258 protein-coding genes, 16 tRNA genes, 1 other RNA gene, 3 pseudogenes, 1 riboswitch and 1 other annotated feature (1 of these 280 cut by a window edge) are annotated in these 220432 nt (G+C 50.6%); of the genes and pseudogenes, 123 read left to right on the top strand and 155 right to left on the bottom strand.

What is annotated here, in order from left to right; genetic code table 11:
* Positions 1–373 carry the 5' portion of a phosphatase PAP2 family protein gene (locus VSQ30_RS04230; protein ID WP_334462231.1) on the bottom strand. It extends 200 nt beyond the left edge of the window, so only the first 373 of its 573 coding nucleotides appear in the window; the start codon lies at positions 371–373; its stop codon lies off the left edge, out of view.
* A gap of 196 nt (positions 374–569) precedes the next feature.
* Between VSQ30_RS04230 and VSQ30_RS04225 the strand changes: the two genes are divergently transcribed.
* Together VSQ30_RS04225 and xylB are read left to right on the top strand one after the other, a co-directional pair.
* A complete protein-coding gene (locus VSQ30_RS04225) occupies positions 570–3203 on the top strand; it encodes a calcium-translocating P-type ATPase, PMCA-type (RefSeq protein ID WP_334462230.1) in 2634 nt (877 codons plus the stop codon).
* 167 nt (positions 3204–3370) lie between these two features.
* Positions 3371–4846, top strand: a complete 1476-nt coding sequence (xylB, locus tag VSQ30_RS04220; protein WP_334462227.1) for a xylulokinase — start codon at positions 3371–3373, stop codon at positions 4844–4846.
* 48 nt (positions 4847–4894) lie between these two features.
* On the opposite strand, the gene VSQ30_RS04215 is transcribed toward xylB, so the two are convergent.
* The 8 genes from VSQ30_RS04215 to VSQ30_RS04180 form a co-directional block, all read right to left on the bottom strand.
* Complete coding sequence (locus tag VSQ30_RS04215; RefSeq protein WP_334462225.1) at positions 4895–6889, bottom strand: beta-galactosidase; 1995 nt, start codon at positions 6887–6889, stop codon at positions 4895–4897.
* Positions 6886–7035: a helix-turn-helix domain-containing protein gene (locus VSQ30_RS04210; RefSeq protein WP_334464789.1), complete on the bottom strand. Its 150-nt coding sequence runs from the start codon at positions 7033–7035 to the stop codon at positions 6886–6888. The genes VSQ30_RS04215 and VSQ30_RS04210 overlap by 4 nt, the downstream gene beginning before the upstream one ends.
* Before the next feature lie 314 nt (positions 7036–7349).
* Positions 7350–8336, bottom strand: a complete 987-nt coding sequence (locus VSQ30_RS04205) for a diaminopimelate dehydrogenase (protein ID WP_334462223.1) — start codon at positions 8334–8336, stop codon at positions 7350–7352.
* Between the two features lie 89 nt (positions 8337–8425).
* Entirely contained in the window at positions 8426–9283 is an 858-nt protein-coding gene (gene ispE, locus VSQ30_RS04200; protein WP_334462221.1) for a 4-(cytidine 5'-diphospho)-2-C-methyl-D-erythritol kinase, read from the bottom strand.
* Between the two features lie 21 nt (positions 9284–9304).
* Positions 9305–10438 carry a DUF362 domain-containing protein gene (locus tag VSQ30_RS04195; protein ID WP_334462220.1) on the bottom strand — a complete coding sequence of 378 codons (1134 nt, stop codon included), beginning with the start codon at positions 10436–10438 and terminating at the stop codon, positions 9305–9307.
* A complete protein-coding gene (locus VSQ30_RS04190; protein ID WP_334464788.1) occupies positions 10435–11601 on the bottom strand; it encodes a pyridoxal phosphate-dependent aminotransferase in 1167 nt (388 codons plus the stop codon). The genes VSQ30_RS04195 and VSQ30_RS04190 overlap by 4 nt, the downstream gene beginning before the upstream one ends.
* Positions 11597–12085 (bottom strand): Lrp/AsnC family transcriptional regulator, encoded by a 489-nt coding sequence (locus VSQ30_RS04185; RefSeq protein ID WP_334464786.1) that lies wholly within the window; start codon positions 12083–12085, stop codon positions 11597–11599. The genes VSQ30_RS04190 and VSQ30_RS04185 overlap by 5 nt, the downstream gene beginning before the upstream one ends.
* A 93-nt stretch (positions 12086–12178) precedes the next feature.
* A complete protein-coding gene (locus tag VSQ30_RS04180) occupies positions 12179–12991 on the bottom strand; it encodes a histidinol-phosphatase HisJ family protein (RefSeq protein ID WP_334462218.1) in 813 nt (270 codons plus the stop codon).
* A gap of 486 nt (positions 12992–13477) precedes the next feature.
* Here VSQ30_RS04180 and VSQ30_RS04175 point away from each other — a divergent pair, with 486 nt between their 5' ends.
* From VSQ30_RS04175 to VSQ30_RS04135, 9 genes and pseudogenes are all read left to right on the top strand, one after another.
* On the top strand, positions 13478–14560 hold the full coding sequence (locus VSQ30_RS04175; protein ID WP_334462216.1) for a D-alanine--D-alanine ligase family protein: 1083 nt from the start codon (positions 13478–13480) through the stop codon (positions 14558–14560).
* Positions 14561–14573: 13 nt separating this feature from the next.
* Entirely contained in the window at positions 14574–15446 is an 873-nt protein-coding gene (gene murI / locus VSQ30_RS04170; protein ID WP_334462215.1) for a glutamate racemase, read from the top strand.
* Between the two features lie 109 nt (positions 15447–15555).
* Entirely contained in the window at positions 15556–16029 is a 474-nt protein-coding gene (locus tag VSQ30_RS04165; protein WP_237076375.1) for a YwiB family protein, read from the top strand.
* 557 nt (positions 16030–16586) lie between these two features.
* A complete protein-coding gene (locus VSQ30_RS04160; protein ID WP_334462212.1) occupies positions 16587–17282 on the top strand; it encodes an HAD family hydrolase in 696 nt (231 codons plus the stop codon).
* Entirely contained in the window at positions 17279–17611 is a 333-nt protein-coding gene (locus VSQ30_RS04155; RefSeq protein ID WP_334462210.1) for a nucleotide pyrophosphohydrolase, read from the top strand. Before VSQ30_RS04160 ends, VSQ30_RS04155 begins: the two co-directional genes overlap by 4 nt.
* An 86-nt stretch (positions 17612–17697) precedes the next feature.
* Positions 17698–17958 carry a hypothetical protein gene (locus VSQ30_RS04150; RefSeq protein ID WP_334462207.1) on the top strand — a complete coding sequence of 87 codons (261 nt, stop codon included), beginning with the start codon at positions 17698–17700 and terminating at the stop codon, positions 17956–17958.
* On the top strand, positions 17958–18155 hold the full coding sequence (locus VSQ30_RS04145; protein ID WP_016222229.1) for a cysteine-rich KTR domain-containing protein: 198 nt from the start codon (positions 17958–17960) through the stop codon (positions 18153–18155). Before VSQ30_RS04150 ends, VSQ30_RS04145 begins: the two co-directional genes overlap by 1 nt.
* Positions 18155–18562 (top strand): annotated as a pseudogene (locus VSQ30_RS04140) (LbetaH domain-containing protein); the annotation flags it as partial. The gene VSQ30_RS04145 and the pseudogene VSQ30_RS04140, both read left to right, overlap by 1 nt.
* Before the next feature lie 59 nt (positions 18563–18621).
* The gene (locus tag VSQ30_RS04135) at positions 18622–20013 is read left to right on the top strand and encodes a recombinase family protein (protein WP_502876189.1); all 1392 of its coding nucleotides are present in this window, start codon (positions 18622–18624) and stop codon (positions 20011–20013) included.
* 202 nt (positions 20014–20215) lie between these two features.
* Here the strand turns inward: VSQ30_RS04135 and VSQ30_RS04130 are convergent, their stop codons facing one another.
* Positions 20216–22786 (bottom strand): alpha-L-rhamnosidase, encoded by a 2571-nt coding sequence (locus VSQ30_RS04130; RefSeq protein ID WP_334462204.1) that lies wholly within the window; start codon positions 22784–22786, stop codon positions 20216–20218.
* A gap of 180 nt (positions 22787–22966) precedes the next feature.
* Between VSQ30_RS04130 and arfA the strand changes: the two genes are divergently transcribed.
* Positions 22967–24496: an arabinosylfuranosidase ArfA gene (gene arfA / locus VSQ30_RS04125; protein ID WP_334462202.1), complete on the top strand. Its 1530-nt coding sequence runs from the start codon at positions 22967–22969 to the stop codon at positions 24494–24496.
* A 96-nt stretch (positions 24497–24592) separates the two neighbouring features.
* Here arfA and VSQ30_RS04120 read toward each other — a convergent pair whose 3' ends face one another.
* The 4 genes from VSQ30_RS04120 to VSQ30_RS04105 form a co-directional block, all read right to left on the bottom strand.
* Positions 24593–25375, bottom strand: a complete 783-nt coding sequence (locus VSQ30_RS04120) for a hypothetical protein (RefSeq protein ID WP_334462200.1) — start codon at positions 25373–25375, stop codon at positions 24593–24595.
* A gap of 49 nt (positions 25376–25424) precedes the next feature.
* A complete protein-coding gene (locus VSQ30_RS04115) occupies positions 25425–26276 on the bottom strand; it encodes an ATP-binding cassette domain-containing protein (protein WP_334462198.1) in 852 nt (283 codons plus the stop codon).
* Positions 26266–26667 carry a GntR family transcriptional regulator gene (locus tag VSQ30_RS04110; RefSeq protein ID WP_334462196.1) on the bottom strand — a complete coding sequence of 134 codons (402 nt, stop codon included), beginning with the start codon at positions 26665–26667 and terminating at the stop codon, positions 26266–26268. Before VSQ30_RS04110 ends, VSQ30_RS04115 begins: the two co-directional genes overlap by 11 nt.
* A gap of 151 nt (positions 26668–26818) precedes the next feature.
* The gene (locus VSQ30_RS04105; RefSeq protein ID WP_334462194.1) at positions 26819–27307 is read right to left on the bottom strand and encodes a GNAT family N-acetyltransferase; all 489 of its coding nucleotides are present in this window, start codon (positions 27305–27307) and stop codon (positions 26819–26821) included.
* Between the two features lie 385 nt (positions 27308–27692).
* On the opposite strand from VSQ30_RS04105, the gene VSQ30_RS04100 reads away from it, so the two are divergent.
* Positions 27693–28568: a polysaccharide deacetylase family protein gene (locus VSQ30_RS04100; protein ID WP_160641868.1), complete on the top strand. Its 876-nt coding sequence runs from the start codon at positions 27693–27695 to the stop codon at positions 28566–28568.
* A 153-nt stretch (positions 28569–28721) separates the two neighbouring features.
* On the top strand, positions 28722–30008 hold the full coding sequence (locus VSQ30_RS04095; RefSeq protein ID WP_334462188.1) for an alanine/glycine:cation symporter family protein: 1287 nt from the start codon (positions 28722–28724) through the stop codon (positions 30006–30008).
* A gap of 81 nt (positions 30009–30089) precedes the next feature.
* On the opposite strand, the gene VSQ30_RS04090 is transcribed toward VSQ30_RS04095, so the two are convergent.
* Complete coding sequence (locus tag VSQ30_RS04090) at positions 30090–31706, bottom strand: Na+/H+ antiporter NhaC family protein (RefSeq protein WP_334462186.1); 1617 nt, start codon at positions 31704–31706, stop codon at positions 30090–30092.
* A 65-nt stretch (positions 31707–31771) separates the two neighbouring features.
* Positions 31772–31949, bottom strand: a riboswitch (Lysine riboswitch).
* 531 nt (positions 31950–32480) lie between these two features.
* On the opposite strand from VSQ30_RS04090, the gene VSQ30_RS04085 reads away from it, so the two are divergent.
* Entirely contained in the window at positions 32481–32879 is a 399-nt protein-coding gene (locus tag VSQ30_RS04085) for an SRPBCC family protein (protein WP_120407657.1), read from the top strand.
* Positions 32876–33277 (top strand): MarR family winged helix-turn-helix transcriptional regulator, encoded by a 402-nt coding sequence (locus VSQ30_RS04080; RefSeq protein WP_334462184.1) that lies wholly within the window; start codon positions 32876–32878, stop codon positions 33275–33277. The genes VSQ30_RS04085 and VSQ30_RS04080 overlap by 4 nt, the downstream gene beginning before the upstream one ends.
* Here the strand turns inward: VSQ30_RS04080 and VSQ30_RS04075 are convergent.
* Both VSQ30_RS04075 and VSQ30_RS04070 read right to left on the bottom strand, forming a co-directional pair.
* The gene (locus VSQ30_RS04075; protein WP_334462182.1) at positions 33243–33578 is read right to left on the bottom strand and encodes a replication initiator protein A; all 336 of its coding nucleotides are present in this window, start codon (positions 33576–33578) and stop codon (positions 33243–33245) included. The genes VSQ30_RS04080 and VSQ30_RS04075 overlap by 35 nt on opposite strands.
* Before the next feature lie 467 nt (positions 33579–34045).
* The gene (locus VSQ30_RS04070) at positions 34046–34240 is read right to left on the bottom strand and encodes a hypothetical protein (protein WP_334462180.1); all 195 of its coding nucleotides are present in this window, start codon (positions 34238–34240) and stop codon (positions 34046–34048) included.
* A gap of 28 nt (positions 34241–34268) precedes the next feature.
* Here VSQ30_RS04070 and VSQ30_RS04065 point away from each other — a divergent pair, with 28 nt between their 5' ends.
* On the top strand, positions 34269–34634 hold the full coding sequence (locus VSQ30_RS04065; RefSeq protein WP_334462178.1) for a winged helix-turn-helix transcriptional regulator: 366 nt from the start codon (positions 34269–34271) through the stop codon (positions 34632–34634).
* On the opposite strand, the gene VSQ30_RS04060 is transcribed toward VSQ30_RS04065, so the two are convergent.
* Positions 34560–35588 (bottom strand): NAD(P)/FAD-dependent oxidoreductase, encoded by a 1029-nt coding sequence (locus VSQ30_RS04060; RefSeq protein WP_334462177.1) that lies wholly within the window; start codon positions 35586–35588, stop codon positions 34560–34562. The two genes, VSQ30_RS04065 and VSQ30_RS04060, sit on opposite strands and share 75 nt — an antisense overlap.
* A 174-nt stretch (positions 35589–35762) precedes the next feature.
* On the opposite strand from VSQ30_RS04060, the gene VSQ30_RS04055 reads away from it, so the two are divergent.
* Positions 35763–36107, top strand: coding sequence for a helix-turn-helix domain-containing protein (locus VSQ30_RS04055; RefSeq protein ID WP_040655133.1), 345 nt, complete (start codon positions 35763–35765; stop codon positions 36105–36107).
* A gap of 66 nt (positions 36108–36173) precedes the next feature.
* Here the strand turns inward: VSQ30_RS04055 and VSQ30_RS04050 are convergent, their stop codons facing one another.
* The gene (locus VSQ30_RS04050; protein WP_016321971.1) at positions 36174–36626 is read right to left on the bottom strand and encodes a hypothetical protein; all 453 of its coding nucleotides are present in this window, start codon (positions 36624–36626) and stop codon (positions 36174–36176) included.
* A gap of 156 nt (positions 36627–36782) precedes the next feature.
* On the opposite strand from VSQ30_RS04050, the gene VSQ30_RS04045 reads away from it, so the two are divergent.
* Positions 36783–37010 carry a helix-turn-helix domain-containing protein gene (locus VSQ30_RS04045; RefSeq protein WP_016321970.1) on the top strand — a complete coding sequence of 76 codons (228 nt, stop codon included), beginning with the start codon at positions 36783–36785 and terminating at the stop codon, positions 37008–37010.
* Between the two features lie 63 nt (positions 37011–37073).
* Here the strand turns inward: VSQ30_RS04045 and VSQ30_RS04040 are convergent, their stop codons facing one another.
* The 35 genes and pseudogenes from VSQ30_RS04040 to VSQ30_RS03870 all read right to left on the bottom strand — a co-directional run bounded on the left by VSQ30_RS04040 (position 37074) and on the right by VSQ30_RS03870 (position 57188).
* Complete coding sequence (locus tag VSQ30_RS04040; RefSeq protein WP_334462172.1) at positions 37074–37598, bottom strand: TnpV protein; 525 nt, start codon at positions 37596–37598, stop codon at positions 37074–37076.
* Positions 37599–37812: 214 nt separating this feature from the next.
* A pseudogene (locus tag VSQ30_RS04035) lies at positions 37813–37938 on the bottom strand (DUF5720 family protein); the annotation flags it as partial.
* 813 nt (positions 37939–38751) lie between these two features.
* Positions 38752–39504, bottom strand: coding sequence for a hypothetical protein (locus VSQ30_RS04030; RefSeq protein ID WP_334462170.1), 753 nt, complete (start codon positions 39502–39504; stop codon positions 38752–38754).
* Positions 39505–39509: 5 nt separating this feature from the next.
* A complete protein-coding gene (locus VSQ30_RS04025) occupies positions 39510–39788 on the bottom strand; it encodes a hypothetical protein (RefSeq protein WP_334462169.1) in 279 nt (92 codons plus the stop codon).
* A gap of 228 nt (positions 39789–40016) precedes the next feature.
* Positions 40017–40313 carry a hypothetical protein gene (locus VSQ30_RS04020; protein WP_334462168.1) on the bottom strand — a complete coding sequence of 99 codons (297 nt, stop codon included), beginning with the start codon at positions 40311–40313 and terminating at the stop codon, positions 40017–40019.
* A gap of 35 nt (positions 40314–40348) precedes the next feature.
* Complete coding sequence (locus VSQ30_RS04015) at positions 40349–41119, bottom strand: hypothetical protein (RefSeq protein ID WP_334462166.1); 771 nt, start codon at positions 41117–41119, stop codon at positions 40349–40351.
* Positions 41062–42642: a hypothetical protein gene (locus tag VSQ30_RS04010; protein WP_334462165.1), complete on the bottom strand. Its 1581-nt coding sequence runs from the start codon at positions 42640–42642 to the stop codon at positions 41062–41064. The genes VSQ30_RS04015 and VSQ30_RS04010 overlap by 58 nt, the downstream gene beginning before the upstream one ends.
* Positions 42643–42659: 17 nt before the next feature.
* A complete protein-coding gene (locus VSQ30_RS04005) occupies positions 42660–44300 on the bottom strand; it encodes a hypothetical protein (RefSeq protein WP_334462163.1) in 1641 nt (546 codons plus the stop codon).
* Positions 44297–45352 carry a YonG family phage-derived protein gene (locus VSQ30_RS04000; protein ID WP_334462160.1) on the bottom strand — a complete coding sequence of 352 codons (1056 nt, stop codon included), beginning with the start codon at positions 45350–45352 and terminating at the stop codon, positions 44297–44299. Before VSQ30_RS04000 ends, VSQ30_RS04005 begins: the two co-directional genes overlap by 4 nt.
* 24 nt (positions 45353–45376) lie before the next feature.
* Positions 45377–45452, bottom strand: a tRNA-Asn gene (locus VSQ30_RS03995).
* 37 nt (positions 45453–45489) lie between these two features.
* Positions 45490–45559: transfer RNA gene (locus tag VSQ30_RS03990), tRNA-Pro, on the bottom strand.
* A 99-nt stretch (positions 45560–45658) separates the two neighbouring features.
* A tRNA-Leu gene (locus VSQ30_RS03985) sits at positions 45659–45744 on the bottom strand.
* An 11-nt stretch (positions 45745–45755) separates the two neighbouring features.
* Positions 45756–45986: a hypothetical protein gene (locus tag VSQ30_RS03980; RefSeq protein ID WP_334462159.1), complete on the bottom strand. Its 231-nt coding sequence runs from the start codon at positions 45984–45986 to the stop codon at positions 45756–45758.
* A gap of 22 nt (positions 45987–46008) precedes the next feature.
* Positions 46009–46082 (bottom strand) — tRNA-Gln (locus VSQ30_RS03975).
* A 73-nt stretch (positions 46083–46155) separates the two neighbouring features.
* Positions 46156–46231: transfer RNA gene (locus VSQ30_RS03970), tRNA-Cys, on the bottom strand.
* Positions 46232–46408: 177 nt separating this feature from the next.
* Positions 46409–46495 (bottom strand) — tRNA-Leu (locus tag VSQ30_RS03965).
* 3 nt (positions 46496–46498) lie between these two features.
* Positions 46499–46732, bottom strand: a complete 234-nt coding sequence (locus tag VSQ30_RS03960; RefSeq protein WP_334462158.1) for a hypothetical protein — start codon at positions 46730–46732, stop codon at positions 46499–46501.
* A 27-nt stretch (positions 46733–46759) separates the two neighbouring features.
* Positions 46760–46835: transfer RNA gene (locus VSQ30_RS03955), tRNA-Lys, on the bottom strand.
* A gap of 5 nt (positions 46836–46840) precedes the next feature.
* Positions 46841–46916, bottom strand: a tRNA-Ala gene (locus tag VSQ30_RS03950).
* A gap of 84 nt (positions 46917–47000) precedes the next feature.
* Positions 47001–47076: transfer RNA gene (locus VSQ30_RS03945), tRNA-Thr, on the bottom strand.
* Positions 47077–47286: 210 nt separating this feature from the next.
* Positions 47287–47363 (bottom strand) — tRNA-Met (locus tag VSQ30_RS03940).
* A gap of 87 nt (positions 47364–47450) precedes the next feature.
* A complete protein-coding gene (locus tag VSQ30_RS03935) occupies positions 47451–48200 on the bottom strand; it encodes a class I SAM-dependent methyltransferase (RefSeq protein WP_217959364.1) in 750 nt (249 codons plus the stop codon).
* Between the two features lie 183 nt (positions 48201–48383).
* Positions 48384–48458, bottom strand: a tRNA-Glu gene (locus VSQ30_RS03930).
* A gap of 120 nt (positions 48459–48578) precedes the next feature.
* Positions 48579–48653: transfer RNA gene (locus VSQ30_RS03925), tRNA-Phe, on the bottom strand.
* Between the two features lie 16 nt (positions 48654–48669).
* Entirely contained in the window at positions 48670–49167 is a 498-nt protein-coding gene (locus tag VSQ30_RS03920) for a hypothetical protein (RefSeq protein WP_334462156.1), read from the bottom strand.
* 13 nt (positions 49168–49180) lie between these two features.
* On the bottom strand, positions 49181–49540 hold the full coding sequence (locus VSQ30_RS03915) for a hypothetical protein (RefSeq protein ID WP_334462154.1): 360 nt from the start codon (positions 49538–49540) through the stop codon (positions 49181–49183).
* Positions 49541–50074: a DNA cytosine methyltransferase gene (locus tag VSQ30_RS03910; RefSeq protein ID WP_334462153.1), complete on the bottom strand. Its 534-nt coding sequence runs from the start codon at positions 50072–50074 to the stop codon at positions 49541–49543. It abuts the gene before it with no gap.
* Positions 50075–50211: 137 nt separating this feature from the next.
* Positions 50212–50655: a macro domain-containing protein gene (locus tag VSQ30_RS03905; RefSeq protein ID WP_334462152.1), complete on the bottom strand. Its 444-nt coding sequence runs from the start codon at positions 50653–50655 to the stop codon at positions 50212–50214.
* On the bottom strand, positions 50639–51133 hold the full coding sequence (locus VSQ30_RS03900; RefSeq protein ID WP_334462151.1) for a hypothetical protein: 495 nt from the start codon (positions 51131–51133) through the stop codon (positions 50639–50641). The genes VSQ30_RS03905 and VSQ30_RS03900 overlap by 17 nt, the downstream gene beginning before the upstream one ends.
* Before the next feature lie 14 nt (positions 51134–51147).
* A complete protein-coding gene (locus VSQ30_RS03895) occupies positions 51148–51714 on the bottom strand; it encodes an HNH endonuclease signature motif containing protein (protein ID WP_217959353.1) in 567 nt (188 codons plus the stop codon).
* Positions 51715–51735: 21 nt separating this feature from the next.
* The gene (locus VSQ30_RS03890) at positions 51736–52887 is read right to left on the bottom strand and encodes a cysteine desulfurase family protein (RefSeq protein WP_334462149.1); all 1152 of its coding nucleotides are present in this window, start codon (positions 52885–52887) and stop codon (positions 51736–51738) included.
* 12 nt (positions 52888–52899) lie between these two features.
* Entirely contained in the window at positions 52900–53106 is a 207-nt protein-coding gene (locus VSQ30_RS03885) for a hypothetical protein (protein WP_217959351.1), read from the bottom strand.
* A 66-nt stretch (positions 53107–53172) separates the two neighbouring features.
* A complete protein-coding gene (locus VSQ30_RS03880; RefSeq protein ID WP_334462147.1) occupies positions 53173–54975 on the bottom strand; it encodes an ATP-dependent helicase in 1803 nt (600 codons plus the stop codon).
* Positions 54962–56104, bottom strand: a complete 1143-nt coding sequence (locus VSQ30_RS03875; protein WP_334462146.1) for a hypothetical protein — start codon at positions 56102–56104, stop codon at positions 54962–54964. The genes VSQ30_RS03880 and VSQ30_RS03875 overlap by 14 nt, the downstream gene beginning before the upstream one ends.
* 319 nt (positions 56105–56423) lie before the next feature.
* Positions 56424–57188 carry a tyrosine-type recombinase/integrase gene (locus tag VSQ30_RS03870; RefSeq protein WP_334462145.1) on the bottom strand — a complete coding sequence of 255 codons (765 nt, stop codon included), beginning with the start codon at positions 57186–57188 and terminating at the stop codon, positions 56424–56426.
* A 926-nt stretch (positions 57189–58114) separates the two neighbouring features.
* Between VSQ30_RS03870 and VSQ30_RS03865 the strand changes: the two genes are divergently transcribed.
* The 31 genes from VSQ30_RS03865 (at position 58115) to VSQ30_RS03715 (ending at position 69429) form a co-directional block, all read left to right on the top strand.
* On the top strand, positions 58115–58780 hold the full coding sequence (locus VSQ30_RS03865) for a hypothetical protein (protein ID WP_334462144.1): 666 nt from the start codon (positions 58115–58117) through the stop codon (positions 58778–58780).
* Positions 58781–58845: 65 nt separating this feature from the next.
* On the top strand, positions 58846–59175 hold the full coding sequence (locus VSQ30_RS03860; protein ID WP_285829482.1) for a hypothetical protein: 330 nt from the start codon (positions 58846–58848) through the stop codon (positions 59173–59175).
* A 109-nt stretch (positions 59176–59284) separates the two neighbouring features.
* Positions 59285–59677, top strand: coding sequence for a hypothetical protein (locus VSQ30_RS03855; RefSeq protein WP_334462140.1), 393 nt, complete (start codon positions 59285–59287; stop codon positions 59675–59677).
* The gene (locus tag VSQ30_RS03850) at positions 59678–59872 is read left to right on the top strand and encodes a hypothetical protein (protein WP_334462139.1); all 195 of its coding nucleotides are present in this window, start codon (positions 59678–59680) and stop codon (positions 59870–59872) included.
* A gap of 24 nt (positions 59873–59896) precedes the next feature.
* Positions 59897–60058, top strand: coding sequence for a hypothetical protein (locus tag VSQ30_RS03845; protein WP_334462137.1), 162 nt, complete (start codon positions 59897–59899; stop codon positions 60056–60058).
* Between the two features lies 1 nt (position 60059).
* Positions 60060–60308, top strand: coding sequence for a hypothetical protein (locus VSQ30_RS03840; protein ID WP_217959338.1), 249 nt, complete (start codon positions 60060–60062; stop codon positions 60306–60308).
* A 131-nt stretch (positions 60309–60439) separates the two neighbouring features.
* Entirely contained in the window at positions 60440–60721 is a 282-nt protein-coding gene (locus VSQ30_RS03835) for a hypothetical protein (RefSeq protein ID WP_334462135.1), read from the top strand.
* 23 nt (positions 60722–60744) lie between these two features.
* Positions 60745–60957 carry a hypothetical protein gene (locus tag VSQ30_RS03830; RefSeq protein WP_334462134.1) on the top strand — a complete coding sequence of 71 codons (213 nt, stop codon included), beginning with the start codon at positions 60745–60747 and terminating at the stop codon, positions 60955–60957.
* Positions 60927–61196, top strand: coding sequence for a hypothetical protein (locus VSQ30_RS03825; RefSeq protein ID WP_334462132.1), 270 nt, complete (start codon positions 60927–60929; stop codon positions 61194–61196). Before VSQ30_RS03830 ends, VSQ30_RS03825 begins: the two co-directional genes overlap by 31 nt.
* Before the next feature lie 42 nt (positions 61197–61238).
* Positions 61239–61442 carry a hypothetical protein gene (locus VSQ30_RS03820; protein WP_334462130.1) on the top strand — a complete coding sequence of 68 codons (204 nt, stop codon included), beginning with the start codon at positions 61239–61241 and terminating at the stop codon, positions 61440–61442.
* A 14-nt stretch (positions 61443–61456) separates the two neighbouring features.
* Positions 61457–61903: a hypothetical protein gene (locus tag VSQ30_RS03815; RefSeq protein WP_334462129.1), complete on the top strand. Its 447-nt coding sequence runs from the start codon at positions 61457–61459 to the stop codon at positions 61901–61903.
* 8 nt (positions 61904–61911) lie between these two features.
* Positions 61912–62115, top strand: a complete 204-nt coding sequence (locus tag VSQ30_RS03810; protein ID WP_334462127.1) for a hypothetical protein — start codon at positions 61912–61914, stop codon at positions 62113–62115.
* A gap of 23 nt (positions 62116–62138) precedes the next feature.
* The gene (locus VSQ30_RS03805; protein ID WP_334462126.1) at positions 62139–62390 is read left to right on the top strand and encodes a hypothetical protein; all 252 of its coding nucleotides are present in this window, start codon (positions 62139–62141) and stop codon (positions 62388–62390) included.
* A 12-nt stretch (positions 62391–62402) separates the two neighbouring features.
* The gene (locus VSQ30_RS03800; RefSeq protein WP_334462125.1) at positions 62403–62567 is read left to right on the top strand and encodes a hypothetical protein; all 165 of its coding nucleotides are present in this window, start codon (positions 62403–62405) and stop codon (positions 62565–62567) included.
* A 6-nt stretch (positions 62568–62573) separates the two neighbouring features.
* Positions 62574–63380 carry a hypothetical protein gene (locus tag VSQ30_RS03795; protein ID WP_334462123.1) on the top strand — a complete coding sequence of 269 codons (807 nt, stop codon included), beginning with the start codon at positions 62574–62576 and terminating at the stop codon, positions 63378–63380.
* A gap of 85 nt (positions 63381–63465) precedes the next feature.
* Positions 63466–64545, top strand: coding sequence for a GmrSD restriction endonuclease domain-containing protein (locus VSQ30_RS03790; protein ID WP_334462121.1), 1080 nt, complete (start codon positions 63466–63468; stop codon positions 64543–64545).
* Positions 64546–64604: 59 nt separating this feature from the next.
* On the top strand, positions 64605–64787 hold the full coding sequence (locus VSQ30_RS03785; RefSeq protein WP_334462120.1) for a hypothetical protein: 183 nt from the start codon (positions 64605–64607) through the stop codon (positions 64785–64787).
* Positions 64788–64808: 21 nt separating this feature from the next.
* Positions 64809–65540, top strand: a complete 732-nt coding sequence (locus VSQ30_RS03780) for an N-6 DNA methylase (RefSeq protein ID WP_334462119.1) — start codon at positions 64809–64811, stop codon at positions 65538–65540.
* Between the two features lies 1 nt (position 65541).
* Positions 65542–65904, top strand: coding sequence for a hypothetical protein (locus VSQ30_RS03775; protein WP_334462117.1), 363 nt, complete (start codon positions 65542–65544; stop codon positions 65902–65904).
* A complete protein-coding gene (locus tag VSQ30_RS03770) occupies positions 65901–66095 on the top strand; it encodes a hypothetical protein (protein ID WP_334462115.1) in 195 nt (64 codons plus the stop codon). Before VSQ30_RS03775 ends, VSQ30_RS03770 begins: the two co-directional genes overlap by 4 nt.
* A gap of 1 nt (position 66096) precedes the next feature.
* Complete coding sequence (locus VSQ30_RS03765; protein ID WP_334462114.1) at positions 66097–66399, top strand: hypothetical protein; 303 nt, start codon at positions 66097–66099, stop codon at positions 66397–66399.
* A 57-nt stretch (positions 66400–66456) separates the two neighbouring features.
* Positions 66457–66981 (top strand): hypothetical protein, encoded by a 525-nt coding sequence (locus VSQ30_RS03760; protein ID WP_334462112.1) that lies wholly within the window; start codon positions 66457–66459, stop codon positions 66979–66981.
* A gap of 2 nt (positions 66982–66983) precedes the next feature.
* A complete protein-coding gene (locus VSQ30_RS03755; protein ID WP_334462111.1) occupies positions 66984–67211 on the top strand; it encodes a hypothetical protein in 228 nt (75 codons plus the stop codon).
* The gene (locus tag VSQ30_RS03750; protein WP_334462109.1) at positions 67187–67600 is read left to right on the top strand and encodes a hypothetical protein; all 414 of its coding nucleotides are present in this window, start codon (positions 67187–67189) and stop codon (positions 67598–67600) included. Before VSQ30_RS03755 ends, VSQ30_RS03750 begins: the two co-directional genes overlap by 25 nt.
* Complete coding sequence (locus VSQ30_RS03745; RefSeq protein ID WP_334462107.1) at positions 67600–67788, top strand: hypothetical protein; 189 nt, start codon at positions 67600–67602, stop codon at positions 67786–67788. Before VSQ30_RS03750 ends, VSQ30_RS03745 begins: the two co-directional genes overlap by 1 nt.
* A gap of 294 nt (positions 67789–68082) precedes the next feature.
* Positions 68083–68352, top strand: coding sequence for a hypothetical protein (locus VSQ30_RS03740; protein ID WP_334462106.1), 270 nt, complete (start codon positions 68083–68085; stop codon positions 68350–68352).
* Positions 68349–68717 (top strand): hypothetical protein, encoded by a 369-nt coding sequence (locus VSQ30_RS03735; protein ID WP_334462105.1) that lies wholly within the window; start codon positions 68349–68351, stop codon positions 68715–68717. The genes VSQ30_RS03740 and VSQ30_RS03735 overlap by 4 nt, the downstream gene beginning before the upstream one ends.
* 12 nt (positions 68718–68729) lie before the next feature.
* Positions 68730–68906, top strand: coding sequence for a hypothetical protein (locus VSQ30_RS03730; protein ID WP_160265858.1), 177 nt, complete (start codon positions 68730–68732; stop codon positions 68904–68906).
* Between the two features lie 21 nt (positions 68907–68927).
* Positions 68928–69200, top strand: coding sequence for a hypothetical protein (locus VSQ30_RS03725; RefSeq protein WP_160265857.1), 273 nt, complete (start codon positions 68928–68930; stop codon positions 69198–69200).
* Positions 69201–69242: 42 nt separating this feature from the next.
* Positions 69243–69333: transfer RNA gene (locus tag VSQ30_RS03720), tRNA-Ser, on the top strand.
* A gap of 3 nt (positions 69334–69336) precedes the next feature.
* Positions 69337–69429 (top strand) — tRNA-OTHER (locus VSQ30_RS03715).
* A gap of 3 nt (positions 69430–69432) precedes the next feature.
* Here VSQ30_RS03715 and VSQ30_RS03710 read toward each other — a convergent pair.
* Complete coding sequence (locus VSQ30_RS03710; RefSeq protein ID WP_160265856.1) at positions 69433–70047, bottom strand: ImmA/IrrE family metallo-endopeptidase; 615 nt, start codon at positions 70045–70047, stop codon at positions 69433–69435.
* Between the two features lie 51 nt (positions 70048–70098).
* On the bottom strand, positions 70099–70449 hold the full coding sequence (locus VSQ30_RS03705) for a helix-turn-helix domain-containing protein (protein WP_334462101.1): 351 nt from the start codon (positions 70447–70449) through the stop codon (positions 70099–70101).
* A gap of 158 nt (positions 70450–70607) precedes the next feature.
* Between VSQ30_RS03705 and VSQ30_RS03700 the strand changes: the two genes are divergently transcribed.
* The 31 genes from VSQ30_RS03700 (at position 70608) to VSQ30_RS03550 (ending at position 91929) form a co-directional block, all read left to right on the top strand.
* On the top strand, positions 70608–71318 hold the full coding sequence (locus VSQ30_RS03700; protein ID WP_160265854.1) for a hypothetical protein: 711 nt from the start codon (positions 70608–70610) through the stop codon (positions 71316–71318).
* Between the two features lie 215 nt (positions 71319–71533).
* A complete protein-coding gene (locus VSQ30_RS03695; protein ID WP_160265853.1) occupies positions 71534–72472 on the top strand; it encodes a hypothetical protein in 939 nt (312 codons plus the stop codon).
* A gap of 60 nt (positions 72473–72532) precedes the next feature.
* Positions 72533–72594: transfer RNA gene (locus tag VSQ30_RS03690), tRNA-OTHER, on the top strand.
* A gap of 44 nt (positions 72595–72638) precedes the next feature.
* Positions 72639–73277, top strand: a complete 639-nt coding sequence (locus tag VSQ30_RS03685; protein WP_334462100.1) for a hypothetical protein — start codon at positions 72639–72641, stop codon at positions 73275–73277.
* 417 nt (positions 73278–73694) lie between these two features.
* Positions 73695–75440, top strand: coding sequence for an RNA ligase (locus tag VSQ30_RS03680; RefSeq protein WP_334464784.1), 1746 nt, complete (start codon positions 73695–73697; stop codon positions 75438–75440).
* Between the two features lie 27 nt (positions 75441–75467).
* Entirely contained in the window at positions 75468–75974 is a 507-nt protein-coding gene (locus tag VSQ30_RS03675; protein WP_334462099.1) for a DNA N-6-adenine-methyltransferase, read from the top strand.
* Positions 75975–76177: 203 nt separating this feature from the next.
* A complete protein-coding gene (locus tag VSQ30_RS03670; protein WP_334462097.1) occupies positions 76178–76708 on the top strand; it encodes a DNA adenine methylase in 531 nt (176 codons plus the stop codon).
* Between the two features lie 278 nt (positions 76709–76986).
* The gene (locus VSQ30_RS03665; RefSeq protein WP_334462096.1) at positions 76987–77646 is read left to right on the top strand and encodes a DNA-methyltransferase; all 660 of its coding nucleotides are present in this window, start codon (positions 76987–76989) and stop codon (positions 77644–77646) included.
* A gap of 14 nt (positions 77647–77660) precedes the next feature.
* A complete protein-coding gene (locus VSQ30_RS03660; RefSeq protein WP_334462095.1) occupies positions 77661–78950 on the top strand; it encodes a phosphoadenosine phosphosulfate reductase domain-containing protein in 1290 nt (429 codons plus the stop codon).
* A gap of 18 nt (positions 78951–78968) precedes the next feature.
* Positions 78969–79367 carry a hypothetical protein gene (locus tag VSQ30_RS03655; protein WP_334462094.1) on the top strand — a complete coding sequence of 133 codons (399 nt, stop codon included), beginning with the start codon at positions 78969–78971 and terminating at the stop codon, positions 79365–79367.
* A 4-nt stretch (positions 79368–79371) separates the two neighbouring features.
* On the top strand, positions 79372–79794 hold the full coding sequence (locus VSQ30_RS03650) for a DNA cytosine methyltransferase (protein WP_334462093.1): 423 nt from the start codon (positions 79372–79374) through the stop codon (positions 79792–79794).
* Positions 79791–80243 (top strand): DNA cytosine methyltransferase, encoded by a 453-nt coding sequence (locus VSQ30_RS03645; RefSeq protein ID WP_334462092.1) that lies wholly within the window; start codon positions 79791–79793, stop codon positions 80241–80243. Before VSQ30_RS03650 ends, VSQ30_RS03645 begins: the two co-directional genes overlap by 4 nt.
* 30 nt (positions 80244–80273) lie before the next feature.
* Positions 80274–80618: a hypothetical protein gene (locus VSQ30_RS03640; protein ID WP_334462090.1), complete on the top strand. Its 345-nt coding sequence runs from the start codon at positions 80274–80276 to the stop codon at positions 80616–80618.
* Positions 80608–80874: a hypothetical protein gene (locus VSQ30_RS03635; RefSeq protein WP_217959281.1), complete on the top strand. Its 267-nt coding sequence runs from the start codon at positions 80608–80610 to the stop codon at positions 80872–80874. The genes VSQ30_RS03640 and VSQ30_RS03635 overlap by 11 nt, the downstream gene beginning before the upstream one ends.
* The gene (locus VSQ30_RS03630; RefSeq protein WP_334462089.1) at positions 80874–81434 is read left to right on the top strand and encodes an HD domain-containing protein; all 561 of its coding nucleotides are present in this window, start codon (positions 80874–80876) and stop codon (positions 81432–81434) included. Before VSQ30_RS03635 ends, VSQ30_RS03630 begins: the two co-directional genes overlap by 1 nt.
* Positions 81435–81458: 24 nt before the next feature.
* Positions 81459–82049: a hypothetical protein gene (locus VSQ30_RS03625; RefSeq protein ID WP_334462087.1), complete on the top strand. Its 591-nt coding sequence runs from the start codon at positions 81459–81461 to the stop codon at positions 82047–82049.
* A 19-nt stretch (positions 82050–82068) separates the two neighbouring features.
* Complete coding sequence (locus tag VSQ30_RS03620; protein WP_334462086.1) at positions 82069–82605, top strand: sigma-70 family RNA polymerase sigma factor; 537 nt, start codon at positions 82069–82071, stop codon at positions 82603–82605.
* A 235-nt stretch (positions 82606–82840) separates the two neighbouring features.
* On the top strand, positions 82841–83386 hold the full coding sequence (locus VSQ30_RS03615; protein ID WP_334462085.1) for a LemA family protein: 546 nt from the start codon (positions 82841–82843) through the stop codon (positions 83384–83386).
* A gap of 11 nt (positions 83387–83397) precedes the next feature.
* A complete protein-coding gene (locus VSQ30_RS03610; RefSeq protein WP_334462083.1) occupies positions 83398–84126 on the top strand; it encodes a hypothetical protein in 729 nt (242 codons plus the stop codon).
* A 103-nt stretch (positions 84127–84229) separates the two neighbouring features.
* Complete coding sequence (locus tag VSQ30_RS03605; RefSeq protein ID WP_334462081.1) at positions 84230–85183, top strand: hypothetical protein; 954 nt, start codon at positions 84230–84232, stop codon at positions 85181–85183.
* Between the two features lie 51 nt (positions 85184–85234).
* Positions 85235–86356 carry a PD-(D/E)XK nuclease family protein gene (locus VSQ30_RS03600; RefSeq protein ID WP_334462079.1) on the top strand — a complete coding sequence of 374 codons (1122 nt, stop codon included), beginning with the start codon at positions 85235–85237 and terminating at the stop codon, positions 86354–86356.
* Between the two features lie 18 nt (positions 86357–86374).
* Complete coding sequence (locus VSQ30_RS03595; RefSeq protein WP_217959268.1) at positions 86375–86749, top strand: hypothetical protein; 375 nt, start codon at positions 86375–86377, stop codon at positions 86747–86749.
* Positions 86750–86753: 4 nt separating this feature from the next.
* Positions 86754–86960, top strand: coding sequence for a hypothetical protein (locus VSQ30_RS03590; RefSeq protein WP_334462075.1), 207 nt, complete (start codon positions 86754–86756; stop codon positions 86958–86960).
* Positions 86961–86986: 26 nt separating this feature from the next.
* Positions 86987–88444, top strand: coding sequence for a PHP domain-containing protein (locus tag VSQ30_RS03585; protein ID WP_334462073.1), 1458 nt, complete (start codon positions 86987–86989; stop codon positions 88442–88444).
* Complete coding sequence (locus VSQ30_RS03580) at positions 88441–88899, top strand: hypothetical protein (RefSeq protein ID WP_334462072.1); 459 nt, start codon at positions 88441–88443, stop codon at positions 88897–88899. Before VSQ30_RS03585 ends, VSQ30_RS03580 begins: the two co-directional genes overlap by 4 nt.
* 162 nt (positions 88900–89061) lie before the next feature.
* Positions 89062–89394, top strand: coding sequence for a hypothetical protein (locus VSQ30_RS03575; RefSeq protein WP_334462071.1), 333 nt, complete (start codon positions 89062–89064; stop codon positions 89392–89394).
* A gap of 276 nt (positions 89395–89670) precedes the next feature.
* Positions 89671–90033: a DUF488 family protein, N3 subclade gene (locus VSQ30_RS03570; RefSeq protein ID WP_334462070.1), complete on the top strand. Its 363-nt coding sequence runs from the start codon at positions 89671–89673 to the stop codon at positions 90031–90033.
* A complete protein-coding gene (locus VSQ30_RS03565) occupies positions 90034–90348 on the top strand; it encodes a hypothetical protein (RefSeq protein WP_334462068.1) in 315 nt (104 codons plus the stop codon).
* On the top strand, positions 90345–90884 hold the full coding sequence (locus VSQ30_RS03560) for an ERCC4 domain-containing protein (protein WP_334462066.1): 540 nt from the start codon (positions 90345–90347) through the stop codon (positions 90882–90884). Before VSQ30_RS03565 ends, VSQ30_RS03560 begins: the two co-directional genes overlap by 4 nt.
* Before the next feature lie 113 nt (positions 90885–90997).
* Positions 90998–91315, top strand: coding sequence for a DNA ligase LigA-related protein (locus VSQ30_RS03555; RefSeq protein ID WP_334462065.1), 318 nt, complete (start codon positions 90998–91000; stop codon positions 91313–91315).
* 53 nt (positions 91316–91368) lie between these two features.
* On the top strand, positions 91369–91929 hold the full coding sequence (locus VSQ30_RS03550) for a BRCT domain-containing protein (protein ID WP_334462063.1): 561 nt from the start codon (positions 91369–91371) through the stop codon (positions 91927–91929).
* A gap of 246 nt (positions 91930–92175) precedes the next feature.
* Here VSQ30_RS03550 and VSQ30_RS03545 read toward each other — a convergent pair whose 3' ends face one another.
* Positions 92176–92469 (bottom strand): hypothetical protein, encoded by a 294-nt coding sequence (locus tag VSQ30_RS03545; protein WP_334462061.1) that lies wholly within the window; start codon positions 92467–92469, stop codon positions 92176–92178.
* Positions 92470–92712: 243 nt separating this feature from the next.
* On the opposite strand from VSQ30_RS03545, the gene VSQ30_RS03540 reads away from it, so the two are divergent.
* The 15 genes from VSQ30_RS03540 (at position 92713) to VSQ30_RS03470 (ending at position 103936) form a co-directional block, all read left to right on the top strand.
* On the top strand, positions 92713–93672 hold the full coding sequence (locus VSQ30_RS03540) for a hypothetical protein (protein ID WP_334462059.1): 960 nt from the start codon (positions 92713–92715) through the stop codon (positions 93670–93672).
* Entirely contained in the window at positions 93669–94013 is a 345-nt protein-coding gene (locus VSQ30_RS03535) for a cell wall hydrolase (RefSeq protein WP_334462056.1), read from the top strand. Before VSQ30_RS03540 ends, VSQ30_RS03535 begins: the two co-directional genes overlap by 4 nt.
* A 186-nt stretch (positions 94014–94199) precedes the next feature.
* The gene (locus VSQ30_RS03530) at positions 94200–94637 is read left to right on the top strand and encodes a macro domain-containing protein (protein WP_334462054.1); all 438 of its coding nucleotides are present in this window, start codon (positions 94200–94202) and stop codon (positions 94635–94637) included.
* Positions 94638–94649: 12 nt separating this feature from the next.
* Positions 94650–95867, top strand: a complete 1218-nt coding sequence (locus tag VSQ30_RS03525) for a WGR domain-containing protein (protein WP_334462052.1) — start codon at positions 94650–94652, stop codon at positions 95865–95867.
* 17 nt (positions 95868–95884) lie between these two features.
* Positions 95885–98149: an anaerobic ribonucleoside-triphosphate reductase gene (gene nrdD, locus VSQ30_RS03520; RefSeq protein WP_334462050.1), complete on the top strand. Its 2265-nt coding sequence runs from the start codon at positions 95885–95887 to the stop codon at positions 98147–98149.
* Entirely contained in the window at positions 98139–98690 is a 552-nt protein-coding gene (nrdG, locus tag VSQ30_RS03515) for an anaerobic ribonucleoside-triphosphate reductase activating protein (RefSeq protein ID WP_334462047.1), read from the top strand. The genes nrdD and nrdG overlap by 11 nt, the downstream gene beginning before the upstream one ends.
* Positions 98687–98836 (top strand): hypothetical protein, encoded by a 150-nt coding sequence (locus VSQ30_RS03510; RefSeq protein ID WP_160265811.1) that lies wholly within the window; start codon positions 98687–98689, stop codon positions 98834–98836. Before nrdG ends, VSQ30_RS03510 begins: the two co-directional genes overlap by 4 nt.
* A gap of 3 nt (positions 98837–98839) precedes the next feature.
* A complete protein-coding gene (locus tag VSQ30_RS03505) occupies positions 98840–99385 on the top strand; it encodes an AAA family ATPase (protein WP_160265810.1) in 546 nt (181 codons plus the stop codon).
* Between the two features lie 26 nt (positions 99386–99411).
* Entirely contained in the window at positions 99412–100233 is an 822-nt protein-coding gene (locus VSQ30_RS03500) for a bifunctional 5,10-methylenetetrahydrofolate dehydrogenase/5,10-methenyltetrahydrofolate cyclohydrolase (protein WP_160265809.1), read from the top strand.
* A complete protein-coding gene (locus VSQ30_RS03495) occupies positions 100230–100736 on the top strand; it encodes a dCTP deaminase/dUTPase family protein (protein WP_160265808.1) in 507 nt (168 codons plus the stop codon). Before VSQ30_RS03500 ends, VSQ30_RS03495 begins: the two co-directional genes overlap by 4 nt.
* A 301-nt stretch (positions 100737–101037) precedes the next feature.
* Entirely contained in the window at positions 101038–101403 is a 366-nt protein-coding gene (locus tag VSQ30_RS03490; protein ID WP_160265807.1) for a hypothetical protein, read from the top strand.
* Positions 101384–101653, top strand: coding sequence for a hypothetical protein (locus tag VSQ30_RS03485; RefSeq protein WP_334462039.1), 270 nt, complete (start codon positions 101384–101386; stop codon positions 101651–101653). The genes VSQ30_RS03490 and VSQ30_RS03485 overlap by 20 nt, the downstream gene beginning before the upstream one ends.
* A 38-nt stretch (positions 101654–101691) precedes the next feature.
* Complete coding sequence (locus VSQ30_RS03480) at positions 101692–101910, top strand: excisionase (protein ID WP_502876268.1); 219 nt, start codon at positions 101692–101694, stop codon at positions 101908–101910.
* A gap of 83 nt (positions 101911–101993) precedes the next feature.
* Positions 101994–103280, top strand: a complete 1287-nt coding sequence (locus tag VSQ30_RS03475) for a site-specific integrase (protein WP_334462038.1) — start codon at positions 101994–101996, stop codon at positions 103278–103280.
* A 311-nt stretch (positions 103281–103591) separates the two neighbouring features.
* Positions 103592–103936, top strand: coding sequence for a hypothetical protein (locus VSQ30_RS03470; protein ID WP_022788498.1), 345 nt, complete (start codon positions 103592–103594; stop codon positions 103934–103936).
* A gap of 623 nt (positions 103937–104559) precedes the next feature.
* On the opposite strand, the gene VSQ30_RS03465 is transcribed toward VSQ30_RS03470, so the two are convergent.
* The 8 genes from VSQ30_RS03465 to VSQ30_RS03430 all read right to left on the bottom strand — a co-directional run bounded on the left by VSQ30_RS03465 (position 104560) and on the right by VSQ30_RS03430 (position 111425).
* Positions 104560–104635, bottom strand: a tRNA-Ala gene (locus VSQ30_RS03465).
* A 326-nt stretch (positions 104636–104961) separates the two neighbouring features.
* Complete coding sequence (locus VSQ30_RS03460; RefSeq protein WP_160643161.1) at positions 104962–105225, bottom strand: HPr family phosphocarrier protein; 264 nt, start codon at positions 105223–105225, stop codon at positions 104962–104964.
* A gap of 39 nt (positions 105226–105264) precedes the next feature.
* The gene (locus VSQ30_RS03455) at positions 105265–107025 is read right to left on the bottom strand and encodes an Rqc2 family fibronectin-binding protein (RefSeq protein WP_334462037.1); all 1761 of its coding nucleotides are present in this window, start codon (positions 107023–107025) and stop codon (positions 105265–105267) included.
* 97 nt (positions 107026–107122) lie between these two features.
* Positions 107123–107893: a Nif3-like dinuclear metal center hexameric protein gene (locus VSQ30_RS03450; protein ID WP_334462036.1), complete on the bottom strand. Its 771-nt coding sequence runs from the start codon at positions 107891–107893 to the stop codon at positions 107123–107125.
* A 144-nt stretch (positions 107894–108037) separates the two neighbouring features.
* Positions 108038–108727, bottom strand: coding sequence for a class I SAM-dependent methyltransferase (locus VSQ30_RS03445; protein ID WP_334462035.1), 690 nt, complete (start codon positions 108725–108727; stop codon positions 108038–108040).
* Between the two features lie 83 nt (positions 108728–108810).
* The gene (locus VSQ30_RS03440; protein WP_334462033.1) at positions 108811–109014 is read right to left on the bottom strand and encodes a DUF1858 domain-containing protein; all 204 of its coding nucleotides are present in this window, start codon (positions 109012–109014) and stop codon (positions 108811–108813) included.
* A gap of 155 nt (positions 109015–109169) precedes the next feature.
* Positions 109170–110177 (bottom strand): tryptophan--tRNA ligase, encoded by a 1008-nt coding sequence (gene trpS, locus VSQ30_RS03435; RefSeq protein ID WP_334462031.1) that lies wholly within the window; start codon positions 110175–110177, stop codon positions 109170–109172.
* 63 nt (positions 110178–110240) lie between these two features.
* Positions 110241–111425 (bottom strand): aminotransferase-like domain-containing protein, encoded by a 1185-nt coding sequence (locus VSQ30_RS03430; protein ID WP_334462029.1) that lies wholly within the window; start codon positions 111423–111425, stop codon positions 110241–110243.
* Positions 111426–111484: 59 nt separating this feature from the next.
* Positions 111485–111687 (bottom strand) — a binding site (T-box leader).
* Between the two features lie 765 nt (positions 111688–112452).
* Between VSQ30_RS03430 and VSQ30_RS03425 the strand changes: the two genes are divergently transcribed.
* Positions 112453–113046, top strand: coding sequence for a hypothetical protein (locus tag VSQ30_RS03425; protein ID WP_334462027.1), 594 nt, complete (start codon positions 112453–112455; stop codon positions 113044–113046).
* Positions 113047–113112: 66 nt separating this feature from the next.
* Here VSQ30_RS03425 and VSQ30_RS03420 read toward each other — a convergent pair whose 3' ends face one another.
* The 10 genes from VSQ30_RS03420 to VSQ30_RS03375 all read right to left on the bottom strand — a co-directional run bounded on the left by VSQ30_RS03420 (position 113113) and on the right by VSQ30_RS03375 (position 122124).
* Positions 113113–113541 (bottom strand): hypothetical protein, encoded by a 429-nt coding sequence (locus VSQ30_RS03420; protein WP_334462025.1) that lies wholly within the window; start codon positions 113539–113541, stop codon positions 113113–113115.
* Positions 113542–113553: 12 nt separating this feature from the next.
* Positions 113554–114426, bottom strand: a complete 873-nt coding sequence (locus VSQ30_RS03415; RefSeq protein WP_334462023.1) for a carbohydrate ABC transporter permease — start codon at positions 114424–114426, stop codon at positions 113554–113556.
* Between the two features lie 12 nt (positions 114427–114438).
* On the bottom strand, positions 114439–115290 hold the full coding sequence (locus VSQ30_RS03410; protein WP_334462021.1) for a carbohydrate ABC transporter permease: 852 nt from the start codon (positions 115288–115290) through the stop codon (positions 114439–114441).
* A 333-nt stretch (positions 115291–115623) separates the two neighbouring features.
* A complete protein-coding gene (locus VSQ30_RS03405; protein ID WP_350339942.1) occupies positions 115624–117312 on the bottom strand; it encodes a glutamine--tRNA ligase/YqeY domain fusion protein in 1689 nt (562 codons plus the stop codon).
* Between the two features lie 30 nt (positions 117313–117342).
* Entirely contained in the window at positions 117343–118794 is a 1452-nt protein-coding gene (gene gltX / locus VSQ30_RS03400) for a glutamate--tRNA ligase (protein WP_334462018.1), read from the bottom strand.
* Between the two features lie 206 nt (positions 118795–119000).
* Entirely contained in the window at positions 119001–119351 is a 351-nt protein-coding gene (locus VSQ30_RS03395; RefSeq protein ID WP_334462016.1) for a hypothetical protein, read from the bottom strand.
* A 197-nt stretch (positions 119352–119548) separates the two neighbouring features.
* A complete protein-coding gene (locus VSQ30_RS03390; RefSeq protein WP_160643867.1) occupies positions 119549–119995 on the bottom strand; it encodes a phage holin family protein in 447 nt (148 codons plus the stop codon).
* A gap of 46 nt (positions 119996–120041) precedes the next feature.
* Complete coding sequence (locus VSQ30_RS03385) at positions 120042–121445, bottom strand: PBSX family phage terminase large subunit (protein WP_334462014.1); 1404 nt, start codon at positions 121443–121445, stop codon at positions 120042–120044.
* 93 nt (positions 121446–121538) lie between these two features.
* Entirely contained in the window at positions 121539–121889 is a 351-nt protein-coding gene (locus VSQ30_RS03380) for a terminase small subunit (RefSeq protein ID WP_160643863.1), read from the bottom strand.
* The gene (locus VSQ30_RS03375) at positions 121879–122124 is read right to left on the bottom strand and encodes a hypothetical protein (protein ID WP_334462012.1); all 246 of its coding nucleotides are present in this window, start codon (positions 122122–122124) and stop codon (positions 121879–121881) included. Before VSQ30_RS03375 ends, VSQ30_RS03380 begins: the two co-directional genes overlap by 11 nt.
* A 199-nt stretch (positions 122125–122323) precedes the next feature.
* On the opposite strand from VSQ30_RS03375, the gene VSQ30_RS03370 reads away from it, so the two are divergent.
* Positions 122324–123043 (top strand): XRE family transcriptional regulator, encoded by a 720-nt coding sequence (locus VSQ30_RS03370; RefSeq protein ID WP_334462008.1) that lies wholly within the window; start codon positions 122324–122326, stop codon positions 123041–123043.
* Positions 123044–123264: 221 nt separating this feature from the next.
* Here the strand turns inward: VSQ30_RS03370 and argF are convergent, their stop codons facing one another.
* The 16 genes from argF to VSQ30_RS03290 form a co-directional block, all read right to left on the bottom strand.
* Positions 123265–124173, bottom strand: coding sequence for an ornithine carbamoyltransferase (gene argF / locus VSQ30_RS03365; RefSeq protein WP_334462007.1), 909 nt, complete (start codon positions 124171–124173; stop codon positions 123265–123267).
* 118 nt (positions 124174–124291) lie between these two features.
* The gene (locus tag VSQ30_RS03360; RefSeq protein ID WP_334462006.1) at positions 124292–125461 is read right to left on the bottom strand and encodes an aspartate aminotransferase family protein; all 1170 of its coding nucleotides are present in this window, start codon (positions 125459–125461) and stop codon (positions 124292–124294) included.
* A 325-nt stretch (positions 125462–125786) separates the two neighbouring features.
* Positions 125787–126638 carry an acetylglutamate kinase gene (gene argB, locus VSQ30_RS03355; protein WP_160643853.1) on the bottom strand — a complete coding sequence of 284 codons (852 nt, stop codon included), beginning with the start codon at positions 126636–126638 and terminating at the stop codon, positions 125787–125789.
* Between the two features lie 23 nt (positions 126639–126661).
* The gene (locus VSQ30_RS03350; protein ID WP_334462004.1) at positions 126662–127021 is read right to left on the bottom strand and encodes a hypothetical protein; all 360 of its coding nucleotides are present in this window, start codon (positions 127019–127021) and stop codon (positions 126662–126664) included.
* 215 nt (positions 127022–127236) lie between these two features.
* Positions 127237–128451 carry a bifunctional glutamate N-acetyltransferase/amino-acid acetyltransferase ArgJ gene (gene argJ, locus VSQ30_RS03345; RefSeq protein ID WP_334462001.1) on the bottom strand — a complete coding sequence of 405 codons (1215 nt, stop codon included), beginning with the start codon at positions 128449–128451 and terminating at the stop codon, positions 127237–127239.
* Between the two features lie 303 nt (positions 128452–128754).
* Positions 128755–129795 carry an N-acetyl-gamma-glutamyl-phosphate reductase gene (gene argC / locus VSQ30_RS03340; RefSeq protein WP_334461998.1) on the bottom strand — a complete coding sequence of 347 codons (1041 nt, stop codon included), beginning with the start codon at positions 129793–129795 and terminating at the stop codon, positions 128755–128757.
* Between the two features lie 308 nt (positions 129796–130103).
* On the bottom strand, positions 130104–131480 hold the full coding sequence (gene argH / locus VSQ30_RS03335) for an argininosuccinate lyase (protein ID WP_334461997.1): 1377 nt from the start codon (positions 131478–131480) through the stop codon (positions 130104–130106).
* A gap of 163 nt (positions 131481–131643) precedes the next feature.
* Positions 131644–132183, bottom strand: a complete 540-nt coding sequence (locus VSQ30_RS03330) for an NUDIX hydrolase (RefSeq protein ID WP_334461996.1) — start codon at positions 132181–132183, stop codon at positions 131644–131646.
* 7 nt (positions 132184–132190) lie between these two features.
* Complete coding sequence (locus tag VSQ30_RS03325) at positions 132191–133417, bottom strand: argininosuccinate synthase (RefSeq protein ID WP_334461994.1); 1227 nt, start codon at positions 133415–133417, stop codon at positions 132191–132193.
* Between the two features lie 338 nt (positions 133418–133755).
* Complete coding sequence (locus tag VSQ30_RS03320; RefSeq protein WP_334461992.1) at positions 133756–134436, bottom strand: TVP38/TMEM64 family protein; 681 nt, start codon at positions 134434–134436, stop codon at positions 133756–133758.
* Positions 134437–134649: 213 nt separating this feature from the next.
* Complete coding sequence (gene hflX, locus VSQ30_RS03315; RefSeq protein WP_334461990.1) at positions 134650–135924, bottom strand: GTPase HflX; 1275 nt, start codon at positions 135922–135924, stop codon at positions 134650–134652.
* A 14-nt stretch (positions 135925–135938) separates the two neighbouring features.
* Positions 135939–136148 carry a hypothetical protein gene (locus VSQ30_RS03310; protein ID WP_334461989.1) on the bottom strand — a complete coding sequence of 70 codons (210 nt, stop codon included), beginning with the start codon at positions 136146–136148 and terminating at the stop codon, positions 135939–135941.
* Positions 136149–136322: 174 nt separating this feature from the next.
* A complete protein-coding gene (locus VSQ30_RS03305) occupies positions 136323–137246 on the bottom strand; it encodes a DUF1848 domain-containing protein (protein WP_334461987.1) in 924 nt (307 codons plus the stop codon).
* The gene (locus tag VSQ30_RS03300) at positions 137243–138124 is read right to left on the bottom strand and encodes a serine hydrolase domain-containing protein (protein ID WP_334461983.1); all 882 of its coding nucleotides are present in this window, start codon (positions 138122–138124) and stop codon (positions 137243–137245) included. Before VSQ30_RS03300 ends, VSQ30_RS03305 begins: the two co-directional genes overlap by 4 nt.
* A gap of 567 nt (positions 138125–138691) precedes the next feature.
* The gene (locus VSQ30_RS03295) at positions 138692–138844 is read right to left on the bottom strand and encodes a sporulation transcriptional regulator SpoIIID (protein WP_334461981.1); all 153 of its coding nucleotides are present in this window, start codon (positions 138842–138844) and stop codon (positions 138692–138694) included.
* Complete coding sequence (locus VSQ30_RS03290) at positions 138828–140363, bottom strand: recombinase family protein (protein ID WP_334461979.1); 1536 nt, start codon at positions 140361–140363, stop codon at positions 138828–138830. Before VSQ30_RS03290 ends, VSQ30_RS03295 begins: the two co-directional genes overlap by 17 nt.
* 349 nt (positions 140364–140712) lie before the next feature.
* Here VSQ30_RS03290 and VSQ30_RS03285 point away from each other — a divergent pair, with 349 nt between their 5' ends.
* Complete coding sequence (locus tag VSQ30_RS03285) at positions 140713–141075, top strand: hypothetical protein (protein ID WP_334461977.1); 363 nt, start codon at positions 140713–140715, stop codon at positions 141073–141075.
* A 46-nt stretch (positions 141076–141121) separates the two neighbouring features.
* Here VSQ30_RS03285 and VSQ30_RS03280 read toward each other — a convergent pair whose 3' ends face one another.
* A complete protein-coding gene (locus VSQ30_RS03280) occupies positions 141122–141541 on the bottom strand; it encodes a helix-turn-helix domain-containing protein (RefSeq protein ID WP_502876182.1) in 420 nt (139 codons plus the stop codon).
* 469 nt (positions 141542–142010) lie between these two features.
* On the opposite strand from VSQ30_RS03280, the gene VSQ30_RS03275 reads away from it, so the two are divergent.
* The 5 genes from VSQ30_RS03275 (at position 142011) to VSQ30_RS03255 (ending at position 147848) form a co-directional block, all read left to right on the top strand.
* Positions 142011–142178 (top strand): hypothetical protein, encoded by a 168-nt coding sequence (locus tag VSQ30_RS03275; RefSeq protein WP_305117234.1) that lies wholly within the window; start codon positions 142011–142013, stop codon positions 142176–142178.
* Positions 142179–142647: 469 nt separating this feature from the next.
* Positions 142648–143763, top strand: a complete 1116-nt coding sequence (locus VSQ30_RS03270) for an ABC transporter permease family protein (protein WP_305117233.1) — start codon at positions 142648–142650, stop codon at positions 143761–143763.
* 25 nt (positions 143764–143788) lie between these two features.
* Entirely contained in the window at positions 143789–144457 is a 669-nt protein-coding gene (locus VSQ30_RS03265; protein WP_305117232.1) for an ABC transporter ATP-binding protein, read from the top strand.
* A gap of 206 nt (positions 144458–144663) precedes the next feature.
* Positions 144664–146517: an FtsX-like permease family protein gene (locus tag VSQ30_RS03260; protein ID WP_334461974.1), complete on the top strand. Its 1854-nt coding sequence runs from the start codon at positions 144664–144666 to the stop codon at positions 146515–146517.
* Positions 146518–146708: 191 nt separating this feature from the next.
* Positions 146709–147848: a S8 family serine peptidase gene (locus VSQ30_RS03255; protein WP_334461972.1), complete on the top strand. Its 1140-nt coding sequence runs from the start codon at positions 146709–146711 to the stop codon at positions 147846–147848.
* Positions 147849–148156: 308 nt separating this feature from the next.
* Here VSQ30_RS03255 and VSQ30_RS03250 read toward each other — a convergent pair whose 3' ends face one another.
* The 7 genes from VSQ30_RS03250 to VSQ30_RS03220 all read right to left on the bottom strand — a co-directional run bounded on the left by VSQ30_RS03250 (position 148157) and on the right by VSQ30_RS03220 (position 153645).
* Positions 148157–148504, bottom strand: a complete 348-nt coding sequence (locus VSQ30_RS03250) for a HepT-like ribonuclease domain-containing protein (RefSeq protein WP_334461969.1) — start codon at positions 148502–148504, stop codon at positions 148157–148159.
* On the bottom strand, positions 148494–148793 hold the full coding sequence (locus VSQ30_RS03245; RefSeq protein ID WP_334461967.1) for a nucleotidyltransferase family protein: 300 nt from the start codon (positions 148791–148793) through the stop codon (positions 148494–148496). Before VSQ30_RS03245 ends, VSQ30_RS03250 begins: the two co-directional genes overlap by 11 nt.
* Before the next feature lie 138 nt (positions 148794–148931).
* Complete coding sequence (locus VSQ30_RS03240; RefSeq protein ID WP_334461965.1) at positions 148932–149726, bottom strand: DUF6551 family protein; 795 nt, start codon at positions 149724–149726, stop codon at positions 148932–148934.
* Between the two features lie 92 nt (positions 149727–149818).
* Entirely contained in the window at positions 149819–150643 is an 825-nt protein-coding gene (locus tag VSQ30_RS03235) for a hypothetical protein (RefSeq protein ID WP_334461964.1), read from the bottom strand.
* Between the two features lie 87 nt (positions 150644–150730).
* Positions 150731–151312: a hypothetical protein gene (locus VSQ30_RS03230; RefSeq protein WP_334461963.1), complete on the bottom strand. Its 582-nt coding sequence runs from the start codon at positions 151310–151312 to the stop codon at positions 150731–150733.
* Positions 151302–153116: a recombinase family protein gene (locus tag VSQ30_RS03225; protein ID WP_334461962.1), complete on the bottom strand. Its 1815-nt coding sequence runs from the start codon at positions 153114–153116 to the stop codon at positions 151302–151304. Before VSQ30_RS03225 ends, VSQ30_RS03230 begins: the two co-directional genes overlap by 11 nt.
* Entirely contained in the window at positions 153109–153645 is a 537-nt protein-coding gene (locus tag VSQ30_RS03220) for a recombinase family protein (protein WP_334461959.1), read from the bottom strand. Before VSQ30_RS03220 ends, VSQ30_RS03225 begins: the two co-directional genes overlap by 8 nt.
* Before the next feature lie 155 nt (positions 153646–153800).
* On the opposite strand from VSQ30_RS03220, the gene VSQ30_RS03215 reads away from it, so the two are divergent.
* Positions 153801–154133, top strand: a complete 333-nt coding sequence (locus VSQ30_RS03215; protein ID WP_334461957.1) for a helix-turn-helix domain-containing protein — start codon at positions 153801–153803, stop codon at positions 154131–154133.
* On the opposite strand, the gene VSQ30_RS03210 is transcribed toward VSQ30_RS03215, so the two are convergent.
* From VSQ30_RS03210 to infC, 20 genes and pseudogenes are all read right to left on the bottom strand, one after another.
* On the bottom strand, positions 154105–154335 hold the full coding sequence (locus tag VSQ30_RS03210; protein WP_334461956.1) for a sporulation transcriptional regulator SpoIIID: 231 nt from the start codon (positions 154333–154335) through the stop codon (positions 154105–154107). The two genes, VSQ30_RS03215 and VSQ30_RS03210, sit on opposite strands and share 29 nt — an antisense overlap.
* Before the next feature lie 164 nt (positions 154336–154499).
* Positions 154500–156911 (bottom strand): leucine--tRNA ligase, encoded by a 2412-nt coding sequence (gene leuS, locus VSQ30_RS03205; RefSeq protein ID WP_334461954.1) that lies wholly within the window; start codon positions 156909–156911, stop codon positions 154500–154502.
* 107 nt (positions 156912–157018) lie between these two features.
* Entirely contained in the window at positions 157019–157369 is a 351-nt protein-coding gene (rsfS, locus tag VSQ30_RS03200; protein ID WP_334461952.1) for a ribosome silencing factor, read from the bottom strand.
* Between the two features lie 55 nt (positions 157370–157424).
* Positions 157425–158003: a bis(5'-nucleosyl)-tetraphosphatase (symmetrical) YqeK gene (gene yqeK, locus VSQ30_RS03195; RefSeq protein WP_334461950.1), complete on the bottom strand. Its 579-nt coding sequence runs from the start codon at positions 158001–158003 to the stop codon at positions 157425–157427.
* A gap of 155 nt (positions 158004–158158) precedes the next feature.
* A complete protein-coding gene (nadD, locus tag VSQ30_RS03190; RefSeq protein ID WP_334461949.1) occupies positions 158159–158773 on the bottom strand; it encodes a nicotinate (nicotinamide) nucleotide adenylyltransferase in 615 nt (204 codons plus the stop codon).
* Between the two features lie 8 nt (positions 158774–158781).
* The gene (locus VSQ30_RS03185; protein WP_334461948.1) at positions 158782–159078 is read right to left on the bottom strand and encodes a YhbY family RNA-binding protein; all 297 of its coding nucleotides are present in this window, start codon (positions 159076–159078) and stop codon (positions 158782–158784) included.
* A 3-nt stretch (positions 159079–159081) separates the two neighbouring features.
* Positions 159082–159660, bottom strand: coding sequence for an RdgB/HAM1 family non-canonical purine NTP pyrophosphatase (gene rdgB, locus VSQ30_RS03180; protein ID WP_334461946.1), 579 nt, complete (start codon positions 159658–159660; stop codon positions 159082–159084).
* A 301-nt stretch (positions 159661–159961) separates the two neighbouring features.
* A pseudogene (gene ftsY / locus VSQ30_RS03175) lies at positions 159962–160864 on the bottom strand (signal recognition particle-docking protein FtsY); the annotation flags it as partial.
* A gap of 25 nt (positions 160865–160889) precedes the next feature.
* Positions 160890–161441, bottom strand: coding sequence for a VanZ family protein (locus VSQ30_RS03170; protein WP_334461944.1), 552 nt, complete (start codon positions 161439–161441; stop codon positions 160890–160892).
* Positions 161442–161539: 98 nt separating this feature from the next.
* Complete coding sequence (gene smc, locus VSQ30_RS03165) at positions 161540–165103, bottom strand: chromosome segregation protein SMC (RefSeq protein ID WP_334461941.1); 3564 nt, start codon at positions 165101–165103, stop codon at positions 161540–161542.
* A 16-nt stretch (positions 165104–165119) separates the two neighbouring features.
* Positions 165120–166136: an elongator complex protein 3 gene (locus tag VSQ30_RS03160; protein ID WP_334461939.1), complete on the bottom strand. Its 1017-nt coding sequence runs from the start codon at positions 166134–166136 to the stop codon at positions 165120–165122.
* Positions 166133–166813: a ribonuclease III gene (rnc, locus tag VSQ30_RS03155; RefSeq protein WP_334461937.1), complete on the bottom strand. Its 681-nt coding sequence runs from the start codon at positions 166811–166813 to the stop codon at positions 166133–166135. The genes VSQ30_RS03160 and rnc overlap by 4 nt, the downstream gene beginning before the upstream one ends.
* Positions 166814–166860: 47 nt before the next feature.
* Complete coding sequence (gene plsX, locus VSQ30_RS03150; RefSeq protein ID WP_334461934.1) at positions 166861–167865, bottom strand: phosphate acyltransferase PlsX; 1005 nt, start codon at positions 167863–167865, stop codon at positions 166861–166863.
* Positions 167866–168121: 256 nt separating this feature from the next.
* Positions 168122–169426, bottom strand: a complete 1305-nt coding sequence (gene trmFO / locus VSQ30_RS03145) for a methylenetetrahydrofolate--tRNA-(uracil(54)-C(5))-methyltransferase (FADH(2)-oxidizing) TrmFO (protein ID WP_161880042.1) — start codon at positions 169424–169426, stop codon at positions 168122–168124.
* 95 nt (positions 169427–169521) lie between these two features.
* On the bottom strand, positions 169522–171612 hold the full coding sequence (topA, locus tag VSQ30_RS03140) for a type I DNA topoisomerase (RefSeq protein WP_334461931.1): 2091 nt from the start codon (positions 171610–171612) through the stop codon (positions 169522–169524).
* Between the two features lie 128 nt (positions 171613–171740).
* Positions 171741–172928 (bottom strand): DNA-processing protein DprA, encoded by a 1188-nt coding sequence (locus VSQ30_RS03135; protein WP_160643640.1) that lies wholly within the window; start codon positions 172926–172928, stop codon positions 171741–171743.
* 2 nt (positions 172929–172930) lie between these two features.
* Positions 172931–173776 (bottom strand): TrmH family RNA methyltransferase, encoded by an 846-nt coding sequence (locus VSQ30_RS03130; RefSeq protein WP_334461929.1) that lies wholly within the window; start codon positions 173774–173776, stop codon positions 172931–172933.
* A gap of 92 nt (positions 173777–173868) precedes the next feature.
* Positions 173869–174222 (bottom strand): 50S ribosomal protein L20, encoded by a 354-nt coding sequence (rplT, locus tag VSQ30_RS03125; RefSeq protein WP_160643643.1) that lies wholly within the window; start codon positions 174220–174222, stop codon positions 173869–173871.
* Between the two features lie 54 nt (positions 174223–174276).
* Positions 174277–174480 (bottom strand): 50S ribosomal protein L35, encoded by a 204-nt coding sequence (gene rpmI / locus VSQ30_RS03120; protein WP_160577371.1) that lies wholly within the window; start codon positions 174478–174480, stop codon positions 174277–174279.
* 50 nt (positions 174481–174530) lie between these two features.
* Positions 174531–175064 (bottom strand): translation initiation factor IF-3, encoded by a 534-nt coding sequence (gene infC, locus VSQ30_RS03115; protein WP_160643651.1) that lies wholly within the window; start codon positions 175062–175064, stop codon positions 174531–174533.
* Positions 175065–175540: 476 nt separating this feature from the next.
* Between infC and VSQ30_RS03110 the strand changes: the two genes are divergently transcribed.
* Complete coding sequence (locus VSQ30_RS03110) at positions 175541–176659, top strand: acyltransferase (protein WP_334461926.1); 1119 nt, start codon at positions 175541–175543, stop codon at positions 176657–176659.
* A 178-nt stretch (positions 176660–176837) separates the two neighbouring features.
* Here VSQ30_RS03110 and VSQ30_RS03105 read toward each other — a convergent pair whose 3' ends face one another.
* The 9 genes from VSQ30_RS03105 to VSQ30_RS03065 all read right to left on the bottom strand — a co-directional run bounded on the left by VSQ30_RS03105 (position 176838) and on the right by VSQ30_RS03065 (position 185722).
* Positions 176838–177143: a hypothetical protein gene (locus VSQ30_RS03105; RefSeq protein WP_334461924.1), complete on the bottom strand. Its 306-nt coding sequence runs from the start codon at positions 177141–177143 to the stop codon at positions 176838–176840.
* A 180-nt stretch (positions 177144–177323) separates the two neighbouring features.
* Positions 177324–178019, bottom strand: coding sequence for a PilZ domain-containing protein (locus tag VSQ30_RS03100; protein WP_334461922.1), 696 nt, complete (start codon positions 178017–178019; stop codon positions 177324–177326).
* A gap of 26 nt (positions 178020–178045) precedes the next feature.
* Complete coding sequence (locus VSQ30_RS03095) at positions 178046–178966, bottom strand: diguanylate cyclase (protein WP_334461920.1); 921 nt, start codon at positions 178964–178966, stop codon at positions 178046–178048.
* Between the two features lie 692 nt (positions 178967–179658).
* Entirely contained in the window at positions 179659–180711 is a 1053-nt protein-coding gene (locus tag VSQ30_RS03090; RefSeq protein ID WP_334461918.1) for a polyamine ABC transporter substrate-binding protein, read from the bottom strand.
* 105 nt (positions 180712–180816) lie between these two features.
* Entirely contained in the window at positions 180817–182154 is a 1338-nt protein-coding gene (locus VSQ30_RS03085; RefSeq protein ID WP_334461916.1) for a C1 family peptidase, read from the bottom strand.
* A 32-nt stretch (positions 182155–182186) separates the two neighbouring features.
* Positions 182187–182990 carry an ABC transporter permease gene (locus VSQ30_RS03080; protein ID WP_334461914.1) on the bottom strand — a complete coding sequence of 268 codons (804 nt, stop codon included), beginning with the start codon at positions 182988–182990 and terminating at the stop codon, positions 182187–182189.
* A 4-nt stretch (positions 182991–182994) separates the two neighbouring features.
* Positions 182995–183729, bottom strand: coding sequence for a class I SAM-dependent methyltransferase (locus VSQ30_RS03075; protein WP_334461912.1), 735 nt, complete (start codon positions 183727–183729; stop codon positions 182995–182997).
* Between the two features lie 38 nt (positions 183730–183767).
* Entirely contained in the window at positions 183768–184628 is an 861-nt protein-coding gene (locus tag VSQ30_RS03070) for an ABC transporter permease (protein ID WP_160643278.1), read from the bottom strand.
* A gap of 20 nt (positions 184629–184648) precedes the next feature.
* On the bottom strand, positions 184649–185722 hold the full coding sequence (locus VSQ30_RS03065) for an ABC transporter ATP-binding protein (protein WP_334461910.1): 1074 nt from the start codon (positions 185720–185722) through the stop codon (positions 184649–184651).
* A gap of 415 nt (positions 185723–186137) precedes the next feature.
* On the opposite strand from VSQ30_RS03065, the gene VSQ30_RS03060 reads away from it, so the two are divergent.
* Positions 186138–186779 carry an alpha/beta fold hydrolase gene (locus VSQ30_RS03060; RefSeq protein WP_334461908.1) on the top strand — a complete coding sequence of 214 codons (642 nt, stop codon included), beginning with the start codon at positions 186138–186140 and terminating at the stop codon, positions 186777–186779.
* 400 nt (positions 186780–187179) lie between these two features.
* Here the strand turns inward: VSQ30_RS03060 and VSQ30_RS03055 are convergent, their stop codons facing one another.
* The 7 genes from VSQ30_RS03055 to VSQ30_RS20590 all read right to left on the bottom strand — a co-directional run bounded on the left by VSQ30_RS03055 (position 187180) and on the right by VSQ30_RS20590 (position 190263).
* Positions 187180–187701 carry an RNA polymerase sigma factor gene (locus VSQ30_RS03055; protein ID WP_334461906.1) on the bottom strand — a complete coding sequence of 174 codons (522 nt, stop codon included), beginning with the start codon at positions 187699–187701 and terminating at the stop codon, positions 187180–187182.
* A gap of 207 nt (positions 187702–187908) precedes the next feature.
* A complete protein-coding gene (locus VSQ30_RS03050) occupies positions 187909–188211 on the bottom strand; it encodes a sigma-70 family RNA polymerase sigma factor (RefSeq protein WP_502876180.1) in 303 nt (100 codons plus the stop codon).
* 365 nt (positions 188212–188576) lie between these two features.
* Positions 188577–188840 carry a hypothetical protein gene (locus VSQ30_RS03045; RefSeq protein WP_016321959.1) on the bottom strand — a complete coding sequence of 88 codons (264 nt, stop codon included), beginning with the start codon at positions 188838–188840 and terminating at the stop codon, positions 188577–188579.
* Positions 188840–189226, bottom strand: coding sequence for an ATP-binding cassette domain-containing protein (locus tag VSQ30_RS03040; RefSeq protein WP_502876267.1), 387 nt, complete (start codon positions 189224–189226; stop codon positions 188840–188842). The genes VSQ30_RS03045 and VSQ30_RS03040 overlap by 1 nt, the downstream gene beginning before the upstream one ends.
* 34 nt (positions 189227–189260) lie before the next feature.
* Positions 189261–189327: hammerhead ribozyme type II (locus VSQ30_RS03035), an RNA gene on the bottom strand.
* Positions 189327–190028 (bottom strand): BRO-N domain-containing protein, encoded by a 702-nt coding sequence (locus tag VSQ30_RS03030; protein ID WP_334461902.1) that lies wholly within the window; start codon positions 190026–190028, stop codon positions 189327–189329. The genes VSQ30_RS03035 and VSQ30_RS03030 overlap by 1 nt, the downstream gene beginning before the upstream one ends.
* A gap of 19 nt (positions 190029–190047) precedes the next feature.
* Entirely contained in the window at positions 190048–190263 is a 216-nt protein-coding gene (locus VSQ30_RS20590) for a helix-turn-helix transcriptional regulator (protein WP_350339941.1), read from the bottom strand.
* Between the two features lie 201 nt (positions 190264–190464).
* Between VSQ30_RS20590 and VSQ30_RS03025 the strand changes: the two genes are divergently transcribed.
* Both VSQ30_RS03025 and VSQ30_RS03020 read left to right on the top strand, forming a co-directional pair.
* Positions 190465–191025, top strand: a complete 561-nt coding sequence (locus tag VSQ30_RS03025; protein WP_334461901.1) for a helix-turn-helix domain-containing protein — start codon at positions 190465–190467, stop codon at positions 191023–191025.
* Between the two features lie 762 nt (positions 191026–191787).
* The gene (locus VSQ30_RS03020; protein WP_334461899.1) at positions 191788–191988 is read left to right on the top strand and encodes an alpha/beta fold hydrolase; all 201 of its coding nucleotides are present in this window, start codon (positions 191788–191790) and stop codon (positions 191986–191988) included.
* 42 nt (positions 191989–192030) lie between these two features.
* On the opposite strand, the gene VSQ30_RS03015 is transcribed toward VSQ30_RS03020, so the two are convergent.
* Positions 192031–192856 (bottom strand): IS5 family transposase gene (locus VSQ30_RS03015; protein WP_334461898.1). Its coding sequence is split into 2 segments (ribosomal slippage): positions 192031–192469 and positions 192468–192856, totalling 828 coding nucleotides; the frame shifts between segments, so codons are not numbered across the junction.
* 348 nt (positions 192857–193204) lie between these two features.
* Positions 193205–193786, bottom strand: a complete 582-nt coding sequence (locus VSQ30_RS03010) for a flavin reductase family protein (protein WP_334461895.1) — start codon at positions 193784–193786, stop codon at positions 193205–193207.
* A gap of 125 nt (positions 193787–193911) precedes the next feature.
* Here VSQ30_RS03010 and VSQ30_RS03005 point away from each other — a divergent pair, with 125 nt between their 5' ends.
* From VSQ30_RS03005 to VSQ30_RS02980, 6 genes are all read left to right on the top strand, one after another.
* Positions 193912–194247: a winged helix-turn-helix transcriptional regulator gene (locus VSQ30_RS03005; protein WP_334461893.1), complete on the top strand. Its 336-nt coding sequence runs from the start codon at positions 193912–193914 to the stop codon at positions 194245–194247.
* A 97-nt stretch (positions 194248–194344) separates the two neighbouring features.
* Positions 194345–195670: an MATE family efflux transporter gene (locus tag VSQ30_RS03000; RefSeq protein WP_334461892.1), complete on the top strand. Its 1326-nt coding sequence runs from the start codon at positions 194345–194347 to the stop codon at positions 195668–195670.
* A gap of 16 nt (positions 195671–195686) precedes the next feature.
* Positions 195687–196556, top strand: a complete 870-nt coding sequence (locus VSQ30_RS02995; RefSeq protein ID WP_160644631.1) for a LysR family transcriptional regulator — start codon at positions 195687–195689, stop codon at positions 196554–196556.
* 217 nt (positions 196557–196773) lie between these two features.
* Entirely contained in the window at positions 196774–197040 is a 267-nt protein-coding gene (locus tag VSQ30_RS02990; RefSeq protein WP_334461889.1) for a MerR family transcriptional regulator, read from the top strand.
* A 17-nt stretch (positions 197041–197057) separates the two neighbouring features.
* Positions 197058–198089 carry an aldo/keto reductase gene (locus VSQ30_RS02985; RefSeq protein ID WP_334461887.1) on the top strand — a complete coding sequence of 344 codons (1032 nt, stop codon included), beginning with the start codon at positions 197058–197060 and terminating at the stop codon, positions 198087–198089.
* 35 nt (positions 198090–198124) lie between these two features.
* Positions 198125–198814 carry a carboxymuconolactone decarboxylase family protein gene (locus VSQ30_RS02980; protein ID WP_334461886.1) on the top strand — a complete coding sequence of 230 codons (690 nt, stop codon included), beginning with the start codon at positions 198125–198127 and terminating at the stop codon, positions 198812–198814.
* A gap of 447 nt (positions 198815–199261) precedes the next feature.
* Here the strand turns inward: VSQ30_RS02980 and VSQ30_RS02975 are convergent, their stop codons facing one another.
* Positions 199262–200422, bottom strand: a complete 1161-nt coding sequence (locus VSQ30_RS02975; protein WP_334461885.1) for a SpoIVB peptidase S55 domain-containing protein — start codon at positions 200420–200422, stop codon at positions 199262–199264.
* A 531-nt stretch (positions 200423–200953) separates the two neighbouring features.
* On the opposite strand from VSQ30_RS02975, the gene VSQ30_RS02970 reads away from it, so the two are divergent.
* From VSQ30_RS02970 to VSQ30_RS02950, 5 genes are all read left to right on the top strand, one after another.
* Positions 200954–201622, top strand: a complete 669-nt coding sequence (locus VSQ30_RS02970; RefSeq protein ID WP_334461883.1) for a ParA family protein — start codon at positions 200954–200956, stop codon at positions 201620–201622.
* Positions 201623–201750: 128 nt separating this feature from the next.
* Entirely contained in the window at positions 201751–201957 is a 207-nt protein-coding gene (locus tag VSQ30_RS02965) for a 4Fe-4S binding protein (protein WP_160642226.1), read from the top strand.
* 27 nt (positions 201958–201984) lie between these two features.
* A complete protein-coding gene (locus VSQ30_RS02960; RefSeq protein WP_334461882.1) occupies positions 201985–203031 on the top strand; it encodes a 3-methyl-2-oxobutanoate dehydrogenase subunit VorB in 1047 nt (348 codons plus the stop codon).
* A 260-nt stretch (positions 203032–203291) separates the two neighbouring features.
* A complete protein-coding gene (locus tag VSQ30_RS02955; protein WP_160642228.1) occupies positions 203292–204044 on the top strand; it encodes a thiamine pyrophosphate-dependent enzyme in 753 nt (250 codons plus the stop codon).
* Positions 204041–204595, top strand: a complete 555-nt coding sequence (locus VSQ30_RS02950) for a 2-oxoacid:ferredoxin oxidoreductase subunit gamma family protein (protein WP_334461879.1) — start codon at positions 204041–204043, stop codon at positions 204593–204595. The genes VSQ30_RS02955 and VSQ30_RS02950 overlap by 4 nt, the downstream gene beginning before the upstream one ends.
* Positions 204596–204865: 270 nt before the next feature.
* Here the strand turns inward: VSQ30_RS02950 and VSQ30_RS02945 are convergent, their stop codons facing one another.
* The 5 genes from VSQ30_RS02945 to VSQ30_RS02925 form a co-directional block, all read right to left on the bottom strand.
* The gene (locus VSQ30_RS02945; RefSeq protein ID WP_160642230.1) at positions 204866–205144 is read right to left on the bottom strand and encodes a hypothetical protein; all 279 of its coding nucleotides are present in this window, start codon (positions 205142–205144) and stop codon (positions 204866–204868) included.
* A gap of 23 nt (positions 205145–205167) precedes the next feature.
* A complete protein-coding gene (locus VSQ30_RS02940; RefSeq protein ID WP_160642231.1) occupies positions 205168–205536 on the bottom strand; it encodes a RidA family protein in 369 nt (122 codons plus the stop codon).
* A 47-nt stretch (positions 205537–205583) separates the two neighbouring features.
* Positions 205584–206042 carry a hypothetical protein gene (locus VSQ30_RS02935; RefSeq protein ID WP_160642232.1) on the bottom strand — a complete coding sequence of 153 codons (459 nt, stop codon included), beginning with the start codon at positions 206040–206042 and terminating at the stop codon, positions 205584–205586.
* Between the two features lie 90 nt (positions 206043–206132).
* Positions 206133–207710 carry a carboxylesterase/lipase family protein gene (locus tag VSQ30_RS02930; protein ID WP_334461874.1) on the bottom strand — a complete coding sequence of 526 codons (1578 nt, stop codon included), beginning with the start codon at positions 207708–207710 and terminating at the stop codon, positions 206133–206135.
* Between the two features lie 140 nt (positions 207711–207850).
* Positions 207851–208507 carry a response regulator transcription factor gene (locus VSQ30_RS02925; RefSeq protein ID WP_334461871.1) on the bottom strand — a complete coding sequence of 219 codons (657 nt, stop codon included), beginning with the start codon at positions 208505–208507 and terminating at the stop codon, positions 207851–207853.
* A 112-nt stretch (positions 208508–208619) separates the two neighbouring features.
* Here VSQ30_RS02925 and VSQ30_RS02920 point away from each other — a divergent pair, with 112 nt between their 5' ends.
* From VSQ30_RS02920 to VSQ30_RS02910, 3 genes are all read left to right on the top strand, one after another.
* Positions 208620–209012, top strand: a complete 393-nt coding sequence (locus VSQ30_RS02920) for an SdpI family protein (protein ID WP_334461869.1) — start codon at positions 208620–208622, stop codon at positions 209010–209012.
* 92 nt (positions 209013–209104) lie between these two features.
* Complete coding sequence (locus VSQ30_RS02915; RefSeq protein ID WP_334461867.1) at positions 209105–209878, top strand: threonine/serine exporter family protein; 774 nt, start codon at positions 209105–209107, stop codon at positions 209876–209878.
* Entirely contained in the window at positions 209875–210357 is a 483-nt protein-coding gene (locus VSQ30_RS02910; protein ID WP_334461865.1) for a threonine/serine exporter family protein, read from the top strand. Before VSQ30_RS02915 ends, VSQ30_RS02910 begins: the two co-directional genes overlap by 4 nt.
* A 138-nt stretch (positions 210358–210495) precedes the next feature.
* On the opposite strand, the gene trxB is transcribed toward VSQ30_RS02910, so the two are convergent.
* From trxB to rimP, 12 genes are all read right to left on the bottom strand, one after another.
* Complete coding sequence (gene trxB, locus VSQ30_RS02905; RefSeq protein WP_334461863.1) at positions 210496–211407, bottom strand: thioredoxin-disulfide reductase; 912 nt, start codon at positions 211405–211407, stop codon at positions 210496–210498.
* Between the two features lie 75 nt (positions 211408–211482).
* Entirely contained in the window at positions 211483–211794 is a 312-nt protein-coding gene (gene trxA, locus VSQ30_RS02900) for a thioredoxin (protein WP_160642239.1), read from the bottom strand.
* Positions 211795–211881: 87 nt separating this feature from the next.
* Positions 211882–212364, bottom strand: coding sequence for an LURP-one-related family protein (locus tag VSQ30_RS02895; RefSeq protein WP_160642240.1), 483 nt, complete (start codon positions 212362–212364; stop codon positions 211882–211884).
* Between the two features lie 88 nt (positions 212365–212452).
* Entirely contained in the window at positions 212453–213169 is a 717-nt protein-coding gene (locus VSQ30_RS02890) for an HAD family hydrolase (RefSeq protein WP_334461861.1), read from the bottom strand.
* A gap of 56 nt (positions 213170–213225) precedes the next feature.
* A complete protein-coding gene (locus VSQ30_RS02885; RefSeq protein ID WP_334461860.1) occupies positions 213226–213585 on the bottom strand; it encodes a DUF1667 domain-containing protein in 360 nt (119 codons plus the stop codon).
* 2 nt (positions 213586–213587) lie between these two features.
* Positions 213588–214862 carry an NAD(P)/FAD-dependent oxidoreductase gene (locus VSQ30_RS02880; protein WP_334461858.1) on the bottom strand — a complete coding sequence of 425 codons (1275 nt, stop codon included), beginning with the start codon at positions 214860–214862 and terminating at the stop codon, positions 213588–213590.
* A 223-nt stretch (positions 214863–215085) separates the two neighbouring features.
* Positions 215086–217473: a translation initiation factor IF-2 gene (gene infB, locus VSQ30_RS02875; RefSeq protein WP_160642244.1), complete on the bottom strand. Its 2388-nt coding sequence runs from the start codon at positions 217471–217473 to the stop codon at positions 215086–215088.
* Entirely contained in the window at positions 217470–217799 is a 330-nt protein-coding gene (locus tag VSQ30_RS02870; protein ID WP_160642245.1) for a L7Ae/L30e/S12e/Gadd45 family ribosomal protein, read from the bottom strand. Before VSQ30_RS02870 ends, infB begins: the two co-directional genes overlap by 4 nt.
* Positions 217789–218079 (bottom strand): RNase P modulator RnpM, encoded by a 291-nt coding sequence (gene rnpM / locus VSQ30_RS02865; RefSeq protein WP_334461856.1) that lies wholly within the window; start codon positions 218077–218079, stop codon positions 217789–217791. Before rnpM ends, VSQ30_RS02870 begins: the two co-directional genes overlap by 11 nt.
* A 249-nt stretch (positions 218080–218328) precedes the next feature.
* Positions 218329–219414, bottom strand: coding sequence for a transcription termination factor NusA (nusA, locus tag VSQ30_RS02860; protein ID WP_334461855.1), 1086 nt, complete (start codon positions 219412–219414; stop codon positions 218329–218331).
* 49 nt (positions 219415–219463) lie between these two features.
* The gene (locus tag VSQ30_RS02855; RefSeq protein WP_334461854.1) at positions 219464–219898 is read right to left on the bottom strand and encodes a GNAT family N-acetyltransferase; all 435 of its coding nucleotides are present in this window, start codon (positions 219896–219898) and stop codon (positions 219464–219466) included.
* Positions 219899–219908: 10 nt separating this feature from the next.
* On the bottom strand, positions 219909–220397 hold the full coding sequence (gene rimP, locus VSQ30_RS02850) for a ribosome maturation factor RimP (RefSeq protein WP_237076201.1): 489 nt from the start codon (positions 220395–220397) through the stop codon (positions 219909–219911).
* Between the last annotated feature and the right edge of the window lie 35 nt (positions 220398–220432).

The following is a 220432-nucleotide window of genomic DNA, read 5'->3' as shown; positions in this document are numbered from 1 at the left end:
GCTGGGAGAACAGGGCCGAGGCCGCCGCAAAGGAGGCGCAGGTGTGGCCCGAGGGGAAGGAATACCCGCTGGGCGGGGAGATGAGCAGGGGGAGGAAGTCCGATGAAATATACTGGAAGGGCCGGGGGCGGCAGATAAGGTGCTTTAAAAGCCCTTCGCCCAGCAGAGTGCCCAGCAGCATCGCCGCCAGCATCAAAATGCCGGCCCGGCGGTATTTTTTCATAAACAGCAGCACCAGGCTGAGAAACGCCCAGCAGGCCCCCAGCTCCCCTAAGTAGGTGACAAAGGGGAAAAAGGCGTCTGTGACGGGGTTGTGGAAGTGCTGCTGGATAAAGGTGAGGATGGGGCCATCAAAGGGCAGGAAAAATTCCATAGTGTCTCCTTTTCGCAGTGGTGTGGCAGGCCATGAAAGCCTGCTTATCCATTTTATCAACTGCCAGGAAGAATTACCAGCCTTTTCCCAAAGCTTCATAAACTTGTAAGAAACCGCATAGGAATAGGGGAAGGAGAACAGGGGCTGTTTCCCTGTTCCTGTGTAAAAGCGCGGGCGAGCCGAAGGAGGAAGCAAAATGGAACTGCATTATGTGACGCCCCAGGGGGCGGCGGAAAAGCTGGGCACAGACCCCCAGCGGGGGCTGTCTCCCGGGGAGGTGCAAAAGCGGCAGGAGAAATTTGGGAAAAACCAATTGCAGGAGGGCAGGAAGCGGGGCGTATTGATGCGGTTCCTGGGGCAGTTCCAGGATTTAATGGTGCTTATCCTTCTGGCCTCCGCGGCGGTATCCTACGGGGTTTCCCGGCTGCGGGGAGACGGGGAGTTTGTAGACTCCATTATCATCCTGGCCATTGTGGTGGTAAACGCGGTTATTGGCACTGTGCAGGAGCTGCGGGCAGACAAAGCCATTGACGCACTGAAGAAGCTGTCCTCCCCCCGGGCCAGGGTGGTGCGGGGCGGGAAACGCCAGACTGTGGACAGCACCGAGCTGGTGCCTGGGGATTTGGTGGTTTTGAAGGCAGGAGATCTGGTGCCCGCCGATTTGCGCCTTATCAAAAGCGTGGAGCTGCGGGCGGAGGAGTCGGCGCTGACAGGGGAATCGGCCCCAGTGGAGAAAAACGCGGAGGATTTGTGCCCCAAGGACTGCCCGCTGGCAGAGCGGAAAAACATGGTGTTTGCCTCCACAGGCATTGCAAACGGGGCGGGGGCAGGCATTGTCACCGCCACAGGGATGGACACGGCAGTGGGGCACATTGCCCACATGCTGGAGGAGGAAAGCGCCCCCCAGACACCTTTGCAGGAAAAGCTGAAGCAGACAGGCCGGGTGCTGGGCCTGGGGGCTGTTCTCATCTGCGGAGTGATTTTCGCCATGGGGCTTTTGCAGCACACCCCGCCTTTAGAAATGTTCATGATAGCCATCAGCTTGGGGGTGGCGGCAATTCCCGAGGGGCTGACGGCTGTGGTGACCATTGTGCTGGCCATGGGCATGAAGCGCATGGCCCAGAAGCGGGCCATTGTGCGGCATATGCCGGCAGTGGAAACCTTGGGCAGCACCCAGGTTATCTGTTCTGACAAAACCGGCACCCTCACCCAGAACAAAATGACGGTGGCGGCCTTTTCCGGCGCCTATGGCCCGGAGCCTTTAGACGGGGCAGACGCCCAGTTTGCCCTGGAGCTTTGCACTCTGTGCAACGACTGCGAGGAGGAGGGGGGAAAGCTTACGGGCGACCCCACAGAGGCGGCCTTCCTGCGGGCCTGCCGCCGGAAGAAGGGGGAGCTGGAGGCGGAAAGCCCGCGCATAGGGGAAATCCCCTTTTCCTCTGCCCGGAAGATGATGACCACGGCCCACAGGGCAGGAGGCGGTGTGCGGATTATCTCCAAGGGCGCGCCGGACGTGCTGATTGCCCGGTGTACCCGGATGCTGCGGGGCCACAGCGTGGTGCCCCTGGGGCCGGGGGAGAAGGCCCGTATTCTGTCGGACAACGGGAAGCTGGCGGAAAAGGCCCTGCGGGTGCTGGGGGTGGCCTATAAGGACGTGGACGCGCTGCCCGGGGACGACCGGGAGACAGAAAGCGGCCTTATCTTCTGCGGGCTTATCGGCATGGAGGATCCGCCCCGGCAGGGGGTGAAGGCCGCTGTCTCCCAATGCAAGGGGGCAGGCATCCTCCCGGTGATGATAACAGGCGACCACGCCGCCACAGCCCTTGCCATTGCCCGCCGGGTGGGCATAGCAGGGGAAGGGGACAGGGCCATGACAGGCCCGGAGCTTGACAGGCTTACAGAGGGAGAGCTGAGCGCCAAGATTATGGATGTGAAGGTGTTTGCCCGGGTGTCTCCCCAGCACAAGGTGAAAATTGTGAAGGCCTTCCAGCGCCGGGGCTATGTGGTGGCCATGACAGGGGATGGGGTGAACGACGCGCCCTCCCTCAAGGCTGCGGACATCGGCTGCGCCATGGGCAAAAACGGCACAGAGGTGGCGAAGTCCGCGGCGGACATGGTGCTGACGGATGACAATTTCTCCACCATTGTGGCGGCTGTGCGGGAGGGCCGGGGCATTTACCGGAACATCCGCAAAACCATCCATTTCCTGCTGTCCTGCAACATCGGAGAGATCCTGGTGGTGTTCGCGGCCTTCCTTTTGGGCGCCCCCGCGCCGCTTTTGGCAATACAATTGTTATGGGTTAACTTGGTAACGGATTCCTTGCCGGCCCTGGCCCTGGGCACAGATCCCATTGACCGGGACGTGATGAAAGAGCCGCCCCATCCCCGGGAGGAGGGCGTGTTTTCCGGGGGCATGGGCTTCTCTGTGGCTGTGGAAGGGTGCCTGGTGGGGGCGCTGGCCCTTCTCAGCTACACCATGGGCCGGGCCTGGTTTGACGCAGACCCTATGGAGCCTGCCATAGGCCGCACCATGGCTTTTGCGGTTTTAAGCCTCTCCCAGCTTGTACACAGCTTTAACATGCGTTCCGAGCATTCTGTGCTGCGCCTGGGGATTTTTTCCAACAAAAAGCTTGTGGCAGCCGGATTGTTCTGCGGCTTCCTTATGGTGAGCGTGGTGCTGTTCCCGCCGCTGATGGCCATTTTCCGCACAACGGCCCTGACAGGCTTCCAGTGGCTGCTGGTGGCGGGGCTGTCCCTGTTCCCCTTAGTGGCTGTGGAGGGGGAAAAGCTCCTTCTGGGCCGGGGGAAAGGAACCGGGCGCAAAAAGTAAAAGCGGCTGGGAAGCGCGGCCTTTGTTCCCTGCACTCGAATAAGATGAAAACGGTGTTTTCGATTTATTTTGGATAAATAAGCCATGGCAGTTTCCATTACAGCCCCCTTGATTCTCCCGGCCTTTTGGAATATAATAGAGAAAATCTTTTTAACAGGAGAATCGCCATGCTTTACATTGGGATAGATTTAGGCACCTCGGCCTGCAAACTGCTTTTGGTGGACGAACAGGGCCGCGTGTGCCATACCGTGACGAAAGAATACCCCCTTAGCTTCCCCCGCCCCGGCTGGAGCGAACAGAATCCGGAAGACTGGTGGAAGGCTGTCCGCACCGGCGTGCCGGAACTGCTGGAGGGGTTTGACCCTGCCCAGGTGGCAGGCATCGGCGCGGGCGGGCAGATGCACGGCCTTGTCGCCCTGGACGGGGAGGACAATGTTTTGCGCCCGGCGATCCTTTGGAACGATGGCCGCACCGCCCGGCAGGTTGACTATCTCAATGAGACTATCGGCCGGGGCAGGCTGAGCCAATACACTGCGAACATCGCCTTTGCAGGCTTCACCGCGCCCAAACTTTTGTGGATGCGGGAGAACGAGCCGGATCTGTTCGGGAAAATCGCCAAAATCATGCTGCCCAAGGACTACGTGAATTACTGCCTTACCGGCATCCACTGCACCGACTTTTCCGACGCCAGCGGCATGCTCCTGCTGGACGTGGAGCACAAGTGCTGGAGCCGGGACATGTGCGAAATCTGCGGCGTAAGGGAGAGCCAGTTGCCCGCATTATTTGAAAGCTGGCAGGTGGTGGGCACCCTGCTGCCGGAGGCTGCCAAAGAGCTGGGCCTGCCGGAGACGGTGAAAGTCTGCGCCGGGGCGGGGGACAACGCCGCAGCGGCTGTTGGTACAGGGGCGGTGGGCGATGGCGGCTGCAACATCTCTTTGGGCACGTCGGGGACGCTGTTCATCAGCTCGGAAAAGTTCGGCGTCGACCCCCATAACGCCCTTCACGCCTTCGCCCATGCCGACGGCGGCTGGCACCTGATGGGCTGTATGCTCTCCGCCGCCAGCTGCAACAAGTGGTGGTGCGAGGACGTTCTTTCTACCACCGAATATGCTGCCGAACAGTCCAGCATAGACAAATCGCAACTGGGAAACAACACAGTCTATTTCCTGCCCTATCTTATGGGTGAGCGCTCCCCCATCAACGACAGCAGCGCCCGGGGCGCGTTCATCGGCATGGACATGGCTGCCACCCGCGCCGCCATGACCCAGGCTGTGCTGGAAGGCGTGGCCTTTGCCATCCGAGACAGTTTCGAGGTGGCGAAGGCGCTGGGGCTGTCAATCCCCCAAAGCACCCTGTGCGGCGGCGGCTCCAAAAGCCCTCTGTGGCGGGAGATTCTCGCAAACGTGCTGGGCATCCCCCTGCTGCTGCCCCAGACCGAGCAAGGCCCTGGCTACGGCGGCGCCATGCTCAGCATGGTGGCCTGCGGGGAATACGCCACAGTGGCGGATGCCTGCAAGGCTTTGGTGAAGATCGCGGGCCGGGTGGAGCCGGACGCCGCCCTTGCCGCCCGGTATGAGGAGCGCTACCAGAAATTCCGGCAAATCTATCCCACAGTGAAGGGGCTGTTCCCGGCCCTGCAATAACGGCAAAGAAAATCGGCGCGGCCAGGCGGCTGCGCCGATTTTCTTTGCTTATTTGCAGAACACCATGCCGTCGAATGGTTCCATTTCCGCCGAACCATCCCGACTTGTCAGCAAGTCCATGTCCCCCGCAAAACACCTTGGCAGAGGCTGGGCTTTGCCCGTCAGGTTCAGCACGAACCAGTACTCTTTCCCGCCCTTGACCCTCCGGGCCACCTCCAGGGCGGTTTCTTCGTCCAGCAGCGGCTTCACGCCTGCCTGGGCCGCCGCGCCGCCTAAAAGCCTGGCAAGGCCCTCTTTGTCGGGCTGGGTGCCGATGTAATAGACCATGCCCTTCCCGAAATTATGCTTGGTGGCGGCGGGCGAACCAGCATAAAAGTCCTCGCCATAATGGGCCAGCGCTCCGGCCCCCTCCAGACGGATCCGGTCGCAAAGCAGGCCGCATTTTGCCCGCGTGCCGTCGGGGAATTGCAAGGTGTTCTCCTGCCCCGGGGCCAGCGCGTCGATCTCCTCCACCCAGATGCCGCAGAGCTTCCGCAGGGGGCCGGGGTAGCCTCCCAGGTGTACGTTGTCGGACTCGTCCACCAGGCCGCTCATGAAGCCGGTCACCAAGGTGCCGCCCTCTGCCACGAATTTCTCCAAAGCCTCGGCCACGCCTTCCTTTACCATGTACAGCATCGGCGCGCAGATCACCTTGTACTTGGAGAAATCCCCGTCCACAGGCACCATGTCCACGGGGGTATGATGATCGTAAAAATACCTGTAGTATTGATGAATCTGGCCTTCGTATTTTAGATCAACGGTAGGCCCGCTGGTGTACTCCAGCGCCCAGTAGTTGTCCCAGTCAAAGAAGACGCCCACTTCCGCCGGGTTCCCCGCGCCGATGAGTTCGGGCAGCTTTTGCAGCTCCGCTCCCAGGCGGCTGACCTCCTTGAACACCCGGGTGTCCTCGCTGCCAGAGTGGGAAATCACCGCCCCGTGGAACTTTTCGCAGGCCCCTACCGACCGCCTTAGCTGGAAAAACTGGATGGTGTCCGCCCCGTGGGCGATGGTCTGCAGGCTTTGGGCACGCATCTGACCAGGCTTTTTCAAGGAGTTGTACGCTTGCCAGTTCTGCTGGCTGGGTGTCTGCTCCATGAGCATAAAGGGGGCAGATTTCAGGCCTCGCATCAGGTCGTGGCGCATGGCGGTGAGGCTCCAAGGGGTGTTGTAAGCCGGGTAATTGTCCCAACTGACCACGTCCATCTCCTTAGCCCACTTGAAATAATCCAATCCCTTGTATGTACCCATCAGGTTCGTGGTAATGGGCGTTTCCCTGTCAAACTCCCGGATGGCATCCCGCTCCAGCTTGTAATTTTCCAGCAGGCTATCAGACATGAACCGCCGGTAGTCCAGCGAAATCCCCGCAAAGGCGGTCTTCTCCCGCCCGATGCCCTCCGAAAGGGCGTTGGGTGCCACAATCTCATCCCAATCGTAAAAGGTGTGGCCCCAGAACTCCGTGTTCCACGCTTTATTGAGGGCGTCCAGCGTACCGTACTTCTTCCGCAGCCAGACCCGGAAGGCTTTCTCGCAGTTCTCGCAGAAGCACTCGCCGCCATACTCATTATTGACGTGCCAGCAGGCGATGTGGGGATTGCCCCCATAGCGCTCGGCCAGCTTGGAGGCCAGCGCCCGGGCAAATTTCTGATACGCCGGGCTGTTGGGGCAGTGGTTGTGCCGCTGGCCGAATTTATGCCGGCGGCCCTCGTAGTCCACCCGGCCCACCTCGGGGTAGCGCTTCACCAACCAGGCGGGCATGGCGCCGGTAGAGGTGGCCAGCACGATGTCGAAATTCTCCCGGCTGAGCATGGCGATGATGTCGTCCAGCTCCGAAAAATCGTAAGTCTCCTCGCCCGGCTGGATCTTCGCCCAAGAAAACACGTTCACTGTGGCGGAGTTGATGCCCGCCTTTTGGAAAAGGCGCATATCCTCCTGCCAGACCTCCCGGGGCCACTGGTTGGGGTTGTAATCACCGCCGTACAGAATGCGGCTGAACGGGTATTTCACGTTGACTCCTCCTTGCTGCGGAATTTCTTGCGGTACTGCGCCGGGGAACACCCCGTCACCTGCCGAAACTGCCGGTTGAAATTAGACAGGCTGCTACAGCCGCAGTCCGCGCCGATTTCCGCCACATTCCTATCTGTTTTAAACAGGGCGGCAACGGATATTCCATTGTCATAATAGTGTTATACTATCTTAGAACCGGTATTCACAACCTGTAACTGCCATCTGAGCGGCCTTTTTTGAAGCCGCTCTGTATTACATTTTCTTGCAGAGACGCAAACGTTAAGCTGTTGGCTAAGGTTTTGCATGGCGAACGCATATATGCGTTCGCGAAACATTTGCCTTGACCGGACCCAAAACTCCCGCTCATCTGGCAGTATTTTGATTATGAATACAGGTTCTTAGCTAACGGTTGCCCATACAGCTAAAGACGCTTTCTGCCGGGGGCTTCTATATCTTTATTTTACAGCAGGTTTCTGCGCAGCTCTTCCGGAGACTGGGGATGGAGGTAGCCGGGGCCGATGTCCAGCACGGTCTTGCAGCCCCGCTGGCCCTCCTGGTACAGGCGGTACACAGCCCGGGCATAGGCGGTCAGCACGCTGGCGGTAAACTCCGGGTTGGAATCCAGGGTGAGCTTATACTCGATTACGTGGCGGTTTTCCCCCTTCAGGCCGGTACAGCCTGTGCGGAACACCATGCCGCCATGGGGGATGCCCTTGTGCTCCCTGTCCATCTCCTCCTGGGAAATGAAATGAACAGTGGTGTCATATTCGTCAAAATAGTTGGGCATGGTTTTGATGGCGTTCTCAATGGCAGGCAAATCTGCCCCGGCCTCTGCCACCACAAAGCATTCCCGGGTGTGCTTCTGCCGGGTGGTAAGCTTTGGCTCTGCCCCGGAGCGCACCTGCTCCAGGGCGGCGTCTACAGGGATGGTGTACTGCCGGGCGTCCAGCACGCCGGGGATGCGGCGCACCGCGTCGGAATGGCCCTGGCTGACCCCCTTGCCCCAGAAGGTGTAGTCGCTGCCCTGGGGCAGGACAGCCTGACCGTAGGCCCGGTTCAGGGAGAAAAGGCCCGGATCCCATCCGGCGGAGATAACCGCCAGCCTGCCGCTTTCCCGGGCGGCCTTGTCCACAGCCGCAAAATGCTGGGGGATTTTCGCGTGGGTGTCAAAGCTGTCCACCACGTTGCAGTATTGCACCAGGGCCGGGGTCTGCTCCGGCAAATCATTGGCGCTGCCGCCGCAGAGGATGAGCACGTCCATTTTTTCCGCCATAGCGGGCACGTCCTCCATCCTGTAGACAGGCGCGCCTGTCTGGGTGCAGAGGGAGTCGGGGCTTCGGCGGGTGAACACGCCCGCCAGTTCCATATCCCCTGCTTGCAAAAGGGCGCTTTCCACCCCCCGGCCCAGGTTTCCATAGCCCGCAATGCCGATTCTGATTTTTTCCATTTTCTTTTCCCCTTTCACTTGGCTTTTATGGTATCCGCCAAACAGCGGAACACAAACTTGAATGTTTTAGAAGGTTCTGAAAGCGGCCCTCAGTGTATCTCCCCCGAGCGCAGGGGGCGGGTGACGTAAACCTTCCCCTTATCTGTAAGGAGCTGGGCGGCGTTCCGGGCGGCGGCTTCTGTGTCGAAAACGCCGTATACGGCAGAGCCGCTGCCTGTCATCACAGCCCCCATGGCCCCTGCCCCCAGCAGCGCTTTCTTGATGTCCCGCACCTGCACCAGCCGGAGGGTTTCCTCAAAGCGGTTCTGGAGGCACTGGGCGATTTTGGGCAGCCCCCCTTTTTCCAATGCCTCCACCATGCGGGGGGTGCCGTATTTCCGGGACATGGGATATTGATCCAGCAGGGCATAGGCCCTGAGGGTGCTCATGCCCGCGGGGGGCTTGCAGATCACAAAAAAGCAGTTCGGCAGCTCTGTAACAGGCTCCAGTATCTCCCCGATGCCTGTGCAGCGGCAGGTGCCCCCCTGGAGGCAAAAGGGCACGTCCGCCCCCACCCGGGTGGCAAGCTCCCGCAGGGTTTCCATGGGAAGGTTCGCGCCGTATATGCTGTTCAAGGCCCGCAGCACTGCCGCCGCGTCTGTGCTGCCGCCCCCCATGCCTGCCCTGCTGGGGATGCGCTTGTGGATGACAATGCTCAGGCCCTCGTCCTTCAGCCCTGTTTTCCGGAAAAAATACTGGGCGGCCCGGTAAGCTGTGTTGCCGTTGTCCACTGGAATATAGTCCCGGCTGCACTGCACCCGGATACCCGGCAGGCCGCCGGGGGTAAGCTCTATTTCGTCCCAGAGGGACACGCTCTGCATCACCGTGTCCAGGGTGTGCAGGCCGTCCTCCCGCCTGCCGGTTACGTCCAGGGTCAGGTTCACCTTGGCGTATGCTCTAATCTTCATATATCACTATCAAACTCCTTTTTACCACTGGAACAAACCCAGCCGTTTAACGCCTACCACGTGCCGGGGGCACATCTCATGGCAGCAGAAGCACCGGATGCAGGCCTTATAGCTGATAACGGCCCTGCCCCCTTCCATGGAGATAGCCTTCTGGGGGCAGCTTTCCGCGCACTTGCCGCAGCCCACGCAGCCCTGCTTTTGGATGCGCGGATAAGGCGTGCTCAGCTTTTTGGCTGCCGGGCGCAGAAACCCGGGCAGGCGGTCTATAAAATCTGTGCTGGAGGCCCTGGCCCGCTTGAAATCTGCCACCTGAAGGCCTTCCGGGCTTTCCCCCAGCAGCTCTGTTTCTGTAAAGGATTTGGGGCCTAAGCCCCGGCGGGCGCTTTCCGCCAGCATGGGCAAAGAGCCTTCCGGAAAGCCCAGAAGCCCTGCCATGCATACGTCCAGGGCATAGGGGCTGCGGGAAGCCCCTATAAAACCCGTATCCCGGCGCAGGCCCCCTGTGGGGCCGTCCCCCTCCATGGCCCAGACGCCGTCCATCAGGCTGAAATCCGGGCGCAGGAAAGCGCAGATATCCACTAAGGCTTTGGAGAAATCTTCCTTTTCCGGGAAGCGGCAGTGCAGCTCCGGCTTCTGGAGGCCCGGCACCGCCCCGAACATGTTCTTCACCGCCCCGGAATATCCCACCATGCAGTGGGTTTTAAGCTTTGGCAGGTCAATGAGGAAATCCCGCTCCAGAAAAGGCTCCACAATGGAAACCCGGCGGCACCTCTCCCCTTCCGGCAGGGAAACCTCCCGGCTTTTGCAGTCTGTATACAGGGAAAAGCCGCAGCTTTCCGCCATATCCGTATAGCCGCAGTTTCTAAAAACCGCCTTCATCACAGCAGGGCTGTAAGGCCCGCCGGGGCTTTCGGCAATGAGCACCTTTCCCCCTGCCCGCTGCACGCATTTGCCCACAGCCTGGGTAAAGGCCGGGTGGGTGCAGATGGCGGCCTGGGGCTTGGAGCTTTGTATCAGGTTGGGCTTTAACACCACCGTCATGCCGGGCTTTATGCTGTCATAAACGCCCAGGGCCTCAAAGGCCCCGCTTATTTTCTCAAAAAGGGCTTCCCCGTCATAATCCGGGCAGCGGCCCAGCCACACCCGCTCCCTCATAGCTCCCGGAGGAACGCCTGCATACGCTCCAGGGCCTCGGTGATGTGCTTGACGGAATAGCAGTAGGAAATGCGCAAAAAGCCCTCGCCGCAGGCTCCGAAGGCGTCCCCGGGCACCACAGCCACGTGCTTGGAATAGATAAGCCTTTCGCAGAACTCCCCGCTTGTCAGCCCTGTACACTTGATGGAGGGGAACACGTAAAAGGCCCCTTCCGGCTCAAAGCACTTGAGGCCCAGGCTGTTTAAGCCGTCCAGAATCAGCCGGCGGCGCATGTCATACTGCTCCCGCATGTAAGCCATATCCTCGTCCCCGTTTTTCATGGCTTCAATGGCTGCGTACTGGCTGGTGGTGGGGGCGCTCATAATGGCGAACTGGTGCAGCTTTGTCATCAGGGCCATCAGTTCCTTCGGCCCCGCCGCATACCCTAAGCGCCAGCCTGTCATGGAATGGGACTTGGAGAAGCCGTTGACTAAAACTGTGCGTTCCCGCATTCCCGGCAGGGAGGCAATGGACACATGGCCTTCCTCCCCGTAGGTAAGGGAAGCGTAAATCTCATCGGAGAGCACCAGCAGGTTGTGTTTTTCCACCACCCGGGCCACGGCCTCCAGATCCTCCCGGCGCATGACGGCCCCGGTGGGGTTGTTGGGGTATGGCAGCACCAAAAGCTTGGTTTTGTCTGTAACCTTTTCCTCTATCTCCTCCGCTGTCAGGCGAAAGCCGTTTTCCGGCTTTGTCTCAATGATGACGGGCACGCCCCCGGCCATGCGGGCAATAGGCTCATAGCACACAAAGCTGGGCTGGGGGATTAAGGCCTCGTCCCCGGGGCACAGCACGCAGCGCATACACAGGTCGATGGCTTCCGAGCCGCCCACCGTTACCAGTATGTCCGTTTCCGGGGCATAGTCCACATGATAGTGCCGGGAAATGAATTTCGCAATTTCCTCCCGCAAAACTGCAAAACCCCTGTTGGGGGTATAGCGGGTGCGGCCCTTTTCCAGGCTCTCAATGCCCGCCTCCCGGATGTGCCAGGGGGTGTGGAAGTCCGGCTCCCCTACGGAAAGGGAAATCACGTCCTCCATCTCGTTGGCGATGTCGAAATATTTCCGGATGCCGGAGGGCTTTATCTGCTGAATGGTGGGGTTCAAAAGGGAATTAAGCTCAATCACACAAATTACTCCCTCTCTCGTCGATTTCCTCGTAGTCGCTGTTAAACACCACGCCCCCGTCCTTATATTTCGTCAGCACGAAATGGGTGGCAGTGGACAGCACCCCGTCGATGGTGGACAGCCGCTTTGCCACGAACATGGCAATGTCCTGCATGGTGCGGCCCACCACCGTCACCGCCAGGTCAAAGCCCCCGGACATCAGGTATACGCTTTCCACCTCAGAAAAGTTCATAATGCGCCCGGCAATCTCGTCAAAGCCCGTATCCTTTTTGGGCGTAACCCGCAGCTCAATGAGGGCGGCGGCCTTCTGGCTCTCTGTGCGCTCCCAGTTGATAAGCGCGTGGTAGCCCTTGATAACCCCATCTTTTTCATAGCGGGCGATGGCCTTTTTCACCTCGCCCTCCTCCTTGCCTACCATCACCGCCAACTGCGCCGGGGTAAGCTGCGCGTTGTCCTGCAAAAGCTCCAAAAGCTGTTCCATTGCCATATTGATACCATCCTTTCTTAAGGCCGCGGGATTCCATCCCGCACCCTGCAAGCCCTTTTGAAAAAGGGCTTGACCCGAAAACTGTTTTTACTCCAGCGGCAGCATCCGGGGCTGCCGCTTTTCATATATTGCAAACTCTGTAAAGCCCGCCTCTCTCAGCACGTCCATGCCTTCCTCAATGCCCTTTCCCAGGTCTGCCGTGGAGTGGGCGTCGGAACCTAAAGTGACCAGCCGCCCCCCCAGCTCCCGGTAGCGCTTTAAAAGGGGCAAATCCGGCAGGGTGCGCCCGATTTTCTGCCGCAGGCCCGAGGTGTTCACCTCCAAAGCTTTGCCTGCCCGTATCAGGGCGGAAAGCACTCCGTCGATAGCCTCCCGGTGCCTTTTCAGGTCTACAGGAATGCCGTGCTCCCCTTCAATGTAGCGCAAGGGGTAGGTCAGATGCCCCAGGGAATCGAAATCCCCCCAGGCGATAAGCTCCAGAAGCTCCCGCCAATAGGTTTCCAGCAAAGAGCCGATATAGCCGGCGGGAGCATCCTTGTACTCTAAAAAAAAGAAATCCTCATAGTCCCGGATATTGTGGACGGAGCCGATGACAAAGTCATAGCCCCGGCCCTCCAGGGCGGCTTTGGCAGAGGCTGTATCCTGGTTGGGCTGGCCCAGCTCGATGCCCCGGTAAAACCGCAGGCCCTCCGGGGGCCGGACAGCCCCCATCTGCGCCCAGGCGTTTTCCACCCGCGCCCGGTAGCGCTCCTCATATTTCTGGCATTCGCAGTGATCCGTAAGGGTGTAGGCGTAAAGCCCCAGTTCCGCCGCCCTGGCGCACATGGCGGCAATGGCGTCATGGCCGTCCGGGGAGCAGGCGGAGTGGTTGTGGCAGTCGCTGGCAAATTTGTATTTCATAGGAATCATCCTTTTCCGGTTTGCGCGTAGTGGCAGAATCATTTAGCAAAGCACAGTAATTATACCATAAACCCAGCCCCCTTGCAACACCGTGCATCCCGCGAAAATTCAGGAATTGCCGGGATTCTTAACGCCGCAGATTGAGCGCTGGCGGTAACAAGTCAGCATCAAGCCTTTTGCCTGCCTGTAAGGTATAAGCATGACAAAGATAATTGCGAAAGCCCCCATTTCTTTGCGCCATTATTTTCTTGCAGGAATTCACACGGGTGACACACAGCGATGATATAATAGCCGCAAAGGCGGCGGTGGCTTTTTGCCCCTTTCCCAGGGGAAGCGGCCCGGCCTGTGAAAAGTCTTGCCTGAAAGCTTTTGCAGGTTGCGAAATCCCGGTGCATATAGTATAATGAAAAGCGGGGTTATGTCCTTTGAACTCCTTCTGTACTTTCTGAATAAAATATTCTTTTATAGAAATGAGATGGAATCATTATGAGCGAATCCGGTAAAAAAGTCAGCCTTGCCGTACTTTTTGGCGGGAAATCTTCTGAGCATGAGGTTTCCCTCATGTCCGCAGCGTCGGTTTTGGAAAACCTGGACAGGGAAAAATATGATATCTACATGGTGGGCATCACCAAGGAGGGCCGCTGGCTGCTGTATACCGGCGAGCTTGCGCTGCTGCCCTCAGGGCAATGGGAGAAAGGCCCGGTGGAGCCTGCCTTCCTCTCCCCGGATCCTTCCCTTCACGGGCTGGTGGTGCTGGGGGAAAAACCCCGCACCATTCATCTGGACTGTGTGTTCCCCGCCCTCCATGGAAAAAACGGGGAGGACGGCACCCTCCAGGGCCTTCTGGCCCTTTCCGGCATCCCTTATGTAGGATGCAATACGGAAGCCTCTGCCATCTGCATGGATAAGGCTGTCACCCACACCTTGCTTTCCGCCGCCAACATCGAGCAGGCCCATTACCTGTGGTTTTACGCCGACCGCTTCGACTGCGCGCCGGAAACCATCAAAAATAAAATCTGCGCCCGCCTGGACTTCCCTGTGTTTGTGAAGCCTGCCAACGCCGGTTCCTCTGTGGGGGTCAGCAAGGTGGAGTCTCCCGAGGGCCTGGACGAAGCCATCCGCAAGGCGACAAAAGAGGACGGCAAAATCATGGTGGAAGAAGGCATCAAAGGCCAGGAGGTGGAGTGCGCTGTGCTGGGCAACCGCCAGGACGCCCTGGCCTCCATGGTGGGGGAAATCGGCGCTTCCGCCCAGTTTTATGATTACGACGACAAATATGTAAACGGCACCAGCCAGCTCTATATCCCTGCCCGTATCCCGGAGGAAGCCGCCAAACAGATTCAGGAAACCGCTGTGCGGGCATACCGGCTTCTGGGCTGCTCCGGCCTTGCCCGGGTGGACTTCTTCGTGACAGAGGGAGACAACCGGGTGGTTCTAAACGAGCTGAACACCCTGCCGGGCTTTACTTCTATCAGCATGTACCCCAAGCTGTGGATGGCTATGGGGCTGCGCTATGGAGAGCTGCTTGACAGGCTGATTGCCCTTGCCTTCCGGCAGGCGGGCTGCTAAGGGGGCGGCGGCAATGGATAACCAGCCTGCTGGCAGCCGAAAGCCCGACAACCAGCCTATCGGCAACCGAAAGCCCGATAATCGGCCTATCGGCGTATTCGATTCCGGCCTGGGAGGGCTTACGGCTGTGAAGGAGTTGGAGAAAATCCTGCCCCGGGAGAGCATTGTATACTTTGGGGACACCGGCCGGGTGCCCTATGGCACCCGCAGCCGGGAAACCATCCGCCGCTATGCCGCCCAGGACATGGCTTTCCTGATGAACCACGATGTGAAGGCTGTGCTGGCGGCCTGCGGCACAGTAAGCTCTACAGCGGGAGACATTGGCAGAAACCTGCCTGTGCCCTATTTCGATGTTATCGGCCCCTCGGCAAAGGCTGCCGCCGGGCTTACCAAGAACAAAAAAGTGGGCGTTATCGGCACCAGCGCCACCATCCACAGCGACGCCTACCGCCAGGCCCTTTTGGGGATCGACTACAAGCTGGAGGTATACTCCCAGGCCTGCCCCCTCTTTGTGCCCCTGGTGGAAAACGCCTTTATCTCCCCCCAGGAGGAGGTCACCCGGCTGGTGGCCCAGCGGTACTTAGGCCCCGTGCGGGAGGCCGGCGTGGACACCCTGATTCTGGGCTGCACCCACTATCCCATCATTGCCCCCATCATCGCCAGCGTAATGGGCCATTCCGTGTCCCTGGTGGACGCGGGCCGGGAAGCCGCCTTGGCCCTAGCCGGGCGGCTGGCAGAGGACGGCCTTCTCTGCGGGGAGGGAAATCCCCGCAGCGCCGCTTTTTTTGTCACCGACGAGCCGGAAAGCTTCACGGGCGTGGCAGAGCTGTTCTTAGGGCACTCTGTCCAGGGCCGCACAGGACGGGTAAGCATGGAAGGCGCCTAGCAATTTGCTTAATAAAAGCCTGTCCCCATATTAAGACCAGAGCACATGCCCCAAAACAGTCCCCAGCATTCTTTTATTGTGTAAAAAACAGGAAACCAGCACTGTCCCTATGAGAGGTGAAAGGAAAGCCATGCTTAAAGACGATTACAATATCAGCATCACCGGGCGGCAGCTATACGAGGCCGAGGACCGCGGGGAAGTGACCTTGAGCACCACTGGCACCTATACCCAGCGGGACGGCGCGCAGTTTATCGCCTATAAGGAATACGACGAGGACGATCCCCGGCAGGCCCACACCGCCGTGCTCAAGGTGGAGCCAGGGAAGGTTACCATGATCCGCCAAGGCTCTTCCACCCGGCTTATCCTGGAGGAGGGCCGCCGCCATCTGTGCCTGTATGACACAGGCTTCGGCTCCCTCACTGTAGGGGTGTTCACCAGCAAGCTGAAGGTGGCCCTGGGCCAGGAGGGCGGCTCCATGGATATCCGCTATACCCTGGACATTGACTCCAACCTTTCCAGCCAGAACGAGCTTACCGTAACAGTGGCCCCCCGGCCCCGCCGCAGGGCAGAGCCAGAGCTATAGGGCCGGCATAAGGGCCGCAAAGACGGAAGAAACCGGGGATTTGTATAAATAACAGAGAAAAGACTCTTTCCCTATTGGGCTTGTTGACAAAGGGCCACTAATTTCAAAAAAGCGCCGTATGGAGGGCATGAGAAAAGGCGCCCAAAGCGGGAGCGTTCAAGCGCGCGTTTTATGCCTCCGGCGGTTTAGACGCATTGCGTCTCGCCTGGTCTTGTCTACCGACTCGGTCGGGCCAGAGCGGTCCCTGCCGGGGATCTTCCCCGGCTCGGTTGGCCCGGGGCGGAAACGCTGACACATGGCGTTTGGCGTAAAACGTACGTTTTACGTTAGCTTTTGCCCACAAACTTTTGTGTTTCCCCGCTTTTTAAAATACTTGTTTTGGACACTCCCAACTTATGACGGAGAAATTCTGAAATTTGAAGTTAAAAAGCCACCACGCCTATCTTTTGCCCTGCCTGCCCCTTGATTTTCCGCCAGCCCCATGGCATAATAGAGACGGCAGTAAAATACAGCGGAAAGGAACGGCGGGGCGCTCTTCTTTGGGAAGCCCCTGCCGTATGACGATTCTTATGGAAACCACGCCTTATAAAGCCTGTCTCTTCGATTTAGACGGCACCCTGGTGGACACCCTTTTTTCCATCGCCCATTTCGGCAACGGGGCCTTGGAAAGCTTCGGCCTGCCCGCCATTGCCCCCGCCGCTTACAAGCGGCTGGTGGGAAACGGGGCGGACGTGCTGATTCAGCGGATGCTGGAAACCGTGGGGGCAAGGCTCCGGCCAGAGGACGTGAAAGCCCTGCGGGCGGCGTACGACCGCCGGTATGAGGCGGATCCCCTGGCCCTGGCAGGGCCGTATCCCGGCTTGCCCGACGTGCTGGCGCGTTTGCACGAGAGGGGCGTCCTGCTGGGGGTGCTGTCCAATAAGCCGGATAACATGACCCAGTATATTGCCCACGCCTTTTACGGCAAGGTGCTCAGCCAGGTGCGGGGCCAGCGGGAAGGCTCCCCCAAAAAGCCAGACCCCGCTGTGCCCCTGGAGATGGCGGCGGCCTGGGGGCTTTCCCCTGGGGAAATCCTGTACATAGGGGACAGCGGCGTGGACATGGAAACCGGGAAAAACGCCGGGATGGATGCCTGCGGCGTGCTGTGGGGCTTCCGGGACGAGGAAGAGCTGCGGCGCTGCGGGGCAGTGTACCTTGCGGGGGATCCGGCACAGCTTGAACAGGCGGCGCTGGGGAAAGGGAGGAAAGCATGAGCAGCTTTGGCTTTGAGGAGATGCAGGCAATCCAGAAGGAATTGCAGGAAAAATATTTTGACAAGTGGGGCGGGCTAAACCCACAAAAGGGCCGGGACTCCCTTTTGTGGATGATGATAGAGGCCGGGGAGGCGGCGGACATCATCAAAAAGCAGGGCGACAAGGCCATCCTGGAAAACCCGGAAACCCGCCACGATTTCATTGAGGAAATGTGCGACGTGATGATGTATTTTAACGATGTCCTGCTGTGCTACTCCATCACCCCGGAGGAGCTGACGGAAATCTACCGGGCAAAACACGAAAGAAACATGAAGCGCTGGACAATCTGAGGCCCATATAAAGAACTCCCCCGCCCGAAGGCGGAGGAGTTCTTTTATTTTTTTTAGGGCGTGTTCACATAAGGGCCATATAAATTATGTACACTTTGGATTCCTTTGCTATTGGTGTCGGTGCGGCAAATATCGCTATGATTAACGCTTTACTGGGCGCAGTTATTATGCGTTTGCCTGTGAGTTGGCTCTTGGCTTTTGCACTTAATATGGGGTTTTCTGGCATTTATTACGGCCAGGCGCTTTCGCCAGTCTTGCCTGCTATTGTAGGCTTACTCTATTTCATGAGTAGAAAATGGGAACACAAAACGCTTATTCAATCAAACCACAAGGAGGGAAGTCTTTAATGAATCGAATGGTATGGCTTCTATGTCCTATATGTAGAAATAAGACCAGACTTAAAGTGCGTCAAGATACAGAGCTCATCAATTTTCCTCTGTATTGCCCGAAATGCAAGCAGGAGACTTTAGTGAATGTCAAGAAAACAAACCTATCTGTTATTCGTATGAGTAACTTGATTTCTGAGGAGGATAGCAATTCATGATGGACAAGCAAAAAATTTATCCCCGGTCAAAAGATCGGGAAACCGTATATTTGAAAAATGTTATTATCGATCCCAGCATCATTGTGGGCGACTACACCATGTATAACGACTTTGTAAATGATCCTGTTGATTTTCAAAAGAATAATGTTCTTTACCATTATCCTATTAACCATGACAGGCTGATTATCGGTAAGTTTTGCTCTATCGCCTGTGGCGCTCGTTTCTTGTTCAATAGCGCCAACCATAGCATGACTTCACTTGCGACTTATCCGTTTCCCATTTTCTTTGAGGAATGGGGACTTGATGTTAGCCAAATAACCGAGGCATGGGACAACAAAGGGGATATTGTTGTTGGAAATGATGTTTGGATTGGATATGAGGCCGCAATCTTCGCTGGAGTTACTATACCGACCGTGAAGATTTCCAGCGGCTCCTGGCCGATGTGTATAGCGGCAGGATCAACTGCGTGATTGTCAAAGACCTGTCCCGCCTCTCCCGTAACTATACCGATGCCGGGAACTTGATTGAAAATCTTTTTGTCCGGCTGAATGTACGGTTTATCAGCTTGGCGGAGGGGGTGGACAGTTACCGCAACCCGGACAGCGTATCAAACATTATTGTGCCGATCACGAATGTAATGAACGATCAATACTGCTACCAGACCTCAAAGAAAATCCGGCAGGTATTTGATATGAAACGCCGCAACGGTGAGTTTATCGGCTCGTATGCCCCCTATGGCTATGTGAAAGACCCGAATGACAAACACGCCTTGTTGGTTGATCCCGAGGCCGCCGAAGTGGTAAAAAGCATTTTTGCGTTGTTTCTGTCCGGCATGAACAAACGGGGGATCACCTATTACTTGAACGACCACGGGACACTTTGTCCCACAGCCTATAAGCAACAGCAAGGGCTCAAGTACAACGCCCCCAACGCCCAGGGCAATCCTATGTGGAGCACGATCACCATAGACACGATCTTAAAAAACCGTGTTTATGTGGGGGATATGGTACAAGGCCGCCAGCGGGTGAAAAGCTATAAAATCCACATTCAAGAAAAAGTGCCGGAGGAAGAATGGTTTATCGTGGAGAATACCCACGAGGCCATCATAGACCGGGAAACCTTTACAAAGGTGCAGAGCCTGCTCAAACGGGATACCCGCACCGCTCCAAAAGCGAAACAGCTTTACCTGTTCAGTGGTTTTCTGAAATGTGCTGATTGTGGCCGGGCGATGTCCCGGATCGCATCCAAAGGGATTTATGTATATTATCAATGCGGGACGTATAAAAGCCTTTCAGAAAAGGCTTGCACCATGCACTCGATTAAAAGTGACCGCCTTGAGGCTGGAGTGCTGTTTGCGATCCAGCAACAGGTGCATCTGGCACTTACCTATTCCGAGTTTGTTGCCCGTATCAACTCCGCACCTCTGAAAAGGAGCAAGTCAAAGCGGCTGGAAGATACCATCGCTGCAAAAGAAAAAGAGCTTGCTAAAATCATGCGATACAAGCAGGCCCTTTATCAAGACTGGAAAGACGGGGAAATTACCCGCAACGATTACCGGCACATGAGCGAGGACTATGAGCAGCAGATTGAGGCCCTCACACGCATTATGCAAACGCTGACGGCGGAGCAGGAGCAACTGGAAAATGGTGTGGATGCGGAAAGCCCATGCCTTACCGCATTTCTCAAATACCGGAACATTGACAAGCTGACACGGGAAATTTTAGGCGAGCTGATCGACCACATTAAGGTTTACGAGGGCGGCAATATCAGCGTGAAATTCAAATACGCTGACGAGTTCCGCCGTATAGCAGAATATATCGAACTCAATTCCCCTATGGTTACGGGGGCCGCAGGCTGACCCCCTAACCTAAAACAATTCCGTTTGCTTGTTTTCCTAATATATAACGCCCATAAGATGAGCATGTGGATTTTTGAGCAGGTTTTTGGCAGAATCAAGTCAAAAATTCGCAGATGTACTTTGCGTACCTCAAGAATTTTGGGCAAAGAAGATGGCAAAAAACCGCCAAAAAGACGCTTGCAAGCGCTTATGTGAACAGGCCCTAGAAGCTGTGCCGCCCGGGGCCAAGCCTTTCTGTCCTGCCGTCGGGCAGCAGCAGGTCGGCCTCACAGTCAAAGGGCACTGTGATGTCATACCGCAGGGCCTCCCCGTCATAGCGCCAGCACACCTCATACCGGCCCGCCGCCGTATCCATGCCCATTTCCACAAAGCGGATGCGGGGATCCGGCATGGGGCGGATAGCGGCCCGCTTATAGCCGGGGGCCTCCTCGCAGGGGCTGATCCCCGCCATGTTCCGGTACATCCAGTCCGCAATGGAGCCATAGGCATAGTGGTTCAGGCTGTTCATGCCTGTGCCGCTGATGGAGCCGTCAGGCAGGATGGAGTTCCACCGCTCCCAGATGGTGGTGGCCCCCATCTTCACTTCATACAGCCAGCTTGGGAAATCGTCATTTAAAAACAGGGTGTAGGCCACGTCGTTTGCGCCGTTGTCGGAAAGCACCCGGCACAGGAACGGCGTGCCGCAGAAGCCAGTGTCCAAATGCCAGTTTTTGGCCTCAATCCGCTTAATAAGCCGGGCAAGCACCGCGTCCTTTTTCCCCTCCGGGAAAATGCCGAAATAAAGGCTTAGCACGCAGGCAGTCTGGGTGCCCTCTATCTTGAAGCTTCCGTCCGGGTTAAAATATTCGCCTACGACAGCCGCTCTGATTTTCTCCGCCAAGACTTCATAATCAGTGGCGTCCTCTGCATAGCCCAGGGCCTTGGCAGCCTTGGCTGTAAGGGACGTGGAATAATAGTAGAAGCAGGAGGCGGTATACTGCAAATCCGTAGCGCCGAAAGGATCCTGGTCGTGCTCCAAATCCGTCTTTTTGTCCAGGGCCAGCCAGTCCCCAAGCTGCTCTCCCCGCAGCCACAGGCCCCTGTCCCCGTCCAGCCTGTCGTCCTTCCGGATACGCTCCACCCAGGTTTTCATCACATCATATTCCCGGCGCAGCAGGTTTACGTCCCCGTAATTTTCATATACAGCCCAGGGCATCATGGTGGCCACGTCGCTCCAGATGGCGCAGCCCTTTTCGTTGTTGTTCACCCAGGACTGGGGCTTGTCCTCATGGGCCACCTTGGGGCTGGGCACAAAAAAGGGTACAGCCCCGCCGTATGCCTTTTCCTCATGGGCCAGGTTCACCACAAAATGGTGGAAGAAGGCGGGCATATAGATGTTCTTGCAGGCGGTGGCGCTGATAATCGCCGCGTCCCCTGTCCAGCCCAGGCGCTCGTCCCGCTGGGGGCAGTCGGTGGGCACGTCCAGAAAGTTGTCAAACTGTCCCCACATGGCGTTTTGGAACAAACGGTTTACCCGGGGATTGTCCGTCTCCATGGAGCCGATGGGGTCGATGTCTGAACGGATATGGCATGCTGTAAAGTCTTGCGGCTTTACGTTTTTCACGCCCTCCACCTTTACAAACCGGAAGCCATAGAAGGTGAAATGGGGCCGCGCCCGGGCGGGCTTCCCGCCGCTGATATAGGTATATTCGCATTTAGCCGAGCGCAGGTTGTCCCGATAGAAGCAGCCTTCCTGCATCACCTCGCTGTAGCTGAGCTTTATTTCCGTGCCCTCCGGCTCGTCCGCATGGAACTCCACCCATCCCGTCATGTTCTGCCCAAAGTCCAGCACCGTCTCGCCCTTAGGGGTGGTGATAATCTCCACCCGGGCAAACTCCCGCTTTTTCACAATCTTCGGCCCGAACCGGGCCACTAAGGGCCTGTCCTCCTGCCGCACCTCCACGCCGGAGGAGGGCGCGGCACATGCGGCCTCTGCCCATTGGGGCACAGCCTTCCTGGCATCAAACACCTCGCCGTCATAGATGTTGGAAAACTCCACCGGGGAGGGAAGGCTTTCCCAGGTTTCATCGGAGTTTATCACAAGGGACGTGCCGTCTGTGAATTCTACATGCAGCTCGCAGATGGCCTGCATGGTGTCCCCGTACAAATCCTTGTAGCGGTCAAACACGATTTCCCCCTTGTACCACCCCGGCCCTAATGCCAGGCCCAAGGCGTTTTCCCCCTTTTGCAGCAGGGCGGTCACGTCAAAGGTCTGATATTCCAAATTGGCGTCGTAGCAGTGATAGCCGGGCAGCAGGTATTCGTCCCCGGCCTTTTTCCCGTTGACATACAGCTCATAAATCCCCACGCCGCAGGCATACACCCGGGCAGACTTCACCTCTCCCGGCAGGGAGAAGGCCTTCCGCAGCAGAGGGTGCCGCTCCTTATCCATGTCCGCGGCAATCCATTTGGCTTGCCAAGGCTCATCCTCCTTAGCCGTTTCAAACCAGGCGCCGGCTGTGGCGCTGTCTCCCCCGTCCCCCCACACGGTAACAGCCCACACATACCGGGTGCGGGGCAAAAGCTCTATAGGGGCCTCAAAGCCCAAAGAGGAAATGTCCCCCCGCCTGCCGCTGTCATACACCTTTGCGCCCTCCGAGGTGTGAACTGTAACCTGGGCGCTGTCCTGCTTTTTGTCGGGGGTGTCCTGTGCCACCCAGGAAAAAATGGGCCTGCCCAAAAAGTGGCCCAGAGGGGTGGTGAAATGGTTTACCCGGAGGTTTGTAAGCTTCATGCGCTTCACTCCTTAAAAAAATATTTTTTATTCCCGTTTGGAAATTTACATGACGGATGATTTGTATTATACTGTAAGAGTAGCACAAATCCGGGGAAAAAGGAAGGACGAAGCTTGCAAAAAGCTGCGACCAAACTTTTCCAAGACGCGGAATAATTTCAGCAGGAGGGATTTTAAAACATGAAAAGTGGTAAAAAATTTGCGCGCATCACCCTGGACAAGGATTTCCAGATAAGCCCCGTTGACAAGCGTATTTACGGATCGTTCATCGAGCACCTGGGCAGGGCGGTGTACGGCGGCATTTACCAGCCGGGCCACCCCTCGGCGGACGGGGAAGGCTTCCGCCAGGACGTGCTGGATTTGGTGAAGGAACTGGGGGTGCCCATTGTGCGGTATCCCGGGGGCAACTTTGTCTCAAACTTTTACTGGGAGGACAGCGTCGGCCCTGTGGCGGACCGCCCCCGCCGCCTGGAGCTTGCCTGGCGCAGCACAGAGCCAAACCTCATCGGGGTAAACGAGTTTGCAAGCTGGGCCAAAAAAGCGGAAACCCAGGTGATGATGGCGGTGAACCTGGGCACCCGGGGGATTGAGGCCGCCTGCAACCTGCTGGAATACTGCAACCATCCTTCCGGCACCAAGTACAGCGACCTGCGGATAAGCCATGGGATAAAAAACCCCCACAGAATTAAAACCTGGTGCCTGGGCAACGAGATGGACGGCCCCTGGCAGACAGGCCACAAAACCGCCTATGAATACGGCCGCCTGGCAGACGAAACCGCCAAGGCCATGCGGCAGATTGACCCCTCCCTGGAGCTGGTGGCCTGCGGCAGCTCCAACACCAACATGCCCACCTACCCCCAGTGGGAGGCCACTGTCCTGGAGGAGGCCTACGACAGCGTAGACTTCATCTCCCTGCACACCTATTACGGCAACCGCTTCCACGATACCGCCAATTTCCTGGCCCAGTCTGACGACATGGATCATTTCATCAAGACCGTTATCGCCACCTGCGATTTTGTCAAGGCCAAGAAGCGCTCGAAAAAGGACATCATGCTCAGCTTTGACGAATGGAACGTGTGGTTCCACGCAAACGAGGCCGACGACGACACCATGAAGAACCGGCCCTGGAGCGTGGCCCCCCGTCTGCTGGAGGATCAGTACGACTTTGAGGACGCCCTGCTGGTGGGCCTGATGCTTATCACCCTTTTAAAGCATTCCGACCGGGTGCGCATGGCCTGCATGGCCCAGCTTGTAAACGTTATCGCCCCCATTATGACCGAGGAAAACGGCCCGGCCTGGCGGCAGACCATCTATTATCCCTACCTCCACGCCTCCCGGTACGGCAGGGGCATTGCCCTGGAAACGGCCCTGCGCTCCTCCAGGCACGACACCCTGGACTACACAGACGTAACCGACGTGGATGCCGCCGCTGTGTGGGACAACGAAGGGGAAGCCCTCACCATCTTCGCCGTAAACCGGGATCTGTCCGAGGATATCACCCTGGAAGCGGATCTGAGAAGCTTCCCCGGCTACCAGCTTTTGGAGCACCTAGTGCTGGAAAACCCGGACATGGGCGCCGTAAACACAGCGGAAAAGGAAGCGGTCTGTCCCCATGCCGCCACAGACAGGAACCAGCTTGCAGACGGCATCCTGCGCGCAAAGCTGGCTCCCGCAAGCTGGAATGTCCTGCGCCTGAAAAAAAGCATATAGGGCTTGAAAACCGGTATAGCCTGTTCCCAGCCCGCGCCCCGGCGCAGATCAAAAAAGCGGCCCGCCCCGAAGGGAGGCCGCTTTCCTAACAGGTTCTTATTTCACCGCCGCCCGGCGCATCACCAGCCAGGTAAGGCCGGAGAAAACCGCCGTAAGCGCCAGGCATGTAAAGCACAGCCTGGGCAGGCTGGAAAGGCACATCTGGCATAAGTTTAACAGCAAAGACAGAAGCGTTTTTTCCAGCCAGGGGTTCACCTCCAGAAGGGCGCTGCCGGCAATCAGCAGGCAGGGCCAGCCAGCCCAGAGGATGATTTTCCCCACCTTGCCCAGACGGTAGTTGAAGGCAGTAATCAAATAGCCGAAGGCATTCACCGCCAGCAGCACAAAAAAGCTGAACACAATGGACAGCACCGCGGAAGCCCCGGAGGTGGATACGGTATAGGTGAAATCAGAGCTTACCACTGACGTGACGTTAGAGCAATAGCATATCTCATAGAGGGAATGGGCAAAAAAGCTGTTGGGGAAGGGCAAGCTCAGCAGGGAAATAAGCAGGGTGTAAATTTCATCCGCCACAGCCATCGCCCCGCAGACAGTAGCCATAGCCCCCATCCGGGCCAAAAACTGGCTGCGGCGGGAAATCCCATGCTGGATGTTCAGCAGGAAGCTGTCCTTAAAAGCGCAGAGGGAGAGGATAAAAGAGAACACCATGGTCACAGCGGTAATGCCGCCGGAAGTGATGGTAAGGTCTGCGTCCGCCGCGTTTGCAAAAGGGAGGAACAGCAGGTTCAGCAAAACCATGCCCACCATCACGCCATAAAACACCAGGATAGCCATACGCTGGTCGTGTACCTGGTAGCGGTAAGAGGAAAGGAGCTTCATAGTAATACCTCGTTTCTGTGAAAAAATAAATGCAGCACGTGCGGGATTCTCAGGAATTTGTAAGCTGGATAAACAGCTTCTGCAGATCCATGGGGCCAAATTCCAGGTCTTTGGCAGCTTCCCTGCCCTTTTCCGGAGCGCCCAGCACATAGGCTGTGCGCAGGCCGCCCAAAGCGTCCATCCCTATCACCTTTTTGCCCTGGATGTAGGCGTCCACCGCCGCGGCCCCGCCGGATACGGTGTACCCCCCGGCCAGCAGGCTTTCCCGGGATTCCTGCCGCAAAATCTCCCCTTCCTTAATAATCACCACGTCCTCCACCAAATTTGCCACCTCTTCAATCAAGTGGGTGGAGAGCACCACCGTGAAAGGGTTCTCCGCATATTTTTCCAGCAGCCGCTTGTAGAAAAGCTCCCGGTGGTTGGCGTCCAGGCCCAGCACAGGCTCATCCAGCAGCACATAAGGCACGTTTACGCAAAGGGCCAGCACCAGCTTGAAAATGGAACGGTAGCCTGTGGACAGCCCGGAGATCTTCGCCCCGGGGCTCAGCCCGAAATCCCCCAAAAGCTTCTCCCCGTAGCTTTCGTCAAAGCTGGGGTAAAAAGCCTTTGCCCAGCGGAAGGCCCCTTTCACCCGCATAGCCTCCGGGTGCAGGGTGGCTTCGCTCATCAAAAAGATTTTGGCCTGAGCCGCGTCGTTTTCCAGCCCATTTTCCCTGTCCACAAGCACTGTGCCCTCATCCGGGAAAACCCGGTTCGTCAAAATGTTCAGCAGGGTGGATTTCCCCGCGCCATTGCGGCCCAGCAGGCCGTAAATCTTGTTCTCCTCAAACACCGCGCTTACCCCTTTCAGGGCCTGCACCTGTCCAAAGCTTTTGGAGATGCCTTTCAGTTCAATCGCCATTTTCTGCCCTTCCTTTCTCCGCGCTGTCAAATTCCAGCGCCACCATATCCAGCAGTTCCTGCCGTCCGATTTCCAGCCGCTGTGCCTCTGAAACCATGGCTTCCACAAAGCGCTGGGAAAAGTCCCCCTGGCGCTTTTTTTGCAGCAAGGCCCTGGCCCCCTCTGCTACAAACATGCCCACGCCCCGTTTTTTATAGGCGGCCCCCTGATCCACCAGCAGGTTTATGCCCTTCAAGGCCGTAGCCGGGTTGATAGTATACTGTACGGAAAGCTCTGTGATGGAGGGAAGCTGACCCCCTTCCGGCAAAGCGCCGGAGATCACGGCATCCTCCAAGCTCTCGGCAATTTGCAGAAAAATGGGCTTTTCCCCGCTGAAATCTACCTTTCGCATGCGCGCCTCCTTTCTTGTTTAGCTAGTTACTTGAGTAATTAACCATGACAGCAGTATACCACTGCTTTCCACCCCTGTCAAGGGGCTTGGGCAAAATTTTTCCAAATAAAAAGGCGGCCGGGTTTCCCCTGCCGCCCGGCTGCCTGGTATTTTACAAATTCTTCCGGTAATACAGCACCAATTCCCCCTCTTCCTCCTGGGCCATAACAAACTCCCCATAGCCCCAGTGGAGATAGATGCCCAGGTTCCGGGTTTCCTTTGCGCCCACCCCAATAGTCAGGGCTTCCAGGCCCCGCTTCCTGGCATAGCCCTCTAAAACCCCCACCAGCCTGGACATGTGCCCCTGGCCTTCCCAGCGCTTTTCCATGCGCAGGGCATTCACGTTCCCAACAGACTTCCCGTCCGCCAAAGCCAGCCTGCCCCCTATGGCCCCGCAGGCAGGGGACAGCAGCAGGGTGGCCTCCCCTACAGGCTCCCCCTCCAGCACAGCGGCAAAGGTTATGCCCATGCCGTTTTCGTTATAGGCGGTATATTCCCTGGCCCACTTGGCCCAGCGGGGATCCGCCGGGTAGGCCAGGAGGTTCTTTTCCCATAAACAGGCCAGTTCCTCTTTTGTTGCGGCATGATAAACAGCTTCCATGTGTGTGCCTCCTTCTGCGGCAGCAAAGGGCCTGCCGCTTCCATTATGCCACCGCCTCCCGTCCTTGTCAAGCTGCCCGGCCCCTCAAGCCTCCTGTCTCATAAAAGCGAAGGATAGAGAGGAAGAGGGCAGGGTGCAAAAGAGCAGAAAACATATGGGCCTTTATGGAAACTTTCTTGTGATGGCTGGCAAGGAAGTTTTTATGGACAGCCAGCGGATATTTTACATCCCTTGGATGCCGCTTGTATTCTATTTCTGACATCCTGGCCCGGATTTCTTCCATTTTCATCACCCCGCGTTATTATACCGCTTTTTTATGAGACGGGCGTGACTCATTTTTGCCTGCCGCGGCCTATATATATGGATACAGGGGGTGGCTATCCATATGAAGAAGAAACCAAAGGGCTTTTTTGCCCTTGTGAAAATCAACCTGAAAATGGCGGGGCTGGGAATTTTGTGCCTGGCGCTGGGTGCAGGGGCCTTTATGGCTGCCGCCGCTTCGGAGGGGGTGGAAGTGCCAGTGGTGATGTACCACTCCATGCTAAAGGATCCGGCCCGGCACGGCCAGTATGTCATCTCCCCGGAAGAGTTTGAAAACGATTTGCGGTATCTGCAAAGCCATGGCTATACCACCATCCTCATTGAGGATCTTATCGCCTACACCAAAGGAGGCTCCCTGCCGGAAAAGCCTGTGCTGCTCACCTTTGACGACGGATACTACAGCAACTACCTATACGCCTTCCCTTTGGCCCAGAAATACAACAGCAAATTTGTCATTTCCCCCATAGGCCGCTATACGGATCTCTACACCGACACCCCGGACGAAAGCGCCTACTATTCCCACTGCACCTGGGAAGAGCTGAAGGAAATGGCGGACTCCGGGCTGGTGGAGGTGCAGAACCACAGCTATGACCTGCACCAGAGCAAAAAAGGGGCGCTGGGGGTGAAGAAGCTTCCCGGGGAATCGGAGGAGCAGTACCGCCAAAGGCTTATGGGGGATTTGAACGAGGCCCAGCGGGCCATAACGGAAAAGGGGGGAATTGCCCCGCCTACGGCCCTGGCCTACCCCTTTGGGGCCATGAGCAAGTCTACCCCCGGCATTGTAAAGGAAATGGGCTTTTTATGTACCCTCTCCTGCGAGGAAAAGGTGTGCCGGGTGACAAGGGATCCCAATTCCCTGTTTGAGCTGGGGCGGTTCCTGCGGTATTCCGGTATAAGCTCCCAGGAGTTTTTTGAAAAGAGGATGGGCCTTAAGGGATAGGGGTTTAATTTTAGGGTCAACCCCTTTTTTAAAAGGGGTTGCAGGGTTCTTAGGGGCGAGGGTTGCCAGTGGCAACCGTCTCGAGCCGACCGAGCCGGCAGGCGAGACTCGGAGTCCCTAAGCCGCCGGAGGCATACACAGGAGGGGAGATACATGGGAGAACTGATTTGCGGGGTGCTGTGGGGCTGGCCTACCCTGGCCCTGATTTTGTCTGCCGGGGCCTATTTTTCCTATGAAACCTGCTTTTTCCAGGTGCGCAGGGCGGGGCGCTGGCTGAAAGCGGCCCTGTGCTGCCGGAAGGAAGCCCGCGGCGGGGTCAGCCAGTTCCAGGCCCTCACGGCCGCCCTGGCAGGCTCCATTGGCACAGGGAACATTGTGGGGGTGGCCGCTGCCATTATGGCAGGAGGGCCAGGGGCGCTTTTCTGGATGTGGGCCTCCTCCCTGCTGGGGATGATGACGGTTTTCATGGAAAACTATCTATGCGCCCGGTTTAAGCCTGTAAGGGGACGGGGCACGGGAGCTTTGCGCTACATAGAAAAGGCGGGGAAATACGGCGGGGCGCTGGCCCTGGTCTATGCCGCCGGGTGCTGCCTTTCCTCTTTGGGCATGGGCAACATGGTGCAGATGCACGCCTTCCGGGCCGCCTGGGAGGATCTGGGCGGTCCCGGCTGGGCGGCGGCCCTTCTGGCGGGGGCGGCGCTCTTTTTCGTGGCCCGGGGCGGGCTGGGGTTTGCTGTGAAGATAACGGAAAAGCTGGTGCCTGCCATGACCATACTCTTTATGGGCGCGTCCCTTTTTGTGCTGTGGGTTTTCCGGGAAAACCTCCCTGCCGCTTTATCCTCTATATGGGAAAGCGCCTTTTCCCTGCGGGCCGGGGCCGGAGGGACGGCGGGGATGGTGCTTGCCATGCAGGCCGGGATTTCCCGGGGGGTGTTTACCAACGAAGCGGGCCTGGGCAGCTCTGCCTTTGCCTATGAGGAGGTGGAGGGCCGCGCCCCGGCAGAGCTGGGATATATGGGGATTTTCCAGGTGTTCCTGGACACCCTGGTGATGTGTACGGTGACAGGGCTGTGCATCCTGTGCTGCCCGGCCCCCGGCCTTTCCGGGGCGCAGCTTACCTTTTACCCCTTTGAGCAGGCTATGGGGATTTGGGGCCGCTGGGCCGTATCCCTGTGTACAGTGCTTTTCGCCTTTGCAACCTCGGTGGCCTGGTGCTGTTACGGGAGGAGCGGCCTGTTCTACCTTACCCGGGGCAGGGGGCGCACAGCCTTTGCCCTGGCCTTTGCCGGGGCTGCTGTGGCAGGGTGTGTGCTGCCTTTGGAAACCCTGTTCCGCTTTGGGGACGCCTGCAACGGCCTGATGGCCCTGCCCAACATCTGCGCCCTGTTCCTCCTTTCCAAAAAGGGGCTTTCCTGGCTGGGCCAGGAGGAAAAGGGGTAGCGGAAAAAGAGGCGCATCCCCCAGCCTGACGGCCAAAAGGGTGCGCCCCGGTTTTTCTATCCTCTTTTCAGGAGCACTCCCTTATGCCCCCTGCTTTTTGCCGTGGATGGTTTTCATGGCAAACAGGGTGCCCACCATCAGCAGGATGGAGACGGGCAGGGCGATAAGGGCATTGGGTACAAAGCCCGCGAACAGGTAAGACACAAAGCTGACAGCCGCCGCTGTGATGGCATAGGGCAACTGGGTGGACACGTGATCCACGTGGTCGCACTGGGCGCCGGCGGAAGCCATGATGGTGGTGTCAGAAATGGGGGAGCAATGGTCGCCGCAGACAGCCCCCGCCATGCAGGCGGACACGCACACCACGCCCAGGGGATCGGTCAGGGGGAACACGCTGAGGGTGATGGGGATAAGGATGCCAAAGGTGCCCCAGCTTGTGCCAGTGGCAAAGGCCAGGAAGCATCCGATGAGGAACACCACAGCAGGCAGGAAAGCCTGGAAAGCCCCGGCAGAGCCTTTTACCACGCCTTCCACAAACACCTTGGCGCCCAGGGAATCTGTCATAGCCTTCAGCGACCAGGCAAAGGTGAGGATGAGGATGGCAGGCACCATGGCCCTGAAGCCCTCAGGGATGCAGTCCATGGTCTGGCGGAAGGTCATGGTTTTGCGCAGGCAGTAGTACAAAATGGTGAAGGCCAGGGCAAAGACAGAGCCAAGCATCAGGCCCACAGAGGCGTCGGAACCCGAGAAAGCCTCCACAAAGGACGCGCCCTCAAAGAAGCCGCCAGAATAAATCATGCCCACAACGCAGGAGATGATCAGCACAACAATGGGCAGCACCAGATCCAGCACGATGCCCTTCTCCTCTTCCTCCTCCCCGGCTGCGCCCGCATAGGGGTTTCTGCCGCCCCACAGGTCGCCATCATTTTGGGCGCTGCGCTCGAACCGGGCCATGGGGCCGAACTCCATCTTCATCACCGCCATGCCAATCATCATGACAATGGTGAGGATGGCGTAAAAGTTAAAGGGGATGGCCTTGATAAACAGGCTGAGGCCGTTGCCGTCCTCCACATAGCTGGCCACAGCCGCCGCCCAGGAGGAAACCGGGGCGATAATGCACACAGGCGCGGCGGTGGCGTCGATGAGATAAGCAAGCTTTGCCCGGGACACCTTGTGCTTGTCCGTTACAGGGCGCATAACAGAGCCTACGGTGAGGCAGTTGAAATAGTCGTCGATAAAGATAAGTACGCCCAGGGCCACAGTGGCAAGCTGCGCGCCCACCCGGCTTTTGATGTGCTGCGCGGCCCAGCGCCCGAAGGCGGCGGATCCGCCGGCCTTGTTCATCAAAGCCACCATGGCCCCCAAAATTACCAGGAACACCAGGATGCCGATGTTGTACCCATCGGACAGCACGCTGACAATGCCTCCCTGGAACACGTGGAGCACAGTGCCCTCAAAGGAATAGGCGGAATAGAGCAGGCCGCCTATGACAATGCCCACAAACAGGGAGGAGTAGACCTCCTTGGTGATAAGGGCCAGGGCAATGGCGATGACCGGGGGCAGCAGCGCCCAGGCGGTGCCATAGAACCCGCCCCCCTCCGCGGCGCTCTCGCCGTTTCCGGCAAGCAGGGGGCCTACAAACACTGCCACCAGGATAACCGCCAGCAGCACCCCCTTGATAAGGTTTGCTTTCTTCATGTTTTTCCCTCTCTCATGCAAAAAGTCATGACATACTCTGTCATGACTTCACAAAAAGGCATATGAATCACAACAGCGCTCCGCCCTCCCTGCAAGGAAGGCGACAGTCTGCGGGATCTTCTCCCGCAGCCCGGCAAAAGGAGCTGGGCGCTCCTTAGCCTCGGCGGCATCCCCTTTCCGCTTCCACCCTTGCCCGGGGCCTGCTGGAAACGTACTCTTGTCAGCCGCGCCTCTATCATGCTTATGCTTATCATACCCCCTCCCGCCCCGCTTGTCAAGCGGGATTTGGGGAGAGTATGTGTCCAAACGCGCGTTTTACATTCCCGGTGCAAATGCTCATGTACGGTAAAGAAGCAAGCAACCGAAAACAAGCGATAGACCGCCAGCACCACACTATTCCGAACCAAAGAAACCAAAGAGCAAAAGACAAGCATTGTGGAAATGTGCATAACAGGCTATGGAATCATGGATAACTCTATTCACAGCACATGGAAAAGCTGAAGAGCAGCTTTCCCACGTCCTGCAAACAGAGTTACCCACAATTCCATAAGACAGCCAGTTATACACATTACAGCACAATGCCGACTACTACGGAATCCCTCTCATTCATACATCTTTTGGGACATTTCCATATATGACAGACAAACAAATAAAAATTTGAACACTATCATAAAAGTCAAGAAATATTATCTTGCTTTATCTTGACTTTTTTAATCATGTCCATTATAATAAGTGCGCTTATAATAAGCAAACTTATTATTGGAGGTATCAAAAATGTTCAAGTACGAAAACATGGTGTCTGGAAATATTGACATCAAAAAATTATGGGAACTTTATAGTAATGTTTCCCGTTGGAAAGAGTGGGATAATGATGTGGAAAATGTAGTGTTGCATGGTAACTTTGCGACTGGTAGTAATGGAATTATGTCAATGAAAAATGGGCAATCACTCCCGTTTGTGATTGACAGCATTGATACTGAAAGGGAATTTACTACAAGTTCTCATTTAGGCAAGATTACCATATCGTTTGGTCATGTTATAACAGAAAGCACTATAACACATACGGTTATCATTAGTGGAGGGGCAGACGAGCAAATGGAAGGTATGGGCAGAGGAATAACAGCCAACTTGCCTAACGCAATGGATAAATTGTTGTCTATGGTATCACAATGAAGGAGTCACGATATAATTCGCGCGATGAAAGCATTGGTTTGTTATTTTGGCAAGTATCTACTCTTTGGCAAAGGGCGGTTAAATCAGTTTTACGTCAGTTTGATTTGACACATACTCAATATGTCATACTTGCTGTTATTGTTGAATTAAGTGAAAGTGATATTGAAATTACGCAAAAGAAAATATCCGATTTCTCGATGATTGACCCTATGACAGTATCGTCAACATTACGTTTGCTGGAAAAGAAAGGATTAACGCAAAGAATCCAAAGTAAAGTTGACAGTCGTGCGAATACAATCTGTAATACAGATAATGGATTATCTGTATTAAAAGAAGCGATTAAAGCAGTAGAAAGTGTTGACATTAGTTTATCCAAATTGATGAATTTCTTTCTATAAACTCCTCACTTTGGACATTCCCCAGCTCTGCCAGCAGCTTGACCGCCTTATCGTTGCCGCAGTTCAGGGCCTCTTTGATTTCATCTAAGGGATAGTAGATGAACACGCGGTTTTCTTCGTCATACCAGCCGTTCCGGGCCGACAAACCCATACGGTCAAGCATAAGGCCATAAAGCAGCTTGGCGTCGGTGGAAACGTGCTTGAACTCCAGGCCCACAATGAGCTGACGGGGGATACGGTAGAAACTGAACTGCTCCGATTCCCCGCCGTAAAAATAATCATAGTCAAGGCGGTCTTTCATGGGGAAAACTCCTTTCTATAATGATAGTATCTAAAAATTGGCATGAAAAAAGGGGCGTTCATAAAGTTCTGAACGCCCCTAGTGGGAATGTGCTTGTATGGCCGGGATATGCTGGCCTACGAAACACATACAACATACAAGAAAAGGCTCGTTCCTTTTGAAACAAGCCTTTTCTCTCGTGTACCCTGTGGTGGAGATAAGCGGGATCGAACCGCTGACCTCTTGAATGCCATGCAGACAAGAGAAAAAGAGCCGTCTCAAAACTTAGAATATATCACAGTTTTAGAACTGGTAAACGTTGGGAGATTCGGGCAACTTAACGGATTATAACAAAAGCGTGGCTGCGTCTACATTCTAAGACACCTGCTTTTGTTCGGAATTTGTTCGGAAAATGCGGGCAAGGTTATCACCACAAGCCAAAAGACACGAGCGCGAGCCCGTGTCTTTTTGATTGTTAACTTTCAATTTCAGCTTACCAGCACCATAGGCACCCCGCAATCTAAGCAAGCCACATTCACGGCCTTTGTAGCCCTCACAGAGCACCCGCAGCATGGGCATTGATACTTTCTGCTGTTGCTCCCCTTGCCGGTCTTCGGGGCCGTCCCAGGGCCGCCGTAGGGAGTACCGCCGCCGCGAATCATCCGCCCCTCGTTTCGGTTCATATGTATCTCGCCCCAGCCCTGCTCAAGTATGAACGCAAGCAGCTTGTCTGTCGGCTTGGTGATGCTCCACCCTATGGCAAAAGCAGTTGCAATTACCGAGCAATGCCCTATGGAGATCGGACTGAATATTTTGGGCGGCAAGTGGAAATTGAAAATCCTGTGGCAAATTTCCAAGGGGGCCGTGCGCTTCAATGAATTGCAGAGGCGTTTAAGGCCCTTCACCAATATAGACAGGAAACCTCTACGGCACGTCACATTTTTTCAAAAAATAAAGTGCAGGGGACAAAACTCATTTGTGTTTTGTCCCCGCACCTTTCGTTTAGATAATCATGTCCGAAAATGTATCGGCCATTCGCCCAACAAAATTCCATTGGCGCTCCATGTAAGACTTTAGCTGCTGGGTGTCTCGCTGGTAGTCTGTATAAATCATATCCAAAGCGTCAAAGTGATTTGCTATGGCCTGGGCCACATGGTAGCCGCTCTCCATTCCCGCCGAAATCCCCTCGCCCATCGGATTGAGGAACCCAGCGATCTCACCGGCAAATAGTACCCGGCCCTGTCCATAGGTGACGGAGCAACCGGGCCGGATATGGGGCATCAGCCATTTTTCCGCCTTGACCTGCTGCCCGATCTGCAAGCCGTGGTGGGTTTCCATGTAGGAGATGAACCGCTGATAGAACTGCTCGATCCTGCTGGTGTTCTTGACCGAAACGCCCAGCACCAGCATTTCATCTTTCACATTGAACCATGCGTCATACTCGGACAGCTCCGGCTGTAAGTAGGCGTAGAAGTAGTGCGGGTCTAACTGGATTGTTCCCCGGTTGAACGTCTGGAAAGTCGTGATATAATCCCGGCTGTTCCCAAGTAACTGCCGCTTTAATATGCCGGTGACACCTTCACAATCAATGACGTATCCGGCCTGCTCTGTGCAGGAGGATTCCCCCCGCAGCGTGACAGAGATCAAATTGTCCTGTTCCTCACAGAAGATGGCGTTGGTGCCGTCCCGGACTTCTGCGTCGGACGCTGCCGCCTGTTCCGTTAGCCAGTTATCAAAGGAACTGCGCCACACGTTCAAGCCGCCTTGTTCAAAGCGGAACTCTCGACCTTTATCATCTGTGAAGATCATGCCCCGGTTTTCTACCGGGGTACACGTTGCAGATAGCGGTACATCCTGTCCATAGTAGCGCCGCACCAAATCTATTGACTTCTGGATCAGGACGCCGGAGCATGATTTATAGCGAGGGAGTTTGTGCCGTTCTACCAGCAGGACGTGAAGCCCTCTTTCAGCCAGTACCTTTGCGGCGGTACTTCCGGCAGGGCCAGCACCGATAACAATTACATCGTACATGGGGCACCCCGTTTTTCTAAAGTTTCGCTTCGATTATAGCACAATTTCATGGCTGATACAACGTAAGACAGGGCTTTCGATTCAACAAAGATGAATTATAAAGGGAAGTAAAGAGAAAATTACATCATTCCAAAGAATGAGTATGAACTATACAATGTGCTTGGGTGATGTAATATGGCAGAGGTCAAGGATTGTCCCGGTTTTGAAACTTTTGGAGAGGATGTACGAGCAGGGCGTGAAGCGCAAGGAATGACACGCAGAGCGTTGGCAGAGGAAGTAAGCGTATCAACTCGCTATCTCGCCAACATTGAATTAGGTCTAATAATTCCCAGCGTCCCGGTCATGTTGCGACTGATACAAATTTGTCATTTACCTATGGAACGCTACTTCAATCCTGCGCTAATGCAGGAAAACAGTGAAGTACGCCAGAGAGTGCGTCACAAAATGCAACTATGCCCGGAAAAATATCTTCCTATCGTAGAAGCCACTTTGGATGGGGCAATCAGAATGAAAGAGTAAGAGCCGTTGATTGCGAGGTCAATGGCTCTTATTCGTATGCCCTTATCTTCAGCGGTAGGTTACGACCTACGCTTGGCCCAGCACATTCACACGCAATAATCCCCGCCGCTCTCGCCGCTGGGCGTACTCTACCAACTCACGGGCGTTGCCGGGGTGCCATGCGTAGGCAATCAGAAAGTCGCTGTTGTCCACCATGTAGCGGTTGGCCCGGACGATAGCCAGCTTCCTTGGCACTTGCTCTATCCCCGGAGGGTAAAAGGAGCCGTCAAAGCCGCTGGGTGTCTTTTCAGTCCGTTCAGCCGGGTGGTAGGGCCGCAGGCAGATCAGCCGCACGTCCGGGTGGCGCACCTTGGCCCGCTTCACCGCGCTTGCCGCCAGCGCGTCAAACCCGCCGTAGCGCCCTACCACAAACTCCCCCACACCATACTCCGTGATATGCCGCTCCACCAGGGCATCCAGTACCGGGGCCAGACTGTCCGGCGCGTCCCGGTGGCCGATAAAAAAGCAGGTTTTCTCCATCGCATGACCTCCTTGTGCCCGCCCGTTCGCCGGACGGCGGGAATACTTGACCTGTGATTGCCCTATTATATCATTGTATTGCTATAAATAGCAATTACATTCTCTAAATAAATCCCCGTTTTCGTGTTACCCTTTTATCGGAAAGAGGGGTGCGCTATGGAAACGGAATATCGGGAACAGTACATCCGCTTCGGATTGAAGGTGCAATACTACCGAAAATTGCAGGGGCTGACGCAGGAGGCGTTTGCGGATAAGATCGGGCGGTCATGGTCGTATGTCTCTAAAATTGAAAGCCCCACGCGGGTCTTTGGCGTGTCGTTGGAAACGCTGTTTAAGATCGCGGATGTACTGGAAGTTCCCGTTTCAAAGCTGTTTGAGGAATGAAAAAAGCCGCCCTGGACGAACTGTTTCCAGTCAGTCCAGGGCGAAAATTATACGTCTGCGGGGTCAGTAGGCAGGTGTGCCGTATCCATAAATTTCATAATGGCCTATGGCGTAGCGGTTCTCCCGGCAGCTATCGCCGGAGTTGCCCTCCACGGTGTAGACAAGACCGTTCTCCACCTTCTCCACAATGCCCACATGGTCGGCAAGGCCGTCCTGGGGGCCAGAGCTGCCCTTGTTGTCCCAATCAAAGTACACGATTTCCGCCATCGCCGCTTCCTCCGCCGCTGCCTGGATGTTGTTCATCAGGCCCACCCACTTCATCTGATCGGACGCTTTCAGTTCCTCGGTCACGCCCTGCTCCCGCGCCATTTGCGCCGTCAACCGCTCCACCATCTCGGTGGCCTCCCGGTCGATCTTCTCCAGATGGGCGTTCAGTTCCCCGGTCAACAGCATCCCGGTGTAAATCCCGTGCCGGTGATTGGCGAGGAAACTGCGCCGCAGCATCCCATATTTTCCGACCTTCGGTGCCTCCGGCACGTCCAGATTGGGCAGACGGTAGCCGCTCTCCGTTCTGTATGTCAGTTCCATGCTCAACGCTCCTTTCATGTCTTACTCTGCCGTTATTATACTGCCTGTCAGGATTCCCGGCAAATGTGCGATTTTGTTTTTCTTCCTCCCAATAGAGGGGTAACACGGTGCTGGCGATCTCACGCAGGGGCATTTCAGCTATATCACTGGCCGCGGCCCCCAGGATGGCAAAGACGATCATGTGGCGTACCTCCGGGTCGAAGCGTTCCAGCGCCATGATGTCGTGCCCCTTCAATTTCTCCGCACCGGATTGCTGCCTGGCCTCGGCAATCTTTTCCCCAATCGTCCGGGGCGGGTAAGGCAGACAGTAATTCTTTTGAATATCCCGCACGATGTCCATGCACTCGGCATCCGTCAGAACGCGCAGCTTTGCCATCAGATTTTCCGCTGCCTTCCGCTGTTCGGGACTCTTTGTGTACCGGACAGTCATGTAAAGCTCGTTCAGGACTTTGGATTGATAGTCGCCCTCAACCTGAAAAAGCAGCCGTTTTTCCATTTCATTTAATTCCATGTGAATCTCCTTTCTTCTGAAAATGGGTATGAAAAAAGGGCGCCCACCTGCAAAAGTGAAACGCCCACGGCAATCAGCGATCCGGCAATATACCGGACCGCTGGCACTATTAAATTTTGTCGTTAATGAAACAGCCTCCTTTATTCGATAATTTTCTCGTCATATTTCAACTTGGAAAAGGAATTGAATAAATGACGGCAAACGCTCAAACCCCTTGAAAATAAAGGCTTTTTCCGTTTGTCGTTATTATACCGTAACGGCATACCTACGCAACCTTTTTTAACAACATCCCCCTCACGAAGAGCTTCTATGATATATTATTAGACTCGAATTTACTATATTATTCACCAAATTAAACAGTAACAAGTGCACAAAAAATGTGCAAGATGACAATAAACTCATTTTTGTCGTCAGCTTTATGTAAGGGAGTATACTCTATTGTAAATCATGCAATCGAGTCTTTTTTCTTTTCATATATTAATCCATATTCGTATCATAGGAGTCGAAGATTAGCATAGTTGGAATTTTTCGTCATCCATGATAATTTAGCCTGAAAGATATCTTGTGTTTAAATATTATAGATATATCATAGATAAAAGTAACACACTTCGATTAAATTCAAACAGAAGTGTGTTAGCTAATTTACATCATTGTAGTAATATATGTTTCAAGTTGGTTTATTGTAATATCAACATCCGCAATATTTTTTCGCAAAAGCCTATGAAGATCCTGATTAATTTCTATATCCTTGCCTTTAATGCAAATAGTTTTCTCACCGAATGTGATATGCCCTAGACGATTACGATACATATTGATTTTATCAATATAGTATTGTTTGAAATCTTTTGGGCATACAGTATCTGGCAGATTGTAGGCAGTAAATAGAATCGGTAAAATCGTTTGAAGTATGTCTAATCTGTCAGATATACTCAACATACGCTCATTGTTATTTGCATATTCAAAAATAATGGCGGAGGACTTTGCCGTTTCGACTTGTTTTGTAATCCATGCTTTTTTTCCGTCCAATAATCCAAAGAGAGTTTCAGTTAATGATGCTTTTTGCGTTTCATTAAACTTTTGCCAACAGATATTCAAGATTTCTTTAATTCTTAATTCAAAATCGCTAGTGTTATCGAGAACAAAGCCACGCAAATTGACAACATCTTCTGAGCGTCTTACTATTTTACTTATGATTTTTTCAATCTTCTCTGTAAAAATAGTATAGTCGCGTTTTGTTAAATAAACACCATCAATTGGTGGCATATTGGCACTGATAGCAGCCAACATAGCATCTTCTTCCGAAGAATAAAACAAAATATCAGTTAGTATATTGCTTTCTCGCAAAGCTGAAACAATTTTATCACCAGTTACCCCATCTGCCAACTTGAAATCCATTAAAATTAAATCATAATCATTACATTCAGCGAATTGACTTCCATTGTGCCATCTCCACTAATAGTAATTTTGTTTTCGGATTTGCTGGATTTTACTGTGCCAGCCGTAGTTTCATCACCAATCGGAACGTCAGCAGCGACACCCTCTTTGATTAATTTATCTACATCCGCAAATTTATCCTGAACCTTTTTAAAGTTGTCGTTAATCTTTCGGGCGACTTCTGCACCAGAATCCGAATTGGCCTGTGTCGTACCAGCCCTCAACAACTCATAAACAAAATTCATTAATCAGTCACCGCCTCCCTTTTTAAGCATACAGAATATAATCTGAACATAACGCAGCGGTATTAAAAAGGAATCCTTTATAGTCCTCTGGCTGTCCTACTGGAGCAAAGCAGCTACCAGCAACAACAGGATCATCACCGCCTCCGGGCGGATCATACGGAGGACTATGGACGGGATAGAATACACCCCAATAAAATCCATAAGCCATAGACATATTGCATCACCGCCTTAATAGATAAAACAAATAATACAATCGTTTACTGACGTTTTGAATTTTACTTCTCGGATTTCAGCAGTATTTGTGCCGCCAAGTGCAATGCTTGAGAAATTGCCTAATCCGTCAGTTGTAAATTCAAATCCATCCATAAGAAATTCTGTATAAGCCGCTGTTTTAATGGTGATGTGATATAACTTGTCTGCAAGTGAACTCGGCTCAACCTTTTTAACTTCTGCCAAACAACGTTCAACGACATTTTCATTTGCAGCAAAGTTGGCGTGTAATAATCCACCTTGTTTTCTTACCATTATTTCACCACCTTTTATAAATAGAGTTCTTTATGTTATTCTACAATTATCACATAATCGACCTCTTCCAAAGTCATATTGTCAAAATCACTCAGAGTTAAATCGTCCATTTCATATAACAACCGATACCTCTTTAATCCTGCGCTTGCCTCACAATCTAAATACATATCGGCAGTTATAGGTTGAATAAATTGAATTATAGTTTCTACAATATTAGCAAAGACATTAAGCACATCTTCCATTCCAGTAAACTTCTTCAGCAAAAAATCTTGTTCCGTATCAATATCAAGCCATGTTTCAAACTCAGGATCATGTAAAACATTTTTCAGCACAAGATCATCAACCATATCTGCATACAAATATGTCATTGCTTCACCACTGATATGGAGCAAATAGAAAATGTCAGTTGGTGCAACATCCAAGAACATTGCAATTTCATCTACATCAATCATTTTCTTGCTTGCCATTTCAGCATCGGCAGATATATATAATTCATTTTCAAACTTATCAATGCTATATTTCAATGTATCTAATTCTTCTGCAAACATCATCATGTCGAACTTTGCATTGCCGAGTGAAAGTGCGACATAATAATCAAGCGGAGAAGCATAAATCTCCAGAGCAGAATCACCACTAATGAAACTTTTTTCAAGAATGTCCATTTCATCAGCAGACAAAACTATTTCTGATTCACCACTTGCCATAGTCTGTTTTAACAAATCAACATCTGTATCTAAATACATTTCACTTACAATTTGCTCATGAACAATTTTAAGAATATCGTGCATGGAAACATCAATAAACATTTTGTCTCGTTATCTCTTGTAATTTCACCACTCTCATCAATATCCTGCCCCTTACTCTCATTTGTAGGGCGACCTGTAATTTCATCACCAGTAGCAGTATAAGAAGTTTGCAATGGTACAAATTTCTCATGCAACTTGAGTACAGTATTTTCCAATAAGAGTGAACCAATAATTCTACTCGGACTTTTACCAAGAGCAACACCATAATCAATCTTAAACGGCTCTCCATTTTGAGCCGCTTTCAGCATAGCGTCAGCCACATCATTTCGATTAAAAACAGTAGAATCTTGTATTCTCAATGCAAATTTAAATTGTGGCTTATTGAACTTACGCAGTTTAATGAACCGTGTAAATACACGCTCTACTTGCCGATAAAAACCATAAATAAAAGCGGCATCATTCTCAATCGACATTTTCATTGCCGTTGCAGATGATCCGCTATTGAACAACTCTTTTGTGACACCAGCATTATCATATAAATTAGTAATAGCATCACTCAGATTATTCGCAGTATTTGCATTGTCCTTAAAGCTAACCGCTGTGGCCTTTCCGGGAGCATGAATCAATCCAACATCTTCTGGCATATTTGCTTTATTCATTTCTGCAAATACAGCCAAAGTTTCATCTGTAAGCAACGGTTTGTCTACAGCATCCTCATCAATAGGGATTTCAATAACAATAGCCTTATAATTATCAACCCTTGCTTTCTGCAATTTCAATTTCTTGTATGTATCTAAGTCCAAAATATCCTTAATAAGTCCAAGCAAAAATGGCATCGGAGTAATAGAATTTTCATTAAACTTAAAACACATCTGCTTATCTGCTGGTGGAACAAACCATCCATCAAAATAAGAATCTCCATTCCGATAATCTAAATATGCCTGTTTGACATAATCAGGATATGAACCAATATGCAATGGGTTAATTCCGCTTAATTGTATCTTGAAATTAAATACGCCATCTTGTACCTGACAAATCTTGCAAATGGACGGATTGATTGACAAAACAAAAAAGTCTGAACTATCTTCAAAAATCAATCCATAAAATACATCCTGCATGGGTAGAACACTCGTGATTTTTAACATTTCATGTTTGAAACTCATCTTTTCAAATTCAGAACACACATTTGCATATGCGTCCCTCAGTTTCATTTGCTTTTCTTCACTATCCAATTCGCTCTCTTTAACATCATACACATCAATATTGTAATTAAACAGTCCCATTTTCCCAAAATAGTTATTCAAACGCATATAGAATTGTGAAGTATACATGAGATAATGACTTATCTCAATTAACATCATAGGATTGCTTGTTGGATTTTCAAGCGCATCAGCAATTCGTTCTAACGAATAACCTTTAATTTTATGAGACTTCAGAACATCAGTATTTGTACACAAATCATGAATCATTAATCGTTTGAATCCCGCTAAGTCAAGACGGCTTTTGCCATTTTCGGTTTCCTCAAAACGTTTTACATCTTTGTCATAATCCAAACTTGAGTAAATTACTTTTGTTACTGGCATTATATCACCGTCCTTTCTTAATACATTCTTGGCCTACGATTCAACGCTTTTAACCGTTCGGCAAATGATTTAATGTCAACATTTGATTTGCTTCCACTATCATCTACTTTTACAATATAGTAAAGCAAATAAGCAACCGCAGAAAAACGGTCTTTGTCAAACTTACTTACAACTTTCTCAACGGATAGATTCTTGCCACTCTGAAGAAGTTTTAAATTACCAACCTCTTGGAAGAACAATTCCTCCTGTACAAAAGGCATAACTTTTGAATTTAAATCATCATTATCCTTAATAGCATAATCGCCGCCATTTTTACTCTCTAAAAATCTCAACGTACCAGAATCAATCATATCAATAAAATTTGTTAAAATCATCGTTTGACAAGACTGAGCCTTGAGATCATAAAGGCATTTATCGGCTTTCTTTGCATCAGGAACAGCATCAGTATTGATTGTGTCCCAAGCTGGATATGTTTCTCCAGTTAAAGGATCGTATGTTTCTTCCATCAGTTTATCAATCAATCCAGTTCCCAAGCCATTGCCATCGACAACAGCAATCTTAGCGTTATACCTCTTTCGGACACGCTTGACAATGCAAGCCTGAGTTCCAAAGTTCAGCATATTTGAAACATGAATGATATTTGCTAACTGAATCTCCGTAATTTTACCATCAGAGTTTCTTATAACCTTACCAACTGCAATAGATGACTGGTTATTATTCTTGTTTTGAGAACGTGCAACGTCCATTGCCAAATAGAACTCATCATCGTCACTTGTACTGCTTAATATTGGCTCTGTAAGAGTCCGACAATTCATAAAACGGTTGATATTTACCAATGCACCTGTTGAACTACCTACCCAATTCCCACCGTAGTTCATATCAAAAGCAATAGAGGACATATTTTTCTTTTTCTCTAAAATAGTTCTTTTACTTGAACCACGACCATACCAACAACCAAGCATCCAGTTTGAACCTAATACAATTTTACCCTTTATATCCCGCATATCGTGGAACATTGCAAGGTTTCGGTTAAATTCATCTGAACCCCTAAATCCGGGAGTAGTATAAAAATTAATCTGCTGATTCATTTCCTCTGGATTGACGATTGCTAATTTACCGCAAGTAGTACGACCAACTTCAACAACAGGTTCAAGAGCATCTTCAAAAATAACATTATCCATCAAGTTAGATTCTTCGATGCTAATACGCTTTCTACGCTGGCCTTTGCTGGTTTGTGCGTTAGCTAAAGCATCAATTCTTGCACCGTTCTTAAAAACGATCAGAGCGTCACCTTTAATAAAGCTGGACTTCTTTATTTCATTTTCCAGCATTGGGTAATAACGAATTAACTCTGTAAATTTATCCTTTAACAGTGCAGCAGCGTTCTCTTTTGTCTGAGCCGTTAAAGACAACTCAATATTAGGATAACGAATTGCAACTACTACCATTGTTGCAAATTCTAAAAATGTCTTTCCATAGCCTCGATTAAAACAACCATGTTCACTAAAAAATCGTGCGCCAGCCCTCATAAAGACTCGCTGATCTAAATGTAATTTAATGCTTCCCTCTGCGGGAGCCATCAAATCTAACGCTAAATCTGGATACCACATCCACCAACTTGCAAAATCATCACATTTTTTAATTTCTTCTAATGTCATGATTCAACTTCATCATCATTGTCACCATAATAATCTGACGGTAACTCAATGAACTCCTTAATTTTTTCACGATTATTTAGTGTAGGATCATCTGTGAAAATTCCATATGGATCACCATATTGCTTAACATACTCGGCTACCTTTTCATCATAAAATTTGTAAACATCCTCATATGGGACTTCTGGCTTTCCCTCTAATCTGCGACAATAGTTTATATAACACCAAATGATAAAATCTGGCGCATCATTAGGTCGATACTTAAACCGTGGCAAAATCCTTGTCACATCTTTTACACGCTCAAATTTTTGAAAGAACTCAGAAAAACACGTAACACCACCTTGTACATCAATAGAATTTAATTGCTTGAGTGCTTCGGTAGTCAACTTAGACCATTTCTCAGCATCGGCAATAATGCCGGAATTTGTTGCGATTTCTTCCTTTGCAGCAAAACGAACATAACGTAAAAGTAAGTTCTTCTGATTGCTTGAAATATTCGGATAATCTTGCTTAGTATCATCATAAATTCGCTGCATTGTTTGATACTCTTTTGAGGTATACCCTTCTCCAAACAACCTGATCATTTCCTCGCTTACTTCAAATTCCTCATCGTTCAAATAATATACTTTTTCGTTTTGATTTGTTTTACGCCAAGAACTTCCAACAGCATTATCGCTTTGAGCCGCTTGACTATATTTCTCACCTTGTTCAAAATCCAACATTTTAAATTGGGGTAACGAATTGATCTTTGTAAGATATTTCCCAACGATTAAACTTGCAGACGAATCAATACCGTATTGACTAACAGTTTGATCCCATTCCTTTTTTATAAAAGGCTTATCTAATTGACGCATAATGAGATAAACTTTTTCATCATTTGCAGTTCCATCTTCATTAGCACACGCTTTAATCACACATTCCTTACACATAGGTATATACCCATCTTTATGTAATGGATTGTAGCTTCGATAAAACCCTCGTTTTAAAGTCTTTTCTTCTCCGCAAGTAGAACATATTTTTTTGGCAGTAGTTAAACTGCCCGATCTGTTTGCCATACTGCCACCTCACTTAAATATTTTTGGCTCCTGCGACTGGACTCGAACCAGCGACTCCTTGATTAACAGTCAAGTGTTCTACCAACTGAACTACACAGGAATATAAAAAAGCCAAGGAATAATCCTTGACTTCTGGTAGAAGGTGTCGGACTCGAACCGCTACTCTTGCTCCCAAGGCAAGCGTGTTAACCATTACACTACACCCTCTATATAAAGCCGCACTTACACGGCAGTAGTGGTCTATTCCCACCGTCAGCACCCGAAAAGCAAAGAAAGGAGATTTTGTTACCGCTTACCCAAAGCGGCTGGTACGGGAGAAGGGAATCGAACCCTCACGACCACAGGCCAGCGGATTTTAAGTCCGCATCGTCTACCAATTCCGACACTCCCGCATATAAACTATTTACTTATCCCAAGGAACAAAATCATACAAATCAACTGGTGAATTTGCTATTTTTACTTTTATAAACCCCTTATCGACAACTTTCCATAAAGTGAATTTCATCTTCTCTACATTCTGACTAATCTGAAATTTCTGACCAGATTTAGTTGTACATAGCACACCAGCACCATTATCAGATGCAGGAATACTTTTTACAATCTTTTCAGCCGTTTCTTCTACTTTCTTTCTCATAAACTCAACCACCTTAAAATTATGGCAGGGGTAGTAGGAATCGAACCTACGATCAAGGAGTCAAAGTCCCCAGCCTTACCGCTTGGCTATACCCCTATATAAATCCCGCTGCGTTGCAAGCCGCCCTCGCTAAAAGTGAGATGAACCAAGACCATTGTTATACGGGATATGGAGACATTGGTGGGATTTGAACCCACGATCATAGTTTTGCGGACTACTGCCTTACCAATCTTGGCTACAATGTCATGTCCTGATTTTCAGGACTATTAATTACTTGAGATTTCGCATTGTCGATTGAAGCCGCTTTCCCTTGGCTTCTTCACCTCCCGGCATTTACAGTCCAAAGTATTTCTCCGCTACTCCCACAACTGCGCCCTTCGTTCAACCCGGCGCACTCTGCTGACCACAGAGTTTTCTTTATTTGGTGCTGGTAGTGGGATTTGAACCCACACGGTATTACTACCAACAGATTTTGAGTCTGCCACGTCTACCAATTCCATCATACCAGCGAATTATTTCTTTTTATATAATCTATACGCATCTTCATAAGGAATATTTTGATCCATTAATTCACGATAACATTTAACACAAAAATCAACTTCATCTACATCTGGCCTTGCTGTAGTCATAATTCCAGTATGTTGACAATCAGCACCACACCGATCACATTTTTGTTCCCATGACCACCATTTACCATCGGTGCAGGATTTTCCATAGTAATCAGTTTGCCTAATATTGTATTTCATGTTATCCTCCTATGAAATATAATTTTGTGGTACGCCAGATGGGGCTTGAACCCACGACTCACGGCTTAAAAGGCCGTTACTCTACCAACTGAGTTACTGGCGTATATCTGGTGGAGCCACGGGGACTCGAACCCCGGACTTCCTGCTTGCAAAGCAGACACTCTACCAACTGAGTTATGACCCCATAAATTAAGTATTAAGTAAAGCGGCGTTTCCTTATTTAAGTCTGACTAACTGCCGTAAAAAATCCAGACCCTTAATACTTAAATGGAGCTGCTGAAGGGACTCGAACCCCCAACCTACGCATTACAAGTGCGTTGCACTACCTATTGTGCTACAGCAGCATATAGCATAGTATTTAGTCATTCATATGGTCTAACTAAACTCCTGATGTTTGACAACCGAATCGAACGGTACTTTAACCACACCACACTCGCCCCAAAAATTACATCAGATTTTAAACTACGCTACATTTAATTGGCACTATGTAGTTCCCACACCGCTCTCCCGTTCTATTGCAAATTTCGGTGGGAGGCTGGTTGATCATACCGTACTGGTTGCGGGGACTGGACTCGAACCAGTGATTTCCAACTTATGAGGATGGCGAGATAACCAACTTCTCTACCCCGCAGTATTTAGCAGATGGTGGTTTATTGCTACATGATTAGATACCACAAAACTTTCATGTCCTATATATTCATCTGCTCTATATCAACACCTATCCAATCAACCTTAATAGTATCTTAGCGTGTGTAGGATCATTCAATGTAAATCCAAAATCTTCATAAACTCTATCTCGCAAAAATGGTAATGTATAATGTTCATAAAACACGATTTCGTACTGGCGAGGAATTTTGCTTAGAAATTCTTCAATACTATGAGGAAAATAGTTTTCACGAACTTCTCTATCCCAATTCTCAACATACCGATATGTCAGTAAGTAATGTAAAAAATCTTTATTGTTTACCAACAGGCCATTATATGCCTCAAACTCTGATACTTTATTTGGGTTTTCATGCTGAAGAACCTTTGCTAACTGAATAGAATTTGTTGGATGACAGGAACGCTTGGAATAAAACATATCACGAATTGCAATATATGTAGCACCACTATTAAAAATATTTCCATAATCCCATTCAATGTCAGATGAATACGCATGAATTTCATGAAATACAGACGAAGCATTAAGAATAGTATTATGCAAATCTGATTTTGGATTAGTTGACAGATAATCAGCATTGGGAACATTCTGTTTGGCAATATCAATCATTTCCTGACTAATATCATATCCAATCAATTTCATGCTTGGACAAATTTCTCCAACTATCTTCAACAATGATCCATCTGCACATCCATAATCATAAATTGTATCAATGCCGCCATCAATTTTGTCCAAGAACCAAATCTTATCCAACATACTCTTTCTCATTCCGTCATTATAAACATTCATATTTGCAATCGGAGTCATTCTACATCTACCTTTTATATTGTTTTACGCCGTACAGTTTCTCTCTGCATTAACCGACACGGCATCACATCGGAATGATATTACATTTTAGTGTCTATCCACAGTCATAAGGCTTAACGATAACCCATACGGCACATCTCAAGTTTAGCTGACCCAACTGAACATTTGCTCTCAAAACGGCTCTGGTGACGCATACGGGAGTCGAACCCGTGTTACTGCCGTGAAAGGGCGGTGTCTTAACCACTTGACCAATGCGCCATTTGTATTTGTTGTTATTAGGCGTTTTCTTTTGTCAGGTCTTTGTCATCCTGACATTATCTATTATAGTTGTATTTCTTGTTATTGTCAAGGGCTTTTTGAAAATTTCCTAAAAATTTTTGGTGGGGAAAGAAGGACTCGAACCATCTCCCTTTGGGCTTCAACCAAATGCTCTACCCGTTAAGCTATCTCCCCATTATAGGATAGGAGGTTACTGGCCTCCCATCCTATCATAACAATCTGTAAGTGCCGTACCCGGACGAATCTCAATACACTCCTGTTCAGGAATAACAATAGGCCGCTTATTCTTAAAGTCATACGCCGAATGTCTATTCTTCATCTTGCGTTCAATTTTCATATACTTATGTAAAATGTAAAATGTCTTATCGCCTTTTTGAACCTTGTTATATTGCTTATTGCTATACTTAAATGTCACATTAATGACCCTGTAAGTATAATCTTTTTTGTTTTGGTAGAACGAAAATTGTTCACTCGGGCATATCTGAGCAAACACCTCTTGCATCTTAATAAGATCAAGACTGTAATCCAATGTGTTGATAAACCGTCCAAGATTCAAAACTCCTGCTTGGTTTCTAAGCCTATATCCGATTGGCTTTCCATTTTCGTTGATCTTTTGATTAACACAATTATTCGATACAAAAATGTCCTTTCCATCAAGGGACGGTATTCTCACCCCATTCTCAAGCATTTAATCACTCCATTCAAAACAATAACTTCTCGCCTTTTGGTTGTTCAGGATAAAAGAACTCAGCAGTATTAGGTAACTGACTCAAAAACTCATCTGGTATTTTACCCTGATACCAAAGATTGTTGGTGGTTATCTCTCTCCCATCAAAAAACCTAATCCAAAATTGTCTGCCAGAATATCCAAGAAAATCATAATAGTTCGGATTATCTACATTCCCACCATCACGATAACATTCACCATTAATTATGATGTGTTGTTCTTTCTCAGCAATAATTTCATTCCAAAAATTCTTATAAAAACACGTTCCACTACATAACACGGCATTTGAATATTGGCTCTTTTCAATTTCCTTACCGCATATCACACATTTCACTTAATCGCCCCTTTCATTTTCACAAATATCAACAATATGATCGCACAACCTATCAGGAATAATAGAACGTTCAATATGCCCTTTTAAGCCCTGTGTTCCTGTTTTCGCTCCACGTGGAGCAGCTACATGACATGGATCGCCATTATGACATGGCGGTTTAAAACAAGGGTTAGGATGATTAGTAAAAATATCTGTAGGCTTCATTCGTGTATCTCCATACTGACAATATGTAAGCGTATATCGAGGCAAGTCTTTCATAAATCTCATTTTACGAAGTCCTCCACGTGGATTCTCAATAAACCAATACTTAGGATTAAGTTCATGAATTAATTTCAATACGTGTTGATTAACATTATCACAAAACTTAGCATACTCTGAAACAGGTGCTAAATTTCCATCATCCTCTTTACGCCTATGATGAGATATAGCAGCAATGCTATATGTTGTACAATCTGGAGAAGCCCAAATTACATCAGGTCTACCAAAATTTTTCAAAATATCATCAGCGGTTATCGTATTAATATCAGCATACAAGTCGATATTCTCAAATCTTTTATCCCACTCTATACTAAAAACATCATGCCCCCCCGCTCAAAGGCTTTCCCGATTGAACGTGTTCCAGCAAACAATTCTAATACTTTCATATTTCCTCCTGATAATTGTATTTCTTGTTATTTTCTATAAAGAACAACAGTATGCTTTGCAAAAATATCCCGAATTACAGGATACACAATATCCCAACTTGCTCCACCAAGACCACAACCAATCATATATGGCATAGCAATAGGCTCATTGTAAGGAATAATCTTTGCAAGACTCGTCAACGCCTTACTCAGTGCTGCAATATCAGTGTGCATCTTACCAACACCAAACCGCTCCTGTCCAAAAACATTGCAGACCACCTTTCCGTCATCTGTAGGAACCAGCAAAACTTTACCAAGTAACTTCTTAGCAAAGTGATCTGCACAATACTCCTGATAGCGGCGGTATACATCAGGATATTTATTTCTGATTTGAGCAGCAACACCACGCCCCATTGCTCCATAGCAATTCACTTGATGAACAATATAAGTTTCATTGGCCTCCAGTAAATCGCCATTAATCACTTTTACCATTTTCAATTTCCTCCATAACCTTATAAAATTCACTACCTTTAATTTCTGTAAATGTATCCGAATTCATTTCAATCTGATCTGCACTAAACGAACAATACAAAATACCTTTATAATCAAATAATCTTGATGAACTATGTCCCATCATATAGTTGTTGTACCATGCTGGTGAAGGTTTACTCACATTTTTCAAACCGACAGCACGTTTTACCCATTCTTTATTAATAAGAGAGTTTTTCTTAAAAAATCGTAACCCTTCATTTGTCTCTTTAGAACAAAGTTGTTTTGCAAACTTAACTTTATCATTTTCTGTAGGAACAATACCAATAACCATTGAAAACGGACAAAATAAAGTTGACTCAATTCCAAATTCTTTAAAAAAGTCATCTACAATTTTTCGATTAGGTTCAATACTATTTTTCCAATCCCAATAATCTTCGTATAATGCCGAACCTTCATTTACTGTATAAAATTTTTCCAAAAAATATTCTCCTTTCAAACGTGTGTCCAAATTTGATTATTCACAATTCTTGAAATAAGACCTACACTTACTCCAAAACACACAGCCAATTCTTGACGATTGCATTTTTGCCCTTTACCTTTTGGAATATAATGTTCTCGAATATAGCGCACATCATTTTCAGTCAATTTAGACATTCCATTATTACTCCCTTGATACTGACCACCCCTTGAACTCATTTCAAACTGAAACATATTATCAGTATCAATCAAATCCATTTGTGCGGCGTGTGCATAATTGTATTTCCTCGAACACCATTCCAAATTCTCAAGGTGGTTATTCTGCTTGTTACCGTCAATGTGATTAACAATCTCATCATTGAACCAGTTCGGCAAAAATGTTTCTGCTACACATCTATGTATTCGGATGTTCTTATTTCGTCCACAAATTGAAGTACAAATTTGCAAATAATCACTTGTCCCGATATGGGGCTTATATACTCTTTTTGTTATGGCGTTCCGAATCCTGCCATATGTAGAAATCTCGAAACGCCATGACAAATCTTCTCCGTCATACCAAGCACCAGCCCATTGTTCCAGCACAATCACTCCTTTGCTCTACAATCATAACATTGCATGAAGTTGTTTAACAGACTCAGCAATGGCCTGTGCTGCTTTTAACATATCCTCGCTGCTATTATCTTGTCCCATTGAAATACGAATTGTGCAACTCGCATCATGGTCATCCAGATACAATGCCTTCAGAACATGAGAAGGATCAAGTGAACCAGCAGTACACGCAGAACCAGCGGATACACACACATCCCTTTCATTCAGCAACAACAACATAGCTTCACTCTCACAATGAGGCAACGTAAGACTGATAATTCCCGGAACACCGCCGTCTGTATTAACATGATACTCCACACCAAGTCTATCAAGTTCGTCCAAGAATACCTTACGCAAACTTTTATAAATACCCTCTCGATAATCCATAGTGCTTTGTTTATGTAAAAGTTCTACAGCAGCACCCATAGATGCAATACCGGGAACATTCTCTGTTCCAGCACGAAGATGATGCTCTTGACCGCCCCCTGTGATAATTGGATCAATTTTCAGCCCACGGCGCACATACAGAACTCCAACACCCTTCATAGCATTAATTTTATGTCCAGACATTGCCATCAAATCAATATGACTCTTGTTCACATCTAAAGGGATATGCCCCAACGCCTGAACTGCATCGGTCATAAAAATGACCCCAAATTCCTGACACAAATCACCAATATCATCAATAAGCTGAATAGACCCAATTTCATTGTTCACAGCCATAATTGATACCATACCCAACGAATCCTTAAACTGTTGTATTACACGATCCAGTTCCTCAATATCAACACGACCATCCTGATCTACTGGCATATAAATTACCTTAAATCCATCTTTCTCTAAGGCTTGACAAGTATGAAGCACCGCATGATGCTCAATCATACTGGTAATAATTGTAGTCTTTCCAATCTTCTTCAGGTATGGAGCCATGCCACGCAACGCAAGATTGTCGGCCTCGCTTCCTCCAGCCGTAAATACAATTTCATCAGGAGTTGCACCAATGTAACTTGCAATCTGATTACGGGCTTTTTCCACTACTTTTGCCGCACTAACTCCGGCTTGATGTAGGCTACTCGGATTGCCATAATCATCATGCAAAGCCCATAGTGCAGCTTCAAATGCTTCATGTGAAATTCTTGTTGTAGCTGCATTATCTAAGTAAATCAATTTCAACACTCCTTACTGGTCATTGCGACCATCTCCATATTCATCAGCATATTTATGAAAATCCAACCTGTATTGATTTCGTTGAATCTCAATCTCTAATTCAATTTCCTCATCCGTAGGTAATCTACCGGGATCAAAAAAATCACAAATTTCATCACTTTCACACTGGTCACGCCAGATACATTCTAAGCACGAAGGCTTTTCACTTTTATATTCCATTTCAAACATCTACTCCTATCTGATTTATATTCCTCCCTTATACTGTTGTATTTATGGTTATTTATCCTAAAAAATATGTGAAATGAATTCACTTTCATCAACCTCTTTCCCATTATACTGCATTGTGGAGGATATATTCAAAAGTTTCTCCGCTCTCGTCATAGCCACATACATGAGCCGTTTTTCTTCATCTGGATTCTCGCTCTTTTCATGAGGCAATAATCCTTGGTTCACGCCAGCAACAAATACAATAGGAAATTCCAGTCCCTTAGATTTATGGATCGTCATTAACTGAACAGAATTTGGATTGGTTTTCTTTTCCTTTGAAAGCCTTGTCATAAAGGCAATAAACCTTTTCGGATCGTCATAGTCTGAAGCCATTCGTTCAAGCGTATTCAAATTTTCAACACGACTATCATCATTTTCACACAAATCTTTTGAAACATAAGAATCAAGATTTAGATAGTCACGTAAGTTTTTAATAATGTCAGCAACGGTCTTATACTTCTCGTCACCTACAGTTTTAATAGTAGCATATATATTATTGACGGCGTTCTTGTACCGCCAATTTGCTTTACTTACTGCAAACATTGCACAGTACATAGAAATCTTTTCTCTACGTGCAAGCCGCCGTACTTCCTGAATAAAGGCTTGACCAAGCCATCTATTAGGTCGGTTATATATGTATTCAAAAGCCTCATCATCATTCATATCACAAATAAGTCTGAGATAACACAGCACAGTCTTAATCTCACGGCGATCAATGAACGACAGTCCATCAACGATAGAATAAGGAATACTGTGTCGATAAAGAGATGCTTCAAAATTTTGCAGTTGTGCATTTGTCCTTGTCAATATCGCAATGTCTTTGTACTCATACCCAGCTTCCGAATACTCTTTAATCTTTGCCGCTATACCATCTGCTTCTGCTGACTCATTCAGATACCTTTCATACACTGGCTTCTCAAACTTACCCTTATCAGAAATACTTTCTACATAATGAGGATGTTTGGACTCTGGAATACATCTTGCAAAAAGGTTTGCTGCCTTAACAATATCTTGGCTACTGCGATAGTTCTTATTCAAATGGATAATTTTCGCTTCAGGCCAGTCTTGATCAAACCCAAGCACATACTTATTGTCACTACCACGCCACATAAAAATGTTCTGAAGAGGATCATCAACGACAAACACATTCTTATATTTGCTTCCAATCAGACGTAAGATTTCATACTGTACTGCATTGGTGTCCTGCATCTCATCTGCCAAGATAAACTGATACTGCTCCTGACAATAAGCCAACCCCTTTTCATTTGAACTCAAAATTTCATAACACTTTACCAGCATATCATCAAAATCTAACTGATTGTGTGCGCTTTTATATTTTTCATACTGACTATAAATTTTACCATACCTTGTAGTTTTATCTGGCTTTTTCATCTGATTTTTCTGAATAGAAATAAAACTTAGAACATCTGCGATTTCTTGTCCATCAGGTTCTTTTTCACCAAATGTATGCTGAATAACTTCCTCAATGATTTTTACCTTTTTCCAATCCTGATCCAGAATTTCAAATTCGTCCTTATTAAATTTCCTAATAATACGATACCCAAAAGAATGAAAAGTCTCAATATTTATGCGTGAAGCATATTCAGGTATCATTTCTTTCAGCCGTTTCATCATGTTCTCTTTTGCCTTTTTGCTGAAAGTGATCGCTAAAATATTCGTTGGCTCAACATCATGATCATTAATCAAACTCACAATTCGATTAACCAACACCCTTGTCTTACCAGAGCCAGCAGATGCAATGACGTTACAACATCCAGTGTAAAAGTCTACCGCTTCTTGCTGAACCTTACTTAGATTCATTTTCATGTCCTCCTATACCATATTCAATTTCATAACCATACTTTTCTTGCAATTTTTCTTGATAATCTCTATTTTTCGCTGACGGTAACGCTGGCAAAATGTCCTCAGAGTCATATGGCAGCGTTATGTCAGATAATCTCTTAAATTGTTCGATATAATTACTTACCAACTTTGGATTCTTTGCAAATCTATTTTCAGCGTTTGTGTCCATAATTTGTTTGAACACGATACCAATTTCTCTCTGCCGTTGAGTTATGGTTTTATCTGAAAAACTTTTTAAGATGTTTTTACATTGCTTTTCATCTACTCGCCAAAGTTCAAACGCTCTGCATACAAAAATAATCCCATTCTCTCGCATCAATCTTGTCAATTCGGTATTATATCTTAGTGCTTTTTTCCCATACCACTTTTCGCTGTCATAAACAATCTTTGCTTTTTTGCTTGCTTGTTCTACTAACTTGGCATACAATTCCATTTCTTCATCGGTTGCTCTACGAACTTGCGCTGGCTCAATAATTACATGACCATTATTGATCTCCGCTGTTTTTGGCATAATACCAATCATATGTGTTTCGTTGTAGATTACACAGTTCATAGCTGAAAGATACTTAATACATCTCCGAATGTAATCATCAATTCTATTATCGGCTTTATTAAAATACTCAGTCAACACATTCTGATCGAAGTCCAAATCCGTATGTGCTGCATCCTGATTGTATTTCATATTATTGTAGTTTGAATTAACAAGGTTCGTAATGTGAGCCAAGTCCAGAGAGGTAATCACAGCCATCCGATCTTTCTTGGCCTTACTATCCTTGCCATACACAACCTGATATAAAATCAGCGGAGCAAGATACTGATAAATACCTTTATGTATCTTAGAATCATACAGCGACTTCGGATACTTGTAGACTTCCAACACCTTATACTTCTTAGTTTCAGGATCATACTCATAATCACAGTATCTTGCTAATGTATCCAAAAACATACTTTGATGTTTACCGCTGGCGAATTTCTCTTTGTGGTGGTATGATCTCCGCTGCGCCTCAGAGCATACTTTATCAACCAAAGAACTCTCGTTATACGTTCCACGTTTCAATTTTACTTCTTTGCTTTCGATTTTTCTCACCTCCCTCTAAAAAGACCCCTTAGTTGCCCTCCAGAAAAAATGCCTGAAAACTTCTGTGTTACAAGGAGTTTTAAAGGTTTTGCCTATGTACTTTTTTGCCATAATTAAATATATATAATATTATGCCAAAGTGGTACATACAGAAAACCCGTCAAACACACTGTATTCAAACAGTTTCCAGCCACTTTCTCTGGAGGGCAACTGAATGAAATCGCTTATACATAGACCTTTTGATATGTTATTCTTGTGGACTTGCACCAGCAAGGACACAACAATGGGCGTTGCCGTAGGCAAAAGCACATTGCCCTACTCTCACCATTTACAGTCCATGTGCTTCCACAAAAGCATCCATTTGAGCCTGACTCCGCTTAATATAATGATAGGTGGTTTTAATGTCGTTATGCTTGAGAAGCTGCGACACCATCACCTCATCTTGCGTGTTGGTGCTGCTGGAGATCATATGATAGGGATTTGTCTTTCTTAAAGAATGTGTTCCCATGTGCATATCAATTCCCAATGCTTTAGTTGCTCTTTGAAGCATCCTCCGCATCCCATCAACGCTCATCGGCTCATCTGGTTTTTTAGAGTTCGGAAATAACCAATCAGACATTCTATACTCACCAAGGCTATTAAAATACATAGCCAGAGCATCCCTTGCTTTACTATTCAATAACACAATAGACTTCTTGCCTGTTTTTTGTTCATGCTCAAATGTCACGTGTGTTTTAAAAGAACCATCAGGATTCAGTACGTCATATACGTGCAAGTGTAAAATATCCCCCGCCCTTCGACTCATGTTCAAAGAAAACACAAAATAAGCATAGTCCCGGATATTGACGTTCTTGTGTCCTTTTCTGGTCAGAAAGAATTGCTTGAACCGCTCCACATCCTCCAGCAAATAAATAGGATCGGTGGGATTATGATTGCAATGCTGTTGTTCGCTGTATTCCTGATCCATAATAGGAGCAGCTACCTTGACAGCCGGGGAATGAATCTCTGCGGCTTTGGCCTCCATGAACTGCTGAACCCAAGGAGCAAGTGCTACCTGAAACTCACCATCAGTCAACTTCATATTTTGTGTCATCGTAAAAACCTCCAGTTTCTTGTCTTGCTCATTTTACCGATGTGCTTAAAAGGCCCTATGTTCAAGTCCCTTTTCTATTATCTATTATACGCTTTTAAACCCTGTTTGTCAACTGATTTTTGTATTTCTTGTTATAGTTTTTCGAGGCAATTACAGGGTCATCGTCATACCTATTTATATATAGGAGTTTTGGAGAGGTTTCGGCAGCGAGATTGGTGTTTTTGTGATCTACGTGGTCGGCTGAAAAGTGCTGGAGTACAGGAGTTTTTACGATGACATTTTCGATGACATTTTGGGGTAGTGGGCTGATTTGCGGTTTGGATGTTGAGTAGATGTACTCTGGCGGCTGGGCGTTTTCAAATTCTCGAAAAAGTGTAAAGTACCCCCCCACATGATCAGCACACTTCCGGCAGTACAAAAGCCCCTTGTTTTAAGGCGGTTTTGTTCGGCATACTCCAAAAACCGAACAAAAGCCAGAGCAGCCAAAAGCGAACAAAAGCGGGGATTCATGCGGGGATCAGGCCAGAGCCAGAGCCGCCAGCTTCCCGCCGTCCATTTCTGCCAGTGTTCCGGCCTTGCTTTTGATCCCGTTTCAATCGAACAAAAGGCGGGGTTTTCGTTGTTCTGCTATCCCGTCCACATTCCAGATCAGCAGCCAGCACACACAACGCCAGCGCACACGCCAGCCTTCAGGCCAGCCGTCAGCCGTCCACATGATCCCGCCAGCATAACCAGAAATACAACCACAATTTGCACAAAAACAACCACCTTTATTTGTGCAATATTTCAATCAAAAAACACTTGCATTTCTGGTTATTGTGTGGTACAATATAGACAGTGAAGGAGGGAATACAAAAGAGCCTTCACAAAAGCAAAGAGGCAATAACCACAAATACAATTAAGGCGGCAGCCGGGAGGTAATAGTAATGAAAAAGGCGATCACAATTCAAGACATTATCAACGGTATTGAATATATTACAATCATTGACGGGAAAGAAAGCAAGCCTTCCTATGGGGCGGTATGGTCAACATGGAATCAGAACATTACAAAAGAAAGTGAAAAATTTTTCGGATATAAGCCAGAAAAAGAATTTGATCCTATTGCCCGTGAAAACTACCAAAAATATATTGCTATGGCTTATTACGCCGGGCAAATCCCCGCTAAAATCATTGAAACACGTACAAATGAGATCGGGGAAGATGGTTGCTATATTTTCACGGTTGAAACTTTCGGCAGCTTGAAACTTGACGAAGAGGCCGAAGAGGACGGCGCAAAAGAAACAGAGACAGAGGCAGAGCCGGAACAGGTCACAGAAAAGGAAACGGCAGAAAAGCCGGAAAATGAAAGCGTAAAAATTCACGGCCTTTACAGTCTGGCAAATTGCGCTTGTCTTGAAGTCCATATTGAAGAAGGTTATGATCCCTTTATTATGTGGCGGCTGTCTATTGTGGACAGTGAAAAACCGCAAAAATGGCACAAGGCGAAAATATACGACACGGCAAAAGGGCGGCAATATTTCAAGTATGGCAAAATCAGAATTTATCTTGATGAGGTTATGAGGGGGTATAAACGGCAGCACTGGCACAAATAACAACAAATACAATCAATTTTAAATGCTGGCCTATCGGCAACACGGGGAGAAAGTGAAGGTTTATTATGAAACTGAAAGCGACAAAAAAGGCCATTAGAAACAGTGGTTATAACGTTTTGAAGATCGGTTATTGCAATGCTCAAAACCTTTTGAGACATAAAAGCCCCTTCGCCTATTCAGAGCGGCGGGAAGGTTGGGCTTGTGACTACTATCAGATCAACAACACTATTATTTCAACGGGTTATGATCCTATCGGGGCGAAGGTTGATTATGACTTGATCCGGGAATATGACAAAAAAGCTGAAGCAATTTGGCGGGACTATTCCCGCACATATGAGGATCAGGAAGCCGCCGTCAATGCCTTGTTAGATGATTTTATCAAGAAGGCGGCATAATAACCACAAATACAAAAGCGGCGGTTTTCTGAAGGGTTTTCCCGCTACAAATAAAGCCCCATCCTGTGAAACTATAAACTCATTCTTTCAAAATATGGAGGTTTTCAAAATGACAAATCAAAACTTGACTTTTAACACGCTTGATTCTTATTTTCTGAACACTGGCAGCATGAAGCTAAATATCGGCTATTTGCGGGACAGTATCACGGCATATTTTGACGTAACAGAGCGGAACACAAACGGCGGCAACGGTAAAAGCCTTTTACAAATCAATCTTGAAAATACACGCCGTTCTATTAAATCCCTTGTTTGGGAAGCGTTTCAGTCTATGACTAATGACTATTTAGAGAATGAGACAGGAAGCCAGAAGTATACTTGCACAAGCGCACAATTAAAAAAGTATTTGGATCAATATGGCTTTACACTTGATGAAGCATTAAAGCCTGTTATGGATGAGATCAGCGCATGGCGGGAGGCCGTGAAAAATGGGGAGGCGGCATAAATGAAATATACAGAATATGGATTAAAAATCACACTGGAAGAATTGCGGCAGCTATTGGAAAGAGCAGAAAACGAAGCACAATTTCATAATATGGAAAACTGCCTATATATTAAAGGCGGTGACAGGCCAGAGATCAGGCAATATTGTTGCTATGCGGAATGTAACGCAATAAACCATACATATTTAGCACGATAACAGACAGACAGGAGGAAAAAAAGAATGTTTCAAAAAGTATTTAATGATATTCTTTCAAATTTGGAATATGAAAATATTCCTTTTGAGGTTGTGACAGAGAACGGAAAAAGCGTGATCCGCATTGATTGCGAAGACAAGATCGGGAAAATCATTTTTGACGATACGGCAAAACGGGAGGCAAAATAAAATGACTATTAACAAGGCAAAGGCCAGCGCATACAACACGGTAACAACGGCGGCAGTATATGACTATATGCGGCAGTATTTAGCGGAAATTTCCCGCATGATAGAGCCGGAAGAGGACGGGACAGGAAACGCATACAAGGCAAAACTTCAACAGATGGAAGGAGTAAACCGCCAGACATTAAAAACTTGTGCGGCAGAATTAGAAACGGTTGTAAAGCGGCTGAAATATGCTATTGAAGGGCAATATTAACAAGCTGGAAAATCAAGTGATCCACAACGGGGAGAAGCCCGGAAATATTCAGGCTATACTTTTATAGTCTCCCCATTGTGGCAGCTTGACAAACGGCAACGGATAGGGCAAAATCGGAAGGAGTTTTTGTAATGACATTTTACACGACATTCACCACGGCAGACGGAATAAAAGCGGCTTATATCTACCAGACGAAGCGGCAGTTGATAGCAGCAGATCAGAGCGGCACTTTTAAGGCTATGCAAGAGGTAAAGCACAATAAAGCCGAAGCCGGAATAAAGGCAATAAAGGCACACTTGCAAAATAACGGCTACAAGGTTTTAAGGCCAGTAAAAGCGAATCAGTATTCAGGCGGTGACTTCCTTTTACCATTTCCCGGAAAAGAATATTTACAAAAACGTTGCTATTATTGAGCATTGAAAAAGAGGCGGAGAAAATGAAAGTAAATCGTGATTTTGAAATTAACGGCGCAAAATTTCATTTGAATGATGGTAAAGGAATTTTTTGTAAATCAAAATACATACTTATGTATTATGTTGAAGATTTTGGTTGGATTGAAATAACTGGATCAGTAAACAACAAAAAAGAAGCGGTTAAACTTGCAAAAGAAATGGAAAAATGCTTGATAAGTTTGAAGCGGCGGCATTAGAGGCCATTCAGAAAGCAATACAAGCGGTAACAGGCAGCGGAAAGTTGGAAACACGTATTCTCAATGCGGAATACAATATGGGGAAGTTTGCGGTATTAGTGGAAATTCTGGAAGGGATGAACACAGAGCGGTTTGTATCTGTTGTAAATCAAACGGCAGCGGACAGAGACAGAGTTATGAAATTCATTGAACAGATTTACAGTATCAGAATAGGAACAGAAAAGCAAATGGAAGTGTAGGTCAAAATATTATTGCAGGACTATATGGGAGGTAACGGAAAAATGAGGGTTAAATATCTGCCAGTTGCAGAAGGGCGCAGATTGCACATAGAAGTGTTTCCTAACTTTTCTGCCAGTGGATCAATAAAGGGAATGAAAGACAAGTTTTATGGTAAAAATGCCTTGCTTGTGAAATGTGGCAGCTACATTTACAATGTTGGAAATTCAGACTATGGCAGAACGATTTACCACAATAGGGCGCATTAAAGGAGGATCATAAAATGGCACGTTATCAAGCAGTTATCAATACTGATGGTTACAAGCTAATGCCTTGCAGTAAAAAGAATTGGGAAGCCGGAACAGTCAATGATTTTATGCTTGCTATTAACGGCTGGAAAAGTACAGAGCGCAGCCTTCAGGAAGTCCGCTGGAGAATTGAAATGCTTTTTAAACACGCACATTATCATTGCGGAAATTCTCATTGGGAAAAATGGTTTGCACAGAGAAAGAACAAGATTAAATATCATGATCGGTTGTGTGAATTGGATCGTCTGGATGATATTTCTGTTCCGGGCTTTGCACAAGGCTATGTGGATATTGGTGCTTTATTGGAAAAACTGAAAGCAGAGGGAAAAGTCCTTATTCCTTTTAGTATGGGATATGACATAAGGCAGAGTGGCGGCAAGCGGTATAAAGGTTGCTACATGGAAATTTGCAGAGTAGCATAGGAGGAAATATGAACGAACAAATTAAGTTATCAATCAATCACGAAAAGTTAAAAGAGTGTGGATTGAGTTTTGAAAATTGGAGCGATATGTATTATTACATTAAGTCATTAGTAGAGTGGTTAGAAAGTCATAACAAGAATTACAACAAGACGCAGTATTACAAGATCGTAACGATAAAGGAAATTCTTGAAAGCATTGATTGTGGCGTTTGATAACGTAAAAGGAGGATCGGAACATGGAAAGCAAAATGACAATCCGGCAGCTTCGTAATGCGGTATGTAATGGAGAGTTGATTGTACGGGACAACAATATCATTATGCAATCAACGCATGACAATAGTGGAAAATCCCGTGTTGAGTTGACAAATGTAATGTGTTCCTATGACGCTATACTTTCTTTGCCAGTTGAAAGAATTAACTATGACAGTGGAAAATTCGTTGCAATGATTGATATTCCAGCGGCGGCATTAGCTGGAATGACACAGTAAGGAGGGCAGAAAATGGTTGTGGATTTTGAAACTGCTTGTGAAGAATTAACTTTATGTTCTGAAAAGTATTGTCCATTTATCGCTGGAAAAATTATAGGCAATGATCCATGCAATGCAAGTTATTGTCATATTGCGTATGAAAAATATGTTGCAGAAAATGCAAAGAAGGGACGGTAAGGCAAGATGAAACTGAAAGAGTTAAACACTACATTGGAAAATCAGCGGACAATTTGTTACAAGAAAGACGGCAATTCAATCACGTATCACAATAAGGATATGCGGCTTGTGGAAGGTTGTCTGTATTGTGGAGAGCCAGAGGCAGAAAGTCAGTGGAATAGCTATTGTATGCTTTATGTACGCTATCCAGATCAGAAAGTGGCAATGGAAATTGGTACAGTCAATGCGGACTACAATGTAGAAGAAGCGGTTGGCGTGGTCAAGAAAAACGGAATTGAAACACAGGACACATTTATTGAATGTGTCAAGCGGAAAATTGAGGCGCAGGATCATATTCAGTTGACATGGATTGAGTATTTAAAATATATCCGTCCTACTTTGATTGACGCTTGTTGGGAAAGTCGGAAAGCCTTTGCAGAAAAGCGTGAACAGATTAGACAGGAGCGGAAAGCACAGAGGGATGCAGAGGATCAAAAGTATGTAGCAGAGCGTAACGCAGAAATGGAAAGGCAGATTGCGGCGGCGTATGAGGTTATCCGTAATGGCGGTACACTTGAAAATTCTGATGTGTCAATCTATGAAAGCCGTTATAACTGTCACACTTATAAGATCGTCAATTATTTGTTCCGGCAGCATGGCGTAAATTGTCCGATTAAGACTCAAGGCTGGATCAATGAGAGACTTTCACAAGTTACTATCACTCCAGAAGGAACCGTCCATGTACGGTTTTGGAAAACAAAGAACGGAAAGTGTTCAGAAAAAGTTTTTGATTGTTTGTTCGAGTTGGTAAGGATCGTAAGAGCGGAAAATTAGAAAGAAACACAGGAATAAACCAGTCTTTTTAGTAAGTTGGAAAAACAACAACAAATACAACACAAATTATTAGGAGGAAATAAAAATGACACGTTTTAATATTCAGTGGACGGCAAAGACTCTGACTAATCAGATGAACAAGGGCAAGGTAAACTTCGACAATGCGGTGCAGCGTGGGCTTGTATGGGACAATGGAAAAAAGAGCCTTCTCATTCACAGTATGCTTTATGGTTATGCCATTCCCGCTATGTACTTTACACGGGATGAGAACGGAGCGTATGACAGTCTGGACGGAAAGCAGCGCAGCAATGCCATTAGTGGATTTTTGAATGGAGATTATGCACTGGCTACTGACTTCCCCGCCGTGACAGATGATGATGGTAACACAGAGGACTTCAGCGGCATGACATTTGAACAGTTGCCGGAGTGGGCGCAGGATAGGATCAAGGATTATAACCTGACTATTTACTATTATGAGGATATGACAGAGGATGAGGTACGGGAGTTTTTCAGGCGGCTTAACAATGGCAAACCTCTGTCCTCTATCGAGTTGACCAGAGTAAATACGGCAAATCTGAAAGTATTTCAGGAATTGGCTGGACATGACACCATTCAGGCAGTTGTTACAGAGGCCGGAAAAAAGCGGTTTACTGATGAAATGATCGCTATGCAGTTGTACCATATTGCCACAGTGGAAAATCCTGATTTTGGTACAAAGTCTTTCCGGGAGTGGGCGCAGGACGTTCAGATTGACAATGAGGTTATTAGCCGCCTCGACTCTGGTCTGAACGCTTACAAGGAATTTCTGGATAGTTTGGATAGCAAGGAGGATAAACAGCTTATTAAGACCGTTAAGGCAAGGACACATTTTATCAGCGCAGTTTACTATTGCTATCTGGCGGTTGAAGCGGAAAAGTCTCAGGATGAGATCAACAATATTTTGGCAGACTTCTTTAACGGAAGCCCCTCTACCTCTGATGACTACAATAAGACCGTAACTTCTGGCAGCGCAAAGCCCGCCTCTGTTCAGATGCGCCGTGACGTTATGAAAGCCCTTGTTGGTGAGGACACGAATTGCGAGAACGGTACGTATGATTGTGAGAGTTGCGTGAACAACGGCACGTGTAATAGGCAGGACGAAGGCGAAGAGGATCAGGCCGAGTAAATCATACTGGAAAAATCATAAGCTGACCTATCGGCTATACGGGGATGGAGGAAAACAAGATGTACCAAAACATTATTTCTCCCGATATTGTTTCATTCCGCAGATATTTTGTCATTGGAGAGTATGACACTCTGGATGATGCAAAGGCAAAGCTGGATGTAGATGTGGAAAATTGGAAGTCAAACAACAAAGTCTATTACAAAAGGAATTATCCTTTTGCGTGGGCGACAATCAAAGGCTAACAGCCAGAAAGGAAAGCGGTTATGAACACAACAATAAGAAAAGAGTTTGTGGACACCTTTAATAAGTTGACACACAAGTTATCTCCGTGGGAAGTTTGGAAAGACTTTGTGGTTATGTGTTCGTGTTCTTTCTCTAATGCGCTGGATAAAAGCCATTATGATGAACGGGAAAAGTTGTATATGGATACGATCAAAAAGTATGACAAAGAGGATCAGGCGGCTTTCCCGAAGTTGTTGGCTTATACAGTAATGGCTTTAGAGGAAAATCCCGATCAAGATTTTCTTGGGACTATCTATACTGAACTTGGTCTTGTCAACAAGCAACACAAACAGATTTTCACTCCCTATAATGTGAGTCGCCTTATGGCAGAAATCACGATGGAGAATGTAGCGCAGGAGGTTAGGGAGAAAGGGTACATAACGCTCAATGATGATTGTTGCGGCGCAGGATCGACACTGATTGCCGGAGTCAATACAATTAAGAGCATACTGGAAAAACAGGGGTTGAACTTCCAGAATCACTTGCTTGTTGCGGCGCAGGATATTGACTTGACTGTTGGACTTATGTGCTACATTCAGTTATCCTTGCTTGGTGTAGCGGCCTATATCAAGATTGACGATGCAATCTCAAAGCCTATGGCAGTAGATGACACACTGGAAAATTATTGGTTTACTCCAATGTACTTTTCCGAAGTATGGAAAACTCGCAGGATGATCAAACAGGTGGAGCAGCTTTTCAAGGAGGATAAATAAGATGGTGTACAAACGTGATTATAATTGTCTGGTAAAGCGAGTTGACAAGTTGATGCGTCAGCTTGGAGCAGAGCAGGATCGGTATGGAGCATATCACTTTGATACGGCTTGTGGAAAGATTCGAGTTAAGGTTGATGAGTTTAGACCGAAGTGTGAGTGCATATGGGTATATACGTGTGTGGAAAATTCTGAACTTGCAAAGCAGCGGTTTCATCGTACAGAGATTTTTAAGTATATGACACAGGATTTGAATACATTTAATGGCAAGTACAATGCGTTTCATGAAAGCGTAGATATTTTGTATCACTGGCTTTATGAGTATGTAACGGCTTGCCTTTCTGATGGAAAGAAGGTTGAGTATTGATGGAGAAAACAATCTTTGGTGGTAGGCCAAAAAATCCAGTAGCATATTGCGCTCTCCATTGTGGATCATTAACTGTAAAAGAAATGAAGCGTAAAGGTTGCCTTGGAAAACAATGTCGGCATTTACAAAAGAATGAGCAACATGAATACTGGAAACAAAGAGAATTGGCAAAGGCCAGAAAGGAAAAATAACATGAAAGATGAGATTTATTATGTGTTGGTTGATGGAAATATTGTCACTCGGCACGAAGTTGATATGGCATTTTACGTGACTCATGGTTATCATAACACGCATAGTCATGAGCAAGAATTTTTGAAATGGTTGTATTCTTTGTTTGGGAAAACTATTAAGCAAGCAATCCCGGAATATAATATGCAAGTAGAAAAACTTGCACAGTCACGCCCGATCCTTGCAATGAAGTTGTATCGTGATCGTTATGGTTGTACGTTAGGTTATGCAAGAGATTATGTGGATAATTTGAAAAATAGGACTTGACAATAACCACAAATACAAGTATAATAAGAATGTAGAACAATCTGATTGCGTAGGTGAATGACAATGTTTGCGGTTTGTTTACTTGTCCTGCTGGGTATCTGGATTATTCCAAAAATCAGAGAAAGCAAAGGTCGTGCAGCATGGGAACAAAAGCCAGTAGAAGAAAAATGGCAATCTTATCTTGATGCTTTGCGGAAAATGAATTGGGATACGTTTCAATTCGGAAGTTACAATCTGAAAGATTGGCATTACGATGAAGTGATTGGATTTTTGGATAGGCTTGAATCTGGAGTATTCCCCGTTGATGATTGGGAAATTACAAAAGTGGATGGAGAAATTAAGCATACTGGAAAAATCACATTTGATTTGTCCGATGTGGAAAATTACATCTTGAATTGTCATGAGATGTATATTGATCCTACACTGGAAAAACTGTTTGATAAAGATTGTCGTGAGGATTTTCGCAACGGAATTGTGTTGATTGATCGGCAGCGTATGACAGTGGCAGAAGCCAGAGAATATTGCTATCGGAAAGTTACTGCAAAAATGGAGCAGATTTATAACTTCAGAATGGAGAAATGACCATGAAGTATATAACAAAGGGTATGTATATTCATCGTGGTAAGGGGATTAACTATTGGCCTGAACTTGGTGGCTGGATGGTTGATAATGATTTGAGAGTATATGAAACGCTTGTAGATGCAAGAAATTCTGTGGACAAATATCATGATGGATCACATAAAGCTGAACCAAAGATTCTTGGAGAAGCAGAATATGATCATGGAGTATGGAAATTGAAAGCGGTGAAGTAATGAACGATTTAACACTTGGTCTTATCTATGCTGTAAAGCATAGTGAAAAATCTGCAAAAGAATCTATCATTGATTTTCTTTCTGAATATACTGGAACACCAAAGCAGTATTATTCTGATAATGAACTGGTACGGATAATTCGAGATTCTTTTGTAGACTATTTGAAAACGGCAGATAATCCAGCGTTTGATGTATGGCAATACTTTGATGCAAAGCGGCAGCAGGAAAACTTCAAAGATGTTTTTCCAGAGCAGCATAAAAAGTATGCGGAGCGTGATAATTGCATGGACATTGATACAGAAGCAATTCTTTCTGCATTCCGTTTGGCTTGTGTTCAGAAAGATGGTAAATATGTGAATGGGTTTAGAGATTGGAAGGAGCATAAGTGATGAAAAGATTAGGTAAGTTTACTGGAAAAATATATGATGATGATTTTGATTTTTCTAAATGTCTGGAATGTTGTGTTTGTATTTCTCCTGAACAGGCTAATGATGAAAAATTTATTGCAGATCGTCATACAAAAGATTTGCTTGATTGTTTGAATTGTATGGGTTGTCCAGCAGCTACAATGTATTGATATGAAAGGAGCAAGAAATTTGAGTTGTAATGAGAATACTTGCAAAATGAATGTCGTAAATCGTGGAGGCAGTAGCAAACCAGAGTGTACCAACTGTGGTCATCGGTTTGAAACTGATTATGCGGATAATCCATATAGAGAAATGTGTCGTATCACTAAAGGAAAATTCAAATTCTGTCCAGTCTGTGGAGCAAAGTATGTTGGATGCCAAATTGAAGGGATAGATTTTGATAAATGTCGTGTAGATTTGCAGGACTGGATCAATAGGGGATTGTAAAATAAAGGGGAAAAATTATGAAAATTGAATTAGTTGATGTTTGTGGTCAGACTGACACAATAAATAAAGAGGTAGAACAGTTAAAGCAAAAGGGATTTTTTATCACAGGACAACATGGCGGTGGAGAATATGGGTCTTGCCTTGTAATGAAAAAAGGCGATACAGAAGATGAGATCAAACAAGTTAAGGAAGAATCTGAAAAACATGAAGAGTATGTTAAATCATATTGGGATTGGCACAATAAAGTTTTCCAAATATCACAAATTTCTTTGAGTATTCTCAGTTGAAAGAAATCTATGAAATGCGTGATAATCCTAATCTTATTTGTTATTGGTATACTAAAAATGAGTACACAGGTAAATGGATTTATCAGGGGACTTGTATTGGGTATGGTATTCCTTATGGAGCAGCAATTACCGCCCCTGAATCTTCGCAAGAGGCCCGTGGTGGAGGTAGTTATTGGAACATTGTACCTCTTGCAGAGCCGAATGGACTGTATACAGAAAGTGTTGTGACTACGTCTACTTGGATTCTTACTACAAATGATTCTGGTGAAATTGCACCGACATATGTTGAGAGTGAGATCAGTGTAAGTCAGACTAAGATGGACGCTCGTCTTTGTGAAAACTGGTCTATCCCTGATAATTATTAAGGAGTGTTTACAATGGATGATTTTCTGCATGAGATTCTTGAAAACACAAAGAAAATGTTTCCGGGTGCAACCAGTGTAAGGATTGTGGTCACAAACGAAGATGTAAAAACTACTGCATCTTATAATGGTGAACTATCTGACTATTCTATGAGAAAGATTGATGGATCGTGGTGCAGTAAACGCAAGTAATTCATTCAACAGGTGATACATATGGATTTAATCGAAAAATATCTACGTGAACATTCTAAAGGTAAAGATTATCCAATTTGTAGTAGTGAATTAGCAGAGGCATTTAGTGTTCCAAGAACTATGATCCGGCATATGATTAATGCCGCTCGAAGTAATGGAAGCCCGATATGTTCTGGTCAAAAGGGTTATTACGTAGCAACTGATAAAGAGGAAATCAAAAGCACTATTGACTCATTACGTGGGCGCATTACAAAAATGGAAAAGGCTATTGCTGGCCTTGAAGCGTGTTTGTAAAACAAAATCTCCCTCACTACGTTTGTGGTGAGGGAGGGATATGGCAGCGTGTCAGAGTGGCTTAATGAGGCGGTCTTGAAAACCGTTGGCGACTAATATTCGCCCGTGGGTTCAAATCCCACCGCTGCCGCCATATTGGAGAATGGTGGAATTGGTAGACACACCGTACTATGGAGCGGCGAAGGTAGCGCAACCTTCTTTGTAGGTTCAAGTCCTACTTCTCCAGCCAAAATTATTTTAGTTCTAAACGTTGATTGACTAATCTTTTCATATCGTTTTCCCAAGCGGTCTTTCTATGATTGCGTTTCCATTTGATGTATTCATTCCAGCGAACGTTAGAAGCCTCCCATGACAGGCCAAAGATACGTTGAATATCTTGTGCTGATTCTACGTTTAGCATTTCATATAAAGGCATAGGACATAACAAGAGTGCAGCAAAATGATCGGCTTCAGCCTCAAGTTCTGGATTAGACAGATTATTGAAATTATTTTCTGCAATATGAGGTTCAGCAATATATGGAAGGTGGTTGAGCGTAACATGACCAAGTTCATGAGCCAGAGTCCAGCGAATACGTCCTAAAACATTATGGTTTTCTCTGGATGAATTGAATAGAATAAGATACCGATTTTTTCCTACGTCATAGTGTGTGCAGCCGCTTTTACTTTCGCATAGAGCAAAGACCTCTTGTAAAGGGCATTGATTGAGTTCTGCAAATTTATTGTACGTCATTGTTTTACAGTTATCCATCTGTTCAAAGAATAGTCGTGGATCAAGAGGAAATTTGATGCTTGGCAGCTTTTTGTAAAGTTGCAAGACTTGATTACAAATATAGGCGTATCTAATCAAGGCCATCACCTCACTTGGATTGTATCATAAATAGTGTCCCATAAAACGGACTTACTGATTATCGTCTTTAAAAGCATATTCAAAACCTATACGGAGCATTTGCATCATTTTTTGCCTATCCCCTCCTACCATTTTTGATCTTGCTCTTTGGATGGATATAATGTCATCGTCACCAATTAATTCATCGGCTGGTGTAGGAATGTCAGTCAGACCAAGGATATAGTCAACGGTCACGCCAAAGTAACGTGCAATAACTTTGATTTTATCTACGCCAGGGGTGCTTGAGGACTTCCATTTCTTGATGGTTGAGTTAGCAAACCCACAGTCATTTTCCAGTTTAGCGATTGAAATGCCTTTTTTCTCGCACAGCATACGGATTCTTTCATATAGCGTAGATTCCATAGAAAATACCTCCAATTAGAAAACTATCTCATTTTTCCCTTGACAATGAGAAAACTATCTGGTATTATAAAGACCGTGGCTGAGAAAGTTATCTCATCTACACTGATTATAAGGTAAATTATCTAAAATGTCAAGACTTTTTAGGAGGATGATTCATAATGCCTTACAGCAGCAAGCAGGAAATAAATAAGTTGGTAGAGAATTTGGGTCAGTTTGGGATGTTTAAGGTTACAACAGATAAGGGCATTGAGTTTATGACTACAGAAATCGTTGGTAACATGGGCGTTTTTCTGGAGTTTCGGCGGTTGTTTGCGTCCTCTGTGTACACTGATAATGCTGTTATTGGCATTAAGTATGTGTCTAAGACTGTAGTGATTTGTAAGACTTCTACTACCACATATACTATAAAAGCAGTATATGGTAGAAAAGAGCCTGTCAATCGTGGACGGCGTAAGTTTAGCCAGATTGAAGATTTGATGGATTTGAAGTATGTGGACGATAACTATAATATGTACTTTCCAGAACTGGATTTGTTGATTCTTCCTATCCATCCTGTTTTATTAGGGAAACTTACAATTACCGAACAAGCACAAATCAAGAGCATTATTAATGTATATTTATATGGAAAAGGTCAAGCCATGCAGATGTGCAGAACTGTTTGTTTCCAAGTCCGGCTGTATGATGATCGTAACCGTATTTATGCTGGTATCTTTGATCTGGAGCGTGGTTGTTCTATAACCAGTAGGCAAATTTTTGAGGAATATATGTCTGTCGATATGCCAGATGATATTCTTGCAAAGCATCGAGCATTTCAGAACCATGCAAAAGAATTTATGAAAAACTTAGGGAAATTTGGAAATAAGGCTTGACAAATCGGCGCAAGCCGACTATAATAACAATAGATACAACAACGGAAGTGAGTGATACAAAATGCTCTGGTAAGGACGCTGGATTAACGTCCAGCAGCAAGAAGTTAAGGCTATCTTAATCCATTGATTTTCTTTCTCCACAATAACAATAAATGCAAAAATCTTCTTGACAAGTGCGTTTAACTATGTTATTATAATAGTGTGAGGTGATTATAATGGTAGATAACTTGGTGATGGACAGATATGTTGAAGAATCCTCGCTAAAAATGAATGAAAAAAGCAAGCAACATATCAGAACTTTATTGACAAAATTCTTTGGAATGAAGCCTGACGTGGCCTATAATGACCTGACTCGACAAGATTTAATTGAAATGCTTTCTGCTTTTAATGCTACATCTATTATCACTTTTAACTCTGAAAAGAGCAAGATGAATGATTTTATGAAGTGGATGGTTGAGGAAGGCTACGGAACAGATGAACCATTAAAAATTCTTGGTGATATTACATTCTTTGATCTTGACCGCTCCCATTTGTATGATAGGTATTATTTTCGGGACTATGAAGAACTTCATAATACGATGGATGAAGCCTTTTCAGAGCGTGGATCAGAGTTTGATACATTCAGGTCTGCTGCTGTGTTGGTATGGTTTGGAATTGAAATTAAATACCTTTCAAACATTCTAAAAGAAGATATTTATGAGGACGAAGGGTATGTAGTTCATCCAGAGACAAAAGAAAAAATTATGTTGCCTCCATTGGCTATGTATGTTCTTATAAACTATCGTGACTCAGACACCTATGATTCAAGTAAGTTCGGCGGCAGCGTTATGACTTATGCCAAAAGCAAATTCTTATTCAGGAGTTATAAAAATGCTCAATTTACAACAGCGCAAATTACAAACATATCAAGTTCTGCAAATCGTGCGGCTGAAGAAATTGGCAAGACATTTCAGTGGAATAAGATTTATCTGAATGGTATATATAATAGGATGTACCAGTATGAACAAGAGCATGGTGATTTGTCAAGGTCTGACTTTGATAAGCTAAAAGTTTTCTTTGGAAAGCCGGACTTGAAACCAACTTCTCAACACAAAATGGATATGGCAAGAAAATTTGAAGAATATCAGGAATTTAAGGAGCATATGTATTCTTGAATTTCAGTTTTAAGGGGCGTGGCCTCTTAAAACTTGGCTAATAACCACAAATACAACTATCGCAGAATGGTTCAATGGTAGAACACCGTAAGGAGATGCTGGTTCGAGTCCAGCTTGTGCGAACATCATTTTTCAAAAATCAAAGTTTAGAAAGGAAGTATGTAAAATGACTACTGAGAAGATGACTGTTCACAAGGCTCTTGCAGAACTGAAGGTGCTGGATGATCGTATTCTTGCCGCCATTGGTGCTTGCAACCTTATCACTACTAAGAAGAATAATCAGGATAAGGTACGTGGCAAGACCGTTGCAGAGTTCACCGCCGATGCCAAGTCTGCTTATGATAAGGCAACTGACCTTATTAAGCGGCGTAACGCTATTAAAGATGCTGTGAATGTGTCCAATGCCAATACCACTGTCAAGATTGGTGATCAGGAGTACACTGTGGTTCAGGCTATTGACAAGAAGAATCATGGTATGGATTTCTTCAAGAGTTTGCGTGACACTATGGTAGAGCAGCTTGCCAAAGCAAAGACCGATCTTGAGCGCAATAACGATAGCCTCCAGCAGAAGGCAGAGCAGTTTGTAACTGGCCTGATGGGTAATAAGGATGCCAAGACTAATGGAGATGAGTTTGATGCCTCTGTTCGGACTTACATTAAGTCAAACTCTATGGATTTGATTGATCCCGTTGGACTTGAGAAGCGGATCGAGGAACTGGACAGTATGATTACGGCGTTCATGACCGAGATTGATGCCGCCCTGTCCGTCAGCAATGCTCTGACCACCATCGAGATTACTTACTAAAGCATATCTCCTTCGCTGCATGGCGAAAACTATAAACCATGACACGCCTGAGTTTTTGGGAAAGAGTTCTGAGGTGTAAATTAATAAAAACTCTACCCACCTTCTGAAATTACGGTTATCGTAATTTTTAATACATAATCAAATTGGAATATGATTATTATATAAAAATTATAAATTCTATCAAGTGGGAACTGCATTATGACAGTTCGCCACAGAATAGAACTTAAAAGATGACTGTAAAGTTCAAGGCTGAAAGTTGAAAGCTGAAGGCTCAATGCTCAAAGTTTAGACTTGTCAAAGGTGAAAGGTTAGGCAACAAAGTTAAAAGGTAGTCAAAATCCTTGTAAATGGTTTTAGGAATTGTCATGCTTGTCCTTTAGTGATCCACAAGGCTGCTATGTAGCGAGGTTGATATAAATAGAATGTCTGATAGATACTATCGGACATAAAATTTGGTATAAGCCAAGTGATTTCTCTCATTATAAGAGGATTCATCATATTGGAGATATTCACGGATGTTATACCGTCTTGAAAGAGTATTTGAAGGATGGATTCAAAGATGATGAATTATACATTTTCTGCGGCGACTACATTGATCGTGGCATTGAGAATGTAGAGGTAATCAACTTCTTGTATGAAAACATGAATCGCCCTAATGTGATTTTGCTGGAAGGAAATCATGAACGCTGGCTTTGGTATTGGGCACATGGTGGCACATCTAAATCAGCAGAGTTTGAAAAAGTTACCCGCAAGCAGCTTGAGGCTGGGGGGTTGGATTCTAAAATTGCTCGAATGTTGTATCGTAAATTTAATCAGTGTGTGTATTATACATACAATGAAAAAACTGTTTTGGTTACTCATGCTGGTTTAAGTGTAATTCCTGATAATCTGACAGAGATTGCATCTGAACAGATGATTCGTGGAGTTGGACGGTATAGTGAATACTTAGATGTTGCAAAGACATTTGATGAAATTATGCCTGAGAATACATATCAGGTGTTTGGTCATCGTAACACTGAGGATTCTCCGATTACGGTGTCAAAACGGTGTTTTGATCTGGAAGGTAACGTTGAGTTCGGCGGTAATCTTCGGGCTGTAGTTTTGGATGCAGACGGTTTTCATCCTGTAATGATCAGAAACACAGTGTTTAAAGAGCAGACTAACGAGGAAGCAGTTGTACCAACTGAATATACTGAAACAGAGCAAAACGTTATGGAAGTTGTGGATAAAATGCGTCAGAACAAATACATTTACGAAAAGAAGTATGGCGACATTTCCTCTTTCAACTTTACCCGTGAGGCTTTCTATGATAAGAAGTGGAATGAGCAGACTACTAAGGCCAGAGGTTTGTTTATTAATACAGCAAATGGAACTGTAGTTGCCCGTTCTTACCCAAAATTCTTTAATGTTAATGAGAGAGCAGAAACAAAGTTTAGTATGCTCCAGCATAAGTTGAAGTTCCCCGTTACTGCATATGTAAAAGAGAATGGATTCCTTGGCATGGTGTCATATAACCCTGATACAGATGATTTCTTTATTACCAGCAAGTCCAGTCCTGATAGCGAGTTTTCAGCATGGTTGAAGGCAATGTTCTATGAGAATGTAAATGACGCTGCTGGCCTGAAGGAATATCTGAAGCGGAAGAATGTCACAATGGTATTTGAGTGTGTAGACATGGAAAATGATCCTCACATTATCAAATACGACAAATCACATTTGTTCCTGTTGGATATTGTAAAAAATCAACTTGAATATGAGAAATTGCCTTATCAGCAGCTTGTTCAGATCGGTAAAGAGTTCGGATTTGAAGTTAAGACACGTGCATATCAGTTTATGGATTGGCAGAGTTTCCGTAACTGGTATACTGAAATCATGGATGAGGAATATCTTTATGATGGCAATGTAGTTGAAGGTTTTGTTGTTGAGGACAATGCTGGGTACATGGTAAAATTCAAGTGCTATTACTATCATTTGTGGAAACATATGCGGTCTGTTGCACAGGAAGTATTCAGAAGCGGACAGTATCGCCATATGGGATCGCTGCTTACTCCGCTTGAAAATAAGTTCTATGGCTTCTGTAAGGAAATTAGAGATCGGGAACATCCCAATCATATCATTCCGTTGCGTGATATGTTTATGCAACAGTTGATTGAAAGCAAATAACAAGAAATACAACAACGAGGTTAAAGAATGGACAGAGTTTTATTAAGCACTGGTAATAATAGCTGGGGAACTCCGCAGAAGTTCTTTGACCGCTTGAATCAAGTATTCCGTTTCACTCTTGATCCGTGTGCAGACGAAAACAATCATAAGTGCGATAAATTCTACACTGTGCAGGATGATGGCATCTCGCAAAATTGGGGGGGGCAAGTAGTTTTCTGTAATCCACCGTACAGTCGTAGGACGAAGGATAATCCCGGACAAGAGGATTGGATTGAGAAATGTTGTTCAGAGAGTGAAAACAACAAGATCACAGCGGTCATGCTTATACCAGCAAGAACAGATACAAGGCCACAACACGAATATGTGTTTGCTCATGCAAAGTATATCTGCTTTGTTAAAGGGCGGTTAAAGTTCAACGATGGTGCTGATCCAGCACCGTTCCCAAGTGAAGTTGTTGTTTTCACTCAAGACAACTTTGACAAAGAAATCAAAGGTCTTTCAGACCTTGGGTTTTGGATTAAATTAAAGGAGTGATGCGAAATTAAATATGTTGGCAGCAAGTCCCGGATTGCCAAACATATTGTTCCTATTATTCAGTCATACATCGACAAGACAGACGCAAACTTTTACTTAGAGCCTTTTATCGGGGGGCAAATGTAATTGACAAAATTTCTTGCAAGAGAAAAATTGGTTATGACATTAATCATTACTTAATTGAGTTATTCAAACATTTGGACATGATAGATGAATTGCCAGATGACATTTCAAAGCAAGAATATAGTGATGTAAGAAAGTCGTGGCAGGATCAAGACGGTAAATATCCAGATTGGTATATCGGTGCAGTTGGCTTTCTTGCATCATATAACGGAAAGTTTTTCGGTGGTAGGGCTGGTACAGTAAGGACAAAGATTGGCACGATCAGAAACTACTATGACGAAGCAAAGCGAAATCTGTTGGCACAAATCCCAAATTTGTCAGGGATTGAATTTGATGAGTTTGATTACCAGCAGCTTGATATGTCTAAGTTCAAAGGTGGCGTGATCTACTGCGATATTCCGTATAAGAACACGACAGGCTATCAGCAGACATTCAATCATGATGAGTTTTGGGAGTGGGCTGAACAATGTTCAAAAGACAGCATCGTTCTGGTATCAGAACAGGTATCCCCGGATGGATGGAAGTCAATCTGGTCGAAACCAGTTAAGCGAACGCTGGATAATGCGTCACGGATTGACATTATGGAACAACTATATATTTTTGATAAATAACAAGAAATACAAACATTGGAGATGATAATAGCATGACACGTATGGAACAAAAAAGAGTACATAAAATTCGACTTTTAAGCATTGCTGTGATGGTTATTACTTTGGCCTGTATCCCTGCTTGTTGTACTGCTCCTATGCACCCTGTTCCCGCATTTGGTTGAGGGGTACAGAATGGCAGCAACAACTAAAACTTGGGGGGGCAAGCACTACCACTTGATAAAGGTTCTTTACGAACAAATATAATATTCAATGATGACTGTATCAAAGGAATGTCATTGATGCCTGATGAATCGGTTGACTTGATTATTACCGATCCTCCATACAGAACTACAGCAAGGGGAAACGCAGGAAACAGTGGCGGTATGCTCCAGAAAGACATAAATCGAAAAGGTCAAGTATTTCAACACAATGATGTAGATTGCACAAAATATGCTCCTGAATTTTACCGCATACTAAAAAATAGTGGTCATTGCTATGTAATGACAAACCACGTTAATCTAATTCATATTCTCAATGTTTTTACAAAAACTGGATTTCACTTCATCAAATCTCTAATTTGGAACAAAGGGAATAAGATTATGGGACAGTATTATATGTCACAGTTTGAATATATTCTGTTCTTCAGAAAAGGCAAGGGTGTGAAAATTAATAACTGCGGTACAAGTGATATTTTATCTGTTCCAAATATCAAAACAAAGGGCGCAGACGGAAATAATTTGCATGATACAGAAAAGCCGATTGAATTAATGCAAATACTTGTTGAAAATTCATCACATGAAAATGAAATCGTTCTTGATCCGTTTGTAGGTGTTGGATCAACTGCTTTGGCAGCGGCACGTACTGGACGTAAGTTCATTGGATATGAACTTGATGAAAAATATTATGAGATTGCTTGCCAGCGAGTGGATCAAGAGATTTGGGAAACTGAATTATTTTAGAAAAGAGGATTTTGATGCAACCTGTTTATCCTGAATTTATTAAATTCTTAGATAGTTGTGGTTGCGATACAAGTTGGTATCAGGAAAATACATTCTGGTTAGACAACAACATCATTAAAGCCTTTATAACGGGGGGGCAAGTAGTTTGTCTATTTAGGATTACGGTTGATGATAACTTGAATTTATCTCTGAAGAAACATAGAACAAACAAGGGATATGCAGAGTTTGAATCATGGAATGAAACCATTTGTCGCAATCAAGATCACATAAAAGAAATTGAACATGAGAGTCTTTTGTTATTACATGAACAATGTATAGATACAGATAGAAAGATTGTTAATACAAACTCTACTGGCAAAGACAGCATGGTAGTAAATCATTTGGTAAAGAAATCGGGAATAGATTGCGAGACTTATTTTAATGTTACAACACTTGATGTAGCAGAAAGTAATCAAATGGCAAAACGAAATGGATTCAAACATATTTATCCTGATCCGCAGTATGGTGGTTTCTATAAATATGTTCATGATAGTGGCATTATTCCAACGAGATTTGCACGATTCTGTTGTACTTATTTCAAAGAAAAACCAACTGTAGATTATTTCCCCGCAGATGAAAAAATATTATTCCTATTTGGTATCCGTAATGAGGAAAGCAGCCAGAGGTCAAATTATGATGATATTACTAAAAATCCCATGTGGGGTGATCGAGACTGGATTGGTGTTCTCCCTATTCGTAAATGGACTGAATTAGATATTTGGCTTTATATACTTTCTGAAAACATTGAAGTAAATCCAAAGTATAAGTATGGGTATACGAGAGTAGGTTGTGGTATCGCTTGCCCTTACTATACAAAGTATACTTGGGTTCTTGATAAGTTTTGGTATCCATATCTCTACAATCGGTGGAGAGATATTCTAAAACAAGATTTTATAGAAAAAAATAAGTGGCTCATTATGAATTGTACAATTAATGAGTATGTTACAAAAGCATGGACTGGTGGTGTATATCGTAAAGAGCCAACTGATGAAGTTATTCAAGAATACGCAAAATATGCTGGATTAGACGAAGATATAGCCAGAAAGTATTTTAGTAGATATTGTGAAAACGGATGCCTGAATACAAGAGGACAGCCGCTCAAATTAAAAGATAAGAATACGCTTGCAATGAATATGAAAATGTTTGGTCGTGATATTGAAAAATTCAAATGCAAGAAGTGTTTGATGAAAGAGTTTGGATGGACTCAAGAACAATGGAATAACCAAGTTAATGAATTCAAAAATCAAGGATGCAGACTATTTTGATTATAAGGAGAGATGCTAATGAAAATTTACTATGCTCATCATGTTTGGAAGTACGATACACCTATGGAGAATTTTGAAATTAAGTGTATTGAACGGCAATTTAAAGATGCAGTTATTGTAAATCCTCGCACAACCATCCCGCAAGATCAACCAGAAAGCGTCATTCTTGATTACGCATATAAAGCACTCAATAACTGTGATGCTATTGTGTTCTCTACATTTTCAGGAATGATTGGACATGGAGTATTCAATGAAATCATTTATGCTTTCAATGCAGGAAAGAAAGTATATCAGCTTGACGGAACTGAATGTATTGAAATTAGAAGTTACACAGATTTTATTAAGCATGGAATTCGTGATTTTATTTTCCGTGGCGATAACAGAATGTACGCTGTTGTAAATTCTCCATGTTGGTGATGTAATGGGATTAAGGGTTTTATCAATTTGTGGCGGTCTTGAAACTGGATTGCTGGCCTTAAAAGAATTAGGAATACCAGTTGATGAATACCATACTTATGAAATTTTTGAACCAGCTATCGAACTTAGCAAAAGGCATTTTCCTGAAATTATTCATCATGGAGATGTTATTGGAGCAGATTTTTCGCAGTTTAAAGGTTTTGATCTGGTGATGGCTGGTACGTGCTGCCAGAGTTTATCGGTAGTCCGGCAAGAAAACAATCAAGTATGTTCAGGACTGATGGGCAAATCTGGCATTTTCTTTGAGTATGCAAGAGCCGTCAAAGAAATTCAGCCAAAATGGTTCCTGTTGGAGAATGTAGTTCCAAAAAGCAAGACTGATCAGAATATTATTACCGATAACTTGGGGGGCAAATTCCTCAGTTGATAAATTCAAATCTCTTTTCTGCACAAGACAGGGAGAGATTGTATTGGACGAATATTCATATTGGTTCGCTGCCTAAGTCAAACACAACTGTCCTGAAAGATATAATGGTATCAGATGCGCCAGAGAAAGATTATTATGATAAGCCATATATCTTTCATGGTGTAGATAAAAAAGTAATCGCTACATTACAAGTTAATACACATGATATGTTGAAACGAGTTTACAATCCTCAATTTAAATGTGCAACTTTGACTTGTGTGAATGGTGGTTATCAAGAAAAGAAAGTTTGGGATAATGGACGTATTCGCAAACTGACACCTGTTGAGTATGAGAGGTTACAAACATTGCCAGATAATTTTACAGAAGGATATAGTGACAATGTTCGGCGTTCACTCTGTGGCAATGGGTGGACAAAAGAGGTTATAAAGCATATTTTCAAGGGCTTATAACAATAAATACAACAAGAAAGAAGGTATAAGATGGCAAAGATTGTAGAGTTAGAAAGTGGCACTGATCCTGTTGAGGAAGTTACTGATCCAAAGCAGAAGGCAAAGAACGAGACAGAGGAAATGATTCAGCGTTTGATGAAAAAGGCATATGTGCTTGGATTGTCTGCTGGTATGAAAACCATGTGTGGTTCTATTCTTGAGAAGATGAATCAGAATAAGAATCTTAATCCTCAGAAGCAGTTGATGCTTTTACGTCAGTGGTGTAATCACAATTTGGCAATTAACAACCAACAGGACGAGAACAACGATACAGAAAGCAAGTCAGAGGAAACTACAAATAATACAGATAAAAAGGAGAATGAAAATGATGCGTAAGTCACAAAGCAATTCCACTATTTTGACCGAAAAGGCGGCGCAGTTAGACAGTCTGATGAAGGATTCTGAGAACGCAGTATCCGTGATTACCACAACGATTGATAGGCTGGCAAATGTAAATGCCCGTATCAATTCTACTCGTCAGGAGATTGAATCTTATAAGGCTGAACTTGAACGTTTAGATGGTTCTATGGAGCAGCAGTTCTCTCACAACGCTAAGATCATCGAGAAGTTTAAGAACTTTCTGGAGGACTAATGAATAGGGATACGTTTGAAAAAGAGATTGGCTGGATTCATTCAGAAAAAATTGCAAAGTTTACTACATATTGCGTAAACAATCTTCCTGACTATTTCTTTACGGTTCCTGCATCGTCAAGTGGCAAGTATCATCCTTCTTATGCTCTTGGAGATGGTGGCCTTGTCCGGCATACTAAAGCTGCTGTGTCTATTGCTCATGAGCTGTTTAATCTTGAAATGTTCCCATTTACTAATGACGAGCAAGACTTGATTATTGTAAGCCTTATTCTTCATGATGGCTTGAAACAGGGTGATGGTAATGGAAAGAGAACGGTATTTGACCATCCTATTTTTGCAGCAAATTTTGTAAAGAGGTGTAATATTGAAAGCCAGTTGTTGACTGATGAACAGGAAGCCTTTGTAGTAAACGCCATTGAATCTCATATGGGGCAATGGAATACATCAAAGTATTCTAAGGTTGAGTTGCCAAAGCCTAAGAATAAGTTTCAGAAATATGTTCATCTGTGTGACTATCTGGCCTCACGAAAGTATTTGGAATTTAACTTTGAAGCTATTTAAAAAACAGTAAAGGAGAAAAAGTAAATGAGTTATCAAGCACGATTCAGTTTTGTTGGTACTCCCGTCATTCCCAAGCAGAAGTCAGATACCAAGCGTCCTTTCTGCAAGGAGGGTGAGTATGTTGATAAGCAGACTAAAAAGAAGCGCAAGACGCTTTCTATGACGTTTGGTGTTAAGGAAACGGACTCAAATATGGCCTTTGTTGAGGCTTTTGATAGTGTCCAGTCCACAATTAAGACAATGGATGCCGACAATGAGAAGATGGATGTTGATTGGGATGACCGTTTCGATGAGGAAATTGTTGATAAGGTTTCTAATGCCAAGCAAATCAAGGAAGTTTTTTCTGAGATGGTATATGCGAGGCCACTTTGGGATGATGAATACCCCGGAGAAAAGTTTGATGTAAAAGCATACCAACTGGAGAAAGACAGTAGCGGTAAATATACAAATGTACGAAAAACAATTCCATTGGATCGAGATAAGAAATATATTGTTGCATTTCTTGATAAAACAAGAAACGATGATGATAAAATTCAAGTCCTTTATCAATTCAATGGCAGATTCAATCGTTGGAAAGAGATTGGATATTGCTCTGTATTTAATGAACACAAGTAAATTATAAGGAGTAAAAGCAATGGAACATCTGACAAGTACACAACAAAAAATGGTAGAAGATAATCACAAACTCATTTATGGTGCTGCTCATAAGTACAAAATCAATCTTGAAGAATACTATGACGTTCTGGCGATTGGATTGTGTAAGGCAGCTATGGCGTTTGATGAAACGAAAGGCCAGTTTTCAACTTTTGCATATATCATTATGCTTAATGAGTACAATGGCGTATTGAGGCACAATAAGACGAGTAGCGTTATTCCTGCTCAAAATATTGTATCAATGAATACTCGAATGGCCTCAGATGATGGTGATTGTGTCGTAGAGTTTGGTGATATGTTTCCTGATAATGTAGACATTGAAAAAGATACCGCAGAAACGGATTACATACGTTTTCTATGTAAGAAAATTTCCAATCCACAGGAGCAAGAAGTTATTAAGTTGTTGGCTGATGGATTTACGCAGTCTGAAATTGCGGAGAGAATTGGTGTTAGCCGTCAGCGTATTGGTCAGTTGATGAATAAAATTCGAGCAAAATTGGGGAAATATGCGGCATGAGTGTGGGTTGTTTATGTTCCCATTGTGATGCTGCTGATTGTAATAGACGCAAGAATGATAAAATTCGGTGTACTAAATACAGTCAGTGGGTAAATCCGAATGATATAGGCTGTGATGCTTATGTAGGTGCAATGTCATTTGCTGATATGTCGCCTGAAAAAATGAAAGAAATCGCAAAACTGTATCACGATTTAATTATGTTAAATAACAAGTAATACAACAAGGAGTGTGTAAAATGAAGAATTGGAAGTTGCTTTTGATTGTTGCAACCGTTGTAATCGCTGTTGTGATGTTGTGTGTTTTTTCATTCCAAGGGGTTCAGAACAAGGCTATTTCGTTGGAGGAACAGATTAACACAGCACAGTCAGAGATTAAGGTTCAAGAGAAGCGTAGAGCAGACCTGATTCCCAATTTGGTTGACTGTGTTCAGGCTTATGACGAACATGAATATCAAACCTTGATGGATGTTGTTAATGCACGTGGTAGTTCCTCTGATGAAAGCGTTCAGGAGATTCAGACCATGATTCAGGCTGTTGCAGAGGCTTATCCAGAACTCAAGAGCAATGAAAACTATCGTGAGTTGATGAATGAGTTGGCGACTACTGAGAATCTGATTGCGAACTATCGCAGTAACTTTAACAAATGGGTTAAGAGTTATAATCAATACGTAAGGAAGTTCCCGAACCGACAGATTCTTGGGATGCTTGGATATGAAATTATTGGGTACGAATACCTTGACTATAATGTTTCTTCAGATGCTCCAACAAATCTGTTTGAGTAAAGGATATTTGCATGAAAGTTACTAAGCGAGAAATTATCTTTAGTGTTGCTATTGTAGCGGTAATGTTGATTTTTGGCATTGTATTATCAGACAAAATCAATGATAGCCTGATGAATTCATATCAAGAGTACAATACAGCATTGCAGATCAATGATGATCCTGAATTGTTCAGATATGGAATGAGAACAAATGTTGGCAATGCGTTCGTTCATGGCAATTTGGCAGCGGTTGGTTCTGTATCATATCCTGAAGTTGAAGGCCAGTATGCCACAATGACAAAAGTGACTGAGCGATATACGATGCACACCAGAACAGTAACCAGAACACGCACTGTCAATGGTAAGACACAAACTTATACTACAACGGAGAATTATTGGACTTGGGATAGCATTGATAGAGATTATCTTCATGTTGATAACATTTCGTTTCTTGGTGTAGAGTTTCCATATGGAACAATAGACTATTTCCCGGAACACATCATTACAACCATTTATCAAACTTCACATTTACGAGATGTATATTATGGTTCTGATTTGGAGTATGAAGGAACTATTTATACAGTGTTATCGGACAACACAATTTCAAATACTACTTTTTACTGTAATAGTTCTATAGAGGAAACGATTGATTCCTTAGAGATTAAATGGCAGTTGATTGTATTTTGGATTGTTTGGGTTTTACTAATTGGTGGCCTTGTGTATGGTTTCTATTACATTGATAATAGGTGGCTTGAGGGATAAGTAAAGTTCGATAAGAAGGGAGGGTGATATTATCGTCAATGCCTTGTCGTTATCGAATTACTTAACAAACAATGTAGATGCGTGTATTACCCTTCTTGAGTGTATGGGTTTTACGCAGATTACATATAGGCAGCATAAAAATGAAATCAGGTTCAGTCGTGATGAAGGTCACAATCCCACAGCTATGCGGCTCAAACTTGATACATTAAAGTTTGATGGATTTTCAATCAATGCACATGGCAATTTGTATTCTCTTGTGATGAAATATGAGAGTATGACATTTCCTGAAGCATTAAACTTTATTGCGGATGAACTTGGATTGCAAAAGAGCCAATTTAGTAGAAAGGTCAAGTATCCTTTTGGCGGGTTCTACAAAGGCTTAATGAAAGAAATTCAAGAGCCGGAGTATTCGATGCAAACATATGATACTTCTATTCTTGATGAGTATGCAGGAAAGTATAATCTCATGTTCTTTCGAGATGGTATTAGCTTTCAAACACAGGAATATTTTAATGTAGGTTTTGATATAGAAACTTTGCGGATCACTGTTCCAGAATATACACTGGACGGTAAATTATGCGGGATCATGGGGAGATTGAACGATAGTAAATGCTCCAAAGATGAACGCTGGTTGCCGATCATTCCATGTTCCCGCAGCCTTACCCTTTATGGATACCATCACAATTATGAAACAATCCAGCAAAAGAACATAGTTGTAATTGGTGAGTCTGAAAAGTTTGTCCAGCAGCTTCATTCAATGGGGAGCGGTATTGGCTTGGCAACGTGTGGCTGTGATGTAAGTGATGTTCAGGCCAAGCATATTAAATCTCTCATGACAAATAAGATTATTTTGGCTTATGATGAAGGACTGGATGAAGATCAGATACGCTTACAAGCTGAGAAATTGATTCTTAACAATGCTGTGTTTAAGAACAAAGTAGGATATGTATTTGATAAGGACAATGAGATTTTACCAAAAGGAAGTAAAGCAAGCCCATCTGATATGGGTAAAGAGGCGTTCACTGAATTAATACAAAGGCACGTTATTTGGTTATAGATGTGAGTTTGTTTTCAAATAACAACAAATACAACCGTAAGGAGAGATGTTATGGCAAAGCGAGATAAAGACCCAAGACTTCAAGCCTTATTTGATGCTGAAAAGAATGTATATAGTATTTCAAAGTGTAATACTATTGAGGAATGTTTGTACGAAACCTTTAAATCATACATTGAGCATGATAAAGGAGTAAATGGTATTTATGGTGTCCTTGGAACGAAAATTCATGACAAGCTGGAGGAAATTATTAATGGGGAGGCTACAGTTGATGAACTCCCTGATACTCTGAATCAAGAACTTTTAGATTTGGATATGCTTGGGATTGAGTTTCCAAAAGATTTCAAGGGTAATGACAGTATCCGCAACAACTGGATTGCAGACATGAAACATTTCTGTAAGACATTCCAACCGCCAAAGGGAAAGTTCCAGACTGAGCAACTGATTATCTATCCTTTGTCTGAGGACAGGTATATTCAGGGCTACATTGATCTTATTCGTGAAAATGCAGATGGGACTATTTCAATTTACGATTGGAAAACATCTACAGATTTCAAAGCGGCTGATCTTCTGCATCATGGGCGGCAGCTTGTTCTTTATGCTCTGGCAAAAGAGGCAGAGGGGTATACGGTGCGTGATGTGTCATGGATTATGCTAAAATACTGCGAAGTCAAATTCATGGGTAAGAAACGTGCCAACTCCAGAACCAAGACTGAAATTGTCAAGGTTCTGAACCGTGGCAAGTTGGTAAGTGAGTTGCAGCACCATATCGAAAGTGATCTGACCGAACTTGGCTATGATGAGATTGACATTGAAATCATGCTCAAGAAAGCCTTGGATGAAAACTCTCTGGATTCTCTGCCGGAGGAAGTTAGGTCTAAGTATATTATTAAGCCGTATGTTCGCCAGTATGAGATTACCGATGAACTCAAGAAAGAGACTCTGGATTATGTAAATAAAACTGCCGATTTATTTGAGTCTTTGGATAAGGATGATTCAAGTCAGTGGCCTCCAAGGTCGTTCACAAAACTCAGCAAGACAGGCAAAGAAGCAGAGGATACTTTCTTCTGTAATAATCTTTGTAATTTCCGAAATACCTGTGTTCATCTAAAGCGATTCAATGATCAATGGGAGTTGCGTAAAAAGGACGCAGACGAGGATGCTGATTTGTTTTAGTATGAGGGAGTTGCTTACATGACTATTATTGATTTCCTCAAGGAAGTAAAACGTATTCCGTTATGGGATAGAACACCAGCAATTTCCGATGAAAACTTAGAAGATTTGATTAATCAAGCTGATATGGATAAAAAAATTGGACGATATGACCCATATCCTATTCTTGGTAGTAGACCGCAGCAGTATATTCCCCGTGGATTGCTGATGATCCATGAAGGGCAAGCATGGGAAAATCATGGTCAGTCTCTTAGTCAGTTAGCACAAAGAGGTGGACTAAGCTGGGCCGAGGCTCTTGCAATTATAGAAGGTAAGTCTTGGAAAGATGCAGAACATAATGAAAATACCGCCGAAATTATTGTTAGGAAAATGGCTTCTGAGTTTATGAAAGGTTGATTATATGCAACATGATAAAATTAAGTTGAACTGTCATATTAATGGACAAAACGCATATGACAAATTCAAGAAAATTGCATCAGAATTTTATAAAGATTCTACCTATAAATTTGTAGGGCTTGAACTTGATAAAAAACCAACTGCTGATAGTGTAGAGTTTTCTGTAGAATTTTGGAGTGTTGATACTGAAAGAAAGAAAAAGAAAAATTAAACAAAGATGAAGATAGGGGTGAGTAAATGCAAAATTATCACCGTCATACATCATATAGTAATATTTGGGGATTTAAGGACTCGGCTGCTGTAAATGAAGATTATGCAAAACGTGCCGTTGAACTTGGTCACAAAGTAATTTCCAGTGTGGAACACGGTTTTCAGGGATACTATTTTGAAACATATGAACTCTCTAAGAAATATGATCTGAAATTTATTTTTGGATGCGAAGCATATTGGGTCAAGGATAGGCACGAAAAGGATCGCACAAACTCTCATATTGTTTTACTTGCCAAGAACGAAAATGGGCGTAGAGCAATTAATTCTGTTTTATCTACAGCAAGTGAAGATGGATATTATTTTCGTCCTCGTCTTGATACCGAATTGTTGTTGAGCCTTCCAGCAAATGATGTTTTTGTCACCACAGCTTGTATAGCTTTCTGGCATTACGATGATATTGAAGATATTGTTGTCAAACTTCATGAACATTTTAAAGACAACTTTATGTTTGAAATTCAGTATCATAAGACAGAAGCACAAATCAATCTTAATAAGCGTATTTTGGCATTGTCTGAAAAATATGGTATTGAAATGATTGTTGGTATGGACAGCCATTTCATCTATCCAGAACAAGAGGCAGAGCGTAATTATATGCTTGCGACAAATCCAACCAGATACGAAGATGAAGATGGTTGGTATATGGATTATCCTGACGATGATACTACTATGAATCGCTTTTTGGAGCAGAATGTGTTTACCAAAAAGCAAATTCAAAGAGCAATGGATAATACCGACCTTCTGCTGAAATTTGACGATTATGACATTTTGCCAGATGGATCGCTAAACCCGATTTTCTCTAAAGATATTAAGTTGCCTACTTTGTATGATGGAGAACACGTCATTGATGGTGTATTACTTCCTAAATTAACGCAGGAGGAACGCAATAAGGAATATAGTAAGCTGATCACACGGCTATTTAAGGAATATGTCAATGATGTTCCTCCAGAACAATATGATGAGTATTTTGAGGGAGTAAAAACAGAAGTTCAAGTAATCAAAGACACCAATATGTCGGATTACTTTCTAATCGACTATTACATGGTAAAACGTGCCATTGAAAAAGGCGGCGTTCTGACAAATTCAGGCCGTGGTAGTTCAGTTGGTTATTTTACTAATACTCTCCTTGGATTCTCTAAGGTTGATCGTTTCCAAAGTCCTATCAAGTTGTACCCGGAACGATTTATCAGTAAAAGCCGTATTCTTGAGACAAAATCGTTGCCAGATATTGATTTGAATTGGGGTACACCAGAAATCGCAGCAGAGGCGCAGGAAGAAATCTTGGGTAAGAATCATGCTTATCCTATTTTGATGAGTTTGGTTCGATTGGTAAAATCAAAAGATTTGTTGAAATCCTTGATAAGCTATATGAACGTTCACAATTTAGTAAGTCTGATCTTCCGAAGGAATTTATCTCTTATATCATGAAATATTCTGAGGCCACAGACAAACAGTATCGAAAATTCGATTATGATGCAGCACTCAATGAAATTTGGAATGACTTAGATGATACTGAGATTTCATTTAATGAACGTTTGAAGTATGAACTCAACAACATTGGTTATGTCAAAACCATAATGCCTGATATGTTACCTGATTACGCCTTTGTGCAGGAGTATGAATGTAAATATAAGAATCCTAAACTGACGCTATATCGACTTTGTGATGGTTCTACAGAGGTTGTTAAGGTGCGCCGAAAAAAGTATGATGAAGCACCAATCAATGTTGGGGACATTATCAAAACGCTGGAATGTTCAGATGAAGGCCGTTGGTCTAAGGACGAAAATGGTGACTGGCAGCAGAGCCAGACAGATCATGAATGTATCTTGAAGAAATGGTCTTTCGTCAGGGATAATACTACTGAGGGAGGGGAACCAGCATGAAATGTCCTTACGGAAACGAACGTTGTCTGTGCGCTAATTGCACAGACAACGCAAAGTACGATGGTTGTGAGAAGGGATATTGTATTCATTGCTATGAGTGTGAAGATGCTCAAAAAGCTATTCATGACGTATACTTTTGTATTGGACATAGGAGGATAGAAAGTGAGGACTAAAGACGAACTGTTCATGCTTGGGGAAGTTTCCACTTTACTTCAATATCTTTTTATGAGCGAAAAGCATACTATAATATTTAATAATGGGCTTACTGATTTACAAATCAGAATGGATGAAAATTTCAATATTTGGTGTAGGAATTTGCAATTTCCTGATATTCCCGAATCTGATTTTTCTGAGCAGATGACAACATTATATATGCTTGGTGTCATTCAAATTCTTCAAAATACACCTCCAGTTGAATTTAAAAATGCGTTTGCAAATCGTTGGGAGGAAATCAAACAAATCACCTTGGCTAATCTTGCTTTAAATAGAAAGTAGGTTAAAATACAATGGTGAGATTTAAAACGAAAGAGATTGATAGTTATTATGCTGCCAATTCAATTTTGAATTTCATTGATTATGCCGAATCTAATTTGCATAGCATTGGCAGATATAATGGCTCATTATCATTATACCGCAAATGTTTGTATATTAGACGGGAAGATTCACTGTTTTATAAGTATGGAGAAGATAATACTGGCGATATTCAAAAATTAAAACAATTCATGCGTAGATGTTACCGTGAAATTAATCTGTGGAAGAAGGTATTTTGAAATGATTTATACCACATATTTTGCAAAACTGAAATCGTTACCTAAAGATATTGTGCCAATTAGCATTTGTGGCAAGGCTCCGAATAATTACAATGGCCTCCAGTATAAAAAACTTGCACCAAAATATGATTTCTTTATGAAATGGAAAGAGAATCATGATAACGACTATTATATCTGTTGTTTTGATAATCAAGTTCTTTCTGTGCTTAATCCTACACAGGTAGTTGCTGATTTAACTGCAATGGCAGCAGGACGTGATGTTGCTTTAGTATGCTATGAAAGGCCGACAGATTTTTGCCATAGACATTTGGTAGCAGAATGGTTGCAAAAGAATGGCTATAATGTCCAAGAATGGAGTGCCTAAATGGGAGAAGATAAAAGTAGTGTTTTATACTATAATGGTAGGCCATTACTTAATATAAGTGAGATGCCTCCCATAACGTTTGATTCATGTGTAGATGGTGGTGATATAATCGGCACTTTTCCACAAAACAGAAATTGTTCATTTGCAGCAACATTCAAACATTTAAAAATGAGCCGCAAGAAATTTGTTCATAATCTAATAAAACAAGGTTATTCTAAAAAAGTGGCTAAACAGTTGGCATGGTATTGCAATGGTAAAAGGATTCCTTATGGTGCTGCCAACGATTTAATAGCTTTGGGTTTATCTGTGAGGTGATTGGAATTTTAGAACTATACAAATATACTGATAAAGAAATTGACCAGCTTGTTAGGTCTATTGTAATTCTTAGTGATACCAGAGAACAGAAGAACCAACATATTCTTGATTGGTTTGATAAAAAGAAAATTCCCCATAAGACAAAAGCATTGTCAAATGGAGATTATAGTTTTTATGTTCCTGCCAATCCTGATTTGAATATTGATAGAGATTTGTTCTTTGATAAAGAAATTATGGTAGAACGTAAAGGATCACTGGAGGAACTAAGCGGCAATCTTTCACAACAACGGGCAAGGTTTGAGGAAGAAATGGCTACATATCCGGGCAAGAAGTATTTACTGATTGAGAACGCAAACTATCAAGATATTATCATGGGGAACTATGATACAAAGTTTTCGGCAAAAGCGTATCTTGCAAGCCTCCATACATTTAACCATCGTTATGATCTTCAGATGATATTCATGCCTGATCCACAGTATTCAGGATATTTTCTGTATGGAGTGTTCACATACTTTCTCAGAAAAATTTTGCGGTAACTGCTTGACAATAACAAGAAATACAACTATACTAATAATAGATGGGGCGTTCCTCGGATGCTCCATCTACCAGAAAGTGTATAACAACAAATACAATAATGAAAGGGGATTGCATGAATAGTTCAATAATTGCTGACCTTGTACGAAAACTCAATAAGTGTCGTGATGCTTATTATAATCGTTCTGATCCGCTTATTCCTGACTCGGAATATGATTTCTTATTTGATAAGTTAAAGCGGCTTGAGAATGAGACAGGGATTATCCTAAGTAATTCACCTACACAGACTGTTGGATATGAAGTCAAGAGCAAGCTGGCAAAGGTACAACACGATATTCCTTTGCTCTCGCTTGACAAAACTAAAGACGAAAATGAACTAAATAAATTCGCAAAAGAAAATCCATGCCTGTTGATGTTCAAGTATGATGGCTAAATGATTTTTCAGACCTGTATCGTCTTGATCAGTATAAAAATGAAATTGTCCGAATGGATGGCTTTGGTACACGTTCCTATGAAAAATTGTGGGATGCTATTCAAGCATCAAGAAATGTTTCATTTGATAAGTTCCTTGTTTCTTTGGGTATTCCTAATGTTGGTAAGACAGCATCTAAGGTCATTGCAAGGTATTGTGAATATGATATTGCAAGGTTTGAAGATTTAGTAGGAAATGATTTCGATTGGACTGTACTTGATGATTTTGGAGAAGTAATGTCCAATAGTATCAAAGAATGGTTCGAGGACTCTTTGAATGTTGCTCTGTTTGCAAAACTTCTTGATTACATTACGATTTCAAAGCCTGAGATTACAGTTGTCAAAAGTAATCCATTCAAAGACAAAATTGTTGTTGCAACTGGCACACTACATAACTTCACCAGAGATGGTATTACTAAAAAGTTAGAGGAACTTGGAGCAAAAGTTGCTGGTTCAGTTTCTAAGAAAACAGATTATCTTATTGCTGGTGAGAAAGCTGGATCAAAAATGGCAAAAGCGCAGCAACTCGGCGTAATGGTTTTGACTGAACAAAAATTCATGGAGATGATTAGTTGAAAATTTTACATCGGCTCTTAGGATATTGCCCTATATGTGGACGTTGGTTTCAATTCAGCACCAAGCAGCGTACCCCAAACACTGTTAAAGACGAATATATTGTATGCTGCAAGTCTTGCTATGAAAAAATCGAAGCATATAGAGATGAATTACTCAGGGATTTACATAAAGATCAGAGGATTAAATCAAGAATGATGAAATAAAAGGCGAGGACGTGCGCCAAAACACACGTCCTCATCAAGTAAATTATTTCTTTTTCTCCGTATCAGCAACGGGTGTTGATTCAGGCTCGTCAAGGGAAATCCCTAATTTCTGAGCAATTTCCTCATTGCTCATTCCAGCATCTTTTGCCTTTGAAATAAGGGCTTTCAGGCCAGCGGCTTTAGAAGCACGTGGCTTTGGATTAAGGATTGCATTTTTCTTTGCCTCTAATTTTTGAATAGCATCCTTATGTCCAGCAATCTTTTTGTCAATCTCGGCAATACGTTCTTCTGCTGGGCGGCGAACTAACTTGCGCTGTTTGTTTTCGGCTTCTGCCATTATAGATCACTCCTTATCTCAAAATATGGCATTTGAATTATAGCACACTTCTTTTAATTTGTAAACATGAAAGGTGAAAAATTTAATGGGAGAATACACTTATACCAATGAGGACTTGATTAAAATGCAATCACGTCCTTTTAATACAAAGCTGCAAGTAACAACTGCAAAGTTCCTTGAGTTTTGTCAAAAGACTGAATATAATGTTTCCCTCTCATTTTCGGGGGGGCAGATAGTTCAGTTTTGTTAGATATGTTTGCAAAGTTTTGGTCATTGCATCGTGAACAGCATGGTAATAAACCCTTGCTTGTTATTTATGCAAATACAAGTAACGAATTTGCGTCTATGCCAAAACACGTTAAATTCTTTTGCGAATATATTGAAAACAAATATGATATAAAAATTGATTTACACATTGTACGAAGCAAGATTACTTTCTTTGATGTTGTAAAAACTGAAGGGTATCCAGTGGCAAGCAAGAAAGTTGCTCGAATGATCCGTGACGTAAAGGATTTTCTTGATGAGAGAGGTTTGAAATATGATGACGATATTGAACCGTATCTTGATCAGGGAATTGAAACAGCAAACTATTTGCGCTCTATTAACTGTCCTGCGACTATCGTATTAAGACTTTCTGGATATACCAGAGATAACAACATCTCAAAAACATGGTCAATTCCAAAGAAATGGAGATTTTTAATCAATGCGCCATTTCCAATCAGTGAACATTGTTGTGATATTCTTAAAAAGCAACCGATTAAACTTGTTCAAAAGGAAGTAAAAGCTAATCCTATTTATGGAACTTTAGCCGAAGATAGTCAAATGCGGCGAGATGCTTACTTAAAAACAGGCTGCAATGCTTTTAAAGATGGTCACGGTAAGTCAACTCCTATGGGATTTTGGATTCGACAGGATATATTAAGATACTTACATGATTTTAATATTCCTATTGCACCTCCATATGGCGAGATAGTTCAACTTGAAAATGGTAAATTTGAGTTTACTAAAGAACATAATACAGGATGTAAATTGTGCTTGTTTGGTTGTCATTTAGAGAAAGAGCCAAATCGTATTCAGCGTTTAGCTGATATTGAGCCAAACACTTATAAGTTTGTGATGAAAAGTCGTGAGGAAGGTGGTCTTGGTTATCGTGAAGTAATGGATTATTTAGGAATACCTTATGAAAACAAAGGAGATACATGAAAAAAGTTTTAACAATTACAATCGCATTTTTAGTTTTAATATTCGGTATTATTGTGGTGGGTCTGACAACGGCTCAAGAAAACAAGGCTAAAGAAGTGCAACCAATTCAATCAAGTGAGAAATGTCAATTAGTTTATATTGATTCAACTATTCCTGTAATAAAGCCTTTCTATACCACAATAGCAAATCATATTACAGAGAACGAACGTGAAACGCTTGCACGACTTGTATATCTGGAGGCCAGAGGACAATCTTATCTTGGTCAAAAGGCGGTTGTAGAAGTTGTATTGAATAGAGTATTGAGTGATGAATTTCCTAACACGATTGACGATGTAATATAGCAATTAGTGTATGGTGACTGGTTGATTGATGATGGAGTACACAACTTTGATGGCGGTGTTTATGAGGGAATTTTAATGAGTCAACCTCATAACAAAAACTTTAATGCTGAAGAAAATGGTCTTATTCGAGTTCATGGATGGGATGAGATTGGCAAAATTCTACTTTAACAAATTGGGAGGAACATTATGAATTATATGGAAATGACAGGAGATTTGTTTGCTGTCCCACAGGGTTATTACCTTGCTCATTGTATCTCTGGTGACTTCTCTCTTGGTGCCGGAATTGCAAAGCAATTCGATGAAGTTTATAATATGCGCTTTAAGTTGTTTAGGGACTATCCTTTTGAAGCAAATGAAAAGTATGGATATGTAGGCAAGGCTCTCTTAGTGGACAATGTATTTAATCTTGTTACTAAGCCAAAACATTATCATCGTCCTGATTATGACACATTGCTTGATACCATCATTGATATGAAGGATCAATGTGAAAATCTAAATATTACTAAGTTGGCAATGCCTAAGATCAGTTCTGGCCTTGACAGGCTGGATTGGGAGAAAGTCAAAGAAATCATTCAGGATGTGTTTGATGACTTTGATATTGAAATCTTGATTTGTAGTCTGTAAAGAGGAATTGCCATGACAGAGTATAAACCCCGATATTTAGTCATGGTTACTGCGTCTGCAAACAATAATAAATATTATCGTCAAATTCCTAATGGTGATACATGGATTGCTGAATACGGTAGAGTAGGTAGCAATCCGCAGCGCAGAACTTATCCTATGAGTCAATGGGAGTCAAAGTACAAAGAGAAAATTAAAAAAGGATACGTTGATCAGACTGATTTAGCAGAAGATTTAGTGCAAGTAAAAGAGTCAAAGCAAAGTAACAAGTATAAGGAAATTGAGAATAGGTCTATTGCTGAGATTGTAGAACGTCTACAAAACATGGCACGAAAAGCCATTAGTGATAACTATACTATCTCATCGAATAAAGTTACACAAGCAATGGTCGATGAAGCACAAAATATTCTAACAAGTTTGCTTGATGTGAAAGATGTTACTAAGTTTAACGATATTCTATTAAAGTTGTTTACCACAATTCCACGTAAAATGAGTAATGTAAAATCGTTTCTCGCAACATCTGAAAATGATTTTGCAAGTATCATTGATAAAGAACAGAACTTGCTTGATGTTATGAGTGGTCAGGTTGTTCAACATCAAGTTATTGATGAAACTCCCGAAGAAGTCAAAAAGCAAGATTGTACCATTCTTGAACAACTTGGTCTTGAATTTGATGAATGTGACAACAAGGATATTGCAATTATTAAAACTGCTTTAGGTTCTTGTTCTGATAAATTTTATCGTGCATGGAAAGTCAAAAATCTTAGAACACAGAAACGATATGATCAGTTCATTAAAGACAACAATATCAAGAATACTAAATTACTCTTTCATGGGAGTCGCAATGAGAATTGGTGGTCAATTATTAATAGCGGCTTAGTCTTAAAACCTACCAATGCTGTTATTACTGGCAAGATGTTTGGCTATGGAATTTACTACGCTCCTAAAGCAAGAAAGTCTTTAGGTTATACAAGCCTTTCAGGTAGTTATTGGGCGAAAGGAAATTCCAATTCAGGCTTTATGGCTCTTATGGATGTAGCATATGGCAAGCCTTATGATGTACATTCATTTGATAGTAAATATTATAATTTCAATTATGATGAACTGCAACGTGTTTGTAAGGGAGCAAATTGTTTACACGCACACGAAGGAAGTATGCTTCGTAACGATGAAATTATAGTATATAAAGAAGATCAGTGTACTATTCGGTATCTGATTGAACTGAAAAATTAGAATGAAGAGGTGGTTCAATGACTGTAATAAAGCGTGATGGCAGAGAAGTTGAGTTTGACAAAACAAAAATTAGTGATGCAATTTGCAAAGCGATTGTAGAGGTTGATGGCTCTTTGGCAGATGATACAAAGCAACTTGCATATGATATTGCTGATCGTATTGAGTCAAAAAATAAAGGCATTAATTTGACAGTTGAGCAGATTCAAGATATGGTTGAAATTCAACTTATGCTTAGTTATCGCAAAGACATTGCAAAGGCATATATCTTGTATCGAAATGAAAGAACTAAAATCCGTGATAGGAATAGTAATCTTGTCAAGAAAATCATGGTACGTGCTGATTCCAAAGTCAATTTTCACTCAAATGCGAATGTCGATGAATCCTCATTCTCTGGACGTGAAAAAGAGGCTTCAGCCGATATTGGCAAAATGATCGCACTGGACTTTGATGGCCTGTCTCAAGATGTTTCCAATGCTCATAAGGAGATGTTGGTATATCAGCACGATCTTGAAAAGGCAATCTATGGTATTCATAACTGTCTTAATCTGAACTTCCAAGAGATTTTTACTTATGGTTTCAGGACACGCAATGGTGATGTAAGACCGCCTTCCTCTTTTAGCACAGCTTGTCAGTTGTATGCTGTAGCGTTCCAGTGTCAAAGTCAGGTGCAATTTGGTGGTGTCGGTAGTATTCATACAGACCTTGATCTTGCACCGTTCGTAAAACTTAGTTTTTATAAACATTTTGCAGATGGTATTGTGTACTTGGATCATTATAGCAGAGAAGATGCAGACTGGATTTTAGATCAGTGGAAGAACAGTAAGCGGTCTATTGATGATCCGTATTTCAAGAAGTCGTTTAATGAAACTGCTTATCAGTATGCTATGGATATGTTGGAGCGTGAGGGCAAACAGGCAGCACAAGGACTTTATCATAATCTGAATACACTTGAATCTCGACAGGGTTCACAGGTTCCTTTTACAAGCATCAACCTTGGACGTGATACCAGTTTTGAGGGACGGTTGGTAACTAAGTGGATCATGGAGGCCAGCATTGACGGCATTGGACGGCATCACCTTACAAGTATCTTCCCCATTAGCATTTTCCAGTATAAGCAAGGAACTAATGCTAATGTTGGCGATCCAAACTATGATCTCAAGCAGCTTGCTCTTAAATCTATGAGTAAGCGTATTTATCCTAACTGGTGTAACTGCGACTGGTCACAGGCTCATGAGGATGAGAATAATCCTGATACATACTTTGCTACGATGGGTTGTCGCACATTGATTGGGTATGATCGGCATGGTCTTGGTTATATTCGTCAAGGACGTGGTAATAACGTTCCTAACACAATTATTCTTCCTAAGTTGGGTATTGAGTTTGGTATTTGTCTTGGCAAGCGTGATAAGCCTGATTTGGATGGGTTCTGGAAGGCTTTTGAGGAAACCTTAAAGCTGACAGAGCGTGGGCTTTTGGAGCGTTTTGAAATCATGATACGGCAATCTCCTAAGTCTGCGCCGTTTATGTATCAGAACAATACAATTCAGGATGCAAGGAATTGTGAAAAGGACGTGTTTAATGCGCTGAAACACAATACACTGGCGATTGGATATATTGGTATTGCTGAAATGTGTCAAGCACTTTTTGGTAAGAATCATGTTCATGATGCAGACGTTCATGCTTTTGCCCTGTCTGTTGTCAAGCGTATCAACGAATACGCCGCTGAAGCATCGGAGCGCAATAATCTGAACTTCTCTTGTTATGCTACTCCTGCCGAGGGGCTTTGCCGGACAGCATTGATGGGGCTGCGTGATCAGTATGGTATTATTGAAAATGTCACATCACATGAATACTTGACAAATTCTCATCATGTCCCTGTTTGGGAGAAGGTGTCCATCCAGCAGAAGTTGGAATGTGAGGCTCCATTCTGCAAGTATCCTACTGGCGGCTGTATTACTTATGTTGAATTGGATAGTACATTTGTAAAGAATACAAAGGCTGTTGAGGACATTATTGATTATGCGTTCAAGGTTCTTGATATTCCGTATCTGGCCTTTAACTTCCCTATTGATAGTTGTTTGAATTGTGGCTATCAAGGCGAGTTCAATGATAGGTGTCCTCAATGTGGCAGCGAGAACATTCAGCAGCTTCGCCGTGTGACAGGGTATCTTACAACAGACTATCGTAATTTCAATGATGGCAAACAGCGTGAAGTGCTTGAGCGTGAACAGCACAGCAAATATACTCCACAAATTAATCATGATGGATCAAATGAATCCTGATTTAAGATACGCTGGTATTGAATATGACGATGTAGCAAATGGTATTGGCTTGGGGGCAGTATTTTTTACTCAAGGCTGTCCCCACCAATGTCCAGAGTGTCAAAATCCTCAAACGTGGAGTAAGGACGGCGGCATAAAATTTACTGATTCAGTATTAGATCAGTTAATGCAATATTACTACGATATTCAATATGCCAGTAGATTAACACTTTCAGGTGGCGATCCTTTAGCAAATCCCGAATTAACTTATCGCATTATTTTCAAATTCAAAACCATTTTCCCTCAAAAAGCTGTTTGGTTGTATACAGGTTATAAATTTGAAGATTTTGCGTTTAATGTTCCTGCAACGCAAAACGAAGCATTGATTCAAAAAATTGTTCGGTTATGTAATGTGATTGTCGATGGCAAATTTGAAATCGACAAGAGAGATATTACATTACAGTTTATGGGTTCAAGCAATCAAAGGATTATTGATGTGCAAAAATCTTTAAAATCCAATCAAACAGTTTTATGGAATGACATGAATGGAGGCAATACTTGAAATATATTCTTGAAGTCCAATTTGAAACAGATGACCTTGATCCAGAAGAAAGTGAATTGGTTGAGGATATTCGTCATGATGTAGAAGATGTAATTGCAAATTATTCTATGACAGACAATCCAAAAGCAAAAATTAGGGAGGGGTAACTAATGCTTGTTGTAAATCTTTTTGGTGCGCCCGGAGCAGGAAAGTCTACTGGTGCAGCATATATCTTCTCGCAACTCAAGATGGCTGGCATTAATGCAGAATTAGTCACAGAGTTTGCTAAAGATAAAGTTTGGGAAGAGAGCAAGGCCGTGTTCCAGAATCAAGCCTATATCTTTGGTAAACAGTATTTCCGTATCAGTCGCCTTCAAGATAAGGTTGATGTTGTAGTGACAGACTCCCCCATCATTCTGTCGCCTTTCTATGCTAACGATCCTGTGCTTGGTGATGAGTTTGATACCCTTTGTACTAAGGTGTTTAACTCTTATGACTCAATGAATGTGTTTGTCAACCGTGTTAAACCTTACAATCCTGTTGGACGTTTCCAGACAGAAAGCGAGAGCGACCAGTTAGCGGCTGATCTGTTTACATTCCTGAATAAGCATGGTATCGTTTGCCGTCACTATGATGGTAGTCTTGATGGGTATAAGGTTCTCATTGCAGACATTATGGAGAGGCTTAAATGCCCCGGTAGAAGCTATGGCATATAACAATAAATACAACTGCGGAGGATTGAATGGAGTATATTGATTGTAAGTCTATTGCTCAGAAATGGAAAGATGAGATTAAAGCACATGGTATAAAAGCTAAATTTTATGTACTTCAAGTTGGTGATAATCCTGCATCAACCGCCTATATAAAAGGCAAGATTAAGGATGCTCAAGAAGTTGGGTTTGAATGTGTACACGTTCATATTCCAGCTACAACACGTGAACAGGTCTATCATGAAGTCAGTATGAAACTTGAAGAACTGAAATACAGCATGGAAGCAGACGGTGTTATTCTCCAGTTGCCTTTACCCTTTAGCCTGACGATGGATGATTTTAAAGATCATATGAATCCTGATAAAGATGTAGACGGGTTCTTAACTGATTCTCCTTTCGCCCCTTGTACACCTGACGGTATCATGCAAATGCTTAATGAAATTGGTGTATCTGCTGAAGGTGCATTGTGTGTCATTGCTGGTAGAAGCGATATTGTTGGTAAACCTATGGCACGTCTTATGACAGATGCAAATGCTACAGTATGTTTATGCCACTCCTTTACGGATCGCAAGCAACTTGAGGAACTTGCTAAGAAAGCAGACATTTTTGTAAGCGCAGTTGGTAAACCAGATTTTATAAGCAGTAGTCTTTTCAAAAAAAGAGCGGTAGTTATTGATGTAGGTATTAACCATACTGAAGATAGATTGTGCGGAGATATATCTATTGACAAAACTAACACAAAGAATATCTTGATAACTCCTGTTCCGGGCGGTGTTGGCCTTTTGACAAGAGCAATGCTCATGCAGCACATTCTTAGAGCATATGAAAAATATCACATTTGGAGGGCTATATGAATAAGTTTGAACGTGTATCTGAAACAGAATATAACAAGGTATTAACAAGTGATTGTACTGCCAAAAACGGTGTAATTTGTGTTGCACCCTATGAGAATATTAAACTTCCGCATAGAGCCACTGTGCGGAGTGCTGGGTATGATTTCTTTTCTCCTATCTCTTTTAAATTAAAGCCGGGACAGACCATTAAGGTTCCTACATTTGTCAAGGCTCAATTAAGCCACGGCAGAGTTCTCATGCTTTATCCCCGTAGCAGCTATGGGTTTAAATATCGGATGCAACTTGATAATACTGTTGGTGTTGTAGACGGTGATTACTATAATAATGAAAGTAATGAGGGGCATATTTTCATTAAGATCACAAACGACAGTAAGACAGGTAAGACACTTGAAGTCAACGTTGGAGATGCTTTTGCACAAGGCATTATCATGGGATATGACGTTACAGACAATGATAATGCTACTGCTGTCCGAACTGGTGGGATAGGTTCAACATCGGTATGAACAATTTTCAATACATAACAGAAACCTATAAATCAAACTGTTTCATTGAGGCCGTTAAAGCAAAACTCTTTGGCGGCTCCAATATAAAGATATATTTCTGCAAGCCAAGATTTCATAATGGCAAATTTCAAATGTGTCATTTTATGTGGACTGATGGAGTGCGTGATTACGATTTTTCGGATCACGAAGAAGATGAGTTGCCGTGGTATAGGTGCTTTCTATTCGATGGTCAGATTAGGCAGTTTGAGAAAGGATTTGCTGAACGATACTCTAACTATCGAAATAAAAGGAGATAGTCACAATGAAAATGAATCACAAATTTTGCATATGGCTCATTAGTATTGTCGTTGCTATAAGCATTTGCTGGCAATTACTTGAAGTGCTAATTTATGGTGAAATTCAGCCGAGAATTGTTGATGATATTATTGGCCTACTTTGGACTGGAGCAATATGCTTTGCTTATAAATTCAAAGAAATTGAATTAAAACGAATGTTAAAAAAATATAATAAGGTTCGTGTCAATACTACATGGTGGTTAAGAAAACCTGTTCCTCCAGAAATGTATACTGATGGGTATATAAGCGATCATATATGGTTGCAATCCGAACATAAACTTGGATGTAAAAGAAAAGAGAGGTGTACAAATTATGGAAATGGAATTTTTTGAATCACAACTTTTAAATGTAAATACCAGTTTATCGTTGTTAGAAGAAATTATTAATATAGATGTTGCACTTAGAACAATCATTAACCTATTAGTAGAAAAAGGAATTATATCTAAGCAAGAGTTCTTAGAAAAATCAAAGCATACAGAATCAAACGATACATATAAGCATTTTTATGAAAACAAAGATGCAATGTTAAAACAATCCGAACTTTTACAAACTGTTATTAGCAAACTAAAGCAAGATAGTTAAAACTAAATTATTATTTAAGATAGCGGGGGGGTGATAATATACACGAAACAATAGCACTATCACGCCAAATCCCATTTTGGGAGAAATACACTTTGTCGATAGATGAAGCAGCAGCTTATTTTAGAATTGGTAGAGACAAATTATACCAAATCGTTTCTGAAAACAAAGATGCAGATTTCATTTTGTGGAATGGAACGAGAGCGCAAATTAAACGTAAGAAATTTGAAAACTACATTGATAAGTTAAATATCTTGTAATTTGCCTTGAATCAAGACTCTTGATGTGGTATAATTAAATCAACCACATTAGGGTCTTTTTTCGGATAAGAAAGGAGTGTACAATGTCCGAAAAAAGAACTGAAACAAAACGGCGTGATTCAAAAGGCAGAGTTTTAAGGAATGGTGAAACTCAACGATCTGACGGAATGTATATGTATCGCTTTAACGATGCAGGAGGTGTTAGACGTACAATTTATAGTTGGCGGCTTGTAGAAACTGATAAGTTGCCACCACACAAACGGGCTTGTGAACCCTTACGAGAAATTGAAAAGCAACTTACACGTGATACGGATGATGGGATTCAAAGTTTTGTTGCAAACAAAAAAACGCTCAACGACTTCTATGAAAAGTACATGAGCATGAAAAAAGAACTGAAACCCTCTACACGATTTACCTATGCGAACACTTATGACAACTGGATTAGGAACGAACTTGGTTTTCGTCCAATCGGTTCAATCAAGTACAGTGATATTAAGCAATTCTATCTTTCTTTGTATTTTGATAAGGAAATGAAGCCTAACACGATCCATGCTGTCAATACCATTTTACATCCTATCTTTACTCTGGCAGTACGTGATGGATATATCAGGTCTAATCCAGCTTATCAAGTTTATGCGGAACTCAAAAAGCAGAATGGATGGGGGCAGGATAAACGCCACGCATTGACAGAACAGCAGCAAGAAGCATTTGTCGATTTCCTTCGTAATTCGTCCGTGTATCACAAATGGCTTGGCCTGATCACATTTTTACTTGGAACTGGTTGTCGTATAGGTGAGGCTATTGGCTTACGGTGGGAGGACTGTGACTTTCAAGAGAACATCATTTCTATCAATCACAGTGTTTCTTATACCGAAGTTGAAAAAGGTAAAGGACGTAGGTTCTATATATCTACTCCCAAAACCGATGCTGGCACAAGAGACATTCCTATGTTCAAGGAAGTGAAACGTGCCTTGCTGAATGAACGTCTTAGACAAATGCAGACGGGATTCAGTCAGCAGGAAATTGACGGTTACTCTGACTTTGTTTTTGTCGGCAACAGGGGAACTATCCATCATCCTACCAGTATCAATCAAACTCTCAAACGGATCATCAATGCCTATAACACTATGGAAGTTGACCGGGCGAAAAAAGAAAGACGAGAGCCTACTTTGCTCCCGCACTTTTCAGTCCACAATTTACGTCATACATTCTGCACACGCATTTGCGAAAACGAAACCAACCTGAAGATCATTCAAGAAATCATGGGTCACGCCAATATTTCTACTACGATGGATGTATACAACGAAGCCACTATGGAGCAGAAGAAAAAGTGTTTTGCCAACCTTGAAGGCAAGATTAAGATTGGTTGAATCTACACCAAAACCTACACCATTTCAACCTAATTTCTCAGGACGATGTAGGACATGGTAGGAAAATAAAATGTTTCTTCAACCAAAATCACAAAAATGCCTACAAAATAGGGCTGTTTAGAAACTTATCGGCAGTTATAGAACGGCAAAGAATATCTTCTTATATCCTCGAAACAAGCCCCCACATCCAGCAAAGATGTCAATGTAAATTTTCTTATCCATCATCATACAACTCCTCATAATTGGATACAATAATTCATAATAATTATATCATTGAAACTTTAGAAAATCAATACAATAAGGAGGATACCATGCCTTTCTGCCATTTTTCAAAAATAAGCAAAAGTATATCCTGGTCCAAAATAAAAGCAAATACTCTATTACAAATCAAAAACAATTGTAAAAAAATAGAATATTTAAAGCTTACTGATGTAGCAATATCAAAACCTGAATTTGATACAATATGTAAAGATATTTCAATCCCTAGCCTTTGTTACCAAAAATTTGCTCATCAATCCGTTGCTGGAACAGATGGAATTTGGCGCTGCATTATATTACAGAATACGCAAGATACTCGTAAAATTATATTATATACAGCTGGTCGAATCTACCCTCTTTATGCTGCAATTGAAGAATATGAGAAAATTATGCAATAATAAATATCTCCATGTATTGTTGAATATTAATATGATCTTTCAAATACCACAAATACTATATAGTATTTGTGGCATATTCTGTATATTTACAAGATTGGAAACCCTTCTATAAAAATGTTATATCTACAATAACTAGCAGTTCAACAATAGATTGGACCGCTGGCGCTATTAAATTTTGTCGTTAATGAAACAGCCTCCTTTTTTCGATATTTTTCTCGTAAGATTTCAACTTGGAAAAGGAATTGAATAAATGACGGCAAACGCTCAAACCCCTTGAAAATCAAGGCTTTTTCCGTTTGTCGTTATTATACCGTAACGGCATTTTGCTGGGTCGATGCTGGCTGACCACGGGGTACCCCTCAAGCAGATACAGGCTTTTCTGGGGCACGATTACAATTCCCCTATAACTTCCAAGGTTTATATCCACGAGGAACTACAGAGCGGTGCGAAAACCTCTGCCGCAATGGATGAGATTTTGGGAGATTTCTTGACGGCTTGACAAAGCTCTCTACCTTGTTCGGAAAAATGTTCGGAATTGCGGTTTTACTGATTTATGACAACAGAAAAACCGCACTACATAAGCCATAAACGGCCCTGCCATGCGGTTTTTCCTGTGTACCCTGTGGTGGAGATAAGCGGGATCGAACCGCTGACCTCTTGAATGCCATTCAAGCGCTCTCCCAGCTGAGCTATACCCCCGAGTTTTTCATCATACGATGATATTCTTCATCGGAGTACACTTTATTCAATTTTGGTTGATATAAGCGGAATAATGAAGATTTGGTGCTCTCAGTGGGGGCATACATTTAACTTCTCAGGCTCCCAGCTGAGCTATACCCCCATATTGAAAATCAAACTTTCTTGTTTTGCATCTCACTTCCGGTGCTCTAAGATAATACCACAGATTTTCGGATTTTGCAAGCCTTTTTTGAAAAAAATTTCCGATTTTTTAATTTTTTTGCGAGATGCAGGCCAAAGCCCGCAGAAAAGGAAAGGCCGCCCGCAAAAAGCAGGCGGCAGAGCTGTCATTCTCCCAGTTCTTCTTCCAGCAGACAGGCGGCCCGGGCCAGCGCCTCGGCTTCATCCGGGCCGGCACACTCCACCTCTAGCTGGGCGCGGGCGGGAATGCCCGCTGCCATCAGGTTCATCATGCTTTTGCCGTCAGCCCGGAATTCCCCATAGGTCAGCCGGATACTGCTGGAAAACCGCCCCATTTCCTGGGAAAAGGTGCCGGCAGGACGCATATGGAAATTAACGGAGCTGTTCCATGTAACTGTTTTTTTAACCATTTGCCCATCTCCTCTCAACTCAAACAAACCCTTGCGCTTTTACCCCATTTCCTGTTCAGCCCCGTCCTCCGCCGGGTTCACAAAAACTGTCTTGTAATTCTCATAAATCACCATGCCGGGCCTGGCCCCCTGGGGCTTGCTCACATGGCGTATCTGGGTGTAGTCCACTGGCACCTGGGCGGAAGACCTGGCGCGGCTGTGGCGGGCAGCCAGCACAGCCGCCTGCTCCATGGCCGCCTCCGTAGGCTTGCGGCCCTCTGTGACAAGCACCGTGTGGGAGCCTGGTATGTTCTTCACATGAAACCACAGATCGTTATTATTGGCTGTGCGCATGGTAAGCTGGTCGTTCTGGCGGTTGTTCCGGCCCACCAGCACCGTAAACCCATCCGCAGTCTCAAAGCGCAAAGGCACGCTGGGAGATTCCTTCCTGGCCTTCTTCCCCCGCTGTGCCCGGAGATACCCCTGCTCTGTAAGCTCTGCCCGGATTTCCAGCAAATCCTTCTCCGTCTCCGCCCGGGCCAGGGCGTCCAGCACCGAATCCAAATATACCAGTTCCCGCTCTGCCAGGGCTATCTGCTCCTGCAGCTTCTCCTCGGCGGTCTTGGCCTTGCGGTATTCCTTATAATATTTCTGAGCGTTCTGGGAGGGGGTTAAAGCAGGATCCAGCTTGATGTGTACCAAAGGCTGCCCCTCCTGGTAATAGTCAGGCAGATCCGCAGCCTTCGCGCCTTTCGGCAGGGTATACAGGTTGGCGCTGATTAAATCACCCGCCACCCGCAAAGAGTCCCGCTGGGCGCACCGATCCAGCTCTCCCTTTTGCGCCCCGATTTTCCGGGAAAGGCGCTCGGCATGGTTTGAGAGCAGCCGCAGCAAGTCCTGCTCCCGCACCCGCATGCGCTCCTGCTGATCCTTCTCCCGGTAAAAGCTGTCCAGCAGCCCGGAAAAGCTCTCTCCTTCCTTCACCACTGCCGCAGCGCCATATTGGTGGATGTCCAAAAAGGAAAAGTCCATGGGCTTTTTCTTTACATCCACCGCCATATAGGGGCGGCCCGTAAGGCCCTCCACGGTTTCCTTCAGCTGCTGCAGGAAAAACCGCAGCCGGAAACGCTGTTCCTCCCCCAGGGTTTTCACGGTCAGTTCCCGGCCCCTTCCCACCTGGTGGGCCACCTCCCGGCATACAATGGGAGATACCCCCTGCAGCACCGCCAGCAGCCCCTTGGAAAGCTCCATGTCCCTGGGCAGGGACTCCATGGCAGACACAGCCTCCTGGGCGGTGCGCGCCAGCAGGCAAAGCTTGTCCTGGGGCGGCGGGAGCCGATAGGAAAGCCCGGGCAGCACCAGGCGCTGGGAGGACATCTCTGCGTCCACCCGCTTTAAAGCGTCAATGATTTTCCCCTCTCCGTCGCTGAGGATAATATTGCTGTACTTCCCCATGATTTCCATGGTAAGCGTCAGGGTCACATGATCCCCCAGCTCGTTCACCGCGTCAAAATCAAAATGCAAAAGCCGCTCCAGTTCCGGCTGGCGGATGGCCTGAAGCTTTGCCCCCTGCAATTTTTTCCGCAAAAGCATGCACAGCATGGGGGGCTGCTTGGGGTTTTCCAAAGGGATTTCCGTCAGGTGTACCCGAGCGCTGTTGGCCCGGGCGGAAAACAGCACCCGGCAGGCGCTCTCCCTGCTGCGAAACGCAACTACCAGCTCCTCCCGGTTTGGCTGGTGGATTTTGTCCACCCGCGCCCCCAAAAGCTTTTCCTCCAGCTCCCTTTTAATATGCCGCAAAAACGCGCCGTCCAGCGCCATGGGCGCCACCTCCTTTTTGGTTGGAACTCTGCCACAAACCCCGGCTTAAGGGACTTTTTTTGAGGAAAAAAGTCCCTTAAGAATCCTCAAAAAACCTTCACCCTGTCACACACTGGTGCACAGGCCTTGTTTTCGACACCAGAAACGCTGCCCCAGGCAGCCGCTTTTTCAAATAAGCGGCTAAAAATTCAGCAAAAACCGCTTCCGTCTCATAATGCCCCGCCGCAATGCAGGTCAGGCCTGTGGAAGCTGCTTCCAGCATTTCGTGGTGCTTCATTTCCCCGGTAATGTAGGCGTCCGCCCCCCGGCAGGCGGCAAACTGGACAAAGCCCCCTCCAGCCCCGCTGCAGAGGAACACTTTTTTCACAGCCCTCTCTCCAGGAATCAGGTTCACCGCACCTGCGCCCAGCCGCTCCCGCACCAGCCGGGCAAATTCCAAAGGCGAAGGCGATCCCTCTGCCTCGCCGGAAAACAGGATGCAGTCCTCCCCGAAAACATCCTCCTGCCGGATAGCTTTCAGCCCCAGCCTGTTTGCCAGGGCCACGTTCACCCCGCACACCGGGGAGATGTCCAGGTTTGTGTGGCAGCACAGCGCCCCAATGCCCTTCTGGGCCAGCAGATAAGGCGCCGCGCGGCTGTTAAGGCTTTTTAAAGGCGTGAAGATAACCGGGTGGTGGCTGATAATCAGCCCCGCGTTTATGGAGGCCGCTTCCTCCACCACTGCCGGGGTGATGTCCAAAGCAATCAAGGCCCGCGCCACCTCTGCCGCCGGATCCCCCACCAGCAGGCCGCTGTTGTCAAAGCTTAAGGCGCTCTCAAAGGGCGCAGCCTGGTCTATCACGTTGTATATATCACAAATCCGTACCATAGGCTTCTCCTGTTTCCCTTTCTGTTTTTCCCGCGCGCCAAGCGTGGAAGCTCTTTCCCTCCCTGCCGGTTTGACCAGGGAAAGGCCGCGCTTTTCTTTATTTCCTTGTCTGGCCAAAGACAATATGTTCCTTTTTGCCATCCGCTATGCCTCCCCCAGATAAGCTTCCCGCAGGGTCTCCATCGCGTCCCCCAGCGCCTTTGCCCGGGCCGTTTCCCCTAGATGGGCCGCGCCCTTCCGCTGGTTCTCCAAAATCCGCGCCTGCTTTTCCGCATATAGCCGCACCGCCGGGCTTCCCGGCTCCAGCCTGCCCATGTAGGGGTATAGAAGGGGCATAGGGCCGTTCTCCCCGGTAAACGCCGCGGAAAAGGCGGCATACACCTTGCCGCTGTCCAGACAGGCCCGCTCCTCCAAAATGGAAAAGCCCAAGCCCCACAAGCCTGCCCGAAGCTGTGGCCCGCAGCTCATGGGCTGCAAAACCAGCCGCTTCCCTGGATTTCGCAGCCAGGAAGTTTCCCCTGCCATGCGCAGAATCAGCTCCCCGCCCATGCCCGCAATCACGATGTCCTCCGCGTCTCCAGGCCCCAGGCCCTGCAGCCCGTCTGAAAGCAGAAGCCGCATTTTTGCCCCATACCGGGCGGCGTTCCGCCTGGCAGCCTCCAGGGGACTGGCATTAATGTCCGCGGCGATGGCCCGGGGGCACCGCCCGGTTTTCAAAAGCCATATGGGCAGATAGCCATGATCTGTGCCGATATCCGCCACCGCAGCCCCCTCCCGCACCAAAGACGCGCAAAGGCTGAGCCTGGGTCCAAGCTGAAACAGGGGCCTTGCCATAAACGCCCTCCTTTCACTGGGCAAAAAGACAAACTGCCGCCTGGCCGAAACGCCGGGCGGCAGTCTGCGCAAGCCGTATCAGACTATTTCCCACTCAGGTGCCGGTTGAGTTTCTCCACCAGCTCGTCCGGGTTCACCCCGTGTACCCCGCAGGCCTGCTCCAGCGTCTCCCCCCGGGCAGAGGGGCAGCCAAGGCAGTGCATGCCCATCTCCAGAAAATAAGGGGCGGTTGTTTCGTCCATATCCAGAATTTCCCCGATAATCATGTCCTTTGTAACAGCAGCCATTTTTTTCATCCTTTCTCACAGCGGGAAACCCGCCGCAAAGCAGTCAATTGCAAATTTCAGTACCTATATTATAATACCCCCGGCCCCGGCGCGCAATACCTGAAACCATGAATTTTGTGTGAAAAGCAGTTTTTCTGCCTTTTCCAGCTTAGAACCTACTTCATGGGCAGAAAGCCGATTTTTTTCATAGCCTTGGACACTGTCCGCTGGGCAATGGACCCGGCCTTTTCCGCATTCTCCCGGCAGCACCGCTGCAAATAGTCCTTGTCCTGCAAAATTTCCTTAAAGCGCTCCTGAATGGGCCGCAGCTCCCCGATAACGGCTTCCGCCACAGCGGGCTTAAAGTCGCCATAGCCCTTGCCCGCAAACTCCCCTTCAATTTCCTCCATGCTCTTGCCTGTAATGCAGGAATAAATTTCCATCAGGTTCTTCACCCCGGGCTTGTCGTCAGAATAGCGCACGCAGGCCTCGCTGTCTGTAATGGCCCGTTTGAACTTGCGCATAATGGTATCCGGATCATCCAGCACGCTGATGCAGCCGTTGTTGTTCCCGTCAGACTTGGACATTTTCCTGGTGGGATCCTGCAAAGACATAACCCTGGCCCCATGCTGGGGGATAATCGGCTCTGGCACTGTGAAGGTGGGGCTGTAAATGCCGTTGAAGCGCTCCGCAATGTCCCGGGCAATCTCCACATGCTGTTTCTGATCCGCCCCTACAGGCACAAAGTCCGCCTGATATAAAAGGATGTCCGCCGCCATCAGGCAGGGATACGTGAAAAGCCCGGCGTTGATGTTGTCCGCGTGTTTAGCCGATTTATCCTTAAACTGGGTCATGCGGGAAAGCTCCCCGAACTGGGTGTAGCAGTTCAAAATCCAGGCAAGCTGGGCGTGCTGGGGCACATGGCTCTGGATAAAAAAGAGCGTCTTGCTTAAATCAATGCCCATGGCAAGCAGGAAGGCATAGGCGTCCTGTGTGTACTTGCGAAGCTGTGCCGGCTCCTGCCGCACGGTGATGGCATGGAGGTCCGCTAGGGCATAGGCGCACTGGTAACCTTCTTCCTGGAACCGGAGCGCGTTTTTGAAAGCCCCCAGGTAATTCCCCAGGGTAAAGGTGCCTGTACACTGGTACATGCTTAAAATGCGTTTTTTCTCATTGCTTTCCATATTGTTTCAACCTCTTTCCCGAATATTTAGCTAAGCGTGCTTTCGCGCAGGCAGTGAAAGCCGCTACATTGCCTTGGCGGTTTCGCCCAGTATCTTCACGCCTTCCCGTAGCTGCTCATCTGTAGGCGTAGAGAAATTGATGCGGAAAGAGCGGCAAGGCTCTGTTTCGTCTGTGAGGAACGCTGTGCCCGGCACCACGCAGGCCTTGCGCTCCATGGCCCGCTTCACGAACCCCAGCATATCAGTGCCCTCCGGCAGGGTACACCAGGCAAAAAGCCCGCCCTCAAAATGGCTCCAGGTGATAAGGGGCCTGAAATGCTCCTCCATGGCGGAAAGCAGCACAGCGCTTTTCCGGCTGTAAATGTCCCGCAGGTTTTGCAGGTGGGCCTCATAGTCAAAGCCTGTCATAAAGCGGTGGCACACAATCTGCGCCCACATGTTGGAATGTACGTCCTCCCCCTGCTTGCACACCACCATTTTCTGGAGCACCGCCCTGGGGCCGATGGCATAACCCACCCGCATCCCCGGGGAAACCACCTTGGAGAAAGAGCCGGCATACATCACAATGCCCTCTGTGTCAAGGCTCTTAATGGAAGGCACGTCCTCCCCTGCAAAGCGCAGATCCCCATAAGGGTTGTCCTCCAGAATCATCACCCCATGCTTTTGGCACAGCTCATACACTTTTTTGCGCTTCTCAAAACTCATGGTAATGCCTGAGGGGTTCTGGAAATTGGGAATGGTATACAGATATTTCACATTTTTCTCTGTCTCCAAAGCCTTTTCCAGGCAGGCCATGTCCATGCCGTCCTCCTCCATGGGAATGCCCACAAGCTTTGCCCGGTAGGATCGGAAGGTGTTCAAAGAGCCGATAAAGCTGGGGGCCTCGCACAGCACCGTATCCCCCTCGTTTAAAAGGGTTTTCGTCAGCAGATCCATCACCTGCTGGGCGCCGCTGGTAATGAGGATATCATCGTTCTCTGTGCCCACCTGGTGCTTTTTCTTCATATACCCCAGCAGGTGCTCCCGCAGAGGGGCATACCCCTCTGTCACGCCATACTGCAAAGCCTCAATAGGGGTATCCTCCAAAAGCTGTGCCGAAACCTTCCGGATGGCTTCATAGGGGAAGGCGTCCGGCGCCGGGTTCCCGGCGGAAAGGGGGATAATCCCCGGGGCGGAGGAGTTTTTTAAAATCTCCCGGATGGCAGAGGGCTTCAGCGCCTTCACCCGGTCAGAAAACTGATATTCCATATGTTTGCTCCTTTCCGGCGGGAAAACCCCGCCCACAAAAAAATAAAAGCCCGCCCCACGCATGGGACAGGCTCTGCCTGCGGTACCACCCAAATTGACAGGCTGCCGCCTGCCCAACTCTTCCCCATAACGCGGGGCGCGTCCGGCCATTTCCTGCCAGCCCTCCCGGGGCCATTCCCAGCCTTCCCCTGCCGCCTTCCCACCCTGGGCGGCTCTCTTAAAAAGGATAGCGGCTGGTACTCCTCCCGGTCAACGGTTTTCCTATATCCATCTCATTATATGGCATCCCCCAGGAAAAGTCAAGGGCAGGGAACGCTTTGGGAGCGTCCCCAAATCTGTGTAATCGCAAAGTACAGTCTGCCATCTGGCGGACCTTTCCGACAGACCGGAGCCATGAAAAACCCTTTCTCGTCTCCCTGTTCTTTTGGGGTTAGCGGCTTTTCAATATCTTGTTGTAAAGAGCGATATGCGCGCAGGAAAGGTTTCCGTTTTTGCCGCAGGCAAGAGCAACGGATTTATAAGTATTAGCGGTACCACGCTTCATGGTTGCGTTTCCTATGGCGGAGGAACCGCTGACGCAGGTATTTTTGCTAACGAATTGTGCTTTTGAATTATACGTATAAGCAGTGGCAGATGCGGAAGAGGACGTATCATTGTAGTGGAAAATTCCCATCAACACAGACAGGCGCTATTGTACCCCATATAAATTGGTTTTTGAATGTCTTGAAAAATATAAGCAAAAATCCAAAAATACCTTGACATTATAGTTCTACTAGTGTTATATTTAGAAGCGGGTAGATTTGAGTTTGCATCTCAATTTTTTCCTACAGGTAGGCTGCAGTTGAACCCATGGGTCTGCATGGCGGATACTCTTTCTATAAATTCTACATGGGCTTGGGTAAAACATGTTGCTTTACCTCCAGCTTATGGATAAAAAAAGGGGGGGAGAGATAAATTTTAAAGAAAGGATAATCTGTTCGTAAAAATTTTTGTTTCAGACAGGATTGATAACAGAGGAGGTGCCAAAATGCCTATTAGCGGACTTTCCATTTCAGAAAGAATGTGGAGTTTTTACACATCCAATCAAAGAGGAGATTGTCCAGTTACTTCTTTTGATCAAATAAAAAATTCATCTACCTATGATACAACGAACGCAGAAGACCCCGGCAAGCAGCTTTTGGATGATTATCGCACATGGAAAGCGGAGCAACCGCCACGAAATTTGCCTGATTCAAAAGGTGCCACGGAAGATAATTTGAAGTATTTGCGACAGCACTTTCAAGGTGAACTATCTCTTTTCCAACGTATAGATGCTGTAGATACTATGCGTGAGATGGGTATTATTACAGAGGATCAGATGATGGACGCCTTGTCCTTGGGTGACAGCAAAATGCGCTTTCTGCGTCTCTGCGATGCTGGACTTGTAGATGGAGGTGTAAATTTCGATGCGAAACTGGATAAGTGGACAGACTATTTTTCTATGAGTTCCATTGGCTGGGCGAATAATTTATCAAAAATTTTTGAACTGCTGAATAGCAGTCTACGATTTAGTGGCAAGGTTGATCTAGCTGAAGAGATTCAAAGCGCGTTGAATCAGGTTACAAGTAAAAAAGCTTTTTAGAGGCCCTTGCGACTGTTAAGAAGAAAGCACGGCAAAAGAAAAGCGCTCCACCTGGGGCGCTTTTTTTCATTCCAGGGAGATGGATACCTCCATGCCGTCCCACAAGAAATCCGCCGTGGTGCTGCGCACCACCGGGTTTTCGTTGCTCACCGCCTCATACACGAACAGATTCCCGTCCGGCAGCTCCTGGTACGCATAAACAGTGAACTGCTTGATAATATACCGCTGGCCCCAGGGGCCGTCCTGGCGCTCCACTGTGTTCATGATTTTCCCATCAGGCCCGTCTGTAAGGCACTCCGGGGGCAGCCGCCCCCTGTCCGGCTTTATCAGCTCCACCTGGGGAAGCTGCTCCTGATAGGCTGTGAGGCTGTAGGCTGTGGCGCCCACCACCACCAGGAAATATACCGCCGCAATGCACAGATACACAACCCGGGAGGTTTTTATCCTCTGCTCTTTTTTCATTGGCCCCACATGATGCCTGCCTTTGCTTTTCATGTCCCCGCCTCCTCACGATTTCACGCTGGACAGCGCGATGCCCTCGGTGAGATAATCCTGCCCCAAAAGGAACACCAGCAGCGCCGGAATCAGATAGAACACCGACACCGCGAAGAACATGCCCGGATCCCCTGTCACCACGTTGCCCAGATACACAGACAGCGGGTTGTCATAGGTATTCTTAATGAAAACTACCGCCTGATCCACAATGTTCCAGTTGTCCGCAAACAGCAGCACCACCAGCGCCGCCACCACTGAGCTGAGGTTGGGCCGCACCACATACCAATACGTGCGCCAGGCCCCCGCCCCGTCCAGGGCCGCGGCCTCCATGCACTCCTTGGGGAAGTTCTTGAGCTGCTGGCGAATGAGGAACACCCCCAGCGGATGGAACAGCGCGGGCAAAAGTATGGCCAAGTAAGACTCCCGGATGTTCAGCCACCCTGCCACAATGAAGTTTGGCACCAGCAGAATCTGGGTGGGCATGAGCATGACAATGATATACATAAAGAAAATGGCTTCTTTGTATTTCCATTGTATATTTTCCAGCCCATATGCAGCCAGGGGAGCCAGCACACACTGGCCCAAAAGCACCGGCAGCACCAGCAAAACCGAGTTCCAGAACATCCGCAGATACCCCGGGCTTTCCAGCAAAAGCTGCTGATACTGCTCCAGGGTGAAGCTTTCCGGCAGCAGGCCAAACCGCACAAAGTGGATGCCGTGGGAAGTAAAATCCCCTGCATTAGACTCCATCACCTCTGCCGAATACCGGCTGACAATCTCCGCCCCGCCCATAAAGGAGTTGGCGAAAATGAACACAATGGGGAACACCGCCACAACCGCCGCAATACCGATAATAATATTCGGGAGTATGCGTCTTTTCTGCATGTATATTCCCCCTTACTGGTAGGCGTCGGTGACGCGCTTCTGGGCGTAGAACACCACAAGGAGCACAATGCCGATGACCAAAAACAGGATGTAGGCCGCGCTTGACAGCTTCTGCATGTTCAGGGACAGGAACTGGTTGTTCATATAGTGCTGGAGCATATAAATGTCCGGGCTGGGGTAGGCCCCGTAGAGCATATACACCTCTTTAAACACCTTAAAGCTGTTGACAATGCTCATCAGCAGCACCACAAAGGTGGTGGGCGAAAGGTAAATCCAGGTCACGTTGGTGAACTGCTTCCACTTCCCCGCCCCCTCCAGGGCCATCTGCTCGTAATAGGTCTTAGGGATCCAGTTCAGCCCCGACCAGAAAAGCACAATGTTGTAGCTCACGTTCTTCCATAAAAACACCGCCACCAGCACCCCCATGGCCCAGCCGTTCTGGGACACCGCCTCATGGCTAAAGCCCATCTGCAAAAGGAATTTCTGCACAAGGCCGTTTGCGTCAAACAGCACCTTCCAGAAGTAGACGATCGTGCCAGAGGGCACCACCAAAGGCAGGAGCAGCAGCATAGTGGCAGGCGCCCTCCCCTTTTTCATGCCCTGCAGGCACAAAGACAAAAACAGGGACAAAGCCATGCCCAAAGGCACAGAAAGCCCGATGAAAATGGCAGTGTTCAGGGCCGCAGACTGGAACAAAGAGTTTGCCAGGGTGTCCGAGAAGTTTTGCAGTCCCACAAAGCTCTGGGAACCCATGTTGTCAATCAGCGCGTAATACAGCGAAAACCCAAAGGGGATGGCGTAAAACAGCAGCACCCCCAAAAGGCTTGGCAGCAAAAACAGCCAATAGGCTTTTGTTTTTTTCACAGGCCCGACCACCCTTCTCCGCGCGCCAGCGCGCCTGTGGCAAAGTTTCTAAAAACCCTTTTTGATGTTAGGTTTTTTCGCAGATTTTGCCTGCTTTTCTCTATGATACCACATGCTGCCACCGCAAGTCAACCAGAATATTTCACAGGGATGCCTCCGGCGGGGAAGGGGCTTTGCCCCCTCCACCCCCACAAGCCCTTTTTGAAAAAAGGGCAAACATTCCCTTTGGGAATGTTTTGACCCTAAAACTATATCAGCATTTGTCAAAGCGCTCCTCCAAACCCGCAAAAAGCCCCCTGCGGGAACCATCTCCCGCAGGGGGCTGCAATCGCTTTATTTGCCGGGCTTAAAGCTGTCTTTCAGCTTCACAGAGCGGTTGAATACCGGCGCCCCGGGCTTTGCGTCCTTAGAGTCCACGCAGAAATACCCCTGGCGCATAAACTGGAAGCTTTCCCCGGGCTTTGCGTCCCGCAGGCCCTGCTCCAGCTTGCAGCCCTCCAGCACCTCCAGGGAGGTTTCGCTGAGATAATCCAGGAAGTCCCCCTCCTCCGGGCTTTCCACAGAGAACAGGTTGTCGTAAAGCCGCACCTGGGCTGTCAGGGCTGTTTCCGCGTCCACCCAGTGAAGGGTGGCCCCTTTCACCTTCCGCCCGTCCGCCGGATCGCCTCCCCGGCTGTCCGGGTCAAATTCCCCGTGGATCTCCGTCACGTTCCCCTCATTGTCCGTCTCATAGCCCACGCATTTTACCAGGTAGGCCCCCTTCAGTCGGCACTCCGGCCCGCCGGGATACAGCCGCTTATACTTGGGCACAGGCTCTGTAAGGAAATCCTCCGCCTCAATCCACAGCGTGCGGGAGAAGGACACCTCCCGGGTGCCGTCCTCCGGGCAGTTGGGGTTGTTTTCCACTGTAAGCATTTCAGTTTTGCCCTCGGGGTAGTTTGTGAGTACCAGCTTCACCGGGTGCAGCACCCCCATCACCCGCCGGGCATGCTGGTTCAGATCCTCCCGCAGGCAGTGCTCCAGGAAGGCATACTCCACTGTAGAGTTCACCTTGGAAACCCCGTTGCGCTCGCTGAAATTCCGGATAGCCCGGGGGGTGTAGCCCCGGCGGCGCAGGCCGCAGAGGGTGGGCATCCGGGGGTCGTCCCAGCCGTCCACATAGTTTCCCTCCACCAGCGCCCGCAGCTTCCGCTTGCTCATAACCGTGTTGTTAATGCCTAAGCGGGCGAACTCAATCTGCCGGGGCTTACTGGGCAAAGTGACATTCTCCACCACCCAGTCATAAAAGGGCCGGTGATCCTCAAACTCCAAAGAGCACAAAGAGTGGGTGATGCACTCCATGGCGTCCTCAAAGGGATGGGCATAGTCATACATGGGATAAATGCACCACTTGTCCCCGGTGCGGTGGTGGGCCTTGTGGTTAATGCGGTAAATCACCGGATCCCGCATGTTGAAGTTGCCGGAAGCAAGGTCAATCCTGGCCCGCAGGGTCATCTTCCCGTCCTCAAACTCCCCTGCCCGCATCCGCCGGAAAAGGTCAAGGCTTTCCTCCTTGGGCCTGTCCCTGTAAGGGCTTCTGGCCGGGGTGGTCAAATCCCCCCGCATCTCCCGCATTTCCTCCTGGGTCAGTTCGCACACATAGGCCAGGCCCTTTTCAATCAGCTCCTCCGCCCCTTTGTACATGTCCTCAAAGTAGTCGGAGGCATAATAGAACCTGTCCCCCCAGTCATAGCCCAGCCAGTGGATGTCCTCTTTAATGGCCTCCACATACTCCACGTCCTCCTTGGTGGGATTGGTGTCGTCCATGCGCAGGTTGCACACGCCCCCAAAGCGGTCGGCAGTGCCGAAATCCACATAGATGGCCTTGGCGTGGCCGATGTGCAGGTAGCCGTTAGGCTCCGGGGGAAAACGGGTGTGTACCCGCATCCCCTCTGTGCGCCCCCCAGGGGCCATGTCCTCTTTCACAAAATCGTCAATGAAGTTGGTGGAAACCACCTCGTCCAAATTTTTCGTTTCGCTCATATCCATACCTCTTTACCGTTTTTTGTCCGTCTATGCCCTCAGCTTTAAAAGCCCTGCTTCCAGCCGCCTGAGGGCCTCCTCCCGGCCTAAAAGGGCCAGGATTTCCATAGCCCCGCCGGGGGTCACCAGGGTGCCTGCCGCCGCAATGCGCACAGGCCACAGCAGGGTGCCGTTTTTCACCTCCAGCTTCTGGGCCAGGGAAATCAGCGCTTCGTGTATCGTGTCAAGCTCCCACCCGGGGAGCTGTCGCAGGGCCTCCAGCGCCGCCTCCAGCATCTGGGGGCTGTTTTCCAGGGTTGTCTTGCTTTTCTTGTTCACGAAGAAGTCCACAGGATAGTCAGGCAGCTCCTTGAAGAAGTGCAGCAGCCCCGGAATCTCCTGGAACCTTCCAATGCGGGCCTGCAAAATGCTTTGCAGCACGCCCCAGGGCTTTTCCGCCTCCCCGAAAACCTCCTGGTAGTATGGCATGGCGTTCTGGAGGAACTCCTCCTCCCCCATCTTCTTGATGTACTCCCCGTTGAACCACTGGAGCTTGTCATAGTCAAACACCGCCGGGGATTTGCTGATGCCCTCCACAGAGAAAGCGTCCGTAAGCTCCTCCAAAGAGAAAACCTCCTGGTTGTCCTTAGGCGCCCAGCCTAAAAGGGCGATAAAGTTTGTGATAACCGGGGCCAGATACCCCTCCTCCAGAAGCCCGGCAAAGCTGGTGGAGCCGTGGCGCTTTGAAAGCTTTGAAACAGAGCCGTCCTCATTGCGGCCCATAATCAAGGGCAGGTGTATATAAGCCGGGATTTCCCACCCCAGGGCCTCGTACAGCAGGTTATACTTAGGCGTGGAGGTGAGATACTCGCAGCCCCGCACCACATGGGTAATGCCCATCTGGTGGTCGTCAATGACGTTTGCGAAATTGTAGGTGGGGAAGCCGTCGGCCTTTAAAAGCACCTGATCCTCAATCTCCTTGTTTTCGATGCTGATTTCCCCAAACACAGCGTCCTGGAAGGTGGTGGTGCCTGTGAGGGGCACCTTCTGCCGGATGACATAGGGCGTGCCCGCGTCTAAAAGGCGCTGCACCTCCTCCGGGGGCAAGTCCCGGCAGTGGCGGTCATAGCCGCCGAAAGCGTTCTCCTCTTTCAGGCCCTCCAGCCGCTCCTTGGTGCAGAAGCAGTAATAAGCCTTGCCCTCCTTTACAAGCTGTTCCGCGTAGGGCTTATAAATCCCCAGCCTTTCGCTTTGGACATAGGGGCCGAAGGCCCCGCCCGCGTCCGGGCCTTCGTCGTGCTTTAAACCCACTTTCCGGAGGGTTTCATAAATCACGTCCACCGCGCCTTCCACCAGGCGCTCCTGATCCGTATCCTCTATCCGCAATATAAATTTCCCGCCCTGGCTTTTCGCCACCAGATAGGCGTACAGCGCTGTGCGCAGGTTTCCCACATGCATAAACCCTGTGGGGCTGGGCGCAAATCTTGTCCTTACTGTTTGCATTGCACTTCTCTCCTCAATGTAACTACCGGTTTTGCCTATTCCATAGCGGCGGCCTCTGCAGGCCCCGCTTTTTCTTATCCTCTTATTATAGCAAAAAAATGCTTTTTTGGCAACACGTTTTTGCTTTTTTCCTTTCCCTGCACAAAAAAAGGCCGGCACATCTGCCGGCCTTTCCAAGGCTTGTTGAAAAACAGGAATATGTAAGGCTATACCCGCCGCACAATATGGGCCATGTCCTTTTTAGGACGGTAAGCCTGCCCTTTGTGGGAAGCGCGCCCCTTCCGGACAACCCGCAAAAGCAACATGGCCCCTGCGCCGGAGACAGCGATAATCAGCAGGAAGCCCCCTGCCGCTTCCAAAAAGGAGGCCGGCCGGCGGGACTGGACAGGCGCGGAAAGCTCCTCCACCTGGGTTTCCTCCTGGCGCACCTGCTGGGAATACCGATCCGCCGCGTCAGCCTTCTTTTGGGTGGCGGCGCTGAGCACCATAACCGTCCCCAGCGTTAAGACCAAGGCAACGAGAAAAGCCAGCAAATTCCTGAAAAAACCTCCGCCCATACAAACCGCCCCTTTCAGCATGTTTCATCCAGGCCATACGGCATATGTAGTATCTCCTGGGAGCCGCGGCCCCTATATTTGCAAAAGAATGACAACCATTACAAATTGGTTACATTTTAGCATGTTTTCCTCATATTTTCAACCCCTTTTACCATTGTTAACACTTTGTTCATATCTATTCCCTGCCAAAACCTCCATCAGCCTTCCTTCTTTTCCTCCGCAGGGCTTTCCCCTGCCCCGCCTTTCTCCCTCAGGGACTCCAGCATGTCCCGCAAAAACCGGGGATAAGGCACCCCCATCAGCCCCAGGTTTTCCAAGATGGACAGCCCCTCGTTGGCCATGAAAAAGCAGCACACCGCCGGGCGCACAAAGCCGCCTCCAGGCAGGCTGTCCAGCAGCGTCCCCAAAAACACCAGCAAAAGGATGCCCCCCTTGCGCACAAGGCCCAAAAAGCCCGCGTGGCTTTCCAGGCCGCCCCCTTCTGTTTTTCCTGACCGCCTGAACACCCCGGCCACCACAAGCCCGGTTACGTAATCTGCCGCCATAAAGGCCACCAGCCCCTGCAAAGCGCCGTCCCAGCCGCCCAGGGCCTGTATCACCACCCCGCCTGCTGCCGCCAGCAAAGCCAATATCCTTTTCTGCATACCGCTCCTCCTTTTTTACCTATAAAACCACAAGGCTTCCTTCCCTTTAATACCCCCTGCCCCGGCTTACCGCGCAGCCCCAGAAAACCTCCGGCGGATCCATCTGCCGCCGGGCGTGGTAGGCAATGGCCAGGGCCATAACGCAGTCGTCGTGGGCGCCAGGCTGGGCCTCGGGCCTGCCCTGGGGGGTGCGCACAAAGGAGAGCATTTCCTCCAGGGTGGTTCTGTCGCAAATCCAGCCTGTGTGCTCCCGGACTATCTCCACCAGCTCTGCCAGGATGACGGGCCTTGTGCCCGCTGTGGTGCGGAAGCCCAGGGCCTGCTCCCCCTGGCGCACATACTGCCGGGGATAGCACAGGTTTTCCAGCGTGCGGATGGGATAGCTGGAAAAATTCGCCTCCAGGGCTATGAGGGCTGTGTTGTACCATTTTCCCAGGCAATATACCTGCCGGGCAAACACGTCTTCGTCCATCCGGCCCCGGAGGGTACACACCTGCTGGCCTGTGTCCCCGTCTACCACCTGGGCCACAGAGAAATCGGAGCCTTCCCCAGCCGTATCCCCTCCTATAACGTACCGCTTCCCCTTTTCCGGCAGGGCATACACCCTTGCCGCACCCAGGGCCGAGTCTGCAAACTGGACGCTGCCCTCCTCTATCAGCACCCGGTTCCACATGGGGCTGTAGCTTGTGGAAAAGGTGAAATCCCCCCGGGCCGCAGGCTCTTTCAGGCTTTCCAGCCTTTTGGCAATCCTGCCGGCGGCAAAGACGCTTTGGCTGGACACCCCCCACTCCCCCAGGCAGTATACCTGATAATAATAGGGATCTGTCTCCCGGTAGCCCTCCAGGGTTTCCTTATAGGCCTGGTCTAAAAAGCAGTTGTCCTTATAGGTGGACTTCTGCACCACTGCCCGGGGATCCTGCCGGTCGAAAAACCGGCGCTTCAGCCAGTGCAGGGGGGAGACGGGGTTAAAAGTGAGGGTGATTTGCCTGCCGCCCCCCCTGCCCCGCAGCCGCAGGTCCAACTGGTTGAAGTCCTGCTCCTCAATTTCCGAGGCCTCCTCTATCCAGATATCCGTCAGCTCCCCCTTGGGGAAGGTGACGGACTTCAGCTTTTCCGTATTGTCCAGGCCCTTGAAAATTACGCTGTTGCCGTTTGCGCAGGTAATGCGCATGTCCGAATCCGTCCACTTGAACAGCCCCTCCAGCCCCCACCTGGCTATCACCTGCCGGAACAGGGCATAGGTGGAGTCCCGGTTGGCGGCGGCCACAGCCCGCACCACCAGCAGGTTGCACAGGGGCTTTTCCAGCAGCCGCACCAGCAGCCGCTGGGCCGCAAACACGCTTTTCCCGCTGCCCGCCCCGCCATACAGCACCAGGTAGCGGCAGGCGTCCTCCCGCAGCAGGGGCAGGTACAGGGGGTTAAAGGCGCTTTTCGGAATTTCCACATCCATCTTCATTGCCACCCGATACGGGGTGCGCAGAAAGAGCCATAAAAAAGCTGCCTCCCTGCCCCCGGCGCCGTCCCTTTCCTTCTATTTTTCACCTCAGTCCTCCTCTGTCAGCCGCACCCGGATAATCCCGGAGGGCGCTTCCTGCCGGGGCTTCTCAGAATATCCGAAGCCGTTTTGCAGGATGAAGCGGGCGCTGGGGCCGGAGTCCCGCTTATAGGCCGCCTGGATGTTGGCCTCCTCCACCTGGGAAAGGGCGCGCCGCAGCAGGGCACAGGTGCGGCCCTCCTTCCCCGCCAGCCCTTCCAGCTCCTCCCGGCCCTCCAGCCCCAGGGCCAGGGCCAGCCCCGGCGCTGTGGGCACCTGCCCTGTCTCCTGGCAGCGCTGGAAATACTTGGCGCATTTTTCCCGCGTCTCCCCGGCTTTCAGCCTGTATTTACGCTCCATGGGCCGCCTCCTGCCTTGCCCGCACCCTGGCCCTGCGGGAGAGAGCTTCAGCGCTGCAGCGCTGCTCTAAGTACATCGTGTAAAGCAAGCTGTTTTCCCGCTGCCAGACAAGCTCCTGATCCGCCCTTTCCGGCGGGTTCTTCTTCCGCCTTTCCAAAAGCGCGTGCAGGGCATCCCGCTCCTTTGCCGCCTCCCTTGCCATCCTTTCGTAATCAAACGCCGCCCAGTATCCCATTCTGCTGCATCCTCCCATTCTGCCTGTTTTTGCGTTTTTAGTTGTCATTTTGACAATCTATCTCTTATTATAGCGGCATATCGACATTTTGTCAAGCTTTCCGATTCTGTATTGACAATCCGCCCACCCCACAGTATAATACAGAAAAAAGCAGTCCCCCTCCGGAAAGCGCCCGAACACGAAGAAAGGAGCGGTATCCATGAGCTTCCCCCAAAGACTGAAGGCCGCCCGGCTGGCCGCAGGCCGCAGCCAGCAGGAAATTGCCGACGCCCTGGGCGTGGACAAAACCACCTATTCCGGCTATGAAACAGGCCGCCGCCAGCCAGACCTGTTCCGGCTGCGCCGCCTGTCCCAGGTTTTGGAATACAGCGCCGACCAGCTTCTGGAGCTTGGCCCGGCAGGCGCCCCTTCCCCGGAGGAATGGGAGCGGGTGAAAAAGTACCGGCTGCTGGACGCCCACGGCAGGGAGCTGGTGGACATGGTGCTGGACAAGGAATACAGCCGCATGGCGCAGCCCGGCCCGGCGGAGGAGCCGGACAGCGGGTGGGTGACCTATATCAATTGCTACGACCTGGCGGTTTCCGCAGGCCCCGGGGAGCCTTGGAGCGATGCGGGCTACAAAACCCGGCTGGAGATTCCCGGCTCTCAGGTGCCGGAAAACGCCCATTTCTGCGTGCGGGTAAATGGGGACAGCATGGAGCCTGCCTATAAGGACGGGGACATCGTGTTTGTCCAGCGGGTGGAGGGCTGCGTGCAGGTGGGGGAAACCGGGATTTTCTTCTTAAACGGGGACGGCTATATCAAGCGGCTGGGCCTGGAGGCGCTGGAATCCCTGAACCCCCGGTATGCGCCCATCCCCCTTTGCGAATATGACGATCTGCGCTGCCAGGGCCGGGTGCTGGGAAAGCTGGCCCGCTGAAAGCGCAAGGCTGCCTCCGGCGGCTAAAGAAACTTTTTTGAAAAAAAGTTTCTTTAGAATCTTCAAAAAACTTCCATCATGCCATTCTTTTTTCGCCCGCCCGTTCCCCAATCGGCCTATACAAATGGCCTGTAAAAACAAAAGAGCGCCCTGCTTTTCAGCAGGGCGCTTGTTTATTATTTCTGAAAGAAAGAATAGGAAAAGATAGCCGTGTATTCCCCTTACTCCCCGCCCATGGTTTTCACCAGGACAGCCTTTTGGGCGTGGAGGCGGTTCTCCGCTTCCTCGAAGATATACTGGGCATGGGCCTCAAACACTTCCGCGCTGATTTCCTCGCCCCGGTGGGCGGGCAGGCAGTGCTGCACCATGGCGTCGGGCTTTGCCACAGCCATCAGCCGCTCGTCCACGCAGTATCCCTTAAAGGCGGCCTCCCGCTTCTGGCGCTCCTCCTCCTGGCCCATGGAAGTCCACACGTCTGTCACCACCACGTCCGCGTCCCTGGCGGCAAGGAGGGGATCGTCCGTCAGCTCAAAGCAGCCATACCCGTCGGCAAAGTCCAGGATTTCCTTAGGCGGGCGGTAGCCCTCCGGGCAGGCCACGGAAACCGCCATGCCCACCTTCAGGCCCCCTGCAATCAGGGAGTTCATCATGTTGTTGCCGTCGCCGATAAAGCACAGCTTCAGCCCCTCCAGGGCGCCCTTGAACTCCCGGACAGTCATCAGGTCTGCCAGCACCTGGCAGGGGTGGCAGAAATCTGTCAGGCCGTTTATCACAGGCACGCTGCCATGCTCTGCCAGGGCCTCCACTTCGTCCTGGCCGAAGGTGCGGATCATAATGCCGTCTACATACCGGGAAAGCACCCGGGCCGTATCCTGCACTGGCTCTCCCCGGCCTATCTGGGATCCGTCGGAGCTGAGCACCACCGCGTATCCCCCTAGCTGGTTGATGCCCACCTCAAAGGAAACCCGGGTGCGGGTGGAGGATTTCTCAAAAATCATCCCCAGGCACTTGCCCTTTAAGCGGTGGTGCTCGATGCCATGCTTTGTCTCGTATTTAAGCTGGTCCGCAAGGTTCAGGATTTCCATGATCTCCTGACCGCTCAGATCCAAAAGCTTTAACAAATGCTTCATGGTGATTCCCTCTTTTCGCTGTTTGTTTTTGGTTGGACTGCCGTCCAAACCTGCTTTAAGGAACTTTTTTGAAAAAAAGCTCCTTAAAAATCTTCAAAAAACTTTGTGTTGTGGACGGTTATATTTCCTCTAACACCTGGGCGAAAATGCCAAGGCCCGCGTCTATATCCTCTTTCGTGATGGTCAGCGGCGGCAGGAAGCGCACCAGCGCCTTTGCGGTGAGGATTAAAAGGCCCTTTTCGGCGCACTTCACCAGCACGTCGTGGGCGTCGCCTTTTTTCAGCTTCACCCCCAGCATCAGCCCCCGGCCCCGCACAGCCTCCACCTGGGGCAGGGCGGAAAGCTTCTCTGTAAGGTATGCGCCTTTTTCCCGCACCTGCTGTAAAAACTCCGGCTGGCTTACCCGCCGGACAACCTCCCTGGCCCCGGCGCACACCACCGGGTTGCCCCCAAAGGTGGAGCCTTGCTGCCCAGGCTTTAAAATGTCCCGCAGCCGCTCCGCCACCAGGCAGGCCCCGATGGGCAGGCCGCCTCCCAGGCCCTTGGCTGTGGTGATGACATCCGGTGAAAGGCCCCACTGCTGGCAGCTATAGAAATATCCGGTGCGGCCCACGCCGGCCTGCACCTCGTCCAGCATGAAGAGCACGTCCTTTTCCTGGCAGAGGGCCTGCACCTCATGGAGGAAGCCTTCCTCCATGGGCACCACGCCGCCCTCCCCTTGGACGGTTTCCAGCAGCACCGCGCACACTGAGCCGTCCAGCTTTTCCCGGACAGCCTCCAGGTCGTTTGCCTGGGCATAGGCAAAGCCGGGGTTCAGGGGTTGGAAATCCTTGTGGAAGGCCTCCTGGCCTGTGGCGGCCAAGGTGGCCAGGGTTCTGCCATGGAAGGAATCTGTGAGGGTGAGGATGGTGCTGGCCCCCCGCTTCTCCCCGTATTTCCGGGCCACCTTAAAGGCGCACTCGTTGGCCTCCGCCCCGGAGTTGCAGAAAAAAGCCTGTGCCATGCCCGCCGCCTGGCACAGCTCCTGTGCAAGGCCTGTGTTCTGAGGGCTGTAATAATAATTGCACAGGTGCTGGATTGCCCCAGCCTGGCCCGCCACTGCCTTTGCCCACTGGGGGTCGGCATAGCCCAGGGCGTTTACGCCAATGCCGGAGGTAAAGTCGATATACTCCTTGCCGGCCCCGTCCCAGGCCCGGGCGTTCTGGCCCTTTACAAGGGCAACGTCCACCCGCCCATAGGTGTGGAGGATATACCGGCTGTCCTGTTCCTTTATCTCTTGGAATGTCATATGCTTCCCCTTCTTTCTGGTTGATTTGCTCTGCCCAAAGCCCGCTGCCGGGAGCGCCCCGGACACGCGGCGGCTTACGTAAGCGCGAATGTATTCGCGGCGAAGAATTTTTAGCTGTGTCCCCCGCGTCTCAGGTCAAGCGTTACGCTTGCGGGAGCACCCCGGACACGCGGCGGCTTACGTAAGCGCGAATGTATTCGCGGCGAAAAGCTTTTGCCCGCCAGCAGGCGGAACGCCTGCGGGGAAGGTCCCCAGTGGGGACCGTTCTGACCCGACCGAGCCGGCAGGCGAGATTCCGCGTCTTGGGTGCAGCGTCACGCTGCTGCTAGTAGAACATGGTGCCGATGCCTTCGTCGGTGAACAGCTCCACCAGGATGGAATGGGGGATGCGGCCGTCGATAATGTGGGTGCGGCCCACGCCCCGGCGCACCGCATCCACGCAGCAGTCCACCTTGGGGATCATGCCGCCGCTGATCACCCCTTCCTTTTTCAGGCGGTTTACATCGCTGACGTTCACCACGGGAATGATGGTGCTTTCATCGTCCCGGTCCCGCAAAAGCCCCCGCACGTCTGTCATAAGAATCAGCTTCATGGCCCCTAATTCCGCCGCTATGCGGGAAGCCGCCACGTCGGCGTTGATGTTATAGACTTCCCCATGATACCCTGCCGCCACAGTGGAGACTACCGGCACATAGCCGTTTTTCGTGGCGTTGTGGATGATTTCCGCGTTTACTTCCCGGATTTCTCCCACCAGCCCCAAGTCCTCCTCCAACTGGTCGGCCTTTAAAAGGGAGCCGTCCAGACCGCACAGGCCCACAGCCTTGGCCCCGGCTGTTTCCAAAAGCTGCACCAGGTCTTTGTTCACCTTGCCTGCCAGCACCTGCTGGACAATGTCCATGGTTTCCTGGTCGGTATACCGCATGCCGCCTACGAATTTGCTTTCCTTGCCGATTTTCTTTAACATCCCGCTGATTTCCGGCCCGCCGCCGTGTACCACCACCACGTTGATGCCTACAAGCTGCATGAGCACAATGTCGCTCATGACAGCGCTTTTCAGCTCGTCATTGAGCATGGCGTTGCCGCCATATTTCACCACCACCGTCTCCCCGGCATAGCGCTTGATGTATGGCAGGGCCTGCACCAGGATGGCGGCCCGCTCGCTGTTGGTTATGTTCATGGGTTCCCCTCTTTCCGTTTTTGTCAGCCTGGGTCGTCCGCCTTGATGTGGCGTATATATTCCAGCATGGAGAAGATGGCCGCAATATACATCACCACAAAGAACACCAGGACAATCCCGCCGCCTGCCAGGCCCCCTGCCAGCAGCCGCCGGGGAAGCTTCCCCACCCCCACGCGCCTGGCGGGCAGGTAAAAGATAATGCCCAAAAGCAGCGCTGCCGCTGTGAACACCACCAGCGCCGCCTGGTTCAGCAGCCAGTCTAAAGCGACGAAGGCCGCTATAAGGCACACCAGGAAATCTGTCAGCAGCAGGACAGCCAGCACAAAGCAGGCGACCTGCCAGAAGGCGCGAAAGCCCTCTTTGAATTTTTCAGGCAGCTTCATAAGCAGTTCCTTTCTGCTCCGCCGCCCGGCCCGCAAACACGTGGGCAGAAGGGCGCGCAGCGGCCCTCTGCCCACGTCCGCGCAAGGCGCGGCAGGGGCGCCGGAGGCGGCCCTGGTTTGCGGGGCGGGCGTTTGGAGCTATAGCGGCGCCGAAAGCAGGAGCAGCGGCGCGGGCACAGAAGCCCGGGATGCCCTCCTGCCTGGGGCGCAGCCTGTCATGTGCGGTAATCCCCGTTTATCTTCACGTAATCATAGGTCAGGTCGCAGCCGTATGCCTCGGCGCTCTCCTCCCCCATGTGCAAGCCCACCAGGATTTCCACCTCTTTTTCCGAAAGGACTTTTGCCGCCAGCTCCTCGGAAAAATCCACGCCCCGGCCTGCCCGGCACACCTCCACCTGTCCGGCAGGGGAAGCAAAGGCCACGTCGATTTTGTCCACGTCAATATCTGCCCCGCTGTAGCCCAGGGCGCACAGCACCCGGCCCCAGTTGGCGTCGGCCCCGAACATGGCGGCCTTTGTCAGGTCGGAAGCGATGACGCTGCGGGCGCAGGTGCGTGCCGTCTCCAGGGAAGCGGCCCCGGACACCCGGCAGACAAGAAGCTTTGTGGCCCCTTCCCCGTCTCCCGCCAGCATTTTGGAAAGCTTCCGGCCCACAGCCTCCAGGCCCCGGGCAAAGGCGGCATAGTCCCCGTTTTCCTCTGTGATTGCACGGTTTCCCGCCGCGCCGTTGGCTAAAACGGCAAAGGTGTCGTTGGTGGAGGTGTCCCCGTCCACTGTCACCATATTGAAGGTGCTGTCTGCCGCCGCCTTCACAGCCTTTTGCAGCAGGGGCTGGGCAATGGCGCAGTCTGTGGTGATAAAGCAGAGCATGGTGGCCATGTTGGGGTGAATCATCCCGCTGCCCTTGGCAATGCCCCCGATATGCACAGCCTTGCCGCCGATTTCCACCTCCACCGCCGCTTCCTTCGCGTAGGTATCGGTAGTCATGATGGCCTGGGCGGCCCGGAGGGATCCGTCTGCCGTTAAAGAATCCGCCAAAGCCTGGGCCGCGCTTTCAATCGGCTCCAGGGGCAGCACCTGCCCGATAACCCCGGTGGAAGCCACCACCACGTCTGCAGGATCGATGCCCAGGGCCTGCCCGGCGATTTCGCACATGCGCCGCGCCTTCTCCACGCCGTCGGCGTTGCAGGTGTTGGCGTTGCCGGAGTTGCAGAAAACTGCCCGGGCCTTGCCGTCTTTGATGTTTTCCTTTGTCACCAGGATAGGCGCGCCCTTTACCAGGTTCTGGGTGTACACTGCCGCCGCCGCGCAGGCCCTCTCGCTGTAAATCATAGCCAAGTCCGGCTTTGCCTTGTTCTTCCTAATGCCGCAGTGCAGCCCGCCCGCTGTAAAGCCCTGGGCCGCTGTTACGCCGCCGTCTATAAATTTCACGTCATTTTCCCCTTTCACTAAGACCGTGGAGCGCCGCTCCACACCTCGTCAGGGAAACTTTTTTCAGGAAAAAGTTTCCCTGAACCCTTCAAAAACCTCTATGTCTGCCTGTTGTGGATGAAAGCCCTTTAAAACGCCGGAGACAGGAACACCGCCTTGTGGGTTCCTCTAGGCCTTTTTCTCTGTGTTCCCTCCCCCAGCGGGGCGGGAACCTTTTAAAACGCCGGAGACAGGAGCACCAGCCCTGTGGTTTCCTCTAGGCCTTTTTCTCTGTGTTCCCTCCCCCATCGGGTCGGGAACCTTTTAAAACGCTGGGGGCAAGAGCACCAGCCCTGTGGTTTCCTCGAGGCCAAAGCTCAGGTTCATGTTCTGGATGGCCTGGCCCGCCGCTCCCTTCACCATGTTGTCGATGGCGGAGATGGCGATAAACGTCCCGGTGCGGCTGTCCACAAACAGGGACACGTCGCAGAAGTTGGTGTAGTGTACGTTCTTCACGTTTGCCACCTGTCCCTTAGGCAGCAGGCGGACGAAAAATTCTCCCTCATACCGGGCGCGGTAGGCTTCCCAAAGCTGTTCTTCTGTCACCCCGGGCCGAAGCTTTCCGTAGCAGGTGGCAAGGATTCCCCGGTTTATGGGCAGCAGGTGGGGCACAAAGGTGACGCGCATGGCTTCCCCGGAAAGCTTTGAGAGGGTCTGTTCGATTTCCGGGGTATGGCGGTGGTTTGCCACCTTATAGGCGGTAAAGCTTTCGTTTAGTTCCGGATAGTGGTTGGACTGCACAGGCTTGCGGCCCGCCCCGGTTACGCCGGACTTGCAGTCGCACACAATGCCCCCAGTCTCTATAAGCCCCTGCTCCAAAGCCGGGGCCAGGGCCAAGGGCACAGCGGTGGTGTAGCAGCCGGGGTTTGCAATCAGCTTTTTCCCTTTTATTTCCTCCCGGAACAGCTCCGGCAGGCCATACACCGCCTTTTCGTGGAGGGCCTTGTCCGTATACGTCCCGCCGTACCACTCTTTATAGGCTTCCTCGTCCTCCAGGCGGAAATCCGCCCCCATGTCGATGAAGGCTTTGCCAAGGCTGTGGCACCGCGCCGCCAGCTCCTGGGAAAGGCCATGGGGCAGCGCTGCGAAAACCACGTCGGCTTTCGCCACAACTTCCTCCTGGGTGCCGCAAACCATGTCCTGGAGGCCGTAATAGGCCGGGTAAACTTCCGAAAGGGCCATGCCCTCAAAGCTTACAGAGCTGATGGCAGCAAGCTCTGCCTGGGGATGGGCAAACAGCAGCCGGCAGATTTCGCTGCCCGCATAGCCTGTGGCCCCCACCACGCCTGCTTTTATCTTTTCCATTTTCTTCATCACCTTGTTTTATGAGTTTGTCTTTTGTACTGCATGTCCAGCGCGGAGCGCAAGAGGGGTTCCAAAGGGCCTATGGCCCTTTGGCGGGTTCTTAGGGCGCGCAGCCCTAAGCCGTCGGAGACGGCCTTATTTGCCTTGCAAAAACGCTGGAAGGGGAGGCGGGACAGTCCGGGGGACTGTTCCGCCGCGGGGGAACCAGCGTAAGTGTTTCCCGGGGAAATTTCCCCTTGGAGGAAATTTCAGGGCTTGGGGCGCGGTTTCGGGAAACGAAAGCGCATAAGCCCCAAGGTCTTTCCCCTTTAGGCCCCCAGCAGCCCCAGCACCCGGTCTGCCTGCATCCGCACGTTTTCCGGGGCAGGCCCGCCTAAAACCTTGCGGCCCTCCACGCAGCGCTCCAGGGAGATGGCCTCATACACCCCTTCGTCAAAGGCGGGGCACACAGCCTGATACGCTGTGAGAGGCAGGGTTTCCAGGGTTACATCCTTTTCAATGCACAGGGCCACCAGCTCCCCGGTGATTTTATAGGCGTCCCGGAAGGGCAGGCCCTTTTCCGCCACCAGGAAGTCCGCGCAGTCTGTGGCGTTGATAAAGCCTTTTGCGGCGGCGGAGCGCATGTTTTTCTCCAGCACCGTCATGGTTTCCAGCATGGGGATTAAAGGCGTGAGGCACAGCTTCAAGGTATCCACCGCGTCGAACACGGCCTCTTTATCCTCCTGCATGTCCTTGTTATAGGCCAAGGGCAGGCCCTTCATCATGGTGAGAAGGCCCATCAGGTCGCCAAACACCCTGCCGGATTTTCCCCGGACAAGCTCTGCCAAATCGGGGTTTTTCTTCTGGGGCATAATGCTGGAGCCGGTGGAGAAGGCGTCGTCCAGCTCGATGAACTTATACTCCCAGGAGCACCACAGCACGATTTCCTCGCACAGCCGGGAGAGATGCACCATGGCCATGGACACGGCAAAGGCGATTTCCGCGCAGAAGTCCCGGTCAGATACCCCGTCCAAGCTGTTCTGGCTCACCTGGGAAAAGCCCAGGAGCTTTGCGGTAAGCTCCCTGTCCAGGGGGTAGGTGGTGCCTGCCAAGGCCCCGCTGCCCAGGGGCATCACGTCCATGCGCTTTAAAGCGTCCTCAAAGCGGGATAAATCCCGCAAAAGCATTTCCGCGTATGCCAGCAGGTGATGCCCAAAGGTGATGGGCTGCGCCCGCTGCAAATGGGTGTATCCCGGCATAACGGCCCCAGCGTACTGCTTTGCTTTTTTGCACAGCACGGTTATCAGTTCCTTTATCTGGGCCTTCAGGCCCGCGCAGTCCTCCCGCAGGGTGAGCCGCACGTCCAGGGCCACCTGGTCGTTGCGGCTGCGGGCGGTGTGCAGGCGCTTGCCCGCGTCCCCCAGACGCTTTGTCAGCTCCCCCTCCACAAAGGTGTGGATGTCCTCCGCGTCCGGGTCTATAGCTAAGGCGCCGCTTTCTATGTCCATAAGGATGGCTTTTAAGCCCGCCTGGATTTTTTCGCTTTCGCTTTTGTCGATAATCCCGCACTCCCCCAGCATGGCGGCATGGGCGATGCTCCCCTCAATGTCCTGCCGGGCCATCCGGCTGTCAATGGAAATGCTGGAATTGAAATCGTTTGTCTTGGGGTCTGCCTCCTTCTGGAAGCGGCCTTTCCACAGCTTCATCTGCTTTCCTCCTTGGTTGAGGCTCCGCCTCAAACTCTGCCAGGGGCTTTGCCCCCGGAACCCCCACAAGCCTTTTAAAAAAGGCTTGACCCAAAACCTGATTGTCTGGTGAATGGCAGCGGCACTGGGGAGTTTTTGTCCTCAGTGCTGCCGCCTGCTTTTATTATGAAAAATCCAGGGCTGTGCTGCCGGGACAGCCTACAAATTCCAGGAACGCTTCTTTATATCCCCCTTGCAGGTGTTCCAGCACAGAGGGGGAAAGCTCTCCCTGGCGGCCCATTTCCGCGAATTCCTCAAAGGTGACCCATTTTGCCCCGCAGGTTTCCCCTTTTTGGAAGCGGATATCCTCCACAGGCACCTCCAGCCGGACGCCATAGTTCTCCCCGAAATATTTCCCCGAGGCGGCGCTGCCCAAATGTACCAGTTGTTCTTCTGAGACGGCAATGCCTGTTTCCTCCCGCAGTTCCCGCAAAATCGCCTGCACGCAGGTTTCCCCGGCCTGCACGTGGCCCGCGGTGTTCTCCCATTTCCCAGGCGCCCAGCGCTTTTCCATGCTTCTCTGGGTGAGTAGGATACGGTTTTCCCTGTCCGCAATCCACATGCCCACAGCCAGGATATATTCCCCCTCTGCCAGGGGTTCGCTCCTGTCTTTTACAACCCCTGTGGGGCTGCCGTCCTTGTCATAGATGTCTATCCGTTCCATATGCCGTTTACTTATCGTAGGTCAGGCCCTTTTTCGCCTGCACCTTGATGGGCAGGCCGAAGAGGTTGATGAACCCAGCGGAGTCAGCCTGGTTATACACCTCGTCCTCGTCAAAGGTAGCGATCTCCTCGTCGTACAGCGAATAGGGGCTGGTAACGCCCGCGTCGATGATGTTGCCCTTATAAAGCTTGAGCTTCACATCGCCTGTTACCGTCTCCTGGGTGGAATCCACGAACGCGGACAGGGCCTGCCGCAGGGGGGTGTACCACTGGCCGTTGTAGACCAAATCGGCAAACTTCAGGGCCACCTGCTGCTTGTAGTGATAGGTTTCCTTGTCCAAGCACAGCTCCTCCAGCTTGTTGTGTGCGTGGTAGAGGATGGTGCCGCCGGGGGTTTCGTATACGCCTCTCGACTTCATGCCCACCAGCCGGTTCTCGATGATGTCCGCCAGGCCCACGCCGTTTTCGCCGCCCAGCTTATTGAGGGCTTCCACCATCTGGGCGCCGTTTAAGGTTTCGCCGTTAAGCTGGGTAGGCACGCCCTTTTCAAAGTGCAGGGTGATGGCGGTGGGCACGTCCGGGGCCTGCAGGGGGGACACCCCCAGCTCCAGGAAACCGGGCTTTTCATACTGAGGCTCGTTTGCGGGGTCTTCCAAATCCAGGCCCTCGTGGGACAGGTGCCACAGGTTCTTGTCCTTGGAATAGTTCGTCTCCCGGCTGATTTTCAGGGGGATGTTGTGGGCCTCGGCGTATGCAATCTCCTCCTCCCGGGACTTAATGTCCCAGACGCGCCAGGGGGCGATAATGGCCATGTCCGGGGCGTATGCCTTAATTGCCAGCTCGAAGCGCACCTGGTCGTTGCCCTTGCCGGTGCAGCCATGGCAGATGGCGTCGGCCCCTTCCTTTTTGGCGATTTCCACAATACCCTTGGCAATAATAGGACGGGCAAAGGAGGTGCCTAAAAGGTATTTATTCTCATAAACGGCCCCGGCCTTTACGGTGGGGTACACGTAGTCCTGCACGAATTCTTCCTTCAAGTCTAACACGTACAGTTTGGAGGCCCCGGTTTTCTTCGCCTTTTCCTCCAGGCCGTCCAGCTCTGTGCCCTGGCCCACGTCGCCGGAAACGGCGATGACCTCGCAGTTGTTGTAATTTTCCTTCAGCCAGGGGATGATGATGGAGGTGTCAAGGCCTCCGGAGTATGCCAGCACTACCTTTTTGATTTCCTTTGCCATAACGCAGCTTCCTTTCCTGTGGGGCTTGTATTTTCTTTTTCCATATTTCTTCGTCTTTGGGACATTCATTATTATACACCATCCTCCGGAAAAATCAAGGGGTGTATGCATATTTATGCAGTCTTTTCAAAAAAAGAGGGATAGGGCAGAAACCTCTGCACTATCCCCGCACTTTTCTGTTTCTTTTGCACAAACACTGGAGCGCCGCTATGGGGCCTGTCCCCATTCAAAGGGCCTGGGGCCTGGCTGTTATACATTATATGCATAAAAATATGCATTTTATATGTGAGGAAAGCCCCGGGGCATTTCCCATGAAAGCGCCCGCGCGGGACGGGGCTTCAGCCCTGCCGCCGGGTAAACCGCCGGTATAGCAGCACCCCGGCCCCGCTGATAAGGGCTGTGGCCGCAAACACCCAGAGGGCGGCAGTGTAGTTGGAAGCGCCCAGGGCGTCGCCGCCAATGGTGGAGGTAAGCACCGAAGGGATGCGGGCGGTGAGGGTGAGGAAAACCCAGAAGGGAAGCTTCATGGGGGTCAGGCCCGCCATGTAGGTCAGCACATCCTTGGGGGTGCCGGGAATCAGGAAAAAGATATAGGCTATCAGGTTCAGCCGCTTTTCATCCTTGAGGAAGGAAAGGCCGCGCACTTTCTCCTCTGGGAAAAAGACTGCCACCACCTTCATGCCAAACCGCCGCACCAGGAGGAACACCGCCGTCCCGCCCAAAAGCGCCCCTAAAAGGCACAGGGCCGTTCCCTCTATGGCCCCAAAGGCATAGCCCGCCCCAATTTCCAGCGGCTCCCCGGGGATGAAGGCGATGATAATCTGCAGGGCCATCATGCCCACAAAAGCAAGCTTTCCCCACAGGCCCTGCTCCCGCACCCAGGCCCGGAACCCCTCTGGATTGGACACAAGCTCCAGCATGGGTTTTCCTGCCCAGAAGCACAGGGCGGCCATAAGCAAAAGGCCCCCGATAAGCCCCAAGGCCGTCCAGATTTTCTTTTTCCTGTCCCCGTTTGCCATAACAAAAAACCTCCCCCACACTTACTGCAAAGAGACGCCGGCACAGCAACCCTTTCTCTCCTTTGCACTGCGCTAACTATAGTATACGGGAGAATCTTTGGTTTTTTCAGGGATATCCCTTACATTTTGGGAAAAGTTTTTTACAAAATTCTTACCAGCAGGCCAAAAGCCCCCCGGTACAAGAGGGGGGCGTACATGCAGAAAAGAGGCGCTTTATCCATGGGCCTCCCTCTCTGTGTCAAATTCCTTCACAAGCCCATAAAGCCTTTCGTCCACCCGGGCTTTAAGCCGCAGGCCCTCTTCCACATATTCCTCCGACAGCACCGCCCCTTCTTCCCGCAGCCTTGCCCCAAGGCCGCTTTTGGAAAAAGGCAGGAGAAGCTGTACCTCAAAGGTTTTTTCCGGCAGGTTCTCCTCAATTTGGGAAAGAAGGGCCTCTATCCCCTCTCCGGTGAGGGCGCTGATATGCACCGCCCCGGGCAGGCGGGGGGCAAGGGTTTTGTCCTCCACCGCGTCCCACTTGTTCAGCACCGGGATAACCGGCCTGTCCCCCGCGCCTAAGCTTTGCAGCAGCTCCTCCGTCACAGCCAGGTGCTCCCGGGCCTCCGGGCTGCTTGCGTCGCAGATATTCAGCAGGATGTCCGCTGTGGCGGCCTGCTCCAGGGTGGATTTGAAGGCCTCCACCAGGTGGTGGGGCAGGCGGCGCAGCAGCCCTACCGTATCAATGAGCATGACGGTTTTGCCGCCGGGCAGCTTTAAGGCCCGGGCGGTGGGATCCAGGGTGGCGAAGAGCTTGTCCTCCGCCAGCACCCCAGCCTGGGTCAGCCGGTTCATCAGGGTGCTTTTCCCGGCGTTGGTATAGCCCACCAGGGCCACGGTTACAGTCCCGTTTTTCCTCCGCCGTTTGTCTATCACGCTGCGGGCCGCTTCCACGTCCTTTAGCTGGGCCTTCAGGCTGCCAATGCGCCTGCGGATGTGGCGGCGGTCTGTTTCCAGCTTGGTTTCCCCAGGCCCCCGGGTGCCAATGCCGCCGCCTAAACGGGACAGGGACGCGCCCTGGCCCATAAGCCTTGGCAGCAGATATCGAAGCTGGGCCAGTTCCACCTGAAGCTTGCCCTCCCGGCTTCTGGCCCGCAGGGCAAAAATATCCAGTATCAGCATGGTGCGGTCGATAACCCGCACGCCGCACAGCTTTTCCAGGTTCCGTATCTGGGTGGGGCTTAGCTCCCGGTCGAATACCACCAGGTCAAGGCCCTCCCGCTTCACCAGTTCCCCGGCCTCCTCCGCCATGCCGGAGCCTAAGCAGGTGGCGGCATCCGGCGAGGGGCGCTTCTGTATCAGGGTGAAGGCAGGCTCTGCCCCGGCACTGCGGGTAAGCTCGGAAAGCTCCGCCATAGAGGCTTCCGGGTCAAACTCCCCGGTGTCTATCCCCGCCAAAAGTGCCCGCTGGGGCTGTTCTTCATTTTCATAATATTGTTTATCCGGCAAATGCAGTTCCTCCGTCATTCTTGGATTTTTTGAAACGCCACGGTCTGGTCCTTCATGGAGATTTTCCCCACCTGCCAGCCGTATGCCGCAGCTTCTTTCTTGTGCCGTAAAAAGGCATGATCCAGGGGCACTCCCGCAATCCCCCCAATCTCCTGGAAGCTGAGGGTGCAGGCGGCCTCCGGAAGCCCGTGCAGGTACTGCCAGAGGGGTTCATATTTGCTCATAAGGCGGCATCTCCTTTCTATCGGCAGGTTTTTCCGGGACGCACCCGCCGGGGCCGCGCCGCTGAAAGCGGCGCGGGGGGGCAAAACCCCTGGCAGTTCCCGGCAGGGAAGTGTCAGCCCCGGCAGGGCGTTTTGGAGGCTGCACGCCGTTTTGGCCTCAGCAGGGCGCGGCTGTCAAAATGAAAGCTGCCCAAGGCCCAGGGACACAGCCCGCTTTTCCCGCCAAACTGTGCCCGCCTGGGGCCAGCCTGTAAGCAGGGGGGACTGGGGATCGTGGGCGGCATAGCGGCTGCGGGCCGCGGCATGGCTTTTGGTGGCATAGCAATAGGCACAGCCGTTTACGCAGGTGCCGTAGGCGCCAATGTCCACGCTCTCCACACAACCGCAGGCCCCCCGCTGGCCCCGGTGGGGCTTCGCGTCCACCGGATAGCCGGCGGTTTCCTCCACCTTTCCTTTGTCGATGCAGGCCCCATGCCCGATGCCCCAGGGGGAGAAGTCCCCTTCCTCGGCGCAGGTGAACAGGGGCAGGCCCTGCTTTTGGGCAGCTTCCGAAAGCCGCTGGGCAGTCTCCTCCATCTCCTCCCGGCCAGGCCGGGGAAAATTCTTCCCCAGGTGGCGGTAAAAGTCCGCAAAGCTGAGGATGCACCGCTGGGTATAAGGGGCCAGCACAGGGCACAGGGCGGCAAAGCGCTTTTCATACCAGGCCGGGTTACGCTCTCTGTCCAGGATAATGGGGTCAAAGCGCCAGTCCACCCGGCTGGGGCCTAGCCGCCTGCTTAAAGCCTGAAAGGCCGCAAGCCGCTCTTTTACAGGGGGCAGGCCTGGCTCCAGTTCCGGGCCAAAGGCTGTGATGGTATAAGAAAAATAGTACCGGGTATAGCCCAGGCCCTCTATCTCCTCCAGCAGGGGCAGGAAGGGCAAGGGATTTTTCGTCCAGAACACCAGGCAGTCCACCGTTTCCGGCGAAAACAGCAGCCGGGTGCCTGCCCCTGCCCGGTAGGGGTCGGGTATCAGCACCTCCCCAGCTCCCAGGCGGTTTAAAAGCCATGGCCCGTACAGCGCCGGGATATCCGTCCGGCGGCTGGCGCTGAGAATCACAGCTTCCCTGCCAGCAGGGCCGGCTGGTTTTCCATAAGGAAGCTAAGAAGCTTCCTCTGATCCAACAGCTCTGCGTTGGTGCAGATAACGGCGTTTTCCTCCGGGAACACAAGGGCATACTGGCCATACTTGCCGTCTGCCCGGTAGGAATTTTTCTCCCCCCGCCAGAACAGGTAGCCGTATCCCTCCTCGCCGTTTTCCATCTGTTTCCCCGCAGCCTGCTCCAGGTAATCCGCCGGGACAAGCTGCCTGCCTTCCCACTGGCCCTTTTGCAGCAGGAGCCGCCCGAATTTCAAAAGCTCGCTGACGCACAGGAACAGTCCGCCCGCCCCAAAGGTGAAGCCCTGGGGATCTGTCTCCCAGGTGGGCCGCTGGATGCCCATGGGGGCAAAGAGCCGGGGGGTCAGGTAGCTTACCAGGTCGCACCCGGCCCGGCGCTGCACCAGCACGCCGGCTAAATAAGGCCCTACATTATTATAGACAAACTTTTCCCCCGGCGCGTACTCAAAAGGCAGGGAGAGGGCATATTTCACCCAGTCCTCCTCCTGGAGGAAGGGCCGCTGCTCTCCCATAAGATACCCCTGCCCCTGGCCCAGCCCCATGGTGAGCAAGTCCCGCACCCTGGCTTTTTCCAGGTTTTCGCAGGGCTTTGCCGGGATATCCCGGGGGAAAACGTCCACAAGCCTCTCGTCCAGGGACAAAAGTCCCTCCCCTGCCGCAATGCCTACCGCCGCGCTGGTAAAGCTTTTGCTGGCGGAATACTGGTTGCGCCGCATTTCGCTGTCATAGTCCTTTGAGAGCACCAGGCCCCCGTCCTTCCACACCCGCAGGTTCAAAAGCCGCAACTGCTGTGCCTGTACGTCAAATTCCTTTTCCATATAGACTTGCTCCTCTCCCGGCCCCGCCGGGCCTCTTTGGCTGCTGGTTCTGCTGTCGTAAGCGCGTTGGTATTGTGCCCATCGCCCGTCTGACCGGAGGGAAGAACCGGGCGGGGCAATTACCGCTTTACGGTTATTATACCGTAAAGCGCCTGCTTCCGTCAATCGCCGGAGCGCCGGAAGGCTTCATAATTTCTTCTAGGGCGTGTTCATATAAGATGCGTATGTGGATTTTTGAGCAGGTTTTTGGCAGAATCAAGTCAAAAATTCGCAGATGTACTTGCGTACCTCAAGAATTTTTGGCGAAGAAGATGGCAAAAAACCGCCAAAAAGACGCTTGCAAGCGCTTATGTGAACACGCCCTAGAAAGCAAAGGAAAGCCCTGCCGCCAGATACGGACGGCAGGGCTTCGCGGCAGGCTGCAGCCATAACGCTTCAAAACCGGCAAAGGGGCTTAGCCGCTCAGGCACTCGGTATAGCAAACGCATTTGAAAACCAGTGCTTGCCGGTTTTCAAGCAGGCGGCCGCCTTTTTTGAATTGCGCTATACTATATCCTTCAAGCCCCATTATTTCAGCGACTCGTATTTTTTCTTCGTGGCCATGCCGCCCCGTATATGCCTTTGCGCCTTGTTGACTGCCAGCACATTTTTCACGTCCCGATAAAGGCCCCGGTCAATGTATTGCAGGCGCTGGGATACGTCTTTATGTATGGTTGTCATGAATCAAAGCGGTTTCTTCCAACCCTAAATCGCCTAGAATACGCAAATAGATGTCCACGTTGCCGTCCTTGTCCACCTCGATTTTCTGTATCACGCGCTTAAGCTGGGCGTTGGTCATCTGGCGCACGTCGGTGATATCCTCCAGGGTCTTAAAAGTGTTTTGCAGGATGCTTTCCAGTTGGTCGCCCTTGGTGATGTTGTAGCCGACGATTTTCAACTCGTTCTCAATGCGCTCGATTTCCTTCTTGGAACCGCCTATTTTCTCGTTCAGTTCCTCTCGGGTGATGAGGTCGTCGGTGTACATGTCCATGTACTTCTGACGGGTCTTTTGGAGTTTGGTCAGCTGGGTGGTCAATTCTTTCTCATATTCCTGGTTATCATCCTTGGCGCGGTAGACCCGCTGAAACCCCTTCACCACGTAGGAGATAACATTTTTCTTTTGCTTTAATATCCCGGCGAAATATTCTTGCAGGGCGTCTATCAATTCATCCTCGTCCACAGTGATGGCATTGGGGCAGCTATCCGCGCCCCGGCCCGTGTGCCCGGAGCAGACCCAGCGCACATAGGTGTTTTTATAGGTGCGCACGGTGCGGTAAAATGACCAGCCACATTCCTTGCACTTGATGAGAGTGGAGAACAGATGCCGGTTACTCTGGCGCTGGTGGTCGGTGCGGAAAGTTTTGTGGCGGGAGTCCAAAATCTCCTGGGCCTGCTGGAAAAGCTCTGGAGCGATGATTTGCAGTTCGGGCCTGTCCACCACGATCCAGTCATCCTCCGGTTTGTCCGCGCGCTGGCCCGTGAGGAAGTCTGATACCTCCTGCTTGCCGTTGATGATCTTACCCGTGTACAATTCGTTGGTAAGGATACGGCAGATGGCGTTCTGGCTCCAGGAGCAGCCCCGCTTGGTTTTCAAGCCACGTCCGTTGAGAGTATTGGCAATTTTTGCCGCGCCCGCGCCCTCCACGGTGTACATATGGAAAATTTGACGGACGATGTCGGCTTCCTCTTGGTTGATGGCCAGGTTGAAGTAGTCGCCAATGGTCTTGTCATAGCCATAGACAATGTTGGGCACCCGGCCTTTCTCGGCGTTCATCTTCTTGCCGAACTTGACCCGCTTGGAGGTATTGGCGCTTTCTTCCTGGGCCAGCGCGCCAAAAATAGTCAGTACAAATTCGCTGTTGCCCATGCTGGTCATGTTGGCAGTCAGGAATTGCGTTTCAATGCCCAGGGATTTCAGCTTACGGATGCTCTGCAGCAGGTCAACCGTGTTGCGGGCAAAGCGGGAGATATCTTTTACAACCACCATATCGAAAAGATGGCGCTCGGCATCTGCCATCATGCGGAGAAACTCCCTGCGGTTTTTGATTTTTGTTCCGGAAATTCCCTCGTCGGCGTACAGGCGCACCAGCACGTCCCCGGTACGCTGGGTGTATTCGGAGAAAAACTTTTTTTGGGCTTCCAGGCTGTTGAGCTGGTCTTCCTTGTCGGTGGAGACCCGGCAGTAGGCGGCAATATTCATAGTTAACCTCTCTAACAGGAAAGCAGAGTTCTGTTACTACCGAGTTTAGCATATCTCCACTGGAAAAGCAATAGCGATGTGGAGGGTTATCACAATTGATTTAGTCACTTCGAGAGAAGCATCTAAATCAATTTTTTTATTTATGGACAGTGTAGGAAGCAGAAAGAACCAGCAGAAAACAAGTTGCGCTTTATGGCCTGCTGCTGTACAAAAAGGATGACGCTATCCGCGCCCAGCGGGCGCTTATCGGCAGGCAAAAGGAGCAGCTTCTGGTTCTGAAACGGGAAAAAACAGAGACTTCCTGCCCGGAAAAAGAGGGAAAGCCATCATAGGAAGGAGGGATTTTCAGATGGCAAAACAGGGAAAAACAGAAGCCCTTGCCATTTATCTGGACAAAAAAGGGCTGTCTCTGGAGCGGTCTTTGGGGGAATTTCTGGAAAAACTCTATGAAAAAACCGTGCCCGGGCAGGTAAAAAAGTACCTTGCGGCAAAGCAGAAGCCCGCGGAAAACCCGGTTTTGCACACCCCGGGAACCGCCTGTCCGGCAGGAGGAAAACAGAGAGGCTTGGGGGTGAGAATCGCCGCAGGCGGCAAAGCGTCAGGAACCGTGGTTCTGGACGAGCAAGCATCGCATTTTTTCTCGAAAGGCGCCACAAAAAGTGCCACAATCCTGCCGGCTGTGCGCATTGAACTGGTTGTGAAGAATTGTTAAAAAAGAAGGCTCCACCGATTCCATGTTGGCAGGGCCTTCTTTCACTTTACTTCTTGTTTGGTTTTGGAATTTCCAGACGAGGATATGCGGCATACTTAGGGTAGCTGTATCGCCAGGTATCATATTCCTCTTTGGAAATTTCTCCGGTGCGATATTTATGGGACTGCTCATACCACGTGGACAGTCTGTCATATAGCATCATGAATTTTTCCATATCAGATTTATCCAGCCGGATTACAAAGTCATTGTCCATTTTGTCAATCATCAGGCCATACCGCTCCTCCAGAACGAATAACGTGTGCATCAACCCATTGTAGCTGTCAATGTCCGGAACAGTCAGCGCAGCAGGATCAACTTCTAATATTCCTGCTAAATCTTCTGTCATTTGTTTCTTGGGCGTGCGGATACCAGATTCATACTGGGCCATCCGCACAACAGAAGAACGCTCCGAAAATCCCAGTTGCATCCCCACCTCCTTTTGCGTCAATCTGCGTTTGTTCCGAAAAAAACGAATTCGTTCGCCAATTGCCATTTTAATCGCCATGCGATACAGAATTCGCACAAAGAGCTAGAGTCTGTTTTAAAACTCCGAAAAACCATCTCTTTATGCCCGGTATCGTTCCTTTCTTCAGTATTTTTCACATTATCAACTCCCAGTTCTTTGTCTGTCCAGTAAAGTATAACATGCAAAAACAATATCGTCAATATATAAGCAAAAAAGATAAAATTTCTCCAAATTTGTATTGACAAATTCAGCATTCGCAGGTATACTTGCTTTATAAACAAATTTGATAAATAAAAAGCTAATTCGTTATAAGAGCAGATATTACTAAGGTTTCAAGAAGTCCGTGTGCGGCTGTGATCCTGTTAACCGTGCTAGCAAAAGGCCTGTCCACATATATCTGGTATACGGACAAGCAAAGGAGGGCTTCATCTTGAAAAAGCAAAAACTGAATTATCGCTTTCACGACCCCAACCCGGAGGGAGCGGCAGCAAATTACATAGTAAAGCTATTCACGGAGGTGAACATGGATAAGGTAGAACGCTCTCTCAAGCAGACAGTGCATGTACCGGAACAAAGAGAGGAACGCGTAATAAACTGAACGAACAAAGTCAGAAGACTTCCTCCTTCCCACCACATACTGCGGCACAGAAACAGGTATCTGGTTTTAAACTGGCAGGAGTGATTTACTTTAATCATCATGCAAAGCAGGATTCGTGCAAAACGCTATGAAAAACAGTTTTTGGTGCTTTGTATCATCCCTGTTTTTTACACTGGCATTAATATCCAAAATTTGTGGGCCTTGGGAGAAAGCAGAGCACAATATTGTTATTCTAATTTAATATATATTATATTTTAAGTTCGTGTAAACATAAATAAATTCTCCGGGATTTCACTATTGACAAACTGCATATACTGTAGTAGAATTTATTTAAATAGTACTATTCCTGTATTGGAGGGATTCCATGTTTACGCTCACAGAAGTTTGGCGAGATTTACACCGCAATAAAGGAAGAAGCTTTCTGGTTTTTGTATTTGGAATTCTGATCATTTTTTGTATCGCGTTTTACATGGGGAACATCCAAAACAATGAGGCTATACTGCGGAACCTTTCGCAAACGATACCAGTAACCGTGCAGGTGGTCGGCACGAATGGGAATCGGCAGGCGGGGCTGGAAATCGATCAGAAGCATATGGAGGCCCTGCTTTCCGGGGGCATCAGTGACTCCCTCTACACCATGCTTGCGGGCGGGAACATAGATGAAAAGAACCAGAAGCAGCCTATTCAATATTGCGACACCTCTATGATAGGGATTAACGACAGCAGCCTGCTCTCCCCTCTTATACGGGAACAGATATCCTACGCTCAGGGGTGGGATGAGAGCTTGTTTTCCGGCGATCAGCCTGCCTGCGTTATTAGCACGGATTACGCCTCCCGCCACCGCATTTCCCTGGGCGGTACGATAGAATTTCCTCTGTATGTCTGGGAATATGAGGAGGATGACATGCATTTTCGCTTTGTAGAGGTTGGAAAGGCCAGTCTGGTCGTAGCGGGCACTTATGTCTCCAGCGAAGTTGCTGCGGGCAATGCCAGCGATGTGGCAGTTCCGGCCCGCTGGCTTCAGTCTTTTTTGCAGGACGCTGGCTTGGATTATACGTATGCGTCCTTTCAGGGGACAGTGGCTGACCCTTTACAGCTTAACGAATGGAAGGCCGGGATGAAAAAAGCGGGCTTTCAGGAGGTTGATCCCGACTCCTTCAAAGAGCGGGAGGGCAATGCGCTGGAAGTCAACGACAGGCTGTTTATAGAAACCGCAGACAGGATACAGGAGAATATCCGTATTTTCCGGTGGTTTCAGGCCCCGTTTTTATCTCTTATAGTTTTATTGATTGTTTTCGTTCTGTTTCTGGTGCTGCGCAGCTCCCGCAGGGAAATCGCGATTGCCCTGTCTCTGGGACGGCCCGGCTTTCTATGCGCCCTGCGCTGCTTTTTGGAAAACGCCCTGCTGATGCTTTTGGGCTGTGTTGTCACCCTGCCTGTACTGCTGGCGGCAACCAGCCTGGGCCTGGGCGATATCCTTGTGATGGAGGGCATCTTTTTAGTCTGCGCTTTTCTCAGTATTATCATTGCCCTGGCGTTCCTGTTCAGCATGAACGTCTTAGAATTGTTAACAAAGATCGATTGAGAATGGAAAGGGAGGAAGTACCGTTATGGAAATGCTCTCGGCAAAGAATGTAGACTATATCTACCAGAGCAGATATCAAAAAGTCCAGGCGCTGAAGGATGTGTCATGTTCCTTTGAAGCGGGAAAGTTTTATGCTGTAATCGGTCATTCCGGCAGCGGGAAAACAACCCTTCTCTCTGTGCTCGCTGGTCTGGGAACGCCTGCGAGAGGAGCCGTTTATGCCGGAGGAACGCCCCTTGATGAGATTGGGCAGGAACGCCATCGGCGGGAGAACATCTCCCTCATTTATCAGGGATTTCACCTTTTCCCCACTCTTACCGTTCTGGAAAACGTGATGTACCCTATGCAAATTGTAAAGTGTTCCAAAAAAGAGGCTGCCGCACGGGCCAGAGAACTGCTGGAAAGCGTTGGCCTGAAAAAAGAACAGGAAAAAAAGTTTCCGGCAATGCTCAGCGGTGGAGAGCAGCAGCGAGTGGCGATTGCCCGGGCGCTATCCTCCTCGGCAAAAGTGATTTTGGCGGATGAGCCTACAGGCAACCTGGATACAGAGAATGGGAAGATGGTTATTGGGCTACTCAAGCAGTTGGTGACAGAAAAAAACTATTGTGTAATTGTAGTCACACACGATTTGGACATCGCCGCGCAGGCGGATGTGGTTTACCGGATGACAGACGGAAGGTTGGAAAGAGAGTAAGAACCTGTATTCACAACCTGCCCCCATTACCTGCGCGTCTTTTTTAAAACCACTCTGTGGTAAATTTTTCATAAAGCGGCAGCCTTATTACAGAGATTTGTCTTGATTGGCTTCCAAAATTATGCAAACAAACCCAATATGCTTTTTATATGGAATAAGGGCAGTCCCATTGTAAAGATGGGACTGCCCTGCAATAGGAGGAAATTATGGGAAACAGTATCAAGCAGCTTTTCAGGACTCCGTTTAAGCTGGTTTTATTCCTGATCCTGCTGGCGGCGGGCACAGCGCTGCTGATGGTTGGCGCGGCCCTGTGGATGAAGTCGGCCCAGCAGTTGAAAAAGATGGAAGAAATTTTTACCACTATCGGCACGGTGACGCAAAAGGAAACAAGAACCGCCACATATGACCAATGGGATGCTGCCCTGCAGGAGTATGTCCATTGGACATATCCTGCCTATGATACCGTCCTGCCGGAGAGCATCCTGGAGTTTGAAGGGGCGGAGTATCTGAAAGGCCCTGAAAAGCGCCCATACTATGGCGCCCTTTTGCAGGACTGCGAGAGAACCCCCGTCAACACGGAAGAATACAATTTCTATCTTTTTATTGAGTTCAGCCCGGTGGAAGATTGCGTGCCCACCCAGCCTGTACTGGTGGACATTAAAAAAGTCCTGTGGGGAGACGACCGCGGCAGCAAGACCCTTTGGTTCTGCGACCATTTCACAGAGAATCCGGCCCCTTTAGAAGCTGGAAAAACATATATTGCCGGGCTGCAGTATCAAGCCAACACCCACTTGGATGTGCAGGTACCCTCGGGACTGGAGTTCACGCCCTGGTTCTGGCCTGAATCTACCCAGACGGACGGTCAGGGAATCAAACTGGACAGCGATATGAATATGCCGGATGGGGTGCATTGGGAAGAAGTGACGGACGGCTTCTATGAAACAGCGAGAGGAAAGGGCTGGCTGAGCCTTATAGAACGCCAGGCCCTTTTTGAGGATATCCTCCCCGTACTGCCTACCGAAAGTTGTTCCCTCCTGCCATCCTTTCATGAAAGGGAAGCAACAATGTCTGCGGGTCGGGAAATTTCAGAAGAGGAGTTTCAAAGCGGGGCTTTGGTCTGCATGGTGCCGGAGGACTTTGCAAAGCACAACAGCTTGGAAGTGGGGGACAGCCTTCAACTGCCGCTGTTTTTCGCAAACTATAGGACAAGCCCCGGCTTCACCTTTGGTTATAACTTTGGCGCTATTGATTTCTCACTTGCCAATACCCAGGGGGATGTATACCCGGTCTTTTGGGACGCGGCCTATGAAATTGTTGGGATTTACCGCTATCAGGGACCCAATCCCGATCAGGCGCACATAAGCGAGCTGGGAAGGGATACGGTAATTATCCCCTCAAAATCCGTGCAGGCGTCCGATGAGCAGAATATTGCCGATTTCGGCCCCATGCTTGCCTATACCACCTCTTTTCAGATCCCCAATGGTTCGGTTGCCGCTTTTGACAGTGCCTTTCAAAAATCGGGGGCAGGCGAGTTTCTGGAAATCAGCTATGATGACAACGGTTATGAACAGATTGCGGAAAATCTGCGGCAGACAGGCAGCATAGCGGCCTTGCTGTGCATGGCCGGGATGCTTTCGGCCATGATCATCATCCTTCTGCTCCTGTACTTCTTTATTGTGAAACAGAAAAAAAGAACGGCTATCGAGCGCGGCTTGGGCATGAGCCGCCGTCAGTGCCGCGTTTCCCTCATTGGCGGCATAATGGGGCTGGCTGTTGTGGCGGTGGTGCTGGGAAGCGGGGTTGGCCTGCTTGCCGCAAACCAGATGGAATCTCTGGGAAATGAGCAGGAGTCTGCCTACAGTACGGAATTCAGTTCCTGGGTGACGGAAGAGGCAAACGGAGATTTAGCCTCCCGATTAGCCACAGAAGGCGCGGCGCTGCCCTTAGCGGCGGGAATTTCCGCCTTTTTGCTGCTGTTTACCCTCGCACTGTCTGTGGTTTTGGTGAACCGGAACCTTAAAACAGAGCCTGTCCTCCTGCTGAGCCAGCGTGAAGAATAGCGGGCGGGGCGGCTTGAGAGTGGGACACAATACATAGTCACTTAACTTGTGTTATTCTTCAAGTTGCTGGATACCACCGCATAAAACCCTGCTGGCTGGTTTGCCGTGTATGGCAGACAACATGATTTATCTATCCGATATAACCGAAAGTACGTTTTGTTTTTATCGACTATAATATAAGGCGGAATATAATGCCAGTAAAAATTTGCGTAATTGATGATTGGATTGACTGGAAAGCATTGCACAAGCTTGTGCCATACTATCAAGAGCACTTCCCTGTAAAAAAACTGGAAGGAAGCGGTGGATATAAAGGAACAACCTCATCTCCTTCCCTGCCTATTACTCACGGGACTTTGTGCACGGCGCTTTTGATTGAAGGCTTGCATGAAAAAGGAGTTTGGGAGCAAGTTGAGATTTCCGGTTTAATGATGAATCATGAATATGCCAGTCATTCATTTCGCACATTGATTCGCGCATTGCAATTCTGTATTACTCAAAAATACAATATCATATCTATGAGCCTGGGAATGTATCATTTACTGTATGCCAAGCAAATGGTACCATTACTGCATCAACTCCAAAGCAGGGCTGTTTTAGTAGCCGCCGCATCTAACGATTTGAAACTAACATATCCAGCGGCATTTCCATGTGTTCTCGGAGTGAAGCGCCAGATTGGCAACAACGGTGTGTCCCAGAAATTAGTTAAACTAGTCCATAATCCCATTGATGGGATTGAATTAGTTGTGCCTTATACAGAAACTGCTGTCTTAAAAAGCCTTAAAGACAAATACAATTTAAATTATGAAACTTCTAACAGTATTTTAGTTCCACAGATATGTGCTGAAATCGCATATATTCTGACGCAGAATCAAATGCTTCCCCCAAAGGAAAGTATTCCTGCATTATTTAATGTGCAGACTGTAAAAGCAGAAGAATTTGGTGAAGCGGCAAGCGCTCTTCCTATAGCAGTCAGTGAAAATGATATCCCTGTACTGCTTTTCCGATACGCAATTCAAGACTATGACTATGTAATGCTGTTAGGACAGCGGCTTCAAAACCAATTTGAATATAAAGGATATACTTGCGCCATCTTATGTGATTTCTTCAGCCAGTCGGATTTTGAAACCGGGTGGTACCATCTGTCAAAAAGGGATGTGAATAATTGTATACGTTATTACCAAAAAGTTGTTTCAGATAGTGCAGTTTTGATATTTGCAAACCGCGAACTGGCAGAACAGATTTCATATGATCTGGTAATTGACTATGGCACGCTTTCTGACGATATGGATATTAAATCTCTATTTAACAGGATAATTGATGATTTCTCATAGTATTTGGAATGCGTTAACTTGCTGAGATTTAGAAGAACCGCCAAGGTGTCCTGTAGCTGTTTGCTGAAATGTATCTTGGCGGTTTCGCTTTTGCTGTTTCTTCGGTATCTACGATACCAGTTTCTGTCGTCTGGTATCGTTTCTGTATTTGAAAGAAGTTTTTAAGTATACTGGATATAGAAAAATTGTATCTTTCTCGTTCCATAAGCTATCACAACCGTATTGTTCTATTACTCCATATGCACCATGTCTCTTTTAGGAAATCAAGAATCCCCTCTGGTAAGCCAGAGAGGATTTTAAAACAGGTTTTAAGTATTTGATTCCATGAACAGCTCCAATTCTTTGCGCAGAGAAGGGATATCCTCTGACACGGTATCCCATACGATCTGCATGTTGACCCCGGAGTAGCCATGCACAATACGATTGCGCATACCATATATCTGCTGCCAGGGGATAGTCCTGATTTGGGCTTTGGCCTCGTCGCTGAGAGATACCTTTGCCAACTCGCCAATCTGCATGAGGTTGAATACAGTGGCCTCCAGACGCATCGTGTCCGATGAAAAGCTTTCGAGAGAGCGGCAATCAGAGCAGTAACGGATAATGCTCTCAATGTGATGGAGGATTTTCTTCAGCACGGCCATATCCTTACTGTTCATAAATTGACACTCCCGTCCGCTGTATCTCCAGCTCAATTTGAGATCCGCTCTCAATCTGTGACACGTCGATCAAATCAACCGGCACATCTAAGGTGGATGCAACTCCTTCCAGCAATCCGAAGAACGCCAGCCCCCGCAGGCCGCTGTCCACCAGAATGTCTACATCACTCCGGGTGGTAGCCTGTCCCTTTGCATAGGAGCCGAACAATACCGCCCGCCGTACACCATAGCCGGCAAAAACGGGGTGGAGAATATTTTCGATTTCCCGAACAGAATATACCTTTTGCATGGGGACAGCCCCCTTTCAAGAATATTGTACCGCATGAAGGGAGAAATGGCAAGGGGGATTCCCATAGAAAGGGTTCTGGAATAATCCTGGCAGGACAGCACAGCGCAGCGCGTCCTTGGAGAGGAGTCCTGCCCGCCCTCATACCCCCGCCATCAATTTGCTGACAGCCAGCCTCCCCGCCGGATTGCGCTTTCTGCCGTTATACTCTTCAAGCAGCACTGCCGCCAGTCCGGAGGAGCCATGGCCGCGCTCTTTGGCGTTGCGCATGAGCTGCTTGACCGGGACGACCCCCAGCTTTTCGGCAAAGATATCCTCGTTGAGTTCTTCGCCGAAGGCGGCTGCAAGCTTCGCCACAGCCGCGAGCATTTTGCCTGAGAGAGAATTTGCCTCGCCCTCCCAGGTGCCCACGCAGAGCCGCAGCACCCGGTTCAGGATCTGGTAGCCGTATTTTTCATAAATATTTTCGACTGTGGAGATGGCCCAAATGCGGTTCCCCCCGGTACCGTCTCCAATTTTCAGCCCATAGGACTCCACCAGCGCCAGGATGGTAAGCTGCCGGTTATTGCCTGCCTCCAAGTTTGCCTGGAAAATTTCCAGCGCGCTCAGTGCCCGGACGTACCGCATCTGGTTTGCAAAAATGTCCGCCTCATGCTGATATTCCAGGTCGTCGTAGATCATGCACCACACCGGTGTTTCCCTTGAACCGGAAATTTTTGCCACGATTTCCACCGTGTGCTGTCCGTTGAAAACATAGTTTATACCATCGCGGCGGCTGACCTTCACCGGGTTGACCTGGTGAAGGTCAAAATCTGCCGAGGCCCGGTCGATCTGTGTCTGGGAGAGGCTCCGCTGATATTTTTGGTTGGACACCAGGTTTTTTATGGGAATCAGTTCAAAGTGTACATTGGGAACAAATCTCTGCTGTCCGTCCATATCAACCGCCACGCGATACACAATTTGCACAAAGTTCTTTGGAAGCACGGTGTTTTGTGCCCGGTACCGTTCCTTTCTGCATATTTTTCACACTATTCCTCCCACAATGCCGCTAACGCTGACTCTGCCGCTGCGTACAGGTTATACAGGGCCTGCTCCAGCTTCTCCCTGCATACGGGCGAAGCCTGGGAAAAGCTGTGCCTCCCGCCGCTGTTTTCTAAAACATTTACCCATGAGGGTATGGTGAGGACAAGGCTCATAAGCGGCCCGTCCGGGTCGAAGGCTGGCATATCCTTTACGGTAGGCGCCGGAAGCGGGCCGGGGGCGAGATTCCCGCCCTTGCCGGGAGTATGCGCCATGGCCCAAAGCTCACGGGAGCTTTTATGATCTAAATTCGTGAATTTACGCAGATAAAGCGCATACTTCCCTGAAAGGATCCCATCCGCCAGCTCCGGCTCTTTGTGCCGAAGAAGATCCATCTTGTTCGTAAAGCTCTTGTATTCGAGCAGGCTGGCGGGGGAGACGCCAAATTCTGCCGAAATCCTTCGAGCCAATTCAGCAGGGGCAGCCTTGGGGGATTTTTCCTTTGCGGTCAGATACAACTTCCCCAGCAGATAATGCCGGGCGGCGGTTACTATATGCCCCCGCCGAAGCTGCCGCTCACACGCCCAGAGTACAGCGTCTGTTTTTGATGGGAATACCATTTCCTCCAGGGCAAATTTGATGCCGTGCCGGGTGTAGATCTCATACCGGGGATACCCCTCAATCATGATCCTGTGCCAGACAGCTACAGGCTCCCGAACCCTGCCGGAGGTTATGGCTTTTTCCAGCGTCTGGAACTCCTCCCCCGGCAGGGGCATGGAAACACACTGGAACTCTGGGTCTGATTGAAGCGTCCACAACGCTTTTCTGCTCATTCTAATCGCCACGCGAACCAGGATTCGCACAAAAAGCCATGAAAACACGGCACTTTGTGCCCGGTATCATTCCTTTCTGCATATTTTTCACTCTGTACCGTCCTCCTTCTGGGGAAGCGCCGGGATAAGTCCGGGTTCTCCGCCAACCTGGTATACGGCGTAATCTTTTACCAGATCTGCAGCCATAAGCGCCTGATGCGCCCGGTAGTCAGGGCCGAACCGCTCCCGCCAGTCCGCTGGATACTGAGGCGTATTCCGGGAACCCGATCCGTATGTTTCCGCACAGTTCAAATCAAAGAGTATCGCTTTCTGCGTGCTGTCCTGGACAACTCTGCCCAGCGCCCGGTAGCGCAGCCCCGGATCCCACCCCATCATAGAGCAGACCATGGCAAAGAACAGCCGGCACGTCATGCGCCTGGGCCTGCGTTTGCCGGCGCGGAGGCACCATAGCAGCGCGTCCCGCTGGCCGGCAGGACAGGGGCAAAGCGCCAGCAAATGCTTTTCACGGCATATCATGACCTGCACGGTATCATGCTCCGGGAATATGTCCAGACAGGCTGCGTTTACATAAAAGCAGCAGCGGGAAAAGACTGCCGCAGGCTCCCTTGTATGGGCGAAAAGCTCCCGGCGCGCCACCTGGTACCCGTTCAGGTTCAGTTCAGTTTCCATCAGGTTCCTCCAAATGAAATCCCGCCAGCTCCCGGCGGATGAATTCCCCCAGAGTCTTGCGGTCTGTAGTCTTTAGGCCGCTGCCATCATCCAAAACCCGGCTGGGGCCTGCAAGGGACACAGCCTCCCGTGTCCGCACCAGGTAATAATCCGGGCCAAAGCTTCCGGTCTGGGCGGTGGGAACATACCGCACCCGCTCGCGGTATGGGGTGTAGATCTGACCGGCAGGGCAGGCTGTTTCAGGCAGAAACGCCTGCGCGTCAGCCGCCTCGCAGAGAAAGACCAGTTCATCGCCTGACTGATATAGAGCAGGGATGATGCGGTAGAAATTGGCCGTATCCCAGCCGAATATTTTGAAAAGCGTCCCCCCAAAGGCAGCGGAGGGCATGGCCCGGGGGTGGTATCTTCCGCCTGAACGCCTGGCGCAGACTACGCCATAGCGGTTTTCCGGTTCAGCGGGGCGCAGGGCGATGCGCCTGCCGATGGGATCCAGAAGCAGTTCGATGCGATCGCGCCCACTTAACTGGCGGACGAGCTGGGTGCTCAGGCTCAGGGATTTTTCCCGGAATGATACGAAACCCGAAAGCGGGGAGTCATACAGTTCCGGACGCACGGCCTGAAAACCGCGCAGATCCAGGTCGCCGGGATGCAGCTCAATTTGCGGCCGCGGCGGGCTGTCTGTTCCAACGCTTTGAGCGGCGCGGGTATAGTCAGCCTCACCGAACCCCGCCCAGCGGGGATGGACAACCACAAAGCCTTTGAGCAGGCCGCTTTCCACTACCCGCAGCCTGGGAAGGATCTCGTGGCCACGAAACCTGGCGTTGTCCAGCATGCGCTGCACGGCGGTGAAGTCGGCAGGGGACACAATGGGTTCATGATGCTCCAGATATCTGCTGTGAGGGCGTTCGCCGCGGTTTTTGACGGAACGGTGATCCCGGAAATTGGGTGTGAATGTCTTGCGGGTGTATACCTGTCCGCAGTGCCGCTCGTTTCTGAGGATGCCGACAATACCGTTTGCCGTCCACTTGACGTTCCCCAGATATGACTTGCGCCCCAGGACATTGAATGTTTCCGCAATCTGCCGGGTAGAGCAGCCATACAGATACATGAAAAACGCCAGCTTCACGGTGGGAGCTTCTTCCGGGTTGATGACCAGGCCGCCCTCCTCGTCATGCCGGTACCCCAGCAGCTCCGGGGTCAGGGGCAGGCCGTGATCCAGACGCATACGCAGAGAGGTTTCCATGCTCCGGCTACGGATATGGGACTCTTCCTCCGCCATCATAGCAAAGAAGCTTAAAGACATGGATTTTTCCTCGTTAAGGGAAAATATGCTTTCTGATTCAAAGAACACCCCCACGGGCGGAGAAAGAGCCTTCAAATCCAGGACGATGCTGATGCAGAGCACCAGATTCCGGGCAAAGCGGGATACGCTCTTGGTAATAATCAGGTCGAGCTTTCCGGCCCGGCAGTCGGCAAGCATTTGATTAAAGCCGTCCCGGTGGCGGTCGGTAGTACCGGAAACCCCCTCGTCACAGTAAAGCCCGCACAGGATCCAGTTGGGGTGCCGGACAACATATCCTTCGTAATATTTCTTTTGCAGTTCATAGGAGCTGGTCTGCTGCACGTTGTCTGTGGAAACCCTGGCGTATACCGCCACACGCAGCGGGGTATTGCCGCCAAAATAGTCTACGGCGGGATTTTCCGGGGTGTACTCGTAATGATCGGTCTGGGCCTGGTTCTGTATCCGCTGGCGCGTCCGGCGTTTCTGCGCCTCCTTGAAATCCTGTTTCTCCCGGTCAACCATCGGCGTTTCCTGGCGGCAGGAGAGCCGCGTCACGAAGATCTTCCAGATAATAAGAAGCTAGGGTGAAAATATCCTCTGAGATGAAATAGATGCCAGTTGGCGGCGTTTTTGCGGCCAGAATCTGGGCACAGAGAGACATTTCCAAAGGATCGCCGGATACATTTGAGATCTTCTGAGTCAGGATAAGGTCGAGCCTGCCTGCCATGCAGTCTTCCAAAAGCCGCGCCCATTCCGGCGAGGAGGACATTTTCGGCGCGGATGAACCGTAGTCCACATAGAACCCAACCAACTGCCATTTAGGGCACATGGCGATGGATGCGGCAAACTGGCTTTTATGCTTTTCCAGATAGCCCTCATGCCTGGTTTGATTGAAAAAGCGAATGTACACGCCAATGCGAAAGGGCTTTTCCGGGTCGGGCCGCTCCCGGTTATGGCTGTTCAGCCACGCACGGTGCGGAGCCAGATCTTTTTCCAAAGGGGATGGTGATAGCTCCGGCAGGGCTAAGGATGTGAAAATATGGTTGTCCAAGCTGCTCCCTCCGTTCTGCGTTGATCGCAGTACCTATTATACAGGCTCTTCCCACCAAAAAGAAAGAAACCGGCGGTTTGATATTTATCAACTGCCGGTTTGCTTTTTGAATTCAACTATAATGAAACCCTACATTTTTCAGGAGGTTTCAGAATATGCAAAATGAAGAAATTGGTATGCGGGTACGTAAGCTGCGCCGGGAGAAAAGGCTTACCCAGGAACAGCTTGCGGAGCGGCTGGACTGCTCCGTACAGTTTTTGAGCCTTGTTGAGAGAGGGCAGCGCGGGATGAGCCTGCGGATGTTCTGCGTCTGCGCGGAAATCCTGTGCGTCTCGGCGGATGAGCTGTTGGGAAGGGGCACGGTATGCGGGACGCGGGAGAACGAAGGAAAAGGGTTACAAGTGCTGGAAGGGTGCGGCAGGCTTGAAAGGAAAATGATCCTTGATGTGGCGGAGGTGATTAAGCGGGACTTGAGAGAGAAACTGTGAAAACAGGGCAAAGGAGCAGGGACACAGTAAGTGTTCCTGCTCCTTCGTTATCGCATTGTCCATATAAACCGTACTGTTTCGTTACTTCCATATGTACCGTGCTTTTGCTGACCCCAAACTGCTTTGCCGCCCGTCGGACGGTGGCCTTGTTTTCCACAATGAATTCCCCTAACTTGGTTGCGCGTTCGTCAAGTACGTTCATGATTGGACACCTCTTTTTGGGGATCCAATTGGGCACCCCTCTTTTCGGTGTTCTATATCTATGCGCGGGGCAGGGCGAGTATGCGGCAAAAAGCGCCGCAGGGCCGCTGTTAAGGCATATAAAAAAGCAGCGGTTTTCACGCCGTTGCTTTTTTTCTGCCCAGCTTACCTGACCACCAGGTTCACAAGCTTTCCGGGCACATATATTTCCTTTACAATGGCCTTGCCGCCGATTTCCTCCGCGATTTTCGGCTCGGCCTTGGCAAGGGCCAGCGCTTCCTCCTGGCTGATGCCCGCGGGCACGTTGAGCCTTGCGCGCACCTTGCCCTTTATCTGCACCACAATCTCAAGGGTATCCTCTTTGCACTTCTCCTCGTCATAGGCAGGCCAGGGCTGCTGGGCCACAAGGCCCTGCCCCAGCGAGGACGCCTCCCACACCTCTTCTGTGACATGGGGGGCAAAGGGGTTCAGCAGGATGGTGAAAACGCGCAGCTCCTCTTTGGTGATGCTTCCCTGGGCGGTGATATCGTTCATCAAAGCCATCAGGGCGGCAATGGCGGTGTTAAACTTCAGCACCTCCGTATCCTCGCTGACCTTCTTCATGGTGCGGTGGAAAGCCCCCTCCAGTTGGGGGCGGATGCCTGTTTCCCCGCAGAGGATGTTCTGCAAATTCCAATACCGCTCCACCAGGCGGCGGCAGCCCTTAATGCCGTTGTTGCTCCAGGGGGCAGACTTCTCAAAGTCGCCGATAAACATCTCATACAGCCGCAGGGTATCCGCGCCGTATTCGTTTACAATGTCGTCCGGGTTCACCACATTCCCCCGGGACTTGCTCATTTTTTCCCCGTTCTCCCCTAAAATCATGCCATGGCTGGTGCGCTTGGCATAGGGTTCCGGGGTGGGAACCACGCCGATGTCATAGAGGAATTTGTGCCAGAAACGGCTGTACAGCAGGTGCAGGGTGGTGTGCTCCATGCCCCCGTTGTACCAGTCCACAGGCGACCAATACTCCAGGGCTTCTTTGCTTGCCAGGGCGTCTGGGTTATGGGGATCCATATACCGCAGGAAATACCAGGAGGAACCAGCCCACTGGGGCATGGTGTCCGTCTCCCGCTGGGCAGGGCCGCCGCAGCGGGGGCAGGCTGTGCTTACCCAGTCCGTCATTTTGGCAAGGGGGGATTCCCCTGTATCTGTAGGCTCATAGCTTTCCACCTCCGGCAGGCGCAGGGGCAGTTCGCTCTCCGGCACAGGCACCCAGCCGCACTTCTCGCAGTATACCATGGGGATAGGCTCTCCCCAATACCGCTGGCGGGAGAACACCCAGTCACGCAGCTTGAAGTTCACCTTGGCGTGGCCAATGCCCTTTTCCTCCAGATAAGCCGTGATTTTCTTTTTGGCTTCTTCCACAGTCAGGCCGTCCAGCATGCCGGAATTGACCATAACCCCTGTCTCGCAGTCGGTAAAGGCGGCCTCCTGCACATTGCCTCCCTGCACCACTTCGATAATGGGCAGGCCGAATTTTTTCGCGAAATCCCAGTCGCGGTCATCGTGGGCAGGCACCGCCATGATGGCGCCTGTACCATAGCTTACCAGCACGTAATCGGAAATGAAGATGGGGATTTCCCCGCCTGTCACAGGGTTTACCGCGGTAACGCCCTGAAGCTTCACGCCGGTTTTGTCCTTCGCCATTTCCGTGCGCTCAAAGTCGGACTTCCGGGCAGCCTGGGCCTGATATTCCCGCACCTCCGCTATATTGGACAGCTTGTCCGCCCACTTCTCGATGTAGGGGTGCTCCGGGGAGATAACCATATACGTGGCCCCATAGAGGGTGTCGGGCCGGGTGGTGTACACAGTCAGCTTGTCCCCGGCAGAGGTATCAAAATCCACCTCCGCGCCGGTGGAGCGGCCTATCCAGTTTTTCTGCTGGGCCTTCACCCTGTCCGGATAATCCACCAAATCCAGATCGTCAATGAGCCGCTGGGCATACTCGGTGATTTTCAGCATCCACTGGCTTTTTACCTTGTGTACCACCTCGCTGCCGCAGCGCTCGCACACGCCGTTCACCACTTCCTCGTTTGCTAAAACGCACTTGCAGCTTGTACACCAGTTAACGTTCATTTCCTTTTTATAGGCAAGTCCCTTTTTGTAAAGCTGGAGGAAAATCCACTGGGTCCACTTGTAATAGTCCGGGTCGATGGTGCTGATTTCCCGGCTCCAGTCAAAGGAAATGCCTAAAGACTGTATCTGCCGGGAAAACCGCTGGATGTTGTCCCGGGTGATGCCCTCGGGGTGGACATGGTTTTTAATGGCATAGTTTTCCGCCGGCAGGCCGAAGGCGTCCCAGCCGATAGGGTACAGCACGTTATAGCCCTGCATCCGGCGCTTTCTCGCCACCACGTCCAGGGCGGTGTAAGGCCGGGGATGGCCCACGTGCAGCCCCTGCCCGGAGGGATAGGGGAACTCAATAAGCGCGAAATATTTGGGCTTTTTGCTCTCCGCCCCTTCCGCGTGGAACACCCCGGCTTCCTCCCATTTTTCCTGCCATTTAGGCTCTATGGCCTTGTGCTCATACTTCATGACCCTTCATCTTCCTTTCCTTATTTTGCCTCCGGCAGCCTAAGAAACTTTTTTATAAAAAAGTTTCTTAGGAATCTTCAAAAAATTTCCCGTTTGCCGGGCTTTTTTCATGCCTGCTCCTGCCAGTCCACCTTCTCCCCGTCGGCCCACAGCCTGTCCAGGTCGTAGAAGTCCCGGGCCTCCTGGGTGAAGATGTGCATGACCACCTCGGAGTAGTCCAGCAGTATCCAGGAGTTGGAACGGTAGCCCTCCACCCGGGCCGGGGCCTTGCCCTTTTCCTTCAGATACTCTTCCACCTCGTCCGCCAGGGCGCGCACGTGGGTGCTGCTGATGCCTGTGGCAAGGAGGAAATAGTCTGCCAGGCTGGAAATATCGTCAATTTTTATCATGTTAACGCGCTCGGCTTTTTTGCTGTCTAAAAGCCTTGCCGCCTGCTTTGCCAGTTCATACGGTTCCATATTGTCACTTCCCTTTCGTTCTTTTCTCCAGCGCCCGCAAGGGCGGGAAAGCATGTTAGGCAGGCCCGTCCTCCAGCGCCCACAGCGCCTCGTTATACGCGCAGATGGACTGGGGATCCAGCGTCTGCCTTTCCCCTGTCTTTTCCGCCACGGTAAAAGCAATGCCCTCCACCATAGCTTCCTCCAGGCTGGACTTTGCCAGCTCCCGCATGCGTTCCACCCCGGGATAATCCCGGTCGGCAGAGATGTAGTCCGCCACAAAGAGCACCTTGTCCAGAAGCCCCATGCCGGACTTTCCTCCGGTGTGGCAGGCAATGGCCTCCACCACTTCCCTGTCGCCCACCCCCAGCACGTATTCCACGTAGGCCGCGCCGCTGAGGGCGTGCCACAGCTTGGGGTTATGGCGCTGGGCCTGTGAAAGCATTATACCAAATTGCTCCATGATTTTCAACTGTTCTTCTTCGCCTGTGTCCTTCATAATATCGTGGAGTATCCCGGCCAGCCGCGCCTTTTCCGGGTCTGCCCCGTATTTCTCCGCCAGCGCCGCCCCGCACGCCGCCACGCACTGGCTGTGGACAAAGCGTTTTTCTGTCAGGCGCCTCTTTGCTTCCTGCTCATATTCCTCATAGGTCATAAACCTGCACTCCTTCTTTTTTCTGGCTCCATCGCGCCCAGCGCTTCCGCCGCAGGCCGCCGGGTTTTAAAAAAACCGGCGCCGCGCAAAGCGCGATCCGGGCCGCCGGGGCGGCCCGGATGCCTGCGGCGGCCCAAAGGCTTTCTCCCGCGTCCCTACAGGCACTCCCTGTACAGCCCGTTTTCCGCAATATACGCCGCCACTGCCGGGGGCACCAGGGCCTCCAGGTTCTGCCCCCGGGCTGCCAGCTCCCGCACCTGGGTGGAGGAGGCGGGGAAATAGGGGATGTCCTCCAGGCAGCACCGGGCGGCAAAATCCCGCTGAAGCCGCGCTTCCTTTTCCCGAAGCTTTTCCATGCCGCCGGAGCTGCGGGGGGTGCAGCACAAAACTGCCAGGGCCATAATGGTTTCCGGGCGGTACCAGTTGTCCACCGTCAGGAACATGTCCTCCCCCATCAAAAGGTAAAATTCCTCCCCAGGGTAAAGCCTGTGCAGCTCCTCCAAGGTGTCTGCCGTATAGCTTTTCCCTGGCCTGCACAGCTCGATTTCACACAGCTCTATGGGCGCGCCCCGCACCTGCTCCACTGCCAGCCGGCACATATCCAGCCGCTGCTGGGCGCTTGCCAGGGCGTGCACCTGCTTGTGGGGGGGCAGGCCTGTGGGGATCAGCAGTACCCTGTCTAAGGAGAGCCGCCTGCTAAATTCCTCCAGCAGCCGGACATGCCCCCAGTGGATAGGGTTGAAGGTGCCGCCGTAAACGCCTGTCCTCATAAAGGCGCCTACCGGGGCAGGACGATTTTCGCGTCCTTCTTTTTCCTGCGGTACAGCACGAATTTGGATCCTATCACCTGCACCACTTCGCTTCCCGTTCCCCGGGCCAGGGCCTCTGCCGCTTCCCGGGAGGATACCGGGCAGCTATCCGGCAGCACCCGGCCCTTTATCAGCTCCCGTTTTTCCAGGGCGCTGTCCGCCTGGGCGGCAATCTCCCCGCTCAGGCCTCCTTTGCCCACCATTAAAATGGTGTCTTCCTTTACCGCTAAAGAGCGCAGATACGCCCGCTGCTTGCTTGTAAGCAAAATTTATTCCCCCTCTTTTTCCTGGAGATAGGCCCGCAGCTTCTGCTCAAAATCCGCGAAGGCGTGGCCTCTATGGCTGCGTTCGTCCTTTTCCTCACTGCTGATTTCCCCAAATGTCAAGTCCCCCTGGAGGAAGATGGAATCGTACCCGAAGCCGTTTTCCCCCCGGGACTCTGTGGCAATCTCCCCAAAGCATTTGCCAATGGCGTCTATGCGGTCGCCGTTTGGGAACACACAGCACACAGCGCTGACAAAGTGCGCCCCCCGCTGCTCCTTGGGCACGCCCTGAAGCTTTTCCAGCACAGTCAGGCGGCGCTTGCCCGGCTCCGCGAACCGCGCCGAATAGATGCCCGGCGCGCCGTCCAGATAGTCCACGCACAGGCCGGAATCATCTGCCACAGCGGGCAGGCCTGTTTCCCTGCAGGCGGCCTGGGCCTTGATGCAGGCGTTTTCTTCAAAGGTAGCGCCTGTCTCCTCTGGCTCGGTGATATCCATGGTCACAGCTTCAATGCCCATAGGCTCCAGCAGGCGCTTAAATTCTACCAGCTTGCCTTTATTGTGGGTGGCGATAACAAATTTCATATTCCCAGCCTCTCCTTTATTGTAGTCAGTTCCGCCCGAAAGGCCAGAACCGGCGTTTTTTCTTTTCCTCCGGCTCCTGCTCCGGTTCTTGCCCGCCTTCTTCCATGGGAGGCAGATCCCATACAATGGGAGCCGCTTCTGCTGCCTGTTCCTGTCCCGGCTCCTCTTCTGCCTCCTCTGGTTCCTGGGCCGCAGACTCCCCGGCAGGTTCTTCCGCCGCGGGCGTTTCCTCTGCCCATTCCCCGGCTTCCTCCGGCTCCCCCTGGGATAAATCCACCTGCACAGGGGCGCGGCCCTGTGTGTCAAAGAGCGCTGCCGCAAAGGCCCCGGCGTCAAAGGGCTGCAGGTCGTCCACCTGCTCCCCCACGCCGATAAACTTCACGGAAAGCCCCAGCTCCCGCTTGATGGGCAGCACCACGCCGCCCTTGGGGGTGCCGTCCAGCTTTGTCAGCACAATGCCCGTAATGCCTGCCGCGCTTTGGAACTCCCGGGCCTGGTGTACCGCGTTCTGCCCGGTGGCGGCGTCCAGCACCAACAGGGTTTCCTTGTCGCAGTCAGGCAGCTCCCGGTCAATGACCCGGCGGATTTTCGACAGCTCGTCCATCAGGTTTTTCTTGTTGTGCAGCCGCCCCGCTGTGTCGCAAATCACCACGTCGCATCCCCGGGCCTTGGCGGCGGCAATGGTGTCGAACACCACAGCGGCAGGGTCGGCCCCTTCGGCGTGCTTGATGATGGGCACGCCGGCCCGCTGCGCCCACACCTCCAGTTGTTCAATGGCAGCGGCCCGGAAGGTGTCCGCCGCGCCCAGGATAACAGATTTCCCCTCCTGCTTCAGGCGGCTGGCAAGCTTGCCGATGGTGGTGGTTTTCCCCACGCCGTTTACCCCAATCACCAGGATAACGGAAGGCTTTGTGGAGGTGTGCAGGGTGTCGTCCCCCATCAGAAGCTGGGCCACTTCCTCCTGCAGCTCCCCCAGAATCAGGGCGGGATCGGTAAGCCCCTTCTGCTTCACCCGCTCCCGCAGGCGCTCGGTGAGAAAGCCGGCGGTTTCCACGCCTACGTCCCCCATAACCAGAAGCTCCTCCAGCTCCTCAAAAAGCTCCTCGTCAATTTTCGTGAAGGAATTCACCATCTGGGTAATCTGCCCGCTGATGTTGTCCCTGGTCTTTTTCAGGCCGTCCCGTATCTTGTCAAAAAATCCCATGCTTTCACCTTCCTTTAAATATGTATCATGCATTCATCAGAAGCAAAATCCCAAAGCAGAGCATCCCCGCCAGAGGCGCCATAAAGGCTACCACGCAGCGCGCCTTAAAATCCTCGTTTTTGCACAGCCAGTAAATGCCCCTGCACAGCAGCACGCCTAATAAGCCTCCCAGCCCGTTCAGGATCACATCGTCAATATCCCCTATGCCCATTTTAAAAGCAAACTGGGCAGCCTCCGCCGCCACGCTTGCCAAAACGACCCACAGGGTATTTTTCCACACTGCCTTGTCCTTATGAAACAATGTAAGATACACGCCCAGCGGCACAAAAATGACGATGTTCCCCAATATGTTGCTCAGCGCGAACCCTCTTATAAACCAGGCATTTTCCATGCTGCCGGTGACCAAATCTTTCCCTGTCAAAAACGCGGTGATGCCCCGCAGGGGGATCAGATTAACTGACCGCACAGCATGGCGCTGCCGGAACAGAATTAAAAGGAGAAGCAGGATGTAAAATACAGCCACACTGTAAAGCAGAATGTTTATCAGCCATTTTTTTCGTTTTATCCGTATATCCAAAGGTTTTCCCTCCCATATGCGGCAATCTGGCAAACATAAAGGTTTTGGGGGTTCTCAGGGGGGATTTCCCTTAAAAATCCCCCCTGAGCCGCCTGAGGCTACGCGCTGAACTCGGCGGCCTCCTCGGTTTTAAGGGCTAAAAGCTTGGAGACGCCCTGATCCTGCATGGTCACGCCGTAGAGCATGTCCGACCCTTCCATGGTGCCCCGGCGGTGGGTGATGGTGATAAACTGGGAGCGCCCGCTCATGCGCCGCAGGTATTGGGCATAGCGGCTCACGTTCACATCGTCCAGGGCGGCCTCTATCTCGTCCAGCACGCAGAAGGGCGGGGGGTTCACGCGCATAATGGCAAAGTAAATGGAAATGGCCACCAGGGCCTTTTCCCCGCCGGAAAGGGCCTCTATATGGCTGACAATCTTCCCGGGGGGCTGCACTTTAATCTCAATGCCGCTTTTAAGCACGTCTGTCTCGTCTGTGAAAGATAGCTCTGCCGCGCCCCCGCCGAAAAGCTCCCGGAAGATGGCGCCGAAATTCTGGTTTATCTGGGCAAACCGCTCGGTGAACTGCTGGCGCATGTGCTGGGTTAAATCCAGTATCAAATCCAAAAGCTCCTGTTTCGACTTCTCCACGTCCGCCACCTGGGCGCTTAAAAATTCATACCGCTCCGACACTTCCTGATATTCCACCACTGCCGCCACATTCACAGCGCCCAGGGCCTTAATCTTGTTTTTCAGCTCTTGCAGCCGGCGCTGGGCCGCCTGCAGATCTTCAATTTTAATGCCGATTTCCTCTGCTTCCCGCCGGGTCAGCTCATACTCCTCCCACAGCCGGGAAATAATGCCGTCGTATTCTTTTTGGAGGTTGTCAGCCCGTTCCTGCAGGCGGGCCAGTTCCCGGCCCACATTTTCCCGGGCGGTGGTGGTTTCCCGCTCCTCCATGCGCAGGCGGACAGCCTCCTGCTCCAGCTCTGTGCGGCGGCGGGCTGTCTCCTCCATGTCCTTCCGGCGGGCGGCGGCTTTGGCGCGCAGTTCCTCAATGCGGGCTTTCTGCCCCTCTATCTGCCCGCCCAGTGCTTTGTTTTTTCCCGCCAGCTCCTCTATCTGCCCCCGGAGCTTTTCCGCCAGCTCCCCGGAATTTTCCTGCCTGGCCCGCAGCTGCCTCACTGCCTCCAGCAGGGATTCCCTGTCCTTCTGGGCGGAAAACTCGCTTAACCGCAGGGCCTGTATGGTTTCTGCAATCTCCCCGCACCGGGCGTTCTGCTCCTCCCGGCTTCCGGCAAGGCGCTGGCTTTCCTGCTCCCAGGCTTTTGCCTGCCCCTCCAGCTTTTGGATGTTCTCCCGGCAGGCAAGCCCTGTTTTCTCCAGTTCTGCCAAACGGCCCCCGGCATCCTTCTGTTCCCGCTCCAGCCCCGCCAACTCTGCGGAAAGGGCGAGAAGCTCTTTTTCCACCCGGCCGCACTCGGCGGCAATGCGGATTTTTTCCTCCTGCAGGGCCTGCTGTTCCCCTCTGGCGGCGCTTAGATGGGCTTCGCAGGCGGAAAGCTCCTGCTGGCGTTCTTTATGAGCCTGGGCCGCTGCCTGGGCCTGCTGCTGCAAAACCCCGGCCTTTTCCTTAATGCGCCCAATCTCTGCCGTGCGGCTTAAAAGCCCGGAGTTTTTGGCGCGGGATCCTCCTGTGAGGGAGCCGCCGGCGTTCACCACCTGCCCGTCCAGGCTCACCACCCGGATGCGGTAGCCAGTGGCCTTGGCAATGGCCACGGCGCTGTCCAAATCCTCCGCCACAGCCACCCGGCCTAAAAGGGAATCCCGCACGCCGGAAAACCTCTCCTCGCATCGGCACAGCCGGGAGGCCACCCCTACAAAGCCTGGCATGTGCTCCATTTCCCTTGTGTCCGCCACCCTGCCTTTGATGGTGGTTAAAGGCAGGAAAGTGGCCCGGCCCAAATCCCGCTGCTTTAAAAAGGAAATGGCGCGCTTTGCGTCTCCTTCCGTCTCCACCACAATGTTCTGCATGGCGCCGCCCAGGGCGGTTTCCAGGGCCACGGCATATTCCCGGGGCACATTTAAAAGCTTTGTCACCGGGCCGCATATCCCGGAAAGCAGCCCCCGGCCCGCTTCCTTCATCACAGCTTTCACGCTTTGGGCAAAGCCCTCCAGGTTTCGCTCCAAATCCTCTAAAAGCCGCGCCCGGCGCAACTGTTCGTTTGCGTCCAGGGTAAGCCTGTCCATTTCCTCCCTTGCGGCCTGCAGGCGCTTTTGCCGGGACTCCAGCCGCATTTCATAGCCCTTTACGCTGTTTTCCTGGGCGGCAAGGCTTTTTTGGGTGTCCTCCAGCATCTGGTTCAGTTCTTCTTTTTCAGCCTTCACAGCCTGCTCCCGCTCTTTTGCCTGCCCCACGCTGTCCTCCACAGCGCCCTGGCGCAGCCGGATTTCCGCCATGGAGGACTGGGCGGAGCTTAGGCGTATCCGCTCCTCGGAAAGGCCTGCGTTCACCTGGGCCAGCTCCACCGCCGCCTGTTCCAGCTTCCGGGTGGCCTCGTCCGCCCCCTGGCGCAGCTTTTCCAGGCGCTCTGTAAAGGACAACAGCTTGTCATGGCTTTCCTGGATCTGCCGCTCCTTTTCCCCGGCCTCCCGCTGCTTTTCCTCTATTTCCCGCCCGGTTTCCTCTGACGAGCGTTGTGTCTCCAGAATCTCCCCCTCCAGCCGTTCCATGTCCTGGCTGTTGTGGGCAATGTCATTTTCCAAAAGGCCAATTTCCCCCTCGGCCCGCACAGCCTGCTCCTCCAGTCCCCCGGCCTCTCCCCGAAGCTGATCCATCTGCCCGGTGCAGTGGTTTGTCTCCCGGAGGTTTTCCTCCCCCCGGGCGCTCAGGGCTTCCAGCGTTTCCTCCAGCTCCTGATGCTGGGCGCGGGCTTCGCCCATGCGGCCTTCCTGCTCCCGCAGGGCTTTGGCGGATCGCTCCAGGGTTTCCAGCCAGATGCCGATTTCCAGCCCCTTTTTCTCCCCGTCAAAGGCGATAAACTGTTCCGCCTTTTCCGCCTGGATGCGCAGCGGCTCCACCCGGCTCTCCAGCTCCGCAAGGATATCCCGCAGGCGCACCAGGTTGTCCTCCGCCTTTTGCAGCCGCCGCTCCGATTCCTCCTTGCGGTAGCGGTAACGGGAAATGCCGGCGGCCTCCTCGAAAATCTCCCGTCTGTCCTCAGAACGGGCCGCCACAATGCTGTCAATTTTGCCCTGGCCGATAATGGAATAGCCGTCCCGGCCCAGGCCCGTGTCCATTAAAAGCTCGTTGACATCTTTCAGGCGCACAGTGCTTTTATTTAATAAGTATTCGCTTTCCCCGCTGCGGTAATACCGCCGGGTGATGGCTACGGTGTCGTTGTCAAAGGGCAGGCCCCGGTCGCTGTTGTCAATGGTCAGGGTGACTTCCGCAAAGCCCTGGGCACGGCGCTGGGGCGTGCCGCCAAAAATCACGTCCTCCATTTTGGAGCAGCGCAGGGTGCGCACAGACTGCTCCCCCAGCACCCACCGCATGGCGTCGCTGATATTGCTCTTGCCGCTGCCGTTAGGCCCCACCACGGAAGTGATGCCCGGCTCAAACTGCAGCGTGGTCTTGTCGGGGAATGTCTTGAACCCCTGCAATTCCAAAGACTTTAAAATCATCCGTTTCCATCCTTTTTCACAAATTCCGTTCCTGTTTTATAACAAAACCTTTTTCCGGCACGTCTTCGTCCTGGAGGAGCCGCACCCGGAAGCCTGCCTGCAAAAGCCTGTCCAGGTTTTCCTTCCGCTGGCCCTGCGCCGTTGACAAGCAATTGGGCTTTACAGATACTTCATAAGCCCCCGGCCCCCTCTTTGACAGTTCCCGCTCCACCCGCTGCAAAAAGATCCGGCTTTCCACTAGCTGCCGGAAAGCCGGGTGGTACGGCCCGGCTATGGCCTGGGCCTCCACCTCCTGCTCTGCGTGCAGCCCCATGCGGATAACCCGCACCCCTGCCTCCTCAAATCTTGGCAGCAGCCGGGCACAGAGGGCCACAGCCTCCTCCAGGGTTTGGGGCCTGTAGGCGCCCTGCCTGTACAAATCCTCCAGCCCTGTGCCAGGCAGTACGACTGTGGGGTAAATCCGGATGGTGTCTGGCTGTAAAGCGATTAGCTTGTCGGCTGTTTCCAAAGCTGCTTGGTCTGTATCGCCGTAAAGGCCTGTCATCATTTGCAGGCCAAGTGAAAAGCTCATTCCCTTTACACGCTTGGCTCCTTCCACCGTCTGGGCGGCAGTGTGGCCCCGCCTGTTCAGGGCCAGCACCCTGTCATCCATCGACTGGGCGCCCAGTTCCACAGCCGTCACTCCATATGCCTGCAAAAGGCGGAGCACCGGCATTTCCACAGCGTCAGGTCGGGTGGAGACGCGAATCCCTGTAAAGCCATATAGCTTCACGCACTCCCGGGCCGCCTGTAAAAGGCTTTCCATATACGCCCTGTCAATGGCAGTAAAACTGCCTCCAAAGAAAGCGATTTCTGCCTGCCTGACCCTGTCTCCCAAAGAGCGGAACGCTGTGTAGGCAGATTCCTTTACATCCTCCGGCGCAGGCTGGCCTGCATCCCCTGTAATGGTATGCTGGTTGCAAAAGCTACACTGGCGGGGGCACCCCACATGGGGCACGAAAATCGCCACATTAAAGTGCTTTCCCCTGCTCAATAGCCCATCAGCTCCAATGCTTCCCGGGCAGCCTGCTGCTCTGCTTCCTTCTTGCTGCGCCCGCCCCCCTTGCCGATTACGTTGCTGTTCAGGCGCACCTCCACCGTAAAGTGCTTGTCATGATCCGGCCCGCTTTCCCCGGTCACCCGGTATTCCAGTTTTTCCTCCGGATTTTGCTGGATAATCTCCTGCAAGGTGGTCTTGTAATCCTTAAAGGGCTTTGCGTTCTGGGCCTTGGCGGCAGGGATGATGAACCGCAAAATGAAAGACTTGGCCCGCTCCAGGTCGCCGCTGTCCAGATAGATGGCGGCAATGGTGGACTCGAACACGTCTGCCAGAATGCTGGGCCTGTCCTGCCCGCCAGAGTGGCGCTCTCCATGGCTTAGCCGTAAAAAGCTTCCCGCCTCCAGCGCCCGGGAGAACCCGCACAGGGAGCGCTCGCACACCAGCGCCGCCCGGTTTTTGGTGAGCTGGCCCTCGGGCAGGCTGGGAAAATGGCCATAAAGGTATTCCGCCGTCACAAAGCCCAGCACTGAATCCCCCAAAAATTCCAGCCGCTCATAGCTTTTGCACTTGTGCTCGTTGGCATAGGAGGAGTGGGTCAGGGCGGTTTCCAGCAGCTTCCTGTCCCGGAACCTGTACCCAATCAGCTTTTCGTATTCTTCCAGAGATCTCATGGAGCCACGTCCCTTTCTCAAAATCAGTAAAGCTAAAGCGCTTTACATTATTCCTGCTTCTTCCCAACCGCTTCGGCAATGTCCGCAATGATGCCAGACCGGGTGTAGTCCCGGGTCAGCCGCAAAGCGTTTTTCACTGTGGCGGCCTTGGCGCTGCCATGGATTTTAAACACAGGCTTTTTCGCCCCCATAATAGGCGCGCCGCCATATTCATTATAATCCATGTGCTTTTTCAGCTTTTTCATGTCATTATATACCATCGCAGCCGCCAGCTTGTTCTTCAGGCCGCTGGTCAGCACCCCTTTTATCTGATCCATCAAGGCCAGGGCCACGCCTTCATAAAGCTTCAGCATCATGTTGCCTGTAAAGCCGTCTGTAACCGCTACATCGCAGCCGTCATAAGGCAGCTCCCGGCCCTCCACGTTTCCAATAAAGTTAATGCCTTTACACTCTTGAAAAAGCGCGTGGGCCTGCTTGCGCAGATCATCCCCCTTGTGGGCTTCATTGCCTACGTTGCACAGCCCCACCCGTGGACTGCGTATCCCCATCACCTTTTCCATGTAGACAGAACCCATCAACCCAAACTGCACCAGCATTTCCGGGCGGCAGTCCACGTTGGCGCCGCCGTCGGTGAGCATAAAGAAGCCTCCGGCCTTGGGCAGAATGGGTGCAAAGGTAACCCGCTTTACACCATGTATCCGCTTCACCAGGGTGGTGGCTCCCACCACCAGGGCGCCGCTGTTCCCAGCGCTGGCAAAAGCGTCGCCCCTGCCCTCTGCCAAGGCCCGCAGGCCCACAGCCATGGAGCTGTCGGCCTTATCCTTTATCACGCTGGTAGGCTCGTCCTCCATGGAAAGCACCTGCCCGGCAGGCAGGATTTCCATTTTGGCAAGCTTGTCCCCTATGCCCAGCTCTTTCCCTGCGGCCTCCAGCCTGTCCTTGTCCCCGGCAAGCAGGATGTCTACTCCCAGTTCCTCCATGGCCTGCGCACAGCCCAGCAGGATCTCCCCGGGGGCGTTGTCCCCGCCGAACCCGTCTACAATAATTTTCATGACCCAGCCTCCTTTGCCCTGAAAAACAATAAAATTCCGCCCTGCTTTCCATTAGGGCTTGTTTGAAAAATCATAAACACCGTCTTTTTGCCCCAAACGGGCATTTCTCTGTGTTGGAAATCCTCGAAAGGCGAAAACATTCCATAAACGGAATGTTCAGCCTTTCTAAACGCATGTATGCGTTTGCGGTTCTTCGCCTTGAAACCGCTCCCTTTGGAACAAAAATTCCGGCACTTCCTCTATTTTCAAACAAGCCCTAAGCCCTGGCGCTTTCCCAATCCACAGAAGCCAGCGCCCGTTCTGCCAGGGCCATATACCGCTGGCGCTTGTCCCGGATTTTTTCCGAAAGGGGCGGCAGCACCCCGAAATTTGCCCCCATGGGCTGGAAGTCTTTCCCCTCATATCCGGAAATATACCGGCTCAAGGCCCCCATCATGGTGGTTTCCGGCAGCACCAGGGTTTCCTGTCCCCGCAGCCGCCGCAAGATGTTTATCCCCGCCAGAATTCCCGACGCGGCAGACTCCATATATCCTTCCACCCCGGTTATCTGCCCGGCAAAAAACAGTTCCGGCCTTTCCAGCATGGAAAAATCCGCCGCCAAAAGCCCGGGGGAATGAAGGAAGGTGTTGCGGTGCATTACCCCGAAGCGGGCAAATTCCGCCTGCTCCAGGCCGGGAATCATACCAAAAACCCGCTTCTGCTCTCCAAATTTCAAATTGGTCTGGAAGCCCACCAGGTTGTACAGGCTGTTCTCCCGGTTTTCTGTGCGGAGCTGCACCACCGCCCAGGGCCTGTGCCCGGTGCGGGGATCCCGCAGGCCCACCGGCTTCATGGGGCCAAAGCGCAAAGCGTCCCGGCCCCGGCCTGCCAGCACCTCCACAGGCATACAGCCCTCATACACCTTTGGATCCCTTGCGTCAAAGCTGTGTACCGGGGCGCGCTCCGCCCCCAGCAAAGCCTCCACAAAGCGCTCATATTCCTCTTTGTTCATGGGGCAGTTAAGGTAATCCCCCTCCCCTTTGTCATACCGGGAGGCTGCAAAGCACTTGCCCATGTCAAGGCTTTCCGCTGCCACAATAGGCGCGGCAGCATCAAAAAAGCTGAGGGCGCCGCCGCACAGTTTTTCAATCTCCCCCGCAAGGGCGCCGGAGGTTAAAGGCCCGGTTGCCGTCACCACAGGCCCTTCCGGTATGGCGGGCGCTTCTTCCCGCCGCACTGTAATGTTGGGGTGCCCTTCTATGGCTTCTGTAGCCAGCCGGGAAAACGTCCCCCTGTCCACGGCCAAAGCCCCTCCGGCAGGCACCCGGCACTTTTCCGCGCAATCTACCAGCAGGGAACCCAGCCGCCGCATTTCCTCCTTCAGAAGCCCCGCGGCGCTGTCCAGCCTTGCGGCCTTTAAGGAGTTGGAGCAGATAAGCTCCGCAAACCCCGGGCTTTGGTGGGCCGGGGAAAACTTCTCCGGCTTCATCTCATACAGGACAACCTTCCCGCCCCGCTGGGCTATCTGCCAGGCGGCCTCGCAGCCTGCCAGGCCCGCCCCCAGCACCTTGATTTCTTCCATGCGCGCCTCCTTCCCGGACTGTCTCATGCTTCCTGCCTCCGGCGGCCCAGGGGGATTTTTTTTAGGAAAAATCCCCCTGGGAACCCTAAAAACCTTTACGCTTCTTCCGCAGGCAGCTTGCCCTCAAAGGTACAGCCCTCTGTAACACAGTACAGCCGCTTATCCTTGGTTTTTTTCTGCAGCAGCACCTTGCCGCACACAGGGCAGTTTTCCTTGGAGGGCGGATCCCAGGAAACAAAGTCGCACTTGGGATACTCGCTGCATCCATAGAACACCCGGCCTTTTTTAGACTTGCGCTCTATAATCTTCCCGCCGCACTTGGGGCAGGCAGCGCCAGTCTCATTGACGATCTTCTTCACGTTCTTGCACTCGGGATATCCGGAGCAGGCCATAAACCGCCCGTACCGCCCGTATTTTATCACCATGGGCTTGCCGCATTTTTCGCAGACTTCCCCGGTCTCGTCCTCTTTCAGCTTGATTTTCACCCCGTCCATTTCCTTCTTGGCCTTTTGGACGGTTTTATCAAAGTCATCGTAAAACCGCTGCAGGGTCTGCACCCAGGCTTCGTCCCCCCGCTGCACCGCGTCCAGCTCATCCTCCACCTGGGCGGTAAAGCGCACGTTGACGATTTTCGGGAAGCGCTCTTTCATCAGCTTGGTGATAACCTCTCCCAGCTCTGTAGGCTTGAAGGCCTTGCCTTCCCGGGCCACATACTCCCGGGTGGTGATGGTGGAAATGGTGGCCGCATAGGTGGAGGGCCTGCCAATGCCGTTTTCCTCCAGGGTTTTAATCAGGGAAGCTTCCGTATACCGGGGGGGCGGCTGGGTGAAGTGTTGGTTCCCCTTTAAATCTTTAATTTTCAGCTTCTGCCCTTCCTCTAAGGGGGGCAAATCCTTCCCCGCCTTTTCTTCCTCGTCTTTGCTCTCCTCATATAAGGCGGTGAAGCCGTCAAAGTGGACGTTAAAGCCCGAGGCCTTGAAAATATATTTTCCTGCCAGGATGGTGGCCTGGCTGGTGTTCAGCACACAGTTTGCCATCTGGCAGGCAATAAACCGCTCCCAGATAAGCTTATACAGCTTATACTGGTCAGAGGTCAGGGAGGACTTGGCCTGCTCCGGGGTCAGGGAAATGGTGGAAGGCCGGATGGCCTCATGGCCGTCTTGGGCGTTTGCCCGGGACTTAAAGTGCCGGGGCTTCGCAGGCAGATACTTTTTGCCCCAGCGCCCTTCAATATACTCCCCCGCCTCCCGGATGGCGTCCTCGGAAATGCGCAGGGAGTCGGTACGCATATAGGTGATAAGGCCCATGGTGCCCAGGCCCTCCACGTCCACGCCTTCATACAGCTCCTGGGCAGCCTTCATGGTGCGCCGGGCCTGGAAGCCCAGCTTCCGGGAAGCCTCCTGCTGTAAGGTGGAGGTGATAAAGGGAGGCGCGGGCTGGCGGTTCCGCTTGCCCTTCTTCACCGGGCCTACCACGAAATCCTCCTTCTCCAGTTCCGCGAACAGCTTATCCGACTCCTCCTGGGAGCCGATTTTAATCTCCCCGTTTTCGTCCCCGTAAAAGGCGGCGGCAAACACCGCCTTGCTGGGCGGGGCGGTGAGCTTTGCGTCAATGCTCCAGTATTCCTCCGGCACAAAGGCTTTTATCTCCTCTTCCCGGTCTACAATCATCCGCACCGCCACCGACTGCACCCGCCCTGCCGAAAGCCTGGGCCGGATGGTCTTTGCCAGGAAAGGGCTTAGGGTATAGCCTACCAGGCGGTCTAAAATGCGCCTGGCCTGCTGGGCGTTCACCAAGTCCAAGTCAATGGCCCGGGGATGGGCCATGCCCTCTGCCACGCCGGTTTTTGTAATCTCGTTAAAGGTCACCCTGTCCCGGGCGCCCTCGTCCAAGTCCAGGATATAGGCCAGGTGCCAGGAGATGGCCTCCCCCTCCCGGTCAGGGTCAGTTGCCAGCAGCACGCCGTCACACTTGGCCGCCGCTTCCTTCAGCTCTTTCACCAGCTTTTCCTTGCCCTTGATAATGCTATACTTGGGCTTGAAGCTGTCCTTCACGTCCACGCTGAGCCTTGCCTTGGGCAAGTCCCGCACATGGCCCATGGAGGCAATCACCTCATAGTCCGGCCCCAAATATTTCTGTATGGTTTTCGCCTTGGAAGGCGATTCCACAATCACCAGCTTCGACATGTTTCCATCTTCCTTTCTTGCAGGCCCTCCCTGCAAACCATATCATATTACAATATTTCCATCCTGTTATAATTCTTTACAAGAAATATATCCCCCGGCCTCTCTTCCCGGCAAAGCTTGAAAGCCGCTTACCGCCTAAGCCGCCGGTAGCGCTTCCCGGAGACAGACTCCACCAGGCCTTCCAGCTCCATTTCCGTCAAAAGGCCCAAAAGCCTCCCGGCAGGAATGCCGGTGTCCGCCCCAAGCTGGGCGGCTGTGAGAAGCTGCCCTTGCAGGGCAGACATAACCTTCTCTTCCTCCGGGGACAGTCCCGGCCCAATAGAAACAGCCCTGCCTGCGGAATCTGCCAGGACGGCTTCCCTTTCCGGCAGGCAGATGTCGTCAAAAATGCCCTCATATTCATCAGGCAGGCACGCTGGCTCTTTCCTGGGAAGGGGAAAGCGCAGGGCATAGTCCTCCAGCACGTCCTCCCCGCAGGAGACAGCCTTTGCGCCGTCCCGCAGAAGGGCCTGGCTTCCGGCATACTCCGCTGCCCCGGCAGGGCCTGGGTATACAAACACGTCCCGGTTCTGGTCGGCGGCATGCCTTGCATATATAATGGTGCCACTTTTCATGGCGGCCTGGATAAGCACCACCCCGTCGCACAGCCCGGTTATCAGCCGGTTGCGCGTCTGGAAGCCGCCCATGGCAGGGTTCCGCTGGGTAAAATATTCGCTTAAAAGGGCGCCGCCCCGCTTTGGTATCTCCTGGCGCAGGGAAGCGTTTTTCGCCAGATAAGGGCTGTTCAAGTCCACAGGCAGCACGCTTATCACCCGGCCCGAGGCGCTCATGGCCCCAGCCAGGGAAGCGGAATCAATGCCCACCGCGCCGCCGCTTACCACCAGAGCGCCTCCGGCGGCCAACTGATATCCTATCTTCCTGGCAGCCGCAACCGATTCCTGCAGGGCTTTCCTGGCCCCGGCAACCGCCACGGCGGGGCCTTTCCCGAACTCCGGCAGGCGGCCTTTACCATACAGTACCGCGGGAGGGTCAGAAATATTCCTGAGGGCCTCGGGATATTTCTCACACTCCGGCGTTAGTACAAACCACCCCACCTTTTCCGCGTATTCCAGGCGTGCTTCCGCCTCGCCCAGCGTAAAGTCGTAAAGGGCGGCAGCCTGCTGATCCGACAAAAACGAAAGGGAGTTCCACAGCCGCGGCCCGCCCTCATGGAATTCCGCCGCCCCGCCGTGAAAGCGCCTGCTTAGCTGCCAGGGCAGGGGGCTTCCCTCTCCAAAGGCATGCTGCAGCCAAATCCAATACGCCCGATAGTCCATTGCTACCCCTCCTTCTTTTCTGTCCCCCGCCGCATTTCCCACAGCAGGATGGTAGCTGCCGCCGCCGCGTTCAGCGACTCCGCCCTCCCTGCCATGGGGATCGTTACCGCATCATGGCAGAACCCGCAGGTTTCCGGGCGCAAGCCGTTCCCTTCGTTGCCGATGAACACCGCGTGGGAGCCTTCCCCGAAATCCACCTCCGTGATTTTCCTGGAGCCATTATCCGGAACGGCGGCATGGAGGGTATAGCCCTGCCTTTTAAGCAGTTCCGCCAGGCGCTGGGGCGAAGGCTCCCTTATAAGCCCTGCCCGGAACACCGCGCCCATAGAAGCCCGCAGGGCTTTGGGGGACAGGGGATCGCAGCAGTCCCCCAGCAGGAACACCAGCCCGATGCCCAGGGCCTCGGCAGTGCGCAGGATGGTGCCCAGGTTCCCCGGATCCTGCAAGTCCTCCAGCACCAGGCAGGAGCGGGCCGGGGCAAAGCCAATAACGTCCTCTTGCAGGGTTCCTGGCCACCGGCATACGCAGAAAACCCCTTGGGTATTCCTGGTGCCGGAAAGCAGGGCCGCCACATGCTCCTCCACCTGGTACGTTTCTCCGCAGGCTCCCAGCACCTCCGTAAGGTAGGGGCCGTATTTCTCCCAGGCCCCGGCGGTAAAAAAGCAGGTGGCAATTGCCAGCCCAGAGCGGGCCGCGTCCTCGCAGAGCCGGGCGCCCTCGCAGAGGAATGCCCGGCTTTCCCGGCGGGCGGCAGCAGAGCTGCCCAGCAGGGCGGCAGAACGCACCAGAGGGTTTTTCCGGCTGGTAATCAGGGGGTATCCTATGCTTTTCTTCTCTCCTGTTTTCACATTGTCACCCTTTCCGGCGCAAGCTGTCCTGCCCGCTTCGCAAGAAGCGGAAACGCCTAAGGCATTGCTGCCTCAGGCGCAGTTTTATCTTTTTATAGGGCGGCTTTGGCCTTCTCTACTAAAGCGGTAAAGGCGGCGGCATCGGCAATGGCAATCTCGGAAAGCATCTTGCGGTTGAGGGTGACGCCAGCCTTTTTCAGGCCGTTCATAAAGGTGGAATAGTTCATGCCGTTCATGTGGCAGGCAGCGGAAATGCGGGTGATCCACAGGCGGCGGAAGTCACGCTTGCGCTGCTTGCGGCCAATGTATGCGTAATTGCCGGACTTCATAACGGCCTGTTTGGCCATTTTAAAGTGGCGGGACTTGGAACCCCAATAGCCCTTCGCCAGCTTCAGAACCTTCTTCCTTCTTTTGCGCGTCATCATCGCGCCCTTAACTCTAGCCATTTATCATTCATTCCTTTCAGAGTATCTCGTTGCGTAATTTCCTGTTCCTGCGCCTTATTTATAGGGCAGCATCCGCTTGACAGCGGCTACGTTGGTCTTGTCGGTAACCGTGGTGCCCCTGGCGTGGCGCTTGACCTTGGGGGTTTTCCCATGGCCGTTGAAAAGGTGGCTAGTGAAGGCGTGTCCGCGGATCACCTTCCCGTTTTTGGAAAGCTTGAAGCGCTTTTTCGCGCCGCTATGGGTTTTCAGCTTCGGCATTTTGCAGTCCTCCTTGATTCGATTCTTCTAAAACAGATAATGTGGGAAAATTATTTAACGGGCTTAGGGGCAAGGAACATCAGCATGGTTCTGCCCTCCAGCTTGGCAGGCTTTTCCACGTTTGCCACATCCGCCATGCTCTCGGCAAACCGGCGCATAATCTCCTGTCCCAGCTCCGGATGGCCCATTTCCCGGCCTCTGAAGCGGATGGAGGCCTTCACCTTATTGCCCTCGCCAATGAAGCGTACCGCATGGTTCCGCTTGGTTTCAAAATCATGGGTGTCAATGTTCAGGGAAAGGCGCACCTCTTTAATCTCCACAGTGCGCTGGTTTTTCCGCTGCTCCTTTTCCCGCTTCGACTGCTCGAAACGGAATTTGCCGTAGTCGATGATTTTACACACCGGGGGCGTAGCCTGGGGGGCAATCTTTACCAGATCCAGGTTGCGCTGCTCCGCCAGTTCCCTGGCCTTCTGCAGGGGCATAACCCCTAACTGGGAGCCGTCGGAATCCACCAGGCGGATCTCCCTGTCGCGGATTTGTTCATTGATCTGCAGTTCCTTGTTGCTAATTGGTAGCACCTCCATCACGTTAATCCTCAAAGTACCTCTCAAAAAACCAGGGCGCAAAAAACGGGCAGAAATCCATCCGCCCGCAAATCAATCCCGCAAAACCCGGACCCAAGCCTGAACAGCCCGAACCCTTCCTGCGCCTATTGACCTGTGGCGGACAAAACCGCACCGGTGGGCAAAAGCCATCGCGCCCTGCCTCTTTGTTTTCCTTTTGAGATTATACGCCCTTTAAAGCCTTTTGTCAAGGGGATTTTCGCAAAGGGAGTGTCCAAAACACACATTTTGTGCTGTCGGCGCAAGACCATGGGACTCTGTCCCACACCCTGCAAACCCTTTTGAAAAAAGGGTTTGATCCTAAAACCACTTATCCAAATTGATGAATTTCTTTCTATAAACTCCTCGCTTTGGACACCCCCCCGCGCTTCTTTCTGTTGCAATTCCCCGGGAAATCCGGTATACTGGAGGGGAACCTATACTGGAGGGGATTGGGATTGCCGGAAAAAGCCAGGGCGCATATTGATTATTTTGATTTTCTCCGCCTGCTTGCCATGTGCGGCGTCATTTTCATGCACACCTCTGCCCTGCTGCTGCAAGAGGAGGTAGACCTCCAGTGGGAGCTGCTGAATCTCTGCACAGCCTTTGCCTTCACCTCTGTGCCCCTGTTTTTGATGATGTCCGGCTATCTCCTGTGCTCCAATGAAAAGACCATGGACTTGGGGCTTCTGCTGAAAAAGCGGCTGCCCCGGCTTGCGGCGCCCCTTGCCGCGTGGACTATGCTGGCAGCCCTGCGGATCTGCATCGCGAACGGCGCCCTGACGCCCCAGGCCTTCTTCTCCAAGCTGGCTGAAGCGCTATCCTCTCCCATTGCCGTGCATTTCTGGTATATGTACCTGATGATAGCCCTGTACGTCCTCTCCCCCCTGCTGTACAGCGCCCTCCAGGGGCTTAGCCGCCAGGGCCACTGCTATGTGCTGGCCCTCATCGGCCTGGTAACCCTCCAGGCCATGCTTACAGCCCTGCTGCCGGACGAACTGGATAAATTTGCCGCCCTGGAGCTGATAAGCCGGCTGCGGATTTTCGACGGGCACCTGTGCACCTTCCTGCTGGGGTATTACCTGGGCCGCTTGGAGCGCCGCGTTCCCAACCGCGTCCTTGTGCCCATCATCCTGGGCCTTTGGGCGCTGATTGCCGGGGGCACCCATGTGCTCACCCTGCAAAACGGCTCCCTTACAGGTCCCTTTATGAACCAGTCCGCAGGCTTTGAGGTGGCGCTGGCAGCCTGCCTTTTCCTGTTCTTCAAGCAGAATGTAAAGAGGAAGCTTTCCCCCAGCGGGGAGGGCCGGGCGCTGGTGGCCCTGGGCCTGCCCATTTACCTGATGCACAACCTCCTTATCGCCGTTTTCAACCACTACCCGGCAACTCTTTTGGAAGCCCTCTGCATGACGGCACTGAACCTTGCCGCCTGCTGGCTGGTGCTGAAAACCGCCGCCACCATCCCTTTTTTGTGCTATCTCCTCACTGGCATACCCTTCCGGGAGGCAAGCCTTTCCTGCAACTGGATATACACCTGGCACAGCCTGCAGGGCTTTTGGAAAAGGCATAAAAAATAAGCGCAGGCAATTAAGGGCGTTGCCCTGTCTGCTTTTGCTGCCTCTTTTTCTGATAAGTCCCTTCTGGATTACCTTCGGAATCCTGTGGCCTTCTGCCGTTTCTTCTTTCGCGGCCAACTTAATGGCATTAGGGCTTGTTTGAAAATAGAGGAAATGACGAACTTTTGGTCAGAAGCGGTCAGATTCCAGGAAAAAACCGCGGGCCAACCTGCCGCTGGTGCTTCCCCTTCATAAACACTCCGCAGTCCGAGTCTGTGGTGCTTTTGGCCACCGTTTTGAAGCCTGCCTTTTTCCCGTGGGCTTCCCAGTCCGCATTCACCTCCACCAGCAGCTCCTCTTGGTATCGTTTTGCCGCTGCCGATACTTCCCGTTTCATTTTCTTCTTCAGATTTGCGTTGGCTTTGATGTGCGTCCCATCTATAAATACCGCCGCCGGGGTCAACGCCCCCGCGCTGCCCGCCTCCTCCAATATCCATTGAAACACCGCCTCTATCGTTTCCTCTGTGAAACGGTGCCGGAAGTTGCAGCGCCCCGCTTAGCGTGCAGCGTAGAAACCGCCGGTACGCCACATCTGTCTGTGCCCTGCGCATTTCCCCCGTTCTAACATCTTGATTATCACCCTGTCCTGTTTTACTGCATTTATTTGAAAAAGCTGGAGGGGCCGCTATAAGCGGCCCCTCTGTTTTCGCTGGGATACAAAAATATCCTGGGTGATTTTTTCCTGATCCTCCTCGGTCAGCCCTAAAAAGCGGCAGCCGTATTCAAACTTCCTGCCCTCTTTTTCTGTAATACGCACCACCTGGCTGAATATGGCTGATACGGGCCTGTCCTCCAGCAGCTTTACCTTCAGCAGGAATTTGTCCCCCATATGGTATTTATAGGCTGAGCTAATGGCTGCGCCCCCCACGCTGATATTCAGCAGTTTGCAGGGCTTTTCCCCTATTCCCAAACCGCTGAACACAGTGGCGGTTGCATCAAGGTTTGTGAGGAGGCGGAAGAAAGCGCGATCATTTGCCACCCTGCAGATCTTCAGCTTCTCCACTGCCCATATTTTATGGGCAGCAGGGGCTATATCCCCCTCCATGTAGACAGCTTTCCGCTGATAGTCGCTGTACCCCCGTATTTTGGCATGAACCGGCCCTTCCCCGGGGTCAAAAGCCAGTTCAGAATACTGGTGCAGATCCGCGCTGCTTTCATGCAGGTTCAGCAGCTTTGCCACAAAAAGCATATGCTCGTTCGCGTCCATTACCTCTACGCGCATACCAGAATAAACCACCATCTCTTCCGCGTCTCGTGGTTTTTCACCTTTCTGCGGCGTCTTTTTAGGCGTTTTCTTTCCGAACAAATTGAACAGTCCCATATGTTCCTCCAGCTTCTATCCTGCGCTCACTTTTCCCACATCTGCTTCAGCCGCTCGTCCGCCCAAACCACCTGGTTGCGCCCGTGGTTTTTGGCGTCATACAGCATGGTGTCTGCAATTTTCAGATAAACAGGATAGGTGTTTTCCGGCGAAGGGACAACCGTAACCCCTCCTATGCTCACCGTAACCCACTCGGAAACAGACGGGTCGTGGGGGATGTGCATCTCCTCCACCGCTTTCCGGATTTTCTTTACGTGCCCGAATATTTTTTCCGAAACATCCCCCATGGAAAGGGCCACAAACTCCTCCCCGCCATACCGGGCCAGGAAATCTGTGGTGCGGTGCAGGTGGGACGAGATGGTTTTGGCCACAGCGGCAATCACCTTGTCCCCCGCGGGATGGCCAAAGGTATCGTTATAAGCCTTGAAGTGGTCAATGTCAAACATGCAGATAGAAAACGGAACCCGCAGCCGGGAGGCCTCGCTCCACTTGGTGATGCTGGTACGCTCATACCTGCGCCTGTTGGCAACCCCGGTCAACTGGTCTGTCAGGGACTGCCGCTCAGCCTGCCTGCGGTAATTGTACAATTTAATATGGGTATTTACCCTTGCCTTTACAATCAGGGAATTAAAGGGTTTTGTGATGTAATCCACAGCCCCCAGCACCAGCCCGTACTGCTCGTTTTTGGCGTCGGAAAGGCTGGTAATCAGGATGACGGGTATGCTTTGGGTGATAATCTCCTCCTGCAGCTTTTTCAAGAGGGTAAAGCCGTCCATGCCCGGCAGCACCACGTCCAGCAGAATCAAGGAAAAATCGCCGTCGCGCACACAGCTTAGCCCATCTTCCGCTGTCTGTGCAATGGTAACATCATACTCATCATCCAGAATAGACTTCAACCGGGCTGACTGCACAAAGCTGTCGTCAACGATCAGTATCTTTTCCATCATTTGCGCTCTCCTTCCTTCGATATGCTCGCAAACATTTATGCCAGGCTGATTTAAAAAAGGATTTTCAGCCAGGTGTATCCGCCATTGAAGTAAATGTTCATTTACTCTGTTTCAAAAATACAATATATAAAGCCTTTTTCCAGAAGCGCACAGCCGTCCTGGCATATACGGAAACCAGCCCGTCCAACATCCGGGTACATGGCATCCTGTTAGAAGAGAAACACCACCGGAAAGCTTCCTCAAACGTCCCGGCCATAAAGCTTGGCGTTTCATTTTGGCTCTTTGCATTATACACTACTCCGCCCCGGTTCGCAATACTTTTTTCCAAATTTTGCAGGCTTTGGAAGGATGCCGCCCGCGGGCAGCAGGACGCGTCTCAAGACAGCCGCCTACAGGCGGGATATAGGGCTTGTTCCTGCTTAGAACAGGATATGATTTTTCTTCCTTCTGTGTGCATGGCGGCGGGATTAGCTATATAGTTAAAGCAGTTTAGAAAGAGGCAACAGCTTTTTTTGAACCAGTAGCAAGGCCGCGCGCTTCAAAATTGGACTGCACCGGTTTTGAAGTGCGTTTACTATATGCCGCCGTTTTCCCCAAAAGAAAAAACAGGGTGCGGAAAGCCGTCACACAGCTATCCCGCACCCTATAAAAGAGCCAGGCAGATTCACCAGCCCAGAGCCTGAGAGGACAATTTACTCGCAGGCCGCTTTAAATTCCGTCCACACCTTCTGGTGCTCCTCCATGGCCTCGGCGGAAATGTTCTCGATCATCTCCATGTTGTCCTTTGAGAAGGAGTCAGGCAGGGTAAGGTAAGGCCGGGTTTCCTCGGAGAGCTTTTCCTCCGCGTCTTTGTTCGTGCAGTAATAGCCCAAAAACTCAAAGCACTGGGCGGAAATATCCGGCTGCAGGATGTAATCCATAAACTGGTAGGCCGCTTCCGGATGGGGCGCGTTTGCAGGGATGAAGCTTGCCATAATGCCAAAGCCAATGCCCTCCTCCGGGAACGCCACCTTCAAATCGGAGCGGGTGGTCAGGGCCAGGGTAGCCTGGGAGGTATACATCACTGCCGCGCCCACTTCCCCGGAAATCAGATCGTCCTGGAGGTTGTCATCCTTAATCAGCCGGACATTGGGGGCCAGCTCCAGAAGCTTCTGCCCTGCGGCCTGGATATCCCCGGTGTCCTCTACATTATAGCTTTTCCCCAGCACCTTTAAGGCCATGCCGTTTATCACCCGGTAGTTGGCAATCAGGCCCACATTCCCGGCAAGGGCGGGGTCCCACAGATCCCCATAGCCCTTTATCTCTCCCCCCACAATTTCGGGATCGTATACGATGGTCTGCACCCCCGCGCCATGAGGCACAGTATACTCGTCCCGGGGGTCAAAGAACTGCCCCTGGTACAGGGGGTTGATGCTGCCCCAGTTGGAAAGCTTTTCTTTGTCCAGCTTCTGGGCCAGGCCCTCCTGTATCACCGTTTCGATGATATAATCGTCTGCCAGCACCAGATCGTATTCCCCGCCGCTGGCGGCCTCCAGCTTTGCCAGCATGGTTTCGTCGTAGTCGAAGTTTGCGTAATTGACGGAAATGCCCGTCTCCTCTTCAAAGCCGTCCAGCACCTCCTGGGGGAACATGCCTTCCCAGGTGTAGAGCACCAGCTCCCCCTTGTCCCCTGCCTTGCCGGAGCATCCGGCAAACAGGGACAGGCACAAAAGAAGGGACAACAGCAAGCAAGTCATTTTTTTCATAGCGTAACTCCTTTTAGATAAGCCTAAAACATATTCCTGATACGGATATGTTCTATTGGTTTTCGGGTCAATCCCTTTTTTCAAAAGGGGTTGCGGGCAGGCGCACTACAGCGCCAGGGAACCCATGGGATCCCAAGGCTCCAGGGGGATGGGGGGCTGGGCAAGCTGGCTTTGGCGCTCTTCTGAAAGATACTTTTTATGGACTACCACCTGGTAGGTGTATTCCGAGAACCACTCGTCGCTCATCACATAATAGCCCTCGTCCCCAGGCTCTTTGCCCCAACTGTTTTCCACACGCCAGCGGGTAGGATTGCCCTTTTCGTCCAGGTTCACCCCCTGGAACACCATGGCGTGGGTCATCAGGCTGTCGCCATAGTCAAGCCGCTGGGCCTTGTTCATGCCAAACTTTGTGCCAAACAGCTCGTCTGCCCGGATGGCCCCCAAGTCCATAATGCCGCTGTCCCGGATAGAGCTTTGGCCCACGTCGCAGCCGAACCACACGGGCTTGCCGTCCTGCATCTGGGCAATGGCCGCGGCCTTCAGCTCCTCAATGGGCAGGTTCAGGTATTTTACAGGCCGGCCCTCTGTTATGTTGCCCAGCATCTTGACGGTATATGTCCTGTAATAGGGCTTGTCGGCAGTGGGGGCGTTGATGAGGCTTACATAATCGTCCATGTTCCAGCCCACATACTTTTTAAAGAACGCCTGCCCGGTAAGGTTCTCCTCCCGGATAAACTCCTTGTCCTTTGTGCGGACCTCCAGGGTAAAGGCCTGGGGCGGCGTGCCTAGGCAGATGCACAGGATGTTGTAGATATCCTGCATCATGCCCTCCTTTTCCCCCCGCAGCGCCTCTATGGACTTCCCGGCGGCATGGCCCTCCCGCAGCACGCAGGCGCATTCCCGCAGCTTTTTCGTCATGTACCGGGTCATCTCCCGGGTGGAGGAGGAAACAGCAGTTTCCGGCATGGCGTCCTTGGGCGCCACGCCGTATTTATTCACCAGGTTGCACAGCATGTCCCACTGGCCCCCGTCCCCCAGGGGATCCTGCAGCAGGTGGGCAACCAGCCGCCCGGCGGTGGGCTCCTCCAGGGTTGCCAGGATGTTCTCCAGGAAATAGTTGGACTTTTCCAGCTTGTCATAAAACAGGGTGTAGTTCTGGGAAAGCTCGAAGGTGTCTAGGTTCAGCTTTTTGATAATGTCAAACCGCATGGTGTTCAGGGCCGCGAACATCCAGCACCGCCCGGTCTGCTTCTGGTTGGTGATTTTCCCCTGCTCCAGGCAGATGGAATACTGGTGCCTGTTCTTCCGGGCCGCCCCGGGATCTATGGCGGACTTCACCACCCCGTTTGCCGTGCAGGCCCGCAGGGCCACGTTCTTTGCCGCGTCCCCGGCAAACGCCTTCCGGTACTGCTCCAGTTGATCCAAAGTAATGTTCTTGTCCATGTTGCTTTACCTCCTTGTATTCTTTACAGGCTTCAGGATTCTTCCTGGGAGCCTGTTCGTTTTTTCTTCGGCGTTCTGCCCAGCCATACCGCCAGGCCGCACAAAACCAGCACCGCCCCGAAAAGCAGGGTGCACAGGGCGTTTATCTCCGGGGTAACCCCGGTTTTTAACTGGGTATAGATTTTCACCGGCAGGGTGTTGGTGTCCACGCCGGTTACGAACACGCTGATAATCACATCGTCAATGCTCATGGCAAAGGCCAGCAGCATCCCGGAAAGGATGGCGGGGGCAACCAAAGGCAGGGTAATGTCGAAAAACACCCGCTGGGGCGAAGCCCCCAGATCCAGGGCCGCCTCCGCAAGGCTGGGATCCATGCCCACAAGCCTCGCCTTCACCAGCATAAATATATAGGGGATGCAGAAGGCCGTATGGGCCAGCACCAGGGTGCCCATGCCAAAGGGAATCCCGATGAGGGAGAAGAAGGCCATAAATACCATGCCCAGAATAATCTCCGGTATCATAATAGGCAGGGTGGAGATATACTCCACAGCGCCCTTGGTGCGCAGCCGGGCCTTTGTCATGCCGTAAGCCCCCAAGGTGCCGATAACAGCGGCGCAAAGGCAGCTTGCGGACCCCAGGATAAGGGAATTGCCCAGGGCTTTAAACAGGGCCTTGTCCCGGAACAGGGCCTCATACCATTTCAGGGAAAAGCCCCCCCATACAGAGCTTATTTTGCTCTCGTTGAAAGAGTAGAACACCACCAGCAGGATGGGCACATACAACAGGGCCAGGATAACCCCCAGGTAAATATTGGGCAGCTTTGTGCGGTTCTTCATGCCTTCACCCCCGCCCTTTCCGCGCCGACACCGCCAGCATCATGGGGCGGCGCATTTCGTCAGCCATGCCGGGCAGCTCCATCATGCCCGCCGGGGGCTGAGGCTCCCGCACATGCAAAAGGGAAAAGCCCTCTTCCAAAAGCCCGTCTATATAGGAAGTAAGGGTGCGGTGGTGCTTCTTCACAGGCTCGCCCAGAAAAACAGACTGCCGCTCTCCCTCGTAAAAATAGCTGTCCACCGGGAAATGGCGGATCTGCCCCTCTCCATCATACACCCAGTCCTGAGGCCCCTGGGCGGTAAACACCGGGTGCTCCGCTGTAAAGACAAACACCCCTCCCGGCGCCAGCCAGCCATATATCTTATGGTATACGGCCTGAAGGTCTGCCACATAGTGGAGGGCCAAAGAGCTTATCACCACGTCAAAGCTTTCCGGGGGGAAAGCCGCCTCCTCTATGGACAGCAGGCGGTATTCCACAGCCTCCCGGGCATTTTTCTCCCGGGCCGCCTCCAGCATCCTTTGGGAGCAGTCTGCCCCCACCACAGAGGCCGCCCCGTGATCGGCGGCCCAGGCGCAGTGCCAGCCATAGCCGCAGCCCAAGTCCAGCACCCGCTTCCCCGCAAAATCCGGCAGCATGGCCTTAAGGGTTTCCCACTCCCCGGCCCCTGCAAGGCCCTCTTTGGAGCGCGGCATATTCCCATACTTTTCAAAAAACACGGGATTGTCATATTTATTTTCCATCGCAGCCACTTCCTTTTTAGAAAACTCCTGCATACCGCTTACACCAGCCCTTCCAGTTCCTTCACGCCGGAAAGCCGCCGGTACAAGAACAGCAGCAGGGTGGTGATAAGCAGCAGCGCCACGGACAGGGCGGCGGCAAAGGGCCAGTTGTGGGCCTTCATAAGCTGCTCCTGTATCAGGTTCCCCACCAGCACCACCTTGTTCCCGCCCAGGATGTCCGCAATGAAGAACAGCCCCATGCTGGGCACAAAGGTGAGGATAACCCCGGACAAAAGCCCCGGCAGGGTCAGCTTCAGGGAGACAGTGCGGAAAGCCTGGAAGGGCGTGGCCCCCAAGTCCCTGGCAGCCTCCACCAGGCTGAAATCCAGCTTTTCCGCGCTGGAATAGACGGAGAAAATCATAAAGGGCACCAATGCGTACACCATGCCCACCACCACAGCAGGATAGGTGTATAAAAGCTTTAAAGGCTCTTCTGTAATGTGCAGGCTGGAAAGAATGCTGTCCAGCACGCCCCCGGCCCGGAAAATGATAATCCATCCGTACAGCCGCAAAAGGGAGCTTGTCCAGAAAGGGATCATCAAAAGCATCATGGTGCGCTTTTTCCATTTTGCCGTAAGCTTTGCCATGAAATACCCGAAGGGATAGCCAATGGCAATCACCAGCACTGTGCTTACCGCCGCCAGCTTTAAGGATTCCCAGAAGGTGGCAAGGTACACAGGCTGGAAAATATCCTGATAGTTCCGCAGGGTAAAGGCCGGCACCACCCCCCAGGTTTCCGCCCGGGTCATAAAGCTCAAAGCCAGCATATACACCAGCGGGCCTGCCACAAAGGCCAGGGTGAAAATATACAGCGGCAAAACCGCTAACGCGCCGCCGCGGGCTTTCCTCTTTTTTTTCATAGGCTCCCCCTCCTTTTACTCTACAAGTCTACCGGGCAGGCAGAAGCCGGCTCCCACTGGATCTTCACTGAATCCCCAGGGGCAAGGCCCGCGTCTATGCCTTGGCGCATGCAGATAAATTCCTCCCCGCCGGAAAGCTCCACCGCAATGCGCAGCATCCCCCCGGAAAAGCTTTTTTCCTTTACAACCCCGGGCAGCCCTTCGTCCCGCCTGTCAAACTCCCTCACAGCCTGGGCCTGCTCTCCCCGCAGGGCCAGGGTGACAGGCTGCCCGGGGGCAAACCCATGGCCCCTTGACAAAAACCGTCCGCCGCCCTGGGTGCCTGTAAAGGAAACCACATCCCCCTCCACCTTTTCCACTGTACCATGGACGATGTTCGCCGCCCCTACAAACCGGGCTACATAAGAGGTTTTGGGGGCGGCATACACCTCGTTGGGCGGGCCAATCTGCTGGAAGCGCCCGTCCTTCATCACCGCAATGCGGTCAGACATATTCAGGGCTTCCTCCTGGTCGTGGGTAATATAGATAAAGGTAATGCCCAGCTTTTTTTGCAGGCGCTTCAGCTCCTGCTGCATCTGCCGGCGAAGCTGCAAATCCAAAGCCCCCAAAGGCTCGTCCAGCAGCAAGAGCCTGGGTTCATTTATCAAGGCCCGGGCAATGGCCACCCGCTGCTTCTGCCCGCCGGAAAGCTCTCCGGGCATCCGCTTTTCAAAGCCGGAAAGCTGCACCAGTTCCAGCATTTCCCCCACCCGGCGGCGGATTTCCTCCTTAGGGGTTTTCCGGATTTTCAGGCTGTAGCCCACGTTTGCCCCCACGTTCATGTGGGGGAACAGGGCATAGCTTTGAAAAACTGTGTTCACGTCCCGGCGGTTCGGCTCCAGCTCCGTTACATCCTGTCCGGAAAGCAGCACGCGCCCCTTGTCCGGCGATTCCAGCCCGGCAATGATGCGCAGGGTGGTGGTTTTGCCGCAGCCGGAAGAGCCTAAAAGCGTGATAAACTCCCCCTGAGAAACTGACAGGCTGATGCCCTTTAAAACCCTTGTGTCCCCAAAGCTTTTTTCTATGTCCGCAAGCTGCAAAAGATATCCGTCCAAACAGACCATCCTCCCAAGGCCCCCGGCGGGGAAAGTATACTAAATCAGTGTAGTTTTAACATTTTCTGATTATACCCGCCCGGGCAGGCTTTGTCAAGGTGTGCGGGGAAGCAAAAGCTTGTTTCCGCAAGAATTCACAGACCAGGGGAATACGCGCAGGCCGCCGGGGAATGTCCAGGGAACCTGCCCCGGCCTTGGGCTTGTTTGAAAAATCGCAAACACCGTCTTTTTGCCTAAATCCGGGCGCTTTCTGTGTTGGAAATCCTCGACAGGCGACAGCCTGTCTTGCGGTTTCCGCCTTGAAAGCGCCTCGCCCTAGACAAAAATCCGGCACTTTCTCTATTTTCAAACAAGCCCTTGCCCCAGCTTAGAAAATCAGGTATACTATTTGCAAAAGCCATAAGGAGAATCCTTTATGAAAACTGCCGCGCTGTTTCTCCATGGCCTGGGCCAGTCTCCCGCAAGCTGGGACAAGGTGCTGGGCCATATGAAATCCCCGGGGCCTGTGTCCTGCCCGGATCTTTTCTCTTTGGCAGGCAGCGGGCCTGTCACCTATGAAAAGCTGTACCAGGGCTTCTGCGCCTTTTGCGAAAAGACAGAAGGGCCTTTGGCCCTCTGCGGCCTGTCCTTAGGGGCAGTGCTGGCTTTGGCCTTTGCTCTGGAAAGGCCGGAAAAGGTAAGCGCCTTGGTGCTTATTGGCGGGCAGTGTGCCATGCCCCGGGCCTTGCTGCGGGTGCAAAACGGCATATTCCGCCTGTTGCCCTCTAAAGCCTTCCAAAGCATGGGCCTTGCAAAAAAAGATGCGCTCAGCCTCACCCGCTCCATGCTGGGGCTGGATTACCAGGGCCGCCTGCAGGAGGTTGCCTGCCCTGCCCTGGTGCTCTGCGGGGAGAAGGACAGGGCAAACAAAAAAGCCGCCCGCACCATGGGGAAGGGAATCCCAAGGGCGCGGCTGGCGTTTATCCCCGGCGCTGGGCATGAGGCCAGCATAGACGCGCCAGAAATGCTGGCGGAGATGCTGGAAACATTTTTTGCGGAAAACCGCGTTGGGGGGTGAAAAGCTTTTCAAGCTTTCGCCTTTAAGAAGCTGTACCGATAGGATTGTGCGGAGATTTTCGAGGAAATTTTGTAGGGTTCAAGGCGGAGAACTGCAAACGCATATATGCGTTCAGAAATACGAACGTTTGAAAAACGTTTTCGCATCGTCGAGGATTTCCAACACGGAAGCCCGCTGAATTTCCCGGAATGGTTTGTGCAGGAGCCTGTTGGTACAGCTTCTAAAAGTTTTCCGGCGGCATCCTGCTGGGAAATAGAGACAGGCAATAACTGGTGCTTGGTCGGGCTTAAAATGAGCCGGCTGAATGGGATAACCGTTAGAATTTAACAGCAGATTGCCAGAGCGGCCGCCTTTATGGAGCTGCCCTTTTTTGCATCAGTAAAATTCCATTAGAGAACATTTAGCAGATACCCCCATATCCAAAGATATGAGGGTATCTCAATATCACCCAGCCCGATACTTTTCTATCTCGGCCTTTATCTTTATCTCTGGCCCGAATAACCGAGTGCCTGATTGACTGCGGCCTACAATGCTCCATCTCACCAATCTGGCGGTAGTTGAGGTCATACTCATGGTAGAGCAGAAACCGCCGCCGCTGGATTTCCGGGAGCGCGGCAATAGCTTTATTGAGCAGTTCCCGCTGCTCTGCATCAAAAATCAATTCCTCAACACTTTTGGGAACTCTGAACGCCCGCTTATAGAGTGTTTCATCCCACAAATCCCAGCCCTCCCTATGCCGCCAATCGGACTGTTGGAGATTGCGGTTTTTGCGCTCCATTTGACGAAATTCCATGAAGAAAGGCTCAGATACCTCCAAATCGTAAAACTCGCCTTGCCCATCCGTAAAGCTGATGAAATACGCTGTTCCGCCCTCGCTATGCACCTCTGTCCGAAGCGTACAGACCTTATCCATAAACGTCATTTGCCCGTCCTCCTACGAAAAAACTGGGTGAGAGGACTTGACCTCTCACCCAGCAGCCCGTAGGGACGTGCGATTTTGGAGCTACCCTTGAAATTTCTTTAATTTCTTTTTCAGTATAGCTATCCGCTTATAAATGGCTTCCGTGGACAGGTGAATGAGTATGGCGATCTCATTGGCGGAGTACCCATTCATTTTCAGCAAAGTGATTTACAGAGTGAGCTTGTCCACCGTCAGCAGGGCTTTGAGCAGTTCCGCATTTTCAATATCATTCAGCAGATCCTCCACCGTGTAAATCTCAGTTGGCGCTTCACTCCCGGCAACACTGTCCAGGTATGTACCCGTATCCTGCAACTTCTCATAAAAGCGCCTGTCCGAATTGAACATAGCCCTGTCCCAAAGGCGAAGCTGTTCGATAGTGTTTTCATCCATGCTGCAGGCCCGCAGCACCTTTTCTTCAGCCAGTTTCCAACGCTTCCATCTGCGTTCTTCTTTGCCATGATTGTATGACATGGCCGTTCCCTCCCATCTGAATTTTTTGAAAATACAGATGGGAGGGCGGGGAGCGACAACCTGCTGAAAAGCCATGTATAAAAGCAACTGCGCCTATCTGTACGGGACAGATAAGAGCAGTTGCTTTGTTAAACGTATTGCTATGATTTAAGAGTTCATCATTAAAGGTAGGGTAGCTGTTATCAGTAGCCAGGATTTTTTTGACAAATCAATATTCAAATCTGGCAAGAACATTCTGCGATCCACAGCGGCTACCTCCCCAAGCCGCCCAGTTCAAAGACGGCGGCACTTTTTACCAAAGTACCGCCACCATGTGGAACCTATATAAAGCCAATATGGAACCTGTGTGAAACGGGAATTTTTTCTTACTCCCTCGGCGTGACTACAATACCGTCCGCATTATCCGGGTCTTTGAAACTGTAAGTGTAGCCATCTGGCAGGGAAACATTGTCAGAGTTGTCCTCGGCACCCGGCTTTGTTCCGGCGTCAATATCAATATCCGTATCATCAATTTCCACGGAGTTCCCCAAATTTGTGTCCTGATCGCTGCCGTCTTTCTGATTGGTACAGCCGGTGAACAGCAAGAAGCAGACCACCATACACGCCAAAATAGCAGTAATTTTCTTCATCACATTTCCCTCTCTTTCAAATGTCCTCGTTTGATTTCCAGCACCACATCCGCCTGTTTTGCCACCTCGCCAGAGTGCGTTACGACCACCACGCACTTCCCGAACGTATGGGCGCTCTCTTTCAAAATCGCCGTGATTTCCCCGGCGGTGTCGGCATCCAGGTTCCCGGTCGGCTCGTCCGCCAGAATGACCGGGGCATCGGAAGCCAACGCCCGCGCAATCGCCACCCGCTGTTGCTGTCCGCCGGACAGTTTCAGCACATTCCGGGTGATCTCGTCCTGCTCCAGCCCCAGCCGTTCCAGAATGGGGGCGGTGTCCAGCTTGGCGGTGAGCCGTACATTTTCAACAGGCGTCATGTAGTCGATCAGGTTATAACTTTGGAAAATCAGCGAGCACAGGATTCACTATTTCACCGTCTTTCATGACCTGCCATCGTCAGCGCAGGGCGGTCATCCCCTGCGGACTGCCCCAGGGGGCAGTTTCGGCTTATGCGGCTGCAAAATGCCGCTGGTAGTAGGTTTTTACGGCGGGGCTGGAAATGGTATAGCCGTTGATGGTGCAGAACCGAGCAATCATGCTAAAGTTAAGGTTTTGCTGTTCCTCCATAGCGGTCAGCATTTCCTCCACCTTGCGGACGATATCCGGCGGGAAGGTTTCCAGCTTGCACTTGGCGGGGCCATCACTTGCGAAAAAGGGGATCACCTCCGGGGCCGTAGCCGCTGGTGCTGCGGGCTGTGCGGTTTGTGTTGCTTCTTTCACTGTAGCAACAATGATGGATACAATCTGCGTCACCACCTGGGCGGCTACCGCAGCCGCAAACTGCGCCATCTGCTCCATGGTAAAGGGCTGCGCTGCACCCGGCATACTGTAGGTGCCGGTCTTGCGGAGAGTGGGCAGTACCTCATGGGTCACCCAGCGGGTAAACTTTTTGGCCTCCGGCTTGTCCGACCGCAGGATGACTTTGTACAGCCCGGACTCGTTGATAATGGTCATGTTGGGGTTTCCCCGAATACCGCCCGCCAGATGGACGGTATTCTTTTCATCGTCATCCAGCCGCCGCGCTGCATTCCGGTTGTTCTGGATACCTAATACCTGGCACACATCGGCCAACACCCACCACGGCTCGCCGTCTTTCATAACCGTGCGTACCTCGTTGCCCTCGTAGTTGAATGCCTGCATTGCGTTCATAATCTGAACCTCCTGCTGTTTATTTGCCCGGTACATCGTCAAAGATGTCCGTAAGCTTACAGTGTAGTGCTTTCGCTATAGCCCTCGCCCGGATGGGGTAGGTGTAGCTTGTTTGCCTGTATTCAATACGCGAAAGTGCATTTTTAGGGAGTCCAGCAGCCTGGGATAGCTGACATCTGGACAGGCCCGCCTCTTCACGGCGGCGCTGGATTTCTTCTATCTTAGCAACTAACAAGGTGCCACCTCATTTCATTTATTACCCTTAACGGTAACTTTTGTATAAAGTATAGCATACCCAAAAAGGTAAATCAAGAGGTTTTTTTACATTTGTGTTGCCTGAGTAGGTAATCCGTGATATACTAGCTCTAGTCCCACAAATATATCCCCAATCGCTGTGGATAGTCTAAAAATCTAATTGGGAGCAAGAGAGGAAAGTATGACCACAGGACAAGTTATCCGTGAATTGCGCGTAACGCGCAACTTAACACAGAAAGCGTTATCAGAGGCTACAGGAATACCAGTCAGAACACTTATAAATTATGAGAATACTGAAAGAGAACCTAATGCCAAAAATATGGCTATTTTGGAACGGTTTTTCAATGTAAGCGCAGCATATCTGCGTGGTGAAGCAGAAGTCCAGGAAGTGGAGCCAATGGTCAAGGACGCTATGTCTTTAGAAATTGTGCGAGAGAAACTACCTAAAAAGCTACAGGAGTTATCTGCTTTATTAGGAAATGGCAAGGACGCCGAGGTGGAAGTGGCTTATCATGTTGTAGCCGAGCTAACCCATGTCCTCAAGATGGAAAATCAAGTCCAGCGTAACGCAGCCCTGTCTATTCTTCAAGATATGGTTGCGACTACAGTATTCTTTTTGGACAGCTGCGAAAACTGCCAGCGAGATACCGACCCCGCTGGCCGGGTAAATCATGCAAAGAGTGTTGTAAAGACGCACATGGCGCAGGCCCTTTCCAAAGGCGATATTTTTTTGGCTAAATAGATACATCTGTAACTTGATTGCCGATACTATACCACAGACTTTTTCCCTTGTGAGCGTTTTGGGAAGAAATCCCATTTTTCGGGATTTTTCCCGCATTCTGGGATGCCTTTTAGAGCCTCTCCAGAATCGTTTAAGGAACCTAACTTTTCAAGTGATAATAAAAATCAGCGCGGACATTTTGAAAAAATCACGCCCCGGCAAAACAGCCCGAAAACCTAGTGCTTTCAAGGCGCGGACACACTTTCCTAGCGCGGACACAAAATGTCCGCGCTGTTTCCGCTTGAAAGCAAAAAACAAGCCCTTTAAGCGGCGTTTGGGCGTGTTCGCTTAAAGGGCTGTTGTTATTTTCTTAAAAGCTGCTTAAACCGCGCCAATACTAGGTTTGTGCGGTTTCTTAAAAGGTTTCTTGTGTGTCCTTAAACGCTCCTAAAAGGCAAATCTGAGCGGTTGGCAGCCTTGCGCCGCACAGGCCACTTTGGGGCTGAAAACGGGCAAAAAAATTTTGCAATCCCATTTTGCGAGATTGCAAAATTTTCGCTTTCATTCAAGCAGTTTTCCGCGAAAAAACCTAGTATTTAAGCCGTTTCCCGGAGTTTTCCACATTTTTTCATGTTGAAAAGTAGACCCGTCCTGGGTTTCTCACTCTTCACGAAAACTTACAGGTGTCAAGGAGAAGATTGGGAAACTGTTGTTGATCTTAATACAAAAGTGTTGGTAGAATGTGCTGATTCAAAACTTCCATTATTCCATAAGCCTTTAGAAATGCTTGAAGTGCCGACACTATTTGTTGGTAGTAAGGAAGATACAATGTGCCGTAGAAATCTTGAAGAGGAATATAGTCAAATGGAACAGCTTGTATCGAATGGCAGAACATATTTATTCCCAACAGGCAATCATCCCGCCGTGTTATCAAATGCAGAGAAGTTTGCAGATATCGTAAAAGAATTTTTGTTTTCTAAATAATCAAAAAATAGGGCAAGCCCACTTAATAGACCTCTTGCGAAATTAGGCAAAACGGTCAAAATTGCAGATACCAGCAATCAAAGAAAAGCGAAGTGCGAAACGATGCCTGCGGTTGTGATAGCGTTCAGAGAGAATGCGAAATCTTTTGACAAAGCGGATGGCGTGTTCAACCAAGATACGTTCCCTTGAAATCTTGCGGTTATCTTTGCGTTCTTGTTTGGACAACGGATGATTCTTGGAACGCTTTTTTGGCAGGAGGGAATTGGCGTGTATCTGGGCAAGCCCCTGGTATCCGGTATCCGCCTCCAACACCGTTTCTGCCTTGACATGGGCATGAGAGTCCTTGAATAGTTGAAAATCATGCCTCTTTCCGTTAGAAAATGCCAGTGCAATGATTTCTCCGGTTTGAAGGCTGACAAGCATCTGTGTTTTCAGTGTGTGCCGCTTTTTCTTTCCGGAATAGTATCGCTTTTGCTTTTTTTGGTCGTTCAATGGGCGATTCCGTTGCGTCAACCAGAATCACCTCATACTCGGCATCACTTTTCAGCGGCGCTTTCCGTCCTGGCAGCGAAAATGTCCCATCCTTTATCAGCGTGTCTTCCACCCACTTGATCCCTCGGTAGATGTTGCTTTCCGCTATCCCATAACTGGCCGCTATATGGGCATAGGTACGGTATTCCCGCAGATATTCCAGGGTGGCCAGCAGCAGATCCTCTATGCTCAGCTTTGGCGTCCTCCCACGGCGCCGGTGCTTTTCCGCATATCCTTTTTGCAGAATTTCTACCATCTTGTCAAATGTTGCCCGCTTTACCCCGGTAATTCTCCAAAATTTTGTGTTTGAATATTCCGCTAGCTTTTCGTATTTCATGCTTCTATTTTATCGCTCTATTTTTATTTTCGCAAGAGGTCTAGTATTTCTTGCGGTTTCCGCCTTGAAACCGCTCCCTTTGGAACAAAAATTCCGGCACTTCCTCTATTTTCAAACAAGCCCTAGCCCGCAGCGCCCCACAAAAAATCTGGAAGCCTTAAAGTGTGAGATTTCAGAGCAGCGCCCCAGAGCCGTTTGCTTTTTCACCTGAAGAAAATGTGACAGAAAACACCTGCCGCCAAGGAGCCTTTGCGCTCTCTCGGTGGCAGACGCCTCCTGTCATTATGGCGGGTGCAGGAAAGTACCCACGCGAAAAAACATACAACAAAAAAAGAATTATACAGGTTCTTAGCCCTGCTCCCCCTTCATCAGCCCAGCCCCACTGTGCCACGCTTGGCCCACCTTCTCGCCAATGGCATAGTACCCGTTGCGGAACTGGTCGAACACAAATGCGTTCAGCTTGGCGGCATCCACCTTGCCCTTTTCGTCCAGCACGGACTCCTCTGCCAGTACGCCTACGATTTCGCCCAACACATGGTAGTCACCGTTGATTTCTTCCATGCTGACCACCTTGCACTCCACTGTCAAGGGAAATTCAGTGACGATAGGCGCGTCAGCCTTTTCGCTTTTCTCCGCATGCAGGCCGCTGCGGGCAAACTTATCCGGCATCTTATTGGCGCTGGCGATGCCCAAAAAGTCCGCCTCCTTGAGGTGGGCCACGTCCGGCACACTGATGGTAAACGCCTTGCGATTTTTCAAATTAGCACAGGTCTTGTGCTCCCGTTCCAGGTTCAGCGCCACCATATTCCCAGCGCAGATGCCGCCCCAGGCCATCATCATGCTGTCCACGGTATTGTCCTCGTTGTAGGTGTTGATCATCAGGGTGGGCATGGGGAAAAGGTAAGGGTTTACGCCTAAATCTTTTTTCATGGGAATGACCTCCTATATTTTTTTGAAAAGGCTTTACTTTTCGCGTCTCTTTTATTATACTTGTTTTAGAAGGAAATACAAGTACCCACTTCTATGTTATATACTTACTTACAGGGAAGTGTAAAATGGATACAGAAAAGAATATCTCAAAGGCCAATTTTCAAGACACCGGCTTCAGCTACACCCTCTCGCTGGTTTCCGGCAAGTACAAAATGGTCATTCTCTACTGCCTGATGGAGTACGAGCCTGTGCGGTTCAATGAGCTGCAGCGGTACCTGGGCCGAGTTTCCGACAAGACCCTGAGCCAGCACCTGAAAGAGCTGGAGCGGGACAGGCTCATCCACCGGGAGGTCTATCCCCAGATACCCCCCAAGGTGGAGTACAGCCTGACGGAGCGGGGCAAGTCGCTGATGGTAGTGCTGGACCAACTGTGCGATTGGGGGAACGAAAACCGGATGTAATGCCCAAAAGGCATGAACTTATATGCAAAGCAAGCATTGGACATAACTCTCCTTCTGGTGCTAAAATAAAGCCAGAAACCAACAGGAGGGACCGTCCATGTTCACAAACAAAGACCTGAAAAACCTCATCGTCCCGCTGTTCTTAGAGCAGCTTCTGGTGATGCTGGTAGGTATCGCCGACACCTTCATCGTCAGCTACGCGGGGGAAGCCGCTGTCTCCGGAGTGTCCCTGGTGAACTCCTTCAGCACCATCTTTATTTACCTGTTCACGGCCCTGGCCTCGGGTGGCGCCGTCATCATCAGCCAGTATATCGGCCGTGGTGTGAAAGCAGATGCCAGTGAAGCCGCCAGCCAGCTTCTCACCTCCTCCACCCTGTTTTCGTTGGTGATTTCCGTCGTGATATTAGTATTGCACCAGCCCATGCTCAGCCTGCTTTTCGGGCAGGTAGAGCCCGCCGTCATGGACGCCTGCATCATCTATCTGCAAATTTCCGTGTTCTCCTACCCGGCCCTGGCGGTCTACAACGCGGGCGCGGCCTTGTACCGGAGCCTCGGCAAAACCAGCGTCACCATGTACATTTCTATCGCTTCCAACGCGATAAACGTAGTGGGCAACCTAATCGGAGTGTTCGCGCTGAAAGCCGGGGTGGCGGGCGTGGCCTGGCCGACTCTCATTGCCCGGGTGTTCTCGGCGGTGGTTATCACCCTGCTGTGCTTCGGCAAGGGCGTTGACGCGCGCTACACATGGCGGCAGATATGCAAGTGGAACGGGGAATTGATGAAGCGCATCCTGCGCATAGCCGTGCCAAACGGGGTAGAGAACGGCATCTTCCAGTTGGTGAAGGTGGCGCTCTCCAGCGTGGTGGCCTTGTTCGGCACCTACCAGATCGCCGCCAACGGCATCGCCCAGAGCATATGGTCTTTAGCGGCACTGGCCGGGGTGACCATGGGTCCGGTGTTTATCACCGTGATAGGCCAGTGCATGGGCGCGGGGGACACGGCCCAGGCCGAGCACTACTTCAAAAAGCTTCTGAAAATCACCCTGGCCATTTCCCTGGCCTGGAACGCCCTGGTGTTCGCCATCACGCCGATTATGATGAACTTTTACCAGATATCCGGCGAGGCAAAACGCCTGGTCATCATTCTCGTGCTCATTCACAACGTGTTCAACACCGTCGCCTTCCCCATGTCCGGGCCGCTCTCCAACGGCCTGCGGGCCGCCGGGGACATTAAGTTTACTATGATCGTCTCCATCGCGTCCACCATCGGCGGGCGGCTGGTGTTCTCCGTGCTGCTGGCCATAGGCTTAAACTGGGGCGTGATCGGCATCGCGGCGGCTATGTGCTTAGACTGGATCATCCGGGCCGTTATCTTCGCCCTGCGGCTGAAGTCCGGGAAATGGAAGGAATTCAAGGTCATTTGAAATCAAGGAGGAGCCTATGGAACTGCGCGTCCTGCGATACTTTTACATGGTGGCAAGGGAGGAAAACATCACCCGCGCCGCCCAGTTGCTGCACGTGACCCAGCCCACCCTCTCCCGGCAGCTCATGGGGCTGGAGGAAGAACTGGGCACGTCGCTGTTCCACCGGAACAGCCATCGGATTTTGCTGACGGAGGACGGTATGCTCCTAAAGCGCCGGGCCCAAGAACTGCTGGAGCTGGCCGACAAGACCCAGCGGGAATTCCAAAGCCGGGAGGAACTGGCCGGGGAAATCGCCATCGGCTGCGGGGAAACCTGCAACATGGCCCATCTCTCTGACCTGATGGTGTCCTTTCAGGAGCAGCACCCGCTGGTGCAGTTTCGCATCTACAGCGCCACGGCGGACGAGGTAAAGGACCGCATGGAAAACGGCCTGCTGGACATGGGGCTTTTGATGCTGCCGGTAGATATCTCCCGGTACCACACCGTACCCATGCCCCATCGGGAGCGCTGGTGCGCCCTGGTGCGGGAGGACTGCCCTCTGGCGGAACTCCCCCAGGCCACGCCTCAAGACCTGCTCCCCTACCCCCTCATCCTCTCCTGGCGGGAACAGGTAAACGAGCAGGTGCGGGAGTGGTTCGGGGAGTGCTTTGCCCAGGCGAAAGTGGCGGCCCGGTACAACCTTATCACCAACACGGCCATCATGGTCAAGCACCGGGTGGGCGTGGCCCTTTGCTTTGACCTGGGCACCACCTACTATGACAGCCTGGGGCTGGTGCCCCTTTCGCCCAGTTTAGAGAATGGCGCGGTGCTGGCGTGGAAGAAGGAGCAGGCGCGGTCAAGGGCGGTGGAGCAGTTTATCGCCCACGTCAGAAATGCCGCAACGTGACGTTGCATCCAATACGCGCACCTGAGCGCACGGCGCCATGACGTGATAATCCCGCGGTAAACTGTCTGTGTATCAACAGCTATGCCTTTTAGGCATGAACTGAAATAGAAACCAAGTATTGGACTTTTCCCATAACCAGCGGTAAAATGAAAGCGTCCCCAGAGAGAAGGTTTCTCCGGCGGGGGCGCTCATTTCTTTAAGAAGGGAAGCTTGGCAAATGATAAAACAGGAAGCCCTGGCGGGGTTGAGCCTGACCTTGCAAGACATTGGCTTTGCACCGGATGAAGCAGAGAGCTATATGCGTTTGGCGCAGGAGGGGGACAGCACCGGTGCCCAGCGGATGCTCATGCTCAATCAAAAGCGCCGGAGGATGTTGGATGAAATACACTTTCACGAAAAGCAGTTAGACCGGTTGGATTATCTCCGGTATGCGTTACAAAAGGAAAGCATGCCGGAGATACGGATGAATCAGGATAATAAATAAAAATGGGAGGAATCAGCATGAAGTACACAAAGTTAGGCAATTCCGATCTGAACGTTTCCCGCATCTGCATGGGCTGCATGGGCTTTGGCAACGCCCAGACAGGCCAGCATAGCTGGACCCTTGATGAAGAGCATTCCCGGGAGATCCTTAAGCGGGGCCTGGAGCTGGGGGTCAACTTCTTCGACACCGCCATCGGCTACCAGAACGGCACCAGCGAGCAGTTCGTGGGCCGCGCCCTGCGGGACTTTGCGAAACGGGAGGACGTGGTGTTGGCAACGAAATTTGTCCCCCGCAGCGCGGAGGAAATCGAGGCCGGGGTCACTGGACAGCAGCATATCGCCAAACTGCTGGACACCAGCCTTCAGCACTTAGGCATGGATTACGTTGACCTGTACATCTACCATATGTGGGACTACAACACGCCCATATACGACATCATGGAGGGCCTCAACAACGCCGTCAAGGCGGGCAAGGTGCGGTATGTCGGCATTTCAAATGCTTACGCCTACCAGTTGGCAAAGGCTAATGCCATCGCTGAGCAGAACGGCTTTGCGAAGTTCGTGTCCATTCAGGGGCACTACAATCTGATTTTCCGGGAGGAAGAAAGAGAGATGGCAAGGCTCTGCGCCGAGGACAACATCGCCATGACCCCCTACAGCGCCCTGGCTGGCGGCAGGCTCAGTAAACGCCCCGGCGAGACATCCAAGCGTTTGCAGGAGGATAGCTACGCTAAAGGCAAGTATGACGCGATGGCGGAGCAGGACGGGAAGATCATCGCCCGGGTGGCGGAGCTGGCCGACAAGCATGGGGTGAGCATGACAGAGGTTTCCCTTGCGTGGCTGCTGACAAAAGTTACAGCCCCAGTAGTGGGCGCGACAAAACTGCATCACATTGAGGGCGCGGCAAAAGCGGTTGACCTGGAATTGACGGCGGAGGAACTGACCTGCTTAGAAGAGCCTTACGTCCCCCACAAGCTGGTGGGCGTGATGGCGCAGAACACGCCTGCTGTGGCGGGGCAGAAGCAGGTGTGGTCGCTGAACAACAAATAAATTTGATGTTTATGGAATAGCGGGAGGACATCAGCATGGAAAATCTGCGGAAAACAGATCCGGAATTTATGGAGCGCTTTGAGAATTTTGCCTTTGCGGAAGTCCCCGGCGAGGATGGCCAGCGGCTGGACGAGGAAACCCGCTGGCTGGCAGTTTTAGCCACCCTGCTGGGCTGCCAGGGCATAGACGCGTACAGGACCATGCTGCCAAAAGCCCTGGACGGGGGCCTCTCCCCGGTGCAGGTAAAAGAGGTGGTCTACCAGGCGTTTGACTACCTGGGTATGGGCCGGGTATGGCCGTTTCTGGCAGCCACAAATGAGATACTGACCAGCCGCAGCGTAGAGCTGCCCCTGCCCGGTCAGGCGACCACCACCATGGAAAACCGCCTGGAAATGGGCGCCCAGGCCCAGGCGGAGATCTTCGGCGAACACATGAAAGAGGCGTGGAAGGCTGGGCACATCAACCGCTGGCTGGCGGCAAACTGCTTTGGGGATTACTACACTCGCACGGGTTTGACTTTAGCCCAGCGGGAGATGATAACCTTCTGTTTCCTGGCGGCCCAGGGCGGGTGTGAGTCCCAGCTCGCCGCCCATGCCAAAGGCAACATGAACATGGGCAACAGCAAGGATTTCCTTATCAAAGTCGTGTCCCAGTGTCTGCCCTACATTGGCTACCCCCGGAGCTTGAACGCTATCGCCTGTGTGAACAAGGCGGCGGAGCAATAGAAAAATCGAAACAAGTGCAGCAAACAAGCGCCCCTGATAAAATGGGGGCGCTTGATTTATCAAAAAATGTACGGACACTTCGTCAGAGCAGTTGGTATTGGGGTGCGTCCAGGGGGGACTTCCGGATAGCTTGAACAAAAAGGATATAAAGTTATGGCATGATTACACGCAGAATTCCGTTCCCAAACATTAGGGCTTGTTTGAAAATAGAGGAAATGACGAATTTTTGATTCAGAAGTGGTCAGATTCCAGGAAAAAACCGCAAGCCAACCTGCCGGTTGGCGAGGATTTTTGACGCAGAATAGGGCCGCTTATGGGCAAAAAGACAGCGCTTTCGATTTTTCAAACAAGACCTAGCCTGCACAAAACAAAAAGTTCTTCCAGTTTGCTAAAAACAGCAGGATATCCGGGCACTCCTCCGAATGCCCGGATATCCTGTCCGTATTTTTACGCTGCGTCATGCTCCTGGACAGACTGGCTGGCAATGGCCCTGCCCTGTTCCACCATGGTCTGGGCAAAAATCCCATACCCCATAGCCGGATCTTCTGTAAACACATGTGTTACGGCTCCCGCAAGTTTCCCGTTCTGCAGGATAGGCGCGCCGCTCATTCCCTGCACAATGCCTCCCGTAGCTTCCAGGAGCCGGGGATCTGTCACCCGGAGCACAAGGTTTTTGGTGGGCTGGTCGCGGCTGGCGATCCCCTCAATTTTTGCCTCATAGAGCCTGGGGCCGTTTTCGTCGATGCTCAGGAGAAGCTTTACCGCCCCCTCCTGTACCTCTTCCCGGGGCAGCACAGTCAGGGCCGTCCCAGTAGGCGGGGTGTCCAGAGTGCCGTATACGCCGGTTTCGTTATTGGCAAGAAGCCTGCCTAAGGACTCATCAGAGGAGAAATATCCCCGGAGCTGGCCCGGGCTTTGGGGCAGGCCCTTTGTCACCCCGCAGAGGGTGATGGGGGCCGGTTCGCCGCTTTTCAGGGCCATCACGCCTCCCGCGTCCATATCGCATATGCCATGGCCCAGGCCCGCGAACATGCCGCTTTGGGGATCGTAAAAGGTGAGGGTGCCCACGCCGGCAGCGCTGTCCCGCACCCAGATGCCGGTTTTAAAGGCCCCTTCGCCGTATACAGGGTTCACAGTGGCCTCAAACTGTTCTTCCCCCCGCTTCACCAGAAAGCGGATGGGTTTGCCGCCGCTTACCCCGATATATTTTGCCAGGGCGGCGTTGCTCTGGATTTCCATGCCGTCTGCCTCTACCAGATAGTCCCCAGGCAGCAGCCCCGCTTCAGCAGCCGGGCAGCACACCCCGTTTTCCGTGTAGATGTCTGACAGGGAGGCCACAATTACCCCGTCTGTAAAAAGCTTAATGCCAAAGGCAGAGCCAAGGGGAATGACGGAAAGCTCCCCGCTGTCCGCCGCAGCCGCAGCCGGGGACGCAGGCATGTCATAGCTTTGCTCCCCGTTAAAAGCCGAGGCCTCCAGGGCCTGGGCCGCTCCCGGGCCCATAAGCCCCAGGGTGCCCAGCATGCACACCGCTGTAAGCCCGACGCTGAGGGAAAAGAACCGCACTGCCCTGCAAAAGGTTCCCAGCCCTTTTTTCATTGGTTTCATGGTTTCAAAGCTCCTTTCCGGGGTAAAATTGAAAACAAAAAAACAAGCCGCTTGTTTTCGCCCCGCATTTACCTTTTGCAAAAACAGCCCTTTTTATTTTGGCAATTAAAAACGCCCCTGCACACAGAATGCAGGAGCGAGAATTTTTGGTCTGCCGCATCTATCGGGCATTGGCGCCAGGCTGGCTGCTGCCAAGCCTTTGCCCGATAGAAGGGACAGTAAGTTAGAAAAAATTTGAAAAAGAGTGAGATGATATTTTATGTTTCCGGGTTACCGTTTTGTTTAACTTCCCTTCATGTATCACTTCCTTTCTTGATGCTGACAGTATTGTACCCCATAATTATGAAGGGGGATTCACGATTATTTGAAGTTTTCGTAAGTAAATTGTGAACGCTATTTGAATGAATTATACAGTTTGCCGAATTTCCAGAAAAACCCTGTGATTTAGCCGTTTAAAGCGGCATTTTCTGTTGAACCGCCGGTCTTTTTGTGGTATGATTTTAATATGCTCAGATGCAGGAGGGAAACGCTATGGACATCCTGACGCACCGCATCACCATTATCTGCGGCCATTATGGCTGCGGCAAAACCAATCTGGCCCTGAACCTGGCCCTGGAGGCAGCGGAGCAAGGAGGGCCTGTCACCGTGGTGGATTTGGATATTGTAAACCCCTACTTCCGATCTTCTGAATACAGGGGGCTGCTGGGCAGTTCCGGCGTCCGGCTTATCGCCCCGGTGTTTGCCGGAACCACCCTGGATACCCCCACCCTGCCCCCGGAAATCTCCTCCATTTTTGAGGAGGACGCTGGGAAAGTGTTTATCGACGCCGGCGGGGATGACGCGGGGGTTACCGCCCTGGGCGGGCTGCACCAGCGGCTTACCGCAGCAGGCTATGCCATGCTGTATGTGATAAACCGCTACAGGGCCTTATCCCAGACCCCGGAGGAAGCGGCAGCGCTGCTGAAAGAGATTGAAGGTGCCTGCCGGCTGAAGGCCGGAGGGATTGTGAACAACTCCCACCTGGGGGCGGAAACGCAGATGCAGGATGTGCTGGAAGCCCTGCCTTTTGGAGAGAAAACAGCGGCGCTGACCCATCTGCCCCTGCTTTTTTCCACTGTGCCGGATTTCGCCGCCATGGGCGGCAGCGTGCCGGAAGGTTTCAAGTCCATAAAAAGGCTCGTGACCTTCGCGTGGGAATAAGCGCTGCACTATACCCATATAACAAATACACAATATGTAAAAGTGATTTTAGGATCAACCCCTTTTTTAAAAGGGGTTGCAGGGTTTGGGACAGAGTCCCAATGTCTTAGACAGAAGGAGGGAAGAATATGGCTAGGATACTCGTAGACGAGAAGGTGTGCAAGGGCTGTTCCATGTGCGTAAACGCCTGCCCGCTGCACCTCATCGCGCTGTGTACAGATGTGCTCAACAGCAAGGGCTACCACCCCGCCAGGCTGATGGAGCCGGAAAAGTGCGTGGGCTGCGCCGCCTGCGCAACCATGTGCCCGGACACGGCTATCACCGTAGAAAAGTAAAGCATATTGGGAAAGGAAGAATACTCTATGAAGGTTTTGATGAAAGGCAACGAGGCCTTGGCTGAAGCCGCCATCCGGGCGGGGTGCCGCCACTTTTTCGGCTACCCCATCACCCCCCAGACAGAGCTTGCGGCCTATATGTCCAAGCGTATGCCGAAAATAGGCGGTACATATTTGCAGGCTGAATCGGAAATTGCCGCTGTGAACATGGTGCTGGGGGCTGCCGCCGCCGGCGTGCGGGCCATGACCTCCTCCTCCTCCCCTGGCGTGAGCCTGAAGGGCGAGGGCATCTCCTATATGGCGGGTTCCGACCTGCCCGCCCTGATTATCAATGTCCAGCGTGGCGGCCCGGGCCTGGGAGGCATCCAGCCCAGCCAGGCGGACTACTGGCAGGCTACCAAGGCCACAGGCCATGGGGATTTCCAAATCCTGGTGCTGGCCCCCTCCACCGTGCAGGAGATGGTGGACTTGGTGTCCGACGCCTTTGACTTAGCCGACAAATACCGTATGCCCGCCATGATTCTGGCAGACGGCATGCTGGGCCAGATGATGGAGCCTGTCTCCCTGCCGGAAGAGGGGGAAAAGGCCCTGGCGGAGAAGCCCTGGGCCGCCTGCGGCCATGAGGGCAAGCGTGCCCATAACATTGTAAACTCCCTGTACCTGACCCCCGACAAGCTGGAGGAGCTGGTAAAGGAGCGCTTTGTCCGGTATGAAACCATCAAGCAGAACGAGCAGCGGGCGGAGGAATACATGGTTGATGACGCGGACGTGGTGGTGGTAGCTTACGGCGCCTCCTCCCGCGTGGCCCGGGGCGCTGTGAACAAGGCCCGGGAAATGGGCCTGAAGGCCGGGCTTATCCGGCCCGTCACCCTGTGGCCCTTCCCCACAGACGCTTTAAACCGCGCCGCGGCCCATGTGAAGAACTTCCTGGTGGTGGAGATGAGCATGGGCCAGATGGTAGACGATGTGAAGCTTGCCATAGGCTGCCAGAAGCCCGTCTGCTTCTATGGCCGCACCGGCGGCATGATCCCCACCCCCGCCGAGGTGCTGGAGCAGATAAAAGCCCTGGTGTAACCCCCCAGGGGCGCCGCCCCTGTACCCCGCTTAGGGGCCAGGCCCCTAAGAACTTCACGCTTCGCTTCCCGCGCATCGGCTGGGCGCAGACCGCTGCCCCCATGCCCGCGCTGCTGCTTTGAGGTACAACAGTGTTAGAATTTTTTATAGAATTTATTGCGGATTTTGTTGGCGAAATGCTTTCCGCAGGTATTGGACATATTGTTGCCCGCTTGGCGGGGAAGTCAAAGAGAAAAAACTAGAAAGGATGCTTTGAATATATGCAAACCGTATTCCAAAAGCCGTCTGTCCTGACAGACGTGCCTATGCACTACTGCCCCGGCTGCACCCATGGCATCGTCCACCGGCTGGTGGCCCAGGCTTTGGAGGAGCTGGGCGCAGAGGGAAAAGCCGTAGGCGTGGCCTCTGTGGGCTGCTCTGTTATGTGCTACGATTATTTTAGCTGCGACATGGTGCAGGCTCCCCACGGCAGGGCACAGGCCGTTGCCACAGGCTTGAAACGGGCCAAGCCTGAAAACGTCATCTTCACCTACCAGGGCGACGGCGACCTTGCCGCCATCGGCACTGCCGAAACAGTACACGCCGCCACCCGGGGAGAAAACATCACCGTTATCTTTATCAACAACGCCATTTACGGCATGACCGGCGGGCAGATGGCCCCCACCTCCCTGCCCGGGCAGGTTACCCAGACCACCCCTTACGGCCGCGACACCAACACCGCCGGGTATCCTGTGAAGGTGTGCGAAATGCTGTCCACCCTGGACGGCGTGGCCCTGGCCCAGCGGGTGACAGTGAACAATGTGAAGAACGTGAACATTGCCCGCAAGGCCATTAAGAAAGCCTTCCAGAACCAGCTTGAGGGCAAGGGGTATTCTATTGTGGAAGTGCTCTCCACCTGCCCCACCAACTGGGGCCTGTCCCCCATTGAAGCCTTAAAGTGGCTGGAGGACAATATGCTGCCTTACTATCCCCTGGGCGTGTACAAGGACATAGAGGGGGGCGTAAAGAAATGAAAGATTTAAATATCGTTTTTGCTGGCTTCGGCGGCCAGGGTGTGCTATTCGCTGGGAAAGTAGCAGCTTACGCCGGCCTGCTGGAGAACAAGGAAATCTCCTGGCTGCCCTCCTATGGCCCGGAAATGCGGGGGGGCACTGCAAACTGCAGCGTCTGCATTTCCGACGAGCCTATCGGCTCTCCCCTGGTGACAGCCCCCAATGTGCTGGTGGCCATGAACCTGCCCTCCCTGGACAAATTTATCGACACAGTGGAGCCGGGGGGCACGGTGCTCATTGACAGCTCCCTCATTGACAAGAAGGTGGAGCGCACCGACGTAACCGTATACTACGTGCCCTCCTCCGCCCTGGCAGAGGAAAACGGCCTGAAGGGCCTTTCCAACATGATCCTTATCGGGAAGCTGTTCCAGGAGGTGTGCTGTGCCGGGGGCGACTACCATTTCTGCACAGAGGAAACCCTGGACAACGCCATCCAGAAGTGCATCCCGCCCAAGAAGGCCAATATGCTGGATTTTAACCGCAAGGCCATTGCCATTGGGCAGAAGGCATAACCCCCTTAGGGCGTGTTCACATAAGCGCTTGCAAGCGTCTTTTTGGCGGTTTTTTGCCATCTTCTTCGCCAAAAATTCTTGAGGTACGCAAGTACATCTGCGAATTCTTGACTTGATTCTGCCAAAAACCTGCTCAAAAATCCACATACTCATCTTATGTGAACACGCCCTAAAACCGCAAAAAAACAGGAGAGCCGGGAAAATCCGGGCTTTCCTGCTTTTTGTTTTCATTGTTAAATCTCTATATGCTCCTTTTCCTGCTGCTCCGCTTCATTTGTTTCGTGAAGGGCTTCCTGAAATCCCAGGTTTTTTGTCCGGCTCCTCCCACTGCTGGTTATACGTCTGGGCACGTTTATCGTACCTCTTCTTCAGTTGATCTGCCGTAAGCCCTGGCCGGATAGCATCTCCATACATGGTTTTTCCAATTTCAGCCATCAGAGTCAAGCCCATCAACAGCGGCGAAATATCCATTCCGTTTTTTACAAATCTCTGAATCCTCATCATGTACGGTATGGAAAGAGAGTGCTTTTTTGCGGACGCCAGAACCATCAGCCCCGGCGCGCCGCCTTTCCTTATTTCACAGCAATGGCCTCGATTTCACAGAGTACGCCTTTGGGCAGCGCCTTAACCGCCACGCAGCTCCGGGCGGGTTTTGAGGTGAAATATCCGGCATACACCTCGTTGAAAGCGGCAAAATCCCCCATATCAGCCAGGAAGCAGGTGGTTTTGAACACCTTGGAGAAATCTGAGCCTGCCGCAGCCAGCACAGCTCCCACATTTTCGCAGCTCTGCCGGGCTTGGGCGGAAATGCCCTCTGGCACATCGCCAGTGGCAGGATCTACAGGGATTTGCCCGGAGGTATACACCAGGCCGTTTACTTCATACCCCTGGGAATAAGGCCCTATGGCGGCAGGGGCCTTGCTTGTTTCCAGTACGTTCATAAACAACATCCTTCCTTTTGTGGATTTTCAAAAATACCGGGCAGGGACTACAGGAAAAAAACGCCGTCAGTCAGCCAATAAGGCAGCAGGCAGTTTTTCTCCAGAATGGACATAATTTCCAGCAGCAGGCCCACAGCAGAGATGACAACGCCTGCCACAGCCAGCCCCCTTTGCTTGTTCCCCCAAAAGCCGGCAAGGGATGCAACAAGCCCTAAGGGCAGCAGCAGGATGCCGGCCCGGAAATAGCCGGTCAGCGCGGCGGTGAAGCCCAGCACCGTGAGCACGTCTGCCCAGGTGTAGGTTTTGGGGACAAACGCAGGGCGCGGAGGGCTGGGGACAAAGGGCCGCCCCGCAAAAGGCGGGACTGGAGGCAGGCTGCCCATCTGCACGGGAGGGGCGGCCTGGGCAGGCGGGGGCAGCGGCTGCTGCCGGGTGAGATCGGCGCCGCAGGCACACTGGGCCTGCTCATCACCATGCAAAGCGCCGCAGACAGGGCATTGTTTCATGCAGATCGCTCCTTTCCAAACAGAAACTGTTTTCTGGCTGCGCGGCCATATTCCCATGGCCTTTGCCATCTTTTATCGCGAAAAATACCCTTAGAACACCCAGGCGTTTCCGCCTTCCTCTTCCTCTTCCTCGGCAGGCGCGCCGAAATCAAAGGATGCATGGGGCTTGTAGGCAGCCAGCAGGGGCAGCAGCTCATCCTGCATATTGGTCTGGGTATAGCACTGGTCGTCCAGCACCATGGTCACCATCCTGCCATCCTGGCACCTGTCCCACTGGGGCAGCCCCTGGGTGTTGGGATCGCCTGTACGGGCAAAGCTTACAAACGCGCTGGACATTACTCTGTCCAGCATCTCCCAGTTTTCCTGGTGGCAGACAGGAATCATCCCGGCGTTGTGGAAGAAATAGGGGATATCCGAGCAGTGCCAGGCAGCCTTGCCGCCGTCATAATCGAACACCTTTGCAAACAGGTAGTTATACACAGGCGCGCTGGCGTCTTTTGCCTTTTTCTTCACATATTCCACAGTGGCGGGCAGGAACATGTCGTCCATATCCGCGGCGAAAGCCACCGGGGTGTTGGGATAGGCCTTGCGGAACTCTGCCAGGATTTTCCCGCCGCCCTCAGGCCCGTAGAAATCTTTTACCAGCTTTTCGCTGTCCGCTTCCGTCATGTTTTTTATGTCCCGGCCCGGGCCAAAGGCAAACTCCGCCAGCACAGAGCCTACCATGGTGGGTACGGTCAGGGAGTGGGCTGTAAAGCTGCCCTCCAGGGGATCGCAAACATAGTAGCCGTTGGGAGCAGGACCCCAGCTTACCCGCTTGCCCTGCTTGTAAATGGCCCGCACAGCCTTGTTCACAGCCCAGATAAACTGGGGCACAGGCACTTTTTCCAGGCGCTCTGCCTGGTTTTCGGGAATATGCAGGGGCTTAAGGATTTCCAGCACCAGTTCCTTGCCGCTTACAAGGTTTTGGTTCATGTCAGAGGGGATTACGCCGGACATCACAATGGCCTTGTGGAACAGCCCCTCCGCTTCAGGAATCTGCCCCAGCACTGTCACCTTGGCGCCGCCTCCGGACTGGCCGAAGATGGTCACGTTATCCGGATCGCCCCCGAATCCCGCAATGTTCTCCCGCACCCAGCGCAGGGCCTCCACCAAATCAGCCATGCCCGCATTGACAGAATTTTTATATTTCTCCCCAAAGGCGGACATATCCAGATAGCCAAAGGCATTGAGCCTATGGTTCACGCTGACCACCACCACGTCGTCCAGCTTTGCCAGGTTGAAGCCGTCATAGCACACCTGCTCGATGGAAGAACCCGCCGCGTACCCGCCGCCGTGAATCCAGAACATCACAGGCTTTTTTGCCAGCCGGTCGCAGCTGCTGGTCCACACGTTCAGATACTGGCAGTGCTCGCTGCTGGGCCAGAAGCGGTGGGGAATCAGCACCTCGCCGGAGGGCTGCGGCTCGCCCAGCACCGGGCAGATCATGCCATAGCTGCCCGCGTCCTTCACGCCTTCCCAAGGCGCAACAGGCTCGGGCATCTGGAAGCGCCTGGCTTTGGCATAGCGCACGCCATAGAAATGATCTACGCCCTTAAAGCGGAAGCCCCGCAGCTTGCCTTTGGCGGTTTCCACAATAGGCGCGGTTTTGGAAAAGCAGAAATCCATTTGACACAACTCCTTTTACTGATGATTGTATGGCAGCCTTGTAAAAGCCTTTGCGCGCGGTTTTATATGTTTCCAGTATACACCCCGCAGATGTCCTTTGCAAGCCATATTTCCGGAAAGAAAGCTTCTGCGGCAAGCTGTCAGCCCAGCCGGAAGCCAATGCCCCACACAGCTTCGATATAATTTTTCCCGCAGGCGTCCCGCAGCTTTTTGCGCAGGTTGCTTACATGCTGCTTGAGGCTGGACTCGGTGCAGTCCGGGGTGTCCAGGGCAATGCTCTCTAAAACCGCGCTTTTGGCAATGGCTTTTTCCGGGTTCTGCAGCAGCAGGCGGAGGATGGCAAACTCCGTCCGGGTAAGCTTTACAGGCACGCCGTCCGCTGTCAGCTCATGGGACTTAACATCCAGCCGCAGGCCCTCAAAGGCCAGCACGCCGCTGTCTGCCCCCTGGCTTTTGCGCAGGGCCGCCACAATGCGGGCCAGCAGTTCCTTTGTGTCAAAAGGTTTGGTGATATAGTCTGCGGCGCCCCCCATCAGCAGGCTCACTTTGTCTGCCACTGCCGCCTTGGCGCTTAACACCAGCACAGGAACCCCCTCTATCCGGGGCAGCACCTCCTCGCCGGAAAGGCCGGGCAGCATGAGATCCAGCAGCACCAGGTCAGGCTTGTGCTGGGAAAGCAGATAGAGGGCCTCTGTGCCTGAATAGGCCCGCAAAGTGGCATAGCCCTCCCGGTGGAGCAGATCCTCCAGCATGTCGCCTATATAAATGTCGTCATCCACAATCGCGATGGTTTTCATGTTTTTCCTCCCCAGCCCTTGACTTTGTTCCCACAGCCGTCTATAATATCATTATGATATCAACAACAACCTTTTAAAAATATTATACACCAAAAAGAAAGGCGGTTACAATATGTGGTTCTGGTTTTTCCTCTTTTTCTGCAGCCTGCTGATACCCGCCACGTTTTTGGGGACAGGCTGGTATTTCACCCGGCACACGCCGGGCAGAAACAGCGCCTTTGGCTACCGCACGCCTATGTCCTCCAAAAGCGACCTGGCAAATGCTTTCGCCCACCAGTACATAGGCAGGCTGTGGTGGGTCATTGGGCTGGTGTCGCTGCCCGTCACCCTCATCACTTTTATTGTCCTGCTGGTGCTGCAATTGGACGAGGATACCACCGGCTGGATAGGCGGCGGCCTGATTATCCTGGAGTGCATCGTGATGCTCATCACCATCCTGCCCACAGAGCTTGCCCTGCACAGGAATTTTAACAAAGACGGCACGCCCCGGGGGCCGGAGGAGTAAGGATGCAGACCTGGGGTATCGCCGCCAGGCCCCTGTGGCTGGAAAGGCTCGGGGAACATGGGCGGCTTTCATCCCCGGCAGGAGGGACAAATTTGAACAAGACAAGCGCGTTGGAGCTTTCCTTCCAGATGGGGGAGGTCCTCTTAAAAAATGGCGCGGAAATTTCCCGCGTCCAGGAAACCATGGAGCGGGTGGCCACCGCCTATGAAATCGACACCTTTAACGTGTACGTGCTGACAAACGCCATCTTCGCCACAGGCGTTGAGCAGGGGGTAGAGCACGCCGCCCGCCTGAAGCACGTGCCCAGCACCGCTATCCATTTCGGCAGGATTTCTGCTGTGAACCAGCTTTCCCGGGAGATTGTCCAGGGGAGGCACACCGTGGAGGAAGCCTTTGCCGTTTTAGAACAGGTGCGGGACATGCCGTATTCCACCCTGCCCTTGGCTGTGCTGGCCTGCGCTGTAGGCAGCGCCTGTTTCAGCTACCTGTTCGGCGGGAGCTGGCGGGACGCTCTTATTGCCTTTTTCTGCGGCATTGCTTTGGAGCTTTACCTGTACTGGACAGGCAGGAAGGGCCTTTCCAAGTTTCTCACAAACCTTTCCGCCAGTGCCCTGGTCACCTTCTGCGGGGCGGTTTTCCTGCTGCTGGGCCTGGGGGACAACATGGATAAAATTATCATTGGTTCCATAATCCGGCTGGTGCCTGGCGTGGCCCTCACCACCTCTATCCGGGACTTCTTTAACGGCGACTATTTAAGCGGCGCCATCCGTATGCTGGACGCTGTGCTGGTGGGCGGCTGCATTGCCGTTGGCGTAGGCGTGGTGGTACGGGCGCTGTCCCTGTTGACAGGAGGTGCCCTGTTATGATTCCTCCCATTATCATTCTCACCTGGCTTTTCCAGACCCTGGTGGCCTTTGTCTCCACAGTAGCCTTTTCTATTATTTTCCACACGCCCCGCCGGGAGTGGCTCTGCACAGGCATAACCGGCGCTGTAGGCTGGCTGGTATACCTTGTCAGCATGGAACTGGGCGCGGGCGTGGTCGGGGCCTCTTTTTTTGCCACTGTGGCCCTTACCTGGTTTTCCCGGGTGTTTTCTTTTGCCCGCAAAGCCCCGGTAACCGTTTTCTTGATTTGCGGCATTTTCCCCCTGGTGCCCGGGGCAGGCATTTATTACACAGGCTACCACTTTTTTATGAGCGACAACTCCCTGGCCCTGAGCACTGGCCTGGAGACGATCAAAATAGCCATAGCCATAGCCCTGGGCATTGGCATCGTGCTGTCCCTGCCCAAGTTCTTTTTCACCTGGAGCCAGGAGGGGAAAAGCACTGCCCGGACAGGCAGATGACAGCGCTTTCCCCAGCGCCCCAGGCCGCAAACCAGCGGTTTTTTCAAAACCGCTGCCGCGCAAAGCGCAAAGGGCATCCTCCCCCAGGAGGATGCCCTGTTTGCGGCCCAAAAGAGCCGCCCAGCCAATGAGTGGCTATCATATGGAAAGATATTCCTCTGCGGCCTGGGCTGCGCAGGCGCCGTCTGCACAGGCCGTGACCACCTGGCGCAGGGGCTTTGCCCGCAGATCCCCCGCCGCAAACACGCCGGGAAGGCTGGTGCGGGTGCTTTCGTCTGCCTGCACATAGCCCGCGCTGTCTAAATCTATCTGCCCAGCGAAAAGCCCTGTGTCCGGCACCTGCCCAATGGCCACGAACAAGCCGCTACAGGGAAGGAAGCTTTTCTCCCCGGTCTTTTTATGCAGAAGCTCCACCCCGGTCAGGGCTGCCTCATGGGAAAGGGAAACCACCTGGCTGTCCCAGCAAAACTCCACGTTCCCGGTTTCCAGCAGAGGCTTTAGATAAGCTGCCGAAGCCCGCAGCTTATCCCGCCGGTGGATCATGACCACCTTTTCACAAATCCGGGAAAGGTACAGCGCGTCAGCCGCCGCGGTGTTGCCGCCGCCTGCCACAGCCACGGTTTTGCCCCGGAAGAACATGCCGTCGCAGGTGGCGCAGTAGGAAACGCCCCGGCCCCGCAGCTCCTTTTCCCCAGGGAGGCCCAGCTCCCGGGGATGCGCGCCGCAGGCCAGCACAACCGTTTTCCCCTGGAAACGCTCCCCGCCTGCCTCCACCTCTTTGATGTCTCCTGCCAGCCGCGCCGCTGTAACCGCTGCCAGCTTGGTTTCGGCCCCAAAGCGCTCCGCTCCCTTTTTCATCTCCATGGCAAGCTGAAAGCCGTTTATGCCCTCGGGAAAGCCGGGGTAATTGTCAATCTGATCCGTAGTGCCCATCTGTCCTCCCGGCGCCAACTTTTCCAGCACCAGCACAGACAGGTTTGCCCGGCCCGCATACAGCGCCGCCGTATAACCCGCCGGGCCGCCGCCTATTACAATCATATCGTATAGCATGAACCATCGTCTCCTTCCAATGGAAAAGCGCACACGCCTGCCGGGAACATTCCCGCAAGCCTGTGCGCTTTTGTGTTATTTCAGCAGGGCTTCCAGGTTTTCTTTGGGCTGTACCCCCACCAGGGTGCCTGCCACTTCCCCGCCCTTAAAGAGGATGGCAGTGGGAATGCTCATCACCCCGTAGCGGGCGGCTAAGTCCGGCTCCTCGTCAATGTTTACCTTGCCCACCAGCACGTCCCCGCTGTGGGAAGCGGCAAAATCGTCTACAATGGGGGAGAACATCTTGCAGGGTCCGCACCAGCTTGCCCAGAAATCCACCAATACGGGACCCCGGGCGCCCAGCACCTCCTGATCAAAGTTTTCCTGCGTAAAGGTTTTTACTGCCATTTTTCTCATCCTTTCTCTGTGTCATATAGGTTTTCCTGCAAATATCCTGCCCCAAAACCAGCGGGACATGAAAGGCGTCCAGAAAAATCACTTTCTGGGAGGCAGGGTGCTGTTGGCGGCTTCCATGGCAAGGGCTACCAGCAGCGCTGGCTGTTCGTTGTTGGAATAGCTGGTGTCGATAACGAATTTGCCGGGAAAGGCGTTGTCCTCGTTGCCGGCGTGCATCACCATATACTTGCCGTCATAGATGTCATATTCATAGGCCATGATGTTCCCAAACAGCCGCCAGCGGTAACACTTCAGCTCATACCGGGCAACTCCATGGCTGCTGTACTTTTCCACAGTGCCAATCTGGTTTTCATCCTGCCAGATGGAAAATTTCCATTTTCCGAAAATCGTTTTCCGGCAGCGCACCCGGCCCAGCTCCACCCCGTTTTGGTTAAAAAGGCGGATTACATTTTCTTTTTCCTCTGGCGCTGCCACCACCTGGTAAGCCGGATGGCCTGTCTCCTCGTAAATGGTGTAATCAGCCTCCCAGCTAAAGGGGCGCTTGTCAAAATACAGCTTCATGCTTTATTGCCATGCGGATCGGAATGTGGACAAAGCAGGAAGAAACGCCTGCCTCTGCACCCGGTACCGCCCTTTCGTCAAGTTTTATTTATGCGCCCAGCGTGTATGCCATAAAATCCTGGAAGCTGCCTGTTTCCGCGCCGGTTATGTCCGCGCCTTCCCTGTGCTCCAGGCAGTCTGTTATCAGGTATACGGCAATGCCGGCCTGCATGGCCGCCAAATCCTCCCTGCAGTCATTCCCCGCCATCAGGCATTCTTCCGGGCGCTTTCCTGTTTTTTCCAAAATTTCCCGGTAGTAGGCTGGGTTTGGCTTGCAGTAAGAAGAATTTTCATAGGCAGTCACCAGGGAGAAGTCCTCCGGGGCAAGCCCCAGCCAGCTTAAACGGGTTTTCACAGCGACCTCCGGGAAGACAGGGTTTGTGGCCAGTATCACGTCATAGCCCTTTTCCCGCAGGCCCTGCACCGCCTTTTTCGCCAGAGGGTTTTCCCTTGTGGAAGCTTTGGCTTTGTGGAACTCCCGGCCATAAAAATCGTCAAACTCCGGGCGGAGCAGCCGGGCCTTTTCCCCCAGGATATCCCCGAACACCTGCCAGAAGCGCTCGCAGTTGGGGACAGAGCCGTCGTTTTGCACCATGGCGGCGGTGCCCTTCCACACGGCATCCGTCAGGGGCTTCGGCTCATACCCAAAGGGAGCGGCCTTTTTTGCCAGCAGGCCGAAATAGGTTTTCACAAAGGCGTCCTGCTCCATGGGCAGCAGGGTGCCGTCCAAATCAAATAGAATAGTGGTTACGCTTTTTTCCAACAAAACATTTCCCTCTCTTCTGCCTTCGCTGGGCCGCGGCCCCGCTCTGGGGCGACCTGCTACACTGCCGCTTTCGTTGCCGTCACATCCACCCCAGTTCCGGCCACATTGTGAATGACCACGTCCCCGATATGGACAGGGGCTTTCACCACAGCCCTGCGGATTTCCTCCATGCAGGCAAAAATTTTCTCCTTGGGGATGTCGGTTTGGGTGCGCACAGAGGTAACGGGCACGCTTGCCCCCTCCACCCTCACTGTGGAGGTGACCGTGCGGGTGGGAGCGGTCACTTCTTTTTTGCCGTATTCCTCCCCACGCTTGCAAGTGTTCCCGGTGACAGACACCACCCTGCCGCTTTCGTCCAGCTCTACCTTTAAGGGACAGCCCAGAGGGCAGCTAATACATGTAAGTTCCCGTACCATCCTTATCTTCCCTCCTGCCCGTCAGTGGCTTCCACCACGATTTCCTGTTCCGCTCCTGTAAACCATTCTTTCTTCAGCAGCACCTGCTCCATTTCCCCGGGGGCCATCACAGGCCTGGGGCGCTTTAAGACCTCTTTGCCGTCAATAAGCACCCGTACTGTGGCCTTCCGCATGTTGCGGCCCACCCGGAAGCGCACCACAGCCGCATCCCCCATGCGCTGGGGAGAGATGCTGGCAGGCACTGTATAGCGCACAGCCCCTGCGGGCTGTAAGGGGATTTCCTGCTGTCCCCCTTCCCGGCCCTCCCGGACAAACCGTGCGGCGCTGCGGCCTGCCTGCTGGGCCTCCTCAGAGACGTAATCCACCAGGTCGTGGACATGCAACACGTTGCCGCAGGCGAATACGCCGGGGATGCTGGTTTCTAACTGTTCATTGACCACCGGCCCGCTGGTGACGGGGGAAAGGGACACGCCCACAGCCTTGGAAAGCTCGTTTTCCGGAATCAGCCCTACAGAAAGCAGCAGGGTGTCGCAGTCGAAGTGCTCCTCTGTGCCAGGAATGGGCTTGAGCTTTTCGTCCACCTGGGCAATGGTTACCCCGGTGACGCGCTCCTTGCCTTCAATGTCCACCACTGTGTGGCTCAGTTTCAGGGGGATGCCGTAATCGTCCAGGCACTGGACAATGTTCCGCTTAAGGCCCCCGGAATAGGGCATCAGCTCCGCCACGCACAGCACCTTGGCGCCTTCCAGGGTCATGCGGCGGGCCATAATCAGGCCGATGTCGCCGCTGCCCAGAACGACAACCCGCCGTCCGGGCAGGTAGCCCTCCATGTTCACTAAGCGCTGGGCCGTGCCCGCAGAGAAAATGCCCGCGGGCCGGGTGCCCGGGATGTTCAAGGCGCCCCGGGGCCGCTCCCGGCAGCCCATGCACAGCACGGCGGCCTTGGCCTCTGTTTGCAGAAGGCCGTCCTGGCGGCTTACGGAGGTGACAACCACCGAATCCCCCTGGCGCTGCAAATCCACCACCGTAGTGCTTAAAAGGTGGGGGATGCCCATTTCCCGGGCCTTTTCTATGTACCGGGCGGCATACTCCGGCCCGGTAAGTTCTTCTTTAAAGGTATGCAGCCCAAAGCCGTTGTGGATGCACTGGTTGAGGATGCCTCCCAGCTCTTTTTCCCGCTCCAGGATAATAACATCCTCCACGCCGCTTTCCCTGGCCGCAATAGCAGCCGCCAGCCCCGCCGGGCCGCCGCCGATGATAACAATGTCATGCTTCATGGCAATTCCTCCCTGTTGGGGCGCTGCCCCAAACCCCGCCAGGGAAACTCTTTGAAAAAAGCTTTCCTGGACTCTTTAAAAACTTCCAATTTACAGCCGCCCCGGGAACGCGATGGCCTCTGTAAGCGCGGAATTTATTCCGCAGCGAAAGACTTTCTGCCACGTCCCCCGCGTCCCAGATGCAACGTTACGTTGCCGCGTCACAGATCCAACGTTACGTTGGCTAGTCGCGGTACTCTTCCATTTCGTAGGCTTCCAGGATGTCGCCCTGCTTGATGTCGGAGAACTTCTCCAGGGTGATGCCGCAGTCATAGCCGTCGGCAACCTCCTTCACATCGTCCTTGAAGCGGCGCAGGGAGGCAATCTTGTCGTCTGCCACGATGATGCCGTCCCGCACCACCCGGACAAGAGCATTGCGGGTGATTTTTCCGGCTGTCACATGGCCGCCGATAACCATGCCCACGTTGGAAATCTTGTAAGTCTCCCGGCACTCGGCGCGGCCCAGGGAAACCTCCCGGTACTTGGGCGCCAGCATGCCCTTCATGGCAGACTCAATTTCCTCAATGCAGTCATAGATAATGCGGTACAGCCGCATATCCACCCCGTCCCGCTTGGCGCTTTCCTCCGCAACAGGATCCGGCCGGACATTAAAGCCCACGATAATGGCGTTGGAAGCGTTTGCCAGCATGACATCGCTTTCGTTCACAGCGCCCACAGCCCCGTGGATAATGTGTACCCGCACTTCCTCGTTGGAAAGCTTTTCCAAAGACTGCCGCACAGCCTCCACAGAGCCTTGCACGTCTGCCTTGACGATGATTTTCAGCTCCTTCATCTCGCCTTCCTTCATCTGCTCGAAGAGGTTATCCAGGGTAACCTTGGTCTGCGCCCGGAAGGTTTCCTCCTTCTGCTCGGTAAGGCGCTGCTCCACCAGCTCCCGGGCAAGGCGCTCGTCCGATACGGCGTTGAAGATGTCGCCGCCCACAGGCACGTCGTTCAGGCCCGTAATCTCAACAGGTACGGAAGGCCCGGCCTCCTGGCCCCGTCTGCCCTTGTCGTCCATCATGGAGCGCACCCGGCCCACGGTGGTGCCCGCCACAATAATGTCCCCGGCGTGGAGGGTGCCGTTTTGCACCAGCACAGTGGCAATGGGGCCCATGCCCTTGTCCAAGCGCGCCTCCACCACAGTGCCCTTGGCGGCGCGGTCGGGGTTGGCCTTTAGTTCCATCATGTCGGCAGTGAGGATGATCATTTCCAAAAGGTCGTTCATACCCTCTTTGGTGTGGGCAGACACCGGAATGCAGGGGGTGTCGCCGCCCCAGGCCTCGGGCACCAGCTCGTATTCCGTAAGCTGCTCCATAACCCGCTCCGGGTTTGCCCCCACCTTATCCATCTTGTTGATGGCCACGATAATGGAAACCCCGGCAGCCTTGGCGTGGTTGATGGCCTCCACCGTCTGGGGCATAATGCCGTCGTCCGCCGCCACCACCAGCACAGCAATGTCCGTCACCTGGGCGCCCCTGGCGCGCATGGTGGTAAAGGCAGCATGGCCGGGGGTGTCCAGGAAGGTTACGTCCCTGTCGCCCACCTTTACCCGGTATGCGCCGATGTGCTGGGTAATGCCGCCTGCCTCGCCCTCTGTCACATTAGAGTGGCGGATGGCATCCAGAATGGAGGTTTTGCCATGATCCACGTGGCCCATAACCACCACCACAGGGGCGCGGGGCGCCAGGTTTGCCTCTTCGTCCTCGCTGTCGTCAATAATGCGCTCCTCAATGGTGACCACCACTTCTTTTTCCACCTTGGCGTGGAATTCGTCTGCCACTAACACCGCGGTGTCAAAGTCGATGGCATCGTTGATAGCGGCAAACACCCCCAGGCCCATCAGTTTTTTGATAACCTCCGGGGCGGAAACCTTTAAGCGCAGGGCAAACTCGCCCACCGTGATTTCCTCCGGCACCTCAATGGTGATATGCTTTGCCTTGCGCTCCTGGGCAATGCGGCGCAAACGCTCGGCCTCTGTCTCCCGCTTGCCCCGGCGCTGCTGGCCCCGGCGCTGCTGGTTCCGGTTGGTGAACTTCTGCTTTGTCACAACATTGTCGTTCCGGGCGCCCACCTTCTGATCCGCAAGGCGGTCGTATTTCTCGCTGTATTTGTCAATGTTCACGTTAGACGTGCGGGTATCCACCACCCGGCGCACAGGCTGCTTCGGCTCCCGCACCTGCACAGGGGCCTGCTGCTTTCCGGAAGCAGGCGCGGCGGGCTTCTCCGGCTGCTTTGCCTGGGCCTGCTGGGGCTTTTGCCCCTTCTTTTCCTGGGGCTTCGCGCCCTTATTCGGCTGCTGCCTGTTCCCCGCCTTCTGGGCCGGGGCCTCTTCCTGGGGCTTTTCCGCCTGCGCCGCGGGAGCGGCGGTGCGCTCGGCAAAATAACTGTCCAGGCTTTCCATGTTCCGCTGCTGGGTAAAGCTTTCCAGCACAATGTCCAGCTCGTTTTCCTCCAGCGCGGTCATATATTTCTTGGGTTCGGGAAAGAACTTGGCCAAAGTATCTATAACCTCCTTGTTGGGGATGTTCAGATCCTTCGCCACCTCCCGCACTCTGTATTTCACCATCATAAGCAAATTCCTCCTTCTCGCTTCACAGCCTCTTTAAGCTCCAGCAGGGCTTTGGAAAACCCCTCGTCTGTCACAGCCAGCACCCCGGCCCTGACCCCGCAGGCTTTTCCCAGCTCTGCCATAGGCGCTTCCACCCGCACGCAGGGAATTTTCGCCCTCTCCGCTTCAAAACGCAAATTTTTGTAAGTCTTGCCGGAAATATCAGCCGCCGCCAGCAGCAGCCTTGCCTTGCCGTCCCGGGCGGCCTGGGCGCACAGGTCAAAGCCGCCCAGCACCTTGCCGGCGCGCCTTGCCAGCCCCAGCAGCGACAGCACCTTATCCGCCATCGGCACCCATCTCCTTTTCCATCTGTTCATATACCTCGTCCGGGATCTTGCAGGAAAACGCCCGTTCCAGCCTTCTTGCCTTCCTGGCCTTTTGCAGGCAGGAAAGGCTCCGGCAGATATAGGCCCCCCGCCCGGGCTTCTTCCCGGTCAAATCCAGGGAGATTTCCGGCGGGACCCCTTCTTCCTTCTCAGGCCCCCGCACCACCCGTACCAGCTCTTTTTTGGGCTTCATTTCCCCGCAGCCCGTACACATCCGCAGGGGGATCTTCTTCTGCTTCATTTCCTGCCCTCCCTCCTGAGGCCATGGGGCTTCGCCCCACACCCCGCAAACCTTTTTGTAAAAAGGTTTGATCCAAAAACCAAGCTACAGGCCGCAGCGCATCGGCCTACTATCCTTACTGTCTCTGTATATAAGGGCGCTTCGGGAGCGCCCTGAACACGCGATGGCCTCTGTAAGCGCGGAATTTATTCCGCGGCGAAAGGTTTCCGCCTGCGCTCCCCGCGTCTCGGGTGAAGCGTTACGTTGGCGTCACGCTTCCTCGCCGTAGAAGCCGCTTTCGGGCTTGATGTCAATTTTCCAGCCGGTCAGCTTGGCGGCAAGGCGGGCATTCTGGCCCTTGTTGCCGATAGCCAGGGAAAGCTGGCTGTCGGGCACTGTCACCTTGCAGGAACGGGAACCGTCCTCGGCGGCCTCCACCTTCAGCACGCTTGCCGGGGACAGGGCTGCCGCAATGAACTTCTGGGGATCGTCGCTGTATTCCACAATGTCGATTTTCTCCCCGCCCAGTTCGTCCACAATCTCCGACACCCGGGCGCCCCGGGCGCCAATGCAGGCGCCCACAGCGTCCACGTCCGGGTTGTGGCTCTGCACGGCCAGCTTTGTGCGGGATCCGGCCTCCCGGGATACAGCCTTTATCTCCACTGTGCCGTCATAGATTTCCGGCACCTCCGTCTCAAACATGCGCTTTACCAAGTCCGGGTGGGTGCGGGAGATAATGGCCTTGGGGCCTTTCTCCGTTTCCCTTACATCGACTACATATACCTTTATGTAGTCTCCCTCGTTTACGCTTTCCCCGCCAATCTGCTCGTTCTTGGGCAGCACAGCTTCCGCCTTGCCGATGCGCAGGGAAATGGCCCCGGTTTTCGGGTCAATGCGCTCCACCAGGCCGCTTACCAGCTCCTGGTGCTTGCTCTGGAATTCCTGCATCATCTGGCCCCGCTCGCTGTCCCGGATGCCCTGGCGGATAATGTTCCGGGCTGTCTGGGCTGCCACGCGCCCAAACTGCTTGGTGTCCAGCTTAATGCCCACCTGCTCCCCTAAAAGGGCCAGGGGGTTTATCTCCCTTGCCAGATCATAGAGGATTTCCCGGTTGGAATCCTCCACCTCTTCCACCACGGTTTTCAGCAGGTATACGTCAAACCGCCCGGTGTTTGCATCCACCCGCACGTCCACTTCTTCGTTGCCATAGTTGTTTTTGCAGGCTGTGGCAATCGCCTTCTTGATTTTGTCCAGCATAAAATCTACCGGGATGCCCTTTTCCTTTTCCAAAAGCCCCAAGGCCACAAACAATTCCTCGTTGCCCTGCTGCTCCGGCTCCTTCTTCTTCCGCGCCATTTTTCCAAACCACTCCTTATTATATCAAATACTTGCCGTTGTGCCAGAGTCATGTGACGGTAAAACCCGTCCACTCTATTTTGTTATGCATCATAATGTCATCTGTTTTTTCCATTCCCAGCTTTTCATAAAAGGGGACGGCGTTTTCATGGGGGCAGGTGTACAGTATAATGTCCTTTTCGCCGCCGGCTGTTTCCAGGGCCTTTTCCACCAGCGCCCGCCCAATCCCCTGGCCAGTGCAGGAGCGTATCACGCCCAGGTCTGTGATAAACAGCCAGTAGGCAAAGTCTGTAATGCCGAAGCACACCCCTGAAAGGGCGCCTGCGCTGTCCCGGGCTGTAAGGGAAATGGAAGCGTTTCCCACCAGCTTTTCTACGCGGGCCTCAAAGCGCTCCCGGGGATATTGGCTGCCCAGGTCTGTGTGCTTTAAAAACTCTATATATTCCGCTGCCGCAAGCCTTTCTGCCTGTATGGTGAACTCCATTTTACTGCTCCTAAAAATCGTCGTCCATTACCGTAACAGAAACGCACTCCTTCTTTTCAAAGCTTGCGGAGGTTTCCTCGTCCAGCCGGACTTCAAAGGAACCGGGAGGCGTGAAATCCACCAGCTCCCCGGAAAGCTCCCGCCTGCCGTCCTCTAAAGGCCGGATCAGCTTCACCTTCACCGGCGCGCCCAAATACGCTTCAAAATGCTCGGGCCGTGTCAGCTTCCGGTTCAGCCCCGGCGAGGACACCTCCAGCATATATTCCTGGGGGATGGGATCCTCCTTGTCCAGCTCCGGGCTGAGGGCGTGGGTCATGTCCACGCAGTCGTCTATGCCCACGCCGTCTTCCTTGTCGATGAAAATGCGCAGATACCACTGGGCGCCTTCCTTTACAAACTGTACGTCCCACAGCATCAGGTGAAGCCCAGCGGCTAAAGGCTCTGCCATCTGCCGCACCCGTTCCGCCACGCTGCCTTTCTTTTTTGTCCCTGCTTCCAAGCGCCTCCCCTTCCTTTCCTGCCAAAGCAAACGAA

This window comes from Acutalibacter sp. JLR.KK004 (assembly GCF_036941085.1).
Lineage (GTDB): Bacteria > Bacillota > Clostridia > Oscillospirales > Acutalibacteraceae > Acutalibacter.
This window is presented reverse-complemented; position numbering and strand designations above follow the sequence as displayed.

Bases quoted from the DNA above. Each gene is read 5' to 3' on its own strand.
- VSQ30_RS04225 (WP_334462230.1), top strand. From the start codon at position 570: ATGGAACTGCATTATGTGACGCCCCAGGGGGCGGCGGAAAAGCTGGGC.
- xylB (WP_334462227.1), top strand. From the start codon at position 3,371: ATGCTTTACATTGGGATAGATTTAGGCACCTCGGCCTGCAAACTGCTT.
- VSQ30_RS04205 (WP_334462223.1), bottom strand. From the start codon at position 8,336: ATGGAAAAAATCAGAATCGGCATTGCGGGCTATGGAAACCTGGGCCGG.
- ispE (WP_334462221.1), bottom strand. From the start codon at position 9,283: ATGAAGATTAGAGCATACGCCAAGGTGAACCTGACCCTGGACGTAACC.
- VSQ30_RS04195 (WP_334462220.1), bottom strand. From the start codon at position 10,438: ATGAGGGAGCGGGTGTGGCTGGGCCGCTGCCCGGATTATGACGGGGAA.
- VSQ30_RS04185 (WP_334464786.1), bottom strand. From the start codon at position 12,085: ATGGAACAGCTTTTGGAGCTTTTGCAGGACAACGCGCAGCTTACCCCG.
- VSQ30_RS04180 (WP_334462218.1), bottom strand. From the start codon at position 12,991: ATGAAATACAAATTTGCCAGCGACTGCCACAACCACTCCGCCTGCTCC.
- VSQ30_RS04175 (WP_334462216.1), top strand. From the start codon at position 13,478: ATGAGCGAATCCGGTAAAAAAGTCAGCCTTGCCGTACTTTTTGGCGGG.
- murI (WP_334462215.1), top strand. From the start codon at position 14,574: ATGGATAACCAGCCTGCTGGCAGCCGAAAGCCCGACAACCAGCCTATC.
- VSQ30_RS04165 (WP_237076375.1), top strand. From the start codon at position 15,556: ATGAGAGGTGAAAGGAAAGCCATGCTTAAAGACGATTACAATATCAGC.
- VSQ30_RS04160 (WP_334462212.1), top strand. From the start codon at position 16,587: ATGACGATTCTTATGGAAACCACGCCTTATAAAGCCTGTCTCTTCGAT.
- VSQ30_RS04155 (WP_334462210.1), top strand. From the start codon at position 17,279: ATGAGCAGCTTTGGCTTTGAGGAGATGCAGGCAATCCAGAAGGAATTG.
- VSQ30_RS04150 (WP_334462207.1), top strand. From the start codon at position 17,698: ATGTACACTTTGGATTCCTTTGCTATTGGTGTCGGTGCGGCAAATATC.
- VSQ30_RS04145 (WP_016222229.1), top strand. From the start codon at position 17,958: ATGAATCGAATGGTATGGCTTCTATGTCCTATATGTAGAAATAAGACC.
- VSQ30_RS04130 (WP_334462204.1), bottom strand. From the start codon at position 22,786: ATGAAGCTTACAAACCTCCGGGTAAACCATTTCACCACCCCTCTGGGC.
- arfA (WP_334462202.1), top strand. From the start codon at position 22,967: ATGAAAAGTGGTAAAAAATTTGCGCGCATCACCCTGGACAAGGATTTC.
- VSQ30_RS04120 (WP_334462200.1), bottom strand. From the start codon at position 25,375: ATGAAGCTCCTTTCCTCTTACCGCTACCAGGTACACGACCAGCGTATG.
- VSQ30_RS04115 (WP_334462198.1), bottom strand. From the start codon at position 26,276: ATGGCGATTGAACTGAAAGGCATCTCCAAAAGCTTTGGACAGGTGCAG.
- VSQ30_RS04110 (WP_334462196.1), bottom strand. From the start codon at position 26,667: ATGCGAAAGGTAGATTTCAGCGGGGAAAAGCCCATTTTTCTGCAAATT.
- VSQ30_RS04105 (WP_334462194.1), bottom strand. From the start codon at position 27,307: ATGGAAGCTGTTTATCATGCCGCAACAAAAGAGGAACTGGCCTGTTTA.
- VSQ30_RS04100 (WP_160641868.1), top strand. From the start codon at position 27,693: ATGAAGAAGAAACCAAAGGGCTTTTTTGCCCTTGTGAAAATCAACCTG.
- VSQ30_RS04095 (WP_334462188.1), top strand. From the start codon at position 28,722: ATGGGAGAACTGATTTGCGGGGTGCTGTGGGGCTGGCCTACCCTGGCC.
- VSQ30_RS04090 (WP_334462186.1), bottom strand. From the start codon at position 31,706: ATGAAGAAAGCAAACCTTATCAAGGGGGTGCTGCTGGCGGTTATCCTG.
- VSQ30_RS04085 (WP_120407657.1), top strand. From the start codon at position 32,481: ATGTTCAAGTACGAAAACATGGTGTCTGGAAATATTGACATCAAAAAA.
- VSQ30_RS04080 (WP_334462184.1), top strand. From the start codon at position 32,876: ATGAAGGAGTCACGATATAATTCGCGCGATGAAAGCATTGGTTTGTTA.
- VSQ30_RS04075 (WP_334462182.1), bottom strand. From the start codon at position 33,578: ATGAAAGACCGCCTTGACTATGATTATTTTTACGGCGGGGAATCGGAG.
- VSQ30_RS04070 (WP_334462180.1), bottom strand. From the start codon at position 34,240: ATGAACCGAAACGAGGGGCGGATGATTCGCGGCGGCGGTACTCCCTAC.
- VSQ30_RS04065 (WP_334462178.1), top strand. From the start codon at position 34,269: ATGAACGCAAGCAGCTTGTCTGTCGGCTTGGTGATGCTCCACCCTATG.
- VSQ30_RS04060 (WP_334462177.1), bottom strand. From the start codon at position 35,588: ATGTACGATGTAATTGTTATCGGTGCTGGCCCTGCCGGAAGTACCGCC.
- VSQ30_RS04055 (WP_040655133.1), top strand. From the start codon at position 35,763: ATGGCAGAGGTCAAGGATTGTCCCGGTTTTGAAACTTTTGGAGAGGAT.
- VSQ30_RS04050 (WP_016321971.1), bottom strand. From the start codon at position 36,626: ATGGAGAAAACCTGCTTTTTTATCGGCCACCGGGACGCGCCGGACAGT.
- VSQ30_RS04045 (WP_016321970.1), top strand. From the start codon at position 36,783: ATGGAAACGGAATATCGGGAACAGTACATCCGCTTCGGATTGAAGGTG.
- VSQ30_RS04040 (WP_334462172.1), bottom strand. From the start codon at position 37,598: ATGGAACTGACATACAGAACGGAGAGCGGCTACCGTCTGCCCAATCTG.
- VSQ30_RS04030 (WP_334462170.1), bottom strand. From the start codon at position 39,504: ATGGATTTCAAGTTGGCAGATGGGGTAACTGGTGATAAAATTGTTTCA.
- VSQ30_RS04025 (WP_334462169.1), bottom strand. From the start codon at position 39,788: ATGAATTTTGTTTATGAGTTGTTGAGGGCTGGTACGACACAGGCCAAT.
- VSQ30_RS04020 (WP_334462168.1), bottom strand. From the start codon at position 40,313: ATGGTAAGAAAACAAGGTGGATTATTACACGCCAACTTTGCTGCAAAT.
- VSQ30_RS04015 (WP_334462166.1), bottom strand. From the start codon at position 41,119: ATGTTTATTGATGTTTCCATGCACGATATTCTTAAAATTGTTCATGAG.
- VSQ30_RS04010 (WP_334462165.1), bottom strand. From the start codon at position 42,642: ATGCCAGTAACAAAAGTAATTTACTCAAGTTTGGATTATGACAAAGAT.
- VSQ30_RS04005 (WP_334462163.1), bottom strand. From the start codon at position 44,300: ATGACATTAGAAGAAATTAAAAAATGTGATGATTTTGCAAGTTGGTGG.
- VSQ30_RS04000 (WP_334462160.1), bottom strand. From the start codon at position 45,352: ATGGCAAACAGATCGGGCAGTTTAACTACTGCCAAAAAAATATGTTCT.
- VSQ30_RS03980 (WP_334462159.1), bottom strand. From the start codon at position 45,986: ATGAGAAAGAAAGTAGAAGAAACGGCTGAAAAGATTGTAAAAAGTATT.
- VSQ30_RS03960 (WP_334462158.1), bottom strand. From the start codon at position 46,732: ATGAAATACAATATTAGGCAAACTGATTACTATGGAAAATCCTGCACC.
- VSQ30_RS03935 (WP_217959364.1), bottom strand. From the start codon at position 48,200: ATGACTCCGATTGCAAATATGAATGTTTATAATGACGGAATGAGAAAG.
- VSQ30_RS03920 (WP_334462156.1), bottom strand. From the start codon at position 49,167: ATGCTTGAGAATGGGGTGAGAATACCGTCCCTTGATGGAAAGGACATT.
- VSQ30_RS03905 (WP_334462152.1), bottom strand. From the start codon at position 50,655: ATGGTAAAAGTGATTAATGGCGATTTACTGGAGGCCAATGAAACTTAT.
- VSQ30_RS03885 (WP_217959351.1), bottom strand. From the start codon at position 53,106: ATGGAATATAAAAGTGAAAAGCCTTCGTGCTTAGAATGTATCTGGCGT.
- VSQ30_RS03880 (WP_334462147.1), bottom strand. From the start codon at position 54,975: ATGAATCTAAGTAAGGTTCAGCAAGAAGCGGTAGACTTTTACACTGGA.
- VSQ30_RS03870 (WP_334462145.1), bottom strand. From the start codon at position 57,188: ATGACACAAAATATGAAGTTGACTGATGGTGAGTTTCAGGTAGCACTT.
- VSQ30_RS03865 (WP_334462144.1), top strand. From the start codon at position 58,115: ATGAAAAAGGCGATCACAATTCAAGACATTATCAACGGTATTGAATAT.
- VSQ30_RS03860 (WP_285829482.1), top strand. From the start codon at position 58,846: ATGAAACTGAAAGCGACAAAAAAGGCCATTAGAAACAGTGGTTATAAC.
- VSQ30_RS03855 (WP_334462140.1), top strand. From the start codon at position 59,285: ATGACAAATCAAAACTTGACTTTTAACACGCTTGATTCTTATTTTCTG.
- VSQ30_RS03850 (WP_334462139.1), top strand. From the start codon at position 59,678: ATGAAATATACAGAATATGGATTAAAAATCACACTGGAAGAATTGCGG.
- VSQ30_RS03845 (WP_334462137.1), top strand. From the start codon at position 59,897: ATGTTTCAAAAAGTATTTAATGATATTCTTTCAAATTTGGAATATGAA.
- VSQ30_RS03840 (WP_217959338.1), top strand. From the start codon at position 60,060: ATGACTATTAACAAGGCAAAGGCCAGCGCATACAACACGGTAACAACG.
- VSQ30_RS03835 (WP_334462135.1), top strand. From the start codon at position 60,440: ATGACATTTTACACGACATTCACCACGGCAGACGGAATAAAAGCGGCT.
- VSQ30_RS03830 (WP_334462134.1), top strand. From the start codon at position 60,745: ATGAAAGTAAATCGTGATTTTGAAATTAACGGCGCAAAATTTCATTTG.
- VSQ30_RS03825 (WP_334462132.1), top strand. From the start codon at position 60,927: ATGCTTGATAAGTTTGAAGCGGCGGCATTAGAGGCCATTCAGAAAGCA.
- VSQ30_RS03820 (WP_334462130.1), top strand. From the start codon at position 61,239: ATGAGGGTTAAATATCTGCCAGTTGCAGAAGGGCGCAGATTGCACATA.
- VSQ30_RS03815 (WP_334462129.1), top strand. From the start codon at position 61,457: ATGGCACGTTATCAAGCAGTTATCAATACTGATGGTTACAAGCTAATG.
- VSQ30_RS03810 (WP_334462127.1), top strand. From the start codon at position 61,912: ATGAACGAACAAATTAAGTTATCAATCAATCACGAAAAGTTAAAAGAG.
- VSQ30_RS03805 (WP_334462126.1), top strand. From the start codon at position 62,139: ATGGAAAGCAAAATGACAATCCGGCAGCTTCGTAATGCGGTATGTAAT.
- VSQ30_RS03800 (WP_334462125.1), top strand. From the start codon at position 62,403: ATGGTTGTGGATTTTGAAACTGCTTGTGAAGAATTAACTTTATGTTCT.
- VSQ30_RS03795 (WP_334462123.1), top strand. From the start codon at position 62,574: ATGAAACTGAAAGAGTTAAACACTACATTGGAAAATCAGCGGACAATT.
- VSQ30_RS03790 (WP_334462121.1), top strand. From the start codon at position 63,466: ATGACACGTTTTAATATTCAGTGGACGGCAAAGACTCTGACTAATCAG.
- VSQ30_RS03785 (WP_334462120.1), top strand. From the start codon at position 64,605: ATGTACCAAAACATTATTTCTCCCGATATTGTTTCATTCCGCAGATAT.
- VSQ30_RS03780 (WP_334462119.1), top strand. From the start codon at position 64,809: ATGAACACAACAATAAGAAAAGAGTTTGTGGACACCTTTAATAAGTTG.
- VSQ30_RS03775 (WP_334462117.1), top strand. From the start codon at position 65,542: ATGGTGTACAAACGTGATTATAATTGTCTGGTAAAGCGAGTTGACAAG.
- VSQ30_RS03765 (WP_334462114.1), top strand. From the start codon at position 66,097: ATGAAAGATGAGATTTATTATGTGTTGGTTGATGGAAATATTGTCACT.
- VSQ30_RS03760 (WP_334462112.1), top strand. From the start codon at position 66,457: ATGACAATGTTTGCGGTTTGTTTACTTGTCCTGCTGGGTATCTGGATT.
- VSQ30_RS03755 (WP_334462111.1), top strand. From the start codon at position 66,984: ATGAAGTATATAACAAAGGGTATGTATATTCATCGTGGTAAGGGGATT.
- VSQ30_RS03750 (WP_334462109.1), top strand. From the start codon at position 67,187: ATGGAAATTGAAAGCGGTGAAGTAATGAACGATTTAACACTTGGTCTT.
- VSQ30_RS03745 (WP_334462107.1), top strand. From the start codon at position 67,600: ATGAAAAGATTAGGTAAGTTTACTGGAAAAATATATGATGATGATTTT.
- VSQ30_RS03740 (WP_334462106.1), top strand. From the start codon at position 68,083: ATGAAAATTGAATTAGTTGATGTTTGTGGTCAGACTGACACAATAAAT.
- VSQ30_RS03730 (WP_160265858.1), top strand. From the start codon at position 68,730: ATGGATGATTTTCTGCATGAGATTCTTGAAAACACAAAGAAAATGTTT.
- VSQ30_RS03725 (WP_160265857.1), top strand. From the start codon at position 68,928: ATGGATTTAATCGAAAAATATCTACGTGAACATTCTAAAGGTAAAGAT.
- VSQ30_RS03705 (WP_334462101.1), bottom strand. From the start codon at position 70,449: ATGGAATCTACGCTATATGAAAGAATCCGTATGCTGTGCGAGAAAAAA.
- VSQ30_RS03700 (WP_160265854.1), top strand. From the start codon at position 70,608: ATGCCTTACAGCAGCAAGCAGGAAATAAATAAGTTGGTAGAGAATTTG.
- VSQ30_RS03695 (WP_160265853.1), top strand. From the start codon at position 71,534: ATGGTAGATAACTTGGTGATGGACAGATATGTTGAAGAATCCTCGCTA.
- VSQ30_RS03685 (WP_334462100.1), top strand. From the start codon at position 72,639: ATGACTACTGAGAAGATGACTGTTCACAAGGCTCTTGCAGAACTGAAG.
- VSQ30_RS03675 (WP_334462099.1), top strand. From the start codon at position 75,468: ATGGACAGAGTTTTATTAAGCACTGGTAATAATAGCTGGGGAACTCCG.
- VSQ30_RS03670 (WP_334462097.1), top strand. From the start codon at position 76,178: ATGATAGATGAATTGCCAGATGACATTTCAAAGCAAGAATATAGTGAT.
- VSQ30_RS03665 (WP_334462096.1), top strand. From the start codon at position 76,987: ATGCCTGATGAATCGGTTGACTTGATTATTACCGATCCTCCATACAGA.
- VSQ30_RS03660 (WP_334462095.1), top strand. From the start codon at position 77,661: ATGCAACCTGTTTATCCTGAATTTATTAAATTCTTAGATAGTTGTGGT.
- VSQ30_RS03655 (WP_334462094.1), top strand. From the start codon at position 78,969: ATGAAAATTTACTATGCTCATCATGTTTGGAAGTACGATACACCTATG.
- VSQ30_RS03650 (WP_334462093.1), top strand. From the start codon at position 79,372: ATGGGATTAAGGGTTTTATCAATTTGTGGCGGTCTTGAAACTGGATTG.
- VSQ30_RS03640 (WP_334462090.1), top strand. From the start codon at position 80,274: ATGGCAAAGATTGTAGAGTTAGAAAGTGGCACTGATCCTGTTGAGGAA.
- VSQ30_RS03635 (WP_217959281.1), top strand. From the start codon at position 80,608: ATGATGCGTAAGTCACAAAGCAATTCCACTATTTTGACCGAAAAGGCG.
- VSQ30_RS03630 (WP_334462089.1), top strand. From the start codon at position 80,874: ATGAATAGGGATACGTTTGAAAAAGAGATTGGCTGGATTCATTCAGAA.
- VSQ30_RS03625 (WP_334462087.1), top strand. From the start codon at position 81,459: ATGAGTTATCAAGCACGATTCAGTTTTGTTGGTACTCCCGTCATTCCC.
- VSQ30_RS03620 (WP_334462086.1), top strand. From the start codon at position 82,069: ATGGAACATCTGACAAGTACACAACAAAAAATGGTAGAAGATAATCAC.
- VSQ30_RS03615 (WP_334462085.1), top strand. From the start codon at position 82,841: ATGAAGAATTGGAAGTTGCTTTTGATTGTTGCAACCGTTGTAATCGCT.
- VSQ30_RS03610 (WP_334462083.1), top strand. From the start codon at position 83,398: ATGAAAGTTACTAAGCGAGAAATTATCTTTAGTGTTGCTATTGTAGCG.
- VSQ30_RS03605 (WP_334462081.1), top strand. From the start codon at position 84,230: ATGGGTTTTACGCAGATTACATATAGGCAGCATAAAAATGAAATCAGG.
- VSQ30_RS03600 (WP_334462079.1), top strand. From the start codon at position 85,235: ATGGCAAAGCGAGATAAAGACCCAAGACTTCAAGCCTTATTTGATGCT.
- VSQ30_RS03595 (WP_217959268.1), top strand. From the start codon at position 86,375: ATGACTATTATTGATTTCCTCAAGGAAGTAAAACGTATTCCGTTATGG.
- VSQ30_RS03590 (WP_334462075.1), top strand. From the start codon at position 86,754: ATGCAACATGATAAAATTAAGTTGAACTGTCATATTAATGGACAAAAC.
- VSQ30_RS03585 (WP_334462073.1), top strand. From the start codon at position 86,987: ATGCAAAATTATCACCGTCATACATCATATAGTAATATTTGGGGATTT.
- VSQ30_RS03580 (WP_334462072.1), top strand. From the start codon at position 88,441: ATGAAATATTCTGAGGCCACAGACAAACAGTATCGAAAATTCGATTAT.
- VSQ30_RS03570 (WP_334462070.1), top strand. From the start codon at position 89,671: ATGATTTATACCACATATTTTGCAAAACTGAAATCGTTACCTAAAGAT.
- VSQ30_RS03565 (WP_334462068.1), top strand. From the start codon at position 90,034: ATGGGAGAAGATAAAAGTAGTGTTTTATACTATAATGGTAGGCCATTA.
- VSQ30_RS03555 (WP_334462065.1), top strand. From the start codon at position 90,998: ATGAATAGTTCAATAATTGCTGACCTTGTACGAAAACTCAATAAGTGT.
- VSQ30_RS03550 (WP_334462063.1), top strand. From the start codon at position 91,369: ATGGATGGCTTTGGTACACGTTCCTATGAAAAATTGTGGGATGCTATT.
- VSQ30_RS03545 (WP_334462061.1), bottom strand. From the start codon at position 92,469: ATGGCAGAAGCCGAAAACAAACAGCGCAAGTTAGTTCGCCGCCCAGCA.
- VSQ30_RS03535 (WP_334462056.1), top strand. From the start codon at position 93,669: ATGAAAAAAGTTTTAACAATTACAATCGCATTTTTAGTTTTAATATTC.
- VSQ30_RS03530 (WP_334462054.1), top strand. From the start codon at position 94,200: ATGAATTATATGGAAATGACAGGAGATTTGTTTGCTGTCCCACAGGGT.
- VSQ30_RS03525 (WP_334462052.1), top strand. From the start codon at position 94,650: ATGACAGAGTATAAACCCCGATATTTAGTCATGGTTACTGCGTCTGCA.
- nrdD (WP_334462050.1), top strand. From the start codon at position 95,885: ATGACTGTAATAAAGCGTGATGGCAGAGAAGTTGAGTTTGACAAAACA.
- nrdG (WP_334462047.1), top strand. From the start codon at position 98,139: ATGAATCCTGATTTAAGATACGCTGGTATTGAATATGACGATGTAGCA.
- VSQ30_RS03505 (WP_160265810.1), top strand. From the start codon at position 98,840: ATGCTTGTTGTAAATCTTTTTGGTGCGCCCGGAGCAGGAAAGTCTACT.
- VSQ30_RS03500 (WP_160265809.1), top strand. From the start codon at position 99,412: ATGGAGTATATTGATTGTAAGTCTATTGCTCAGAAATGGAAAGATGAG.
- VSQ30_RS03495 (WP_160265808.1), top strand. From the start codon at position 100,230: ATGAATAAGTTTGAACGTGTATCTGAAACAGAATATAACAAGGTATTA.
- VSQ30_RS03490 (WP_160265807.1), top strand. From the start codon at position 101,038: ATGAAAATGAATCACAAATTTTGCATATGGCTCATTAGTATTGTCGTT.
- VSQ30_RS03485 (WP_334462039.1), top strand. From the start codon at position 101,384: ATGGAAATGGAATTTTTTGAATCACAACTTTTAAATGTAAATACCAGT.
- VSQ30_RS03475 (WP_334462038.1), top strand. From the start codon at position 101,994: ATGTCCGAAAAAAGAACTGAAACAAAACGGCGTGATTCAAAAGGCAGA.
- VSQ30_RS03470 (WP_022788498.1), top strand. From the start codon at position 103,592: ATGCCTTTCTGCCATTTTTCAAAAATAAGCAAAAGTATATCCTGGTCC.
- VSQ30_RS03460 (WP_160643161.1), bottom strand. From the start codon at position 105,225: ATGGTTAAAAAAACAGTTACATGGAACAGCTCCGTTAATTTCCATATG.
- VSQ30_RS03455 (WP_334462037.1), bottom strand. From the start codon at position 107,025: ATGGCGCTGGACGGCGCGTTTTTGCGGCATATTAAAAGGGAGCTGGAG.
- VSQ30_RS03450 (WP_334462036.1), bottom strand. From the start codon at position 107,893: ATGGTACGGATTTGTGATATATACAACGTGATAGACCAGGCTGCGCCC.
- VSQ30_RS03445 (WP_334462035.1), bottom strand. From the start codon at position 108,727: ATGGCAAGGCCCCTGTTTCAGCTTGGACCCAGGCTCAGCCTTTGCGCG.
- VSQ30_RS03440 (WP_334462033.1), bottom strand. From the start codon at position 109,014: ATGGCTGCTGTTACAAAGGACATGATTATCGGGGAAATTCTGGATATG.
- trpS (WP_334462031.1), bottom strand. From the start codon at position 110,177: ATGGAAAGCAATGAGAAAAAACGCATTTTAAGCATGTACCAGTGTACA.
- VSQ30_RS03430 (WP_334462029.1), bottom strand. From the start codon at position 111,425: ATGGAATATCAGTTTTCTGACCGGGTGAAGGCGCTGAAGCCCTCTGCC.
- VSQ30_RS03425 (WP_334462027.1), top strand. From the start codon at position 112,453: ATGCCTATTAGCGGACTTTCCATTTCAGAAAGAATGTGGAGTTTTTAC.
- VSQ30_RS03420 (WP_334462025.1), bottom strand. From the start codon at position 113,541: ATGAAAAGCAAAGGCAGGCATCATGTGGGGCCAATGAAAAAAGAGCAG.
- VSQ30_RS03415 (WP_334462023.1), bottom strand. From the start codon at position 114,426: ATGCAGAAAAGACGCATACTCCCGAATATTATTATCGGTATTGCGGCG.
- VSQ30_RS03405 (WP_350339942.1), bottom strand. From the start codon at position 117,312: ATGAGCGAAACGAAAAATTTGGACGAGGTGGTTTCCACCAACTTCATT.
- gltX (WP_334462018.1), bottom strand. From the start codon at position 118,794: ATGCAAACAGTAAGGACAAGATTTGCGCCCAGCCCCACAGGGTTTATG.
- VSQ30_RS03395 (WP_334462016.1), bottom strand. From the start codon at position 119,351: ATGGGCGGAGGTTTTTTCAGGAATTTGCTGGCTTTTCTCGTTGCCTTG.
- VSQ30_RS03390 (WP_160643867.1), bottom strand. From the start codon at position 119,995: ATGCAGAAAAGGATATTGGCTTTGCTGGCGGCAGCAGGCGGGGTGGTG.
- VSQ30_RS03385 (WP_334462014.1), bottom strand. From the start codon at position 121,445: ATGGATGTGGAAATTCCGAAAAGCGCCTTTAACCCCCTGTACCTGCCC.
- VSQ30_RS03380 (WP_160643863.1), bottom strand. From the start codon at position 121,889: ATGGAGCGTAAATACAGGCTGAAAGCCGGGGAGACGCGGGAAAAATGC.
- VSQ30_RS03375 (WP_334462012.1), bottom strand. From the start codon at position 122,124: ATGGGATACTGGGCGGCGTTTGATTACGAAAGGATGGCAAGGGAGGCG.
- VSQ30_RS03370 (WP_334462008.1), top strand. From the start codon at position 122,324: ATGAGCTTCCCCCAAAGACTGAAGGCCGCCCGGCTGGCCGCAGGCCGC.
- argF (WP_334462007.1), bottom strand. From the start codon at position 124,173: ATGAAGCATTTGTTAAAGCTTTTGGATCTGAGCGGTCAGGAGATCATG.
- VSQ30_RS03360 (WP_334462006.1), bottom strand. From the start codon at position 125,461: ATGACATTCCAAGAGATAAAGGAACAGGACAGCCGGTATATCCTCCAC.
- argB (WP_160643853.1), bottom strand. From the start codon at position 126,638: ATGAACATAACCAACAGCGAGCGGGCCGCCATCCTGGTGCAGGCCCTG.
- VSQ30_RS03350 (WP_334462004.1), bottom strand. From the start codon at position 127,021: ATGAAGCTGCCTGAAAAATTCAAAGAGGGCTTTCGCGCCTTCTGGCAG.
- argC (WP_334461998.1), bottom strand. From the start codon at position 129,795: ATGGAAAAGATAAAAGCAGGCGTGGTGGGGGCCACAGGCTATGCGGGC.
- argH (WP_334461997.1), bottom strand. From the start codon at position 131,480: ATGAAGCTGTGGAAAGGCCGCTTCCAGAAGGAGGCAGACCCCAAGACA.
- VSQ30_RS03330 (WP_334461996.1), bottom strand. From the start codon at position 132,183: ATGGAACGGATAGACATCTATGACAAGGACGGCAGCCCCACAGGGGTT.
- VSQ30_RS03325 (WP_334461994.1), bottom strand. From the start codon at position 133,417: ATGGCAAAGGAAATCAAAAAGGTAGTGCTGGCATACTCCGGAGGCCTT.
- VSQ30_RS03320 (WP_334461992.1), bottom strand. From the start codon at position 134,436: ATGGCAAACGGGGACAGGAAAAAGAAAATCTGGACGGCCTTGGGGCTT.
- VSQ30_RS03310 (WP_334461989.1), bottom strand. From the start codon at position 136,148: ATGAGCAAATATGAACCCCTCTGGCAGTACCTGCACGGGCTTCCGGAG.
- VSQ30_RS03300 (WP_334461983.1), bottom strand. From the start codon at position 138,124: ATGGAAAAGGAATTTGACGTACAGGCACAGCAGTTGCGGCTTTTGAAC.
- VSQ30_RS03295 (WP_334461981.1), bottom strand. From the start codon at position 138,844: ATGACAACCATACATAAAGACGTATCCCAGCGCCTGCAATACATTGAC.
- VSQ30_RS03290 (WP_334461979.1), bottom strand. From the start codon at position 140,363: ATGAATATTGCCGCCTACTGCCGGGTCTCCACCGACAAGGAAGACCAG.
- VSQ30_RS03285 (WP_334461977.1), top strand. From the start codon at position 140,713: ATGGCAAAACAGGGAAAAACAGAAGCCCTTGCCATTTATCTGGACAAA.
- VSQ30_RS03280 (WP_502876182.1), bottom strand. From the start codon at position 141,541: ATGCAACTGGGATTTTCGGAGCGTTCTTCTGTTGTGCGGATGGCCCAG.
- VSQ30_RS03270 (WP_305117233.1), top strand. From the start codon at position 142,648: ATGGGGAACATCCAAAACAATGAGGCTATACTGCGGAACCTTTCGCAA.
- VSQ30_RS03265 (WP_305117232.1), top strand. From the start codon at position 143,789: ATGGAAATGCTCTCGGCAAAGAATGTAGACTATATCTACCAGAGCAGA.
- VSQ30_RS03260 (WP_334461974.1), top strand. From the start codon at position 144,664: ATGGGAAACAGTATCAAGCAGCTTTTCAGGACTCCGTTTAAGCTGGTT.
- VSQ30_RS03255 (WP_334461972.1), top strand. From the start codon at position 146,709: ATGCCAGTAAAAATTTGCGTAATTGATGATTGGATTGACTGGAAAGCA.
- VSQ30_RS03250 (WP_334461969.1), bottom strand. From the start codon at position 148,504: ATGAACAGTAAGGATATGGCCGTGCTGAAGAAAATCCTCCATCACATT.
- VSQ30_RS03245 (WP_334461967.1), bottom strand. From the start codon at position 148,793: ATGCAAAAGGTATATTCTGTTCGGGAAATCGAAAATATTCTCCACCCC.
- VSQ30_RS03240 (WP_334461965.1), bottom strand. From the start codon at position 149,726: ATGGACGGACAGCAGAGATTTGTTCCCAATGTACACTTTGAACTGATT.
- VSQ30_RS03235 (WP_334461964.1), bottom strand. From the start codon at position 150,643: ATGAGCAGAAAAGCGTTGTGGACGCTTCAATCAGACCCAGAGTTCCAG.
- VSQ30_RS03230 (WP_334461963.1), bottom strand. From the start codon at position 151,312: ATGGAAACTGAACTGAACCTGAACGGGTACCAGGTGGCGCGCCGGGAG.
- VSQ30_RS03225 (WP_334461962.1), bottom strand. From the start codon at position 153,116: ATGGTTGACCGGGAGAAACAGGATTTCAAGGAGGCGCAGAAACGCCGG.
- VSQ30_RS03215 (WP_334461957.1), top strand. From the start codon at position 153,801: ATGCAAAATGAAGAAATTGGTATGCGGGTACGTAAGCTGCGCCGGGAG.
- VSQ30_RS03210 (WP_334461956.1), bottom strand. From the start codon at position 154,335: ATGAACGTACTTGACGAACGCGCAACCAAGTTAGGGGAATTCATTGTG.
- leuS (WP_334461954.1), bottom strand. From the start codon at position 156,911: ATGAAGTATGAGCACAAGGCCATAGAGCCTAAATGGCAGGAAAAATGG.
- rsfS (WP_334461952.1), bottom strand. From the start codon at position 157,369: ATGGAACCGTATGAACTGGCAAAGCAGGCGGCAAGGCTTTTAGACAGC.
- yqeK (WP_334461950.1), bottom strand. From the start codon at position 158,003: ATGACCTATGAGGAATATGAGCAGGAAGCAAAGAGGCGCCTGACAGAA.
- nadD (WP_334461949.1), bottom strand. From the start codon at position 158,773: ATGAGGACAGGCGTTTACGGCGGCACCTTCAACCCTATCCACTGGGGG.
- rdgB (WP_334461946.1), bottom strand. From the start codon at position 159,660: ATGAAATTTGTTATCGCCACCCACAATAAAGGCAAGCTGGTAGAATTT.
- smc (WP_334461941.1), bottom strand. From the start codon at position 165,103: ATGATTTTAAAGTCTTTGGAATTGCAGGGGTTCAAGACATTCCCCGAC.
- rnc (WP_334461937.1), bottom strand. From the start codon at position 166,813: ATGAGATCTCTGGAAGAATACGAAAAGCTGATTGGGTACAGGTTCCGG.
- plsX (WP_334461934.1), bottom strand. From the start codon at position 167,865: ATGAAAATTATTGTAGACGGGTTCGGCGGGGACAACGCCCCCGGGGAG.
- trmFO (WP_161880042.1), bottom strand. From the start codon at position 169,426: ATGGAAGAAATCAAGGTGCTGGGGGCGGGCCTGGCAGGCTGCGAGGCC.
- topA (WP_334461931.1), bottom strand. From the start codon at position 171,612: ATGTCGAAGCTGGTGATTGTGGAATCGCCTTCCAAGGCGAAAACCATA.
- VSQ30_RS03135 (WP_160643640.1), bottom strand. From the start codon at position 172,928: ATGGACTATCGGGCGTATTGGATTTGGCTGCAGCATGCCTTTGGAGAG.
- rplT (WP_160643643.1), bottom strand. From the start codon at position 174,222: ATGGCTAGAGTTAAGGGCGCGATGATGACGCGCAAAAGAAGGAAGAAG.
- rpmI (WP_160577371.1), bottom strand. From the start codon at position 174,480: ATGCCGAAGCTGAAAACCCATAGCGGCGCGAAAAAGCGCTTCAAGCTT.
- infC (WP_160643651.1), bottom strand. From the start codon at position 175,064: ATGGAGGTGCTACCAATTAGCAACAAGGAACTGCAGATCAATGAACAA.
- VSQ30_RS03100 (WP_334461922.1), bottom strand. From the start codon at position 178,019: ATGGGACTGTTCAATTTGTTCGGAAAGAAAACGCCTAAAAAGACGCCG.
- VSQ30_RS03095 (WP_334461920.1), bottom strand. From the start codon at position 178,966: ATGATGGAAAAGATACTGATCGTTGACGACAGCTTTGTGCAGTCAGCC.
- VSQ30_RS03090 (WP_334461918.1), bottom strand. From the start codon at position 180,711: ATGAAAAAAATGACTTGCTTGCTGTTGTCCCTTCTTTTGTGCCTGTCC.
- VSQ30_RS03085 (WP_334461916.1), bottom strand. From the start codon at position 182,154: ATGGACAAGAACATTACTTTGGATCAACTGGAGCAGTACCGGAAGGCG.
- VSQ30_RS03080 (WP_334461914.1), bottom strand. From the start codon at position 182,990: ATGAAGAACCGCACAAAGCTGCCCAATATTTACCTGGGGGTTATCCTG.
- VSQ30_RS03075 (WP_334461912.1), bottom strand. From the start codon at position 183,729: ATGGAAAATAAATATGACAATCCCGTGTTTTTTGAAAAGTATGGGAAT.
- VSQ30_RS03070 (WP_160643278.1), bottom strand. From the start codon at position 184,628: ATGAAAAAAAAGAGGAAAGCCCGCGGCGGCGCGTTAGCGGTTTTGCCG.
- VSQ30_RS03060 (WP_334461908.1), top strand. From the start codon at position 186,138: ATGAAAACTGCCGCGCTGTTTCTCCATGGCCTGGGCCAGTCTCCCGCA.
- VSQ30_RS03055 (WP_334461906.1), bottom strand. From the start codon at position 187,701: ATGACGTTTATGGATAAGGTCTGTACGCTTCGGACAGAGGTGCATAGC.
- VSQ30_RS03050 (WP_502876180.1), bottom strand. From the start codon at position 188,211: ATGTCATACAATCATGGCAAAGAAGAACGCAGATGGAAGCGTTGGAAA.
- VSQ30_RS03045 (WP_016321959.1), bottom strand. From the start codon at position 188,840: ATGAAGAAAATTACTGCTATTTTGGCGTGTATGGTGGTCTGCTTCTTG.
- VSQ30_RS03030 (WP_334461902.1), bottom strand. From the start codon at position 190,028: ATGAACGCAATGCAGGCATTCAACTACGAGGGCAACGAGGTACGCACG.
- VSQ30_RS03025 (WP_334461901.1), top strand. From the start codon at position 190,465: ATGACCACAGGACAAGTTATCCGTGAATTGCGCGTAACGCGCAACTTA.
- VSQ30_RS03020 (WP_334461899.1), top strand. From the start codon at position 191,788: ATGCTTGAAGTGCCGACACTATTTGTTGGTAGTAAGGAAGATACAATG.
- VSQ30_RS03010 (WP_334461895.1), bottom strand. From the start codon at position 193,786: ATGAAAAAAGATTTAGGCGTAAACCCTTACCTTTTCCCCATGCCCACC.
- VSQ30_RS03005 (WP_334461893.1), top strand. From the start codon at position 193,912: ATGGATACAGAAAAGAATATCTCAAAGGCCAATTTTCAAGACACCGGC.
- VSQ30_RS03000 (WP_334461892.1), top strand. From the start codon at position 194,345: ATGTTCACAAACAAAGACCTGAAAAACCTCATCGTCCCGCTGTTCTTA.
- VSQ30_RS02995 (WP_160644631.1), top strand. From the start codon at position 195,687: ATGGAACTGCGCGTCCTGCGATACTTTTACATGGTGGCAAGGGAGGAA.
- VSQ30_RS02990 (WP_334461889.1), top strand. From the start codon at position 196,774: ATGATAAAACAGGAAGCCCTGGCGGGGTTGAGCCTGACCTTGCAAGAC.
- VSQ30_RS02985 (WP_334461887.1), top strand. From the start codon at position 197,058: ATGAAGTACACAAAGTTAGGCAATTCCGATCTGAACGTTTCCCGCATC.
- VSQ30_RS02980 (WP_334461886.1), top strand. From the start codon at position 198,125: ATGGAAAATCTGCGGAAAACAGATCCGGAATTTATGGAGCGCTTTGAG.
- VSQ30_RS02975 (WP_334461885.1), bottom strand. From the start codon at position 200,422: ATGAAACCAATGAAAAAAGGGCTGGGAACCTTTTGCAGGGCAGTGCGG.
- VSQ30_RS02970 (WP_334461883.1), top strand. From the start codon at position 200,954: ATGGACATCCTGACGCACCGCATCACCATTATCTGCGGCCATTATGGC.
- VSQ30_RS02965 (WP_160642226.1), top strand. From the start codon at position 201,751: ATGGCTAGGATACTCGTAGACGAGAAGGTGTGCAAGGGCTGTTCCATG.
- VSQ30_RS02960 (WP_334461882.1), top strand. From the start codon at position 201,985: ATGAAGGTTTTGATGAAAGGCAACGAGGCCTTGGCTGAAGCCGCCATC.
- VSQ30_RS02955 (WP_160642228.1), top strand. From the start codon at position 203,292: ATGCAAACCGTATTCCAAAAGCCGTCTGTCCTGACAGACGTGCCTATG.
- VSQ30_RS02950 (WP_334461879.1), top strand. From the start codon at position 204,041: ATGAAAGATTTAAATATCGTTTTTGCTGGCTTCGGCGGCCAGGGTGTG.
- VSQ30_RS02945 (WP_160642230.1), bottom strand. From the start codon at position 205,144: ATGGTTCTGGCGTCCGCAAAAAAGCACTCTCTTTCCATACCGTACATG.
- VSQ30_RS02940 (WP_160642231.1), bottom strand. From the start codon at position 205,536: ATGAACGTACTGGAAACAAGCAAGGCCCCTGCCGCCATAGGGCCTTAT.
- VSQ30_RS02935 (WP_160642232.1), bottom strand. From the start codon at position 206,042: ATGAAACAATGCCCTGTCTGCGGCGCTTTGCATGGTGATGAGCAGGCC.
- VSQ30_RS02930 (WP_334461874.1), bottom strand. From the start codon at position 207,710: ATGGATTTCTGCTTTTCCAAAACCGCGCCTATTGTGGAAACCGCCAAA.
- VSQ30_RS02925 (WP_334461871.1), bottom strand. From the start codon at position 208,507: ATGAAAACCATCGCGATTGTGGATGACGACATTTATATAGGCGACATG.
- VSQ30_RS02920 (WP_334461869.1), top strand. From the start codon at position 208,620: ATGTGGTTCTGGTTTTTCCTCTTTTTCTGCAGCCTGCTGATACCCGCC.
- VSQ30_RS02910 (WP_334461865.1), top strand. From the start codon at position 209,875: ATGATTCCTCCCATTATCATTCTCACCTGGCTTTTCCAGACCCTGGTG.
- trxB (WP_334461863.1), bottom strand. From the start codon at position 211,407: ATGCTATACGATATGATTGTAATAGGCGGCGGCCCGGCGGGTTATACG.
- trxA (WP_160642239.1), bottom strand. From the start codon at position 211,794: ATGGCAGTAAAAACCTTTACGCAGGAAAACTTTGATCAGGAGGTGCTG.
- VSQ30_RS02895 (WP_160642240.1), bottom strand. From the start codon at position 212,364: ATGAAGCTGTATTTTGACAAGCGCCCCTTTAGCTGGGAGGCTGATTAC.
- VSQ30_RS02885 (WP_334461860.1), bottom strand. From the start codon at position 213,585: ATGGTACGGGAACTTACATGTATTAGCTGCCCTCTGGGCTGTCCCTTA.
- VSQ30_RS02880 (WP_334461858.1), bottom strand. From the start codon at position 214,862: ATGAAGCATGACATTGTTATCATCGGCGGCGGCCCGGCGGGGCTGGCG.
- infB (WP_160642244.1), bottom strand. From the start codon at position 217,473: ATGATGGTGAAATACAGAGTGCGGGAGGTGGCGAAGGATCTGAACATC.
- VSQ30_RS02870 (WP_160642245.1), bottom strand. From the start codon at position 217,799: ATGGCGGATAAGGTGCTGTCGCTGCTGGGGCTGGCAAGGCGCGCCGGC.
- rnpM (WP_334461856.1), bottom strand. From the start codon at position 218,079: ATGAAGCAGAAGAAGATCCCCCTGCGGATGTGTACGGGCTGCGGGGAA.
- nusA (WP_334461855.1), bottom strand. From the start codon at position 219,414: ATGGCGCGGAAGAAGAAGGAGCCGGAGCAGCAGGGCAACGAGGAATTG.
- VSQ30_RS02855 (WP_334461854.1), bottom strand. From the start codon at position 219,898: ATGGAGTTCACCATACAGGCAGAAAGGCTTGCGGCAGCGGAATATATA.